The following is a 225,184-nucleotide window of genomic DNA, read 5'->3' as shown; positions in this document are numbered from 1 at the left end:
GCTGATCAAGGCGACTCTCGGGCCGCTGTTCAACCAGGCGGCCAATACCCTGGTGGATGCCTTTTGCGAACGGGCCAAGCAACTGTATGGATAAACGGAACATCGCCGTGGAGGTGGTGTATGCCCTGGCTGATCGACAGAAGCTCGTCAGTCTGAGCGTGCCATGCGGCACCACGGTACGCGAGGCGGCGTTGCGCTCGGGGCTCGACCGGGACTTTCCCGGTCTGGATCTGGCGAACAGTCCCCTGGGCGTTTTCGGCAAGGTAGTGCCCGGAGCGGAAGAGCGCGTGCTGGAGGAGGGCGAGCGGGTGGAGATCTATCGTCCGTTGATCGCCGATCCGAAGGAGATTCGCAAACTGCGAGCAGCCAGGGCCGCCGGGGCCAGGGCGGGCGGAAGGCCGGCGGATTAGCGGGCTTCGGCCTGGCGGCGGGCTTATTGCGGGCTGGGGTCCAGGGGTTCCGGTGTCGGTACGGGTTCGCTTTCCGCCTCGTCCACTTCGCGCTGGATCTCTTCGAGCAGGGAGCCGGGTTTGATCGGTTCTTCGGCTTCTTCGGTCGGTGCCTTCCTGATGACGGTGCCGCCGCTGCCGCCCATGATTTCCTCTTCGCGTGTGGTGCCGGGGAGGAAGTCGCCGGCCAGGCCGATCAATAGATCGTTGGTGTCGAATACCAGACTGACTCGCTCCTGCAGACGCTGGCCGCCCCCGGGTTTTATGCTGTACAGGTAATCCCAGCGGTCCGGATGGAAGGTGTCGGTGATCAGAGGGCTTCCCATGACAAACCGGACTTGCCGGCGGGTCATTCCGGGGCGCAACTGGTCTATCATGTCCTGCGTCACGACATTGCCCTGCTGAATGTCGATTTTGTACACCCCGGGAATCGTGCAGCCGGCAAGCGCGAGCAGGCCCACGAGGGGTAGACTGGTCAGCATGAGCTTGGTGTTTTGCATTACTGGGAGAGTTCCACTATCTGCTGGGGCGACGAATCCCTGATAATACCCGCATTGAAGGAGGCTGCGAAGCAGCAGCAAGAAAGCCGACCATGGTTGAAAATAACGAACTGCGTAAAGCCGGTCTGAAAGTTACCCTGCCGCGCGTCAAGATCCTGCAGATGCTCGACTCTGCCGGACATCGCCATATGAGCGCGGAGGATGTCTACAAGGCGTTGATGGAGGCCGGGGAAGACGTGGGGCTGGCGACGGTCTATCGGGTGCTGACCCAGTTCGAGGCGGCTGGGCTGGTGGTGCGCCACAACTTCGATGGCGGACATGCGGTATTCGAGTTGGCCGACAGCGGTCACCACGACCACATGGTGTGTGTGGATTCTGGCGAAGTGATCGAGTTCTACGATCCGGATATCGAGAAATTGCAGCGGGAAATCGTCAAGCGGCACGGCTTCGAACTGGTCGATCACAACCTGGTGCTTTACGTGCGCAAGAAGTCTTGAGGCCGGCCGGTCCGTCGCACGAGCGGAAAGGCGGCCGGTAGGCCGCCTTATGATCGGCCGCTCGTATCGTTCAGACTCGGGCGCTGCCGATCATGCGGCGCGCGTGGGCCAGTGATTCCTCGGTCAGTTCGAGCCCGCCCAGCATGCGGGCCAGTTCTTCGATACGCGGATCGCCCTCCAGCGGGGCGACCGCCGTGCGGGTTTCCCCGGCTCCGCGCATCTTGTGCACGAAAAGGTGGCGATGGCCCTGGGCGGCCACCTGGGGCAGGTGGGTGACGGTCAGCACCTGACCGAGTTCGCCGAGCTGGCGCAGGAGTTGGCCGACCACCTCGGCGGTCGGCCCGCCGATGCCGACGTCGACCTCGTCGAACACCAGGGTCGGCGTGCGTGACGTCTGGGCGGTAATCACCTGGATCGCCAGGCTGATGCGCGACAGTTCGCCACCCGAAGCGACCCTGGCCAGGGGTTTCAATGGCTGGCCGGGGTTGGCGCTGACCAGGAATTCGGCCTGTTCGAGCCCCTGGGGATGCGGCTCGCTCGAGCCGCATGGCTGCAGTTCGATGGCGAAGCGGCCGCCGGGCATGCCGAGCCGCTGCATTTGCTGCTCGACCGCCGTGCCCAGATGTGCGGCCGCCTGTCGCCGGAAGCCGCCGAGTTCCACGGCCTTTTCCTGGTAATGCCGCTCGTAGGCCGCCAGTTCCTGGCCGAGCCGCTCGAGGGTTTCGTCGTCCGCGTTCAATCCGGTGAGTTCGTCTCGCAGTCTCTGCTGCAGGGGGATCAGGTCGTGTGGCTGGGCACGGTGCTTGCGCGCCAGGCTGTAGATGGCGTCGAGCCGTTCTTCGATGCTCTGCTGGCGCTGCGGGTCGGTATCGAAGTGATCGAGAAAACGGTTCAGTTCGCCGACGGCTTCCTCGACCTGGATCTGCGCGCTGGCCAGCAGATCGATCGCCTCGCCGAGCGGGCCGGGCTGCGCCTGTAGGCTGGCCAGGCGTTGCAGGCTGGCGGTCAGGGCGGAGAGCACGTTGCCGGCGTCGTTCTCGCTGCACAGGTCGATGACCTGACGGCAACTGCCGAGCAGATGCTCTGCGTTGGCCAGCGCCTTGTGTTCCTGCTCCAGCTCCTCCAGTTCATGGTCGCCAAGGGCGAGATTCTCCAGTTCCTCCAGTTGGTAGCTGAGCAGTTGCTGGCGGGCACGCTGCTCGTCGCCGGCATTGCTCAGCCTTTCCAGCTCCTGGCGGGTCTGTCGCCAGCGCTGTGCGGCCAGTCGTACCTGGCGGGCGAGATCGCTGGCGCCCGCGTACTCGTCGAGCAGGCGGCGCTGGGTGTCGTTCTTCAGCAGGGACTGGTGTTCGTGCTGGCTGTGGACGTCGATCAGCAGTTCGCCGAGCGCCCTGAGATCGCCCTGCGGGCATGGGGAGCCGTTGATGTAGGCGCGCGAGCGGCCTTCGGCAGTGATCACCCGGCGCAGGATGCACGGACCTTCGCGTTCCAGGTCGCGCTCGGCGAGCCAGGCCCGAGCTTCGGGAATCTCCGTCAGATCGAAGCTGGCGAGGATGTCCGCCCTGTCCGCTCCCGGCCGCACGGCGCCGCTGTCGGTCCGGTCGCCGAGGGCCAGGCCGAGGGCATCGAGCATGATCGACTTGCCGGCGCCGGTTTCGCCGGTGATGACGGTCATGCCGGCGTCCAGCTCGAGGTCGAGATGTTCGACGATGGCATAGTTGTGGATCGACAGGTGCACCAGCATGGCGAGGCTCCCAGGATGGGTTTCTGTGTATATATACAGTAGTCCGTTTCAGGCGGACAACTCGTCCGTGCTCGAAATGCGGATGGGCTGCGCAAGTCCTCTTGAAGCATCGGATTGCATCCCCATATAGGGCGGCAGAAACGCGGGTCCGCGCCCGTGATCGCTATTCGTTTTGAGAGGAGAGATGCATGGCTGACGAACAGAACCTCGACAACCGGGCGCCGGAGGAGACTCCAGCCGCCGAGGGCACCTCCGCCGGCGAGGACCTGGCCGCTCGCGTGCAGGCACTGGAGGAGCAGCTGGCTGCTGCCCAGGATCAGGCCCTGCGTGCCGCGGCGGAACTGCAGAACGTGCGTCGACGCGCCGAGCAGGATGTGGAGAAGGCGCACAAGTTCGCTCTCGAGCGCTTTGCCCAGGACCTGCTGGGAGTGGTCGACAGCCTCGAACGCGGCATCGAACTGTCCGATCCGGCCGACGAGTCGATCCGGCCGATGCGCGAAGGCATGGAGCTGACCCTGAAGATGTTCCACGACGTCCTCCGGCGCTATCAGCTCGAGCAGCTCGATCCCCACGGCGAGCCCTTCAATCCCGAGCATCACCAGGCGATGGCCATGGAGGAAAGCGACAGCGCCGAGCCCGGCAGCGTGCTCAAGGTGTTCCAGAAAGGCTATCTGCTCAGCGGTCGCCTGCTGCGTCCGGCGATGGTGGTGGTCAGCAAGGCGCCGACGCCCTCGAACGACGAGCAGGCTTGAAATGGGACGGTCCGTCCCCATCTGTAAGGGCATGTATTTATCGGCTTTCGCGCCTGGCCTTCCCGGCACAGTGCGAGCCAGTGGAACGGTTGGCGCATGGGCCTCTCGGTGGCCTGCTGAATCAAGTTTCGGAGAATGAACATGGGAAAAATCATCGGTATCGATCTGGGCACCACCAACTCCTGCGTGTCCGTGCTGGAAAACGGTGTGGCCAAGGTCATCGAGAACGCGGAGGGCGCACGCACCACGCCGTCCATCATCGCCTATACCAACGACGGCGAAATCCTGGTCGGCCAGTCGGCCAAGCGCCAGGCGGTGACCAACCCGCAGAACACCCTGTATGCGGTCAAACGCCTGATCGGTCGCCGCTTCGAAGAAGATGTGGTGCAGAAGGACATCAAGCTGGTTCCCTACAAGATCGTCAAGGCCGACAACGGTGACGCCTGGGTCGAGGTGAAGGGCCAGAAGATGGCTCCGCCGCAGATCAGCGCCGAAGTGCTGAAGAAGATGAAAAAGACCGCCGAGGACTATCTCGGCGAGCCGGTCACCGAAGCGGTGATCACCGTGCCGGCCTACTTCAACGACAGCCAGCGCCAAGCCACCAAGGATGCCGGTCGCATCGCCGGCCTGGACGTCAAGCGGATCATCAACGAGCCGACCGCGGCTGCGCTGGCCTATGGCATGGACAAGGCCAAGGGCGACCACACCATCATCGTCTACGACCTGGGTGGCGGTACCTTCGACGTTTCCGTGATCGAGATCGCCGAAGTGGACGGCGAACACCAGTTCGAGGTGCTGGCCACCAACGGCGATACCTTCCTGGGTGGCGAGGACTTCGACATCCGTCTGATCGACTATCTCGTCGACGAGTTCAAGAAGGAAAGCGGCATCAACCTCAAGGGCGACCCGCTGGCCATGCAGCGCCTGAAGGAAGCCGCCGAGAAGGCCAAGATCGAGCTGTCCTCCAGCCAGCAGACCGACGTCAACCTGCCGTACATCACCGCCGACCAGACCGGTCCGAAGCACCTGAACGTGAAGATCTCCCGCGCCAAGCTGGAGTCGTTGGTGGAGGACCTGGTCGAGCGCACCATCGAGCCGTGCCGTATCGCGCTGAAGGACGCCGGCATCGACGTGGGCAAGATCGACGAGGTGATCCTGGTCGGCGGCCAGACCCGCATGCCGCTGGTGCAGAAGCGCGTGGCCGAATTCTTCGGCAAGGAGCCGCGCAAGGACGTCAACCCGGACGAAGCCGTGGCCATGGGGGCGGCCATCCAGGGCGCCGTGCTGGCCGGCGACGTCAAGGACGTGCTGCTGCTCGACGTCTCGCCGCTGACCCTGGGCATCGAGACCCTCGGCGGCGTGATGACCGCGCTGATCGAGAAGAACACCACCATCCCGACCAAGAAGTCGCAGGTGTTTTCCACTGCGGACGACAACCAGAGCGCTGTCACCATTCACGTGCTGCAGGGCGAGCGCAAGCAGGCCGGGCAGAACAAGTCGCTGGGTCGCTTCGACCTGGCCGACATTCCGCCGGCGCCGCGCGGCGTGCCGCAGATCGAGGTCACCTTCGATATCGACGCCAACGGCATCCTGCACGTGTCCGCCAAGGACAAGGCCACCGGCAAGCATCAGTCCATCGTGATCAAGGCCAACTCCGGTCTGTCCGAGGAGGAGATCCAGAAGATGGTTCGCGATGCCGAGGCCAACGCCGAGGAGGATCGCAAGTTCGAGGAGCTGGTTGCCACGCGTAACCAGGGCGACCAACTGGTGCATGCCACCCGCAAGATGGTCACCGAGGCGGGTGACAAGGTCAGCGCGGACGAGAAGGTCGGCATCGAGAAGGCGATCGCCGATCTGGAAGAAGCGCTCAAGGGCGACGACAAGTCCCGGATCGAGTCCCTGATAAACGCCTTGTCTCAGGCTACCGCGCCGCTGGCGCAGAAGATGTATGCCGAACAGGCCGAGCCCGGCGAGGCTGCCGCCCAGGGGGGCGAGAAGGCCAAGTCCGCGGCGGACGACGTGGTGGATGCCGAGTTCGAAGAGGTCAAGGACAGCAAGGGCAACAAGTAAGCAGCGCGCTTGCTTCCGTCCCGGTCCGCCGCTTGCGGCGGGCCTGATCCGCCACGCGGGAGCTTGCTCCCGCGTCGGCGTGTCTGGGGCAGACGAATCCGGAGTTCATGAGATTTATGGCGAAGCGTGATTATTACGAGGTGCTGGGGGTCGAGCGGGGAGCCGGCGAGGCGGAGCTGAAGAAGGCTTACCGCCGTCTGGCGATGAAGTACCACCCCGATCGAAATCCCGACGACAAGTCGGCCGAGGAGAAATTCAAGGAGGTCAACGAGGCCTATGAGGTGCTCTCCGATGCCGGCAAGCGAATGGCCTACGACCAGTACGGCCATGCCGGGGTCGACCAGAGCATGGGCGGGGGGGCTGGCTTCGGTGCCGGTGGAGCCAATTTCTCCGATATTTTCGGCGATGTGTTCAGCGACTTCTTCGGGGCTGGGCGCGCTGGCGCCCGTGGTGGTCCGCAGCGCGGCAGCGACCTGCGCTACACCCTGGAACTCAACCTGGAAGAGGCTGTTCGCGGCACGACGGTGACCATCCGGGTGCCGACCCTGGTGCACTGCAAGACCTGCGACGGCAGCGGCGCGAAGAAGGGCACCACGCCGGTCACCTGTACGACCTGCGGCGGCATCGGGCAGGTGCGCATGCAGCAGGGCTTTTTCTCGGTACAGCAGACCTGCCCGCGCTGCCACGGCAGCGGCAAGATGATTGCCGATCCCTGTCCGGACTGCCATGGCCAGGGGCGTGTGGAGGAGCACAAGACTCTGTCGGTGAAGGTGCCGGCCGGGGTCGACAGCGGCGATCGCATCCGCCTGGCCGGCGAAGGCGAGGCGGGTACCCTGGGCGGGCCGCCCGGCGATCTCTATGTGGTGGTCAGTGTCCGCGAGCACCCGATCTTCCAGCGCGACGGCAAGCATCTGTACTGCGAGGTGCCGATCAGCTTCGCCGATGCGGCGCTCGGTGGCGAACTGGAGGTGCCGACCCTGGATGGCCGGGTCAAGCTGAAGATTCCGGAGGGCACCCAGACCGGCAAGCTGTTCCGTCTGCGTGGCAAGGGCGTGGCGCCGGTGCGCGGCGGTGCGGCTGGCGACCTGATGTGCCGGGTGGTGGTGGAGACGCCGGTCAATCTGAGCAAGCGCCAGCGCGAGCTGCTCGAGGAGTTCCGTGGCAGTCTGCAGGGCAACAGCAGCCATTCGCCAAAGGCCAGCGGCTGGTTCGAGGGCATGAAGCGCTTTTTCGACGATTTGTGACTCCTGGCCACAGGCTGGAGGTGGCGGCCTCGATGAGGCCGCTTCCAGCTTGCAGGCTCATAGCTTGAGGCTGATGTTATGCGACGTATTGCAGTGATGGGTGCCGCCGGGCGCATGGGCAAGGCCCTGATCGAGGCTGCTCGGCAGGCGCCGGGAGCCGGCCTGACGGCGGCCATCGGACGGCCGGACAGCACCCTGGTGGGTGTTGATGCCGGCGAACTGGCTGGCCAGGGGCGGATCGGCGTGTCCTTGTCGGGCGAACTGGCCACGGTGCTGGACAGGTTCGACGTATTGATCGATTTCACCCATCCGACCGTGACCCTGAAGAATCTGGACATCTGCCGTCGAGCCGGCAAGGCCATGGTGATCGGCACCACCGGCTTCTCGGCCGACGAGAGGCGTATGCTGGACGAGGCGGCGCGGGAGATTCCGATCGTCTTCGCCGCCAATTTCAGCGTTGGCGTCAACCTGTGTCTGAAACTGCTGGATACCGCGGCGCGGGTACTGGGCGACGAGGTGGATATCGAGATCGTCGAGGCGCACCATCGGCACAAGGTCGATGCGCCGTCCGGCACCGCCCTGCGCATGGGCGAGGTGGTGGCCAGTGCCTTGGGGCGCGACCTGCAGAAGGTGGCGGTGTACGGACGCGAAGGCCAGACCGGGGCCCGGACGCGGGAAACCATCGGCTTCGCCACGGTGCGCGCCGGTGATATCGTCGGCGATCACACCGTCCTGTTCGCCGCCGAAGGCGAACGGGTCGAGATCACCCACAAGGCTTCCAGCCGCATGACCTTCGCCAAGGGGGCGGTACGTGCCGCGCTCTGGCTGGAGGGACGCGATCCGGCGCTGTACGACATGCAGGACGTGCTTGGGCTGCGTTGAGTAGAAAGACTGAGCAAAACAGTAGGTTGCTAGACCGGAAAAGCCTTTTCCTGTAACCTAGTGTTCCAATGTGTCTACTAAAAGCACGCAGACAATTCGAAAGAGAGCGGGATGATGTGTTTACACGTCATTCCGCTTTTTTACAACCTGCGCATGCCCTTCAGGCTTGATTTACGGGAGGTCTTCTTGACTAAGCCAGCCATTCTCGCCCTTGCTGATGGCAGCATCTTTCGTGGCGAATCCATCGGCGCCGATGGACAGACCATCGGCGAGGTGGTGTTCAACACTGCCATGACCGGCTATCAGGAAATCCTCACCGATCCTTCGTATGCGCAGCAAATCGTCACCCTGACCTATCCGCACATCGGCAATACCGGCATCACGCCGGAAGATGCCGAATCCGCTCGCGTGTGGGCTGCCGGCCTGATCATCCGCGACCTGCCGCTGCTGGCCAGCAACTGGCGCAGCAAGCAGTCGCTGCCGGACTACCTTCGGGAAAACGGCTGCGTGGCCATCGCCGACATCGATACGCGTCGCCTGACCCGTATCCTGCGCGAGAAGGGGTCGCAGAACGGTTGTATCCTGGTGGGGGACGACGCCTCCGAGGAAAAGGCCCTGGAACTGGCCCGCAGCTTCCCCGGCCTCAAGGGCATGGATCTGGCCAAGGTGGTCAGCTGCAGCGAGCCCTACGAATGGCGTTCCGGCGTCTGGAGCCTGGCGACCGACAGCCATCCGGAAATTCCGGCCGGTAAGCTGCCCTATCATGTGGTGGCCTACGATTTCGGTGTCAAACTGAACATCCTGCGCATGCTGGTGGCGCGTGGTTGCCGGCTGACCGTGGTTCCTGCGCAGACTTCGGCCAGCAAGGTGCTGGCGATGAATCCGGATGGCGTGTTCCTGTCCAACGGCCCGGGCGATCCCGAGCCCTGCGATTACGCGATCCAGGCGATCAGGGAGATCCTCGAGACCGACATCCCGGTGTTCGGCATCTGCCTCGGCCATCAGTTGCTGGCCCTGGCCTCGGGGGCCAGGACCGTGAAGATGGGCCATGGCCATCACGGTGCCAATCACCCGGTGCAGGATCTCGACACCGGGGCCGTGATGATCACCAGCCAGAACCACGGTTTCGCGGTGGACGAGAACACGCTGCCGGCCAATCTGCGGGCGATCCACAAATCGCTGTTCGACGGCACCCTGCAGGGTATCGAGCGTACCGACAGGGCGGCCTTCAGCTTTCAGGGCCACCCGGAGGCCAGCCCAGGCCCGCATGACGTGGCGCCGCTGTTCGACCGCTTCATCGCCGAGATGGCCAAGCGTCGCTGAGCCTGCCGACAGATCAACGGATTCGTGTGAGAGACCATGCCAAAACGTACAGACATCAAAAGCATCCTGATCCTCGGCGCCGGCCCCATCGTCATCGGTCAGGCCTGCGAGTTCGACTACTCGGGCGCCCAGGCTTGCAAGGCACTGAAAGAAGAAGGCTTTCGCGTCATTTTGGTGAACTCCAACCCGGCCACCATCATGACTGACCCGACCATGGCCGACGCCACCTACATCGAGCCGATCAAGTGGCAGACCGTGGCCAAGATCATCGAGAAGGAACGACCCGACGCCCTGCTGCCGACCATGGGCGGCCAGACCGCGCTGAACTGCGCCCTGGCGCTGGAGAAACACGGCGTGTTGACCAAGTTCGGCGTCGAGATGATCGGTGCCAATGCCGATACCATCGACAAGGCCGAGGACCGCTCGCGCTTCGACAAGGCCATGCGCGCCATCGGCCTGGAATGCCCGCGCTCCGGCATCGCCCACAGCATGGACGAAGCCTATGGCGTATTGGACAAGGTCGGCTTCCCCTGCATCATCCGTCCGTCCTTCACCATGGGTGGCACCGGTGGCGGTATCGCCTACAACCGCGAAGAGTTCGAGGAAATCTGTACCCGCGGCCTGGACCTGTCGCCGACCAGCGAGCTTTTGATCGACGAATCCCTGATCGGCTGGAAGGAGTACGAGATGGAGGTGGTCCGCGACAAGAAGGACAACTGCATCATCGTCTGCTCGATCGAGAACTTCGATCCGATGGGCGTGCATACCGGTGACTCGATCACCGTGGCTCCGGCGCAGACCCTGACCGACAAGGAATACCAGATCATGCGCAACGCATCGCTTGCGGTGCTGCGCGAGATCGGCGTGGAGACCGGCGGCTCCAATGTGCAGTTCGGCATCAATCCGGTCGACGGCCGCATGGTGGTGATCGAGATGAACCCGCGCGTGTCGCGCTCCTCGGCGCTGGCCTCGAAGGCTACCGGCTTCCCGATCGCCAAGATCGCCGCCAAGCTGGCGGTGGGCTATACCCTCGACGAGTTGTCCAACGACATCACCGGCGGCCGCACGCCGGCCTCCTTCGAGCCGGCCATCGACTACGTGGTTACCAAGGTGCCACGCTTCGCCTTCGAGAAGTTTCCCAAGGCCGACGCTCGCCTGACCACCCAGATGAAATCCGTGGGCGAGGTGATGGCCATCGGTCGGACCTTCCAGGAGTCCGTACAGAAGGCCCTGCGTGGCCTGGAGGTTGGGGTCAGTGGTTTCGATCCCAAACTGGATCCGGGCAACCCGGAAGCCGGGAGCATTCTCAAGCGCGAGCTGACCGTGCCGGGCGCCGAGCGCATTTGGTATGTGGCCGATGCCTTCCGTGCCGGCAAGAGCGTCGACGATGTGTTCGCGATGACCAGGATCGACCCCTGGTTCCTGGTGCAGATCGAGGATCTGGTCAAGGAAGAGGAGCGGGTCAAGACTCTCGGCCTTTCCAGCATCGATCGCAACCTGATGTGGCGGCTCAAGCGCAAGGGCTTTTCCGACGCACGCCTGGCCAAGCTGCTCGGCGTGACCGAGAAGAACCTGCGCAGCCACCGGCAGAAGCTCAAGGTGCAGCCGGTGTACAAGCGTGTCGATACCTGCGCCGCCGAGTTCGCCAGCGATACCGCCTACATGTACTCGACTTACGAGGAGGAGTGCGAGGCCAAGCCGTCCAGCCGCGACAAGATCATGGTCATCGGCGGCGGTCCGAACCGTATCGGCCAGGGCATCGAGTTCGACTATTGCTGCGTGCATGCTGCACTGGCCATGCGCGAAGACGGTTACGAGACCATCATGGTCAACTGCAACCCAGAAACCGTCTCCACCGACTACGACACGTCCGATCGCCTGTATTTCGAGCCGGTGACCCTGGAGGACGTGTTGGAAATCGTCCGTGTCGAACAGCCCAAGGGCGTCATCGTGCAGTACGGCGGTCAGACCCCGCTGAAGATCTGCCGCGCGCTGGAGGAAGCCGGTGTGCCGATCATCGGCACCAGCCCGGACGCCATCGACCGCGCCGAGGACCGCGAGCGCTTCCAGCACATGGTCGAGCGCCTCAACCTGCGCCAGCCGCCGAACGCCACTGCCCGCAGCGAGGACGAGGCCATCGCCGCCTCGAAGGCGATCGGCTATCCGCTGGTGGTGCGCCCGTCTTATGTGCTGGGTGGCCGGGCCATGGAGATCGTCTATGAGGAAGACGAACTCAAGCGCTACATGCGCGAGGCCGTGCAGGTCTCCAACGACAGCCCGGTACTGCTCGACCACTTCCTCAATTGCGCCATCGAGGTCGATATCGATGCCGTCTGTGACGGCGAGGACGTAGTGATCGGTGCGATCATGCAGCACATCGAGCAGGCCGGCGTGCATTCCGGCGATTCTGCCTGTTCGCTGCCGCCCTATTCGCTGCCGGCGCACATCCAGGACGATATCCGCGAACAGGTCAAGAAGATGGCCCTGGAGCTCGGCGTCGTCGGTCTGATGAACGTCCAGATGGCGGTGCAGGGCGAAGACATCTACGTCCTGGAGGTGAACCCGCGCGCCTCGCGCACCGTGCCTTTCGTCTCCAAGTGCATCGGTCAGTCCTTGGCCAAGATCGCCGCGCGCGTGATGGCCGGCAAGACGCTCAAGGAGATCGGTTTCACCCGCGAGATCATCCCGACGTACTTCAGCGTGAAGGAAGCGGTGTTCCCGTTTGCCAAATTCCCCGGCGTCGACCCCATTCTCGGCCCGGAGATGAAGTCCACCGGCGAGGTGATGGGGGTCGGCGACAGTTTCGCCGAGGCTTTTGCCAAGGCCCAACTGGGGGCCAGCGAGACCCTGCCAGCCGGTGGTTGCGCCTTCATCAGCGTGCGAGAAGACGACAAGCCGTTCGTCGCCGAGGTGGCGCGCAACCTGGTCGCCCTCGGCTTCGAGGTGGTGGCCACTGCCGGTACCGCTCGAATAATCGAAGCGGCCGGCCTGCCGGTTCGCCGGGTGAACAAGGTGACCGAGGGGCGTCCCCATGTGGTCGACATGATCAAGAACGATGAGGTCACCCTGATCATCAACACTACCGAGGGGCGCCAGTCGATCGCCGACTCCTTCTCGATCCGTCGCAACGCTCTGCAGCACAAGATCTGCATCACCACCACCATCGCCGGTGGCCAGGCGATCTGTGAGGCGCTCAGGTTCGGTCCCGAGAAGACCGTGCGCCGTCTGCAGGATCTCCATGCAGGAATCAACGCATGACCAAATTTCCAATGACTGTCCAGGGCGCGCGCGCGCTGGAGGAAGAACTCAAGCATCTGAAAACCGAGCTGCGCCCGCAGATCACCCAGGCGATCGCCGAGGCGCGCGAACTGGGCGACCTCAAGGAGAATGCCGAATACCATGCCGCCCGGGAACAGCAGGGTATGGTCGAGGCACGAATCCGTGATATCGAAGGCCGTCTGCAGAATGCGCAGGTCATCGATGTGACCGCCATTCCCCATACCGGGAAGGTGATTTTCGGTGTCACCGTGGAGATCGCCAACGTCGAAACCGACGAAACCGTGGTCTACCAGATCGTGGGTGACGATGAGGCCGACATCAAGCAGGGCAAGCTGTCGGTCAGTTCGCCCATCGCTCGCGCCCTGGTGGGCAAGGAGGAGGGCGATGTGGCGGCGGTCAAGACGCCGAGCGGTACCGTCGAGTACGAGATCATCGAGGTCCGCCACGTCTGAACCGGGATACTGTGCCAAGGGGGCTCTTCGGAGCGGTTCCCCCTTGGCGAGTGGTGTCAGGTGCGCTGCTGGAGCCCGGCCATTCCTTCGCTATGCCGATCGAGCCGGTAGGCGAGCTTTCGGCCGAGGGGCGGCGGCTCGCTGATCGTGTCAGGCCTGCAGGAAGCGGCTGATGTTCGAGAGGTTCCTGTTCGGCTTGGGGTTCCTGCGGTAGAGCAGGGCGACCTTGCCGATCGCCTGTGCCAGTTCGCTTCCAGAGGCCGCGCAGAGTTCGGCGATCACCGCCTGGCGGTCTTCCCGCTCGGCGAGATTGATCTTCACCTTGATCAGTTCGTGATCGTTGAGGGCCCGATCCAGCTCGTTCAGGACCCCTTCGGTCACGCCGTTTTCGGCCACGGTCAAGACAGGCTTCAGGTGATGGCCGATGGATTTGAAATGTTTCTTCTGCTCCTGAGTGAGCGCCATAATCTGACCCCTGCGTCCGATCCCGTTGAAAAGCGGCCTAGTCTACCCGAGCGACCCGGGGCCGCCCAGCCAAACACGAGGTGCCCGTGGCACGATCCAAGACTAGTCATCGCTGGTTGAAAGAGCATTTCGATGACCCCTACGTGAAGATGGCGCAAAAGGACGGCTACCGTTCGCGTGCCAGCTATAAATTGCTGGAGATCCAGGAAAAGGACCGAATTCTGCGGCCGGGCATGACCGTGGTCGACCTGGGGGCTGCGCCGGGCGGCTGGTCGCAGGTGACCAGCCGGCTCATCGGCGATCGGGGGCGTCTGATCGCTTCGGACATCCTGCCGATGGACAGCATTCCGGATGTGACCTTCATCCAGGGGGACTTCACCGACGATGCGGTGTTTGCCCTGCTTCTCGAGGCGATCGGCGAGCAGCCGGTCGACCTTGTGATTTCCGACATGGCCCCCAATATGAGCGGAGTGAAGGCGGCCGACCAGCCGCGGGCAATGTATCTCTGCGAGCTGGCGCTGGATTTGGCCGGGCGGGTTCTGCGTCCGGGCGGCGATTTCCTGATCAAGATCTTCCAGGGCGAAGGTTTCGACCAGTATCTCCGGCAGGTGCGCGAAGGTTTCGACAAGGTACAGATGCGCAAGCCGCTCTCGTCTCGCGACCGCTCTCGCGAGCAATATCTGCTCGCGCGCGGCTTTCGTGGAGCCTAGACTGCTTATGAACCACACGAGTGCCCGTAGGATTGGCACATAAAGGGTTACAGAGAGGCCTGCCGGGGTCGGGGGTTGTGTATTAAGTTAGGCGGGTAGTGGTCGTACCGGCCGTCATACAGGGACTGGCTCCGTCCCAGAGGGTAGTTAATTGAACGACATGGCAAAGAACCTGATTCTGTGGTTGATCATCGCGGCCGTTCTGGTGACCGTGATGAACAACTTTACCAATCCTAGCGAGCCGCAGACGCTGAATTATTCGGACTTCATCCAGCAGGTCAAGGATGGCAAGGTCGAGCGCGTGACCGTGGATGGCTACATCATCACCGGCCAGCGGATAGACGGCGACAATTTCAAGACGATCCGTCCGGCCATCCAGGATGGCGGTCTGATCGGCGATCTGATCGACAACAACGTCCAGATCGAGGGCAAGCAACCGGAGCAGCAGAGCATCTGGTCGCAGTTGCTGGTGGCCAGTTTTCCGATCCTGGTGATCATCGCCGTGTTCATGTTCTTCATGCGCCAGATGCAGGGTGGTGCGGGTGGCAAGGGCGGGCCGATGAGTTTTGGCAAGAGCAAGGCACGCCTGCTCTCGGAGGACCAGGTCAAGACCACCTTCGCCGATGTCGCCGGTTGTGACGAAGCCAAGGAGGAGGTCAGCGAACTGGTCGAGTTTCTGCGTGATCCGGGCAAGTTCCAGCGTCTCGGCGGGCGCATTCCCCGCGGCGTGCTGATGGTCGGCCCGCCCGGTACCGGCAAGACGCTGCTGGCCAAGGCGATCGCCGGCGAGGCCAAGGTTCCGTTCTTCACCATTTCCGGTTCGGACTTCGTCGAAATGTTCGTCGGGGTAGGCGCCTCGCGCGTACGGGACATGTTCGATCAGGCGAAGAAACATGCTCCCTGCATCATCTTCATCGACGAGATCGACGCCGTCGGTCGGCACCGTGGCGCCGGGCTCGGCGGCGGTCACGACGAGCGGGAGCAGACCCTCAACCAGTTGCTGGTGGAGATGGATGGCTTCGAGATGAACGATGGCATTATCGTCATCGCGGCGACCAACCGTCCCGATGTGCTCGATCCGGCGCTGCTGCGCCCCGGTCGCTTCGACCGCCAGGTGGTGGTCGGCCTGCCGGATATCCGTGGTCGCGAACAGATCCTCAAGGTGCACATGCGCAAGGTCCCGGTGAGCGAGGATGTCAATCCGGCGGTCATTGCCCGCGGTACGCCCGGTTTCTCCGGCGCCGACCTAGCCAACCTGGTGAACGAGGCCTCGCTGTTCGCCGCGCGGGCCAACAAGCGCATCGTGGAGATGCGCGAGTTCGAACTGGCCAAGGATAAGATCATGATGGGCGCCGAGCGCAAGACCATGGTCATGTCCGAAAAAGAAAAGCTCAACACGGCCTACCACGAGGCAGGACACGCGATCGTCGGTCGGTTGGTGCCCGAGCACGATCCCGTCTACAAGGTGTCGATCATCCCGCGTGGACGTGCCTTGGGTGTCACCATGTTCCTGCCGGAGGAGGATCGCTACAGCCTGTCCAAGCGGGCGCTGATCAGCCAGATCTGCTCGTTGTTCGGTGGGCGGATCGCCGAGGAAATGACGCTGGGCTTCGAAGGGGTCACGACCGGTGCGTCCAATGACATCATGCGCGCCACTCAAATCGCTCGGAACATGGTGACCAAGTGGGGCCTGTCGGAAAAGCTGGGGCCGCTGATGTATGCGGAAGAAGAGGGCGAAGTGTTCCTCGGTCGTACGGCTGGAACCCAGCACTCCAACGTCTCGGCGGAAACCGCCCGGCTGATCGATCAGGAAGTGCGCAGTATCATCGACCAGTGCTATGCCACGGCTACCAAGCTGTTGACGGATAGCCGGGACAAGCTGGACATGATGGCGGAGGCATTGTTGAAGTATGAAACCATCGATGCCGACCAGATCGACGACATCATGGCAGGGCGCGTGGTTCGCGAGCCGAAGGATTGGCAAGGAGGGGGCTCCGGCACCTCTGGAACGCCGGCTTCCCAAGGGACCAGTCGGCCCGAAGCTCCGATCGGAGGGCCTGCTGGCGAACATTAAGGCTCGATGATGACCTCGCTGTCTCCAACCCGGTTGTCTTGCGGCAACCGGGTTCTCGATTTGTCACGTCCCCAAGTGATGGGGATTCTCAATGTAACGCCAGACTCCTTTTCCGACGGAGGGTGTTTCGACAGGCTCGATGCGGCCTTGAACCATGCACGAGCCATGGTCGCCGCCGGTGCCGCGTTGATCGATGTCGGAGGGGAGTCGACTCGTCCTGGCGCCGGCACGGTATCGGCGAACGAAGAGCTGGACCGGGTCGCACCCGTCGTCGAAGCCATCGCTGCCGAGCTGGATGTCATCGTATCGGTGGATACCTCGACACCCGTCGTGATGCGCGAGACGGCCCGGCTGGGAGCCGGCCTGATCAATGACGTTCGTTCGCTGCAGCGGGAGGGAGCCTTGGCGGCTGCGGCGGAAACGGGATTGCCTGTCTGCCTGATGCACATGTCGGGGGAGCCGGGCACCATGCAGCAGGACCCCCGGTATGAGGATCTGCTGGGCGAGGTACGTGGCTTTTTGCTTGGACGTATGCAGGCCTGTGCGGCTGCGGGGATTCCGGTCGAGCGTCTGCTGCTGGACCCGGGTTTTGGTTTTGCCAAGACATTGCAGCATAACCTGCTGCTGTTCCGGCATATGGAAATACTGCATGAACTCGGCCGCCCGCTGTTGGTCGGTGTATCCCGCAAAAGCATGATCGGCCAGGTGCTGGGGCGCGATATCGGCCGGCGCCTGAACGGCAGCCTGGCTCTGGCGGCGCTGGCCATCGCCAAGGGAGTACGCATCGTGCGGGTGCACGATGTGGCGGAAACGGTCGAAGTGGTAAGAATGATCGATGCCGTGGAGACGGCGGAATAGGTGGAGGGTAAGCGTTGAGCAAAAAATATTTCGGCACCGACGGCATCCGTGGGCGAGTAGGCGAGTATCCCATCACGCCGGATTTCATGCTCAAGCTGGGATGGGCTGCCGGAAAGGCCTTTCGTCGCCAGGGCATATGCCGTGTGCTGGTTGGCAAGGATACCCGCATATCCGGCTACATGTTCGAGTCGGTGTTGGAGGCGGGGCTCTCCGCCGCTGGTGCCGATGTGTTGCTGCTCGGGCCCATGCCGACACCGGCCATCGCCTATCTGACGCGGACCTTTCATGCCGAGGCCGGCATTGTCATCAGTGCTTCGCACAATCCGCATTACGACAATGGCATCAAATTCTTTTCCGGGCAGGGAACCAAGCTGCCCGACGAACTGGAGCTGGTCATCGAGGAACTGCTCGACAATCCGATGACGGTGGTCGACTCGGCCCAACTGGGCAAGGTTTCCCGTATCAACGATGCGGCAGGCCGTTATATCGAGTTCTGCAAGAGCAGCGTGCCGACCGGTACCAGCTTCGCCGGTCTCAAGATGGTCGTGGACTGCGCTCATGGTGCCACCTACAAGGTTGCCCCCAATGTGTTCCGCGAGTTGGGGGCCGAGGTGGCGGTTCTGGCGGCCCAGCCCAACGGGCTGAACATCAATGACCGTTGCGGCTCCACCGATATCGTCGCGCTGCAGGCCGAGGTACTCATGCAGCGTGCCGATCTGGGTGTCGCCTTCGACGGCGATGGCGACCGTGTGCTGATGGTCGATCACACCGGAGCGGTGGTAGACGGTGATGAGTTGCTCTTTCTCATTGCGCGCGACATGCACGAACACGGCAAGTTGCAGGGAGGCGTCGTCGGTACCCTGATGAGCAATCTGGGATTGGAGCTGGCTCTGCAGGATATGGGGATTCCATTCGTGCGGGCCAAGGTCGGCGACCGCTATGTCATGGCTGAACTGCTGGCCCGCAACTGGCAACTGGGCGGCGAAGGTTCCGGACATATCGTCTGCTGCCATCACTCGACGACGGGCGACGGCATCATCGCTGCGCTGCAGGTGCTGAGGGCCCTGAAGCACCGTGGACAAAGGCTTGCGGAGGCGCGCCAGGGAATGCGCAAATTTCCCCAGGTGCTGGTCAACGTGCGCTATGCGGGCGACAAGGACCCCGTCGGGCATCCGGTCGTGCAGGAGGCTTGCGAGCGAGTGACCGAGCAGATGGCCGGGCGGGGGCGGGTGTTGCTGCGCAAATCGGGCACCGAGCCCTTGGTTCGGGTGATGGTCGAGGGTGACGACGAGAGCCAGGTACGGCTTCATGCTGATAACTTGGCAAAGATTGTTTCGGATGTATGTGCTTGATTCGCTTGCGAGTCGATCCTGATTCATATAACATCTGCGCCCACTTTGAGTGACGAGGCAGGCTCGTGTCGTTCGCTTGGTTTCTATCGAGTGGGATGCATGGTGTCTGTGCTGGTGATCGCGGAGTCGAGAGTCCGTGTCGGTCATAATGAGGTTTGGTGCAATCTGTCGCGCCGCGGGTAATAGAAGATGCTGGAAACAGAAACGATCGTTATCGTCTTTCACCTGTTGGCTGCGCTGGGTGTAATCGCGCTGGTGCTGATTCAGCAGGGTAAGGGCGCGGAGGCGGGTGCCTCTTTCGGTTCTGGTGCGTCGGCCACTGTTTTCGGTAGCCAGGGCTCCTCTACCTTCCTGAGTCGCGTTACTGCTATACTTGCTACCGCTTTTTTTCTGACCAGCCTTGGGTTGGGGTTTCTGGCCAAGGAGAAGGCTGACTCGCTGAGCAAGGTCGGTCTTCCGGATCCGGCGGCGCTGGAGGTTCAGCAGAAGAAGCCGGCGGCGGAGGATGTGCCGGTGCTTGAGGAGCGGAAACCTGCAGGCGATGCCGTAGACGTGCCACAGGCTCCCGAGCAGAAGTAAAGGTTTTTGCCGAGGTGGTGGAATTGGTAGACACGCTACCTTGAGGTGGTAGTGGCCATAGGCTGTAGGGGTTCGAGTCCCCTCCTCGGTACCAAATCAAGAGGCCCGCTAATCAGCGGGTTTTCTTGTCGGTGGAAGTTAGGTTGACCAGGCGTGAAGGTCGTGCGTATACTTCCGCTCCAGCTTTTGACGCGGGGTGGAGCAGTCTGGTAGCTCGTCGGGCTCATAACCCGAAGGTCGTTGGTTCAAATCCAGCCCCCGCAACCAGTTGTCGCAAAAGCCCCTTTTTAGGGGCTTTTTGCTAGGTGAAAGCAAGTGCCGGCAAGCGGCACACATGGCGAAGATGATGAAGGGAATGGGCGTTTCGCCCATTTTTTATTTGCACAGCATGCGCGAGGGGGTCAGGTGTCGAGCAAGCTAGAACAGTTGCAGGCCTTGTTGGCCCCGGTGGTCGAGGCTCTCGGCTATGAATGTTGGGGCATCGAATTCCTGTCGCAGGGGCGGCACTCGTTGCTGCGGGTCTATATCGATCACGCCGATGGCATCCTCATCGATGATTGCGAGAAGGTCAGTCGTCAGATCAGTGGTGTGCTCGATGTGGAGGATCCGATCAGTAGCGAATACACCCTTGAAGTTTCCTCTCCTGGTATGGATCGGCCGCTGTTCACGCTCGAACAGTTCGTTCGTTGTGCCGGTGAGCAGGTGAAGATCAGGCTGCGCTCCCCGTTCGAGGGACGACGCAACTTCCAAGGGCTCCTGCGTGGCGTCGAAGATCAGGACGTGGTCGTTCTGGTGGACGATCATGAATATCTGTTGCCGATCGATCTGATCGATAAAGCCAATATCATTCCCCGTTTTGACTGAGACGCGGATCCCGCGGATCCCTATGGATTGCGAAAGGCAAGCGTACGATGAGCAAAGAAGTACTGCTGGTAGTTGAGTCGGTGTCCAATGAAAAGGGCGTTCCGGCTGGTGTGATTTTCGAGGCCCTGGAACTGGCGCTGGCCACTGCCACCAAGAAGCGCTACGAGGACGATGTCGATCTGCGTGTGCAGATCAACCGTCAAAGCGGCGCGTACGACACTTTCCGTCGCTGGACCGTCGTCGAGGACGATTTGCTGGAGAATCCGGCTGCCGAACTGACGCTCGACGAGGCCCGTGAGCGCAAGCCTGACGTCAGGGTCGGGGATGTAATCGAGGAAAAGATCGAGTCCATTGAGTTCGGTCGAATTGCCGCGCAGACTGCCAAACAGGTGATCGTGCAGAAGGTGCGGGAGGCCGAGCGCGCCCAGGTGGTGGATGTCTACCGCGAACGTGTGGGGGAGATCATTTCCGGCACTGTTAAAAAGGTGACCCGGGACAATGTCATCGTCGATCTCGGCAACAATGCCGAGGCGCTGCTGGCGAGGGAGGATATCATCCCTCGCGAGACCTTCCGGGTCGGTGCGCGGGTACGGGCTCTGCTGAAGGAGATTCGCCCGGAGAACCGCGGTCCGCAGTTGATCCTGTCGCGTACCGCACCGGGCATGCTCATCGAGTTGTTCCGCATCGAGGTGCCGGAAATCGCCGAAGGGTTGATCGAGGTGAAGGCTGCTTCCCGTGATCCGGGGTCGCGCGCCAAGATCGCCGTGCGTTCCAAGGACAAACGTATCGATCCGCAGGGAGCCTGCATCGGCATGCGCGGTTCTCGTGTGCAGGCCGTCTCCGGCGAGTTGGGGGGTGAGCGTGTCGATATCGTGCTGTGGGACGATAATCCGGCCCAGTTCGTGATCAACGCAATGGCACCGGCCGAGGTGGCGGCGATCATTGTCGACGAGGACGCCCATGCGATGGATGTCGCCGTGGCCGACGACAACCTGGCCCAGGCCATCGGCCGCGGCGGGCAGAATGTGCGGCTGGCCAGCCAACTGACCGGCTGGACCCTGAATGTGATGACCGAGGGCGATATCCAGGCCAAGCAACGGGCCGAGACGGGCGACATCCTGCGCTCCTTCGTCGAAGAGCTTGAGGTCGACGAGGAGCTGGCGCAGGTGCTGGTGGAGGAAGGCTTCACCAGCCTGGAAGAGATTGCCTATGTACCGATGGAAGAAATGCTCGCCATCGATGGTTTCGATGAGGAAATCGTCAACGAGTTGCGCGCGCGCGCCAAGGACCGCCTGCTGACCAAGGCTATTGCTACTGAAGAAAAGCTGGTGGAAGCCCATCCGGCCGAAGACCTGCTCTCGCTCGAGGGTATGGACAAGGAGCTGGCGGTTGAGCTGGCGATGCGCGGGGTGATTACCCGCGAAGACCTAGCCGAGCAGTCGATCGACGACCTGCTCGACATCGACGGCATGGATGAAGAGCGTGCCGGCAAGCTGATCATGGCCGCCCGAGCCCATTGGTTCGAGTAAGCATTAGCGGCCTGAGGAGAGAGATGCATGACGCAAGTCACGGTGAAAGAACTGGCCCTGGTGGTCGATACACCGGTCGAGCGCCTGCTGCAGCAGATGCGTGAGGCAGGCCTGTCGCATACCAGCGCCGAGCAGGTAGTGACCGACAATGAGAAGCAGGCCCTGTTGGCTCACCTCAAGGGCAGCCATGGCGTGAAGCTGGAGGAGCCGCGCAAGATCACCTTGCAACGCAAGACCACGACTACTTTAAGGGTCGCCGGTAGCAAGACCATCAGTGTTGAGGTCCGCAAGAAAAAGACTTATGTCAAGCGCAGCCCTGACGAACTCGAGGCCGAGAAGCAGCGCGAGCTCGAGGAGCAGCGTGCCGCCGAGGAGGCCGCTGTGCGCCAGAAGGCCGGGGAGGAGGCCAGGCGTCGTGCTGCCGAGCAGGAGGCTCAGCGCCAGGCCGAGGCGGCTGCTGCCGCTGCGGTAGCGGCCAAGGAGCCGGAATCGGCGCTTGGCGTGGCGCCCGAGCCCGTCGCCGCTCCGCCCGCCAGTGAGGAGCGCAAACGGGAAGAGCCGCGTCGTGTCGACAAGGAAAAGGTACGCAATGTCGATGATGAGCGGCGCGAGCGCAAGAACGCCCAGCATCGTCCCTCCATCAAGGACAAGGCGCCGGCTGCCCGTGCGGTGGTACGCAGTGTCGACGAAGACGGTGAAGGTTTCGGTCGCCGCGGTGGTCGTGGAGGCAAGTCAAAGCTGAAGAAGCGCAATCAGCATGGCTTCCAGAACCCGACCGGCCCCGTCGTGCGCGAGGTGACCATCGGTGAGACCATCACCGTCGCCGAGCTGGCTCAGCAGATGTCGGTCAAGGCGGCCGAGGTCATCAAGTTCATGTTCAAGATGGGCACGCCGGTGACCATCAACCAGGTACTCGACCAGGAAACCGCCCAACTGTTGGCCGAGGAGTTGGGGCACAAGGTCAAGCTGGTCAGCGAGAATGCACTGGAGGAGCAGTTGGCCGAGTCCCTCAAGTTCGAGGGCGAAGCCGAGGCGCGCGCACCGGTGGTCACGGTCATGGGGCACGTCGACCATGGCAAGACCTCGCTGCTTGACTACATTCGCCGCACCAAGGTGGCGACCGGCGAGGCGGGCGGTATCACCCAGCACATCGGCGCCTATCATGTGGAAACCGATCGCGGCATGATCACCTTCCTCGATACTCCCGGCCATGCCGCGTTTACCGCGATGCGTGCCCGGGGCGCCAAGGCCACCGATATCGTCATCCTGGTGGTGGCGGCCGACGACGGCGTGATGCCGCAGACCGAGGAGGCCATCCAGCATGCCAAGGCGGCCGGTGTGCCGATCGTCGTGGCGGTGAACAAGATCGACAAGCCGGAAGCCGATCCGGACCGGGTCAAGAACGATCTGGCCGCTCGCGACGTGATTCCCGAGGAGTGGGGTGGCGATACCCAGTTCGTCCATGTCTCGGCGAAGGCCGGTACCGGCATCGACGAACTGCTCGAGGCCGTGTTGCTGCAGGCCGAGGTATTGGAGCTGAAGGCCACGCCGAGCGCTCCGGGTCGTGGAGTGGTGATCGAGTCGCGCCTGGACAAGGGGCGCGGTCCGGTGGCGACCGTGCTCGTGCAGAACGGCACCCTGCGCCAGGGCGATGTCGTTCTCGCCGGTGTCAACTTCGGCCGTGTGCGGGCGATGCTCGATGAGAATGGCCAACCGCTCAAGGAGGCCGGTCCATCGATTCCGGTGGAGATTCTCGGTCTGGATTCCACCCCGGATGCCGGCGACGAACTGACCGTGGTTACCGACGAGAAGAAGGCCCGTGAAGTGGCGCTGTTCCGGCAGGGCAAGTTTCGCGAGGTCAAGCTGGCTCGTCAGCATTCGGCGAAGCTGGAAAACATCTTCGAAACCATGGGGCAGGACGAGAAGAAGACGCTCAACATCGTCCTCAAGGCCGACGTGCGCGGCTCGCTGGAGGCCCTGCAGGGTGCCCTGTCCGAGCTTGGCAACGAGGAGGTCCAGGTACGCGTGGTAGGCGGTGGCGTCGGTGGTATCACCGAGAGCGATGCCAACCTGGCGCTGGCTTCCAATGCCGTGCTGTTCGGCTTCAACGTGCGCGCCGATGCCGGTGCACGCAAGATCGTCGAGCAGGAAGGTCTGGATCTGCGTTACTACAACGTCATCTACGACATCATCGAGGACGTCAAGAAGGCCCTGTCGGGCATGTTGGGCAGCGAGGTGCGGGAGAACATCCTGGGCGTCGCGGAGGTACGCGACGTGTTCCGTTCGCCGAAGTTCGGCGCCATCGCCGGCTGCATGGTGCTCGAGGGCAACGTTCATCGCAATCGCCCGATCCGTGTGCTGCGCGACGACGTGGTGATCTTCGAGGGCGAGCTGGAGTCCCTGCGCCGTTTCAAGGACGACGTGTCCGAAGTCCGGGCCGGCATGGAGTGCGGTATCGGCGTGAAGAGCTACAACGACGTCAAGGTCGGTGACAAGATCGAAGTGTACGAGAAGGTCCAGGTGGCGCGTTCGCTCTGACGCGCGCAAGCACGAAGCTGGAAGCGCGAATCCGGAGGCCGGCAGGTTTCCGGGGGCGGCTTCCAGCTTTTGGCTTATTTGAGAGGCGAAATATGGCCAAAGACTACAGTCGCACCCAGCGCATCGGCGATCAGATGCAGCGTGAGCTGTCCTTTCTGATTCAGCGCGAGATCAAGGATCCGCGCCTCGGAATGATCACCGTGACGGCAGTGGAGGTGGCGCGTGACCTGTCCCATGCCAAGGTGTTCATCACCGTCATGGGCAAGGAGGACAGCGCCGACGAGATCGAGCGGAACCTGGAGATTCTCCACGAGGCAGCTGGTTTTTTGCGCATGCAACTGGGCAAGTCGATGAAGCTGCGCAGCGTACCGCAACTGCACTTCAGCTATGACGCGAGCGTTCGCCGGGGCGTCGAGCTGTCGGCGCTGATCGAGCGCGCCGTGGCCGAAGACCGGCTGCATACAGGCAAGGGCGAGGAGTGAGGCGTGACCCAGGGTAAACGTATCCGCCGCAAGGTCGACGGCATCCTGGTCCTCGACAAGCCGCATGGACTGACCTCCAACGCCGCGTTGCAGAAGGTGCGCTGGCTTCTGAACGCCGAGAAGGCCGGGCATACCGGTAGCCTCGACCCGTTGGCCACCGGTGTGCTGCCGCTGTGTTTCGGCGAGGCGACCAAGTTTTCCCAGTACCTGCTGGATGCCGACAAGGGTTACGAGACCCTGATGCATCTCGGCGTGACCACGACTACCGGCGACGCCGAGGGTGAGGTGCTCGAGCGACGTGCCGTGCAGCTCGGGCGCGATGCGCTGGAGTCGGTACTGGCGGATTTCCGCGGCGAGATCAGCCAGGTCCCGCCCATGTATTCGGCACTCAAACGTGACGGGCAGCCGCTCTACAAGCTGGCCAGGGCCGGCGAGGTGGTGGAGCGCGAGGCGCGTTCTGTTACTATTGCGCGCCTGGAACTGCTGGCCTTCGAGCCGCCGTTCGCACGGCTGGCGGTGGCTTGCAGCAAGGGCACCTATGTGCGTTCCCTGGTCGAGGACATCGGCCGGGCGCTCGGATTCGGAGCGCACGTCGCGGAGTTGCGCAGGACCCAGGCCGGACCTTTCGGGCTGGCCCGGACGGTCAGCCTCGCGGCCCTTGAGCAGGCCCATGCCGAAGGTGGCAGCGAGGCGCTCGACCCTTTCCTGCTGCCGGCGGACAGCGGTCTGGAGCATTGGCCGTTGCTGCAGCTCTCCGAGCACAGCAGCTACTACTGGCTGCACGGGCAGCCGGTGCGTGCGCCGCAGTCGCCGAAGTTCGGCATGGTGCGGGTGCAGGATCATACGGGCCGCTTCATCGGTATCGGTGAAGTGGGCGACGACGGGCGCATCGCGCCGCGTCGACTGATTCGGTCGGAATGACCGATGCGAGGGTGGCTGTCAGCAGGCACGGTCATGCCTCTTTTCTCAAACACGGGAAGCCATTCCCGGCCTGCTGAAGCCGTCCGACGCCGCATTGGCCCGCACGGTTTCCCGACAGAGAGGATGCCCATCATGGCACTCACCGTTGAAGAAAAAGCCCAGATCGTCAACGAGTACAAGCAAGCTGAAGGCGATACCGGTTCTCCGGAAGTGCAGGTTGCCCTGCTGACCGCCAATATCAACAAGCTGCAGGACCACTTCAAGGCCAACGGCAAGGATCACCACTCCCGTCGCGGTCTGATCCGTATGGTCAACCAGCGCCGCAAGCTGCTGGACTACCTGAAGGGTAAGGACACCACTCGTTACAGTACCCTGATCGGTCGTCTGGGTCTGCGTCGCTAAGACGTGCATCGCGCTGGAAGCTGCAAGTGAGGGGCTGGAAGCGGGACATCGGGCTTGCTTCCAGCTTCTTGCTTTCGGCTTCCGGTTTTTCAGGAAGCGTCTTCGGGTCCGACTCCCGACTTCCTGAGGATTTCCCCAAGGCAACAATAGAGAAGGAAAATACCGTGAATCCGGTTATCAAGACATTCCAGTTCGGTCAGTCGACCGTTACCCTGGAGACCGGCCGCATCGCCCGCCAGGCCTCCGGGGCCGTGCTGGTCACCATCGACGATGAGGTGGCCGTGCTGGTCACCGTGGTCGCCGCCAAGCAGGCCGACCCGGGCAAGGGATTCTTCCCGCTGTCCGTGCACTATCAGGAAAAGACTTACGCTGCCGGCCGCATTCCCGGCGGTTTCTTCAAGCGCGAAGGCCGTCCTTCCGAGAAGGAAACCCTGACCTCGCGCCTGATCGACCGGCCGATCCGCCCGTTGTTCCCCGAGGGCTTCATGAACGAGGTGCAGGTGATCTGCACTGTGCTGTCCACCAGCAAGAAGACCGATCCGGATATCGCCTCGATGATCGGCACCTCGGCCGCCCTGGCCGTCTCCGGCATTCCCTTCAACGGTCCGATCGGCGCCGCTCGCGTGGGTTTCCACGAGGAAACCGGCTATCTGCTCAACCCCAGCTACGAGCAGCTCAAGGCTTCCCGCCTCGACATGGTGGTGGCCGGCACCGAGTCCGCCGTGCTGATGGTCGAGTCCGAGGCCGAAGAGCTGACCGAGGACCAGATGCTCGGCGCCGTGCTGTTCGCTCATGAAGAATTCCAGGCGGTGATCCAGGCCATCAAGGAGTTCGCCGCCGAGACCGGTCGGTCGGCCTGGGACTGGCAGCCGCCGGTCGAGAACACCGCGCTGCTCGAGGCCATCCGCGCCGAATTCGGCGAGGCCATCTCGCAGGCCTACACCATTACCGTCAAACAGGAGCGCTATGGCCGCCTGGATGAGCTGCGCGAGCAGACCATCGCCCGGCTGGCCGGCGATGCGGAGGGGCAGCCATCCGTCGCCGAGGTCAAGGAGGCCTTCGGTCTGATCGAGTACCGGACCGTGCGTCAGAACATCGTCGACGGCAAACCGCGGATCGACGGTCGTGACAACCGCACCGTACGTCCGCTGAAGATCGAGGTCGGCGTCCTGCCGAAGACCCACGGCTCGGCCTTGTTCACTCGTGGCGAAACCCAGGCGCTGGTGGTGGCCACCCTGGGCACCGCGCGCGACGCCCAGGTGCTCGACACCTTGGAAGGCGAGCGCAAGGACAGCTTCATGCTGCATTACAACTTCCCGCCGTTCTCGGTCGGCGAGTGCGGTCGCATGGGCAGCGCCGGTCGCCGCGAGATCGGTCATGGTCGTCTGGCCCGCCGCGGCGTGCAGGCCATGCTGCCGAAGGACGACAGCTTCCCCTACACCGTGCGCGTGGTATCGGAAATCACCGAATCCAACGGCTCCAGCTCGATGGCATCGGTCTGCGGTGCCTCGCTCGCACTGATGGATGCCGGCGTGCCGATGAAGGCACCGGTGGCCGGTATCGCCATGGGGCTGGTCAAGGAAGGCGAGAAGTTCGCCGTACTGACCGACATCCTCGGCGACGAGGATCATCTGGGCGACATGGACTTCAAGGTTGCCGGCACCGCCGCTGGCGTCACCGCGCTGCAGATGGACATCAAGATCCAGGGCATCACCGAGGAAATCATGGAGATCGCCCTGAACCAGGCACTGGAGGCCCGTCTGCACATCCTCGGCCAGATGGGCCAGGTGATCGGCCAGTCGCGCAGCGAGCTGTCCTCCAACGCGCCGACCATGCTGTCGATGAAGATCGACCAGGACAAGATCCGCGACGTGATCGGCAAGGGCGGTGCCACCATCCGCGCCATCTGCGAGGAAACCAAGGCCTCCATCGATATCGAGGACGACGGTTCGATCAAGATCTTCGGCGAAACCCGCGAGGCGGCGGAAGCGGCCAAGCAGCGCGTGCTGTCCATCACCGCCGAAGCCGAGATCGGCAAGATCTACGTCGGCAAGGTCGAGCGCATCGTCGACTTCGGCGCCTTCGTCAATATCCTGCCGGGCAAGGATGGCCTGGTGCATATCTCGCAGATCAGCGACCAGCGTATCGAGAAGGTCACCGACGTGCTCAAGGAGGGCCAGGAGGTGAAGGTGCTGGTACTCGATGTGGACAACCGTGGCCGCATCAAGCTGTCGATCAAGGACGTCGCCGCTGCCGAGGCATCCGGCGTCTGATCGCCGCACTCGTGAGAGGGAAAGACGAGGGCCCCTGCGGGGCCCTCGTTCGTTTCGGTGCACCATCGCCTCTCATTGGAGGCGCCGGCTGTCGATGTCGGCCAGGCGGTTGCCTTCGAAGCGCAGAAAGTAGTGCATGCCGTTGCGCGGACCATATACCCATTCCTCCCGCGCCGGTTCATGGTGAGCGCCCCAGTCGCCGCGCCACTCTCGATAGTCGAGTGGCTCGCGGCTGACCGGCTCGCCACATTTGGCGAGGACCTCGTAGGTGGAGTCGCCGGTACTGATCAGCCGGTTGTCGCAACGCAGGGTGGCGGCCGGGAGCAGGGATGGCAACGGGCCGAACAAGGCGGCGGACAGGTGGAATGGATTCATGCGCGCCATCATTCGCCAGCCAGTTGCAACGGGACGCTGATGCGCTCGCCAGCCGGCGCTTCGCTGATCCCGACATCCAACTGGTAGATGCGCTGGTCGTCCAGGCCGGCCTGATCGACCAGATAAGCCTTGATGCTGGCGGCGCGCGCCTGGGCCAACTGGCGGAGCAGCAGCGTGTTGTCGCTCCAGGAGGCCAGCACGGCTTCGCGCAGCCGGGTGGTGCGTTCTTGCTTGCCCAGTTCCTTCCATTCCACCGGCGGTTGCTGTTTCAGGCGGCTACGGTAGATGCCTTCGAGCAACGGCCCCTTTTCGTCCTCGGGAACCTTCAGTCCGTCGGCGCTGGCCGGCACGCGTTCGCCCTGTCGTTGCAGGATGCGGTAGTAGAGGCTCCGGTATTCGCGCTCCAGGCGCCGCTCTGCCATCAGTGGGCCGTCGCTGGCCTGGACGCTCGTGCCTTCGATCTCCAGACGCAGTTGCGGGCGCTCTTTCAGTGCCTTGCCAAGGGCGTCCAGGCTGCGCTGCGCCGCGGCGTCCAGCTCGCTGCTGCCCGGGCCGAACTCGACCTGACTGAGGTCGGCGTCGCCGCCGGCGAGCCCGGCGATGAACTTGAACGGCGCCTGTGCCGCGCGCACCACCAGATTGCGCAGCGTCTGCCAGACGATGGGCATGACGCTGAACTGGGGGTTGTTCAGGTCACCCTGGACCGGCAGGTCGATGGCGATCCGTCCCTGGCTGTCCTTCAGCAAGGCCACCGCTAGGCGGATCGGCAGGTCCACCGCATCCGGGCTGTCGACCTGCTCGCCCAGTTGCAGTTGCTCCAGGACTAAGCTGTTCTCGGCATTCAACGCACCTTTGACGATACGGTAGTGCAGGTCCAGATTGAGGCGTCCCTTGCGGATGCGATAGCCGGCGAACTTGCCTGAATAGGGAGTCAGAGTGGTCAGTTCGACTCGCTGGAAACGAGTCTCGATGTCCAGGCTGTCGAGCGGATCGAAGGGATTCAGCTCGCCCTTGATGCTGACTGGCGCGTAGCGGTCCACCTTGCCCTTGATATCCACGCTGGCCGGCTTCGGCCGGCGATTGTCCAGGCTGCCGATGCGCCCGTTGAGTTGCTGGATGGCCGTGGCGAAGTTGGGCCGCAGGCTGAAGTCGGCGAAGTTGGCCGAGCCGTTCTTGATCTCCACCGCGCCGATACGGATGCCCAGCGGCTGGGTGGCCGATTGTTTCGTGGATTTCGACGCGCCCTTGCCGGCCGGCTTCGGCTGTTCTTTTTCCTGGGCGATGAGCAGTTCGCTGACGTTGGTGCTCAGATCCTCGTTGACGATGAAACGGGCATAGGGCTGTTCGAGCAGAACCCGTTCGATGCTCAGTTGCTCGTCATGGCGGTAGCTGAGGTTTTCGAGGGTCAACTGGCGCCACTTGACGAAATCCCGGTTTTTCAGGGTATCGAGGATGTGCAGTTGTTTGACGCTGGCGCGACCGTCGACCCGCAGGGCCAGCTTTTCGCCGCCCTTCAGGTCGACCTTCAGGGCACTGTCGAGTTGCCCGCTACGCAGTTCCAGGCGAACGAAGGGCGCGATATAGGCCTGCGCCAGGCGCAGGTCCAGATCGCTGCTGCCGACTTGCAGTTGTGCGGCGAGCGGGCTCAGTTGTACCTGGCCGGCAGCCTTGAGTCGGCCCTGGCGGCCGATGCCGCTGTCCAGTTCGAGCCTGAAGGGGCTACGGCCGAGGCTGTCGAAGTCGCGCAGGCTGAGATCCAGCGGGCCGACCAGCAGTTCCACGTCCTGCTTCGGCACCCGGTCGGCCAGGTACAGGCGGCTGCCGCGCAGCCGGACATCCGCCAGGACGATCTGCCAGGGCTTGCCGGGTTCCTTTTCGGGCGCGCCGGGTTGCCCGGCCTCATCCTTGGCGTCGTCGGCGGCGCTTTTGCTCGGTGTTTTTCCGGGTGCGCCGGAAGCGAACAATTTCTGCCAGTCCAACTCGCCGTCGGCCTCGCGGGCCGCCCAGGTTTCCAGGCCCTGGCCCTGCACCTGGCCGATCGACACCCGGCGCTCGGCCAGGTCGAGCGAGGTCTTGCCGACCTCCAGGCTCTGCAGGCGGGCCAGGGGCCGGCCATCCGGCGCCTTGATGGCGAACGGTGCGAGCTTGAGGGCGGCGTTCTGCAACTGCAGGCGAAAACCTTCCGCCAGATCCAACTGGTAGTCGCTGCTCAGGCTGAGCGTGCCGTTCTCCAGCACCAGGGGCACGGAATTCCGCACGTAGGGCCACCAGGTGGCCAGGCCGAGCTGGTCGATGCCCAGCTTGCCGCTGGAGCGCATCGGCACCAGGCTGAACTGACCGCTCCAGTCGATCCGGCCGGCATTCGGCCCGCTGGCCTGCAGGGTCAGTTCGGCGGTGTCGTTCGGCAAGGTGCCGAGATTGCGTACTTCGAGCTGGAGGGCGTCATAGCGGACTTCGACCGGCTCGCTCGGCTGCTGGTCCTGGAAATGGATCTGGCCGGCGCTCAGCAGAAAACGGTCGAGGTGCACCGGGAAAGGGGCTCCGGCCGGTTCTTCTTCCTGTTCGGGGCTGGCCGGCGGGAGTTTGAATAGGTGGGCCAGATTCAGTTCGCCCTGCTTGTCGAGCAACACTTCCACATGGGGGCGCTCCAGTTGCAGTTCGGCCAGATGCAGATGGCCGCTCCACAGGCTATCCCATTGCAACTTGCCGTACAGGCGCTCGAAGGCCAGTTGCTCGTTACCCGCTTCACCGAGGCGCAGTCGGTGCAGGGTCAGTTCCAAGGTGAAGGGATTGAACTCCAGGCGCTCCAGGTTGGCCGGCTGGGTGACGAAGCGGGGGAGTTGCCGATTGATCACCTGCTGGGCGACGCCAGGGAGAACGAGGAAGCCGAACAGGCCATAGAGGGCGGGGGCTGCGGCCAGGGTAACGAGGGCGGGTTTCAGTCCTTTGGGCATGGGAATATCTTTTCTTTTCTGACCAGGCTTGGTCGGGAGTATGTCATGAGCTCGCCGATTCCCGAAGCCGAGCGCCTGTCCCCTGAAGGGGAATGAGGCGCTCTCCCACGCGCCTCGCCCGCTTTCGTGGCGCCTCGGCTCAGTGGCTCAGGCGGTTGTCGATCAGTTCCTGGAGCACCGATGGGTCGGACAGGGTCGAGGTATCGCCCAGGTTGTCCAGTTCGTTGCAGGCGATCTTGCGCAGGATACGGCGCATGATCTTGCCCGAACGGGTTTTCGGCAGGCGCGGTGCCCATTGCAGAAAGTCCGGTTTGGCGAAGCCGCCGATCTCGCGGCTGACCTGATCGATCAGCTCCCGCTTGAGCTGGTCGCTGGGCCGGCTGCCGGTGACCAGGGTGACGAAGGCGTAGACGCACTGGCCCTTGACGTCGTGGGGGCAGCCCACCACGGCGGCTTCCGCGATGCTGTCGTGCAGCACCAGGGCGCTTTCCACTTCGGCGGTGCCGATGCGGTGGCCCGACACGTTGATCACGTCATCGACCCGGCCGGTGATCCAGTAGTAGCCGTCTTCGTCCCGGCGTGCGCCATCGCCGGTGAAATAGTAGCCGGGGCAGGGCTTGAAGTAGGTGTCGATCAGGCGCTGATGGTCGCCGTAGATGCTGCGGATCTGACTCGGCCAACTGGCCTTGATGGCCAGGATGCCGGCGCCGGGTCCCTCGATTTCCTTGCCCTTGTCGTCGAGCAGTACCGGTTGCACACCGAAGAACGGCCGGGTCGCCGAGCCGGGCTTGAGCAGGGTGGCGCCGGGCAGCGGGGTGATCATGATGGCGCCGGTTTCGGTCTGCCACCAGGTATCGACGATCGGGCAGCGACTGTCGCCGACCACGTGGTAGTACCACTCCCAGGCTTCCGGGTTGATCGGCTCGCCCACCGAGCCGAGCAGGCGCAGGCTGGCGCGCGAGGTTTTCCTGACCGGGCCCTCGCCTTCACGCATCAGCGAACGCAGTGCGGTGGGCGCGGTATAGAAGATGTTCACCCGATGCTTGTCGACCACCTGCCAGAAGCGCGAGGCGTCCGGATAGTTGGGCACGCCCTCGAAGATCAGGGTGGTGGCGCCGTTGGCCAGCGGGCCGTAGACGATGTAGCTGTGTCCGGTGATCCAGCCGATGTCGGCGCTGCACCAGTAGATGTCGCCGTCGTGGTAGTCGAACACGTACTGGTGGGTCATCGCCGCCTGCAGCAGGTAGCCGCCGGTGGTGTGCAGCACGCCCTTCGGCTTGCCGGTGCTGCCCGAAGTGTAGAGGATGAACAGCGGCGCCTCGGCGTCCATGGGCTCGGCCGGACAGTCGGCGCTGCAGCCCGGTACGGCTTCGTGGTACCAGAGATCGCGTCCCACGTTCCAGTCGATGGCGCCACCGGTGCGCCGCACCACGATCACGCTGGAAACCCCGGAGCAACTCTGCAGGGCCTTATCGGCGTTACGCTTGAGGGGCACGACCTTGCCGCCGCGCACGCTTTCGTCGGCAGTGATCAGGAGACGGCAGTCGGCGTCGAGGATGCGGTCGCGCAGCGCCTCCGGGGAGAAGCCGCCGAATACCACCGAATGAACGGCGCCGATCCGGGCGCAGGCGAGCATGGCGTAGGCGGCCTCGGGAATCATCGGCATGTAGATGCAGACCCGGTCGCCCTTGCCGATGCCACGACTCTTCAGCAGATTGGCCAGACGGCAGACCTGTTCGTGCAACTGGCGGTAGGTGATTCGCGCGGAGTCGGCGGGATTGTCGCCTTCCCAGATGATCGCCACCTGATCGCCGCGCTGCTTCAGATGCCGGTCGATGCAGTTGTGGGCGACGTTCAACTGGCTACCTTCGAACCAGTGGATCTCGCCCTTGTTCATGTCCCCGCGATGAATGTTCCGCCAGGGCTTGAACCAGTCGAGGAAGAGGGTGGCCTGTTCGGCCCAGAAGCTGTCCGGTTGCTCGACCGATTGCCGATACAGGCGCAGATAGTCGTCATTGTTCAGCCAGCTGTGCTGGCGCAATGCTTCGCTGACGGGATGGTTGGCGATCTTGAACATGGCGGTTCCTTGTTTTTGTGTATCCGCGGGTGACCTAAGCGTGGACCCGAGGACCGCTGTGTTCAAGTCGCGCAAGGGGGGCAGGAGGGGGGGGGCGCAGGCCGGGCGGAACCTGCGCCCGGGGATGGGTCAGCCGCGGTGGCGGCCGCGGAAGTAGCCGATCAGGCCCTGGGTCGAGGCGTCCTCGGCCGGCGACTCGTCATGGCCGGTCAGGCGCTGGTAGACGTTCTTGCCCAGTTCCTTGCCCAACTCGACGCCCCACTGGTCGAAGGCATTGATACCCCAGATGATGCTCTGCGCGAATACCTTGTGCTCGTAGAGGGCGACCAGCGCGCCCAGGCGGTGCGGGCTGACGCGCTCCATCACCAGGGTGTTGCTCGGCCGGTTGCCAGGAATCACCTTGTGCGGTGCCAGGCGCTGCACCTGCTCCTCGCTCATGCCCCTGGCGCGCAGCTCGGCCTCGGCCTCCTCGCGGGTCTTGCCGAGCATCAGTGCCTGGCTCTGCGACAGGCAGTTGGCGTACAGCCACTGGTGGTGGTCGGCCACCGGGTTGTGGCTGACCACCGGCACGATGAAGTCCGCCGGAATCAGCAGGGTGCCCTGGTGCAGCAACTGGTGGTAAGCGTGCTGGCCATTGCAGCCGACGCCGCCCCAGATCACCGGGCCGGTCTCGCAGGAGACCGGGCTGCCGTTCTGGCGCACGCTCTTGCCGTTGGACTCCATGTCCAGCTGTTGCAGATGCTGGGTGATGTTCCGCAGATAGTGGTCGTAGGGCAGGATGGCATGACTCTGCGCGCCCCAGAAGTTGCCGTACCAGACGCCGAGCATGGCCAGCAATACCGGCATGTTGCTTTCGAAGGGCGCGCTCAGGAAGTGCTGGTCCATGGCATAGGCGCCGGAGAGCAGGTCCTTGAAGTTGGCCATGCCGATGGCCAGCGCGGTCGGCAGGCCGATCGCCGACCACAGCGAATAGCGTCCGCCGACCCAGTCCCACATCGGGAAGATGTTCTCCTGACGGATGCCGAAGGCCACCGCTGCCGCGATATTGCTGGAGACGGCGATGAAGTGGCGGTGCAGTTCGCTCTCCGTGCCGCCCTGGGCCAGATACCAGGTACGTGCCGCCTGGGCGTTCTTCAGGGTCTCCAGGGTGCCGAAGGACTTCGAGGAGACGATGAACAGGGTGGTCTCGGCACGCAGGCGGCAGGACAGTTCATGGAACTCGCTGCCGTCGATGTTCGCCAGGTAGTGGCAGCGCACGCCGTGCTGGGCGAAGGGCAGCAGGGCCTCGGATACCAGTTGGGGCCCCAGGAAGGAGCCGCCGATGCCGATGTTCACCACGTCGGTGATGGGTTTTTCCGAGTAGCCGCGCCACAGGCCGTCATGGATGCGGCCGACCAGTTCGGTCATCTGGTTGAGTACCCGGTGCACCTGGGGAATCAGGTTCTCGCCGTCGACCACCAGGCGGTCGCCGATCGGCCGGCGCAGCGCGGTGTGCAGCGCGGGGCGGCCTTCGGAGGCGTTCACCGCTTCGCCTTCGAACAGCGCATGGATAGCTCTTTCCAGCCCGGCCTCGCGCGCTAGGCGCATCAGCAGACTGCGGGTCTCCTGGGTCAGCAGGTTTTTCGAATAGTCGAGAAACAGGCCACTGCTGCTCAGGGAGAACTCGTCGAAGCGTTGCGGATCGTTCTGGAAGGCCTCGCGCATACGGAAGGACTGCATGACTTCGCGATGCTGGCGGAGCGCCTCCCAGGAACTCAGGGTCGTCACATCGAGAGGTTGCTGGTAGTGCGGCATGGAGTTCTGCTTCCTGTGGAGCTGTTCGGATAGCAAAAAGCCCGGAATGCTCCGGGCTTTGCGGGGAAGATGCCCGCAGCGGGCATCGTCGGGGCGGGGGGCTCGCAGGCGTGCGGCGGGCGACTCAGGCAACCTGGACCGGAATCGCGTTGCTGGTATGGCTGAGCACGTTGCCGGGAGCCATGTACAGCATGCGCGGCTTGTGCGTGGCCAGCTCCGCTTCGCTGTAATGCGCATAGGCGCAGATGATCACGCGGTCGCCCTTTTGCGCCTTGTGCGCGGCGGCGCCGTTCACCGAAATCATCTTCGAGCCGTCCTCGGCGCGGATCGCGTAGGTGGTGAAGCGCTCGCCGTTGTCGACGTTGTAGATCTGGATCTGCTCGTACTCATGGATACCTGCCAGATCCAGCCATTCCCCATCGATGGCGCAGGAGCCTTCGTAATCGAGCACCGAGTGGGTCACCTCGGCGCGGTGCAGTTTGGCCTTGAGCATGATGGCATGCATGGCGATTCCTCTTCAGGTTCCACTAGCGGCGGCTGAGTTTGCCTCAAGCGCCGGGGGTGATCAAGAAAACGACCCGCCCGGGCCGACCTACGGGCCGTTCCGGCGAGCCTTCGTCAATGTTCAGGCGATGTCGACGCTCAGGTTGTCGATCAGGCGGGTATTGCCCAGATAGGCCGCTGCGAGCACGACCAGCCGAAGGTCCCCGGGAGCCGCCGGGCGCAGGCTGGCGGCCTCGCGGATCTCCAGGTAGTCGGGACGGAAACCGGCTTGGCGCAACGCCTCCAGTCCCCGGGCGCAAAGCCCGGCGAAGTCCTGTTCGCCTGCCTGGATGGCCGTTCCGATGTCGCTCAGGATGCGGTACAGCGCCGGCGCCACGTTGCGCTGCTCGTCGTTCAGGTAACCGTTGCGCGAGGACAGGGCCAGACCGTCGGCGGCGCGTACGGTGGGTTCGCCGAAGATCTGGATCGGCATGTTGAGGTCGCGTACCAGGGTGCGGATCACCGCCAGTTGCTGGTAGTCCTTCTCGCCGAACAGGGCGATGTCCGGCTGGGCGATGTTGAACAGCTTGGTCACCACGGTGGCGACACCTTCGAAGTGGCCGGGGCGCGCGGCGCCGCAGAGCCCTTCGGAGACGACGGGGACGGAAATGCGCGTCTGTCCCTGCATGCCGCCCGGATACATCTCCTCGGCGTTGGGGGCGAACAACAGGTTGCAACCACCTTCGAGCAGTTTTTCCTGATCGGCGGCGAGGGTGCGCGGATACTTGTCCAGATCCTCGGCGGGGCCGAACTGCAAGGGATTGACGAAGATGCTGGCGACCACGAAGTCGGCACGCTGGCGGGCCTTCTCTACCAGCGCGATGTGTCCTGCGTGCAGGTTGCCCATGGTCGGAACCAGGGCGATGCGCTTGCCATCGCCACGGGCCCGGGCGATGGCGGCGCGTAGTTCGCGGACGGTCTTGAGGGTGATCATGCTGAAAATCCATGTTCGGCTGTGGGGAATTCGCCTTGCTTGACCGCATGCGTGTACGCGGCGAAGGCCGCCTGGATGTTTTCCTGGCCGGCCATGAAGTCTTTCACGAACTTCGGCGTGCGCCCGGTCAGGGACAGCCCGAGCATGTCGTGCATGACCAGGACCTGGCCATCGGTGGCGGCGCCGGCGCCGATGCCTATGACCGGCACGCCCGCCGCACGGGTGATCTGTTCCGCCAGCGGGCTGGGCACGCATTCCAGCAGCAGCATGGCCGCCCCGGCCCGCTCCAGGGCTTCGGCATCGGCACGCAACTGGCGCGCCCGCCCTTCGTCGCGGCCCTGCACCTTGTAGCCGCCGAACAGGTTCACCGATTGCGGAGTCAGGCCCAGATGCACGCAGGCCGGGATGCCGTTCTCGGCCAGGCGCGTCACGGTTTCGCACAGCCAGGCGCCGCCCTCCAGCTTGACCATGTGGGCACCGGCGCGCATGACCTGGGCGCTGCTCTCCAGAGCCTGGTCCAGCGAGGCATAGGACATGAACGGCAGATCGGTGACGATCAGCGCGCCGCGGTTGCCGCGCCTGACGCAGGTGGTGTGATAGGCCATCTCGGCCACGCTGGTGGGCAGGGTGCTGTCGTGGCCCTGCAGAACCATGCCGAGGGAGTCGCCGACCAGCAGCACCTCGATGCCTGCCTGGCTGGCGGTCTGGGCGAAGGTGGCGTCATAGCAGGTCAGCATGACGATCTTTTCGCCGCGCTGCTTGAGTCCTTGCAGAGTGGTCAGGGTTACGTCGGGCATGTCGGTGTCGTCCGGGACGGCATCGGTGGGCACCGATGCGAGGCAATGGGAGGCCTATAGTCCTGATGGGGGGGCTTCAAGTCAATTGCCGCTTTGGGCACCCGTTCATGATTCGCTACGACGGCGCAGTCCTTGCGCCGGACAGGCGGCGAGCAGTTCGTCGAGCGGGCGGCCGTCCGGCAGGCGCAGCCCGGGGGCGATCTCGGCCAGTGGATAGAGCACGAAGGGGCGCGCGTGGAGATGGTAGTGGGGGACGGTCAGGCGTTTTTCGTGCAATTGGCGGTTGCCGAACAGCAGGATATCCAGGTCCAGGGTGCGCGGGCCCCAGCGTTCGGCCTTGCGTACCCGGCCCTGTTTCCGCTCGATCGCCTGCAGGGCATCGAGCAGTTCCAGGGGGGCCAATGCGGAGTCCAGCGCGGCGACGGCATTCACATAGTACGGCTGGTCGGCGGGTCCCAGGGGATCGCTGTCGTAGAAGGCGGAAACCGCCACCAGGCGTGTGCCTGGCAGGGTCCGCAGGGCGTCGAGGGCGACGCACAACTGCATGGCGGGGTCGGCCAGGTTGCTGCCCAGGCCTATATAGACGCGCTCCATCAATCCCGCTCCGGCACATCGCCCGAGCCGCGCCGGCGCCGGTTGGGGCGGCGGCGCTTGCGCGGAGCGCTGCCGGCTTCGTCCTTGCCGCCGAGGGCGCGGATCATGCTGCGTCTTTCGCTGTCGCTGGCCTCCTGGTAGTCGGTCCACCAGTCGCCCAGACCGCCGGTCTGCTCGCCGGCCTCCTCGCGCAGCAGCAGGAAGTCGTAGCCGGCACGGAAGCGCGGATGCTCGAGCAGCAGGTCGGCGCGCTTGCCCTGGCGGCGCGGCAGGCGTTCCTGCAGGTCCCAGATTTCCCGGGCGGGCAGGGTGAAACGCTTGGGAATCGCGGTGCGCCGGCACTGTTCGGTGAGCACCAGATGGGCCGCCTCCTGCAATGCCGGGATCGGCGGCATGCCGCGCTTCTGCAGCTCCAGGGCTCGGGATGGCAGGGCCGGCCAGAGCAGGGCGGCGAACAGGAAGGCGGGAGTCACCGGCTTGCCCTGGGCGATGCGCTCGTCGGTATTGGCCAGGGCATGGCGGACCAGCCGTCCGACATAATCCGGGTTGCGCTCCAGGGCCGCGGCCGTGGCGGGGAACAGCGGGGCGAACAGGTCGTATTCGAGCAGCAGCTCGAAGGTGTCTTCGGCGTAACCCGAGAGGAACAGCTTGAGCACCTCGTCGAACAGGCGGGGGGCGGGAATGTCGCGCAACAACGGTGCGAGCCGGCGGATCGGTGCGGCGCTGTGATGCTCGATGTCGAAGTCGAGCTTGGCGGCGAAGCGCACGGCGCGCAGCATGCGCACCGGGTCCTCCAGGTAACGCTGCTCGGGATCGCCGATCAGGCGAACCAGATGGTTGCGGATGTCGTGCACGCCATGGGCGTAATCGAGGATGCGATCGTGGGCGATGTCGAAATACAGGGCGTTGATGGTGAAGTCGCGGCGCTGGGCGTCTTCTTCCAGGGTGCCGTAGACGTTGTCGCGCAGAATCCGGCCGCTTTCATGGCGCATCGCCAGATGGTTGTCCTCGTCGTCTTCCTCGTCGTCCGGATGGTGGGCGCGGAAGGTGGCGACTTCGATGATTTCCCGGCCGAAATGTACATGGGCCAGCTTGAAGCGGCGGCCGATCACCCGTGCATTGCGGAACTCGGCGCGGACCTGTTCGGGCGTGGCGCTGGTGGCGACATCGAAGTCCTTCGGCTCGATGTCGAGCAGCAGGTCTCGGACGCAACCGCCGACGACGTAGGCCTGGTAGCCGGCATTTTGCAGACGTTCCACCACGCTGACGGCATGGCGGCTGATGTCGGCGCGGCGCAGCGAATGCTGCTGGCTGCCAAGGACCTCCGGCGTGCTGCGCGGATGGGGGCGGTTCAGGGACAGGCGAAAGGACTTGAACAGCTTCTTCAGCATCGGAGGTGCACTGCTTGACGGAGTGGCCGGCCAGAAATGCGCCTGACCGCGGAATGGCTGCGGATTCTAGCACCGGTACCGGAGGATGGATGAAACCGGAATGACCCTCGAACGCAGAAAGGGAGCCGAAGCTCCCTTTCAAATCGAGGTGCGTGCGTTGTTCTTGTTCTGCTCCGGGCTTGTTGTTCTTGTTGTGCGCCCGTCCCGGTTGGCTCCTTGGCTCCGGGATGGCCCCCAATGGGGAGCCAATAGCAAACGGATTTCTTTGGTTGCAGATATTGCCTAGGGTCCTGCGGACCTACCAGTTCGGGTGCTGCTTCGTGGCAGTTTTGTTGTTCTCGGTCTGGCTGCGGGCTTCGCCCGGCGGGCATGCGCCTACTCCAAAAAAATCGGTTGGCTCCGTCTCCGCGTCGTTGTTCTTGTTAGGCTGGAGTCGTGTCGTCGTTCTTATTGTGGGTGGTACGTCTTGTTATTGTTGTTGTACGAATTAAAGAGCAGATGTCGTGCCAGAAATTGAAATTCCTTTTAAATCAGTTGCTTAGATTTTTTATGGTCGATTGTGTGACATGGATGGCCGAGCCTTGGTTACCTGCCGACCCGGTTTCTGTTACCACTTTTTTCGGGGGTAACAGCCTGTCGGCGGCCGGTTGTTACCCGATGTCCTTCAGGAACTGGGAGCGCTCGACTTGCGGCGCGGAATGCCGAGACGCTGGCGACGTTCCCACAGGCACTTGCGGCTGATGCCGAGCTTGCGGGCCAGTTCGGTCTCGGTCATGTGGTCCTGATGCTCCAGGACGAAGTGCTGGAAGTAGTCTTCCAGCGAGAGATCCTCGGTGGGCTCGTGGCTGCCGTCGACCTCGGGATCGGGTAATTCGGCGAAATCATCGTCCTCCAGGTCTTCCAGTTCGACATCGACGCCCAGCAGGTCGGCCGGTATGGTCTGGCTTTCGCAGAGGATCACCGCGCGCTCGATGGCATTCTCCAGTTCGCGCACGTTGCCCGGCCAGGCGTACTGGCAGATGGTCCGCTCGGCCTCGGGGGAGAAGCACAGCTCGCCGCGCTCCATGCGCTCGCTCTGGCGCCTGAGGAAGGCCTGGGCGATCTCCAGGACGTCACCGTCGCGCTCGCGCAGGGCCGGCAGCTTCAGCGAGATGACATTGAGCCGGTAGAACAGGTCCTCACGGAACTGGCCGGTCTTGGACAGTCCCTTGAGATCGCGGTGGGTGGCGGCGATCAGGCGGACATCGACCTTCTGCGACTGCACCGAGCCGACCCGGCGGATCTCGCCCTCCTGCAGCACGCGCAGCAGGCGCGCCTGGGCCTCCAGGGGCAGTTCGCCGATCTCGTCGAGGAACAGGGTGCCGCCGTCGGCGGCTTCGACCAGGCCGGTGCGTCCGGCGACGGCGCCGGTAAAGGCGCCTTTCTCGTGGCCGAAGAGTTCGGATTCGATCAGGGTTTCCGGGATCGCTGCGCAGTTCACCGAGATCAGCGGGGCCTTGGCGCGTTTCGACAGGTCGTGCAGGGCGCGGGCGACCAGTTCCTTGCCGGTGCCGGATTCGCCCTGGATCAGCACCGTGGAGTCGGTCGGGGCGACCTTGCGGATCTTGCCGAACAGATCGCGCATGGCGGGACAGGAGCCGATGATGCCGATCTCGCCGCTGGCCGGGGCGGGGGCCTGGGCGGCCGCCGGTTCGGCCAGGGCGGCCGGCGCCTGGCGGCGCTCGCTGAGGATGCGCGCCACCGTCTGCAACATCTCGTCGTGGTCGAAGGGCTTGGCGATGTAGTCCATCGCGCCCATCTTCATCGAGTCCACCGCCGAGCGCAGGCTGGCATAGCTGGTCATGATCAGTACCGGGGTACCCTCGGCCAGGCGTATCAGTTCGGTGCCGGGCGCGCCGGGCAGGCGCAGGTCGCTGATGATCAGGTCGAAGCCGGGCAGGCTGTGGCGCTCCCGGGCTTCCTGCACCGAGCCGGCCTCGCTGACCTGATAGTGGTTGCGTTCCAGCAGGCGGCGCAGGGCGGAGCGGATGATGGTTTCGTCTTCGACGATCAGAATATGTGGCATCGGACGGACTCTCTCGACGGTCTCACGGCACCGGCGCCATGTCGACATGCCGTGGCAGGGTGACCCGGATGCGGGTCCCGCGTTGCCGCTCGGGGTCGGCCGGGCTGTCGACGGCGATCCGGCCATAATGCTCTTCCACGATCGAATAGACCAGTGCGAGGCCGAGGCCGGTCCCCTTGCCTGGGTCCTTGGTGGTGAAGAAGGGGTCGAACAGACGGCCGGCGATGGCCTTGGGGATGCCGCTGCCCTCATCCTCGACGATCAGGTCGATGCTCTGTTCCACGGCCTCGCTGCGCACGCGGATGACTCCGCCGGGAGGGGAGGCGTCGCGGGCGTTGGAAAGCAGGTTGACCAGTACCTGCACCAGCCGCTGAGGGTCGCCGACCACGCAGTGGCCGGGATCGCAGAGATTGAGGAAGCTGACCTCGGTGCCTTCGCGGTTGAGCGACAGCAGGCCGATCGCCTCGCGGGCGATGTCGGCCAGGCACACCGCTTCGCTGGCCTGCGTGTGGCTGCCGGCATGGGCGAAGCTCATCAGCGAGCGGACGATGCGCGTCACCCGCTTGGTCTGGTCGATGATCTGGCTGCTGATCTCGCCCAGTTCGGCATCGTCCTCGTGTTCCTCGCGCAGGTTCTGCGCCAGGCAGGCGATGCCGGTGATCGGATTGCCGATCTCGTGAGCCACGCCGGCGGCCAGGCGGCCGATGCTGGCCAGGCGCTCGGAGTGCGCCAGTTTGTTTTCCAGCAATTGGGTTTCGGTGAGATCTTCGACCAGCAGGACCAGGCCGCTGCTGCCCGGGGCCAGGGGCTCGTCGATCGCCGCCTTGTGCAGGTTGAGCCAGCGCATCTGGCCGTCCAGCGACAGCCGCTGCTTGTACAGGTGTTCGTCGGAGCGCTGGACGAAGTCCTCCAGCAGGTTCCGCCAGGGGGGGTCGAGGGTGGTCAGACAGGAGCCGACCACGCGCTCGGCGGATATGCCGGTGAGTTCCTCCATGGCCCGGTTCCACATGAGGATCTCCTTGTCCTTGGACAGCGAGCAGACGCCCATCGGCAGTTCCTGCAGGGTCTGCCGGTGGTAGCGGCGCAACGCGTCGAGTTCGGCGGCCAGGCCGGTCAGGCGCGAGCGGTAGTCTTCCAGGCGGCTTTCGATGAAGTGGATGTCCTCGGTGATGTAGTCTTCGCTGGCGGTCTTGTAGGGCAGGAAGGTCTCGACGATATCCTGCGCCACGCTCGGCCCCATCAGGCCGGACAGGTTGGCCTCGATGCGGTCGCGCAGGCGTCGCAGGGCGAAGGGGCGGCTCTCGTCGAACGGCAGGTGCAGGTCGCGCAGGGCCTGCTTCACCTCGCGCTGAGCGGTCCTGGCGCCGAGCGGGCGGGTCAGCCGGGCGGCGAACTCCTGGGCGGAGGTGGCCAGCAGTTCGCGGCGCTGCGGCCGGCGCACGTTGTCCACGGCGCAGGCCTCGCCGGCGCTGCGCTCCTCGGGGCTCGGCTCGGTGAATATCGACACCAGGGAGAACACCAGCACGTTGGCGGCCAGCGAGGTGATCGCCGCCAGGTGCCAACTGGTGTCGTCCAGCGCATAGACGAAATTCAGCAACGGCAGGTGCACGTCCTGCAGGTTGCCGAGCATGGGCAGCATCATGCCGCCCAGCCATACCGTCATGCCGACCAGGAGGCCAGCGATGAAACCGCGACGGTTGGCGGTCTGCCAGTAGAGGGTCGAAAGCACGCCGGGAAGGAACTGCAAGGTGGCGACGAAGGCGGTGACGCCGAGGTTGGACAGGTTCTGGCTGGCGTCCAGCATTCGGTAGAAGGCGTAGCCGGCGGCGATGATGGCGATGATCAGCGTACGCCGCGTCCATTTCAGCCAGCGGTAGATGTTGCCTTCGGCCGGTGGCTGGTACAGCGGCAGCACCAGGTGATTGAGGGTCATCCCGGACAGGGCGAGGGTCAGGACGATGATCAGCCCGCTGGAGGCGGACAGTCCACCGACATAGGCCAGCAGAGTGAGGGGCGCGTTTTCCAGCGCCAGGCCCACGCCCAGGGTGAAATATTCCGGGCCGGTGGCGACTTCCAGGTGCATGCCGGCCCAGAGGATCAGCGGGACGGCCAGGCTCATCAGCAACAGGAACAGCGGCAGGCCCCAACTGGCGCTGGCCAGGCCGCGGGGGTTGAGGTTCTCGGTGAAGGCCATGTGGTACATGTGCGGCATGACGATGGCCGAGGCGAAGAACAGCAGCAGCAGGGTGCGCCAGGGGCCTTCCTGCAGCGGCGTGTGCAGCGTGCCCAGCACTTCCCGCTGGTGCAGCAGCCACTGCTCCAGGCCCTGGGGACCGTCGAACACCCGGTACAGGGTATAGAGCCCGATACCGCCGAGGGCCACCAGCTTGACCAGCGACTCGAAGGCGATGGCGCAGACCAGGCCCTGGTGTTTCTCGCGGGTGGCGATATGCCGCGAGCCGAAGAGGATGGTGAAGAGCATGATCAGGGCGCAGAAGCTCAGGGCCACGCGCGCTTTCACCGGCTCCTGGGTGAGGATGCCCACCGAGTCGGTGACGGCCTGGATCTGCAGGGCCAGCAGCGGCAGTACCGAGACCAGCATGAACAGGGTGGTCAGCGCGCCGGCCCAGGTGCTGCGGAAGCGGAAGGCGAACAGGTCGGCCAGGGACGACAGTTGGTAGGTGCGGGTCAGGCGCAGGATCGGGTAGAGCAGCACCGGCGCCAGCATGAAGGCGCCGGAAACCCCCAGGTAGCAGGCGAGAAAGCCGTAGCCGTACTGGTAGGCCATGCCGACCGCGCCGTAGAAGGCCCAGGCGCTGGCATACACGCCGAGGGATAGGGTGTAGACCAGCGGATGGCGGATCAGCCGCTGCGGGATCAGGCCCTGCTCGCTGAGCCAGGCGACGCCGAACAGGGTCAGCAGGTAGGCGGCGCTGATCAGCAGCAGTTCACTCAGGCTAAAGCTCATCGGCGTCGGGCTGGCTCTGCAGGATGAAGGTCACCACGATGAGGATCAGCCACAGCAGGTACGGGCGGTACCAGGCGCCGTTGGGGTCGATCCACCAGTCCATGATGGCGGGGGAGAACAGATAGATTCCCACCACCAGCAGCAGGACCAGTCGGTAGATGTACATGGCGTGCCTCCATGGTGGATGGGCAATGGCGTCGGCGATGGTAATGGAAGCGCGCGCCGGCGCAAGCGTGACGGTATCCCGTCGGACGACCGTTCAGCCGAGCGTGGCCTCGGCCAGGGTTCCACGGCGCGGAATGCGCTCCGCATCCCAGTGGGCGATGCCCCAGTCGAGCAGCTCTCGCGGGCGGGCATGCTCCAGCCCGGCCGGCGGGCACTGACCGAGCGCGCGCAGGGCGCGCTGCAGCAACGGACCGGCCCGTTCGGCGGGGAGCGGCGGGGAGCGATAGGATTTGCCGAGTTTGTGGCCGTCCGGCTGGACGATCAGCGGTACATGCAGATAGCGCGGCCGGGACAGGCCGAGCAGTTCCTGCAGGTAGAGCTGGCGCGGGCTCGAGTCGAGCAGGTCGGCGCCGCGCACCACGTCGGTCACACCCTGCCAGGCGTCGTCGAGGACCACCGCCAACTGGTAGGCGTACAGGCCGTCGCGGCGGCGGATTACGAAGTCGCCGACCTCGCGGGCGAGCTGCTGGGCGAAGGCGCCCTGCACCCGGTCGACGAAGGCGTATTCGCGCTCCGGCACGCGCAGGCGGATGGCGGCGTCGCGGCTGGCCTGTCCAGCCTCCCGGCAGAAGCCCGGATAGATTCCGGAAAATCCCTCCAGTCGTTTGCGCGAACAGGTGCAGGCATAGGCCAGCCCCCGCTCGAGCAGGTGCTCGACCGTCTCGCCGTACGCTGCCAGACGCTCGCTCTGGCGCACCACTTCGCCGTCCCACTCGAAACCATAGTCTTCCAGGGTCTTGAGGATGCCCGCCTGGGCACCCGGCACCTCGCGGGGCGGGTCGAGGTCCTCCATGCGCAGCAGCCAGCGACCACCGACGTGGCGCGCATCCAGATAGGACGCCAGGGCGGCGATCAGCGAACCGAAGTGCAGGTAGCCGCTGGGAGTGGGAGCGAAGCGACCGACGTAAGGAACGGGCGGGGAGACGATCATGCGCGGGTAGCGCTCGGCTGGCTGGCGATCGACGCCGGCAACCCGTCGGGCCGCGGACGCGAGGGGGCGCCGCCGGGGCGCCCCGCACGCAGGATCAACTGCCGATCTGCTTTTCCTTGATTTCCGCCAGCGTCTTGCAGTCGATGCACAGGGTGGCGGTGGGGCGCGCCTCGAGGCGGCGAATGCCGATTTCCACGCCGCAGGAGTCGCACCAGCCGTATTCGTTTTCCTCGATCAGTTGCAGGGTTTCGTCGATCTTCTTGATCAATTTGCGTTCACGGTCACGGGCACGCAGTTCCAGGCTGAACTCCTCTTCCTGACTGGCCCGGTCGGCGGGATCGGGGAAGTTGGCGGCCTCGTCCTGCATGTGGTGCACGGTGCGGTCGACCTCTTCCATCAACTCCTGCTTCCACTTGTTGAGGATGTTGGTGAAATGAGCGCGCATGTTCTCGCTCATGTATTCCTCGCCCGGGGTTTCCGGGTAAGGTACGAAACCGCGAACCAAGTTGTTCTGTTTTGCTTTGGTGGGCATGGATGACCGCCTCGCTTTCTCTAATCCATACACGCAGGCACATGTTCCCTGCCGACGGATGTCGGCCCTGCGACCGCAAGCGGCCGAACTTACCAGAAGCCATCGGGCCGCGCTACTCCCAGGCTCCGCCATGGCGGCTGCCAGAGCGGTCCCGGCGGAGTAGAATCCATTCCTTCGCCCCCATTTGTTTGTATGGAAGGCCCATGCCCTACAGTGCGCGCAGTCGCGCCATCGAACCCTTTCATGTCATGGCCCTGCTGGCCCGTGCCAACGAACTCCAGGCCCTGGGCCATGACGTGATCCACCTGGAGATCGGCGAGCCGGATTTTTCCACGGCAGCGCCCATCGTCGCCGCCGGGCAGGCGGCGCTGGCGGCCGGGCACACCCGCTACACCGCCGCGCGCGGCCTGCCGCAGCTGCGCGAGGCCATCGCCCGCTTCTACGCCCGGCGTCATCGCTTGACTATAGACCCCGGGCGCATCCTGATCACGCCCGGCGGCTCGGGTGCCCTGCTGCTGGCCACGAGCCTACTGGTCGATCCGGGCCGGCACTGGCTGCTGGCCGATCCCGGCTATCCCTGCAACCGTCACTTCCTGCGCCTGGTCGAGGGAGATGCGCAACTGGTGCCGGTCGGACCGGAGCAGCGTTACCAACTGACCCCGGAGCTGGTCGAGCGATACTGGCGCGAGCAGAGCGTCGGCGCTCTGGTCGCCTCGCCGGCCAACCCCACCGGAACGCTGTTGCGTCGCGACGAACTGGCGGCGCTGTCCGCCGCCCTGCGTGTGCGTGGCGGCCACCTCGTGGTGGACGAGATCTACCATGGCCTGACCTACGGTGTGGATGCGCCCAGCGTGCTGGAAGTGGACGACGACGCCTTCGTGCTCAACAGTTTTTCCAAGTATTTCGGCATGACCGGCTGGCGGCTCGGTTGGCTGGTGGCGCCCGCGGCGGCGGTGCCCGAACTAGAGAAGCTGGCGCAGAACCTCTACATCAGCGCCTCGACCCTGGCCCAGCACGCTGCCCTGGCCTGCTTCGAGGAGGAAACCCTGGCGATTCTCGAAGCGCGCCGCGCCGAGTTCGCCCGGCGCCGCGACTACCTGCTGCCGGCACTGCGCGAGCTGGGTTTCGGCATCGCCGTGGAGCCCGAAGGGGCCTTTTATCTGTATGCCGATATCGGCGCCTTCGGCGGGGATGCCTTCGCCTTCTGCCGACACTTCCTGGAGCGCGAGTTCGTCGCCATCACGCCGGGCGTCGATTTCGGCCGGCACCTGGCCGGCCGCCATGTGCGCTTCGCCTACACGCAGAGCCTGCCGCGCCTGGAGCAGGCGGTCGAGCGCATCGCCCGTGGCCTGAGGAGCTGGCGACCCGATGCGCTTTGATCCGCCGCTGGAAGAAGGGCACCTGCTGCGCCGCTACAAGCGCTTTTTCGCCGACATCGAGACGCCGGACGGCGAGGCGCTGTGCATCCACTGCCCGAACACCGGCTCCATGTTCAACTGCATGGCCGAGGGTGGGCGCGTCTGGTTCAGCCGCTCGAACGACCCCAGGCGCAAGCTGCCGGGCACCTGGGAGCTGAGCGAGACCCCGCAGGGACGGCTGGCCTGCGTGAATACCGCGCGGGCCAATCCGTTGGTGGAGGAGGCATTGCGCGCCGGCTCGATCGCCGAGCTGACGGGGTTTACCGGACTGCGGCGAGAGGTCCGCTACGGGCTGGAGAACAGCCGGGTGGACTTCTGCCTGGACTATCCGGACGGGACGGCCTTCGTCGAGGTGAAGAGCGTCACCCTGGGCTTCGCCGACAGCCCGGTCGCCGCCTTCCCGGATGCCCGCACCGAGCGCGGCGCCAAGCACCTGCGCGAGCTGGCGGTCCTGGCGCGGCAGGGCGTGCGCACGGTGCAATTGTATTGCGTGAATCTGTCCGGCATCGCGGCGGTGCGCCCGGCGGCGGAAATCGACCCGGGCTATGCGCAGGCGCTGCGCGAAGCCGTGGCGGCGGGCGTCGAAGTGCTCGCCTACGGCGCCGAGCTGTCGCCTGCGGCGATCCGGCTGGTACGCCGGCTCGAGGTGTGCCTGTAGGGCGGCGCTTACAGGCGCACCCAGATGCCGGTCCCGTCCTCACGACAGTCGATGCGCGGCAGGCGTTCTCCGGCGCAGGGGCCGGACACGCACTTGCCGCTGTCGATCAGGAACAGCGCGCCGTGGGTGGCGCATTGGATCAGGCTGCCGCTGGCGTCGAGAAAACGGTCGGGCTGCCATTCCAGCGGAATGCCCAGATGCGGGCAACTGTTCAGGTAGACGAAGGCCCGGTTGTTCCGGCGGACCGCGAGAAGTTTCCGGCCTTCGAGCGAAAAGCTGCGGCTTTGTCCCTCGCCGAGGGTGTTTCCGGCACAGAGAAGCTGCATGACACCTCCCGAAAAGCCGGGATTATCCCGGCCGGCAGAGGCGGGTGGAAGCCGTGCGCTGGTGATTGGCCGGATCGCCTCTTATGCTTGCCGCCACGTTCGTTGCCAGAGTTCTTCATGAGCGTCCGCGTTCGCCGTTCCCGCATCCTGCTGCCCGCCCTAGGCCTGTTGCTGCTGCTCGCCTTCTGGCTGTCGCTGGCGCTGGGACCGCTGCGGTTGCCCTTGGTCGACTCCCTGCTGGCTCTGTTGCGCCTGGCCGGGCTGCCCTTGTCCGGGGAGGGGCTCGAGCAGGCCGAACTGATCGTCGGGCAGATCCGTCTGCCGAGGACCCTGCTCGGCCTGGCGGTGGGCAGCGTGCTGGCGCTGAGCGGGGTGGCGATGCAGGCCCTGTTCCGCAATCCGTTGGCCGATCCCGGGCTGATCGGCGTGTCCGGCGGCGCCGCGCTGGGGGCTGCGCTGGCGATCGTCGGCGGCTCGCTGTCCGGCGCCGGCGAGTCGCCCGAGGCGTCGCCTTACCTGCTATCGGCGAGCGCTTTCGCCGGGGGGCTGGCGGTGACCGCGCTGGTCTATCGACTGGGACGGCACGACGGCCGGACCCGGGTCGCCACCATGCTGCTCGCCGGGCTCGCCCTCAGTGCCCTGGCCGGCGCGGCGGTCGGCCTGTGCGGCTATCTGGCCGACGATGCCGCGCTACGTCGGCTGACCTTCTGGAATCTGGGCAGCCTGAGCGGCGCCAGCTATGCCCGGCTCTGGCCACTGCTGCTGGCGACCCTGGGCGTGGCGCTCTGGCTGCCGCGTCGCGCCGGGGCGCTGAATGCCCTGCTGCTGGGCGAGTCCGAAGCACGCCATCTCGGTTTCGACGTGGAGCGGCTGAAGCGCGAACTGGTGTTCTGCACGGCCCTCGGTGTGGGGGCGGCGGTGGCGGCGGCCGGACTGATCGGTTTCGTCGGTCTTCTGGTCCCGCACCTGCTGCGTCTGCTCTGCGGGCCGGATCATCGCCTGCTGCTACCGGCGGCCATGCTCGGCGGCGCCAGCCTGCTGCTGTTCGCCGATCTGCTGGCGCGCCTGTTACTGGCGCCGGCCGAGCTGCCGCTCGGCATAGTCACGGCGCTGCTCGGCGCGCCTTTCTTCCTCTGGTTGCTGCGGCGGGAGCCGCTCTGATGTTGCGGGTCGAGGGGCTGGCCGTGCAACGCGGCGGCCGGCAGGTGCTGAGGGGGATCGACCTGGATCTGCGGCCCGGCGAACTGCTCGGTGTGCTGGGGCCGAACGGGGCGGGCAAGTCTTCGCTGCTGGCGGCGCTTTCCGGCGAACTGCGTCCGACGGCGGGCCAGGTCCGCCTGGATGGCCGGGCGCTGGCCGACTGGCCGGGACTGGAGCGGGCGCGACGGTTGGCGGTGTTGCCGCAGAGCCCGGCTCTGGAGTTCGCCTTTCGCGTCGAGGAGGTGGTCGGCTTCGGCCGACTGCCCCATGCCAGCGGTCGGCAGCGCGATACGCAGATCGTCGCCCGGGCCCTGGCGGTGGCCGACATTGCCCATCTGCTCGGGCGCAGTTACCTGAGTCTGTCCGGTGGCGAGCGCCAGCGGGTTCATCTGGCGAGGGTGCTGGCGCAACTCTGGCCGGGCGGCGCGCAGCGGGTGCTCCTGCTCGACGAGCCGACCTCGATGCTCGATCCCCTGCACCAGCACAGCATCTTGCAGGCGGTGCGGGAGTTCGCCGGACAGGGCACGGCTGTGCTGGCGATACTTCACGACCTGAATCTGGCGGCGCGCTATTGCGATCGCCTGCTGCTGCTGGCCGATGGCCGCGCGTGGGCGCTCGGCAGTCCCGAGGAGGTCCTGCGTGCCGGGCCGCTGAAGGCGGTCTTCGGTCTCGACGTACTGGTGCAGCGCCATCCGGAGCGGGGGCATCCGCTGATCGTGGCGCGCTGAGGAGAGTTCATGCGCTCATTGCTGTTCGTCTGCCTGATCCTGCTGGTCGCTTGCCGGAGTCTGCCGCCGTTGCCTGATTGGCAGGTGGAGCGGACGCGGCAGGAGAGCGGGCCCGGCGCTATTCTCGACTTGCGCAGCGGCGCCAGCCTGACGCCGGAACAACTGGTCGAGCGGCTGGCTTCGGTGCCTCGGCTGCTGGTCGGCGAGAAGCACGACAATCCCGATCATCATTTTCTCCAGTCGTGGCTGCTCGAGGCCTTGGCCGGGCGGCGGGCGCAGGGCAGTCTGCTGCTGGAGATGCTCGAACCCGACCAGCAGTCGCGGGTGGCGGCGACCCAGGCCGCGTTCGCCGCCGGCCGCGCGCCGGAGGATCTGCCCGCAGCACTGGCCTGGCGCCAGGGCTGGGACTGGACGCTGTACGGTCCGCTGCTGCGCCATGCGCTGGCGCAGCCCTATCCGTTGTTGGCCGCCAATCTGGATAGGCAGGAGATGCGCCGCATCTATGCCGAACGGCCGGAGCTGTCCGGTTCGGCCTCGAACGATGCACGGGTGCGCGAGGTCTTGCTCGCGCAGATCGGCGCCTCCCACTGTGGCCAGTTGCCGGCGTCCCAGTTGCCGGCGATGCTCGCCGTCCAGCAACAGCGCGACCGGCGCATGGCCGAGCGACTGCTGGCCGCACCGCAGCCGGCCCTGCTGCTGGCCGGTGCCTACCATGTACGGCGCGATCTGGGCGTGCCGCTGCACCTGGCCGATCTCGGCGGGGCGAGCGGCAATATCGTGCTGCTGCTGGCCGAGGCCGGCGATGTGGTGGAGGCGAAGGCCGCCGACTATGTCTGGTACACCCCGGCGACGCCGCCCCGTGACTACTGCGCCGAGATGCGGGTTACCGGCGGGCAGACAAAAAAAGACCCGGCGGAGCCGGGTCGAAAACCGTAATTAGCCTGATGAGGAGATAACCTGAAGAGTAGCCGCTCTGTCAGTTTACCGCTGATCTCGCGATCAGTTTTCAAATAATAACGCTTCTCATTTGTTGGTCAAGTAGTGGCACTGATTTTTTTCTGCCGGTCCGTCGCCTCAAGACGAAGAAGGCGCCCGATGGACGCCTTCGAGGGGAGGGGGCGGCTGGTCAAAGGTGGGGGAGGTGATTGCGCATGCGCGCCACCAGATCGTCGAGACTGGCGGTAAGGTGGGTATCGACCCGTCGGCTGCGTTGCTGCTCGGCCTCGGTCAGGGGTTCGCGGCCGGCCTGTTGCGCCCGGATGACCTCCAGCGTGGCATCGGACGGATCCTTCCCGGCAGCCCGACGCTCGGTGAGCCATTCGGCGATCAGGGCTTCGGGGGCCTGGCAGTCGACGATCAGGAAGGGGGCACCGTTGTTCTCGGCGACCTGCCTGGCGGCCGCGCGTTGTGCCTCCTTCAGGTAGGTGGCGTCGATCGCCACCGGAAAGCCTGCCTGCAGGGCGCCGGCAGCCAGCCGATGCAGGTGTTCGTAGGTCGCCGTGCTGGCCTGTGCGCTGTAGATACCGCTGGTCAGCCGCTCCCGATCGGCCGCCGGCTGTTCGCCGAACAGGCGCTTGCGTTCCACGTCCGAACGCAGGCGGATGGCACCGAACTCTTCCGTCAGGCGCTGGGCGACATAGCTCTTGCCGACGGCGGACACTCCGTGGGTGATGGCCAGAAAACACGAGGGAATGGCGCTGTAGCGTTCCGCCAGGCTGGCGTAGTTGCGGTACTGCCGGAGGATGGCGGCGCGTCGCTCGTCGCTCTCTTCCTGGGCCAGGCGGAACAGGTTGACCTTGCCGCGGACCATGGCGCGGTAGGCCTTGTAGAAGTTCAGCAGCGGCAGGGCCGCGTAGTCGCCGGTCAACTCCAGCCAGCGGCTGACGAAGCGCCGGGAGAACCCCTTGAGGCCGCGGTCCTCCAGGTCCATGGCGAGAAAGGCGGCGTCGCACACGACGTCGATCAGGCGGAACGGCTCGTTGAACTCGATGCAGTCGAACAGCACGACCTGCCCGTCGAGCAGGGTGGCGTTGCCGAGGTGCAGGTCGCCATGGCATTCGCGGATGAAGCCGTCGGCCTTGCGCTGCTCGAGCAGCGGCCGCAGGCGCTCGAAGCTGGTCTCGGCCCAGGCCTCAAGGGCATCGAGCTGCTGCAGGTCGGCCGGTTCGGCGAGCAGCGGGCGAACCTGCTCGAAGTTCTGCCGCACCGGGCTCATCACGGCTTCCGCTCCGCCCAGCGGATGTTCCGCCGGCACCTTCGGCGCCTGCAGGTGGAAGCTGGCGATCCGTTCCGCCAGGGCGTCGATGTGCTCGGGGGCGAGTTCGCCGCGGGTCTGCATTTCGCCGAGCAACTGGCTCTGCGGGAACTGGCGCATCTTGACCGTGTATTCGATGACCGGACCGTCGCCGGCCAGTTGCGGGGCGTTCTCGCTGCCGGTGATCGGCAGGACTTCGAGGTAAAGGTCGCGGGTCAGGCGCTGGTTCAGGCGCACCTCTTCCTCGCAGAAGTGCTTGCGTGCCGCCAGGCCGGTGAAGTCGAGGAAGCCGAAGTCGACGGCTTTCTTGAACTTGTAGGCATAGGGGCCGGTGAGCAGGACCCAGGAGATGTGGGTCTCGATGACCTTGAACTCAGTCACCGCGTGCGGATAGAGCGCGGGGTTCTGCAGGGCGTTGATCAGGGCTTGGCTCACGGTCAGTCCTTGTCGAGGCTGTCGGGCGGAAAGCCGCATTATGGCTGCTGCGGCCGGCCCTGCAAACCGCCGGGCTGTGCTATCGAGGGTAGGTAAAGTGCGTATAATGCGCCGCCATGACACGTACCCGCTCCCCCAAATCACCCCCTCCCCGTCGCTCCGCTGTCCTTCGTTCCTGGCTGGGCTGGAGCGCCAAGCTTGCCCTGGTCGGTCTGGTGGTGCTGGCCGGCTTTGCCGTCTACTTCGATGCCGTGATACAGGAGAAATTCTCCGGCAAGCGCTGGACGCTGCCGGCCAAGGTCTACGCGCGGCCGCTGGAGCTGTTCTCCGGTCTCAAGCTGTCGAAGCAGGATTTTCTCACCGAGCTGGATGCGCTCGGCTATCGCCGCGAGGCCGTCGCCGGGCCGGGGTCGGCCTTCGTATCCGGCAACACCGTCGAACTGCATAGCCGGGGCTTTCGCTTCTATGAGGGCGACGAGCCGGCACGGAGGATCCGTGTACGCTTCTCCGGCGACTCCGTGGCCAGCCTGAGCGATGCCGCCGGCAAGGACCTGGCCGTCGTGCGGATGGAGCCGCCGCTGATCGGCGGCCTGTACCCGTCGCACAACGAGGACCGCATCCTGGTCCAGCGCAACGAACTGCCGCCCTACCTGGTGGAAACCCTGGTGGCGGTGGAGGATCGCGAGTTCTTCAGCCACTTCGGGGTGTCGCCGAAATCCATCGCTCGCGCCCTGTGGGTCAACGCCACGGCAGGCGGGGTGGTTCAGGGCGGCAGCACGCTGACCCAGCAGTTGGTGAAGAACTTCTACCTGAACAACGAGCGCAGCCTGGTGCGCAAGGCCACTGAAGCCATGATGGCCGTGCTGCTGGAGCTGCACTACGACAAGGACGAGATTCTCGAGGCCTATCTCAACGAGGTGTTCCTGGGGCAGGACGGCAATCGCGCGGTGCACGGCTTCGGTCTGGCCAGCCAGTATTTCTTCGGCCAGCCGCTGGCCGAGTTGCAGCCGCATCAGATCGCCCTGCTGGTGGGCATGGTCAAGGGGCCCACCTACTACAATCCACGCCGCAACCCCGAGCGAGCCCTGGTGCGGCGCAACCTGGTCATCGACCTCATGGTCGGGCAGGGGGTGATCGATGCGGCGCAAGCCGAAGCCGCCAAGCAGAAGCCGCTCGGCGTCACCGCCCGCGGCAGCATGGCCGACAGTTCCTATCCGGCGTTTCTCGATCTTGTCAAGCGCCAGTTGCGCGAGGACTACCAGGAGGCCGACCTCACCGAGGAGGGGCTGCGCATCTTCACCAGCCTGGATCCGATCCTGCAGAGCAAGGCCGAGGCTGCGGTACGAAATACCTTCAAGCGCATCGGCAAGGGCGGTGATCCGGTCGAGGCGTCGATGGTGGTGAGCAATCCGGAAACCGGCGAAGTGCTGGCCCTGCTCGGCAGCCGGCAGCCGCGTTTCGCCGGTTTCAACCGGGCGCTGGACGCGGTGCGGCCGATCGGTTCGCTGATCAAGCCGGCCGTCTACCTCACCGCGCTGGAGCGGCCCAACCAGTACACCCTGACCAGTTGGCTGGCCGATGTGCCTTTCTCGGTGAAGGGCCAGGACGGCCAGCTCTGGCGCCCGCAGAACTACGACCATCGGGCCCATGGCGACATCTATCTTTATCAGGGGCTGGCCAATTCCTACAACCTGTCGACCGCCAAGCTCGGCCTCGAGTTGGGCGTGCCGAACGTGCTGAAAACATTGGCGCGTCTGGGCGTCAATCGCGAATGGCCGGCCTATCCGTCGATGTTGCTGGGCGCTGGGGCCTTGACCCCGATGGAGGTGTCCAGCATGTACCTGACCATCGCCAGTGGCGGATTCAATACGCCGTTGCGCGGTATCCGCAGTGTCCTGACCGCCGACGGCGAACCGCTCAAGCGTTATCCGTTCCAGATCCAGCAGCGTTTCGATCCAGGGGCCATCTATCTGTTGCAGAACGCCATGCAACGGGTGATGCGCGAGGGGACCGGCCGTTCGGTCTACAGCCAGTTGCCGCGCTCGCTGACGCTGGCCGGCAAGACCGGTACCACCAACGATTCGCGCGACAGTTGGTTCGCCGGCTTCAGCCAGGATCTGCTGGCGGTGGTCTGGCTGGGACGTGACGACAACGGCAAGACCCCGCTGACCGGTGCCACCGGGGCACTGAGGGTCTGGACGGACTTCATGGCCAAGGCCGATCCACTGCCGCTGGATATGCCGATGCCGGACAATGTCACCCTGGCTTGGGTGAATGCGCGCAACGGACTGGGTTCCGAGCAGGGCTGTCCGGATGCGGTGCAGATGCCCTATATCCGGGGCAGCGAGCCGCCACCGGGGCCCGCTTGCGGCCTGCCGCAGGCTCCGGAGGGCAATGTGCAGGATGTGATCGAGAATGTTCAGGATGTCATGGATTGGGTGCGTGGCTGGTCGAATTGAACGAAGAGGGTGCCAGGTGAACAGGTGGTTGATGGGGGCAGTGGCGACGAGCGTCCTGCTGGGCGGCTGTGCGACGGTCGAGCGTGGCTCCATTCCCGTGGTCGAGGCGAGCGGCTCGGTGTATGACCGACAGCAGGGACGAGGCAACAGTGGTGTGGCTTCCCGCCCGCCTGTGGCAGCGGCATCCCAGGCTCCGGTATCCCAAGCCCCGGCTTCCGCTCAGGATTCCGGGGTGGTGGTGATGGTGCCCGGAGGTGGCGCCAGCTCGGCGCCGATCCAGGCCTACCCGGCGCCTGGCATCTCCGGCAGCGCGGCGTCGAGCGTTTCGCAACCGATCACCGCTACCACCACGATTGGCGGCAATACCACGGGCTATTCCGTGCCCAGCGGATCATCGAGTGGCGTTCCGGGCGTGAACTCCGCCGCTTCGAGCAGTGCTTCGAGCGCTCTGGCAGCCGACGAGCAGCTCGATGGGCCGGTTCTGGCGCTGCTCACCACGGCGCAGCAGGAGCAGGGCAACGGCAATCTGGAGAGCGCCGCCTCCAGTCTGGAGCGGGCGCAACGCATCGCGCCGCGCGAACCGCAGGTGCTCTACCGGCTGGCCGAGGTGCGTCTGGCCCAGGGCGATGCCGCCCAGGCCGAGCAACTGGCGCGTCGCGCCTTGACCTATGCCAGCGGTCGTCCGGCCCTGCAGGCCAGTCTGTGGAACCTGATCGCCCAGGCGCGCGAGCGTCAGGGGGATGCGGCCGGTGCTGCCCAGGCGCGCGAGCGGGCGCGGGTCAACCTGTGATGGATGTGCGTATCCCGGCGCTGGCCGAGCAGATGCTGCTGATCGAGCAGGAGCTTCGGGCTCTCGGAATGTGGGCTTCATCGCTGCCGAGCGACGAGGCGCTATCCAGCGAGCAGCCGTTCTGCATCGACACCCTGGTTTTCGAAGAGTGGCTGCAATGGATCTTCCTGCCCCGGATGAAAGTGATCGTCGAGGAGAACAGGACTCTCCCCGCCTCCTCGGGAATTCTGCCGATGGCCGAACTGGCCTACCGCGAGCGGCTCGCCGAAGTGGCCCGCCTGCTGGGGGCGATCGGTGAGGTCGATCGGCTGATTTCGGGAGGGGAGCGTGCTGCCGGTTGATCAGCGGCAACTGTGTTCCATGGCCCGTTTCGCGTCGGTGATGCGGGCCTGACGTTCTTTCTCGCTCAGTCTGCGCATCTCTCCCTTCATCTGTACGCGTAGCCTGGGATTGTTCTCCAGGCGGGTCAGGTTGGTGCGCACGGTTTCACAGAATTCCCGGCGCTCGGCTTCCTGTATGGCGGTTTCGCGCCTCACTTTGCGCTCGAGCGCTTTCTGTTCGAGATCCTTCGCCTGGACTGGCGGCAGTTTTTTCGGAATGGGCAGCCGGGGGCCAGGAGTGGTCGTATCGATCACGCTGCTTGCCTGGTCGTTCGGGGGGCGCCCGCTGAAGTGGGACACGCCCTGTTTGTCCGTCCAGGTGTAAACCTGGCCAGCCATGGCGCTTGCGCTCAGGCTGATGAGCAGAAGGCCAGTGAGGATCATGCATCGCATGGAGATTCCCTGAAGTCTCGGCGAAGCCCGATGCCACTATAGCCGGGGCGATAGTGCGCCTTACGGCATCCCGTCACAGTAGGAGCGGGCCGAGGCATCACTTGACTTGGTTCGGATGAATCCGAACAATTCGGGGTTCGCTACAGCGGGGTTCGCCGCAGGCAGGCTCCCGCTCGGCAGACATGAGGCGTCACCCGCGCCGACCTGATACACCCGCAACGCGTTACCTCGCGCTGGGTGGGAGAATCCTGCAACACATTCCGGGCCTCCCGATGCTTGCTCGACAGCGCTGCGTAGGCGGCGACAACCGTCGCTCATGCCTGTTTGGCAGTAATCTATTCAGGCCGCCCGCTAGCCGGCGGCAATCTGGCGTTCTAGAGGTGAACAACGTGGAGCTTTTATCCGGCGCTGAAATGGTAGTCCGCTTCTTGCGCGACGAAGGCGTTAAATACATCTACGGATATCCGGGCGGTGCCCTTCTGCACATCTACGATGCCCTGTTCAAGGAAAAGGAAGTCACCCATATCCTGGTTCGTCACGAGCAGGCGGCCACCCACATGGCCGATGGCTATGCTCGCGCCACCGGCAAGGCCGGCGTCGTGCTGGTGACCTCCGGGCCCGGTGCGACCAACGCCATCACCGGCATCGCCACCGCCTACATGGACTCCATCCCGATGGTGGTGATTTCCGGGCAAGTGCCGAGCAACATGGTCGGCAGCGACGCTTTCCAGGAGACCGACATGATCGGTGTCTCCCGTCCGATCGTGAAGCACAGCTTCATCGTCAAGCATCCTTCGGAAATCCCCGAAGTGCTGAAAAAGGCTTTCTATATCGCCGAGTCCGGCCGTCCCGGTCCGGTGGTGGTGGATATTCCGAAGGACATGGGCGATCCGTCCCAGAAGTACGAATACGTCTATCCGAAGAAGGTCAAGCTGCGCTCCTACAGCCCTGCTCAGCGTGGCCATTCCGGGCAGATCCGCAAGGCTGTCGAGATGCTCCTGGCCGCCAAGCGTCCCGTACTCTATTCCGGCGGTGGAGTGATCATGGGCAGGGCCGCCGCCCAGTTGACCGAACTGGCGCAGATGCTCAACCTGCCGGTGACCAATACCCTGATGGGCTTGGGCGGCTATCCGGGCAACGACCGGCAGTTCCTCGGCATGCTCGGCATGCACGGCAGCTATACCGCCAACCTGGCCATGCATCATTCCGATGTGATCCTGGCCATCGGCGCGCGTTTCGATGATCGGGTTGTCAACGGGCCCGCCAAGTTCTGCCCGAATGCCAAGATCATTCATGTCGATATCGATCCGGCCTCGATTTCCAAAACCATCAAGGCCGATGTGCCGATCGTGGGCCCCGTCGACAGCGTGCTCGCTGAAATGATCTCCATCGTCAAGGAGATTGGCGCGATGCCGCAGAAGGAGGTCGTGGCCAGTTGGTGGAAGCAGATCGAGGAGTGGCGCGGTACGCGTGGTCTGTTTCCCTACGACAAGGGCGACGGCAGCATCATCAAGCCGCAGACGGTGATCGAGACCCTGTACGAGGTGACCAAGGGGGATGCCTATGTCGCTTCCGACGTGGGGCAGCACCAGATGTTCGCCGCCCAATACTACAGGTACGCCAAGCCGAATCGTTGGATCAACTCCGGTGGCCTGGGTACCATGGGCTTCGGCTTCCCCGCAGCCATGGGCGTCAAGCTGAATTTCCCCGAGGCCGATGTGGCCTGTATCACCGGGGAGGGCAGCATCCAGATGAACATTCAGGAAATGTCGACCTGCATGCAGTACGACCTACCGGTCAAGATCGTCAACCTCAACAACGGCGCGCTGGGCATGGTTCGCCAGTGGCAAGACATGCAGTACAGCAGCCGCTATTCGCATTCATACATGGAGTCGTTGCCCGATTTCGTCAAGCTGGCCGAGGCTTATGGCCATGTCGGTATGCGTATCACCGAGTTGAAGGACCTCAAGCCGAAGCTGGAGGAAGCCTTCGCTCTGAAAGACCGTTTGGTGTTCCTCGACATCGCGGTGGATACCAGCGAGCACGTCTATCCGATGCAAATCAGAGATGGTGCAATGCGCGACATGTGGCTGAGCAAGACGGAGCGGACCTGAGCATGCGACACATCATTTCCCTGCTGTTGGAAAACGAGCCGGGCGCCCTGTCCCGGGTGGTCGGTCTGTTTTCGCAGCGCAACTACAATATCGAAACGCTCACTGTGGCACCCACCGAGGATCCGACGCTGTCTCGTCTGACTCTGACCACCATTGGTCAAGACGAGGTGATCGAGCAGATCACCAAGAACCTCAACAAGCTGATCGAGGTGGTCAAGCTGGTAGACCTGTCGGAAAGTGCGCACATCGAGCGCGAGTTGCTGCTGGTCAAGGTCAAGGCCACCGGCGCACAGCGCGCCGAGATCAAGCGCACAACCGATATCTTCCGTGGCCAGATCGTCGATGTCACCAGCAGCGTCTATACCATTCAGCTCACTGGTACCAGTGACAAGCTGGACAGCTTTCTGCATGCCATCGGCACCTCCTCGATCCTCGAAACCGTGCGCAGTGGAGTCACCGGCATTGCCCGTGGCGACAAAGTACTCACCATTTAGCAAATGGCCGTACCGGGCCAGATAACAGGGGTAACCTCATGAAAGTGTATTACGATAAAGATTGCGACCTTTCCATCATTCAAAGCAAGAAGGTTGCCATCATCGGTTACGGTTCCCAAGGCCATGCGCACGCCTGCAACCTGAAGGATTCCGGCGTTGATGTTTACGTCGGCCTGCGCGCCGGTTCCGCTTCGGTAGCCAAGGCTGAGGCTCATGGACTGACCGTAAAGAGTGTCAAGGATGCCGTTGCCGCTGCCGATGTGGTGATGATTCTGACTCCTGACGAGTTCCAGGGCCGCTTGTACAAGGATGAGATCGAGCCGAACCTGAAGAAGGGGGCAACCCTGGCTTTTGCCCATGGTTTCTCCATTCACTATAACCAAGTAGTGCCGCGCGCCGACCTCGACGTCATCATGATCGCCCCCAAAGCGCCGGGACATACCGTGCGTTCCGAGTTTGTCCGCGGCGGCGGCATTCCCGATCTGATCGCTGTTTATCAGGATGCTTCCGGCAATGCCAAAAACCTTGCCCTGTCCTATGCCTGCGGTGTGGGCGGTGGGCGTACCGGCATCATCGAAACCACCTTCAAGGATGAAACCGAGACCGACCTGTTCGGCGAGCAGGCTGTCCTGTGTGGCGGCTGTGTGGAGCTGGTCAAGGCTGGTTTCGAAACCCTGGTCGAGGCTGGTTACGCGCCGGAAATGGCCTACTTCGAGTGTCTGCACGAATTGAAGCTGATCGTCGACCTCATGTTCGAGGGCGGCATTGCCAACATGAACTACTCGATCTCCAACAACGCCGAATACGGTGAGTACGTTACCGGTCCGGAGGTGATCAACGAGCAATCCCGTCAGGCCATGCGCAACGCCTTGAAGCGTATTCAGGATGGTGAGTACGCCAAGATGTTCATTACCGAAGGCGCTGCCAACTATCCGTCGATGACTGCCTATCGTCGCAACAATGCTGCGCATCAGATCGAGGTGGTCGGTGAGAAGCTGCGTACCATGATGCCCTGGATCGCGGCCAACAAGATCGTCGACAAGACCAAGAACTAAAGTTGAACATTAAAATGAAAAGACGCGGCTCAGGCCGCGTTTTTTCGTTGTGGGGTGGCTTCTGGTATAAAGCCGCCTGGAGCGCGCTGCCTGCGACGTGCATTCTGGGCGGCAGCTAAAATCTTCCTGAACTGCAAGGTACTGTTCATGAACGAACGTCCGGAGGAGTCCAACAAGGGACCCGCAGCCGACAGCCTGCTGCCCATCGACGAACACATTGAAGAGGGGCAGGACGCGGAGGGGCGCAAGGTTCGCCATCGTGGTATCTACTTGCTGCCTAACCTGTTCACCACGGCCAACCTTTTCGCTGGCTTCTACTCCATAGTCAGCGCAATCAATGGAAACTTGGACGTGGCTGCCGCTACTGTCTTCGTCGCAATGGTGCTGGACAGCCTGGATGGTCGCGTAGCGCGTCTGACCAACACGCAAAGTGCGTTCGGTGCTGAATATGATTCGCTTTCCGACATGGTGGCCTTCGGTCTGGCCCCTGCCATCCTCGCCTTCGAGTGGGCGCTTGGCAGTATGGGCAAGGTTGGCTGGATGGTTGCGTTCGTCTATGTGGCTGGTGCAGCCCTGCGTCTGGCGCGTTTCAACACACAGATCGGCAAGGCTGACAAACGCTTTTTCATCGGGCTGGCCAGCCCGGCGGCGGCGGGCGTGGTGGCTGGTACCGTTTGGGCTTTCAATGATTTCGGTATCCAGGGGTCGAATATTTCTTCCTTGGTTGCTCTACTGGTTGCGGCAGCGGGCATGCTGATGGTCAGTAATATCAAGTACTACAGCTTCAAGGATCTGGATCTCAAGGGGAGGGTGCCCTTTGTCGCCATTCTGGTGGTGGTGCTGCTCTTTGCTGTGGTGTTCAGCGATCCGCCTCGGATCTTGTTGTTGATTTTCTTGGCTTACGCGATTTCTGGTCCGGTGCAGTATCTGCTGCAGTGGCGTCGCAAAAGGGCTGGGTGAACGCTCTCCACTTCTGGCCATGGAGGCCATGTGTTCGATTCGGTCCTGTCAAAAAGGAATATTTAAAATTAAACATTGACGTTCCAATCCGATGCCCTATAATGCGCCCCACTTTCCGCCCAGCAGGGCAAGCCCTTGAAAATCAAAGGGTTGGCCGTGAGGCAGGGCAGGAAAGGGTCAGCGAAGCGGATGCGAAACACGTATCGAAACGCTTGACAGGTTCACGGGCTGCGGTAGAATGCGCGGCCTCGGACGGGGAAGCCCGGTCGAAACGCTCTTTAACAAAGTGGAATCAAGCAATTCGTGTGGGCGCTTGTGGCAAGCCTGGCATCGCAAGACAGTCAGCAAGTCCAAGCGACTCGTGAATTCATGAGTTATGGCGATTGCTGAGCCAAGTTTGGGATCTTAGGGTCCGAACGAATTGAAACTGAAGAGTTTGATCATGGCTCAGATTGAACGCTGGCGGCAGGCCTAACACATGCAAGTCGAGCGGCAGCGGGACCTTCGGGTTGCCGGCGAGCGGCGGACGGGTGAGTAATGCCTAGGAATCTGCCTGTTAGTGGGGGATAACGCGGGGAAACTCGCGCTAATACCGCATACGTCCTACGGGAGAAAGTGGGGGACCCTCGGGCCTCACGCTAACAGATGAGCCTAGGTCGGATTAGCTAGTTGGTGGGGTAAAGGCCCACCAAGGCGACGATCCGTAACTGGTCTGAGAGGATGATCAGTCACACTGGAACTGAGACACGGTCCAGACTCCTACGGGAGGCAGCAGTGGGGAATATTGGACAATGGGCGAAAGCCTGATCCAGCCATGCCGCGTGTGTGAAGAAGGTCTTCGGATTGTAAAGCACTTTAAGTTGGGAGGAAGGGCGCTCGGTGAATACCCAAGCGTCTTGACGTTACCGACAGAATAAGCACCGGCTAACTTCGTGCCAGCAGCCGCGGTAATACGAAGGGTGCAAGCGTTAATCGGAATTACTGGGCGTAAAGCGCGCGTAGGTGGTTCGGCAAGTTGGATGTGAAAGCCCCGGGCTCAACCTGGGAACCGCATCCAAAACTACTGGGCTAGAGTACGGTAGAGGGTGGTGGAATTTCCTGTGTAGCGGTGAAATGCGTAGATATAGGAAGGAACACCAGTGGCGAAGGCGACCACCTGGACCGATACTGACACTGAGGTGCGAAAGCGTGGGGAGCAAACAGGATTAGATACCCTGGTAGTCCACGCCGTAAACGATGTCGACTAGCCGTTGGGCTCCTTGAGAGCTTAGTGGCGCAGCTAACGCATTAAGTCGACCGCCTGGGGAGTACGGCCGCAAGGTTAAAACTCAAATGAATTGACGGGGGCCCGCACAAGCGGTGGAGCATGTGGTTTAATTCGAAGCAACGCGAAGAACCTTACCTGGCCTTGACATCCTGCGAACTTTCAAGAGATTGATGGGTGCCTTCGGGAGCGCAGAGACAGGTGCTGCATGGCTGTCGTCAGCTCGTGTCGTGAGATGTTGGGTTAAGTCCCGTAACGAGCGCAACCCTTGTCCTTAGTTACCAGCGATTCGGTCGGGCACTCTAAGGAGACTGCCGGTGACAAACCGGAGGAAGGTGGGGATGACGTCAAGTCATCATGGCCCTTACGGCCAGGGCTACACACGTGCTACAATGGTCGGTACAAAGGGTTGCCAAGTCGCGAGGCGGAGCTAATCCCAGAAAACCGATCGTAGTCCGGATCGCAGTCTGCAACTCGACTGCGTGAAGTCGGAATCGCTAGTAATCGCGAATCAGAATGTCGCGGTGAATACGTTCCCGGGCCTTGTACACACCGCCCGTCACACCATGGGAGTGGGTTGCTCCAGAAGTAGCTAGTCTAACCCTCGGGAGGACGGTTACCACGGAGTGATTCATGACTGGGGTGAAGTCGTAACAAGGTAGCCGTAGGGGAACCTGCGGCTGGATCACCTCCTTAATCGAAGATCCGGCTTATCATAAGCACCCACACGAATTGCTTGATTCCCTGGCAAACAGCGATTGGGTCTAGACCCGAGAGTGAGACGATTGGGTCTGTAGCTCAGTTGGTTAGAGCGCACCCCTGATAAGGGTGAGGTCGGCAGTTCGAATCTGCCCAGACCCACCAATTGTCAAGGGTCGTGGCCGGTGTCGACCTCGCGCAAGGCAAGAGGGGCCATAGCTCAGCTGGGAGAGCGCCTGCTTTGCACGCAGGAGGTCAGGAGTTCGATCCTCCTTGGCTCCACCACCCACCACCATCGCTGAAAGCTTAGAAATGAGCATTTCCCATAGGGCGAATGCTGATTTCTGGTCTTTGCGCCAGAACCGTTCTTTAACAATTCGGGTATGTGATAGAAGTACGACGCGTCGATTGTTTCACTGCGATCGGCGTGGTCAAGGCAAATGTGCGAGTTCAAGCGCAAATGTTCGGCAAATGTCGTCTTCACACCAGCCAGGCACGGCCGCGAGGCCACAGATTGCTTGGGGTTATATGGTCAAGTGAAGAAGCGCATACGGTGGATGCCTTGGCAGTCAGAGGCGATGAAAGACGTGGTAGCCTGCGATAAGCGTCGGGGAGGCGGCAAACGGCCCGTGATCCGGCGATCTCTGAATGGGGAAACCCACCCGGCACAAGCCGGGTATCTTGTCCTGAATCCATAGGGGCAAGAGGCGAACCAGGGGAACTGAAACATCTAAGTACCCTGAGGAACAGAAATCAACCGAGATTCCCTTAGTAGTGGCGAGCGAACGGGGAGCAGCCCTTAAGTTGGCTTGGGATTAGTGGAAGGCTCTGGAAAGTGCCGCCGTAGCGGGTGATAGCCCCGTACACGAAAGTCCCTGGTCAATGAAATCGAGTAGGACGGCGCACGTGAAACGTTGTCTGAACATGGGGGGACCATCCTCCAAGGCTAAATACTCCTGACTGACCGATAGTGAACCAGTACCGTGAGGGAAAGGCGAAAAGAACCCCGGAGAGGGGAGTGAAATAGAACCTGAAACCGTATGCGTACAAGCAGTGGGAGCCCACTTCGTTGGGTGACTGCGTACCTTTTGTATAATGGGTCAGCGACTTATATTCAGTGGCAAGCTTAACCGTATAGGGGAGGCGTAGCGAAAGCGAGTCTTAATAGGGCGCCAAGTCGCTGGGTATAGACCCGAAACCGGGCGATCTATCCATGAGCAGGTTGAAGGTTAGGTAACACTGACTGGAGGACCGAACCGACTCCCGTTGAAAAGGTAGCGGATGACTTGTGGATCGGAGTGAAAGGCTAATCAAGCTCGGAGATAGCTGGTTCTCCTCGAAAGCTATTTAGGTAGCGCCTCGTGTATCACTGCCGGGGGTAGAGCACTGTTTCGGCTAGGGGGTCATCCCGACTTACCAAACCGATGCAAACTCCGAATACCGGCAAGTGCCAGCACGGGAGACACACGGCGGGTGCTAACGTCCGTCGTGAAAAGGGAAACAACCCAGACCGTCAGCTAAGGTCCCAAAGTCCTGGTTAAGTGGGAAACGATGTGGGAAGGCTTAGACAGCTAGGAGGTTGGCTTAGAAGCAGCCACCCTTTAAAGAAAGCGTAATAGCTCACTAGTCGAGTCGGCCTGCGCGGAAGATGTAACGGGGCTCAAACCAGGCACCGAAGCTACGGGTGCATCGCAAGATGCGCGGTAGAGGAGCGTTCTGTACGCCTGTGAAGGTGAGTCGAGAGGCTTGCTGGAGGTATCAGAAGTGCGAATGCTGACATGAGTAACGACAATGGGTGTGAAAAACATCCACGCCGAAAGACCAAGGGTTCCTGCGCAACGTTAATCGACGCAGGGTGAGTCGGCCCCTAAGGCGAGGCTGAAAAGCGTAGTCGATGGGAAACGGGTTAATATTCCCGTACTTCTGGTTGCTGCGATGGGGGGACGGAGAAGGCTAGGCCAGCTTGGCGTTGGTTGTCCAAGTTTAAGGCGGTAGGCCGATCACTCAGGCAAATCCGGGTGGTCAAGGTCGAGAACCGATGACGAGCCTTCCTTTACGAAGGCGAAGTGGTTGATGCCCTGCTTCCAAGAAAAGCCTCTAAGCTTCAGGTAACCAGGAACCGTACCCCAAACCGACACAGGTGGTCGGGTAGAGAATACCAAGGCGCTTGAGAGAACTCGGGTGAAGGAACTAGGCAAAATGGCACCGTAACTTCGGGAGAAGGTGCGCCGGTGAGGGTCAAGGATTTACTCCGTAAGCCCATGCCGGTCGAAGATACCAGGCCGCTGCGACTGTTTATTAAAAACACAGCACTCTGCAAACACGAAAGTGGACGTATAGGGTGTGACGCCTGCCCGGTGCCGGAAGGTTAATTGATGGGGTTAGCGCAAGCGAAGCTCTTGATCGAAGCCCCGGTAAACGGCGGCCGTAACTATAACGGTCCTAAGGTAGCGAAATTCCTTGTCGGGTAAGTTCCGACCTGCACGAATGGCGTAACGATGGCGGCGCTGTCTCCACCCGAGACTCAGTGAAATTGAAATCGCTGTGAAGATGCAGTGTATCCGCGGCTAGACGGAAAGACCCCGTGAACCTTTACTGTAGCTTTGCACTGGACTTTGAGCCTGCTTGTGTAGGATAGGTGGGAGGCTTTGAAGTGGGGACGCCAGTTCCCATGGAGCCATCCTTGAAATACCACCCTGGCATGCTTGAGGTTCTAACTCCGGTCCGTCATCCGGATCGAGGACAGTGTATGGTGGGCAGTTTGACTGGGGCGGTCTCCTCCCAAAGCGTAACGGAGGAGTACGAAGGTGCGCTCAGCGTGGTCGGAAATCACGCGCAGAGTATAAAGGCAAAAGCGCGCTTGACTGCGAGACAGACACGTCGAGCAGGTACGAAAGTAGGTCTTAGTGATCCGGTGGTTCTGTATGGAAGGGCCATCGCTCAACGGATAAAAGGTACTCCGGGGATAACAGGCTGATACCGCCCAAGAGTTCATATCGACGGCGGTGTTTGGCACCTCGATGTCGGCTCATCACATCCTGGGGCTGAAGCCGGTCCCAAGGGTATGGCTGTTCGCCATTTAAAGTGGTACGCGAGCTGGGTTTAGAACGTCGTGAGACAGTTCGGTCCCTATCTGCCGTGGACGTTTGAGATTTGAGAGGGGCTGACCTTAGTACGAGAGGACCGGGTTGGACGAACCTCTGGTGTTCCGGTTGTCACGCCAGTGGCACTGCCGGGTAGCTACGTTCGGAAGAGATAACCGCTGAAAGCATCTAAGCGGGAAACTCGCCTCGAGATGAGATCTCACTGGAGCCTCGAGCTCCCTGAAGGGCCGTCGCAGACTACGACGTTGATAGGTGGGGTGTGTAAGCGTTGTGAGGCGTTGAGCTAACCCATACTAATGGCCCGTGAGGCTTGACCATATAACGCCCAAACAATCTGTTGCCAGCCCCAGCGGGGCGGCACGGAGAGGGCGCAGCCGACAGGCCGAAGATTTGGCTGGACCGCACGCTGCCGGAAACAGGCTACCGCTATCACCTACCCGATTGGCTGTCGTGTCATCGACACGGCGGCAACCGAATTGCTTGACGATCATAGAGCGTTGGAACCACCTGATCCCATCCCGAACTCAGCAGTGAAACGACGCATCGCCGATGGTAGTGTGGGGTTTCCCCATGTGAGAGTAGGTCATCGTCAAGCGCCTTTTGCGAACCCCCGGACCGAGTCATCGGTCCGGGGGTTTTTGCTTGGCCCTGGCTCTCTACGAACCCGTCCCGCTCGTTTAGAATGGACGGCCGTTTCACCCGAGCAGTTGCCATGCATGATTCGAGTCGATCCCATGACTTGGGGGAGCTTTCCCTGGACAAACTGGTCGCCTGCCATGAGTGCGACCTGCTGATGCTCAAGCCTGAACTCGCGCCGAGCGAGCGCGCCGAATGTCCCCGCTGTGGTTTCGAGTTGTTCAGCTACCAGCCCCATATGCTGGGGCGCAGCCTGGCCCTGGTCATCGCCGCCTTGTTGCTCTATGTGCCGGCCAACTTCCTGCCGATCCTACAGCTTCGCCTTCTGGGCCAGACGACCGAGGACACTGTATGGAGCGCCGTCGCCGCGCTCTATGAAAGCGATCTGCAGGGCATTGCGGTGGTCGTCTTCCTCTGCAGCATGGGAATACCGTTGCTCAAGCTGCTCTGCCAACTGGTCGTCTTGCTGAGCATACGTTGGGATGTGGGGCGTGGTTATGGTCTGCTGCTGTATCGCATCTACCACCATCTGCGCGAATGGGGAATGCTGGAGGTTTATTTCATGGGCATCCTGGTTTCGATCGTCAAGCTGCTTTCACTGGCCGATCTGGCGGTTGGAACGGGATTGGCCTGTTTCATCTGCCTTCTGCTGGTGCAGGTCTGGCTTGAGATCACCATGTCTCCGCACCAGGTATGGGAAGCCTTGTCCCGGGGGAGGGCGCATGCGAGCCATTGATGCAGGCATTCTGGTCTGTCCCGAGTGCCATCAGCTCAACCGCCGCGAGGAGAACCACGATGGGCTGCAATGCGTTCGCTGCGGCGCTCGGGTCCATGCGCGCCATCCGAACAGCCTGGGGCGTACCTGGGCACTCCTGTTGACTGCCGCAATCCTGTACATCCCGGCCAATCTGCTGCCCATCATGACCGTCAGCGCCCTTGGCAAGGGTGAGCCGGATACCATCATGTCCGGTGTGGTCGCTCTGGTGCAAATGGGCTCCCTGCCCGTGGCGCTGGTAGTGTTCGTGGCGAGCATTCTGGTGCCGACCTTCAAACTGGTCGGTATCGCCTTGCTGCTGATTTCCGTGCAGCGCCACCAGGCGCTTTCCGCCCGCCAGCGCATCCTCATGTTCCGCTTCATCGAGTGGATCGGCCGCTGGTCGATGCTGGATATTTTCGTCATCGCCACTCTGGTGGCCGTGGTCAACTTCGGCACCCTGGCCAGGGTCGAGCCGAACCTGGGAGCCGTGGCCTTTGCCACTGTGGTGATTCTGACCATGCTGGCGGCTACCACCTTCGATCCACGTTTGATTTGGGACAACACGGAGTCCGACGATGACCATGAATGACTTGCCCGAGGCGAGGACCCGTCCGGCCTCTACCTGGTCGGCGATCTGGGTGTTGCCGTTGATCGCCTTGCTGATCGGCTCCTGGCTTGCCTGGCGCGCCTACGACCAGGCCGGCATCGAAGTTCAGGTGCGCTTCACCAGCGGCGAAGGTATCCAGATCAACAAGACCGAGGTGATCTACAAGGGTATGCCGGTCGGCAAGGTCGTAGGTCTTACCCTGGACGACGAAGGCTCGAACACTGGGGTGATCGCCACGCTGGAGATGAACAAGGACGTCGAGTCCTACCTGCGCAGCAATACACGCTTCTGGCTGGTCAAGCCACGGGTTTCCCTGGCTGGCATCACCGGTCTGGAAACCTTGGTTTCCGGGAACTACATAGCGGTCAGCCCTGGAGATGGCGAGCCGAACAAGAAGTTCACCGCTCTGTCCGAAGAACCACCCCTGCCGGACAGCACGCCGGGATTGCATATCACCCTGAAAGCCGAGCGGCTGGGCTCGTTGAATCGAGACAGTCCCGTGTTTTACAAGCAGATCCAGGTCGGCCGGGTAAAGAGCTACCAACTGGCCGAGGATCTGAGTACCGTGGAGATCAGGATCTTCGTCGAGCCGGCCTATGCCCATCTGGTACGCAAGCACACGCGCTTCTGGAATGCCAGTGGAATCACGGTCGATGCCGGACTCGGCGGGGTCAAATTCCATACCGAGTCCCTGGCCAGCATCGTGGCGGGCGGCATTGCCTTCGCCACGCCGGAGAACCGCAAGGACAGCCCGCCCACCGATCCGCGCCTGCCGTTTCGTCTCTATGACAATTTCGACGCGGCCCAGACCGGTATCAAGGTCATGCTCGAGCTGAGCGACTTCGAGGGACTCCAGGCCGGGCGCACCCCGGTGGTGTACAAAGGCATCCAGGTCGGCATCCTGAAAACCTTGCAGATCGAGCCCGGTCTTTCCCGCGCCATGGCCGAGCTGACTCTGGATCCGCTGGCCGAAGATTTCCTGGTCGAGGGTGCCGATTTCTGGGTGGTCAAGCCCTCCATCTCCCTGGGCGGGGTCACCGGCCTCGAAGCGCTGGTGAAGGGCAATTACATCGGCATGCGTCCGGGCGAGAAGGGGGCGTCGGTCAGGCGTTCCTTCGTTGCCCGCAGCAAGGCGCCGCCCATGGATCTCGGCGCTCCCGGTCTGCACTTGGTGCTGACCAGCGATACCCTCGGTTCGCTGGATATCGGTAGTCCGGTGCTCTACCGGCAGATCAAGGTCGGTTCGGTGCAGAGTTTCCAGTTGTCCCGCAATCGCCGCCGTGTGCTGCTGGGCGTGCACATCGAGCCGGAATACGCCAGTCTGGTGAACAGCTCGACGCGCTTCTGGAATGCCAGTGGCGTCACCTTGAGCGGTGGTCTGTCCGGAATCGAGGTGAAGAGCGAGTCCCTGCAGACCTTGCTGGCCGGCGGCATCGCTTTCGAAACTCCCGATCCCGAGGCGTCCGCCAACACGCGGCGGATTCCGCGCTACGCCCTGCACGCCGATCGCGAGACCGCCCTGCAGGCCGGGCTGGAGCTGCAGATCCGCGTCGACAGCGGTGACGGGCTGAAAGCCGGCACGCCGATCCGCTACAAGGGGCTGGATGTCGGCAAGGTGGAAGGGGTCGAACTGAGCGACGACCTGCAATCGGTCCTGCTCCGCGCCCGGATCACCCAGGCAGCCGAGCGCATCGCCCGTGTCGGCAGCCAGTTCTGGGTGGTCAGGCCCGAACTCGGCCTGATGCGTACCGCCAACCTGGATACCCTGATCAGCGGCCCCTACATCGAGGTGCGGCCGGATGCCGGCAAGTCCTCCCGGCAGACGAGTTTCGTCGCCCTGTCGCGCGCGCCGGAAAGCGCCGCCAAGCCGGAGCCCGGCCTTCGGCTGGTGCTCAGTTCGCCGCGGCGCGGTTCGCTCAAGGCGGGCGTACCGGTCACCTACCGCGAGGTGACGGTCGGCAAGGTCACCGGATTCGAACTGGGGCCGAACGCCGACCGGGTGCTGATCGGCATTCTCATCGAACCGCGCTATGCGCCTTTGGTGCGCAGTGGCAGCCGCTTCTGGAACGCCAGTGGCTTCGGTTTCGATTTCAGCCTGCTCAAGGGGGCGCAACTGCGTACCGAGTCGCTGGAAACCCTGCTCGAAGGCGGCATCGCCTTCGCCACGCCCGACGGCGAACGGATGGGCAAGCCGGCGCTTCCGGGGCAGACCTTCCCGCTATTCTCCGAAGCGGACGGCGAATGGCTGCAATGGGCGCCGAAGATCGCTCTGGAAAAGGAGAGGAAGTGATCCGGCACCCCGATGCGTAACGACGAAGGAGAGGGGCCGCATCGCGGCCCCTCGTCGTTTTCGCCGACGATCGGCGTATCGCCGTGAAGTCCGATTCGGCCCGGCGCTTTCCGCCTGTTCCGTTTCCGGCCACAATTCCGCCATGGGCTTGCCCGACGGCAAGCATCGACAAGCCTGAGCCCCGTCGTCACCGGACGGGGTCGTGAGGAGCAGTGAATGAGCAGCAAAGACCGTGTCATCATCTTTGACACCACCCTGCGCGACGGCGAACAGAGCCCCGGCGCCTCCATGACCAAGGAGGAGAAGCTGCGCATCGCCAAGGCGCTGGAGCGGCTCCGGGTGGACGTGATCGAGGCCGGCTTCGCCATTGCCAGCCCGGGAGACTTCGAGGCGGTCAAGGCGATCGCCGAGAGCATCAAGGACAGCACCGTGTGCAGCCTGGCGCGCGCCGTGGACGCGGACATCGAGCGCGCCGCCGAGGCGCTGGCGAACGCCAATTCCGGGCGTATCCACACATTCATCGCCACCAGCCCGATCCACATGCAGTACAAGCTGCGCATGCAGCCCGACCAGGTGGTCGAGCAGGCCGTGCGGGCGGTGAAGAAGGCGCGCGGCCTGTGTGCCGACGTGGAGTTCTCCTGCGAGGATGCCGGCCGTTCGGAAATCGACTTCCTCTGCCGGATCATCGAGGCGGCCATCGATGCCGGCGCGCGCACCATCAACATCCCGGACACCGTCGGCTACGCCATTCCGCACCAGTACGGCGAGATGATCGGCCAACTGCTCGCGCGTATTCCCAACGCCGATAAGGCCGTGTTCTCGGTGCACTGCCACAACGATCTGGGACTGGCCGTGGCCAACTCGCTGGCCGCCGTGGTGGCCGGGGCACGCCAGGTCGAATGCACCATCAACGGCCTCGGCGAACGCGCCGGCAACGCCGCGCTGGAAGAGATCGTCATGGCCATCAAGACCCGTCACGACCTGCTCGGCGTGCACACCAACATCGACACGCCGCACATCCTCGCCGCGTCGCGACTGGTTTCCGGGATCACCGGCTTCCCGGTGCAGCCGAACAAGGCCATCGTCGGTGCCAACGCCTTCGCCCACGAGTCGGGCATCCATCAGGACGGCGTGCTCAAGCACCGCGAGACCTACGAGATCATGTCGGCGCAGTCGGTCGGCTGGCACACCAACAAGATGGTGCTGGGCAAGCACTCCGGGCGTAACGCCTTCCGTACCCGCCTGGAGGAACTGGGCATCCAGCTCGCCGACGAAGCCGCGTTGAACGCGGCCTTCGCCCGCTTCAAGGCGCTGGCCGACAAGAAGCACGAAATCTTCGACGAGGATCTGCAGGCGCTGGTTTCCGAGGCTCAGGACGAAGAGGCGCCGGAACACTTCCGGCTGCATTCCCTGGAGGTCGTTTCGAAGAGCGGTGCGTTGCCGCGGGCGCATCTGCTGCTCTCCGTCGCCGGCTGCGAACAGGAGGCGACGGCCGAGGGCTCGGGGCCCGTGGACGCGATCTTCAAGGCCATCGAATCGCTCGCCGCTTCCCGGGCCAACCTGCAGCTCTACTCGGTCAATGCCATCACCGAAGGCAGCGATTCCCAGGGCGAAGTCACGGTGCGCCTGGAGAAGAGCGGGCGCATCGTCAACGGCAACGGCGCCGACATCGACATCCTGGTGGCGTCGGCCAAGGCCTATATCAACGCGCTGAACCTGATGCAGGCCGGCGTGCCCAAGGCCCATCCGCAGGCGGCCGACGTTTGATCGACGAGGCTCGCCGCCGCGCCTACCTCGGCGCCATGCAGGTGGTCAGTTGGCTGCCGCGAGTGGCGCTGCCGTTCGCCGCGCCGTCGCGACCGGAACTGCTCGAAACGCCCGAGCCGGCGACGCCGCTGCGAACGGACCCGGAGCCCGGAGGCGTGCCCGAGATGCCGTCCCGCCCGCGGCCGGTCGAGCGGGCGAAGATCGAGGTTCCCCGTCCCGTTGCCCGCGTCGAAGCGCCCGCCGTCCGCGAGGCGATCGTCGAGCCGGCCGCGCCCAAGGCCGCTTCGTTGCCGCCACCGCGCTTCGCCCTGCAACTGCTGCGCGCCGGACGCTGCGCCCTGCTGGTCGAACTGCCCACCGGCGAACCCTTCCAGAGCCGCGACCCCGGCTATCTGTTGCTCCGGGACCTGCTGCGCGCCGCAGGGCTTGCGGACAGTCCGCGCACGCTCGGCGAGCCGGTACGCTGGCCCCTGTTCAGGGGCGGCAATCTGGATCAGGGGCCGCAGGCGGCGCTGGAATACGTGCAGACCTTCGTCGCCGCGCGGCTGGAGGAGGAGGGCGATTGTGCCTGCCTGTGGCTGGTCGGCCTGCCGGCGCTGCGTTTCGCCGCCGCGGTCGAGGCCGATGCCTGCCTTCGCGAACTGCAGGTTGAAGGCCTGCCGCCGCTCTGGGCGCTGCCCGGCCTGGAAACCCTGATGGAGGAGCCGGCCCGCAAGGCCGAGCTGTGGCGCGCCATGCGCCGGGTACGTATGCGTTGGATGTCCGCGAATGAGTGATGCGATTAGCTTCCGCCCGATGACCGAGGCGGACCTGGATGCCGTGCTGAAGATCGAATACGCCGCCTTCAGCCATCCCTGGACGCGCGGCATCTTCCAGGATGCCCTGAAGTCCTACGAATGCTGGCTGATGTTCGAGGGTGGCCAGCAGGTTGGCCATGGCGTGATCCAGGTGATCCTTGACGAGGCGCACCTGCTGAACATCACCGTCAAGCCGCAGAACCAGGGGCGCGGGCTCGGCCTGCGGCTGTTGGAGTACTTGATGACGCGGGCGCGGGAGCGCCGGGCCCTGGAGTGCTTTCTCGAGGTGCGGGCCAGCAACGGCGCCGCCTACCGGCTCTACGAGCGCTACGGTTTCAACGAGGTCGGCCGGCGGCGCGACTACTACCCGACCGCCGGCGGACGCGAGGATGCCCTGGTGATGGTCTGCACCCTGCTCGATTGAGCCTCAAGGCTCCCTGTCGCGCGACGACTGCAGCGGCTCGGGGCCTCTGAGCTCCTCGTCGGAAAGAACCTCCTCGTTCTCTTCCTCGTCTTCTTCCGATGAGGACGCTTCGTCCGTGCGGCCATCCCAGGGCTCGCCGTCCAGAGGGAAGAGCCGGGCCTCCTCGGCCTCGTCCAGGCCGGCGCCCGCGCCGATCCCCTCGGCGGTGACGATGCTCAGATCCCTGTCCGCCGGGATGCCGTGGCCGCGCTCTTTGGGCGAGCGTGCGCCATCTTCGGGGATGAGGATCTCCGGGTCCGCATCGTCCATGGTCGGGTGCCCGTCGGGTGTCTCGCCGCCGCTCGTGCCGGCTTCGCGAACCCGCTCCGGGGGGAATTCCTCCCGCAGTTCCTCGGCCGGCCGCCGATCGCCGGCATGGCCCTGCCGCTCGTCCTGGCGACTGCCGAAGTCCAGCGGTTGCAGCGGGCCCATGCGATCTTCGAGGTCGTCTATTTCCTGGACTCGGGGCTTGCGATGTTTCATGGAAAACCTCCTGCCGGGACTGCCTTCTTGCAGGGTGTGACCTGCGCGACAGCGGATGATTCAGGCCGGTCGCCGGCCGGCAATGATGGGGGCTCCTGTGCCGTCGATTCACATCCAGCGAAACTGAGCTGCCGGTTGGTGGTCCCAATCCATATGAACGGTCAATGCCCCACCTGTGCGCAGGACCTGCAAGGCTGCGCCTTCTTCTTCGATGTGGACGGAACGCTTGCCGAAATACAGCCCCGTCCCGAGCTGGTATTCATCCCCGCCGCCATACTCGCCGCCCTTGGCCGGCTCCAGACCGTCGGAGTACCGGTCGCCGTGATCTCCGGTCGTCGGCTGGCGGATCTCGATCAGTTGTTCGAGCCGCTGCGCCTGCCGGCCGCCGGCGTGCACGGCGCCGAGCGCCGCGGCGCCGACGGCCGGCTGCGGCAACTGAACCTGGATCGGGAGGCCCTGCGCCGGGTCGGGGACGAACTGTTCCAGGCCTGCGCCCGGTACCCCGGGTTGCATCTGGAAAACAAGGGACTGGCCTTCGCGCTGCATTTCCGTCTGGCGCCCGAACTGGAGGCGGTCGCGCGCGGCCTGGCCGAGGACTTCATCCGCCGCTACCCCGCGCTGCTGACCCTGCAGCCGGGCAAGTGCGTGTTCGAACTCAAGCCGCGCGGCGCCAGCAAGGGGGAGGTGATCCGCGAATTCATGCGCGAGCCGCCGTTCGGCGGCCGGGTGCCGGTATTCATCGGCGACGACCTCACCGACGAGGCCGGTTTCCAGGCGGTCAACGCCCTGGGTGGGCATTCGTTCAAGGTAGGGCCGGGCGAGACGGCCGCTCGACAGCGGCTGGACTCCGTCTCGGCGGTGGAAAAATGGCTGGACGCTCTGGTCCGGCCCCTCAAACCGGAGGTTTATCCATGAGCCGTCTAGTCGTGATTTCCAATCGGGTCGCTCCCATCCGCGAAGGCAAGATCGCTGCCGGGGGATTGGCCGTGGGCGTGTACGATGCGTTGCGGCAGAATGGCGGCATCTGGTTCGGCTGGAACGGCGAGGTCGGACAGAAGCCGGAAACTGCCTGCGAGAGCGCCGGCAATATCACCTACGTCACCCTGGGCCTCAGCAAGCCGGACTACAACGAATACTACCGCGGCTTCTCCAACGCCACGCTCTGGCCGATCTTCCACTACCGCATCGATCTGGCGCGCTACAGCCGCGAGGAGTACCTGGGCTACCGGCGGGTCAACGCCATGCTGGCGGAGAAGCTCAAGCCCCTGCTGCGTCCCGACGATATCCTCTGGGTCCACGATTACCACCTGATTCCCTTCGCCGCCGCCTGTCGCCAACTGGGAATCGGCAACCGCATCGGCTTCTTCCTGCACATTCCCTTCCCGACGACGGAGGTCCTCACCGCGGTGCCCCCGCACAGGGACCTGTTCCAGACCCTCTGCGACTACGACCTGGTCGGCTTCCAGACCGAGAGCGACCGCATGGCCTTTCAGGACTACGTCTGCCGCGAACTCGACGGGCTCATCGGCACCGACGGCAGCCTGACCGCCTGCGGGCGGAACTTCCGCGCCGGCGTCTATCCCATCGGCGTCATGCCCGACGATATCCGCCGTTTGGCCGACTCCTACCGGGGCCGTCGCCCCATGATCGGGCGGACCGCCGAAGGCAAGCTGCGCAAGACCCTCATCAGCGTCGACCGGCTGGACTACTCCAAGGGGCTGGTGGAACGCTTCCTGGCCTACGAGCAGTTCCTCGAACATTACCCCGAGCACCGGCGCAACGTGGAACTCATCCAGATCGCGCCGACCTCGCGCACCGACGTGAAGACCTACCGGGCCATCCGCAAGCAACTGGAAACCGTGGCCGGGCATGTCAACGGACGTCTGGCCGATCTCGACTGGATGCCGCTGCACTATCTCAACAAGAGCCTCGAGCGGCGCACCCTGATGGGCCTGTTCCGCACCGCCAACGTCGGCCTGGTCACTCCGCTGCGCGACGGCATGAACCTGGTGGCCAAGGAATACGTCGCCGCGCAGAATCCGGCCGATCCGGGCGTGCTGGTGCTGTCGCGCTTCGCCGGCGCGGCCCACGAGCTGGGCGCGGCGCTGATCGTCAACCCCTACGACTGCCTGGGCATGGCCGAGGCCATGGACCGCGCCCTGCGCATGCCGCTGGAGGAGCGCAAGGAACGTTACGAGGACATGATGCGGGCCTTGCGTGCCGCCGACCTGAACGCCTGGCGGGACAACTTTCTGCGCGACCTGCGAACCTTCGGCCGGCACCGGGTGGTGACGGCGAGCCGTGCCGCCGTCTGAATCCCCGTGCCGGCATCCGGCGCGCGGGTTTCAGCGCAGTTGCAGGTGCAGGTTCGCTGCTTCCGGCAGCAGCAGCTCCAGGCCGTACCAGGTGAGCATCAGCGCCAAGCCGCCGAGCCAGACGCCGAGGGCGATCTGCAGCACCAGGCTGCCGCTCCGGCGCCGCGCCGGTGCGGCGGCACGCGACGGGGCGATCTCCAGGTCGAAGTCTTCCTGGTCATCCTCGCGGGCGCTGAAGCCCTCCAGTCTGTTTCGCATGTTCATCAACTCATCCTGCCGCGCCGCGCTCCGCTGGAGCCGGCCCGCGGCGTACGTCGGTATGGGCGAGCGCCGTTCGCTCGCGGGTCGGGAAGGCATCGTGGGGATGCTGCATGCCGTCTACGGGGGGCGGCCGAATCTTACCGCATCTTTCCCGAGCCTTCGGTCGTTTTTCGAATTGTCGCGACGGGACGTCATGGCGGTCGGGCCCTTGCCCGCCGATACCACTTGACCCGGTGCGCGGCAAGCCTCGGCCTTCAGGCCGGAGAAGGATAGCGCGGGGCGCGGAGCGGCCCTATACTCGCGCCTGTACGGATAGACAGTCCTTTCCATGCTTCGACTTCAAGCCTTCAAATTCGAAGTGATGCCAACCGGCGAACAGCAGCGCCAGATGCGCCGCTTCGCTGGCTCGTGCCGGTTCGTGTTCAACAAGGCATTGGCGTGGCAAAAGGAACGCTACGAACAGGGCGAATCGAGGCTCGGCTATGCCGGACTGTGCAAGCGGCTCACGGAATGGCGGCATGATCCGGAGACGGCCTGGCTGGCGGATGCACCGGTTCATCCGCTGCAACAGGCACTCAAGGACCTGGAGCGGGCCTACGCCAATTTCTTCGCCCAGCGGGCCGACTTCCCGCGCTTCAAGAAGAAGGGCCGGCGCGACAGCTTCCGCTATCCCGACCCGAAGCAGATCAAGCTCAACCAGGAAAATAGCCGCCTGTTCCTGCCCAAGCTCGGCTGGCTGCGTTATCGCAACAGCCGGAACGTGTCCGGCATGGTGAAGAACGTCACCGTCAGCCAGTGTTGCGGCAAGTGGTTCGTGTCCATCCAGACCGAGCGCAAGATGGCGCAACCCATCCCGAAGGGTGGTGCGGTCGGCATCGACATGGGGGTGTCCCGCTTCGCCACGCTCTCGGACGGCACGTTCTACGCACCGCTCAACAGCTTCAAGCAGCATGAGAAACGACTGCGCAAGGCGCAGCGGGCGATGAGCCGCAAGCAGAAGTTCAGCAACAACTGGAAGAAGGCGAAAGCCCGCGTCCAGCGTATCCATTCCCGGATCGGCCATGCCCGCCGCGACTACCTGCACAAGATCTCGACCACGATCAGCCAAAACCACGCGATGGTGTGTATCGAGGACTTGCCGGTGCGGAACCTGTCCAGGTCGGCGGCAGGCACAACCGAAGTACCGGGCAGAAACGTTCGGGCCAAGTCCGACCTGAACAAATCCATCCTCGACCAGGGCTGGTTCGAGTTCCGCCGCCAACTGGACTACAAGCTGGCGTGGAACGGCGGCTGGCTCGTTGCCGTGCCGCCGCAGAACACCAGCCGCACCTGCCCGTGCTGCGGGCATGTGTCGGCGGACAACCGGCAGAGCCAGGCCCGGTTCGAGTGCGTGGAGTGTGGTTTCGAGGAAAACGCCGATGTGGTCGGCGCGATCAATGTGTCAAGGGCGGGACACGCCCGGTTCGCCTGTGAAGTGAGCGGTGTGGTAAGGCCGCCAGCAGCAGGAACCCGCCGAGGTGAGTCGGCCCGGGTGGGCTGAACACGGTAGGAATCCCCTTCCTTTTCGTCTTTTGGGCGGCAAGCGTCAGCGAGAGGGAGGGGAGGATGTCAAGAACGTTCACCGGGATCGGGCAGGATCGGCTAAGACTGAAAAGGAGCCCGGTTGGCCACAGAGGCGAAGCCGACCTCGATGTACGGTGGCCATTCGCTCTTCAACTGAGGGAACAGAGATGCGCAAGATCGGCGATTCCATCCCACACGGCCCATCGATGAGCCGTCCGGCCACCCCGGCGTTCGGCGGGCTCCAGGGCTCCATCCTGCGCAGCCGCGACACCGATCCGGACCCGGCCAGGATTCTGGAGGTCCCTTGCGCCGACGCTTTTTCGATCATCGTCCAGCTCCGGGATTTCGCCTCGCACAGACTGTGGCGAGGCAAGCGCCTGGCGTACAAGGGCGGTCATGTCCGGGAAAGCATGTCGATCGCCTACCTCGGAGACGAGGTGCGGTGCCAGCATCTGGCGCCCTATGACAACCTTCGCCTCAATCTTCCGCGGGCATCGCTGGAGGAGACTTTCCGCGAGGCGGGTGCCGGTGCGCCCGGCAGCCTCGACTGCGCGCAGGGAACGCTCGACCCCGTCGTCTATCACCTGTCGCTCGCGCTCGTTCCGGCATTGAGCATGCCCGGCGAGGCGAACCGGCTCTTCGTCGATCAGGTCATGCTGGCCATGTGTACCCACATCGGTTCGCGCTACGGGAAAACCGGCCCCTTGCGGGACATCCCGGGAGGCCTCGCTCCCTGGCAGGAGAGACGAGCCAAGGAGATGCTCGCCGAGCATCTCGCCGACGGCTTGTCGATCGCCGAACTGGCGGCGGAATGCTCCCTGTCGCGGGCCTACTTCTCTCGCGCATTCAAGCGGAGCACGGGGCTGGCTCCCCACGAGTGGCTGCTGAAGATGCGGGTGGAAAAGGCCAAGGAGTTGATGCTGCACACCTCCATGAGCCTTTCGCGGATCGGCCTGGATTGCGGCTTCACGGACCAGTCCCACTTCTCCAGGGTTTTCCAGAAGATGACCGGGGCCGCACCTTCCAATTGGAGGCGCTTCCATCGGACGGGCAGGCCGCACGCGGTGGCATCGACGGTCATGGTACCTCCCGGCACCGCAGGTAACCTCTGTCCATCGAAATGAACCGCACATCCTTTCCAGGGCGGCACATCGATACAAGACTCCGGCCGGTCGCCTGCCACATCGTCATGCTCCCCAACCTTGCTGGAGGCTGTTATGACTACCGCGAAAGCCGTTCCCGGTCGGACTTTGCTGGACCCGGCCAACCACACCCTGATCATGATCGACCACCAGTCGCAGATGTCCTTCGCCACCAAGTCGATCGATGCGGTGTCGCTGCGCAACAACGTCGCCCTGGTGGCCAAGGCCGCCAGGGAGTTCAAGGTTCCCGCCATCCTGACGACGGTGGCGGAAAAGAGCTTCTCGGGCCCCATCTTCGACGAGATCCGCTCCGTGTTCCCCGAGCACAGGGTGATCGACCGGACCACCATGAACACCTGGGAGGACGAGCGGATCGCGGTCGAGGTCAACCGGGCCGGCAAGGACAAGATCGTCTTCGCCGGCCTGTGGACCTCGGTGTGCATCGTCGGTCCGGTGCTGTCCGCCCTGGACCAGGGCTTCGAGGCCTACGTGATCGCCGATGCCTGCGGCGATGTCTCGGACGAGGCCCACGAACGCGCCATGCAGCGCATGATCCAGCAGGGGGCCCGGCCGATGACCGCCCTCCAGTACCTGCTCGAACTGCAGCGCGACTGGGCGCGCGGCGAGACCTACGACGAAACGGTGCGGACCTCCATCGCCCACGGCGGCGCCTATGGCTTGGGGCTGATCTACGCCAAGACCATGTTCAACGCCTCGGAAGGCCACTGAGCGCCCGCGCCGGCCCTCGCCGGGTCGGCGCGACACAGGGACACAGGAGTGAAGCGATGAGCACCGAGACGTCAGAGGGCATAGTGACCCTGCTCATCCGCCATCGGGTCAGGGAAGGGCGGGAGCGGGAATACGAAGGCTGGCTGCGCCGCACCGTGGACGTCGCCAAGGGCTATCCCGGCCACCTCGGTGTCGACGTGCTGCGTGAGCAGGACGGCGACCGGCGCCGTTTCACCTGCGTCCTGCGCTTCGCCAGCACCGGCCAGTTGCAGGCCTGGCTGGAGTCCGCCGACCGTCGCCGACTGATCGAGGAGGTCGCTCCTCTGCTCACCGACGGCGACCGCCTGGAACTCAGCCCCGGCCGCGAGTTCTGGTTCACGCCGGGCGACGTGAACCCGCCGCCGCGCTGGAAACAGGCCTGTGTCTCCTTCCTGGCGATCCTGCCGCTGTCCCTGCTGGTGCCGCTGCTCTGGCAACCGCTGTTCGAGGCGCTGCCCTGGCTCGGCGGCTACCTGCCGAGCAACGTCCTCATCACCCTCAGCATCGTGCTGCTGGTGGTCTATCTATTCATGCCGGCGGTGACCCGCTGGTTTTCCGCCTGGCTGAACGCCCACTGACTAGGGAGGAATCCATGCACGACGATCCACCCCGTCACAGCCGCCGCCAGTTCCTCGCCGCCGGTTCGCTCCTGGGCGCGGCAGGCGTGCTCTGGTCCGCGCTGCCCTTCGCCGGCTCCACCCAAGACACCACTTCAGGGGGTTCCATGACCGCCGATCTGATCCTCTTCAATGGCCGCATCCATACCGTCGACCGCGACAAGCCCAGCGCCACGGCCGTGGCCGTCAAGGACGGCCGGTTTCTCGCCGTCGGCAGCGACATCGAGGCCATGGCCCTGCGCGGCGCCGCCACGCGGGTGATCGACCTGCAACGACGCACCGTGATCCCCGGCCTCAACGACTCGCACCTGCACCTGATCCGTGGCGGGCTCAACTACAACCTGGAGCTGCGCTGGGAAGGCGTGCCCTCGCTGGCCGATGCCTTGCGCATGCTCAAGGAGCAGGCCGAGCGCACGCCAGCGCCGCAGTGGGTGCGGGTGGTCGGCGGCTGGACCGAATTCCAGTTCGCCGAGAAACGCATGCCGACCCTCGACGAACTGAACCGGGCGGCGCCGGATACCCCGGTGTTCGTCCTGCACCTCTACGACCGCGCGCTGCTCAACCGCGCCGCGCTCGAGGTGGTGGGCTACACCCGCGACACCCCCAACCCGCCCGGCGGCGAGATCCAGCGCGACGCCAGCGGCAACCCCACCGGCATGCTGATCGCCCGTCCCAACGCGATGATCCTCTACGCCACCCTGGCCAAGGGGCCGAAGCTGCCGCTGGAATACCAGGTCAACTCGACCCGCCAGTTCATGCGCGAACTCAACCGCCTGGGTCTGACCAGCGCCATCGACGCCGGCGGCGGCTTCCAGAACTACCCGGAGGATTACGAGGTGATCCGCAAGCTGGCCGAGGACGACCAGCTCAGCGTGCGCATCGCCTACAACCTGTTCACCCAGAAGCCCAAGGAAGAGCTGGCCGATTTCCAGAACTGGAGCAAGATGGTCAAGCCCGGCGCGGGCAACGATTTCTTCCGCCACAACGGCGCCGGCGAAATGCTGGTGTTCTCCGCCGCCGACTTCGAGGACTTCCTCGAACCGCGCCCGGACCTGCCGGCGAGCATGGAGCAGGAGCTGGAGCCGGTGGTCCGCCATCTGGTCGAGCAGCGCTGGCCGTTCCGCCTGCACGCCACCTACGACGAGTCCATCTCGCGCATGCTCGACGTGTTCGAGAAGGTCGACCGCGACATTCCCTTCGCCGGCCTGCCCTGGTTTTTCGACCATGCCGAGACCATCAGCCCGCGCAACATCGAGCGGGTCAGGGCCCTGGGCGGCGGCATCGCCATCCAGCATCGCATGGCCTTCCAGGGCGAATACTTCGTCGACCGCTACGGCAAGCGGGCCGCCGAGCAGACCCCGCCGATCCAGCGCATGCTTTCCGAGGGCGTGCCGGTGGGCGCCGGCACCGATGCCACCCGGGTGGCCAGCTACAACCCCTGGACCGCGCTGTACTGGCTGGCCAGCGGCAAGACCGTCGGCGGCGCGCAGCTCTACCCGCAGGGACTGTCCAGGGAAACCGCGCTGGAGTTGTTCACCCGCGGCAGCGCCTGGTTCTCCAGCGAGCAGGGCAGGAAAGGGCAGATCAAGGTGGGGCAGTTCGCCGACCTGGCGGCCTTGTCGGCGGACTATTTCAGCGTCGAGGAAGAACGGATCAAGTGGCTCGAGTCGGTGCTGACGGTGGTCGGCGGCAAGGTGGTCTACGCCGCCGCCGAATTCGACGAACTCGACCCGCCGACCCCGCCGGTGCTGCCGGACTGGTCGCCGGTGAGCCGCGTGCCCGGCCACTGGAAACCCGCCGCGCCGCTGGCCGCCCGGGTGCACCAGTGCGCCGGCGCCTGCACCGTGCACGCCCACAACCACGAACGGGCGCGCCTCTCCGACGTGCCGGTCAGCGACCACCAGGGCTTCTGGGGCGCGCTGGGCTGCTCCTGTTTCGCCTTCTGAGCGCCAGCGAGCCGGAAACCTCCGGCTCGCTTCCTCTGCTATGGCGCGTGCGCCTGCACGCGACCGTCTATACCTGACTCCAGGATTCCCCGCAAAGGACGGCCCGACCATGAGCGTACCCGCCACCTCGCCCTGGAGCCCGCTGCGCCAGACGACCTTCCGCTGGCTGTGGCTGGCCAGCATCGCCTCGAACATCGGCACCTGGATGCACGAGGTCGGTGCCGGCTGGCTGATGACCACGCTGTCGGCCAGCCCTTTGAACGTGGCGCTGGTGCAGGTGGCCGGCTCCCTGCCGATGTTCTTCCTGGCCCTGCCGGCCGGTGCCCTGGCGGACATCGTCGACAAGCGCCGCTACCTGCTCGGCGTGCAACTGTGGATGGCGACGGTGGCCACGCTGCTGGCGGCGCTCACCCTGCTCGGCCTGACCAGCGTCTGGCTGCTGCTGGCGCTGACCCTGTGCATGGGCATCGGCACGGCGCTGATGATGCCGGCCTGGAGTGCGACCACGCCGGAGCTGGTGGACAAGGATGAGCTGCCGGCGGCGGTGGCGCTGTCCAGCGTCGGCGTCAACCTGGCGCGGGCGGTCGGCCCGGCCATCGCCGGGGTGCTGGTCAGCCTGGTCGGTCCCTGGCTGACCTTCGCCCTCAACGCGCTCTCGTTCTTCGCGGTGATCGCCGTGCTGCTGGCCTGGAGACGCGAGACGGAGCCCGCGGTGCTGCCGGCCGAACGTCTGTTCGGCGCGCTGCGCGCCGGCTGGCGCTACAGCCGCAGCTCGCGGCCGCTGCAGGCGGTGCTGGTGCGCGCGCTGGCGTTCTTCCTCGGCGCCAGCGCCGGCATGTCGCTGCTGCCGCTGATCGTGCGCGGCGAGCTGCAGGGCAGCGCCACCGACTTCGGCCTGTTGCTCGGCTGCGTCGGCATCGGCGCGGTGCTCGGCGCCGCCTTCCTGCCGCGCCTGCACGAGCGGCTGGGTGGCGACCGCCTGGTGCTGCTGGCCAGCCTGCTCTACGCGCTGGTGCTGATCGCCCTGGCGCTGCTGCGCGACCTCTACCTGCTGGTCCCGGTGATGCTGCTCAGTGGCGCGGCCTGGATCGCCGTGCTGTCCAGCCTGCAGGTGGCGGCGCAGACCTCGGTGCCGGGCTGGGTGCGGGCGCGCGCGCTGGCCGTCTACATCCTGGTGTTCTTCGGCAGCATGGCTGCCGGCGGCACCCTGTGGGGGCTGGTCGCCAGCCGCGCGTCAATCCCCTTCGCCCTGCTGTGCGCCGCCGCGCTGCTGGCGCTGGGGCTGCTCGTCGCCCTGCGCTTCCACCTGCCGGTCACCGAGGCGGAGGATCTGGCGCCCTCGCTGCACTGGCCGGCGCCGATCCTCGCCGAGGGCCTGGACCGGGAGCGGGGGCCTGTGGTCGTCACCCTGGAATACGACATCGACCCGCGCAGGGCGGCGGCCTTCCAGCAGGCGATGGAGGAGGTGCGTGGCATGCGCCGGCGCAACGGGGCGATTTCCTGGTGCCTGGTGCAGGACAGCGAGAATCCGCGCCAGTGGCTGGAGTTCTTCATCGACGAATCCTGGCTGGAACACCTGCGCCATCATCAGCGGGTGACCCGTGGCGAATTGAAAATCGAGGCGGCTGCCCGGCGCTTCCAGACCCCGGGCATCGATATCCGTATCCGGCACTACCTGAAAGGCCGGCTGGCCCCGGAGCATCCCGGCAGGAAATGACCCTTCCGCGCGGCCGCCGCTGTCGGTGGAGCGGGGCGCTTCTTCGCTTGCGCCCGTCGCCGCCGGGAGCCTCCGACAAAACCCCGTAACGACGAAACCAATATCCTCCGGCGTTGCCTGACTCCGGCAGGCCGCGCGTGGGAGCGCCGTCATGGCCGAGCCAGCGATGCCCTGCTGGTGCATCCCCAGCCCTTCGGGAGGCGCCGGGTGCCCAGGGGCGCTCGCCAACGACAACATCAAAAAACCAGAAGGATGGTTGCATGAACGCATCGACATCGAGTACGGGCAGGCTGCTCATAGACATGGTCGGGGGGCACGATTACGGCTATGACCTGGCCCTGCAATCCGATGGCCGGATTCTGATCGGCGGTCAGGGCTCATCGAACTTCGGCGTGGTCCGGCTGAACGCCGACGGCACCCTCGACACCGGCTTCAGCGGCGACGGCAAGGCCACCTTCGACATCGCCGGCGACTACGATTACGGCCGCAGCCTGGCCGTGCAGTCCGACGGCAAGATCCTGCTGGGGGGATACAGCTTCAACCCCGGTACCGGTAATCACGACTTCAGCCTGATCCGCCTGAACGCCAACGGCTCCCGCGACACCAGCTTCAGCGGCGACGGCAGGTTCAGCTTCGACAGCGGCGACGATTACGGCTATGCGCTGGCTGTGCAGGCCGACGGCAAGATCCTGCTGGCCGGTTCCAGTTACAGCCCGGGCGACGGCGCTACTTACGACTTCGGGGTGATCCGCCTGAACGCCGACGGCACGCTCGACAGCGGTTTCGGCAGCGGCGGCGAGGTCGCCTTCGATATCGCCGGCTCCTCCGATTACATCCATGGCCTGAGCGTGCTGCCCGACGGTAAGATCCTGCTGGCTGGGTTCGGCTTCAACTCCGCCGGCGGCGATTACGATTTCAGCGTGGCGCGCCTGAACGCCGACGGCAGCCTCGATAGCGGCTTCGGCGATGCCGGTACGCTCGTCTTCGACGGCGGCGCCGGTGGCGACGATTACGGCTATGCCATGGTCGTGCAGTCCGACGGCAAGATCCTGCTGGGTGGCGGCATCGACGACGACTTCGGGGTGATCCGCCTGAACGCCGATGGCAGCCTCGACAGCGGTTTCGGCAGCGGCGGCAAGGCCGTGTTCGATGTCGCGGGCGGTTCCGACAGCGGCCGCAGCCTGGCTATTCAGGCGGATGGCAAGATCCTGCTGGCCGGCTTCGGTTACAACCCCGGCAGCGGTAATTACGACTTCGGGGTGATCCGCCTGAACGCCGACGGCACGCTCGACACCGGATTCGGCAGTGCCGGCAGGGCCGTGTTCGATATCGCGGGCAGCTACGACGAGGGCCAGGGCCTGGTTGTGCAGGCCGATGGCAAGATCCTGGTCACGGGCTCCAGCTACAACCCCGATAGTCGCAAATACGATATCAGCGCGATTCGCCTGAACGCCGACGGCACGCTCGACACGACCTTCGGGGCGCCGGTCGGGGAGACCGTGGTTCTCGAAGGCAGCGACGGCGACGACCTGCTGATCGGTGGCGACGCGAACGAGTCGATCCTCGGCAAGGGCGGCGACGACCTGCTCGACGGCGGCGCCGGGCGCGACATCCTGAGCGGCGGAGCGGGCGCCGACCTGTTCCGCTTTTCGAGCCGGGCGGACAGCTACCGCACCGACAGCGAAATCGCCAGCGACCGGATCGCCGACTTCGATCCCGGCCAGGATCGTATCGACCTCTCGGCGCTGGGCTTCATCGGCCTGGGCGACGGCCGTGACGGCACTTTGGCGGTGCGGGTGAACGATGCCGGCACCCTGACCTATCTCAAGAGCCTCGAGGCGGATGCCGAAGGACGGCGCTTCGAGGTATCGCTGAAGGGCGATCTCGCCGATCTGCTCGACAGCGGCAATCTGCTCTTCGCCGCCGAGACCCTCGAAGGCAGCGCGGCCGACGACACCCGGATCGGCAGCGCGGCGGCGGAAATCCTCGCCGGCGAGGGCGGAGACGACCGCCTGTACGGCGCCGGCGGCGACGACCTGCTCGACGGCGGCGCCGGGCGCGACCGGCTGAGCGGTGGCAGCGGCGCCGACGTATTCCGCTTCTCCGGCCGCGAGGACAGCTACCGCACCGCCAGCGAGAACTTCGCCGACCTGATCCTCGACTTCGACCCCGACCAGGACCGTATCGACCTTTCCGGCCTCGGCTTCAGCGGCCTGGGCGACGGCCGCGACGGCACCCTGGCGGTGCGGCTGAACGATGCCGGCACGCGCACCTACCTCAAGAGCTTCGAGACGGATGCCGAAGGCAGGCGCTTCGAGGTCGCCCTGGACGGCGACCTCGCCGGGCGGCTCGATAGCGGCAACCTGTTCTTCGCCGCCGTGGCTCTCGAAGGCAGCGCGGCCGACGACACCCTGATCGGCGGCGCGGTGGCGGAGGTTCTCACGGGCGGGGCCGGCGACGACTACCTGAATGGCGGCGCCGGCGGCGATATCCTCGACGGTGGTGCCGGGCGCGACACCCTGATCGGCGGAGCGGGCGCCGACCTGTTCCGCTTCTCGGCCCGCGAGGACAGCCACCGCACCGCCAGCGAAGGCTCCGTCGACCTGATCCTCGACTTCGATGCCGATGAGGATCGCATCGACCTGTCGACGCTGGGCTTCACCGGCCTGGGCGACGGCCGCGACGGTACCCTGGCCGTGCAGGCGAGCGGCGACCGCACCTACCTCAAGAGCTTCGAGGCGGATGCCGAAGGCAGGCGTTTCGAGATCGCCCTGGAGGGCGACCATGGCGACGGGCTTTCCGCCGACGCTTTCCTGTTCGCGGCGGTGGCCGATCCGCTTCAGGTCATCGGCATCCCGCAGGGCGAGCAGGCCGCTTGAGAAAGCGCAGGGGCGTCGTCGACGGTGGATGATGCCCCTGCGATACCCTCGTTTGAATGCGAAGCCGAATGCCTCGGCGATCGCCTGCGTTCCACCGGCTCGGGATGGGCGGCGGTGGAGCATCGCGAAACCGGCGACAGGGTGAGGGCATGTCAGCTTCGCGGCGAACCGGCGGTCACGGCCACAATGTCGAAAAGTTTCCATGTCGTAGAGCTGCCAGCAGCCGGGAAGGCGTGAACCTCTTGGCGGATGCGCCCGGTTCCGAGCGCATGTCCGCTTTTTCGACGCCCCTGCCGCCCTCGCCGTAGGAGCGTTCTACCCAATCGCAATACAACCGCAACATCGCCGCGAGCGGCATTTCCGCCAATTGCCGCTGAACCGGGCGGTCACTCGGCAACGTGGACGCCAGGTGCCGGATGAAAGGCCGGTTGCCGGCCAGCCGCTGCACGACGTTGAAATACTCGATGGCCTGTTGCTCGCGTGTTCCGGTCATCAATTCGGCTCCTCGGTAGCACCGCTTCGTATGGTCTGGCCGACCCTACCACGAAGGATGTCAAGGAATTGTCCACGACAGCCCCGGTTACGGAGTCGAGGGCGACGAGCACAGCGATAGCCACGAGGGCCGCCCGGTCGACGGCCCTTTTGGGGGCAGTCGCACGTGCCGCCTCCAAGAGGCTTGACGCGGATCTTTATGGGGGGCAAAAGCCGGAGTGTCGACCTTTCAGGAAATGAACGAACAAAAACGGCGAGGGATCAGCCTCGCCGCTTCTGTCGTCTCACCTCATCCCTAGTGTTATGACACAGCTAAATCTGCGTCATGCATAATGTCGGCATGGAACATTACAGAATCATCCTCAGTCCTCAAGAAAGAGCGCGGTTGCAAGAGCTGACAAGCAAAGGCAGGACCGCGGCAAGCCAAGTCATCAACGCCCTGATCCTGCTGGCCTGCGACCGCTCGCAAGACCAGGGGCCGCGCAAGACCAGTGCACAGATCGCCCAGATGCTGGGCGTGAGCCAACGCAAGATCGACAACCTCAAGCGGCGTTGCGTGCAGGAAGGTCTGGAGTCGGTGCTGGTGAGAAAGAAACCCCGGCGCGAATACGCCCGCAAGATCGACGGCGAACTCGAGGCACGCCTGATCGCCCTGAGCTGCGGACCTGCTCCCGAAGGTCATGCGCGCTGGACGCTCAAACTGCTGGCCGAGCGTGCGGTGGAGTTGGAATATGTAGACTCGCTGTCGTCGGAGACGGTGCGACGTGCCCTAAAAAAAACGAACTCAAGCCGTGGCGCAAGGTTGGCTGGGTGATCCCGCCGAAGGCCAGCGGGGAATTCGTGGCGGCCATGGAGCAGGTGCTGGATGTCTACAGTCGACCCTATGACGAAGGCCATCCGGTGGTCTGCATGGACGAAACGCCGCGGCAACTGATCCGCCAGGTGCGCGAGCCCCTCGAGGCGGTACCGGGGCATCCCGGGCGCGATACGAGTACGAGCGCGCTGGCACCTGCAACGTCTTCGTAGCCTGTGAGCCGCTGGCCGGGCGGCGCATCGCCAAGGTCACCGAGTACAAGAAAAGGCAGGACTGGGCGCTGTTCCTGCAGGACATCGCCCAAGCCTGGTCCGGGGCCGAGCGCATCACGCTGGTGATGGACAACCTCAACACCCACAGTGCCGCCTCGTTGTACGAGACCTTTATGCCCGAGCAGGCCAAGGCCCTGAGAGATCGCTTCGAGTTCGTCTACACCCCCAAGCATGGCAGTTGGCTGAACATGGCCGAAATCGAGATCAACGTACTCGCCGGCCAGTGCCTGGACAGGCGCATCGACTCCCTCGAGCGGATGCGCAAGGAGGTCGCCGCATGGCAGCAATGCCGCAACCAGCTCGATGCCAAGATCAACTGGCAGTTCACCACCCAGGATGCGAGGGTCAAGCTACGCAGCCTATATCCGCAGATTGAAGTGTGTTGAGATACTAGGGTCATCGTCCTGATGATGCCGCATTCCTTGCGACGGTTCCCTTGGCTTCGGTCCCTAGCAGCCTTCATCGATCCTTCGATGTCGGTATGGGAGCCAATCTACTCGGGTGCCCGCCTCGGGCAAATTGGCAAAGCTCTCGATCTTTTGTAGGTACTGGCTTACATGCGCCTCCATGGATGATCGATTCTGGCCGGAAGGGATACACGGCGAGCAACGCCATACGGGAACATGTGGAGGCATGCAGAAACAAGAAAGCCCGCACGAGGCGGGCTTCTTGGGGTGTTTCCGGTGCATGTGGGAACATGTGGAAACTAATAGATGGTGGCTACACCGGGACTTGAACCTGGGACATCAGCATTATGAATGCTGCGCTCTAACCGACTGAGCTATGTAGCCAAGTGGCGCGCATTATTGTCGTCATCGATTCGGGTGTCAACCGTCCTTCGATAAAAAAATCAGGAAAATCCGAACCTTGGCGACGACAGGGGAGGCGATCCGGACGGTGGGGACGGGTCAGGCGGTTCCGTCCTTTTCCTGTTCCGGCCGGGGAGGGGGTAGCAGGATGTCCAGGAGCCTGGCGCTGCGTTGCGCCTTTTCCTCGGGGTCGGCTCCGGCCTGCACCTGGGACAGGCTCTGCTGGTAGGCATAGATCAGCCAGGCACGGTCGCGGGCTTCGGTTTCGTTGCAGCCGAGCTGTATCAGCAGGCCTTCGATGTAGCTCAGGCGGTGACTGTCGACCTCGTCGATGGCTTGGCGCGCCTGCGGGTCGCGGCGCGCCCAGCCGCGGATGCCGATCTCGGTGGAGGCCGCTTCGCGCGCGGTGTTGCCGTGCAGGGGCAGTTCGAGCAGTCGCTGGAGCTGCTCCCGCGGGCTGTTGCGGGTGTTGCGCAACTGCTGGATGACGCTCTCGGTCGCCCGGGCACGCCAGTCGCTGAGGATGCTTTCGAGCAGTTCGCCGCGACTCTTGAAGTGGTAGTAGAAGCTGCCACGGGTGATGTCCAGCTCCTTCGCCAGGGTGTCGACCCGGACCGAGTCGATGCCGCCCTTGACCAGCATGCGCTGGGATGCACGGATCCAATCTTCGCGGGTGAGGGGGTGGCGTGCGGACATGGTCGTCTTTCTTCGTATGGGCGGAGTCGGGGCTTTGTAACGTGGCGTACAAGCCTAACTCATGGGCCGGATGGCTGGAATAGGGACGGTTTTTCGCCGCTTTTATCCGCCCGATCACGTTCGTTTTCCATCGCCGACCTCCGGAACCGTCCTGCCGGCCATGGTCTGGACTACGCTTCGCAGTGGTCTTGTTTTTTGAATACAGTAGTGTATGTTGATGCTGGCTTGACCAGCATGCGCCAGACACTCATGACTTGGTTATTGGCCTTGGTGACCTGTTCCGTGCGGTAGCTCAGGCTTTTCATGGATACATATATGTATTTCGTGCATGCCCGGAGGCGGGACGGGACAGGTCCTGTCAGGTCCATCCAGAAAGAGGAGGAACAATGAAAACAACCACCAACCTCTGCGCGATCGAATCCCCGTTGCCGCTGGCCGATCTCGACGTGAACGGCCGCGGGCTGGCCGAGCGGTACCGGATCGCCGCAGGGCGGCGCGAGGACGTGCTGTGCCGGGAGGGCGACGGGCTGAAGCTGCCGGGCAGGTGCATCCCGATCCCCAACGCACCTCGCCCTGCAAGAATATCAATGCATTACTGTATGTTATCGGAAGCGGTTCCGGCCTTTCGCATGTGCAGTCGCGTTCGTCAGAGAGCCGGATTGAATCCTGGTGAGACATATTGACGCAGGCCGGTTCTCTCGATATAAAAATACACATACGTATCTGTACTTTAATGACGCGGAGACGGTTATGGAAGGCATAGGCAAGACCCTGCTCGCAGCGGGGCACCAGACCAACTACCACGAGGCGGGGCAGGGCGATGCGCTGTTCCTGCTGCACGGCTCGGGTCCCGGCGTTTCCGGCTGGACCAACTGGGCGAAGAGCATGCCGGTGTTCGCCGACCGCTGGCGGGTGATCGTTCCGGACATCGCCGGCTTCGGATTCACCGAGTTCAAGGAGGACGCCAAGTACGACATCAAGCTGTGGGTCAGCCATCTGGTCGGCATCCTGGATGCGCTGGACATCCCGAAAGCTTCCTTTGTCGGCAATTCCTTCGGTGGCGCGCTGGCCATCGGCCTGGCGCTGTTCGCGCCGGAGCGGGTGAACCGGCTGGTACTGCTCGGCACCCCGGCCGGCGAGTTCGTGCAGACCGCCGGGCTGCGCGGCGCCTGGGAGTACGAGCCGTCGCTGGAGAACATGGAAAGGCTCATGCAGTTGTTCCCCTACGACAAGGCGCTGATCACCCCCGAACTGGTCAAGAGCCGCTTTGAAGCCAGCGCCCGGCCGGGCGCGCAGGATGCCCTGCGCAGGCTGATCCCGCAGCCGGCCGCCGAGGGCGACACCCTGGTCAAGGGTTTTCCCGCCGCCGCGCTGGCCAAGATCGCCGCGCCGACCTTGGTGGTGCACGGCCGCGAGGACCGCGTGGTGCCGCCCGAGTGCGGCCTGCTGATCGCCAATGCGGTGCCCGACGCCGACCTGCACCTGTTCGGCCGCTGCGGCCACTGGGTGCAGGCCGAACAACCCCGCCGTTTCGCCGCGCTGGTGCGCGATTTCCTTTCGGAGTGAACCGACCCATGAGCCGCAACGTACTGGAAAGGGTGCTTTGGCAGTTGTCTGTCGAGCGCGCCGCCAAAGAGCGCTTCCGCGAGGAGCCGCGCAAGTTTCTCGGCCGCTTCGCCCTCTCGCCCGAGGAGGTGGACATGGTCGTCGACTTCGATGTCGCCGCCCTGCAACGGCTGGGCGTGAGCCCGATGCTGACCATGGGCTTCTGGCAGGAGCTGTCGCCGAGCCGCGACATGCGCCTCTACAAGGAGCGCCTGGGCGCGACCGACAACGAATACGCGGGCTTTTCCGCCGCATTGAAGGGGTGAGACATGGGCAAGATCGTTGGCGGCTTCTGGATGCCGCATGACCCGGTGATGTTCGTCGCCCCCGAGGCGCCGCCGCAGGCGCAGCGCGACAAGGTGTGGGGCGCCTACCAGGACTGCGCCCGGCGCCTGGCCGAGCTGGAGCCCACCTCGGTGATCGTCGTCGGTTGCGACCACTACATTCTCTTCGGCACCCATTGCCTGCCGCGCTACCTGATCGGCACCGGCGACGTGGACGGGCCGATCGACCGCCTGCCGGGCCTGAACCGCGAGGTGGTGATCAATCACGAGGCTCTGGCCAATCACATCGTCGCCCACGGCGAGGCGCAAGGCATCGACTGGAGCGTGGCGCGCAGCTTCACCGTCGACCACGCCTTCTCGATTCCCCACCAACTGGTGGTGCGCCCGGCCGAGCAACTCATGGGCCGCCGCCTGCCGAGCATCCCGGTGTACCTGGCCTGCGGCGTCGATCCCTTCATCAGCTTCGAGCGCGCCGCCGACCTCGGCCGGCAGATCCGCGCGGCCGTCGAGGCCTTCGATGCCGACGAGCGCGTCGCGATCATCGGCAGCGGCGGCATCAGCCATTGGGTCGGCACCGCCGAGACGGGCCGGGTCAACGAGGACTTCGACCGCGAGGTGCTCGACATCGGCGAGCGCGGCGACCTGGCGGCGCTGTGCGCCTACCGCAACGAGGAGATCCTCGAGCGCGGCGGCAACGGCGCCATGGAAATCCGCAACTTCGCCTGCGCCATGGCCGCGGTGCCGAACGCTCGCGGCGAAACCATCGCCTACGAGGCCGTGCCGGCCTGGGTCACCGGGCTGGGCTTCCTGCAACTGCATCCCGAAGAGAGCGTGGCGTGATGAACAAGGTCCTCCTCTGCCAGCGCGACGAACTGGCGCCCGGTTCGCTGAAGAAGGTCCCCAACGCCGAGGTGGGCGACATCTGCGTGTACAACCTGGACGGGCGCTACTACGCCACCGCCGACCTGTGCACCCATGCCACCGCCTCGCTGGCCGAGGGCGACCTCGACGACGACCTGATCACCTGCCCGGTGCACTGGGGCCAGTTCCACGTGCCCACCGGCCGGGCGGTCACCTTCCCTTGCGAGCGCCACCTGCGTACCTACCGGGTCATCGTCACCGACCGGGAGGTGTATGCCGACGTTGCCGCCGAGGCCGAAGAGGCCCTGGCCGACGCCGACCCGGCCGGCGCCGGCAGTCCGGTCTGAGCGCCTTCGAATCCACCGAACCACCCTGCGAGAACCGTCATGATGGACAAACCGACAACAACACTCAAAGCCATCGAATCCACGCCGCCGCTGGCCGACCTCGATCGCATCTGCGACATGCAGGAAGGCCGCATGGCCGGCAAGATCTTCTGGGACAGCGAGATCTACGAACAGGAGCTGGAGAAGATCTTCGCCCGCTGCTGGCTGTTCGTCGCCCACGAGTCGCAGATCCCCGAGCCCGGCGACTACGTCGCCACCACCCTGGGTGAGGACGAGGTACTGGTCGTGCGCCAGAAGGACCGCTCGATCAAGGTCCTGATCAACGCCTGCCCGCACCGCGGCAACAAGGTCTGCTTCGCCGAGGCCGGCAACGCCCGCGGTTTCATCTGCAACTACCACGGCTGGGCCTTCGGCCCCGACGGCGCGCTGCGCGGCATGCACGAGTCGGGGGTCTACGAGCAGAGCGGCTTCGACAAGTCGCGGCAAGGCCTGCGCGAGGCGCGGGTGGACAGCTACAAGGGCCTGGTGTTCGCCACCTTCGCGGCGGACGCGCCGAGCCTCGCCGACTACCTGGGGCCGATGACCTGGTACCTGGACGTGATCCTCGACAACGATGAGGGCGGCACCGAATTCATCGGCGGCTGCATCCGCTCCACCTACGAATGCAACTGGAAGATCGCCGCGGAAAACTTCGTCGGCGACATCCTGCACGCCGGCTGGACCCACGACTCCGCCGCCCAGGCGATGCTCGGCGGCTCGGTGACCAAGGTCAGCGAACTGCCCGAGTCCTACCAGGTGAACTGGAACGGCCACGGCTACGAATTCGCCCGCGACCTGGTGGGCAACGCCGCGGTGCTCGGCGAGAGCGCGATCAACAAGTACCTGCACCTGCACAGCCCGAAGGCCGCCGAGCGCCTGGGCGAGTTCCGCGCGCGGATGCTGGGCGCGGTGTCGTCCTTCACGGTGTTCCCCAACTTCTCGTTCCTGCCGGGGCAGAACACCGTGCGCGTCTGGCAGCCGCGCGGCCCCAACAAGATCGAGCTGTACACCTGGGTGATCGTCAACAGGAACGCCCCCGCGGAGGTGAAGGAGAAGTGGCGGCGCGGGGCGATGATGACCTTCTCGCCGACCGGGGTGTTCGAGATGGACGACGGCGAGAACTGGGAATACTGCACCAAGACCAGCCGCGGCAAGGTCACCCGCTACCAGGACCTGTACGTCGGCCTGGGCATGAACAGCCGCCTGAGCGATACCGAACTGCCGGGCAACGTGTTCAGGGGCCAGTTGAACGAAGCCAACGCCCGCGCCTACTACCAACGCTGGAAAGACCTGCTGCAGGCACGCACCTGGGCGGAAGTACCCGACCGCAACGGCAAGCTGGACTGAGGAGGACGGCCGATGAACACGCTGGAACTGGTGACCCTGGAAGAAGAACGCGCCGTACAGGCCTTCCTGCTGCGCGAGGCGCGGCTGCTGGACGAAGACCGCTGGGACGACTGGCTGCTGATGGTCTCCGAGCGCATCCACTACTGGATGCCGGGGATCGAGAACCGCCGCCGCGAGGACGCGCGGGGGGGCTTCAACGCCGAACACATGGCCCTCTTCGACGACGGCTACCGCGAACTGCAGCGCCGGGTGGCGCGCTTCAAGCAGCCGTCGGCCTGGGCGGAGGACCCGCCGACGCGCAACGTGCACCTGATCAGCAATATCGAGGTGTACGCCGGGGAGAATCCGGGCGAGTACCGGGCCTTTTCCTGCTTCGTCAACGTGCGCAGCCGCGGGCTGGACGAGCAGTACCAGATCGCCGGGCGGCGCGAGGACGTGCTGTGCCGCGAGGGCGACGGGCTGAAGCTGCTGAGCAGGCGCATCCTGATCCCCAACGCCACCTTGCCCTGCAAGAACATCAACACCTTCCTCTGAGCAAGGAGAACGACATGGGCTGGCTCGATGGACAAGTGGCATTGGTGACCGGCGGTACCGGCGGCATCGGTTCGGCCATCGTCAGGCGCTATGTGGAGGAGGGCGCGCGGGTCGCGGTGATGGCCCGCGATCCCGAGCAACTGCAGCGGCTCCGGGACGAACTGGGCGCGGCGGTGGTCACCGTGCGGGGCGACGTGACCAGCCTCGACGACAACCGCCGGGCGGTCGACACCGCCCTGGCGGCCTTCGGCAGGCTCGACACCTTCGTCGGCAACGCGGCGGTGTTCGACTACTTCACCCGCCTCGAGCGGATCGCCCCGGAGGAGCTGGAGACGGCCTTCCAGCGCCTGTTCGCGGTCAACGTGCAGGGCTACCTGCTCGGCGCGCGCTGCTGCATCGACGCGCTGCGCGAGACCCGCGGCAGCATGATCTTCACCCTGTCGAACAGCGCCTTCTACGCCGGCGGCGGCGGGATTCTCTACGTCACCGCCAAGCATGCGCTGGTCGGCATGATCCGCCAACTGGCCTACGAACTGGCCCCGGACATCCGTGTCAACGGCGTGGCGCCGGGGGCGACCAACACGCCGATGAAAAGCCTGGAGGGGCTGAACGCGCGCAGCGTGCCGCTCAACCGGATTCCCGGCTTCGAACAGGGCGCGGCGCAGGCGGTGCCGCTCGGGCGCATCGCCGAGCCGGAGGACCATGCCGGCCATTACGTGCTGCTCGCTTCGCGCCGCGATTCCGGGCTGACCACCGCCACCATCATCCACAGCGACGGCGGCTGGGAAATCCGCAGCGCCGGGCCGCGCGCCCACGCCAGGAGCTGACGCCGCCCGAACCGCCCGACAGCACCGCCCGACAACGACAAGAAACGAGAGGCACCCCCCAGATGAACGCCAGCACCGACTGCCCGAGCGTGCAGCAACGACAAGTCCTGAAACTGTTCGAGGGACTGCGGGTTCCGGTACTCGCCGCCCCCATGTTCCTCGTCTCTGGCCCGCAACTGCTCACCGCCTGCTGCCGCGCCGGCATCCTCGGCAGCCTGCCGGCACCCAACGCCCGCACTCTGGAGCAACTCGACCAGTGGCTGGGCCAGATCGCCGGCGAGTTGGCCGAGGTGCGCCAGACCGGCGGACCGGTCGCCCCCTGGATGCTCAACATGATCGTCCACTCCAGCTACGACCGCTTCGCCGGCGAGCTGGAACTGGTGCGCCGCTACCGCCCGCCGGTGGTCTCCACCGCGCTGGGCAGCCCGAAACGGGTGCTCGACGAGGTACACGCCTACGGCGGCGCGGTGCTGGCCGACGTGATCAGCCCGGTGATGGCCCGCAAGGCCGCCGAGGCCGGCGTCGACGGCCTGATCCTGGTCTGCAACGGCGCCGGCGGGCATACCGGCAGCTACAACCCCTTCGCCTTCGTCGCCGAGGTGCGCCGGTTCTGGAAAGGCCCGTTGGGCCTGGCCGGCGCGGTGTCCAGCGGCCGCGACATCCATGCCGCGCGGGTTCTCGGCTGCGACTTCGTGGTGGTCGGCACCCGCCTGATCGCCGCCGAGGAAAGCCTGGTCGAGGACGCCTACCGGCAGATGCTGATCGACTGCTCGATGGACGACCTGGTCGCCACCAGGGCGGTCAGCGGCGTGCTGGCCAACTGGATGAAGCCGTCGCTGGAGCGCGCCGGCATCGATCCGGCCGCCGAGAGCCGGGCCGCCATCGACTTTTCCGGCGACATCGCCAGCGCCAACAAGGCCTGGAAGCATGTCTGGTCGGCCGGCCAGGGCGTCGGCCAGATCGAGCGCGTCTATAGCGTCGCCGAACTGGTCGAGGAGTTGGAGCAAGGCTACCGCGCGAGCCGCGAACGGGCGTTCTGAACGCTTCCCCATCCACCCAACCGAAGGAATTCCCGGTGACCCACGAATCCCGTCTCCAGGCCGCCGCCGCGGTCCTGGCCGAAGCGCGCAAGACCGGCCGGCCCTGCTGCCGGATTTCCGAGCGCTTCGGCATCCAGACCCTGGCCGACGCCTATGCCATCCAGGAGCTGAACACCCGGGCCGCCCTGGCCCAGGGGCGCCGCCCGGTCGGCCGCAAGATCGGCCTGACCTCGCTGGCCGTGCAGCAGCAACTGGGCGTCGACCGGCCCGACTTCGGCATGCTGTTCGCCGACATGGAGCGCCGCGACGGCGAGGCCATCGACACCGGCCGGCTGATCCAGCCCAAGGCCGAAGGGGAGATCGCCTTCGTCCTCGGCCGCGACCTGCCCGCCGTCGATACCACCCTGGGCGAACTGGTCAACGCCGTGGAGTTCGTCCTGCCGGCGCTGGAGATCGTCGACTCGGCGATTGAGGACTGGAAGATCACCCTGGTCGACACCGTGGCCGACAACGCCTCCTCGGCGCTCTACGTGCTGGGCAGGACGCCGACCAAGCTGAGCGGGCTCGACCTCGCCCTGGAGGGCATGCTCTTGGAGAAGAACGGCGCCCAGGCCGCCATCGGTGTCGGCGCCGCCTGCCTGGGCAACCCGCTGGAGGCCTGCCTGTGGCTGGCGCGGACCATGGCCGAGGTCGGTCGCCCGCTCCAGGCCGGCGACGTGCTGCTCTCCGGCGCCCTCGGGCCGATGGTGCCGGTGGCCGCCGGCGACGGCCTGCGCCTGCGCCTGACCCGGCTGGGCGAGGTGAGCTGCCGTTTCGCCTGACTTCTCCTTGCGTGTGAAGGCCGAAGGATCGGCCCCGACAGATAGTGCTGCGACAAAAACAACATACGAAGCGGCGGCCCTGGCCGCCGACTCTTGAGGCACACCCCATGAACGATCTCGTGCATGTCTCCGAGAAACTGGCTCCGGCCGATGTTCTTCTGGAATCCCGCGAAAAAGGTGAGTTCGTCCTGCGTTCGGCTCAGCCATTGCAAGCCTACGCGCGCTGCACCGGCGAGTGGCTGGAGCGCTGGGCACGGGAGGCTCCCGAGCGGACCTTTCTCGCCGAACGGCGCAACGGTGGCTGGTCTGGCCTGAGCTACCGCGAGGTGCGCAAGCGCGTCGGTTGCCTGGCCCAGGGCCTGCTGGAGCTGGATATCCCCGCCGGCCGGCCGGTGCTGATGCTGTCCGACGTGGATATCGACCAGGCCTTGCTCAGCCTCGCCGCCCTGCACGTGGGCATTCCGGTGGCCACCGTCTCGGTGGCCTATTCGCGCAACACCGCCGGCGGTTGCAGCAAGCTCAAGGCCATCATCGAAGTGCTGGAACCCGCGGTGATTTTCGTCAGCGACGGCGACGCCTATTACCGGGCCGTCGAACTGGTGAAGCCGAACTGCCTGGTGGTGGCCGCGCGCAACGCCCAGGAGATCGAAAGCGCCCTGCCGTTGCCAATGCTCTACAAGGACGAGAGTCCGGCCGTGATGGAAGCCTTCGGCCGGGTTACCGGCGACACCCCGGCGCGCTACCTGATGACCTCCGGCTCCACCGGCGAGCCCAAGGCGGTGGTCAACACCCATCGCATGCTGTGCGCCAACCAGCAGGCCATCGCCCAGTGCTGGCCGTTCCTCGAAACCTGCGAGGTGGTGGTGCTGGACTGGCTGCCGTGGAGCCACACCTTCGGCGCCAACCACAACTTCAATCTGGTGCTGCGTAACGGCGGCACCCTCTACATCGACGACGGCCGCCCGATACCCGGGCAGATCGAACGTACCGTGGAGAACATCAAGGCGGTCAAACCCACGCTGTTTTTCAACGTACCCCGCGGCTACGAAGCGCTGCTGCCTTATCTGGAGCGCGACGAGGCCCTGGCCAGGGCATTGTTCGGCCGGCTGGAGCTGCTTTTCTATGCCGCCGCCGCGCTGCCGTCGAGCACCTGGGAGCGGCTGATGGCCTGCGCGGGCCGGGTGCGCAAGGAGCCGCTGTTCTTCAGCAGCGAATGGGGCGCCACCGAAACCTCGCCGGTGCTGACCAATGTGCACTACCCGATCGACAGGCCCGGCAATATCGGCCTGCCGGTGCCAGGCATCGAGATCAAGTTCGTGCCCTCCGGCGACAAGCAGGAGATGCGTGTGCGTGGCCCCTCGGTGTTCAGCCACTACCTCAACAATCTGTCAAAGACGGCCGAAGCCTTCGATGACGAGGGCTTTTACAAGATCGGCGATGCCGGTCGCCTGGTGGACCCCGATCACCCGGAAAAAGGCATCCTTTTCGACGGTCGCGTGACCGAGGACTTCAAGCTGACCACCGGCACCTGGGTCTCGGTCGGCGTCCTGCGCCCGAAGCTGGTCAGTGCTCTGGCGCCTTATGCCTCGGATTGCGTCATCTGTGGACATGATCAGGACGTGATCGGCGCGCTGATATATCCGACTCCGGCCCTGCGCGAATTGGCGGGCGAGGCGGGTAAGCGCATGACGGTCGACGAACTCGCCCAGCAGCCGGAGGTTCGTCTGGCGCTGTGCGCCGGGCTGCAGGCGCTGGCCAAGGAGTGCCCGGCGTCGTCCCAGCACGCCGTTCGCCTGCTCGTGCTCGATTCGCCCCCCAGCCTGGAGGCCGGCGAGATCACCGACAAGGGCTACATCAACCAGCGCACGGCATTGAGCCTGCGCGCCGATGTGGTCAAGCGGCTGTATGCCGAGTCCCTCGACCCGGCCGTCATCCTGCTCGCCGAAGCCTATGGAGAAACCGTATGACCAAGAAACTCAAAGTCGCCATCGTCGGCTCCGGCAACATCGGCACCGACCTGATGATCAAGATCCTGCGCCACGGCCAGCACCTGGAAATGGGCGCCCTGGTCGGCATCGACCCGAATTCCGACGGCCTGGCCCGCGCCGCGCGCCTCGGCGTGGCCACCACCGCCGAGGGCGTCGAGGGCCTGGCCCGCCTGCCGGGGTTCGGCGAGATCGACTTCGTCTTCGACGCCACTTCGGCCGGCGCCCATGTGCGAAACGAGGCCTTCCTGCGCGCGCTCAAGCCCGGCCTGCGGCTGATCGACCTGACCCCGGCGGCCATCGGCCCCTACTGCGTGCCGGTGGTGAATCTGGAGCAGAACCTCCACGAAACCAACGTCAACATGGTCACCTGCGGCGGCCAGGCGACCATCCCCATGGTCGCCGCGGTGTCGCGGGTGGCCAGGGTCCACTACGCCGAGATCGTCGCCTCGATCGCCAGCCGGTCGGCCGGCCCCGGCACCCGCGCCAACATCGACGAGTTCACCGAAACCACCTCGAAGGCCATCGAGGCGATCGGCGGGGCGCGCAAGGGCAAGGCGATCATCGTCCTCAACCCGGCCGAGCCGCCGCTGATCATGCGCGACACCGTCTACGTGCTCTCCGCGCCGGCCGACCGGGCGCGGGTCGAGGCCTCCCTCGCGGAAATGGCCCAGGCGGTACAGGGCTACGTGCCGGGCTATCGCCTCAAGCAGCGGGTGCAGTTCGACGAGATCCCCGACGCCGCGCCGCTGAACATCCCCGGCCTCGGCCGCCTGTCCGGCCTGAAGACCTCGGTGTTCCTCGAGGTCGAGGGCGCCGCCCATTACCTGCCGGCCTACGCCGGCAACCTGGACATCATGACCTCCGCCGCGCTGGCCACCGCCGAGCGCATGGCGCAATCCATGCTGAACGCCTGAGGACGCCGCCATGACCTTCAACCCCGGCAAGAAGCTGTACATCTCCGACGTGACCCTGCGCGACGGCAGCCACGCGATCCGCCACCAGTACTCGATCAAGAACGTGCAGGCCATCGCCCGCGCGCTGGACCAGGCGAAAGTCGACTCCATCGAGGTCGCCCACGGCGACGGCCTGCAGGGTTCGAGCTTCAACTACGGCTTCGGCGCCCACACCGATCTGGAATGGATCGAGGCGGTGGCCGAGGTGGTGACTCATGCCAGGATCGCCACCCTGCTGCTGCCCGGCATCGGCACCGTGCACCACCTCAAGGAAGCCTACGAGGCCGGCGCGCGCATCGTCCGGGTGGCCACCCACTGCACCGAGGCGGACGTGTCCAGGCAGCACATCGCCTACGCGCGCGAGCTGGGCATGGACACCGTGGGCTTCCTGATGATGAGCCACATGACCACGCCGCAGAACCTCGCCGTCGAGGCGAAGAAGATGGAAAGCTACGGCGCCACCTGCATCTACGTGGTCGACTCCGGCGGGGCCTTGAGCATGCAGGACGTGCGCGAGCGCTTCCGCGCGGTCAAGGACCTGCTGGAGCCTTCGACCCAGACCGGCATCCACGCCCACCACAACCTCAGCCTCGGGGTGGCCAACTCCATCGTCGCGGTGGAAGAGGGCTGCGACCGCATCGACGCCAGCCTGGCCGGCATGGGCGCCGGCGCTGGCAACGCGCCGCTGGAGGTGTTCGTCGCCGCGGCCGAACGGCTGGGCTGGAACCACGGCACCGACCTGTACACCCTGATGGACGCCGCCGACGAGATCGTCCGGCCGTTGCAGGACCGCCCGGTACGGGTCGACCGCGAGACGCTGGCGCTGGGCTATGCCGGGGTCTATTCGAGCTTCCTGCGCCATGCCGAGGTGGCGGCCGAGAAGTATGGCCTGAGCACCGTGGACATCCTGGTCGAGCTGGGCCGGCGGCGGATGGTCGGCGGCCAGGAAGACATGATCGTCGACGTGGCGCTGGATCTGCTCGAGCGTTCCTGATCGCCCCGGCCGCCGGAGGGCGGCCGTTCAACGCAGTACCGACAACAACAATCATCAGAGGTACGTACACCCATGGAAACCTATGGCTCGCAACGCGTCGCGGCGCTGGTGGGGGAGACCCCGCGCACCTGGACGACCATCGGCCTGTGCTTCGTCGTCGCCCTGCTCGAAGGCATGGACCTGCAGGCCGCCGGCATCGCCGCCGCCGGCATGAAGGCCGAATTCGGCCTGGACGCCTCGACCCTCGGCGCGGTGTTCAGCGCCGGCATCCTCGGCCTGCTGCCCGGCGCCTTCGGCGGCGGCTGGCTGGCCGACCGCATCGGCCGCAAGTGGGTGCTGATCGGCGCGGTGGCGCTGTTCGGTCTGTTCTCCATCGCCACCGCCTACGCCTGGGATCTCTACAGTCTGCTGGTGGCGCGCTTCATGACCGGGGTCGGCCTCGGCGCCGCGCTGCCCAACCTGATCGCGCTGTCCTCGGAGGCGGCCGGTCCGCGCCTGCGCGGCACCGCGGTCAGCCTGATGTACTGCGGCGTGCCGCTGGGCGCGGCACTGGCGGCGCTGGTCGGCATGGCCGGTTTCGCCAGCGGCTGGAAGGCGGTGTTCTACGTCGGCGGCGTGGCGCCGCTGCTGGTCGCGCCGCTGCTCGCCCTGTGCCTGCCCGAGTCGGCGGCCTTCCGCGAGCAGCAGGGCGCGGCAGTGGCGCGGCCGACGATCTGGCAGGGCTTGTTCCGCGACAGCGCCGCAGTGCCGACCCTGCTGCTCTGGATCGCCTACTTCTTCACCCTGCTGGTCGTCTACATGCTGGTCAACTGGCTGCCCTCGCTGCTGGTCGGCCAGGGCTTCAGCGCCGCGCAGGCCGGCCAGGTGCTGTTCGCGCTGCAGATCGGCGGCACCCTCGGCTCGCTGGCGCTGGGCTCGCTGCTCGACCGCTGGCGCCCGTTGGCGCTGATCGCGCTGACCTACGCCGGCATCCTCGCCGCCCTCGCCGGGCTGGGCCTGTCCAGCCGCTTCCCGAGCATGCTGGTCGCCGGTTTCGTCGCGGGCTTCTTCGTGGTCGGCGGGCAACTGGTGCTTTACGCCCTGGCGCCGCAGTTCTATCCCACCGGCATCCGCGCCACCGGGGTCGGCAGCGCGGTGGCGGTCGGCCGCCTCGGCGCCATGAGCGGCCCGCTGGTGGCCGGGCAGATGCTGGCGATGGGCTACGGCGCCACCGGCGTGATCCTCGGCGCCGCCCCCGGCATCCTGGTCGCCGCGGCGGCGGTGTCCTTCCTGCTCGTCCGGCGCCGCGCCGCCTGAGCCCTGCGCGGCGGGCCGTTCCGGCCCGCCGGCTCTCCCGTTTTCTTCACGCATGCAGAGGTAGCCATGACTATTCGGGTCGATATCCAACCCTCGGGCCAGGCGTTCAACCTGGAAGCCGGGCAGAGCATTCTCGACGGCGCGCTGGCCGAGGGCCTGATGCTCAAGCACAGTTGCCGCGAAGGCACCTGCGGCAGTTGCAAGGGCAGGGTGGTCGAGGGCCGCGTCGAGCACGGCGAGACTTCGCTCGAAGTGCTGAGCGAGGCGGAGCGGGCCGCTGGCCTGGCGCTGTTCTGCCGCGCCACGGCGGCGTCCGATCTGGTCATCGAGGCGCCGGAAGTGACTGAGCTGCGCGGCATCTCGATCCAGCAACTGGCGGCGCGGGTGGCCGGCATCGACAAGATTTCCGACGACGTGGCCATCGTTCGCCTGATGCTGCCGCCGGGCACGACCTTCAACTACTACCCCGGCCAGTTCGTCCAGGTCCTGCTCAAGGACGGCAGCCGGCGCAGCTACTCGATGGCCACCCGCGCCGCCGAGGACAACCATCTGGAGTGGCATGTCCGCCGGGTGCCGGGCGGCGTGTTCAGCACGCATGTCTTCGAGGCGCTGAAGCCCAAGGCGATGCTGCGCCTGGAGGGGCCGTTCGGTTCCTTCTTCCTGCGCGAAGGCAGCGGGCCGCTGATCTTCCTCGCCACCGGCACCGGCTTCGCGCCGATCAAGGCGCTGCTGGAGCAATTGCGCGAGCAGGGCAGCCGGCGTCCGGTCTACCTCTACTGGGGCGGGCGCCGGCGCGAGGATCTCTACCGCCACGACGAACTGCTGGCCCTGGAGGCCGAACTGCCCTGGCTCCGCTACACGCCGGTGCTCTCCAGGCCCACCGGGGATTGCGACTGGCAGGGCGCGACCGGCCACGTGCAGCAGCAGGTGCTCAAGGACTTCGCCGACCTGCGCGACTTCGAAGTCTACGCCTGCGGCTCGCCGGCGATGATCGACTCGGCCCGCCGCGCGTTGATCGAGCGGCTCGGCCTGGCGGAAAGCCGCTTCCATGCGGACGCCTTCGTCTGAGGAGGGAAATGCCCCGCGACACCGGCGGGGCCGATGATTAAGGCATGCAGCCGCGCGGCTGCGGACCCTGGCCGGCGGGAATGCCGGCCCGACACGAAAAATAACAACAAGACAGGAGCCTTCCCCATGCGCCATCCGCATGTGTCCCCGTTCGCCCCGGCGAACCCCCTTGCCGTCCAGAGATCCGTCCCGTTCCCCGTCGTCCCGCGCTGAGGTCATCATGGGCTCTTCCATTCGAACCCTTGCCGGCAAGGGTGGGGCGGCGTGCGCCCTGTTCGTTCTGGGCGTTCCGGCCGACGCCGGCTTCATCGAGGACAGCCAGGGCAGCCTGACCCTGCGCAACTTCTACTTCGACCGCGACTACAAGGGCGAATCCAACGTCTCCGCGCGCCGCGAATGGGCGCAGGGTTTCATCCTCAACCTCAAGTCCGGCTTCACCGAGGGGCCGATCGGCTTCGGCCTCGACCTGCAGGGCATGCTCGGCGTCCAGCTCGACTCCTCGCGCGACCGCGCTGGCACCGGCCTGCTGCCGGTCGAACGCGGCAGCGGCGAAGCCCAGGATTCCTACGCCGAACTCGGCATCACCGGCAAGATCCGCTACTCGAAGACCGAGCTGCACCTCGGCACCGTGATGCCGCGCCTGCCGATCCTGATCAGCAGCCCGGCCCGGATGCTCTGGCAGACCTTCAAGGGCGGCCACCTGCGTTCCACCGACATCCCCGGCCTGAGCCTGCAGGCCGGCTACCTGAACCGCATGAACCAGCGCGACTCCACCGATTACCAGAAGATCGCCATCGCCGGCCCCAACGGCCGCTTCGACGGCACGGCGGAGTCCGACGAGTTCCTCTTCCTCGGCGGCGACTACGCGCTGGGCAAGAACCTGACCCTGAGCTACTGGCACGCCCGGCTGGACGAGATCTACCAGCAGAACTACCTGGGCGCGATCCACCAGCTCAAGTGGGGGCCGGGAGAATTCAAGACCGACTTCCGCTGGTTCCTCAGCGACGAGGAGGGCGAGGGCAAGGCCGGCTCGGTGGACAACCAGTACGTGGGCCTGAACTTCGGCTACAAGCTGGGCGGGCACCGGCTGACGGTGGGCGGTGCGCTGTCCAGCGGCGACTCGGCGATGCCGTACATCGCCGGTTCGGAGCCGCACCTGATTTCCGAATACGCGATCAGCTCGGAATTCCTCAACGCCGACGAACACTTCTGGCACGTGCGCTACGAATACGACTTCGCGGCGGCGGGGCTGCCGGGGCTGATCGGCGTGGCGCGCTTCATGAAGGGGACCAATGCCGAGCTGCCGGAACGCCTGGGCGGTGGCAACCGGGAAGAGACGGAGCGCTACCTGGAACTGTCCTACGTGGTGCAGTCGGGCCCGCTGAAGAACGTGGCGCTGCGCCTGCGCAACTCGCGCTACCAGAACAGCTTCGCGCCGAACGCGACGATGCGCGACGACAACGAGACGCGGATCAACGTCGATTACACCTGGAAGCTCTGGTAGGGCGTCACGCCCTCTCCACGGCGGGGAGGGCGCACCCTGCTCAGAGCCAAGGGTGGATGGCCGAAGCCTTCCATCGTGGTGCGGGCCACGAGTAGCGAATTCATTCGCGGCCGGAGTGGATGCGGTGTGTCGCTCAGTCCTTCCCCGCCGCCGGCAGTCCGGCCAGCAGGTTCTTCGGCAGCCAGCCCGACCTGTGCAGGATCAGGTAGGCGAGGGCGCCGATCGCCACGCCCCAGAAGGCCGAGCCCAGGCCGAAGAAGCTCATTCCCGAGGCGGTGGCGAGGAAGGTCAGCATGGATGCCTCGCGATGCTCCTCGTCGTTCACCACGCCCATCAGGTTGCCGGTGATGGCGCCGATCAGCGCCAGGCCGGCGAGCACCGCGACGAAGGTCTTCGGCATGGCGCCGAAGAGCAGGATGATGGTGCCGGCGAAGGTGCCGCCGAGCAGGTAGAAGACGCCGTTGGCGACGCCGGCGACGTAGCGCTTGTCCGGATCTTCGTGGGCGTCCCTGCCGGTGCACAGGGCGGCGGTGATCGCGGCGACGACGATGCTGACGCCGCCGAAGCAGGCCACCGCCAGCGACGCCAGGCCGGTGACGGCGAGCACCGGACGGGCCGGGGTGTCGTAGCCGGCGCCGCGCAGGATGGCCATGCCGGGCAGGAACTGCCCGGTCAGGCTGACCAGCACCAGCGGAATGGCCAGGCTCAGGGTCGCGTTCCAGCTCCAGGCCGGCGCGATGAACTGCGGTGTGGCGAGGCTCGCGCCGATGGCCGAGAGGTCGCTGCCTTCCAGGCCGACCGCCAGGAGCACGCCGACGCCCAGCAACAGCACCAGGCAGTAGCGCGGGAACAGGCGCTTGAAGACCAGGTAGGCGAGGATCATGCCGAACGCCAGCGTCGGCATCGAGGCCACCGACTGGAAGGCGCCGACGCCGAACTGGAACAGGATGCCGGACATCATGGCGCAGGCGATGCCCTTGGGAATGGCCCCCACCAGCCGGTCGAACCAGCCAGAAACCCCGATCAGGAAGAGGATCGCCCCGGCCGTGAGGTAGGCGCCGACCGCCTCGTCGAGGCCGAGCGCCGGAAACAGGCTGACCAGCAGGGCGGTGCCGGGCGCCGACCAGGCGGTCACCACCGGCACCCTGAGCCACAGGCTGAGCAGGATGCCGGACAGCGCCGCGCCGATGGAAATGGCCCAGACCCAGGAGGACATCATCCCGGCGGAAATCCCGGCGCTCTGCGCGGCCTGGAAGAAGATCGCCAGGGGGCCGGAGTAGGAGATCAGCACGGCCAGGAAACCGGCGGTGACGGCGGAAATCGACAGATCCCGGTGGAGGGTCAAAGGCTTCATGCGGTAGCGCTCCCGACAGGCATGCGGACGAGGCTCCACCTTATTGTCATTGCCTGGATGGATAAATCCGCGAAAACTGACAACACTGTTCGGCTTTCACGAATAAAGGCCTTCGTCATGGACCGCTTCCAGGCCATGCAACTCTTCGCCCGCATCGTCGAACTCGGCAGCTTCAGCAAGGCCGCCGAGCAGCAGGGCATGTCCCGTGCCTCGGCCACCGCGCTCATCAAGCAACTGGAGAGCCGCCTCGGCGTGCGCCTCCTGCAGCGCACCACCCGGCAGGTCAGCGTCACCCTCGACGGACGCTCCTACTACCAGCACTGCCGGTCGGTCCTCGGCGAGATCGAGGAAGTGGAAAGCGTGCTGTCGCAGAATGCCCGGCACCCGCGCGGCCGCCTGAAGGTCGACCTGCCGGCCTCCCTCGGCCGCCTGGTGGTGATCCCGGCCCTGCCGGACTTCCAGGCGCGCTACCCGGAAATCGTCCTGGAAATCGGCATCGGCGACCGGATGATCGACCTGGTGCGCGAAGGCGTGGACTGCGTGGTGCGGATCGGCGGACTGAGCGACTCGACGCTGATCGCCCGCAGCCTGCCGGCGCTGCCCCAGGTGACCTGCGCCAGCGCCGGCTACCTGGCCCGCCACGGCCTGCCGACCAGCCTCGACGAACTGCAAGGACACCGCTGCATCGACTACCTCTCGGCCACCACCGGACGGCTGGCGCCGCTGGAGTTCGCCGTCGACGGCCGCATCGAGACCCGCAGCCTGCCGGCCAGCCTCGCGGTCAACCACGGCGAAGCCTACGTGGCCGCCTGCGAAGCGGGACTGGGCATCGTCCAGGTGCCGCGCTACCACGTCGAACGCCAACTGGCCGCCGGCAGCCTGGTCGAACTGCTGCCACAACACCCGCCGCCGGCGCTGCCGATGACGGTGCTCTATCCCCATCACCGGCACCTGACGCCGCGTCTGCGGGTGTTCATCGATTGGTTGGTGACGCTGTTCGGTTGAGGGGGCCGGCCAGGAGCGGACGCTCCCCGAATGCCTTGGTATTCTGTCGCGCCGACCGACCCTGGACGCTTGATATGGAAATCGCGCCGAAATTCATCATCCATGAGTCCGCCCACTGGGTGCTCAACCATCATATGTCTTCTGCCCTTCCGGGATATCTGATGCTGGGTTCGAAGAGTCACGTCGATTCATTGGCCGAACTGCATGGGAATGCACTTGCAGAGTTGGGTGGTTTACTCGCCAGAACCCAGCGGGTCATCGAGGCACAATTGAAGCCGAAACATCTCTATATCGGTCGATTCGGCCATGAACCAAGCTATCCGATCCACTTTCATTTCATTCCCGTATACCACTGGGTAGAAGCGCTGTTCTGGGAGGATGCGAGATACCGGGTTCTGGAAACCTTTGCCTCGATCGAGAATGCCCATTCGCTCACCGACGGAGCCGAGTTGACGCTATTCACCTGGCGCGAGTTCGGCGAAAGCCCCGAGCCGCCAAGGGTTCAGGGCCCTTCGATCGGCCAGACCATCGATCGTTTGCGCAGGGCGTTTGGCTAGACCGTGAGCCGAATAATTCCCCACAATCGGCTCACCGAGTGAGCCGAATAACCTCCGTAATCGGCTCGCCACCCGCAGGCAGGTTCACGATGGAAGACTCACGCTGGATCTGGCAGCAACCGGATTGGCCGCATTTCCGCTGGCAGGCCGAGCGCCTGGCGCCGCTGCTGCGCGACTGCGCGCAGGCCCAGGGCCGACTGCTCGGTATGGCCGGCGCGGCAGGGGACGAACTCGGCGCGCAGAGCGAGCTGGACGCCCTGCTGCAGAACATCGTCACCTCCTCGGCCATCGAAGGCGAGCGGCTCGACGTCGGCTCGGTGCGCTCCTCGCTGGCCCGCCGCCTGGGCCTCGAAACGGACGGCGCCAGCCGCGTCAGCCCGCGCAGCGAAGGTCTCGCCGAGCTGATGCTGGACGCCACCCGGCACCTGGAGCAACCGCTGAGCCTCGAACACCTGCTGCACTGGCACCGCCTGCTGTTTCCCGCGCAGGACGACGACCTGCTGCCACGGCGCATCCGCGTCGGCGCCCTGCGCGGCGAAGAGCCTATGCAGGTGGTCTCCGGCCGGCTCGACCGGCTCACCGTGCATTTCGAGGCGCCGCCGCGCGACGGGCTGGAACGGCAACTGGCCGCCTTCCTCGACTGGTTCGAGGCGAGCCGCCGCGACGGCGGCCTCGACCCGCTGCTGCGCGCCGGCATCGCCCATTTCTGGTTCGTCACCCTGCATCCCTTCGACGACGGCAACGGCCGGCTGACCCGCGCCATCACCGACCTGGCGCTGGCCCAGGGCGAGCGCCAGGCGATCCGCCTGCATGCCATGTCGGCCAGTATCCTCGACGACCGCCAGGGCTACTACCGCATCCTCGAAGCCAACCAGAAGGGTGGCCCGGAGATCACCCCCTGGCTGGAATGGTTTCTCCATACCCTGCTGCGCAGCCTGCAACAGGCGCTGGCGCGCATCGACCGGGTGCTGGCCAAGTCGCGCTTCTGGCAGCGGCACCGCCATCAGGCGCTGTCCGCCGAACAGATCAAGGTGCTCGATCGCCTGCTCGACGGCGGCGAACGCGGCTTCGAAGGCGGCATCAGCGCCGCCCAGTACCAGGCCGTCGCCAGGGTTTCCAAGGCCACCGCCACCCGCCACCTCGGTGACCTGCTCGACAAGGGCTGGCTCGTCCGCCTGCCCGGCGGCGGGCGCAGCACCCGTTACCGGATCGACTGGCCCACCACCGGCGGGCCCGATACATCCCTGTAGCGGATTCGTCGGCGCTCATCGGCAAGACCGGAAGCATCGCGCCCGACACCCGGCGGCACCGGTGACGGTGATCTGTCCGCGCCGCCGGCACCTGGCGCCGCGTCTGCGGGTGTTCATCGATTGGTTGGTGGGGGTGTTCGGGGGAGGGGATGAAAGCGGGGCCTCATCCTGAGGCGAGCGGAGCTCGGGGGCACGGATGAGACCCAGGCTTGGTGCCTGGGTCTTGTGTCGTATCAGGCAATCGAGGCGAATCGTTCTATACGGGGCTGTTCGCGGTGCCGGGCTTGCCACAGGTCGTAATCGGCCTGTACGCCAAGCCAGGTGCGCGCCGTACCGATGCCGGCCATTTCCAGGCGAACGGCCAGATCCGGGCTGATGGGCGCGCGTCCGTGCAGGATGCGGGATAGGGTTTCTCGTGCGAAACCCAATCGACGAGCAAGCTCGGCGATGCTGATATCCAACTCGGGGAGCACGTCTTCGAGGAGCGTTTCCCCCGGATGCGGTGGGTTGAACATGGCCATGGGTTGCCCTCCTGTTCAGTGATAGTCGAGGTAGTCGACCAGTTCGATATCGTTGCCGGCAAAGCGGAAAATCATCCGCCAATTGCCGCTGACGGTCAGCGACCAGAACTCCGCGCGATCCCCTTTGAGGGCACCTCTAAAAACGTAGGCGAGGCAGTCAGCGCAAGGCAAAAACAGGTGAAAAAGCGGAGTTTACGAGCTGTAAATGAGCATTTTGAGCCTGTTTTTAACGCAGCGATGACCACGCAGGTAGTTTTTAGATGTGCCCTTGAGGGGGTGGAGTCTCCAGCCCGGAAGGTCGAGGTCTCCCGGTGCTGTGGCTCGATCCATGAAGGCCAGCATGCGGGCCAGGCGCTTGGCATGATCGGCGCGAATCCCCTTGGTCGAGCCCGTTTCGTAAAAGAGGCGAAGGCCCTTGTGCTGGAAACCGATGATCATGGGGTGCAGTGTGACTTATCACATCACGGCTCGCAATCGCAGGTGCCGACGATCAGGTTCTCTTGAAAACCCGGATCACAGACTTCCCGCGAATCGCACGACCTCATCCAGCCCGCACAGGGAAAGGCATTCTTCGGCCCGGTGGCGGAGCGGCGAGGAGCGGACGCCGAACTGCAGGATGATGACGTCCCGGTCGAGTTCGCTGCGGTTCGGCGTGCCGCCGTGCAGCACCTTGCTGTCGATGACCAGGGCCGAGCCTGGACTCACCACGGGACAGATGGCCGCCGACAGGTCCTGCGGCGTGCTTTCCATGTGCAGGTGCGAGCCGGACAGGACGGCGGTGCCGCCATTGCGGCTGGACATTTCCTGGAGTGGCAGCAGCATCCTGATCGTCCGCTCGTCGTCGGAGGCGAAGTAGGTGTTCGTGCAGTCGCGATGCCAGCCGATGGCCGGACCGATGCCGGCGGGCTTGCGCGTGATGTTGGACATGTGCAGCACCACCTCGCCCATGGGGTAGCCCAGCAGGTCGGCGGCGTTCGTCCAGATTTCCGGCTTGCGGAGCAGCAGGCTGAAGCATGGCTCCAGGGACAGGATGTCGCCAATGATGAAGGGCTCGTTACCGAAGGCTTCCGCCCGGATATCGGGGTTGCGGGCGGGATGTTGCCGCGTGACGTCCGCGATGCTCACCGAGCCCGATACGACGGACGTTTCCCGGCTCCGGTAGCGGGATATCGTTGCGTCGGCGAGCGTGCGGGCCAGGTCGAGTTCGTCGTGCGAAAGCAGATCCCGGAGCAGGGTGAAACCTTGTTCTGCGAAGTTCATCGGGGTGTCCATGGGGTGATTGGGGATTCCTTCATTCATGCCGGGTAAATGTTGGACTGAGGGCGGGTTCTTGGCAGTTCTATCTCGTTAGACGGAGTGTTCGCTCATCATGGCCACTATCTTGTCCACCGACTCCTTGAGCCGTTCGCTTTTGAATCCCTTCCGCCATTCGCCTCCCCACACGCTATCGCTCACGACCAACAGCGAGCATATTTCGATGTTTCGGAAGTTGCCGACGGCAACGCATGCGGAGGATTCCATGTCCACGCACAGTGCCTTGCGGGCATGTCTTTCTATATCGCTTTCCGTCTCGCGGAACAGCGCATCCGTGCTCCAGCAGCCACCTTCTCTCATGCTTAGCCCATGATCGTGCGAAGCCTTCGTCAGCGACCTCATCAGCCTGGCCGATGGCTCGATGTTCTCGGTTTCCGTGACATAGTGGCGGGATGTTCCTTCGGAGCTGACGAACCAGCCCGGCATTACGACGTCGCCTATCGATACGCTTTCGGACAGGGCGCCGGCATAACCTATCGTTATGACCTGCTCGGCTCCGCAGGCTATCAACAGCTCCAGATAGATCGCGGCTGCCGGGGCTCCCGGGCGTATATGGGCAACGCTCACGTTCTCGTTCGAATAAAGCGGGTTGCCCGGATACAGCCAGTTCGTGCACTTGTTCGTTTCAATGGCCGCACTGAGTCTGTTCACTATGTGCGGCAGCCAGGAAACTATGACCCGATTCCTTACGCCTATGCCATGGATATCGATGCCGATGGAGTCGGCATGGTCTCTTATGACCTGCTCGGCGCTTATTATTCCTCTCATTCCTTTCTTTTCCTGGAAGCCATGCGGGCTTTCGTATTCGCCTGATGCAAGGATCGGTCTTCGTCTCGCACGGTGGCGTAGACGCAGGTGTTGCGCAACTCGCCGGTCGGGCTGCGGCGTTCGTTGCGCAGCACGCCTTCCAGTCGCATGCCGGCGGACAGGCAGACGGCTCGACTCGCTAGGTTTTTCTCGTCGGTGAGTGCGCCCACGCGCTTGGCGTGGAGTTCGCCGGTCGCATGATCCAGCAGCTTCCTCACCGCTTCCGTCATGAGGCCCTGGCGCTGCCGGCTCGTTCGGCACCAGAAGCCGATTTCGAATTTCGGAATCGCCCAGTCGATGTTGTGCAGGCTGGTGCTGGCGACGAAAAGACCATCCGGATCGAAGGCCAGGTAGACCAGCATCGTTCGCTCGATGAAACGGGCCGCACTCTCCCGGCAGAAGGTTTCCGAGGCGTCGCGGGAGGGTTCGGCCAGCGCCCAGGGCAACGAGGCCGGCCAGGCCCGCAGCGCCGCCAGGCTCTCCACCACCGCTTCGTGGACCCGGATGCCGTCGCCTTCGCGCGGACATCGGAGCGTCAGGCGCTCGGTGCGGAGTTCTCGGGGGATGTCTCGAAGGATCGCTGGGCTGTTCACCTGTGGCCTGACCGGGGATGGAAGTGTCGGGTGGCTGTGCCGGATGGCGATGAGCGATGTAATCGTGCCTCCTCGCACCGCCGTTGCCGGGCGAGCATGCCACAGTCGGAGCCGCGTGGCTTATTCGGGGGACCGCTCCTCGAGCGAGCGCCAATCGGTTGTTCGCCGGTGAACCGGGAGCGTAGGAACGGATTCATCCGTGCTCATCGGCGAGACCGGCAGCATCGCGAATGAATGCATTCCTGCCGAGGCGCCATCGGCTTCACTTCTCGGGCTATTCCCCAGAGGGAAAGTGCAAGGCCTCGAAAGAGCCGGCAATGGACGTCCGAAACGCTCCGGATGCGGAAGGCTGTCGCGCGGGGAGGGCGGCCATCCGATGGCTGGCCCCGTTCTCCTCGAATCCGTAACATCCGAGGCCTTTTTCCAGCATCTCCCGCGACCGGCTCCGCCGGCCAACCGTTTTCAGGTAAGCCATGAAACCGAAATCCCTGCGTGCCGATGTCCTGGCCGGACTCACCACGTCCTTCGCCTTGGTGCCCGAGTGCATCGCCTTCGCTCTGGTCGCCCACCTCAATCCACTGATGGGGCTGTACGGCGCCTTCATCATCTGCACCCTGACCGCCCTGTTCGGCGGCCGTCCGGGCATGGTGTCCGGCGCCGCCGGCTCGATGGCCGTGGTGATCGTCGCGCTGGTGGTGCAGCACGGCGTGCAGTACCTGCTCGCCACCGTGCTGCTCGGCGGGCTGATCATGGTCGCCTTCGGCCTGCTGCGCCTGGGCAAGCTGGTGCGCATGGTGCCGCATCCGGTGATGCTCGGCTTCGTCAACGGCCTGGCGATCATCATCGCCCTGGCCCAGTTGGAGCACTTCAAGGCCGGCGGGGCCTGGCTGAGCGGCATGCCGCTCTACCTGATGCTCGGGCTGGTGGCGGCAACCATGGCCATCGTCTACCTGTTGCCGCGCCTGACCCGCGCCGTGCCGCCGGCGCTGGTGGCGATCCTCGGCGTCGGCCTGCTGGTCTGGCTGCTCGGCCTGCCGACCCGCACACTCGGCGACATGGCGCGCATCGCCGGTGGCCTGCCCGTCCTGGCCGTGCCGGACGTGCCCTGGAGCCTGGAAACCCTGGGCATAATCGCGCCCTACGCGGTGCTGATGGCGCTGGTCGGCCTGCTGGAAACCCTGTTGACCCTGAACCTCACCGACGAGATCACCGAGAGCCGCGGTTACCCGGACCGCGAGTGTGCGGCCTTGGGCGCGGCCAACCTGGTGTCCGGCCTGTTCGGCGGCATGGGCGGCTGCGCGATGATCGGCCAGACCATGATCAACCTGAGCTCCGGCGGCCGCGGCCGGCTTTCCGGGGTGGTCGCCGGGGTGATGATCCTGCTCTTCGTGCTGTTCCTTTCGCCGCTGATCGAGCGCATCCCGCTCGCCGCGCTGGTCGGGGTGATGTTCGTGGTGGCGCAGCGGACCTTTGCCTGGGCCTCGCTGCGGGTGCTCGACAAGGTGCCGCTGAACGACGCGCTGGTGATCCTCGTGGTGACGGTCGTCACGGTGTTCACCGACCTGGCCACCGCCGTGCTCTGCGGAATCGTCGTCGCCGCGCTTAACTTCGCCTGGCAGCAGGCCCGCGAGCTGTACGCCGATACCCATCAGGAGGCCGACGGCAGCAAGCTCTACCGCCTGCACGGCACGCTGTTCTTCGCCTCCACGACGCCCTTCCTCGACCAGTTCGACCCCGCCGGCGACCCGCCCCAGGTGACCCTGGATTGCCGCCACCTGAGCTTCGTCGACTACTCGGCCATCGCCGCGCTGAAGACCCTGCGCGAGCGCTACGCCAAGGCCGGCAAGCACCTGCGCGTGCTGCACCTGTCCGAACGCTGCAGGCAACTGCTCAAGCGGGCAGGGGTGCATCACGAGTGAGGCGAGGGTTTCCGTGGCTGCGATGGTGCAACGTCGGAAACCGGGGAGCGCTGTCGCCCGACCGTCCGGCGGCGATCCCGGCCCTACCGCGACGACGAACTGACCCTGTTGATGCCCGCCGAACACCCGCTGGCCGCCCGCAAGTCGATCCGCTTCGAGGAAGTGCTGGACCACGAGTTCGTCGGCCCGCACCTGGAAAGCTCGGTGCACGCCCTGCTGACCCGTGAGGCGGAGGCGCTGGGCAAGCCGCTGAAGCTGCGGGTGCGCATCAGCAGCTTCGACTGCATGTGCCGGCTGGTCTCGGCCGGCATGGGCCTGGCGGTACTGCCGCGCAGCGTGGCGCGCCAGTACCTGCGCAGCCACAGGCTGCGCATGGTGACTCCCGACGAACCCTGGGCGCGGCGTTCGTTGTTGATGGTGTTCCGCAAGTACGATGCGGCCTCGCCGACGTTGCGCACCCTGATCGACCATCTGTGCCGGTGACCGTTCGGCTCTCGCGGCCATGCAACGTGCCACGCAGGAGCGCTCGTCGTTATACATAAGTTCCGGCGAGCGCATCGCGTGCTTCCAGTGCAATGACAAACTCCCGCAATCGCTGCAATCCGATCCACATGGCCTTGGGGCCGGGTGGGCCATCGTGTTTGCGCCCCAGATAGCCGCCCAGACCGGCCACCCACTCAACCATCTCGCCCAGTCGAGGTGGCACCGGCAGCGGTGGGCAGCGCTTGATCACGAGGTAGGCGGCCCGCCACTCCCGGGCTTCGAAAATCAACTCGCAATTCAGCTCCGGGCAGGCACGTCCGAGCATCAGGCTGTACAGCACTCGCCAGGCAACCACCAGGTAAAGCCCGATGCAAGGCAGTAGCCGCTCCTCGGTTTCCAGTTGCAGGCAATTGATCTGACAGCCGTTTTTCAGGACATGAAAGTAAATCTCGATATACCAGCGCACGGCATACCAGGCGACAATCGTAGAGGCCTGTTCCAGGCTGCCCACCGGCAAGCTGGTCAGCAACAGCCACTCCAGCGGCTCGACGCCCTCCGGAGGATTCTCTTCGCGGGCCAGCACGGCATTGACGGAGACTTCCGGCAAGTGGCGACCGATTCGAGCGGGGGGACGCAGCACGACAGTGGCCGAACGCAACGTGACCCGGGCCTGCCGGGCCGGGCGCTTCGGGCGTGCCCGGACCTCGACGGCGAGTTGCCCCAGACCCGGCGCCATACTCGGTGAACCATTCATACAGATCCCCTTCCGCATCGGCGAGGTTCACCAATTGCGTTTTGGGGATCTGCCCCTGCAACGCGCAGCTAGCCTGGTAACTGTCGATCCAGCGCCGGCTCTCCTTCTCGTCCACACCCTTGCCACGACGCGCCTTGCGCGGACTCGGTTCGTCGCGGCTCCACCACAAGGCCTCCACGACCCCAAGGCAGATGCGTTCTGGGGTAAAGGCCACGGTCGGATGCAACCGACGCGGGTATTTCTGCTGCTCCTTGAGCGTGCCCACGCCCTTGGGGCCCAGGCTCACCCACTTGTCGAGCTCGGTGGTGTCCTGTACCAGCAACACCACCGGGCAACACTCCATGCGCTGCAGCGTGGCATCCCGATGCGGTGTCAGCACCGTCTCGAATGTTGCCTTCTCGTGGTCGAAGAACCGATAGGCCGCCATCGTTTCCGCCCAGCCCCGGCAGGCCGCGGGAATGCTGCTCCCCGGGTGCGCTCCCAACCGCTCCAGGACCTTGGCTACCCGTACATTCAGGCGCTCATCGCCCAGGTCGGCGGTCTGCATTTCTTCCTCTGCCCAGTTCATCGTCATTCTCCACGAATCCCTTTTGGGTATAGACCTGTGGGGACTGGAGCTGTGTATAACGACGAGCGCTCCTGCGTGGGAGCCCAGGGCGGGCGCTCCGGCGAAGCCTCGAAAAGCAAAAGACCTTGAAAGGGCCGCCTCCGAAGCGTTCTCCATCGGCGAACGCTCCCTTGGCGAGACTTCAATTTTCATGCCACCATTCCGCTCCTGGGTTCCGTTGACGTAAGCCCATCTCTACAGGGAGCATCGTGTGATCGAGTGCCTGTTCGGCAAGCTGAAGTACTACCGTCGGATTGCTACGCGTTATGAGAAGCAGGCCAGCCATTTCAAGGGAATGCTGGCCTTTGCGGCTGCTCTGCCGTGGTTTCGCTGATACGTCAACAGAGAACCTAATAGGGTGAATCATGAATTCGTAAGCCGTTCTCGGTGCGCGACCCGATGTTGTTCCTCAAGAGTCTTTCGGCAACTTTACAACTCTCGCCACCAGGGTTGATCGCTTCGTAAGTAGAAGGTTCGTGATAACGGAAGACTTGTCTTTCCACGATCATTGGAGCGCTCGCAATGGATGGTTCCGAGAAATAGCAGGGTTCCGGTCCCGTGCACTTGTACGGCACGTCTACGGAAACTATTGCTACGAGCCATCCATTGATTTTTCACCATGTTTTAGTGCGCTAACAGCTTGAAAGGCGGTATTGGTTATTTCTGATGTGCAAAAAAGTACAGGTTTTCGTGTTGTCATGGGTTTGTTCGATCGTGTCGATCTGGTTGTAATTTTCCTCGACCCTCGCTTCTTCAGGCAGCCTTTCCATAAGGCTCGAAGGCGAGAGGCAGAATAAAGATAAAAATAGGTCGGTCTGGGGCCGACAAACAGAGGAATTCTCGATGAGTCGTTATCCCTCCCATCCCCGCTCGACGGTATCAATTGTCGGCTTGTTCGATCCTTCCCGCACGGCTTTTCACAATCGCCTCCGCTGACGGCGGATATTCGGCTATCCGGCTGGGCAACTCATCCGGTATTTCCAAGACTGGACCGCGCGGGGCAATACCGATCGCGGCTTCGCACGCTTGCATGTCAACGACAAGAAACGGGACCAACCATGCAAACTTCAACCTACACGAGCGACCAAACCGCTCAGGTGGCGCCTGCGCGTAAAGATCTGGCGGCCTTGATCGCTATCGTAGCCGCGTTGGGCGGCCTGCTCTTCGGCTACGACACGGGGATTATCGGTGTCGCGCTGCTGGGGCTGAGCCAGGATTTCGTGCTGAACGACACACTCAAACAGTTCGTCACGGGGGCCATTATCTTCGGTGCGTTGTTCGGCTGCCTGTTGACCGGTCCGATTTCCGACCGTATCGGCCGACGGCGTACCATCATCGGCGTGGGCTTGGTCTTCGCTCTCGGTTCGCTTCTTTCGGCGCTGTCGCCCAGCGTGGGCTTTCTGGTGGTCTCGCGTTTTCTGCTCGGTCTTTCCGCCGGCAGTTCGACGCAGATCATTCCTGTCTATATCGCTGAGGTGGCACCGCCGCAACACCGTGGCAAGTTGGTCGTGCTATTTCAGCTAATGGTCATGACCGGTATCACCGTGGCTTATTTCACCGGTTTCGCGTTGGGAGAACACTGGCGCTGGATGTTCGGGCTCGGAGTCGTACCGGCGTTGATATTGTTGGCCGGCATGGCGATCCTGCCGGAAAGCCCGCGTTGGCTATTGGTACGCGGTCGGGAAGCGGCTGCCCTGAGCGTGCTGACCCATGTGCGCGGCGATGCCCACTGGGCAGCGCGCGAGTTGGAGGAGATCAAGACTGTCAGTCGCGAGCCGCAGGGAACCTGGCGCGATTTGCGTCTGCCCTGGATTCGGCCGGCCGTTATCGTCGGTGGCGCCATTGCCATGTTCTCGCAAATCACCGGGGTCAACGCGATGATTTATTACGCTCCGACGATTTTGACCCAGGCTGGCTTTTCCACTGATACCGCTGTGCTGGCCACGGGCAGTAGCACCATTCTGGTGGTATTGATGACGTGGTTCGGCAGTGTACTGGTGGACCGCATAGGTCGGCGCCGTTACCTGCTGTGGTTGATTCCCGGCTCCATCGCTGCGTTGATAGGCATGGGATTGCTGTTTCAAAGCGGCGGCCCGACCACCACGTTGGAACAGTGGTTGGTGGTGCTCTGCCTGGCCGGTTATCTGATGCTCAACTGTGGCGGTTTCGGCGTCTGTATCTGGTTGATCAACTCGGAAGTCTATCCGTTGTTCATACGCGGCAAGGGGGCCAGCGTGGGTGCTTTCAGCCACTGGTTCTTCGACCTGCTGGTCACGCTGACCACACTGAGCCTGGTCACGGCCTTGGGAGCGGCAAACACTTTCTGGATGTATGCCGCCATTTCCACCGGGGCTCTGCTGTTCATCTGGCGCTACGTACCGGAAACCCGCGGCAAGAGCCTGGAGCAGATAGAACATGAGTTGCGCGAGCATCGTTTCTATCCATTTCAGCAAAAGACCGAGCATTGATTTTTATAACTGCAGAAATGACAAGACGGTATGGAGCCATTGGCGATATCGGAGGCAACCGAATCCATGTCGCCACGGCGATCAGACCAGGATGGTCGATAATGGCGATATGTTCTGAATCATGTCGAAACCTTGTTCCGAGAGGTTCGTTGGTCTGTCCGTCGGTCATGGCTCCAGACGGTATCGAAACACCGATGCCAAGGCTCGTATTCGTATCCGAGACCGTCGTTCCCGGGATATGAAAGATGAAAGTCGAAGTGCCGGGCGTCGTTTTCGAGCCATCGGAACGCACTGGTGTTTTCGAAATCCGTTTCCAGCAGGGACGCTCCCGGCGTGGTGAGATCGACGGCGCGGCCGGTGTGATGTTCGTGGTCGCGTAGCGGACCTTCGCCAGGGCCTCCCTGCAGGTGCTCGACAAGGTGCAGCTAACGATGCACTGGTGATCACTGATCTTGCCCCGCCTCAGTGGACACCCCGTTAAGCGATACACTGCAACGAGGTGATCCATGGCAAGGCAAGCAAGCCCGATGAAACCAACCCGTATCCGCCACTCCCAAGCCTACAAGGACGAAGCGCTGGCCTTGGCCGAACGGATTGGCGTCAGCAAAGCGGCCGAACAGCTTGGGCTGCCCCCCTCCCAGCTCTATGGCTGGCGGAGCAGGAAACAGCAGGCCCAGACCAGCAGCGAGCGCGAGCAGTTGTTGGCCGACGAAAACGCCCGCCTCAAACGGCTGTTGGCCGAACAGTCCGAGGAGTTGGCCATCGTAAAAATCTATGGTCACCCCCGTTTTTGCAATAGTGATCAGCGATGAGTATTGGGCTTGCCTAAATCTATCCGGCGTCCGTTTGGAGCATGCTCCGCGCCACGATGAGAGTCGCGCCTGGCGATCCTGAAAAAGTCGGCGGCTTCGAAAGCCGATTTTTACGCCAGGTTTTTCGCCAGGCCGGTGGGCCGTTCACGTCATCGCTTGTCCAGCTATCGCAAAACCTGGAAGGTGTTCGGGGTACTGCGCAACGGCAAGGTCAGGCCGCCGAGGCGTCTGGCCCCGCTTCGAACTGCGTGTGGTTGGCCGCGATCGACCAGGCGATGCGAGCCAACTTGTTGGCCAAGGCGCAGGCGACCACGTTCGAGTGGCGGCGACTGCGCAGGGCGCGTACCCAGTCGGCCAGGGCGCCGCGCTGATGCTCCAGTCGTTGCAGGTAAACCCTGGCGCACTGGACCAGCAGTTGCCTGAGCCTCTTGTCGCCGCGCTTGCTGATGCCCAGTAGCCTGGCTTTGCCACCGGTGCTGTACTGCCTGGGCACCAGACCGACGGACGCGGCGAAGTCCCGGCTGCATCCGTATTGCCTGCCATCGCCTATTTCGGCAGCCAATAGGCTGGCGGTGATGGGGCCGATGCATGGGATGGTCAGCAAGCGGCTGCCCAGGTCATCGCTCGCGAGCTGGCCTGCAACCTCCTTGTCCAGTTCCCTGATCTGTTTGTCGAGGTAGTCGAAGTGCGCGTGCAGGCGCTGCAGCAGCAGGCTTAACCGAACAGGCAGTGGCCGCTCGGTCAGGACACCGGGCAGGCGCCTCATGACTGCCAACCCTTTGGGCAGACTGACTCCGAACTCCAGCAGAAAACCATGCATCTGATTGGCGGTTTTGGTCCGATCCCGCACCAGGGATTCCCGCATGCGATGCAGGACCGAGAGCGTCTGCTGGGCCTCGGTCCTGGGCGTCACGAAGCGCATTGAGGAACGTGAAAAGCCGGGAGGTTGCCGAAGAACCGCATCATCTGCTGACGCGACGACTTCCTGCGAAAGACCTCTCGGCCGATCTTGTCTTGTCCGTGAAGATGGAAGCTGTGCTTGCCGAGGTCGATTCCTATCAGTGCCACGTCGCTCATGGTGATGGTCTCCAAAATGAAACACCCTGCGAAAGCATGGCCCTCGCAGGGTGTGGGGGTGACCATCTCATTAAGCCGCCGCGTACTTTGCCAGGAGCCTCAAGTGAAGTACGCCTTCATGCAAGCCCATACTCGGCAGTTTCCACTGAAGGTCATGTGCCGTGTGCTGGGCATTGCCCGCAGCGGCTACTACGCCTGGTGTTCGCGCACGCTCTCGAAGCGCCGCCAGCAACAGACCCAACTGGACCGCCTGGTAGCTCAGGCCTACCACGAGCGGAAGGGGCGCAGCGGGGCTCCGCGGTTATGCCTCGACCTGAAGGCGTCGGGCCTGCCCTGCAATCGCAAGACCGTGGCTGCTTCGATGCGACGCCAGGGACTGCGGGCCAGGGCTGCCAGGAAGTTCAAGGCCACCACGAATTCCAGGCACTCACTACCGGTGGCGGACAACCTGCTCCGGCAGGACTTCACGGCAGCGGCGCCCAACCGGAAGTGGGTGGGCGACATGACTTACCTGCGTACGGAAGAAGGCTGGTTGTATCTGGCCGTGATCATCGACCTGTACTCGCGCAGGGTGATCGGCTGGGCCATGAACGAGCGCATGACGGCCGAGCTGGCCTGCGATGCCCTGCGCATGGCCCTGTGGCGGCGCAAGCAGCCTCAAGGCGTGATCGTGCATACGGATCGAGGCAGCCAGTACTGTTCGGCGGCCTATCGGGAACTGCTTCGTGCCCATCGGCTGCGCGGCAGCATGAGCGCGAAGGGCAATTGCTACGACAACGCCTGTGCCGAAAGCTTCTTTCACAGTCTGAAGGTCGAGTGCATCCATGGGGAACGCTTCGGTACGCATGCCCAGATGCGTCAAACCGTGTTCGAATACATCGAAACCGACTACAACCGCCAGCGTCGTCACAGCACACTGGGATACATCAGTCCGGAAGCCTTCGAGGCCCGGATGCGTGCTTAAACCTGTGTCCACGAGGGCTGGGCAAGATCACCCGCCGGTAGCCACGCGGCGCTCGCCAGAGCATCGACCGCTGTCGGTAAAGAAGCTGGCCTTGGCGCTGCCGCCGGAGGTCTTTACGGAACTCACCTGGCGCCAGGGAACCAACGAACCGCTGAGCGGGCGTTTCGCTGCAGTACGGGTACGCCTGGCCGGCAGCGTTTCGGCAAAACAGCGGCTGCACCCGCAGCAGTGGCTACTGATCGAATGGCCCTCCGCGCAGGACGAGCCGACCCGCTACTGGCTGTCCACGCTCGTGGAGGACACGCCGCTGCCGGAACTGGTACGCATCGCCCATCTGCGCTGGCGTATCGAGCGCGACTACCAGGATCTCAAGCAGGACTTGGGGCTGGGGCATTACGAGGGGCGTGGTTGGCGGGGGTTCCACCACCATGCCAGCCTGAGCATCGCCGCCTATGGTTTTCTGCTCGGGCAGCGCCTGCGCCGTGAGGCCCTGTCCGGACCGGATGGCCAAGGAAAAAAAACCTCATGGCCTGCACGGTACCTGCGCTTCCCGCGGATTACCGCTCCCGCGGTCGGCCAGCGCGCGCAGCGGCATGTGGCGGAGTCGATCACGACGCTGCGTCATCAACTGGGTGTCTACCTGATGCTTGAGTATTGCCGGGACCTGTACGGAGGTCTGGGGTACCCACGGTTATGACACAGTAAGACTAAAGATATTCAGTTCTGAGTCATGACTTTCCTGTTCTTCTTTTACGTCGCTCAAATAGCGCATAGTATTAAACGACTCTGTGAGCTCATGCATAATTTCTCTTACATATGAATCAAATTTGTTATTTTGCATGACAACATTGGCAGAAGGCAAAGCAGGCAAATTTAGCTTTTTGCTAACCTCCACTAGTTCATGATTGTCTGTACTTTTTATTATTCTATGAGGCATTGGTGAAATACCAAGGCCATATTGGATAGCATTCAAATTTTCTGTAATACTATTCCCGATGAAGCTATCATACCAGTTAATGGTATTTATTTTGAAGGAGTCAATAGCAGTTTTACGCAAGCGACATGACTCTCGCAAGGTAACTAAAGGAACTAGATCCCTGTTGTATTTGATATCTGCTTTACCATACCACCCATACGCCTCTTTCCACAAAAAACAGCTATATTTTTTGTCGCAATCCTGAGTTAGGATGGCTAAATCCAAGTTCTTCTTTTCATACTCATTAAAGATAATACTTGATGCATCCACTTGAAGCTTTAGTATAAGGTCGGGATGCTTTTTTCTTATTCTTGCTATTGCCTCTACAAAATGAACATCAACTATGAAGTCGCTAACCCCAAGAGAAACCTCTCTTTTAAGCATGAAATTATCCAAGGGCATTAGTGCAGAGTCATGAGCAGCAAGTAGTGCTTTTGCGCGAGGTAAAAATAATTCCCCCTCTGCTGATAGATAAATGCGACGTGGCGTTCTATGAAAAAGTAGAAACCCAAGCATTCTTTCAAGCTTTTGAATTTTTAATGTTACACCTGCTTGAGTTAAACAAAGTGCTTCGGCGGCAAGTGTAAAGCTATTTAACTCTTCAACCTTGATAAAAGCTTCAACAGAGTTTACGTCCAAATAATGTCCCATCTATAATTCCTTTTTATTTCTGAAATAACAAGCAAAAGGTTGAATCAATTGTTTTCACTTGCTATAAGAATAACATTCTTAATTCAATTCATACATAAAAGCTTGGAATAAAGATATATCCCAAAGGAATGAGTATTGTGACGACAATCGATAAATTTCAGCCGTATAGCTTACGTAATATTCACCATGCGCCTCAATGGCAAAAACTATCAAAAGAAGAAAAGCATTCGCTTGAGGTTTTGGGTGCGGTTTTCCCCTTTAAGGTAAATCAATATATTCTTGATGAGCTTATTGATTGGGGCAATATTCCTGATGATCCAATTTTCAGACTCACTTTTCCTCATAAGGATATGCTCAGAGAGTCAGAGTTTCAGGAGCTCAGTAACGCCATATTAAATCAATTCAATGAGGCCGAAATCCAGTCCATTAGTAATAAGATAAGATTTCGCATGAATCCAAATCCTGCAGGACAAATGACACATAATGTACCAAGGATGAACGGTGTACCTATAAATGGTCTTCAGCATAAGTACAAAGAAACGGTTTTGTTTTTTCCTTCTGCTGGCCAAACCTGCCATTCTTATTGCACATTCTGCTTCCGCTGGCCGCAATTTGTCGGCATGAGTAGTCTAAGGTTTGAGGCACGTAGCTCAGAGCCTCTGGTCCAGTATTTGAAAGAGCATAAAGAAGTAACAGATGTTTTAATTACAGGGGGAGATCCTCTGGTCATGAATACTCGAATTTTATATGAGTTTATTAGGCCATTGTTGATTCCCGAGCTAGAGCATATAAAGAATATTCGTATTGGTACTAAATCAATATCCTACTGGCCGCAGCGATTTGTAACTGATAAGGACGCTGACGATCTTTTACATTTGTTTGAGGATATAATTGCCACTGGCAAAAATCTTGCTCTAATGGCTCATTATAACCACCCTTGTGAAATTAAGACAAAAATAGCTCAAATTGCAGTTAAACGCATAGTCGGTACCGGAGTTACCGTGCGAATGCAATCTCCGATAATTAAGCATATCAATGATAATCCACAGGCATGGGTTGACTTGTGGACTACCGGAGTTCAGCTAGGCGCTATTCCTTATTATATGTTTGTAGAAAGGGATACAGGGCCAAGCAACTATTTTGAAATACCGCTTGTTTCAGCATGGGAAATATTCCAAAAAGCTTATCAATCAGTTTCTGGATTAGCCCGCACCGTTCGTGGACCATCCATGAGTACCTTTCCAGGAAAAATTATGGTTGATGGCATTGTTGAAATCTGTGGAGAAAAGGTCATAGCGCTTCAGTTCCTTCAGGCTCGTGAGCCTAATTGGGTAAGACGTCCTTTTTATGCAAGGTTTGATCAAAATGCAATGTGGATTGATCATTTGAAGCCTGCATTTGGAGACTCAAAGTTTTTCTTTGAGGACTGAACTCATCAGTCACCATGGTGATGAAGCATTAATTATCTAACAGTTTCGTGAGATTTAGGAATTATAAATACTATGGAAAAGCCCACTTATGAGGTTTATGCTTTGCGTTATGCTGAGCATAAACAACGCCGCAGGAATGAAAACTTCATCGCACATGATGAGCACGATAACTCATTAATGCCATCAGATTTTTATTGTTGGCTGATCAAGTCAGATGATCTCTGTGTTCTTGTCGATACCGGTTTTTCTGCGAAAATGGCCAAGACGAGAAATCGTCATTATCATTCTAGTCCTGAAGCTTTGTTAGCGGAGCTTGATATTGATGCCGTATCAATCAAGCATATTATTGTTACACATATGCACTATGATCATATTGGTAATCTCCCCGCTTTTCCAAATGCAGTTTTATATATGCAAGAAAAAGAGATGCACTATTGCACCGGAAGGGCAATGTATCATCCTTTTATTCGTGCACCATTTGATCCAGAAAATATATCAAATGCAGTGTTACGCTTACATATAGGAAAGGTGCGATTTCTGTCTGCTGAAGAAGAACTGTTTCCAGGAATAAGCATACAGCTTGTCGGCGGGCATACTGACGGCATGCAGATAGTGAAAGTTAATACGATTCGAGGCATATTAATTTTAGCCAGCGATGCCGCTCATTTTTGGGAGCACTTACAAAAGAATACTCCATTTCCAATTGTAAAAAGTATTCCTGAAATGCTTTTTGCCCATTCGGAGTTAACTAGAATGGCAGTAGATCTTAATCATATTATTCCAGGTCATGATCCTGCTGTGAGACAAAGATTTCCACATTGGAAAAACAATGAAAACATTGTTCAATTACACTTGAATCCATTGGAGTAGAAATGAATAATTTTAATGTTGCTATAATTGGTGGCGGCCCTCGAGGCTTAAACGTTTTGGAGAGATTTATTGAAATAACAAATAAAAATAAAATGTCGTCAAGATTGAAAGTGCATTTTATTGATCCTGGGATACCAGGCGAAGGTTGTCATCCTTCCAGTCAGCCAGATCACTTGTTGGTAAACACTGTTTCATCTCAGGTGACTATATATGCCCCAGATAGTATAGCGCACAGAGACAACGGATTATCTTTTATTGATTGGGCTGTCTCAAAAAATTATCGTAAAATTGATGGCAAATATAAAAAAGGTTGTGGCGGTAATCAATTGACCGATATGGATTATTTGCCTAGAAGCATACTTGGAGAATATCTGGGTATGTTTTTCAATCATCTGCTTTCACTATTGCCAGAAAATGTGGATGTTATTGTTCACAAAGCAAATGCGATAGATATTTCCAACGAAAATCCATATAAGATTGAGCTTGATAATAACAATATACTGGATGCTGACTTTATATTTCTGACCACAGGACATGTTTACAGAAAACCTTCAAAGGTCGATCAAGGCTTTGCTGATTTTGCGAAAAATCATTGCCACAGAAATCGAAATTTGGCTTACTATCAAACACCTTATCCCATCGGTAACCTGGATTGCATTTCTAGTAATGCAACTGTGCTGATACAAGGTTTTGGTCTTACTGCTCATGACACCATTTCTGCTCTGACTATTGGGCGTGGTGGCCATTTTGAGGAGGACGGGAATAAGCTTCGCTATTGTGCTTCTGGTTCAGAGCCAGATCTCCGACTCGTCTCAAGGCAGTGTTTGCCGTTTGCTGCACGAGGTACTAATCAGAAAGGTTTGACTGGACGACATCAAAGTCAGTTCTTCACCTTAGAAGCTATTACTAAACTTAGGCAACAAGCTATTCAGAAAACAGGGGATTATCGCCTAAACTTTCAGAAAGATGTTATGCCGTTAATTCTCAAAGAAGTAATTTACGCCTGGAGGTGTGCGAAGTTTGCTAAGCGAGTGGATCCAAGGGGCTTTCAGCCCACAAAAGACGAAATAAATTCGATCAACAAAATTTTGTGGCCATTGGAGGGAAATAGTTTTTCTGATTTCTCTAACTATAGAGCCTTCTTTAAAAAAATGGTCGATGAGGATCTACTGGAAGCAGTAAAGGGCAATATGAATAGTGCTGTGAAAGCTTCAACTGATGTGTTGCGTGATACAAGAGATGTGTTGCGCAGTGTCATTGAGTTTGGTGGATTGTTACCGGAGTCTCACAAATATTTTATTGAGCACTTCAACCCTATCATCAATCGTGTTTCCTTTGGGCCGCCACTTCGTCGTGTCAAGGAGGTTCAAGCGCTGTTTGAAGCAGGTGTTCTGGATCTGGCTGGTGGACCAGGAGCAATGGTCATTACCAATGAGTCTACATCTGAATATGAGGTTATCACAAAGTTTGCGAATAAAATCTACAAGCAGAAAGCAGACATTGTTATAAGTGCACGTCTTGATGGCTATTCACCTTTAACAGATTCAAGTCGATTAACAGAAAATTTATTGAAACGTAGTCTTATCAGACCTTGGATGAACGGTGATTATCATCCTGGCGGTGTAGATATAGATAAACATATGCACCCGATTGATAGTTCTGGAAAACCACAGCCTCGGCTATGGGCTATCGGATTTCCAGTAGAGGGAGCTCATTACTACACCCATGCCTTACCTCGGCCTCATGTTGACTCCCGTCAAATAACTGAAGCTGAAAATTGCGTCGTGGATTGCTTAAAGCAAATTACTGAAATTCATAAGAGATCTCAACAATTATTGGAAACCCTGTAAGGTAAATACTAATGTCCTGGGATGAAATTGGACCAAAGGTACAAGCTGGCAAGCTTGTACCTTTTGAAAGCTACTTGAGTCAGACACGTGCTATTCGTGAAGCCCCTTCGCTTTGGAAGGACGCAAGTATAACTAATGCTTGTCTAGCAGATAGTGGGACAGCTCGTGGTGCTTTGAGTATTAAAAACTCAGAGAGAGAACAGGCTGGTGAGATAGCTTCAGGAGTATCAATGGTTTTGCAATTAATAAAACCATTGGACAGCACTACACCGCATTCTCATTCTTTCTGGCATATTTATATTGTCATTGGGGGGGAGGGTGAAGCTTATCTTTCGAACCAAGCCCCTATCAAGCTTCATCAATACGATGTTCTGCATGTTCCAGCGTTTTGCAAGCACCACTTTACCAATAACAATGAAGAAACCCCTCTAAGATTTTATGTTTTACAAAACCTGCCACAGATGGTTGCTCTAGGAGCACTGGTACGTGAAGACGAGGTAGGTACTTCATCTATTTATTCTGAAAATTCGGTTAAAACTGAGGAGGGGTAAGTGAATAAAAGCTATTCGCGCAAAATGGTTGCGAGGGTTTTTATACCTTTCGCTTTCAGCCATTTAACATCTTTTATTTTCAGAAACATCAATGCTGTTCTCGCTCCATTCCTTATTTCGGCGTTAAGCCTTTCTGCTGGTCAGTTAGGATTGCTAACCAGTGCTTATTTTCTTTCTTTCTCTTTAGCTCAACTACCAGTTGGGCTTGCGCTTGATAAATATGGCCCGAAACGAGTACAGCTATTTTTACTTAGCATTGCAGCTACAGGGTCACTTCTTTTTTATGTTGGTAAGGATTTTTCTACTCTGTTATTAGCACGTATTTTAATTGGCTTAGGGCTTTCAGCTTGCTTTATGGGGTCGATAAAAATACTCTCCTTTTATGTGCCTAGCACTAAACTTCCTTCTATCCACAGCTATCTTTTAGCCGCAGGAGGTCTTGGGGCAATGCTCTCAACCTTGCCTGTGGCTTGGATAGTTGAGTTTACCACATGGAGATCCTTGTTTTTAATAATGGCTGGGCTTATTGTCGTTGTCATGTTCACTATTACCATTTGGACTCCAGCTGACCCTGTTGAGCATCGCATGGTTAAATGGCCTACTTTATCCTCTCTTCTTGAAGTATATAAAGATAAGGATTTCCTGCGTGTAATTGCCTTATTCCTACTGCCACACACTGTTTCTTTTGGTCTTGCAGGATTGTGGCTTGGGAAATGGCTTGAAGATGTTGGTCACTTCTCAACTGAAACAGTTTCTTTGTACTTATTCATAAGTATGGGGGCTGTTATTGTTGGGGCGCTATCAGTTGGGAGTATTACTGAGTGGGCTGGAAAATATGGCCTAAAACCAATGGAGGTTGGAGGGGTCGGAATTGGGTTGTTTATATTGATTCAGACGCTATGTGCGCTTAATTGTTTGCCACTAATGCCCGTTTTATCTGTTGCATTTACTTTAATTGGCGCGATAACAGGACTCGATTATACCATTGTAGCACAACGCGTATCGCCAGCAATGACAGGCAGGACTGCAACGTGTCTGAACCTGTTAATATTGTTTGGCGCCTTTCTGATACAAACAGTATTTGGTTTTATTGTTGATTTCTGGCCGCAGAATAGCCAGGGTCAATATCCATCTATTGCATATCAAATGGCATTTTTACTGATGGTTCTTCTGCAGATACCAGGCTTCTTGTACTGGTTGATGCGAGTTATTTCTCAACGTTCTCTAAGAAATCCTTCTGTAGGTTAGCATTAAATGACAATAAATATCACGTTATTTGCCGGCAAAACATCATCAGCTTCTGCAAGAGTTAATATAGCACTAGCCATAAAAGAGCTTAAATATGAAATAAAATATTTAAACTTGGCTGCGGGAGAGCACTGTGGCGCGCTTTATAAAAAATTGAACCCGCAGTGTTTGGTTCCCACGCTAGAATTGAATGGTCTTGTTTTAAATGAGTCGCTTGCGATTATCGAATATTTAGATGAACGCTTTCCTGACCCGCCATTATTACCTAAAAACTTGGAGGATAAAGCTAAAATAAGAGCGCTGTCTCAATTATTTGCTTATGATACCCATCCGTTGCTAACACGTCGCGTTAATAAATTCTTCTATACGGAAATCCAACTTACCGAGAAAAAAATAAGGCTTTGGCAACATTATTGGCTTAAGAAAGGCTTTGATGCTGCAGAAGAAATTCTTTTACAAAATATCATTGGAGACTATTGCTTTGGCAACTCGCCATCACTAGCGGACGTTTGTCTAGTTCCGCAATGTGACTCGGCACTTCGCTTAGGCTTTGATCTTAAGCCATATTCGCGAATAATCGATATTTATGATCATTGCAAGAGCAAGCCTGCGTTCACCAAGTCACTTATACTCGATAAAGCAAATGCAGTCTGAACGAGGTGTTTATGGTTGGGCCAAATATCAATGAAATTGCTTTGCCTCTATTTTTGTTATCCGCTATCAGTATTGATGCCATGTCGTCTGACAGCCTTCAGGAGTGGCCTCATCAATGTGATAACGTGAGTGTCACCAAAGAAGACACCGAGCTAAATAGAATGCCAAGCATTAGCTTGGAAAAAGCAGATATAAATCAGCAGCTGGCTATCAAGAAAATATCTAATGGTCCACGAGGTTGTATTTTTGGCCCTTTCTCTGTGATGCTCTATAGCCCAGAGATATTAAATAGAGTTCAATCTGTTGGTGAATATATTCGTTTTTACTCAATAATACCAAAGCCACTTCGAGAGTTAGCCATTCTAGTCACTGGTCGAGAGGCTCAGTCTCCTTATGAGTGGTATATACATGAGCCAATTGCTTTACAATCTGGTGTCACAAAAGAAACAGTAGAGTTTCTAGCAAAAAAAGAGCGCCCGCCACAACTAAGCGTTGATGAAACCATCGTTTATGATTTTGTCACTGAGATTAATGCTAATAAAATAGTTTCTGATAAAACCTATAATTCATTAAAGAGCAGGTTTGGGGAGAAGGGAGTCGTTGAGTTAACAGCTTTAATCGGTTATTTTACACTCCTTGGGCAGCAGCTTAATGTTGCACGCACACCTATTCCTGAAGGTGTAAACGTACCGTTCAAGGCTCCATGGAAGTAAATTATTCTAGTGGGTCTCTTTATGGTTTTGACAATTACAGAGGAATGTATTTATTGTGCTGCCTGTTTTTCAGAGTGTCCAAGCGGTGCCATATTTGCAGGAGATTTTACATATATAATCAATTTTCAGTCATGTACTGAATGTGTAGATAAATACAGTGAGCCTCAGTGCATTTCTGTATGCCCTGCAGATGCCATAGTTTCATCTGGTATACCCTGACTGAACTTTTATAAGCTGGGCTGCATACAGGAAACTTCCTATTCTGGAATGGCTAGATGTCACCTAATTTTCAATTTTACCTGAGACACAATAATATATATTCTATGTCCTCCTCAATTTAATCAAGGGTTGTTGGCATTGAAGTACTTACTGAACATTGCTAGGAGCTATTAACATTTTGAGCCAGAGGGGCGGTGAGGATGGGCAAACCTGCAAAATCGAGGTGCCCACACCGCTCCCTCCGCAGGCTGGCCATGCCTCGCTTGATGTTCAGTGACAAACTCTGTTCGAAGCTGGAAAAAGTTCTACTTCAGCAATCTATCTATCAAAAGCCGGATCTGTGCATGACGGACGAGAGCTATGCTCTATCGGATGTGTGCTGGCTGTCCCTGGAGAGACCTGCTCAGCGCCTTCGGGGGTTGGAGCTCGTTCTACAAAAGCTTCAACGCGTGATTGTCGGCCGGCAAGTGGCTCAAGGTTTTTCCAGTCGTTGTTGAGCCAGCGAGTTCCTGTTCAACCCAGAAGGCATCAGCCAAAACAGAGCGATCCATGGGACACCTCGGCTATACGTTTCGGTGTCCCCCAATGAATCATGGGGCGACCTCTCGTTACAGCTTATATGGACCGCTCGCAGATATGGGTAATTGAAGGTTTGTGGAGCATTTACGTTGGGAAGGCGAAACCCCATCAGTGTGCACGTCCTCCTCCACCCCACGCGAAGCGGCCCCCACCGCCCCGCACCATCCCCGCCTTATCAATGCGGCGAAACAATAATCTTGACGTTGTGTTCCTTGTTGTTGACCAGTTCCTCGAAGCCGCGGCCGACGATTTCTTCCAGGCCGATGCGGCCGGTGATCAGCGGTTCGACGTCCAGGCGGCCGTCGGCGATGAAGGCGATCACGTCGGCGAATTCGCCGTTGTAGGCGAGGGCGCCGATGACCTGCTTCTCGGTGGAGACCAGTTCGAAGAAGTTGAACGAGCTGGGTTCCTCGAAGATGCCGACCAGCACGCTCTTGCCGGCGTTGCGGATGACGTCGATGGCCAGCTTGGCGGTGTGTTTGTTGCCGATGCACTCGAAGCTGACGTCGGCGCCGAGGCCGTTGGTGCGGGCGCGGATTTCCGCCAGCGCGTCGCATTCCTTGGGGTCGAGCACCAGGCTCGCGCCCACTTCCAGCGCCTTGGCCTTGCGCGCCGAGGACATTTCCAGGGCGATCACCTGGGCCGCGCCGGCCGCCTTGGCGCACATGATGGTGCACAGGCCGATGGTGCCGGCGCCGACCACCACCACGTTCCGGCCGAGCAGGTTGCCGGCCTTCTTCACCGCGTGCATGCCCACCGCCAGCGGTTCGATCAGCGCGCCGGCCTCGACGGGGAAATCGGCCGGCAGTTTGTAGAGCAGTTCGGCCGGCACGTTCACCAGTTCGGCGAAGGCGCCGTTGTTCATCAGCCCGGTGAAGGCCAGCTTTTCGCAGAGGTTGTACAGGCCGCTGCGGCAGTAGTAGCAGGTGCCGCAGTGCTGGCAGGCGTCGGCGGCGATCCGCTCGCCGGGGGCGAAGCCGCTCACGCCGGTGCCGAGCTTGACGATCTCGCCGCTGAATTCGTGGCCGAGGATGCACTGGCCCTGGATACCGGTGAGCGGGTGGGGCTTCTCGACCGGGATGAACACCGGGCCGGCGACGTATTCGTGCAGGTCCGAGCCGCAGATGCCGCACCAGTCGACGCGGATCTGCACCCAGCCGGGCGGCGGGTTGGCGGGCAGCGGCACGTTTTCCACGCGGATGTCGTGGCGGCCGTGCCAGACGGCGGCGCGCATGGTCGAGCCAGGGGATGTTGTCATTGTTGTTCTCCTTCGGGCTTGCGGGGCTGCGGCGACCGGCGCGGGCCGGCCGCCGCCGGTTTCAGTGCTTGGCGAGGAAGGCCAGGATCAGCTTGTTGACCTCGTCGGCCGCTTCCATCTGCACCATGTGCGCCTGGCCGGGCAGGATTTCCACTTGGACCGGCAGGCCCTGGGCATGGGCGGCGGGGATGATGGCGTCGTCGCTGCCCCAGATCAGCAGCGCCGGATGGCGGCCCTGTTCCAGCACGCTGCGCAGGTCGATCTGTTGGCGGCCGCCCGCGGACAGCCGTTCGACCAGTTGGCGCAGTGCCGCGTCGACGCCTTCCAGGCGCTTGTACTTGAGCATGTCCTCCAACAGTTGCCGGGTGACCAGCGCGGGGTCGGAGAACAGTTGCACCAGTTGCGGCTTGAGGGCGTTGCGGCTGCTCGCCTCGACGAAGCCGTTGAGGTAGTCGCCGTTGATCTCCGCGCCGAGGCCGGCGCTGCAGATCAGGCTCAGCGAAACCACCCGCTCGGGCGCCAGGCGCGCCAGGTTCAGCGACACCGCGCCGCCCATCGAGTGGCCGGCGAGGTGCGCGCGCGGGATGTCCAGATGGTCGAGCAGGGCCAGCACGGCCCGGCTCAACTCGTCGAGGTCGCCGCTCTTCAGCGTCTTGCCCGACTCGCCGTGGCCCGGCAGGTCGAGGGCGATCACCCGGCGGTCGGCGGCCAGCGCCTCGTGGTTGAACAGCCAGTTGTTCAGGTCGCCGCCGAAACCGTGGACCAGCAGCAGCGGGATGCCGCCCTCGCCGCGGTCGAGGAAGCGGATGACGCGGCCGTCCAGCTCGACCTTCTGCGGCGCCGGGCCGCTGGCTTCCTCGTCTTCGCCGCCGGGGACGAACTCGTCCTGGAAGCGCTGCACCACGGCGTCGATCTCCGCCTCGGAGGCCTCGCCTTCCACCACCACGGCGAGCAGGGCGCCGACCGGCAAGGTTTCGTCTTCCTTGGCGACGATGCGCCGCAACACGCCGGAGAAGGGCGCCTCGACGCTGCTTGAAATCTTGTCGGTTTCCACGTCGAGCACGTCGTCGCCCTTGGCGATGCTGGCGCCTTCTTCCTTGAGCCAGGCGTTGACCTTGCCCTCGGTCATCGAGAGACCCCACTTCGGCATGGTCAGGGTATGGATCTGGCTCATGCAACCTTCCTCTTGTCGACGATCTTCAGGACAGCGGCTTCGATCTTCGCCGCGTTGGGGATGTACAGGTCTTCCAGGGAGTCGGTGAAGGGCACCGGGGTGTGCGGCGCGGTGACCATCTCGATGGGGGCCTTGAGGGCGGCGAAGGCCTTCTGCGCGACCAGCGCGGAGATGTCGGTGGCCATCGAGCAGCGCGGGTTGGCTTCGTCGATCACCACCAGGCGGCCGGTCTTCTCCACGCTTTCGAGGATGCTGTCCTCGTCCAGCGGGCTGGTGGTGCGCAGGTCGAGCACCTCGCAGCCGATGCCCTGGCGCGCCAGGCTGGCGGCGGCGTCCATGGCCAGGTGGACCATGCGGCCGTAGGTGACCAGAGTCACGTCGTCGCCCTCGCGCAGGAAGTTGGCCTCGCCGAAGGGCACGGTGTACAGCTCTTCGGGCACCTCTCCCTGCATGCCGTAGAGCATCTTGTGCTCGAGGAAGATCACCGGGTCGTTGTCGCGGATCGCCTGGATCAGCAGACCCTTGGCGTCGTAGGGCGAGGAGGGGCAGACCACCTTGAGGCCGGGGATGTGGGTCCACAGCGAGGTGAGCATCTGCGAGTGCTGGGCGGCGGCGCGCAGGCCGGCGCCGTACATGGCGCGCAGCACCAGCGGGGTGACCGCCTTGCCGCCGAACATGTAGCGGAATTTCGCCGCCTGGTTGAGGATCTGGTCCAGGCAGCAGCCGGCGAAGTCGACGAACATCAGTTCGCACACCGGGCGCAGGCCGCGGGTGGCGGCGCCGACCGCCGCGCCGACGTAGCCGATCTCCGACAGCGGGGCGTCGAGCACCCGGCCGGGGAACTGATGGTAGAGCCCCTTGGTGACGCCGAGCACGCCGCCCCAGGCGTCCTGCTCGCCCGGCGCGCCGGCGCCGCCGGCGATGTCCTGGCCGATCAGGAAGACGCTTTCGTCGCGGCGCATTTCCTGGGCCATGGCTTCGTTGATGGCCTGCTGGTAGCTGATTTTTCTCGCCATGATTGTTCTCCTTATGGAATGGGGGCTCAGGGGTAGGACACGTAGACGTCGGCCAGCAGATCGGCCGCCGGCGGCTTGGGATCGCTCTTGGCCTTGATCACGCTGTCCTCGATCTGCCGTTCCACTTCGCCGTCGATGTCGTCGAGTTGCGAGGCGTCGAGCAGGCCGGCGGCGATGGTGCGTTCGCGGAACTGCTTCAGGCAGTCGCGCACCTCGCGCATTTCCTTGAGCTCGCCCATGTCGCGGTAGGTCTGCGCGTCGCCCTCGAAGTGGCCGTAGTAGCGGGTCAGCTTCACCTCGATCAGCGACGGGCCTTCGCCGGCGCGGGCGCGGGCCACGGCGGCGCCGGCGGCCTCGTGGACGGCGAAGAAGTCGAAGCCGTCCACCGTCACGCCGGGCATGCCGAAGCCGGCGGCGCGGTCGGCGATGTGGTCGCAGGCCACCGACCAGTTGGAGGCGGTGGCCTCGGCGTAGCCGTTGTTCTCGGCGACGAAGATGCACGGCAGGTTCATGATCGCGGCGAGGTTCATCGCCTCGAACACCGCGCCCTCGTTGGAGGCGCCATCGCCGAAGAAGGCCACGGCCACCGCGTCGCTGCCTTTGAGCTTGGCGGCCAGCGCGGCGCCGGCGACCAGCGGCGCGCCGGCGCCGACGATGCCGTTGGCGCCGAGCATGCCCTTGGACAGGTCGGCGATGTGCATGGAGCCGCCCTTGCCCTGGCAGACGCCGGTCTTCTTGCCGTAGATCTCGGCCATCATCCCATGCACGTCCACGCCCTTGGCGATGCAGTGGCCGTGGCCGCGGTGGTTGGAGGAGATGCAGTCGTCGTCGCGCAGGTGGGCCATGACCCCGGCGGCGGAGGCTTCCTCGCCGGCGTAGAGGTGGACGAAGCCGGGGATCTCGCCGGTGGCGAATTCGATGTGCAGGCGCTCCTCGAAGACGCGGATGGTGCGCATCACCCGGTAGGCGTGCAGCAACTGCTCGGCTGACAAGTGGGTGGTCATTGTTGTTCTCCTGGGTTGTTTCGACACGAAAGGTTCACGGGGTGTTGCGGGTGTTCGCGGCCGATGGACAGCAGACGGTGGCGCGCCGCATAGGCAAGTGTGGCTTCCACGTCGATGCTCAGCGGGCCGTGGGAATCGAGGGTGACGGTCGGTTGGTCGCCGGCGGCGAACTCGATCTCGCGCTCGCCGTCCAGCGCCAGGGTGCCGCCGCTCAGGCCGGGCGAATGGGCCACGCCCGGCTCCAGGGTGCCGGCGGCGACTACCCCGCAGCCCTGCAGCAGGCCGGGGGCGAGCGGCGCCAGCAGGGCTTCGCGGGCCTCCGGGTGCAGGCGCATCCAGGCGCCCTCGGGAGCCTGCCGGGAAACCGGGCACCAGAGCCCGCAGAGCGCCGACAGGCCGATGGCGTGGGGTTCGGCGAAGGTCACGAAGACTTCGGCCAGGTCCTCGGCGCGGCTGATCGCCCGGCCGCCGACGAAGCGCAGCGGCGACACCGCCACGTCCACCAGCGCCCATTCGCAGAGGCCGCGGCGCGCCTCGCGGACCAGCAGGCGCTTGTTGCGGCGCAGGGCGATCTCCGGCGGAATCCGCCCGCTGGCGAAGAGTCCGCCGGCGAGCCCGGCGCCGGTCGCCTCGCGCAGCTCGGGAAAGGCGTTGTTGGTACCGGTGGACAGGGTCAGCAGGGGAATGTCGCCGACCTCGGCGGCCACCGCCTTGTGGGTGCCGTCGCCGCCGAGCACGGCGACCAGCGCGACGCCGCGCTCGGCCATCAGGCGCGCTGCCTGGCGGGTGTCCTCGACGGTCTGGCGCAGGCGGATATCGAGGATCTCCAGTTCCGGCCAGCGGTTGTCCTGGGCGTGGCGGCCGCGGCTGGCCTTGAGCACCGCGGCGGCGATGCCGGTCATGTCGGTCGGCAGCAGCACGCGACGGACGCCGGTGGCGCCGAAGGCGCCGAGCAGGCGCTGCACCACCGAGGCCTTGTCGGTGCTGGAGAACAGCCCGGCGTTGGCGGTCAGGCGGCGCAGGTCGCGGCCGGAGGCCGGGTTGGGGATGATCCCCACGGTCAGCGGAGGACGGCTCATGGCTAGACTCCGCGGGCTCAGAGCGAGAAGCCGCCGTCGACGGCGATGGCCTGGCCGGTGACGTGCGGGGCGCAGGCCAGGTAGACGGCGAGCTGGCCCATGTCTTCGGCGGTCTGTGCTTCGCCCTGCGGCAGCAGGCCGGCCTGGTGGCGTTCCCAGGACTGCGCCTCGCTCTCGCCGGGCTGCCGCCAGCGGTTGGCCAGGCCCTGCTCGCCGCGCCACATGCCGGTGCCGACGATGCCGGGGCAGAGCGCGTTGACGGTGATGCCCTCGCGGGCGACCTCCTTGGCCAGGGCGTTGCTGAAGCCGACCACCGCGAACTTCGAGGCGCAGTAGTGGGCGAGGTCGGGGAGGCCGACCTTGCCGGCGATCGAGGCGACGTTGACGATCCGTCCCCAGCGCTGTGCGCGCATCGGTTCCAGTTCGGCCTGGCAGCAGAGGAACACGCCGCGGGCATTGACGTTCAGCACCCGGTCCCATTCCTCGACGGTCATTTCGCTGACCTTGTGGATGCCGATCACCCCGGCGTTGTTGATCGCCACGTCGAGGCGGCCGAAGCCTTCGACGATCCGGGCGACCATGGCCCGCACGCTGTCCTGGCGGGCGACGTCGACCTCCAGCGCCAGACTGCGCCGGCCGAGGGCGCGGACCTGGGCGGCGGTTTCCTCGGCGCCGGCGAGATCGGCCACCGCCACGTCGGCGCCGGCGCGGGCCAGGCTCAGGGCGATGCCCTGGCCGAGGCCGCGGCCGGCCCCGGTGACCAGGGCGACTTTGCCGGACAGGGAGAATTCGGGAAGGAACGATTCGGACATGGGGCACCTGTGCTTGTTGTTATGGGCCGGGGCTGGGGCCGCCGGCCGCTTCTGCCAGGGGACAGAGCAAGGGCGGTGCCAAAGTGCCAAAGATTGGCTGCAAGCCGCGTTTCAGAGCGGTTTTGCCAGGCGACCGAGGGGCCTGGCGAAGGTCCGGGCGAGACGCCCGGTGTCAGCGCGACGGCGAGACGCTGAGACGTTCCGTCTCAGCGGCGCACTTCTCCGTCCCGCCGCTTGTCGCGGGAAGGGGAAGGGTGCTTAATGGGGAAACAACAACAAGACCCGAGAGACGGAGACGGTATGCTTTCCGCACACTCGAAAGCCCACGTGGACTGTGTCAGCCGCGTGTTGAAACATGCCAACGGCCTGCCCCAGGCGCCGGTTCCCGCACCCATACTCGATTCCTGGCGCCGCTCGCTGGAGCAGCACCGGCTCGATCCCGGCTCCCTGCAGGGGCCGCGCATCCTCGACCAGACCCTGCTCAAGGAATGCCGCGAACGTTCTGAACTGTTCCTGCGCATCGCCAGCGAAGAGGTCGATCGCCTGCACGGCCAGGTGCGCGACGCCGACTACTGCGTGCTGCTCGCCGACGCCCAGGGGCGGACCATCGACTACCGGGTCGATTCGTCGATCCGCAGCGACTGCCGCAAGGCCGGCCTCGACCTCGGCACCTGGTGGTCGGAGGGCGAGGAGGGCACCTGCGGGGTGGCCACCGTACTGGCCAGCCGGATGCCGCTGACGGTGCATAAGCGCGACCATTTCCGCGCCGCCTTCATCGGCCTGACCTGCTCGGCGGCGCCGGTCTTCGATCCGCAGGGCGGACTGCTCGGCGTGCTCGACGCCTCGGCGGTGCAGTCGCCCGACGACCGCCGCAGCCAGACCCTGGTCCGCCAACTGGTGGCGCAGAGCGCCCGGCAGATCGAGAACGCCTTCTTCATGCACAGCGCTCGCGGCCACTGGATACTGCGTGCCCACGCGGTGCCGGGCTACGTCGACAGCCAGCCCGACTACCTGTTCGCCTGGGACGCCGACGGCCGCCTGCTGGCGCTCAACCCGGCGGCGCGGCGCTGCCTGCTGCAGCGTTTCGGCGAGCTGCCGGCGCACATCGGCGAGGTGTTCGACCCGGACGCCCTGCGCGCCGCCGAGGACGGCGCCGCCTGCCGGCTGCACGGACGCGGCGGCGACCTCGCCCTGCACGTGCGCCTGAGCGTGCCGCAGCGTCCGAGCCGGGTGGCGTTGCGCGGCGCGCCGCGCGCCGCCGAACTCGATCCGCGCATCGCCGAGAATCTGCGCCTGGCGGTGCGGGTCAAGGACCGCAACCTGCCGGTGCTGATCCAGGGCGAGACCGGCGCCGGCAAGGAGGTCTTCGCCCGCCAGGTGCACGAGGCCAGCGCGCGCCGCGACAAGCCCTTCGTCACCCTGAACTGCGCGGCGATCCCCGAGAGCCTGATCGAGAGCGAGCTGTTCGGCTACGCCGCCGGCGCCTTTACCGGCGCCTCCAGCAAGGGCATGCGCGGCCTCTTGCAGCAGGCCGACGGCGGCACCCTGTTCCTCGACGAGATCGGCGACATGCCGCTGACCCTGCAGACCCGCCTGCTGCGGGTGCTCGCCGAGGGCGAGGTGGCGCCTTTGGGCGCGGCGCGGCGGCAGGCGGTGGACATCCAGGTGATCTGCGCCACCCACCGCGACCTGGCGACGATGGTGGCGGACGGCAGCTTCCGCGAGGACCTGTACTTCCGCATCGGCGGCGCGCGTTTCGAGCTGCCGCCGCTGCGCAGCCGCAGCGACCGCCTGGCGCTGATCAACCGCGTGCTGGAAGAGGAAGCGGCGTCCTGCGGCGAGCCCATCGGCCTGAGCGCCGCGGCGCTGGAGTGCCTGCTCGGCTACCGCTGGCCGGGCAACGTGCGCCAGCTCCGCCATGCCCTGCGCTACGCCTGCGCGGTGTGCGCCGGCGGGGTGGTCCGGCCCGACGACCTGCCGGCCGAGCTGCGTGGCGGGCGCCTGGCCACCGGCGAGGACGCCGGCGCGCTGGCCTCCGACCCGGAACGCCAGGCGCTGCTCGATGCGCTGGTCCGCCACCGCTGGAAACCGGGACCGGCGGCCGAATCCCTCGGCATCTCCCGCGCCACCCTGTACCGCCGGGTGAACCAGCACGGCATCGAGATGCCGGGGAAAAGGCGCGGCTGAGGGCGGCTCCGGCCGCCCGGGGCCTTTTCTTCTTTAATGGAAAGAAGAGCCGTGGCTGCCAAGGCCGCTCGTTCGCCTGTCGGACGCCAGGCGTTCCTTGCCGGCCATTCCGAACGGATCGCTGCATGTCCCGTCGAAATAGTCGGAACGGGATGAACCTGACCCCCACCACGCACTTGCAAGGAGTCTGTCATGTGGACCAAACCCGCCTTCACTGACCTGCGCATCGGTTTCGAAGTGACCCTGTATTTCGCCAACCGTTGAACGAGTGGCCCCGGCGTGCCGGGGCCTTTCCCAGACGGAACTGCCATGCACATCCGAATTCTCGGCTCGGCCGCCGGCGGCGGCTTTCCCCAGTGGAACTGCAACTGCCGCAACTGCCACGGCCTGCGCCAGGGCACCCTGCGCGCCACGCCGCGCAGCCAGTCGTCCATCGCCCTGTCCGACGACGGGGCGAACTGGATTCTCTGCAACGCCTCGCCGGACATCCGCGCGCAGATCGAGGCCTTCCCGGCCCTGCAGCCGGCCCGCGCGGTGCGCGACACGGCGATCCGCGCGCTGATCCTGCTGGACAGCCAGATCGACCACTGCACCGGCCTGCTCGGCCTGCGCGAGGGCTGCCCGCACGAGGTCTGGTGCACGGAGATGGTCCACCAGGACCTGACCACGGGTTTCCCGCTGTTCGCCATGCTCGAACACTGGAACGGCGGCCTGCACTGGAAGCCCATCGTGCTGGAGCGGTCGTTCGCGGTCGACGCCTGCCCGGCCCTGCGCTTCACCCCGATTCCGCTGCGCAGCGCCGCGCCGCCCTATTCGCCGCACCGCCACGATCCGCATCCGGGCGACAACCTCGGCCTGCTGGTCGAGGACAGCCGCACCGGCGGCACGCTGTTCTACGCCCCCGGCCTCGGCCGGGTGGATGCGCCGCTGCGCGAGCGGATGCGCCGCGCCGACTGCCTGCTGGTCGACGGCACCCTGTGGCGCGACGACGAGATGATCCACGCCGGCTGCGGCAGCAAGCTCGGCAGCGAGATGGGCCACCTGCCGCAGAGCGGCGCGGGCGGCATGCTCGAAGTGCTCGACGGCCTGGACGGGCGCAAGGTGCTCATCCATATCAACAACACCAACCCGATCCTCGACGAGGACTCGCCCGAGCGCGCCCAACTGGTCGCGCGCGGGATCGAGGTCGCCAGGGACGGGATGGACATCGACCTGTAGAGCGCCGTTACCCGCTTCTGCGAGGAGCCGTATGACCCAGACAGCCATGAGTCCCGCCGAATTCGAGCGGGCGTTGCGCGCCAAGGGCGCCTACTACCACATCCACCATCCATTCCAGGTCGCCATGTACGAGGGTCGCTCGACCCGCGAGCAGATCCGGGGCTGGGTGGCCAATCGCTTCTACTACCAGGTGAACATTCCCCTGAAGGACGCGGCGATCCTCGCCAACTGCCCGGACCGCGAAGTCCGCCGCGAGTGGGTCCAGCGCATCCTCGACCACGATGGCGGCCCCGGCGAGGAGGGCGGCATCGAGGCCTGGCTGCGCCTCGGCGAGGCGGTCGGCCTCGATCGCGAGCAATTGCTGTCCCAGGAACTGGTGCTGCCGGGGGTGCGTTTCGCGGTGGACGCCTACGTCAACTTCGCCCGCCGCGCCAGTTGGCAGGAGGCGGCCGGCAGCTCGCTGACCGAACTGTTCGCCCCGACCATCCACCAGTCGCGCCTGGACACCTGGCCGCGGCACTACCCCTGGATCGAGGCCGGCGGCTACGACTACTTCCGCAGGCGCCTGAAGGAAGCGCGCCGCGACGTCGAGCACGGCCTGCGCATCACCCTCGCGCACTTCGCCACCCGCGAGGCCCAGGCCCGCATGCTGGAGATCCTGCAGTTCAAGCTGGACATCCTCTGGAGCATGCTCGACGCCATGAGCATGGCCTACGAACTGGACCGTCCGCCGTATCACACGGTGACCCATGAGCGGGTCTGGCACCGGGGAACGATACTGTGATGACGGGACAGGCGATTTCGGCAGGGTGGATGGCCACCCCGTGGAAAACGCGCGCAGCGATTTTCCAGCGCAGTCCACAATGCTGGAAAAGACCTTCGGTCGTTTTCCATCCTGCAGAGGGGAAATGCCCATGAGCGAAACCACCCTGAACGATATCCCCCAATTGCGCCGCGGCTTCCGCTTCCAGTGGGAGCCGGCGCAGAACTGCCACGTGCTGCTCTATCCCGAGGGCATGGTCAAGCTCAACGACAGTGCCGCGGCGATCCTCGGTCAGGTCGACGGGGACCGCAGCATCGCCGCCATCGTCGCCGCGCTGCGCGAGCGCTTTCCCGAGAGCGATGGCATCGAGGAGGACGTCCTGGAATTTCTGGAGGTGGCGCGTGAGCGCTCCTGGATCGAGCTGCACTGAGCCGGGCCCGCCGCTGTGGCTGCTGGCCGAGCTGACCTATCGCTGCCCGCTGCAGTGTCCGTACTGCTCCAATCCCCTGGACTTCGCCCGCCACGGCGCGGAGCTGTCCACCGCCGAGTGGATCGAGGTGTTCCGCCAGGCCCGCGAGCTGGGCGCCGCCCAGCTCGGCTTCTCCGGCGGCGAGCCGCTGGTGCGCCAGGACTTGAGCGAACTGATCGGCGCCGCTCGTGGCCTCGGCTACTACACCAACCTGATCACCTCCGGCATCGGCCTGAGCGAGGCGCGCATCGCCGAGTTCGCCACGGCCGGCCTCGATCATATCCAGGTCAGCTTCCAGGCCGCCGACGCGGAGCTGAACGACCTGCTGGCCGGCTCGGGCAAGGCCTTCGCCCGGAAGCTGGCCATGGCCCGTGCGGTCAAGGCCCAGGGCTACCCGATGGTGCTCAACTTCGTCACCCACCGGCACAACATCGACGCTATCGAGCGGATCATCGAGCTGTGCCTCGAATTGGAGGCGGATTACATCGAGCTGGCCACCTGCCAGTTCTACGGCTGGGCCGAGCTGAACCGCGCCGGACTCCTGCCGACCCGCGCCCAACTGGAGCGCGCCGAGCGCATCACCAACCAGTGGCGGGAGAAGCTCGCCGCGCAGGGCCATCCGTGCAAGCTGATCTTCGTCACCCCGGACTACTACGAGGAGCGTCCCAAGGCCTGCATGGGCGGCTGGGCCAGCCTGTTCCTCGACATCGCCCCGGACGGCACGGCGCTGCCCTGCCACAACGCGCGGATGCTGCCGGTGCAGTTTCCCAACGTGCGCGAGCACAGCCTGCGGCACATCTGGTACGACTCCTTCGGCTTCAACCGCTTTCGCGGCGACGACTGGCTGCCCGAGCCGTGCCGTTCCTGCGACGAGAAGGGGCGCGATTTCGGCGGCTGCCGCTGCCAGGCCTTCCTGCTCACCGGCGATGCCGAGGCGACCGATCCGGTGTGCGCCAAGTCGGCGCATCACGGTCTGATCCTCGACGCCCGCCGCCAGGCGGAAGAGGCGCCGCTCGGCCTGGAGCGGCTGGTCCATCGCAACGCCCGGACCTCGGAGATCATCTGCAGGAGTCGCTCGGAGTGAGCCGGAAAGTCCTGCCGGCGGCTTTCCGCCCGATGTCCGCTGCGTTTCGCCATCGACCCTGACTGGCCGTTTCCCGGGAGGTTCGTTCGTGCCCACGCATTCCATGCCCTACGGTTCCTGGCCCAGCCGCTGGTCGGCGGCGAATGCCGCCGCGGCCAGCCGCGATTTCGCTGGGCTGCAGGCCGGCCTCGGCGGCCTGGTCTGGCTGGAATACCGCCCGGAAGACGGGCGTTGCCGCCTGTGGCTGTGGCGGGACGGCACGACGCGCTGCCTGACCCCGGCGAGACATTCGGTGCGCAGCCGGATCTACGAATACGGCGGCGGGGCCTTCTGCATCGTCGACGATGGCGTGGCCTGGGTCGACGAGTCCGACCAGCAGGTGTACCGCACGCGCCTCGCCGAGGCTCCCGTCGCCGAGGCGCTGACCGCACAGGCCCGGCGCCGCTACGGTGACCTGCACCACGCGCCGGCCTGGAACGCCGTGCTGGCGGTCGAGGAAAGCCACGCGGCGAAGGGAGTGGCGCACCGGCTGGTCGCCCTGTCGCTGCACGACGGCGCGCGCCGGGTGCTGGCCGAGGGCGCCGATTTCTACGCCGCGCCGAAGCTGAGCGCCGACGGCCGGCGCCTGTCCTGGATCGAGTGGGAGCGTCCCGAACTGCCCTGGACGGCCACCCGCCTGTGCCTGGCCGAGGTGGCGGCGGACGGCCGGCTCGGCGAGCCCGTGACCCTGGCCGGCGGCGAGGGCGGCGAGGCGTTGCAGCAGCCCTGTTTCGCCGCCGACGGAAGCCTGTGGTGCCTCACCGACCGCGCCGGCTGGTGGCAGCCCTGGCGGGAGCAGGGCGGCCGGCTGCGGGCTGTCGAGCGGACGGACGAGCGCGCGGAGCGCAGGGGAGACGACGGCGCGGCCCTGTCCGCCGCTGTCATGGAGTGGAGCGAGCCGCGCCCGCTGGCCGCCGCCGACCATGCCCCGGCGCCCTGGCAGCAGGGCGCGGTCAGCTACCTGCCGCTGGCGGACGGCGGCCTGCTGCTCGCCCGCCAGGAGGAGGGCTGGGGATTCCTGATCGAGCGCGATGCCGCGGGCCGCGAGCGCTATCTGGCGGCGGAGTTCAGCCGCTTTCGCCAACTGGCGGCGGACGCGGACTGTTTCTACTGCATCGCCGCCTCTCCGGCGCGGCTGCCGGCGGTGCTGGCGATCGAACGGGCCGGCGGGACGCCGCGGGTGCTCGCCGGGGGCGAGGCGCCGCTGGCCGAGGCCGAGCTGTCGCGGCCGCAGTCGCTGCGCTTCGCCACGGGCGAGGGCGAGTCCGCCCAGGCGTTCTTCTATCCGCCGCGCAACGCCGCCTGCCCGGAGCCCGGGCACGGACGGCCGCCGCTGGTGGTGTTCGTCCACGGCGGACCGACTTCGGCCTGCTATCCGGTGTTCGATCCGCGCATCCAGTTCTGGACCCAGCGCGGCTTCGCCGTGGCCGATCTCAACTACCGGGGGTCCAGCGGCTTCGGGCGCGCCTGTCGGCTGCGTCTCGCCGGCGAGTGGGGACGCATCGACGTGGAGGACGCCTGCGCCCTGGTGCACGACCTGGGCGAGGCGGGGCTGGTCGACCCGGCGCGGGCCTTCGTTCGCGGCGCCAGCGCCGGCGGCTACACCGCGCTGTGCGCGCTGGCCTTCCGCGAATTGTTCCGGGGCGGCGCCAGCCTGTACGGGGTCAGCGATCCCGCGAGCCTGCGCCGGGTCACCCACAAGTTCGAGGCCGACTACCTCGACTGGCTGATCGGCGATCCGCAGCGCGACGCCGAGCGTTACCGGCAACGCACGCCGCTGCTGCACGCCGGGGAGATCGGGGCGCCGGTGATCTTCTTCCAGGGCGGCCTGGACGCGGTGGTGGTGCCGCGGCAGACCGAGGCGATGGTCGCCGCCCTGCGCGCGCACGGAGTGCCGGTCGAGTACCGGCTCTATCCCGACGAGCGCCACGGCTTCTGCCGGGCCGCCCACCTGGCCGACGCGCTGGAGCGCGAGTGGCGTTTCTACCGGCGCCTGCTGGATTGAGGCCCGGGTCCATGGGCGAGCTGCCGCCGCTCGAACAGCGCAGTCTGCGCCTGGACAATGGCGTGCGGGCGACCCTGCTGCGTGACCCGCAAGCCCGCCGCGTGGCCCTGGCCGCCGGGGTGGATGCCGGCAGCCTGCACGAGCCCGAAGCCTGGCCGGGGCTGGCGCATTTTCTCGAACACGCCCTGTTCCTCGGCAGCGCCGGCCTGGCCGGGACGGGCGCCTTCGCCGGATACGTGCACGGCGCCGGCGGGCGCTACAACGCTCGTACTCTCGGCCTCTGCACCCAGTTCTACCTGGAGATGCCGGCGCGCGAGCTGGCGCCGGCCCTCGAGCGGCTCTGCGACCTGCTGGCGCGGCCGCTGCTGTTGCCCGAGCGCTTGCTCGCCGAACGCGAGGTGCTGCACGCCGAGTACCTGGCCCGCTGCCAGGACGGCGACAGCCAGTTGCTCGGCGCGCTGGCCGGTCTGCTCGATCCGGCCCACCCGCTGGCGCGTTTCCATGCCGGTGCGCGCGACACCCTGGAGCCACGGGCGCCGGCCTTTCTCGCCGATCTGCGCGCCTGGCACGCCCGGCATTACCGGGGCGAGAACCTGTGTCTGTTGCTCTGCGGGCCGCAGTCCCTGGACGAGCTGGAGGCGCGGATTCGCGCTGGCGCCGCTTCGCTGCCGGCCGGCGCGCGCCTGCCGGCTCCCGCCTGGCCATCGCCCTGGCCGGCGGGACAGGACCCGCTGCGCCTGGAGCTGGAGCAGCCGGCGCGGCGGAGCATGAGCCTGTGGTGGATGCTGGAACATGTCGCCGGACGCGACGATCCGGCCCTGGAGCTGTTGCGCCAGGCCTTGCGGCGCGGCGATGCCGGCGGCCTGCCCGGCGCGCTGCGCGTCCGGGGCCTGGCGTGCTCGGCCCGTCTGGAGCTGCATCCGGTGGGTGCCGGGCAGGTGCTGCTGGCCCTGCATCTGGAGTTGCTGGAGGAGGGGCGTGGCCGCGAGGAGCGGATCGCCGCCCTCTGCCACGACTGGCTGGCCTGGCTACGGGCGGCGCCGGAACGGATCGGCGATCCGCTCCTGGCCGAAAACCTGTGCATCGCCCAGGCCTGGGACGAGTACGAGCAGGCGCCGCTGGAACGCGCCGCGCTCTGGCTGGAGCGCTGGCAGCGCCAGGGCGGTGTCGCTCCGCGGCTCTGGCCGCAACCGCCGGCCGCCAGTGCGCTGGCCGACTGGCTGAAGCCGTTGGCGCAGCCGCCGCTGCTCCTGCAATGTTGCCGCGATGCTCTGGCGCAGGGCGGGTTCAGCCCGCGTTTTCCTGTGCGCCATCGGGTGCTGCCGCAGGCCGGGCTATCGCCGCCGCGGCAGGCCTGGCGGCCGGCGCCGGTCAAGCCTTCGCCGCCGTTCCCGGCGCCGCTGGCCGTACGGGACTGGCCCGCGCAGTGGCGCAGCGGCGGTGCGGATTTGCTGCGTCCCGGTCAGGCGGCCTTGCTGCTGGCCTGGCAGGCCGCGCCGGGGCCGGAGGCGCAACTGGCCGGCGAACTGGCGGAACTGGCGCTAGCCGAGCGCTGGGCCGCGCTGGCCGGCGAAGCGCGGCCGTTCGGCGCCGACTGCCGGCTGTCGAGCGATGGCGGACGCCTGAGCCTGTGCCTGAGCGGGCCGCCGGCCGCGCTGCCTTCGCTGCTGACGCGCCTCCTGGCGAGTCTGCGCGAGGACGATGCGACGGGCTGGCGCGAGGCCTGGCAGCGGCGGCGCGAGACGCGGGAGCGGCAGATCCTGCTGCGTCGTCTGCTGGCGCATCCGGCCGCCCGGACGCGCATGCCGACGGTGGATGAGGATTCGCTCGCCCGGCGACTGGCGACCCTGGATGGCGCCGCTCTGGCGTCTCTGCTCGGCGGCTGGCTGGCGGGCGCCAGCCTGTGCGGCTGGCGCATGGGCGAGCTGCCCATGGCCGTACTGCCGCCGCTGCAGGGCCTCGGGCGGCCCGCCGTCGTGCCGCCGCCTCGGCAGGCGCTGGGCGGCGAGCACGCTCTGCATCTGGGCATCGCGGGTAGCGAGCGGGCGGTCCTGCTGCGTCTGCTGGCGCCAGTCGGCGACCCCTGGCTGGAGGCGGCCTGGCGCCTGCTGGCGATTCTTCTGCAAGGGCCTTTCCATCAGGCTCTGCGTATCGAGCAGGGACTCGGCTATGCGCTGTTCAGCCGCTTCGTCGACGACGGGGATGGCGCCGAACTGCAGTTCGGCGTGCAGTCGCCGCACGCTTCCGTGGAGCGTCTGCGGCAGGCGATTCGCGACTTCATCCTTGTCCGCCGGGACGGCCTCACCGATCTGGATGCGGCACATCTGGCCTCCGCTCGCCTCGCGGCGCTGGACGCCCTCGACGCAGGCAGCCGTCCGCAGCGCGTGCAGCGTGCGGTCGACGCCTGGCTCGGCGGCCGGCCGGACGACTGGCCGCAACGGCTGCACGCCGCGCTGCGGCGGCTGCGACGCGACGACCTGCTCGCCGCGTCGCGGGCGATGACGGAACCGGGTACGGGGTGGCGCTGGCTGATCTCCCGTTGAGCGGTCGGCGAGGGCGGGCGGGAGCTTGTCCGCAAGCCTTTCCCCGAGGCGAACAGCAGGTCGATGAAGAATTCATCACCGCCCACATTCAGCAGCACCTGGCGGCCGACAAAGGCAAAACCCGCCCCCAGCTCCAGCAGGAATTCGGTGACATGTTTGACCAGCGCATGTTTGATTTCCCGCTCCTGCGCTTCATCGGTGAGGCCGAGAAAGTCAAAACGATACGGGTCTTTCAGCGATTCGCGGGCAAGGTCTGACTGTGGCGCGGGCAGGCGTGTGTCAAAGTTGGTGACGGCCTGGCCATTGCGCTCCAGCAGCTTGGTTTCAATCTGCATCACCAGCACATTGCGCGACCAGTTGTGCTCGATGGCCTTGGCGGCATACCACTGGCGGGCCTCCGGGCTGGGCAGCTTGTCCAGCAACGCGAGTTGGTGGTACCAGGGCAATTGTGCAAGCACCTCTTGCACAAATGACACATCCGGCCAGGCTTGGGCAAAGGCTCGCATGTACTTGAGGTTGCGCGGGGAAAAGCCTTTCATGTCCGGGAAGGCGGTGCGCAGGTCGTGCGCCAGCCGTTCGATGACCTTGGCCCCCCAACCTTGCTCGGTTTGCCGTTGCAGGATGTCCTGACCGATCTGCCAGTAGAGCAGCACCAACTCGCGATTGATCGCACGCGCAGCCCGCTGTTGAGCTGCGTGGACGCGAGCTTTCAACTCGCCCAGCCAGTGGTCGTAGCCCTCTGGCGCAGGGTTCAGAGATACGGGCCTGTCGCTCATGCCGCCTCCCCGCTGGTAGCCTTCAGTGCGGCCAGCAGTTCGGTTTTCAGCGCCTGCTGGGCGGCCTGCAACTGGCGGGTGATCTCCTGATATTCGGCCATCAGTTCGTCCGGGTCACCGAGCTCGACGGCCACCTCATGCGGGTTCTTGCAGTCCAGGTTGTAGTTGCGGGCGACAAGGTCCTTGGCCGAGACCTTCCAGGCATGCTCGGTGGTCTTGCGCCCCTTGCGTTGCGGGCCGCCCCACCAGGCTTTCTCGCGGTTGAATTCCTCGATGGTCAGCGGCTTGGAACGGGAATAGCTCTTGTAGCCTTCCGGGTAGGGATGCTCGAAGAACCACAGGTCCTGGGTGGGGCCGCCCTTCTCGAAGAACAGGATATTGGTGGCGATGCTGGTGTAGGGGGCGAACACGCCTTTGGGCAGGCGCACGATGGTGTGCAGGTTGAACTCTTCCAGCAGTTCGCGCTTGAGCGTGGTCTTCACCCCTTCGCCGAACAGGAAACCGTCAGGCAGCACCACGGCGGCACGGCCCGTATCGTGCCTGAGCAGGTGCATGATCAACGCCATGAACAGGTCGGCGGTCTCGCGGGTCTGATGCTTGGCGAGGAAGTTCTTCTCGATGCCATCCTCTTCCATGCCACCGAACGGTGGGTTGTGGCCCTCGCAGCGATGTCATTCCCTGTGTCCATGACACTCAATCCAGCACGACCAGAAACTCGGTCGCCAGCGCGGTCGGCTGAACATCCCGGACATTGCGTTGCAGCGACACCAATCCGTAATCCGCCATCATCCGCAGGGTACGCGACAGGTTCGGCACCTTGCGGCCGCTGAGTTCAGCCAGTTCCGTCAGAGACTTGGGTTGCTTGTCATGGATCAGGCGCAGTAGGCGGCGGTTGTCGTCGGAGAGCACGGCGGCCAGCGAGGCCAGGGAGGTAAACCAGATACTTGGGGTCTCGCTTCCTTGCGGGGGTTGTCTATCTGGCTGTCGGACACCGACAATGCAGCGCTTCATGATCGTGAGTCCAAGGGAATGTTGATCTGTCGACTGTATCAGTGTGTGATAATCATCGTCGATCAAAAATGCCCCTAGTGTTATGACACAGCTAAATCTGCGTCATGCATAATGTCGGCATGGAACATTACAGAATCATCCTCAGTCCTCAAGAAAGAGCGCGGTTGCAAGAGCTGACAAGCAAAGGCAGGACCGCGGCAAGCCAAGTCATCAACGCCCTGATCCTGCTGGCCTGCGACCGCTCGCAAGACCAGGGGCCGCGCAAGACCAGTGCACAGATCGCCCAGATGCTGGGCGTGAGCCAACGCAAGATCGACAACCTCAAGCGGCGTTGCGTGCAGGAAGGTCTGGAGTCGGTGCTGGTGAGAAAGAAACCCCGGCGCGAATACGCCCGCAAGATCGACGGCGAACTCGAGGCACGCCTGATCGCCCTGAGCTGCGGACCTGCTCCCGAAGGTCATGCGCGCTGGACGCTCAAACTGCTGGCCGAGCGTGCGGTGGAGTTGGAATATGTAGACTCGCTGTCGTCGGAGACGGTGCGACGTGCCCTAAAAAAAACGAACTCAAGCCGTGGCGCAAGGTTGGCTGGGTGATCCCGCCGAAGGCCAGCGGGGAATTCGTGGCGGCCATGGAGCAGGTGCTGGATGTCTACAGTCGACCCTATGACGAAGGCCATCCGGTGGTCTGCATGGACGAAACGCCGCGGCAACTGATCCGCCAGGTGCGCGAGCCCCTCGAGGCGGTACCGGGGCATCCCGGGCGCGATACGAGTACGAGCGCGCTGGCACCTGCAACGTCTTCGTAGCCTGTGAGCCGCTGGCCGGGCGGCGCATCGCCAAGGTCACCGAGTACAAGAAAAGGCAGGACTGGGCGCTGTTCCTGCAGGACATCGCCCAAGCCTGGTCCGGGGCCGAGCGCATCACGCTGGTGATGGACAACCTCAACACCCACAGTGCCGCCTCGTTGTACGAGACCTTTATGCCCGAGCAGGCCAAGGCCCTGAGAGATCGCTTCGAGTTCGTCTACACCCCCAAGCATGGCAGTTGGCTGAACATGGCCGAAATCGAGATCAACGTACTCGCCGGCCAGTGCCTGGACAGGCGCATCGACTCCCTCGAGCGGATGCGCAAGGAGGTCGCCGCATGGCAGCAATGCCGCAACCAGCTCGATGCCAAGATCAACTGGCAGTTCACCACCCAGGATGCGAGGGTCAAGCTACGCAGCCTATATCCGCAGATTGAAGTGTGTTGAGATACTAGGGTATGAGCGACATCGATTCTTTGTCGAAAACGGGGTAATGCACGGCGTTATTACCCTCTTTGGGCTGACCGTTACCTGCATTAGCACCGTCAGCATCAACCTTAAGATGCCGCTCGGCCTATTTGCTCAATGACCATCAGAAAGTCGCCTTTCAGTCGATGCCGCTCCTGGTTGCATCGTGATGCCCTACTTCATTGCAAGGAAACGCGCTTACTACTTGCTCGGATTTTTACCCGCTGCGTCTAGATAACGCACCCAAGCCTGTTGCAGCGACCTTCTCTGATATCGCATCGGGCCTGAATCCATTCTCATTGGCCCCGGTAGAGAAGGTTGTACGCCAACAATGCGGCGTCGTTCCCCGTCCCAGGTTCATGTCGCGTATGAACGGGTGAGCCGGTTGCGGGGGGAGAAATACCCTCTGCGGTTGAACACGACTACCCCAACGCTACTCCCCGAATTTTTTAGACCTCGATGAACAATAGGAACGCTCAGCAAACTATATTGTTTGGCAAGCCCTTGATTTCAAAAGGCCCGCCCAATCCACCAAGCGCTACTGAACGCTCCTGAGTTCCGAAAAAACCGTCAGACGTTGAAGCGGAAATGCATCACGTCGCCGTCCTTGACGATGTAGTCCTTGCCTTCCAGGCGCCATTTGCCTGCTTCCTTGGCGCCGGCTTCGCCCTTGTACTGGATGAAGTCGTCGTAGGCGATGACCTCGGCGCGGATGAAGCCCTTCTCGAAGTCGGTGTGGATCACCGCGGCGGCCTGCGGCGCGGTGGCGCCGATCTTGACGGTCCAGGCGCGCACTTCCTTGACCCCGGCGGTGAAGTAGGTCTGCAGGTTGAGGAGCTGGTAGCCGGCGCGGATCACGCGGTTCAGGCCGGGTTCTTCCATGCCCATGGACTCGAGGAACATCTGCTTTTCCTCGTCGTCGTCGAGTTCGGCGATCTCCGCCTCGATCTTGTTGCAGACCGGCACCACGATGGCGCCTTCTTCCTCGGCGATGGCCCTGACCACGTCGAGGTGGGGGTTGTTCTCGAAGCCGTCCTCGGCGACGTTGGCGATGTACATCACCGGCTTGCTGGTGAGCAGGTGGAAGCCGCGAACGATGCGCTTCTGCTCGTCGTCCATGCCCCTCATCAGCGAGCGGGCCGGCTTGCCTTCGCTGAAGTGCGGAATCAGCTTTTCCAGCAGGGACTTTTGCGCCAAGGCTTCCTTGTCGCCGCCCTTGGCGCTGCGCACGACCTTCTGCAACTGCTTCTCGCAGCTGTCGAGGTCGGCGAAGATCAGTTCGAGGTCGATGATCTCGATGTCGCGCTTGGGATCGACCGAGTTGGAGACGTGGATGACGTTGTCGTCCTCGAAGCAGCGCACCACGTGGGCGATGGCGTCGGTCTCGCGGATGTTGGCCAGGAACTTGTTGCCCAGGCCCTCGCCCTTGGAGGCGCCCGCCACCAGGCCGGCGATGTCGACGAACTCCATGGTGGTCGGCAGCACGCGCTCGGGCTTGACGATGGCGGCGAGGGCGTCCAGGCGCGGATCGGGCATCGGCACTATGCCGCTGTTCGGCTCGATGGTGCAGAAGGGGAAGTTCTCGGCGGCGATGCCGGACTTGGTGAGGGCGTTGAACAGGGTGGACTTGCCGACGTTGGGCAGGCCGACGATGCCGCAGTTGAATCCCATGGTGTGTCCCTCGCAGAGCTGGAGTCGGTGGAAAAGGGTGGCTCAGGCTTTCCTGCTGTGCAGCTGCTGCATGGCGCGGGTCCAGTTGCCGTCGAGCATGTCCGGCAGCACGTCGAGGGCGAAGTCGATGCAGGCCTCGAGCTTTTCCTGTTCGCTGCGCGGAGCCCGGCCGAGCACGAAGCCGGAGACGAGATTCTTGTCGCCGGGATGGCCGATGCCGAGTCGCAGGCGATAGAAGGAGTTCTGGTTGCCGAACTGGGCGATGATGTCGCGTAGCCCGTTGTGCCCGCCATGGCCGCCGCCCTGCTTGAGCCTGGCGGTGCCGGGGGGCATGTCGAGTTCGTCGTGGGCCACCAGGATGGCCGCCGGCGGGATGCGGAAGAAGTTCGCCAGCGCCGCCACGGACTGGCCGCTGCGGTTCATGTAGGTGGTGGGGATGAGCAGACGAACGTCGCGGCCCTGATGGCTGAACTTGCCGACCAGGCCGAAATACTTCTTGTCGGCGCTGAGGCGGACACCCTTGGCGGATGCCACGCGCTCGACGAAAAGGGCCCCTGCATTGTGCCGGGTCTGTTCGTATTCCGGGCCGGGATTTCCCAGGCCGACGATCAGTTGCACGGCGGTCATGCAGGGGCCCTCCAGTGGCTCCGAGGGATTACTCGGCGCCTTCTTCCTTCACGCGGGAGGCGTGGATGTTGGCCACGGCCAGGTCGTTGCCATGGGCCAGGGCCACCAGCTCGACGCCTGCCGGCACGCTCAGGTTGGACAGGTGGACGATCTGGCCGACTTCGACCTGGGCCAGGTCGACTTCGATGAACTCCGGCAGGTCTTTCGGCAGGCAGGACACTTCCACTTCGCTGATCACGTGGGAGACTTCGCCACCCTGCTGCTTCACGCCGACCGAGGTCTCGGCGTTGACGAAGTGCAGCGGCACCACGGCGCTCAGCTTGTGGTCGGCGACCACGCGCAGGAAGTCGGCGTGCATCACCGCGGCCTTGGACGGGTGGCGCTGCAGGGCCTTGATCAGCACGGTCTCGGTGGCGCCGGCGATGTTCAGGGTGATCACGTGGCTGAAGGCGGCCTCGTCCTCGATCAGCTTGGTGATGTCCTTGGCCAGGATGCTGATGGACTGGGGCTCCTTGTCGCCGCCGTAGATCACGGCGGGAACCTGGGCGGCGTTACGACGCAGGCGGCGGCTCGCACCTTTCCCCAAGTCGGAACGCACTTCGGCATTCAGGGCAAAATCGGTCATTGCGTTTCTCCAGAATGACAGCGTCGCCCGCACGCTTGCGACCAGCGTCCGGGCGATGGCTGAAGGCCCCGCGCGGGGCGGGGCGGTGGTATCGGCGCCGGTTCCTAGCGGAACATGGCGCTGATGGATTCTTCGTTGCTGATACGCCGCACCGCCTCGGCCACCACCGGGGCGATGTCCAACTGGCGGATGCGCGGACAGGCCTGGGCCGCGGCGGACAGCGGAATGGTATTGGTCACCACCAGTTCGTCCATCACCGAGTTCTCGAGGTTCTCGATGGCGCGGCCGGACAGCACCGGATGGGTGCAGTAGGCGTAGACTTTGGCGGCGCCGTGCTCCTTGAGCGCCTTGGCCGCGTGGCACAGGGTGCCGGCGGTGTCGACCATGTCGTCGACCAGGATGCAGGTGCGGCCTTCCACGTCGCCGATGATGTGCATGACTTCCGACTGGTTGGCCTTTGGCCGGCGCTTGTCGATGATGGCCAGATCCACACCCAGGGACTTGGCGACGGCGCGGGCGCGTACCACGCCGCCGATGTCCGGGGAGACGATCATCAGGTTGTCGAAGCGCTGGGCGTGGATGTCGTCGACCAGTACCGGCGAGCCGTAGATGTTGTCCACGGGGATGTCGAAGAAGCCCTGGATCTGGTCGGCGTGCAGGTCGACGGTGAGTACGCGGTTGATGCCGACCACGTCGAGCATGTCGGCCACCACCTTGGCGCTGATCGCCACGCGGGCGGAGCGTGGGCGGCGATCCTGGCGGGCATAGCCGAAGTAGGGGACGACCGCGGTGATCCGCGAGGCGGAGGAGCGACGGAAGGCGTCGGCCATCACCACCAGTTCCATGAGGTTGTCGTTGGTCGGTGCGCAAGTCGGTTGGATCAGGAAGACATCCTTGCCGCGGACGTTCTCGTTGATCTCGACGCTGATTTCTCCATCGGAGAACTTGCCCACGTAGGCGTCGCCGAGGGGAATATGCAGCTGACGTACGACGCGACGCGCCAGATCGGGGTTGGCGTTCCCCGTGAAGACCATCATCTTGGACACGCGCAGTACCTGCCGGCTGAGGGTGGACCCGATGAAATTAAAAAGCTGCTCAAAAAGGCGGCTCGAGGGCGGCGTTTTTGAACAGCTTCCTGGAATATGGCAGGGGCGGCTGGATTCGAACCAACGCATGGCAGGATCAAAACCTGCTGCCTTACCGCTTGGCGACGCCCCTGTGGCGTTACATCCCGGAATGCCCGGTCGATGCGTGCGAACCCTCTGGAATATGGCAGGGGCGGCTGGATTCGAACCAACGCATGGCAGGATCAAAACCTGCTGCCTTACCGCTTGGCGACGCCCCTGCGACACACGATCATCGAATGCTAGGCATTCACTCCCTGCACCAGCGTCTCTAGCCTGCGGTGCAACATCGATATGTTGCGCCCCTGGGCGACGAAACCCGGCATGGTCACTGGAAGTTGGCGGGCGACTTTATCAGCATCGCCCCGATTTGGGAAGCTCCCAAATACGCAAGCCCCAGTTCCGGTCATTCTGGCCGGAACGAATTTGTTCAGCCAGTTCAAGGCGTTACGTACTTCCGGATAACGCCTTTCGACGACTGCCTGGCAGTCGTTACGACCTTCCCCTGCAAGGAGGCTGCGAACTGTAATGGCCGGTGTATTACGTGTCAACTCCGGGTCGGCAAAAATTTCTGCTGTGCTGACAGTGACTTGCGGTGCCACGACGAGGAACCAGGGTTCCTCCAGCTCGACCGGTCGCAGGCGTTCGCCGACCCCTTCGGCGAACGCGGCGCGGCCGCGCACGAAGACCGGCACATCGGCGCCCAGGGCGAGACCCAGCGCGGCCAGGCGTTCCTCGTCCCAACCCAGTCCCCAGAGGCGGTCGAGGCCGAGCAGGGTGGTCGCCGCGTCCGAACTGCCGCCACCGATGCCGCCGCCCATCGGCAGGCGCTTGTCCAGCCAGATGTCGGCGCCCAGCCGGCAGCCGCTTTGCCGCTGCAACTGGCGGGCGGCGCGGACGATCAGGTTGCCGTCGTGGGGCACGCCGGGGATCTCCGTATGCAGGCGGATCGCGCCGTCCTCGCGCACGGCGAAGCCCAGTTCGTCGCCGTGGTCGAGGAATTGGAACAGGGTCTGCAACTCGTGGTAGCCGTCGGCGCGGCGACCGAGGATGTGCAGCATCAGGTTGAGCTTGGCCGGTGCCGGCAGGATCAGTTGTGCATGTCGCATGGCGTTCAGAGTCCCAGCCGGCGCGGTTGCCAGTCCTTGATCACCAGGGTGACGACCAGGTCCTGGCCGTACAGCTTCAGGCGTTCGGGCAGCCAGAAACCGTTCTGTTCGACGTAGCGCTGGTATTCGACCTGCCAGCCGTCCTGGCTCAGCCGGGCCAGGTGGCTGTCGCCGTCGAGGGTGAGCTGGCTGCGGCTGCCGGGCGCCGGCAGGCCGCGTACCCACCAGAGCAGGTGGGAAACCGGCAGGCGCCAGCCGAGTTGCTGTTCGAGCAGGGCTTCCGGCGACTCGGCCCGATAGCGTCCCTGGCCGGCGACCTCCAGTTCGATACCGCCGGGACGCCCGGTCAGGCGCGTCGCGCCGCGGCCGAGCGGACCGGACAGGCGGATGTCGTAGTAGTCCTGGCGTTGCAGCCAGAACAGGGTGCCGCTGGCGGATTCGCGAGGGGCCTTGATGCCGACCTTGCCGCTGATCTGCCAGGCGTCGAGGGTGCCGATCTCGCGCTTGTGCGCCCGCCAGCGGTCGGGATCGCCCTGGCCCTCGAGGGCTTCCCGGGAGGTCAGGCCGGCGCAGCCGGCGAGCAGGGCGAGCAGGGCGAGCGGCAGGATGTGGCGAAGAGACGGGATGGACATGGCTCAGAAGGTCTCGGATCCGGTCAGGCGCAGCAGGGTGCTGCGCAGAATGGCGCTGTCGGGCTGTTCCTCGAGCGCCTTGGCCCAGACCTTGCGGGCCTCGCGCTGCTTGCCACGGGTCCAGAGCACTTCGCCCAGGTGGGCGGCGATCTCGTGGTCGGAAATGCGCTCGGCGGCCTGACGCAGCAGGCGTTCGGCTTCGCCCAACTGGCCCAGGCGGTAGTTCACCCAGCCGAGGCTGTCGAGAATCGACGGATCGTCCGGGTTGAGCTGGTGGGCCTGTTCGATCAGTGCCTTGGCCTCGGCGTAGCGGGTGGTGCGGTCGGCCAGGGTGTAGCCGAGGGCGTTCAGGGCCATGGCGTTGTCCGGTTCGCGCGCGATGATGAAGCGCAGGTCGCGCTCCAGCTGGGTCAGGTCGTTGCGCTTCTCGGCCAGCATGGCGCGGGTGTAGAGCAGGTTGAGGTCGTCCGGGAAGTGGCGCAGGGCGCGCTCGATGACCTGCCAGGCCTCGTCGAGCCGTTCGCGGTTGGTCAGTGCCTCGGCCTCGACCAGATAGAGCTGCAGGGCGTAGTCCGGCTGGTTTTCGCGGGCCTGCGCCAGACGCGCCGAGGCTTCTTCCGGGCGGCCGCGCTCGAAGAGGATCTCGGTCTGGCGCAGTTGCGCCGGCAGGTAATGGTTGCCGGGGCCGACCAAGGCGTATTCGATCAGTGCGCTTTCCGGGTCCTCGCGTTCCTCGTAGACGCGCCCCATCTGGTAGTGCGCGGCATCCACGTAGCTGCCGCGTTCGATCAGTTCCTCCAGGTAGAGCACGGCCTCGTCCCAGTCCTTGGCTTCCAGGCAGACCAGCGCCAGGGACAGGCGCAGGTCGTCGTCCTCGGGAAACTGCCGGACCAGGGTGACGAACTCGTCCTTGGCATCGTCGAGGCGGCCCTGCTCGACCAGCAGGCGGGCGTAGGTCAGGCGCAGGCGCTTGTCGTCGGGGTACTCGCGCATGCCCTTCTTCAGCAGGGCGTTCGCCTCGTCGCTGCGTCCCAGTCCCTGCAGCAGGCGCACGCGCAGCAGCAGCGGGGCGATTTCGTGCTCGCTCGCCGGGTGTTTCTCGAGCAGTTCGAGGGCGGCCTCGGGCTGGTTGTCCTGCTGCAGCAGCAGTGCCTTGCCGAACAGCAACTGGCCGTTTTCCGGCGACTTGGCGAGCAGCCGGTCGAAACTCTGCAGCAGTCCGGCGCGGGTTTCCGGGTCGCTTTCCGCCGCGGCCAGGGCGAGGAAGTCGAAATGGGTGTCGCCCTGTGCCTGCAGGACCCGCTCCATGTAGCGCATGGAGTCGTCGTAGCGGCCGTTGCGCGCCAGCTGGACGGCGGCGGCGCGCTGCGCGTCGAGGTCGGCCGGGGCGTTGTCCGCCCAGATCAGCGCGCTGTCCAGCGCGTTCTGGTCGGCACCGAGGTATTCGGCGATGCGAAAGGCCCGTTCGGCGATGCCGGGGTCCTGGGTGGCCTGGGCCTGGACGGCATAGTTTTCCAGGGCGATGTCGAAGCGGTTGCGCTGTCCCGCCAGTTCGCCGACCAGCAGGCTGTAGAGGGTGTCTTCGCGGAACGAGCCGACCGGTTGCGGCGGCGGCGGCGGGCTGGCCGGAGCGGGCGACGGTGCGGCCTCTTCTTTCGCCGGCGGTCTGCCGCCCGGCTGGGAGAGGCTCTGACAGCCGCCGAGAAGCATCATGACGGCCAGCGAGGCGAAGATTTTATTCATAGGGAGGGAAAGCGATGGTTGCACCGGAAAGAGTCGGACGCATCATGACACAAGCCGTCGGTCAAGCCCATGGCCACGGGGGCCGGAGGGGCGCAGGGCAGGTGGACGGAGGTTGTCCTCCATTTGCCGAAGTAGGACAATCGCGTGCTTTCTCTGTTCGGACCCGCGCACCTGAATGGCATTCATCGCCCTCGGTATCAACCACAAGACCGCTTCGGTGGATGTCCGCGAGCGCGTGGCGTTCACGCCCGCGCAGCTCGTCGAGGCGTTGCGGCAGCTCTGCCTGCATACCGACAGCCGCGAGGCGGCGATCCTCTCCACCTGCAACCGCAGCGAACTCTACCTGGAGCAGGATAGTCCGGGAGTCGAGGTGGTACTGCAGTGGCTGGCCGACTATCACCGGCTGAGCCTGGACGAACTGCGCGCCTGCGCCTACGTGCATCAGGACGAATCCGCCGTGCGCCACATGATGCGCGTCGCCTCGGGGCTCGACTCCCTGGTCCTCGGCGAACCGCAGATCCTCGGCCAGATGAAGACCGCCTACGCCGTGGCGCGCGAGGCCGGCACCGTCGGCCCGCTGCTCGGCCGGTTGTTCCAGGCCACCTTCAGCACTGCCAAGGCGGTGCGCACCGACACCGCCATCGGCGAGAGCCCGGTGTCGGTGGCCTTTGCCGCGGTCAGCCTGGCCAAGCAGATTTTCAGCGACCTGCAGCGCAGCCAGGCCCTGCTGATCGGCGCCGGGGAAACCATCACCCTGGTCGCCCGCCACCTGCACGAGCAGGGCGTCAAGCGCATCGTGGTCGCCAACCGCACCCTGGAGCGCGGCCGCTCGCTGGCCGAGCAGGTCGGCGGCCAGGCGATCCTGCTCGCCGACATCGGCCAGGAACTGGTCAACAGCGACATCGTCATCAGTTCCACCGCCAGCCAGTTGCCGATCCTCGGCAAGGGCGCGGTCGAGCGGGCGCTGAAGCAGCGCAAGCACAAGCCGATATTCATGGTCGATATCGCCGTGCCGCGCGACATCGAGCCGGAGGTGGGCGATCTGGACGACGTCTACCTGTACAGCGTCGACGACCTGCACGAGGTCATCGAGGAAAACCGCAGGAGCCGTCAGGACGCGGCGAGGGCCGCCGAGGAACTGGTCGCCGCCGGCGCCGACGATTTCATGCTGCGCCTGCGCGAACTGGCCGCGGTGGACGTGCTCAGGGCCTACCGCCAGCAGGCCGAGCGGCTGCGCGACGAGGAACTGATCAAGGCCCAGCGCCTGCTGGCCAACGGCGGCGACCCGCTGGAGGTGGTCGCCTCCCTGGCGCGCGCACTGACCAACAAGCTGCTGCACGCCCCCAGCGTGCAACTGAAGAAGCTCTCCGCCGACGGCCGCTTCGATGCGCTGGCCGTGGCCCAGGAACTCTTTGCCCTCGACGAGGGTGAGTCGAAACGATGAAAGCCTCCCTGCTGAACAAACTGGACCTCCTGCACGATCGCTACGAGGAACTCACCGCGCTGCTCGGCGACGCCGAGGTGATCGCCGAACAGGGCCGCTTCCGCGCCTATTCCAAGGAGTACGCCGAAGTCGAGCCGGTGGTCGCCGCCTACCGCGAATTCCGCAAGGTGCGGGACGATCTGGCGGGCGCCCAGGCGTTGCTCAAGGACAGCGACCCGGATCTGCGCGAGATGGCCGCCGAGGAGGTGGCCGAGGCCCGCGAGCGGCTGGCCGGCCTGGAGGATCGCCTGCAGCGCATGCTGTTGCCCAGGGACCCCAACGACGCGCGCAACGTGTTCCTGGAGATCCGCGCCGGCACCGGCGGCGACGAGGCGGCGATCTTTGCCGGCGACCTGTTCCGCATGTATTCGCGCTACGCCGAGAAGCAGGGCTGGCGGATCGAGATCCTCTCGGAGAACCCCGGCGAGCACGGCGGCTACAAGGAGATCATCACCCGTGTCGAAGGCGACAACGTCTACGGCAAGCTGAAGTTCGAGTCCGGCGCGCACCGCGTGCAGCGTGTCCCGGAAACCGAGTCGCAGGGCCGCATCCACACCTCGGCCTGCACCGTCGCGGTCCTGCCGGAGCCGGACGAGCAGGCGGCGATCGAGATCAACCCGGCCGAGTTGCGCGTCGATACCTACCGCTCCTCGGGCGCCGGCGGCCAGCACGTCAACAAGACCGACTCGGCGATCCGCATCACCCACCTGCCCACCGGCATCGTCGTCGAATGCCAGGAGGAGCGCTCGCAGCACAAGAACCGCGCCAAGGCCATGGCCTGGCTGGCGGCCAAGCTGCAGGACCGCCAGGACGCCGCCGCGCACCGGGAAATCTCCGAGACGCGCAGGCTGCTGGTCGGCTCGGGCGACCGCTCCGAGCGCATCCGCACCTACAACTTCCCGCAGGGGCGGGTCACCGAGCACCGCATCAACCTGACCCTCTATGCCCTCGACGAGGTCATGGCCGGCGGCGTGGAGGCGGTGATCGAGCCCTTGCTCAGCGAATACCAGGCCGACCAGTTGGCCGCGCTGGGGGATTGATCCCGTGATGCCGCGGGGTGGAAGCCCGCATGGCGGTCGGGCCCGCGGTGGGCTGGGCCGTCCACCCTCTGACCGGAGATAGCCGTCGTCATGGCAAGCATCGAAACCCTCCTCGAATCCGCCGACCTGCCCGACTCGCCGAGTCCGCGCCTGGATGCCGAGTGGTTGCTCGCCGCGGCCCTCGGCAAGCCGGCCAGCTACCTGCGCGCCTGGCCCGAGCGCGAGGTGCCGGAGGCGCCGGCCGTGCGTTTCGCCGCCGACCTGGCGCGCCGCCGGGCCGGCGAGCCGGTGGCCTACATCCTCGGCCGCCAGGGCTTCTGGAGCCTCGATCTGGAGGTGGCGCCGGCGACCCTGATTCCCCGCCCGGACACCGAACTGCTGGTGGAAACCGCCCTGGCGCTGTTGCCGGCGACTCCGGCCGAAGTGCTCGACCTCGGTACCGGCAGCGGCGCCATCGCCCTGGCGCTGGCGGCGGAGCGGCCGGCCTGGCGGCTGACCGGCGTCGACCGGGTTATGGAGGCGGTCGCGCTGGCCGAGCGCAACCGCCGGCGCCTGGGGCTGGGCAATGCGACCTTCCTGCCGAGCGACTGGTTTTCCGCGCTGGACGGCCGGCGTTTCGCGCTGATCGCCGGCAATCCCCCCTACATCGCCGCCGACGATCCGCACCTGGCCCTGGGCGATGTGCGCTTCGAGCCGGCCAGCGCGCTGGTGGCCGGTGCCGACGGACTGGACGATATCCGTCGGATCGTCGTCGAGGCCCCCGGACATCTGCAGGCCGGCGGCTGGCTGCTGCTGGAGCACGGCTTCGAGCAGGCCGGCGCGGTGCGCGGGTTGCTGACGACCCGCGGCTTCGTCGAGGTGCACAGCCGTCGCGACCTCGGCGGCCACGAGCGCATCAGCCTGGGGCGGCTGGCGGCGTGAACCCGCGCGAGGAGGCTGCCGGGCTCCCGGGTGCGCCCCTTCATCGAATCCATCTTTTGCCAGGACAAGTCCATGCTCAGTGACCAAGAACTGCTGCGCTACAGTCGTCAGATCCTCCTGCCGCAGGTCGACGTGGACGGCCAACTGCGGCTGAAACGGAGCCGCGCGCTGATCGTCGGCCTCGGCGGGCTGGGCTCGCCGGTGGCGCTCTACCTGGCGGCGGCGGGCGTCGGCGAGCTGCATCTGGCGGACTTCGACAGCGTGGACCTGACCAACCTGCAGCGCCAGGTCCTGCACGACACCCCGAGCGTCGGCCAGGGCAAGGTGGATTCGGCGCTGGCCCGGCTGGCGGCGCTCAATCCCGAGGTCGTCCTGCGCCCGCTGCGCGGCGCCCTGGATGCCGATTCGCTGGCCGCGGCGGTGGCGGCGGTGGATCTGGTGCTCGACTGCAGCGACAACTTCGCCACCCGAGAGGCGGTCAACTCCGCCTGCGTGGCCGCCGGCAAGCCGCTGGTCAGCGGCGCGGCGATCCGCCTCGAAGGCCAACTCTCGGTATTCGACCCGCGAAGCGAGGGTAGCCCCTGTTACCACTGCCTCTATGGTCACGGCAGCGAAGCCGAGCTGACCTGCAGCGAGGCCGGGGTGGTCGGGCCGCTGGTCGGTCTGGTCGGTAGCCTGCAGGCGCTGGAGGCGCTCAAGCTGCTGGCCGGCTTCGGCGAGCCTTTGGTCGGCCGCCTGCTGCTGGTCGATGCGCTGACCAGCCGCTTCCGCGAGCTGCGCGTGCGGCGCGATCCGCAGTGTCCGGTGTGCGGAGCGCGGCATGGCCAGTGAGGCGCCGGTCGGCGTCTTCGATTCCGGGGTCGGTGGACTGTCGGTACTGAGCGAGATCCGCGCCCGGCTGCCCGGCGAGTCCCTGTTCTACGTCGCCGACAGCGGCCACGTGCCCTATGGCGAGAAGAGTTCCGAGTACATCCGCGAGCGCTGCCGGCATATCGCCGCCTTTCTTCTGGAGCGGGGCGCCAAGGCGCTGGTGCTGGCCTGTAACACCGCCACCGCGGCGGCCGTGGCCGAACTGCGCGAGCTGTATCCGGAACTGCCGGTGATCGGCATGGAGCCGGCGGTGAAGCCGGCGGCGGCGGCTACCCGCAGCGGCCGGGTCGGTGTGCTGGCGACCAGCGGAACCCTGAAGAGCGCCAGGTTCGCCGCGCTGCTGGACCGCTTCGCCGGCGACGTGCGGGTGATCACCCAGCCCTGTCCCGGCCTGGTGGAGCGGATCGAGGCCGGCGATCTGGACGGACCCGCAACCCGCGAGCTGCTGCGGGGCTTCGTCGCGCCGCTGCTGGCCGAGGGCTGCGACACCCTGATTCTCGGCTGCACCCATTACCCCTTCGTCAGGCCGTTGCTCGGGACACTGGTGCCGGACTCGATCAGCCTGATCGATACCGGCGCCGCGGTGGCCCGTCAGCTCGAGCGTCTGCTGCAAGAGCGCGACCTGCTGGCCGCCGGGCCGGCTGCGGCGCGTTTCTGGTCGAGCGGCGATCCGCTCGGGCTGGAGCGGGTGCTGCCGCTATTGTGGGGTGCGCCCGCGACGGTCGAAGCGTTGCCCTGCTGAAGTTGTTCAGCCGCGGCGGCGCAGGGCCTTGAAGGCGGCCAGGGCGCGTTCCCGGCTGGACGGCAGGTCGACGATCGGCGGCGGGTAGCCGGCGGGGCGGAGCGCTCCGGCCGGTGCGTGGATGTCGCGGTTGTCCAGACTCGCCAGTTCCGGCAGCCACTGGCGGATGAAGCGCCCCTCCGGGTCGAACCGGCGCGACTGGGCGAGCGGGTTGAACAGACGGAAGTAGGGCACCGCGTCGGTGCCGGTGGAGGCGCACCACTGCCAGCCGCCGTTGTTGGCGGCGAGGTCGCCGTCGATCAGGTGGTGCATGAACCAGCGCTCGCCGTGCCGCCAGTCGATCAGCAGGTTCTTGCTCAGGAACATGGCGACCACCATGCGCAGGCGGTTGTGCATCCAGCCGGTGGCGAGCAACTGGCGCATCGCCGCATCGATCAGCGGAAAGCCGGTACGCCCCTGCTGCCAGGCCGCCAGCTCTTGCGGAGCGTCGCGCCAGGGCAGAGCCTCGGTTTCCGTGCGCAAGGCACGGCCCATCGAAACCCGCGGATGGCCTGCCAGTATGTGTTTGTAGAACTCGCGCCAGAGCAGTTCGTCGAACCAGGCGGAGGCCTCCGGACGGTCGAATCCGCCGGTGCGCAGCACCGCATGCAGGCACTGGCGCGGCGACAGCACGCCGGCGGCGAGGTAGGGCGACAGCCGGCTGGTGCCGGGCTCGGCGGGAAAGTCGCGGGCTTCGGCGTAGGCGGCGAGGCGGTTCTCGACGAATTCGTGCAGGCGCCGCTGCGCGGCTATCTCGCCGGCCGGCCAGAGCCGGCGCAGGGATTCCGGTGGCGTGGCGAAACCTTCCAGCGCAGCGGGAACGGCATTGCCGACGACGTTCAGCGGCGGCTGTGCCATGGGCAGGCCGCCGACTGCCGGCAGGCTGACGGCCAGGCGCCAGTGGCAGGCCCGGCGGAACTGAGCGAACAGCCGGAAGCTGCCGCCGGAGCGGGTCCGCAGGCTGTCCGGGGCGAGCAGTAGCTGGTCCAGGTGTCGCTGCAGGCCGACGCCCTGCGCCTGCAGTGCGCGCTCCACCGCCGCGTCGCGGCGGCTTTCGTGGACCCCGTATTCGTCGTTGACGTGCACCCGGACGATATTCTGCTCATGGCACAGGCGGGTGAGGAGGGCGGGCGCCTCGTCCCAGGTATCGACCCGGCGGATCAGCAGCGGCACACCCAGGCTTGCCAGGCCGTGCGACAGCTCGGCGAGGTTGCGCAGCCGGAAGTCGACCTTGCATGGGGCGTCGTCGTGCGTGCGCCACTGAGCGGGGCTGAGCAGGTAGAGGGCGAGGGTCGGCCCGGCGCCCATGGCCGCGCCCAGGGCGCGGTTGTCGCGGACGCGCAGGTCGCTGCGCAGCCAGATCAACTGGCGCATGGCGCTTTCCCGTGCAGCTCCTGCAGGAGCCGCAGTGCGGCGGGCGGGTTCTCGGCCAGCGACAGGCCGGGCAGCCGCGCCAGCGTTTCCCGCTGTGCGGCCGTCCCCGGACCGGCGAGCAACAGCGGAAAAGCATTGCCGCGGGCCAGGCTTTCGAGCTGGCGCAACTGCGCCGCGGTCAGCGGCTGGGCGGCATGCAGCAGCAGGCCGCACGGTGCCAGACGCGGCAGCGCCAGCTCCAGTTCGGCGAGGGACACGGGCCCGTCGAGCACCTCCAGAGGGCGGCCGGTCGCCGTGGCGAGCCAAGCGCAGAGCCACAGGCCGGGCTCGATCGGCTGCCCGGCGAGACCGACGAGCAGCAACGGCACGCCGCCGCTCTGGCGGTTGTGCCGTTGCACGCGGGCAGCGAGCCGGCTGCGCAGCCAGGACAGGAAGAACGAGCGCTCCAGCCCGGCGCCGGCCCGTTCGTGCCGTTCCAGCTTGTCGAGCAGCGGCTGGAGCAGGCGCTCGCAGAGCAGGGGGGCGGGATAGAGCGAACTGGCCTGGTCGAAGAGGGCGTCGAGACGGCGGCCGGCCAGTGCTTCGGTGGCGGCGAGCAGTTCGGCCTGCAAGACCTGCCAGGGGCTGTCGGGAGCCGTCTCGGCGTCGCTCGGCGGCTCGCGGTCGAGCAGGTCGCGGACCTGGCCGACCGCCACGCCGCGCTTCAGCCAGGCGAGCACCGCATGGATGCGCGCCACATGACCATCGTTGTACAGGCGGTGCCCCTTGGGCGTGCGGCGGGGCAGGATCAGGCCATAGCGGCGTTCCCAGGCACGCAGGGTGACCGGGTTGACCCCGGTCCGCCGAGCGACCTCGCGGATCGGCAGCCAGCCGGGCTCGGGGGAGGTTTCGGATTCATCGCGCGGCGAGACGGGCAGTTGTTCTTCGGACATCGTTCAAATCGCGTTGCGCAAGCCGAGTTCTTCGGGATGCGGCTGCAGGTAGACCTGCCGGGCCACGTAGGGATGGGGATGGCGGCGGAAATGGTGCTTGAGCAGCGTCAAGGGCACCACCAGGGGCAGCATACCGAGGCGGTACTGCTCGATCAGCCGCTGGAGTTCCGCGCGCTCGCCCGGTTCCAGGGCCGGACGCAGGTAGCCGCAAAGGTGCTGCAGCACGTTGCCGTGGCCGCCACGGCTGGCGCATCGGCGCAGCGCGGCCATCAAACGGGCGAAATAGCACGGGCCGAACTCCTCCGGCGCATGCCGGCCGAGGTCGCCGAGCAGCCGGCCGAGGGCCCGGTACTGCTGCGGATGGCTGGCCATCAGCAGGTACTTGTGGCGGGCATGGAAGTCGAGGAGCGTCCGGCGGCTCAGGTTCTGGCCGAGCGACTGGCGCCATTCGGCATGCACGAACACCCGGGTCACGAAGTTCTCGCACAGCACCGGGTCGTGCAGGCGGCCCTCTTCTTCCACCGGCAGCTCCGGGCGGCGCGCGCAGAAGGCGGCAGCGAACAGGCCGCGACCAGTGCCTTCGGCGGAATGGCTGTCGGCCTGGTGGACCTTGACCCGCTCCAGGCCGCAGGACGGGGATTTCTGCATGAAGATGAAGCCGTCGATGTCGTCCAGCTCGCCGGCCATGCGTTCGCCATAGGCGGCGAGCGGTGTGCCGACATCGAGCGTGGCGTCACGCGTGCCGACCGCCCGCGGGCTGGTCGGATCGCCCACCAGGCGGATCGGCTGGCGCGGTGTGCCGAGGCCGATGGCCATTTCCGGGCAGAGCGGAACGAAGTCGAAATATCTGGCGAACTCGCGGCTGCACAGCCGCGACTCCTTGTGGCCGGCATTGAAGCGCACCCGTTCGCCGAGCAGGCAGGCGCTGATGGCGATCTTCGGTCTGGCGGTGGACATGGACGACCTCGCGAATACCTGTACAGCTTTCATGATTTGTATAAGTATGCATCGAGCTTAGGTACATTCCTGTACATGATCAACAGTTTGTACAGCTTTCGGTACAGGGCCGAGCAAGGAGGAAGGAAAACATGGCATGGCCGCGCGACGGGAGGGTGGAGGGGCGGGCATCGATGACGGCCGCCATGCGGTGGCCGTCGGGCGAATATGTCGCGGGAGGGGTGCGGAACTCAGCTCGCGCGGTGTTGCAGCAGCTTGCGGGCAACTGCCTGGCCGCTCAGCCAGGCGCCTTCTACGCGCCCGGACAGGCACCAGTCGCCGCAGGCGTAGAGGCCCAGGCTGGAGTCGGCCAGGGCGCCCCAGCCATGGCTGCCGACCGGCCGGCCGTAGAGCCAGCGGTGGGCGAGACTGAACACCGGCTCCGGCACGGTGCAGCCGATCATTTCGGCGAAGGCGCCGTACAACTGTTCGATCACCTGGTCCTTGGCGAGATCGAGATACTGGCGGGTCCAGCGGCTGTTGGCCTGCAGCACCCAGGTGTCCGGCTGGCTGGCGCGACCGGGCTTGCCGTGGTTGCGCGACGCCCATTCGAGCGGGCTGTCCTGGATGAAGCAGCCGTCCACCGGCGTGTCCAGCGGCTGCTCGAAGGACAGGGCGACCGCCCAGTTAGGTTCCATCGCCACGCTGGCCACGCTGCTGGCCAGCTTCGGCGCGGCCGCCAGCAACTGCGCCGCCTGGGGCGAGGGCGTGGCCACCACCACCTGGTTGAACGGACCGTAGGCCTTGCCGTCGGCGTCCTGCAGCATCCAGTGCTGCTTGCCGTGGAAGACCTCGGTGATGCGGCAGGAGAAGCGCACAGGCATGTCGCCGAGCAGGCCGCGGGTCAGGGCGCTCATGCGCGGCGTGCCGATCCAGCGGATCTGCTCGTCCTGGGACGGACGCAGCGTGCCGTTGGCGGAGTCGTAGAGACTGGGCTGCCATTCGGCGATCCAGCCGCGGTCGCGCCATTGCTGGACCGCCTCGGCGAAGCGGCGGTCGCGGCAGGTGAAATACTGGGCTCCCAGGTCGAGGGCGCCGACTTCGGTGCGCTTGCTGGCCATGCGACCGCCGCTGCCCCGGCCCTTGTCGAACAACTGGACTTCGAGTCCTGCCGCGCGCAGAGCCCCCGCCGCGGAGAGCCCCGCGATACCTGTGCCAATGATGGCAATAGGAAAAGTCATGGTTTACCTCGTACCCCTTCAGCAGGTGCGCCGCTGACGAATTCCCCATCCCCGTACGTCCGGCGCAGATCACAACGGTTGGTGTTCCTTCATCTGTACTCCTAAATCGATAAGTGCGAAAGCGAAAAAGCGTCATAAATTCAAAGTAGGGCCATGCGTGCCTTTGGGCAACGCGAGGAGGCGGCAATGCACATTTTGCTGACTGGCGGTACTGGATTGATGGGGCGTTCCCTGTGCCGGCGCTGGGCCGTCGAAGGGCACCGGCTGACGGTATGGAGCCGCTCGCCGGAGCGGGTTCCCGCTCTCTGCGGGGCATCCGTGCGCGGTGTCGGACGGCTCGAGGAGCTGGACGGCGAGACGCTGGATGCGGTGATCAACCTGGCCGGCGCACCGATCGCCGGGCGGCTGTGGACGCGCCGGCGCAAGGCTGTGCTCTGGTCCAGCCGGATCACCCTGACCGAGCATCTGGTGAACTGGCTGCAGACGCGCCTGCAACGGCCGCGGGTGCTGGTCTCGGGCTCGGCGGTGGGCTGGTACGGCGATGGCGGCGAGCGCGAACTGCGCGAGGACATGGGGCCGGTCGGCGAGGATTTCGCCAGCCAGCTGTGCGGCGCCTGGGAGGACGCGGCGCGCCGCGCCGAGGAACTGGGCATGCGTGTCGCATTGCTGCGCAGCGGGATGGTGCTGGCGCCCGACGGCGGCTTTCTCCAGCGGCTGCTGCCGGTGTTCCGCTTGGGCCTGGGCGGGCCGCTCGGCGATGGCCGGCAGTGGCTGTCCTGGGTGCATATCGCCGATCAGGTGGCGCTGATCGACTTTCTCCTGCATCAAGAGGATGCGCGGGGTCCCTATAATGCCTGCGCGCCGCAGCCGGTGCGCAACGGCGAGTTCGCCCGCGCCCTGGGCCAGGCGCTGCACCGTCCGGCGCGGCTGCCGGCACCGGCCTTCGCCTTGCGCCTGGGGCTGGGCGAACTCGCCGGATTGCTGCTCGGCGGCCAGCGCGCCGTGCCGGCGCGCCTGTGCGAGGCGGGCTTCGCGTTTCGCTTCGCCGATCTCAATACCGCCCTGGCCGATCTGCTGGGCGACCACCGACTCAAGGATGCTGCATGACCGATCACGCGCTGTTGCTGGTCAACCTGGGTTCGCCCGACTCCCCCGAGGTGGCCGATGTGCGCCGCTACCTCGACCAGTTCCTCATGGACCCCTACGTGATCGATCTGCCCTGGCCGCTGCGCCGCCTGCTGGTCTCGCTGATCCTGCGCAAGCGGCCGGAGCAGTCGGCGCATGCCTATGCCTCGATCTGGTGGCCGGAAGGCTCGCCGCTGATCGCCCTCAGTCGCCGCCTGCAGGAGGCGGTGCAGGCCCACTGGCACGAGGGGCCGGTGGAGCTGGCGATGCGCTATGGCAACCTGTCCATCGAGGCGGCGCTGAACCGGCTGGCGGAGGAGGGCGTGCGCCGGGTGACCCTGGCGCCGCTCTATCCGCAGTTCGCCGACAGCACCGTGACCACCGTGGTGGAGGAGACCCGTCGGGTGCTGCGCGCCAGCGGCCTGACGCTGGAGCTGAGGGTGCTGGAGCCCTTCTTCGCGCGGCCGGAGTATCTCGACGCCCTGGCGCGGAGCGCCGGACCCCATCTGCAGCAGGGGTTCGACCATCTGCTGCTGAGTTTCCACGGCCTGCCGGAACGCCATCTGCGCAAGGCCGATCCGAGCGGCCGGCACTGTCTGGGCAGCGCCGACTGCTGCCGCGAGGCGCCGGTCGAGGTGCTGGCGCGCTGCTATCGGGCGCAGTGCCTGCGGAGCGCCGAAGGTTTCGCCCGGCGGATGGGGCTGGATGAGGGGCGTTGGTCGGTGTCCTTCCAGTCGCGCCTGGGGCGTGCCCGCTGGATTTCGCCCTATACCGAGGAGCAGCTCGACGCGCTGGCCGCGCGCGGGGTGAAGCGGCTCCTGGTGATGTGCCCGGCCTTCGTCACCGACTGCATCGAGACCCTGGAAGAGATCGGCCAGCGCGGCCGCGAGCAGTTCCAGGCGGCCGGCGGCGAGGAACTGATCCTGGTGCCTTGCCTCAACGACCATCCGGCGTGGGCGTCCGCACTGGCGCAACTGTGTCGTACGCCGGGTTAGGGTCTGTCGAGGTTCGGGCGTGAGCCGCGACAGGCCCTGAGCCTCAGCTCGGCTTCTGCTTGGTACCGAACACCTTGTCGCCGGCATCGCCCAGGCCGGGGATGATGTAGCCGTTCTCGTTGAGCCGCTGGTCGATGGCCGCGGTGTAGATGGTCACGTCGGGGTGGGTCCGTTCGAGCAAGCGGATGCCCTCCGGCGCGGCGACCAGCACCAAGGCGCGGATTTCCTTGCAGCCGGCCTTCTTCAGCATGTCGACGGTGGCGGCCATGGAGCCGCCGGTGGCGAGCATGGGATCGACGATCAGCGCCAGGCGCTGGTCGATCTCGCCCACCAGCTTTTCCACGTAGGTGTGCGCGACCAGGGTTTCCTCGTCCCGCGACAGGCCGACCACGCTGACCTTGGCGTTCGGGATCAGTCGCAGCACGCCGTCGAGCATGCCGATCCCGGCGCGCAGGATGGGCACCACGGTGATTTTCTTGCCGGCGATCTTCTCCACCTCCACCGGGCCGCACCAGCCCTCGATCCGGTAGTTCTCCAGGGGCAGGTCCTTGGTCGCCTCGTAAGTGAGCAGGGCGCCGACCTCCTGGGCCAGTTCGCGGAAACTCTTGGTGCTGATGTCGGCACGGCGCATCAGGCCTAGCTTGTGGCGGATCAGCGGATGGCGGATTTCGTGGATGGGCATGGAGGGCTCCGGCACTCGGGGATGGGATGCCTGAATTAAAACACGGCCGGCCGGAGAGTGACGTGGGCTACCGGCGGTGGCCGTGGGACTTGCCCGCGGCGGGAGCGCTGGGTAACGTTCCCGCTTCGATTGCCGGGGCCGGTCCGCCGCAGCGGACCCTTTCATGCTCCACCCACCCGAGGTAAATGCCATGTCCGTCGATCTCGCCCATATCCGCCAAGTCATGGCGGAGGCCGATTGCCTGTTCAACCATGCCGAAGTCGAGGCGGCGATCGATCGTGTCGCCGTGGCGATCAACGCCGAACTGGCCGAGCACAATCCGGTGGTGTTCTGCGTGATGAACGGTGGCCTGGTCTTCGCCGGCAAGCTGCTGCCCCTGCTGGGCTTCCCGCTGGAACTGTCCTATCTGCACGCCACCCGCTACCGCAACGAGACCCGTGGCGGCGACCTGTTCTGGAAGGCCAAGCCGGAAATCGCCTTCATCGACCGCGACGTGCTGATCGTCGACGACATTCTCGACGAGGGGCATACCCTGGCGGCGATCATCGACTTCTGCCGCCACGAGGGCGCCAGGGCCGTGCACACCGCGGTGCTGGTGGACAAGCGACACCAGCGCAAGGCTTCGCCCGGCCTGAAGGCCGACTACGTGGGCTTGAGCTGCGAGGATCGCTACATATTCGGCTACGGCATGGACTACAAGGGCTACTGGCGCAACGCCGCCGGCATCTATGCGGTCAAGGGGCTGTGAGACGACGCCTGTCGGGGACGGCTAGAATGGGCCCTTTCCCGACTGGTCAATGGAGCGAAGCATGGGCAAGAAAGACAAGAAGCAGGTGATTGGCGAGGAAATCGGCGACGACAAGATCCGCTTGTTCCTCGATGTCGAGCCGGCGGACGCCACGCCGCCCTCCCTGCACAAGCTGATCAAGGCCTACCGGGGGTTGCGGGTGGACGATTTCGAACGCTTCGTCAGGTTCTTCGTCGAGGTCGGCTACGACCTTTCGGCGCAGGACGCCCGGGGCCACGACTTCATCGCGCTGATCCAGGACCAGCGTCTCGCCGAGCCTTACATCGAGATCGTGCGGAGCGCCCGGCACTGAGCCGGACGACTTTCCCCGCAAACGAAAAAACCGCCTGTTCAGGCGGTTTTTTCATGGCCGGAGCTTCGATCAGCTGTCGGCGCTGGCAGCCGTGGGCGCGGCCTTGGCCTGAGCGGGAGCGACCAGGCCCAGACGCTGGTTCGAGGCCGCCTGGACGCTGCGGTACAGCTCGGGGCTTTCCTGCAGGTCCTTGGCCGAAGCCTTGAAGATTTCCTTCAGGCGGGCGATCCAGGCTTCGGACTCCATCTGCTCGGCGAAGCAGCGCTGCAGCAGGTCGAGCATGGCCGACACGGAAACCGAGGCGCCCGGCGAGGCGCCCAGCAGGGCGGCGATGGTACCGTCCGCGGCCGCGACGATTTCGGTGCCGAATTCCAGCTTGCCGCCACGCTCGGCATCCTTCTTGATGATCTGCACGCGCTGGCCGGCGATTTCCAGGCGCCAGTCCTGCGGATTGAGTTCGGGGTAGAAGCCGCGCAGGGTTTCCAGGCGATCGGCCATGGACTGCTTCACTTCCTTGATCAGGTAGCGGGTCAGGTCCATGTTGTCGCGGGCCACCGCCAGCATCGGGCCGATGTTGCCCAGGCGGATCGACAGGGGCAGGTCGAGGAAGGAGCCGTGCTTGAGGAACTTGGTGGTGAAGCCGGCGTATGGCCCGAACAGCAGGGACTTCTTGCCGTCGACCACGCGAGTATCGAGGTGCGGCACCGACATCGGCGGTGCGCCGACCGCAGCCAGGCTGTAGACCTTGGCCTGGTGCTGCTTGACGATTTCCGGGTTGTCGCAGCGCAGCCACTGGCCGCTGACCGGGAAGCCGCCGTAGCCGTGGCCTTCCGGAATGCCGGACATCTGCAGGAGGGGCAGGGCACCGCCGCCGGCGCCGAGGAATACGAAGCGGGCCTTGATGACGCGGCTCTCGCCGGACTTGCGATCCTTGACGGTGACTTGCCAGCCGCCATCGCTGCGTTCGAGGCCGGTGACCTTGTGATCGTAGCTCTGGGCGGCATCGGGTTTGCTGGCCAGGTGCTGCAGCAACTGGCCGGTCAGGGCGCCGAAGTTGACGTCGGTGCCGCCCTGCGAGCGGGTCGCGGCCAGGCGCTCGTTCGGGTCGCGGCCGGCCATCATCAGCGGCATCCACTCGTCGAGGGTCGCCTGGTCCTCGGTGTATTCCATGTCGGCGAAGCAGTGATGCTTCTTCAGTACCTCGAAGCGTGTCTTGAGGTAGCCGATGTCCTTGTCGCCGCGCACGAAGCTCAGGTGCGGGACGGGATTGATGAAGGAGTGCGCCGAACCGAAGGTGCCCTGTTCCAGCAGGTAGGCCCAGAACTGCTTGGAGACCTCGAACTTGGTGTTGATCTCGACGGCCTTCTGCGCCTTGACCGTGCCGTCGGCCGCCTGCGGGGTGTAGTTCAGCTCGCAGAGGCCGGCATGCCCGGTACCGGCGTTGTTCCAGGGGTTGGAGCTTTCCAGGGCGTCGGAGTCCTGCATCTCGATGATTTCCAGCCTGATGCCGGGATCGAGTTCCTTCAGCAGCACGCCCAGTGTCGCGCTCATGATGCCGGCGCCGACCAGCACCGCATCGACTTCGTAGTTTTTCTGCGCCATTAACGCCTCCAAATCTGCAACATCAATTGGCAGTACGGCCTTGTGCCGACTCCTCGGGCATCGGGTTGCGCCCTTGCCTGCGAGGATGACGCTTCGGCTGTCCGGCCGGCCTGTTATCCGTTGTTCCTCGACGGGCACCTGCCGACTGAATCGGCCGTGCTTCCTGCGGGATACCCGGGCGGCTGCCGGGGAAGCGGGCGGAACCCCGATCCGGCAGTCGGCGACTCGCGTCGCGGCATCCATTCGGGCGGCCCTAGCGGGTAGACCCCAATTTCTCGGTCAGTGGATCATCGATGGGCGAAGGAGCATGAATATTCGCTCGGAACGCATCGTCGTTCATTCGCCACACTCTTTTGTAGTGAAAAACCGCATTGTCATGCCCTTTTCAAGAGGCATGAACCTTGCTCGTCGTGGTCTGCGGCACGCCGATACTCCGGGGCGTAACGAGACACGCCGCGTCCTTGCAAGCGAAAGTGTTCTGCGCGATGGGCGGAAAGCAAAAACGGTGCTGACCATGGGGCAGCGGATGGGCGACTCTCTGGGGAGGTCCTGCCAAGCTGCACGGCTGTGCATGACGATGCCCGATCAGGAGGCGACCTTATAATCGGGGGTCGAGTATACCGCCAAATCGACAAGTTTGACCCTTTGGCTTTAGTTTTATTCGGAGGCTATCGATTCCGGCACGGCCCGTGCCCCGTGGCCTTCGCGTCGGCTGCGGGCGGGAGTCGCTGTCGCTATACTGCGCTTCCTTCGCGTACTCTGGAGAATCGCGCATGCTGCATCGTCTGTTGCCAGTGCTCGGCCTGATCGCCGTCGCCAGCCTGGGGCTGGCCGGCTGTGCCCTCAGCCCGCAACAAATCACCCCCGAGCCGAAGATCAACACGCCGCTCACCGCGGTCGGATCCGGTCAGCCCGTCGTCGTGCGGGTGGTCGACGGACGCGCTTCGCCGAACCTGGGCACCCGCGGCGGTCTGTATCCGGAGACCAGCATGATCGTCGTGCGCGGACAGGACGTGCTGCCCCGGCTGCAGACCCAGACCGAAACGGCGTTGCGCCTGCTCGGTTTCACCCCCTCGGCCAATGCCTACAACGCGCCGCAGCTGACGCTGACCCTGGCCGAACTGAAGTACCAGTCGCCGAAGGGGGGAACCTATGTCACCGAGGCCGATATCGGCGCGACCTTCCGGGTCGATGTGCAGAATGCCGGCCGTCGCTACAGCGGCCGTTATGGCGCCTCGCTGAACCAGCGCTTCGGCATGGCGCCGAATCAGCAGACCAATACCAAGCTGGTCAGCGACGTGCTCAGCGATGCCCTGACCCGCGCCTTCAAGGACCCGGCCATCGGCCAACTGCTGCTGGGGCGCTGAGGCGCGCGCCCCGGCCCGCTCGCCGGGGCCGGGGCGCCTTTCCCGCCGGAGCTGGCGGCCGCCGCTCCGGCCGGCGCCTGCCGGCATGCGATCAGGCGGCCCTGGCGTAGTCTTTTTCCGGTCGCTCGGCGACAGGCGGTTCGTAATGCTCGTGGCCGCCCAGCCGGCAGTAGTCCAGCCAGTCCTGATCATGGGCGCAGAAGTCCAGTCCGATGCGCTCTTCCAGCTCATCCTGCGGATCGGTCGAACATTCGAGGGGTTCAGCGTATTGCATGTCGATTCCTCCATGGCTGATCGGATGCCTTGCCTCGTGGCCAGGACTTCAGGATGGTCGGCTATGACCGTTTCACGGCGGAACCAGAACTTCGGAGCCCCTGGGCATTGGTCGAAAACGACGCTTGCAAGGCACTTGGCTTGCATAGAATGTGTCCTGGTCTTCTCTGTCCGCGCCGGAATGCCATGCAAGTCGTCGGCCAGCCTCCCCGCGCGGCGCGCGAAGGTGTCGGGCCGCGCTGCGATGGGCATTTTACGCACCTGACAGTGGGCGGCGAGGTTTCCGGCCCGCTACGGAGAGTGGTCCGTCTTTCCCTTTTATGGTGCGCGCGGTTCCTCCGCGCACCGCACCGATGCGGAGGTTTCGATGCTATTGCTGGTTCCTGGGGCCCCCCTGCCGTTTTCCCCGGCGTTGCTGCTCAATGGCGTGGCCCTGTTATTCGCCATTGCCGGAAGCTGGCTGCTGCTCGCCACGCGCCTGCGCGAGCAGCGCGCCCTGGCACGCCTGGCCGGCGAGAGGGAACTGGATGAAGAGGGGAACTGGGCGCTGGAGGCGGCGACCGTGCGGATCAACCGCTTCTTCTATCGCTTCGGCGCCGGCACCCTGCTGCTGGCGCTGCTCCTCTCCTGGAGCAGCACCCGGCTCTGAGGGGCGCCGGTATCCTTACAGCGGCAGGCCGGCCTTGACTCGGTAGCGGTTGCGTACCGGATTGGCGTATTGCAGGACCAGATAGGGACGTTGCTCCTCGGGACAGGCGGCCAGGCGTTTCTGCCATTCCGCCTCCGCGCGGGCGATCTCCTCGGCGGAGAACAACTGCGCCGCCGTCGGCACCTGCAGCTCGGGATCGCGCCCGGCGTATTGCTCGTAAGCCAGGTGATGGGCCGGGAACAGCCGATAGTTGCCGAGGATCTGCCGGTCGATCTCCGCGGCGAGCTGCTTGGCGTCCTCCGGCGACGCTTCCAGCGGCGCACCGAAGTGGATGTGCACCCGCCCCTTGTAGCCGGTGATGCCGAGGGCGATGCTCTGGTCGTCCTCGCCCGGCGCCTTGGTGTAGCTGCCGGTGGTGGCGCGGGTGTACAGCTCGCGGGCCTTGGCCTGGTCGCAAGGGTCGTATTCGTAACTGATCGACACCGGAATCAGGTTGAGGGACTTCACCGCCTCGGCGAAGGGCTCGTCCCTGCGGCTCATGTGGAACATCTTGAGGATCGCCGAGTCGGTGCGGTCGTCGCCGTCCTTGGCGCGGCCTTCTGCCTGGGCGATCCAGATCGACTCGCCTTCCTCGCGGATCGAATGGTTGATGTAGGCGGAGAGCAACTGATAGGCGGCGAGCTTCTCCCGTCGTCCGCTCAGCGAGCGGTGCACGATGAAACTCTTGTTCAGGCGCATCAGGTCGCTGACGAAGGGCCGTTGCAGCAGGTTGTCGCCGATGGCGATGCGCGGGGTGCGCAGTCCGGCGTGGTAGATCGCGTAGTTGACGAAGGCCGGGTCCATCACGATGTCACGGTGGTTGGCGAGGAAGAGGTAGGCCTTGCCGGGCCTGAGCTGCTCCAGGCCGCTGTAGGTCACGCCATCCGTGGCGCGCTCGATGGTGCGGTCGACATAGGTTTCGATCTTCGTCTGCAGGGCCGCGACGCTGTCGATCCGGGCGAACTCGGTACGCAGCCGCATGGCGATGAGCGGCTTGAGCAGCCAGCCGAGCGGCCCGGCCAGGCGCGGAAAGCGGAAGCGGGTAAGAATGTCGAGAAAGCCGGCGTCGGCGATCAGCCGCTGCAGGACGGCAGGGACCTCGGCGTCGGCATAGGGTCGGATGGCATCGAATTCGCCCATCATGTGCTCTTGATCAGGACTGGATAGATAACGAAGGAGGCGGAGGCGCGGGCCTGCGCCTCCTGTCGCGGGGAAAAATCGGTCGGGCATTATAGCGGCAACTCGGGAGAGTCCACGATGCCGGAAACACCGACCCGTCGAACTCCACGCGGAGGGCGTCGCCGCTACAATGGACGGTAGCTCGATTCCATGTCGCTTCCCCGCCCCCGAGTGCCCGTCGTCATGAGTGGACGTTATGCCCTGTTTCGCTGGCCGCCGGCCTTGACCGCCCTGCGCGGCTTTCCCTCGGATCTGGCGCCGCACTGGAGCATCGCCCCGGCCGCCCGGGTACTGATGCTGCGCGATGCCGACGGTGCGCGCGAGGCGGCGCTGGCGCGCTGGGGCTTGACCCCGGCCTGGCTGACCGACCTGTCGCGTACGCCGGCCCATGCCCGGGCGGAAACCCTGGCCGGGCAGCCGATGTTCCGCGAAGCTTTCCGGGTGCGTCGCTGCCTGTTGCCGGCCAACGGTTTCTACGAGTGGCGCGGCGCCGTGCGCAAGCGCCCCTACTGGATGAGCGGCGAGGCACCGTTGCTGTATTTCGCGGCGGTCTGGGAAGCCTATCCGGTCGGCGGGCAGGTCTATCTGAGCGTCGCCATGGTCACCCAGGCGGCTGCCAGTCAGCGCCGGCCCCTGATTCTCGACGAGGCCGGCCAGGCGCTCTGGCTGGATGCCGCCAGCCCCATGGGCGCGCTGCAGGAACTGTTGTCGCGGCCCGCTCCGGCGCTGCGCGAGCGGGCCCTGGCGGATCTGGTCAACGATCCGCGCCTGGACGCCCCGGCGTGCCTGACACCGGCCTGAGCCGAGGCCGCCACGGGAACTTTCCGATATGGCGCGGTTCTCTTGCCGGCTCCGCCTGCGGGTCGCTGGCTCATTGCCATTCGTTTCCCGGTCCCGGTTGTCGCCCCCGTGTCGGCGACCTAGCATACGGGCCGTGTCTTTCAGGAGTACCCACATGGGCAAGTCGTTTTATCTCTCCGGTGTGGCCGCCGCCTTGCTGCTGGTCGCCTGCCAGCCCGTCCAGACCACCAGTGGCGGCGCCGTGGGGGTCGAGCGCAAGCAGTACATGTTCAGCATGCTCTCCACCGAGCAGGTCAACCAGATGTACGCCCAGTCCTACCAGCAGACGCTGAGCGAGGCTTCCGAGAAGGGGGTGCTGGATACCAGCAGCCAGAATGCCCGGCGCCTGGACGAAGTCGCTCGCCGGCTGATCGCCAAGGCACCGCTGTTCCGCGCCGATGCCGCGCAGTGGCAATGGGAGGTCGCGCTGATCGACAGCGACGAGCTGAACGCCAGTTGCGGACCGGGCGGCAAGATCATTTTCTACAACGGGCTGATCGAAAAGCTGCGGCTGACCGACGATGAGATCGCCGCGGTCATGGGCCACGAGATCGCCCATGCCTTGCGCGAGCACGGCCGCGAGGCGTTGTCCAAGGCCTATGCCGTGGAAATGGCCAAGCAAGGCGCCAGTGCGCTGCTCGGGGTGGGGGAAGCCAGCATGGCCATGGCGGACGTGGCGGTGCAGTACGGCATGACCCTGCCCAACAGCCGCAGCAACGAGAGCGAGGCGGATCTGATCGGCCTGGAGCTGGCCGCCCGTGCCGGCTACGACCCGAACGCGGCGCTTACCTTGTGGCAGAAGATGAGCCAGGCGGAGAGCAACGGCACGCCGCAGTTCATGAGTACCCACCCCTCGCCGGGCAACCGCACGGCGGCGCTGGAGGCGGCGATTCCCAAGGTCATGCCGCTGTACCGCCAGGCCAAGGGCGGCAGCTGAAGCGCAGGGCCCGGCCCCGCGAGCGGGGCCGGGCCGGCTATAGCCAGCCGGCCAGTTTCGCCGTCTGATAACCCGAATACACCGCCAGGCAGAGGAAGGCCAGGGCGGCGATCCGGTGGATCAGCTTCAGCGGCAGGTTCTGGGCGACGAAGTTGCCGGCCAGCAGCACCACCGGTGCGTTGGATATCACGATGCCCAGCGTCGTGCCGATCGCCACGAAGAAGGGATAGGTGTACTGCGCGGCCAGCACCAGGGTGGCGACCTGGGTCTTGTCGCCCATCTCGGCGAAGAAGAAGGCGATGGTGCTGGTCAGGAAAGGACCGTAGCGCTTGAGCCTGGAGTCGTCGTCGTCGCCCCGCTGGTCGGGCAGCATGGTCCAGATGGCGATCGCGGCGAAGGCCACGGCGAGCATGCCGTTCAGTGCGACTTCCGAGAGGTGGCCGGCGACCAGGTGGCCGATTTCGGCGGCGAGGATATGGTTGCCGAGGATGCCGATGAACATGCCCCAGACGATCGGCCATGGCTTGCGGAAGCGCAGGGTCAGCAGCATGGCCAGCAACTGGGTCTTGTCGCCGATCTCGGCGAGGATGGAGATCTGGGTGGGGATGAAGAGGGATTCCATCGGATTTCCTGGGGGCGGGGTGACATTCTTCCGGGACACGCACGCCTCCCCGCCCCGGGTGTGAGGGACGCGTGCCATACCTTCGGCATATGTACGACGGGCCTGGAACGCACACGCTTCGGGATCGGGCGAGGGCTCCGGACAGGCGGGAGAGAACTCCCCTAGGACGGCGGGCATTGTGCCCAAGGGGGCCGCGCCGGGCAAGCGCGACCCCGTCTGGAGGGCTTACAGCCAGCCGGCCAGTCGCATCGCCTGGTAGCCGGTGTAGACGGCCAGGGCGGCGAAACCGGCGGCGGCGATGCGGCGGATCAGGCCCAGCGGCAGGCGGTCGGCGGCGAAGTTGCCGGCCAGCACCACTGGTACGTTGGCGATCAGCATGCCCAGCGTGGTGCCGATCACCACCAAGACGAAGTGCGGGTACTGCGCGGCCAGCATCACCGTGGCGACCTGGGTCTTGTCGCCCATCTCGGCGAGGAAGAAGGCGATCAGGGTGGTGAGGAAGGGGCCGTAGCGTTTGAGACCGGACTCCTCGTCCGCGTCCAGTTTGTCGGGGATCAGCGTCCAGATCGCCACAGCGGCGAAGGCGGCGGCGAGGATGGCGCTCAGCGCGGCGGGCGAGAAGAACCCGGCGACCCAGTTGCCCACCGCGCCGGCGGCGAAGTGGTTGGCCAGGGTGGCGACGACTATGCCCCAGACGATCGGCCAGGGCTGGCGGAAGCGGGCGGCGAGGAGCAGGGCGAGCAGTTGCGTCTTGTCGCCGATTTCGGCCAGGGCAACGATCAGGGTAGGGACGAAAAGGGATTCCATCGAATTTCCTGCAGGGGCGGGTCGACGACTCTTCCATGACACGCACGCCTCCCCGCCCCGGGTGAGGTGTACGTGTCATGGGTCTTGTCGAACCCTGCGGCCTGCATGAGGCCGGGGTCGCACCCGCCATGGCCTGCGGGCCAAGCATGTTGACGGGTGCCGGGCGAGCGGTCGCTCGCGGGAGACTACTCCCCCAGGACGGCGCGCATTGTGCCGAAGCGGCGGGCGGCGGGCAAGTTCAGCGTTCCCGTCCGGCGCGGTAGACGCGAAAGCCGTTTCCTTCGGCGAGCACCTGGCAGGGGCCGAGGTGACGCTCGATCAGCGGCGGATACTTGAGGAAGCTGTTGGCGACCAGGCGCAGCTCGCCGCCGGGACGCAGGTGCCGGGCGGCCTCGCGCAGCAGGTCCTCGGTGGCCCGGTAGTCGGTGTGCACGCCCTGGTGGAACGGTGGGTTGCTGACGATCGCCGCCAGTCCGTCGGGCGCGTCCCGGATGCCGTCGCCGGCGATCGTCTGCGCTTCCAGGCCGTTGGCCGCCAAGGTCAGGCGACTGCTGGCCAGGGCGAAGGCGTCGACGTCCAGTAGGATCACCCGGCTCTGCGGATAGCGCCGCTTGAGCAGCGCGCCGAGCACCCCGGCACCGCAGCCGAAGTCGAGCAGATCCCCCGGCGGCAGACCGTCGAGCCGTTCGAGGAGCAGGGCCGTGCCGCGGTCGAGGCGGCCATGGCTGAACACCCCGGGCAGACTGACCACTTCGAGCGGGCCGTCGGTCGCTTGCAGCCGATAGCGCTGGGCGCGCTCCTCCAGTACGGGAAGTGCTGGCGCCTGTTCCACCGTCACTTGCCACAACTGGCAGTGGCGGGCGCTGTCCAGCTTGCGCGGCCGGCCGAAGGCTTGCAACTGGCGGGCGGCGCTCTCGATGCCGCCGCGCTTTTCCCCCACCAGGTACAACTCGCCGCCGGGCAGGCGGGCGGCCAGGCTGTCGAGCAGGTAGCGGGCCAGTTCGGCGGACTTGGGCAGGAACAGCACGGCGGCGGCGAAGGGCCGCTCGTCGGGGGCGACGCCGAACCGGCAGCGGCCGGCGAAGCGCGCGGTCAGCGCCGCATGCTCTCCGGCGTGCCAGCTCCAGCCATGGGCGGCGGGCAGCCGGCCGAGCAGGTCGTCGGCCGGGAGGCCGGCCAGCAGCAGGTCGCCGCCGAACAGCTCGACCTGGCGCAACAGCACTTCGCTACGCGGGTCCATGGAATATCCTCGGAAAAAGCCCGCAGCTTAGCAGACCCTCGTTCAGGCGATCCGGCGCTTCGGCGTGCCGGCGAAATAGGCCAGGGCGTTTTCCGCCAGTTGGCCGACGATGCGCTGGCGCGCCTCGCGGCTGCCCCAGGCGCTGTGCGGAGTGAGGATCAGCCGCGGGATATCCGGCGCCAGCAGCGGATTGCCGTTGCGCGGCGGTTCCTCGCTGAGCACGTCGCAGGCCGCGCCGCCCAGGTGGCCGCGGCGCAGGGTGTCGGCCAGCGCCTGCTCGTCGACCAGTCCGCCGCGGCCGGTGTTGACCAGGAAGGCGCCGGGCTTCATCGCTTGCAATTGTTCGGCGCCGATCAGGTTGCGGGTCTGCTCGGTCAGCGGGCAGTGCAGGGTCAGCGCATCGACCTGCGGCAGCAGCTCGGCCAGCGGCAGGCGGTCGGCGCGTTCGGGACGGCCCGGCAACTGGCCGAGCAGCACGCGCATGCCGAAGGCTTCGGCGAGCCGGGCGACGGCGCTGCCCAGTTCGCCGTGGCCGAGCAGGCCGAGGGTCTTGCCCTCCAGTTCGACGATGGGGAAGTCCAGCAGGCAGAACTGCGCCGCCTGCTGCCAGCGGCCGGCGCGGATCGCCGTCTGGTAGTCGGGCAGGCGGGTGGCCAGGGCGAGCAGCAGCATCAGGGTGTGCTGGGCCACCGAGGGCGTGCCGTAGCCCTGGCAGTTGCACACCGTCACGCCATGGCTCCGGGCGGCGGCGAGATCGACGTTGTTGGTGCCGGTGGCGGCGACCAGCACCAGCCGCAGGTCGGGACAGGCGGCGAAGGTGTCCGCGTCCAGCGGTACCTTGTTGGCGATCGCCACCCGCACGCCGCGCAGCCGTCCGGCCACCTCGCCGGCGCTGCTGGCGTCGTGCAGCAGCAGTTCGTCGAAAGCCTGGCGCAACGGGGAGAGATCGAGGTCGCCGAGATCGAGGGAGGCATGATCGAGAAAGACGGCGCGGCGTGCGTTCATCGAAAGTTCCTTGGCTGGAGGAGTGGGGCAAGCGGGGAGCCTAACAGAGATGTTCCATTCGGCGCGAAAGGCGTTTCGGGGTGGCGGCGGTCCGGAGGAGACGGGGACAATAGAGGCTTTGCCCGTCGGGGCGAAGCACCATGGCTCATCTTGGAGTGCCGCGATGTCATCCCTTTCCGTCCTTCGCTGCCTGGCCGCCGCCTGCGTCGTCTCGCTGGCGATGCCGGCCGGCGCCGTGAGCTTCAATATCGGCTCGATCGAGGGACAGCTCGATTCCAGCCTGTCGCTGGAGGCGGCCTGGTCGACGGCTAGGACGGACAAGGATCTGATCGGCGCCAGCGGTGGGCGCGCCCTGTCGCCGATCAGCGACGACGGCCGGCGCAACTTCAAGCGCGGCGAAACCTTCGCCAAGCGCCTGCGCGGCGTGCACGGCCTGGAGTTCAAGCGCGGCGACGACGGCCTGTTCCTGCGCGGCGACTACTGGTACGACTTCGAGCTGAAGGACGAGCGGCGTCCGTTCCGGGACATCGACGACAGCAACCGCAAGGAGGGGGTGCGCGCCTCCGGCGCCCGGCTGCTGGATGCCTTCGTCTATCGCAACTACCTCGTCGGCGAGCTGCCGGGCTCCCTGCGTCTCGGCCGGCAGGTGGTGAACTGGGGCGAGGGCTTGTTCCTGCAGGGCGGCATCGATGCGATCAATCCCCTGGATGCGCGGACTTTCCGGCGCCCCGTCGCCGAGGTCCGCGACGGACGGCTGCCGGTCGCCCTGCTGCATCTCGCCCAGAGCCTCAACGCCGCCTTCACGCTGGAGGCCTTCTACCAACTGGCTTGGGACCAGAGCCTGAGCGACAACTGCGGCACCTTCTTTTCCCAGGCGGACATGCTGGCCGACGGCTGCGACCGCAATCTGGCGGTGCTCGGCCGGGCCAGCACCCTGAGCGCCGCCGAGATCGCCGCGCTCGAGGCCGAGGGCGTCGCCTGGACCTCGCCCGACGAAGGCGTGCTGGTGCGCCGTGGCGGCGACCGCGATGCCCGCGACGCTGGCCAGTGGGGGATCGCCCTGCGCTATTTCGCCGAATCGCTGGACACCGAGTTCTCCGCCTACTTCATGAACTATCATAGCCGCGCGGCGATCTTCAGCACCGTTGCCGCCGGCCCGGCGGCGTTCGCCGCGAACCTGCCGGCGGGCCTGCGGCCGCTGGCGGCGGCCGGCAACGCACGCTACTTCGCCGAGTATCCCGAGGATATCCGCCTGTTCGGCCTGGGCTTCGCCACCACGCTGGCGATGGGGACCCGCTGGCGCGGCGAATTGAGCTACCGGCCGAACGCCCCGGTACAGCTCAATATCAACGATCTCCTCGGCGCCACCCTGACGCCGCTGGACTCGGACGCGGCGCTCCTGCAGGCGACCGCGGGACAGGACATCCACGGCTACCGGCGCAAGGAGATCATCCAGGTGCAGACCGGTTTCAGCCAGGAACTGGATGCCGCCATGGGCGCCAGCCGCCTGACTTTGGAAGGGGAGGTCGGCTGGACCCACGTCGGCGGTCTGGAGGGGACGAGCGAGCTGCGCTACGGCCGCGATCCGCTGTTCGGCGCCGGGCCCTTGCCGGACGGCGCCTGCCAGGCGCAGAACGCTGCCCTGCTGGCCGGCCGCTCGCAGAAGAACCTCGCTCGGCATTGCGAGAGCGACGGCTTCACCACCCGCGACTCCTGGGGCTACCGGCTGCGCGCGACCTGGGCGTACCGCGATGTCCTGCCGGGCCTGGACCTCGAGCCGGGCATCGCCTGGTCCCACGACGTGGATGGCTATTCCCCCGGTCCCGACGGCAACTTCGTCGAAGGCCGCAAGGCGCTCGGCCTCAGCCTGGACGCCGTCTACCTGGACACCTACAGCGCCGGGCTGTCCTACACCGACTTCTTCGGCGGCGAGTACAGTACCCTGGCGGACCGCGACTTCCTGCTGCTGAGCCTCGGCGTGCGTTTCTAACCGGCGACGGGCATGCGCCGCTCAGCGCGAGGCGTTCAGCGCTGCGACGAGCTTGCCGTCATGGGCATAGATGTCCGGGCGGAAGACCAACTGGCCGCCGTCGTCGACCTGGACGGTCCAGTAGGCCAGCAGGATCGGCACCGGCCTGGGCAGGTTCAGGTTGCGGGTCTTGCCGCTGGCGAGGATTTCTTCGAAGCGCTGGCGTTCGGCCGGGCTGGCGCCTTCCAGCAGCAGGTCGGTGAGTTGCATCGCCCGCTCCACGCGGACGCAGCCGGAACTCAGGGTCCGCGTCTCCTTGGCGAACAGGTGCTGGCTCGGCGTGTCGTGCAGGTACACGGCGAAGGGGTTGGGGAAGCGGATGGCGATCCGCCCCAGCGGGTTGTGCGGACCGGGGTCCTGGCGAAGCATGATGCCGCTGGGGTTGTGCCAGTCGACGTTGCGCGGGTTGAGCTCCTTGCCCTGACGGTCGATCACCCGGAGGTTCTGGCTGGCCAGAAAGCCGATGTTGCGGCGGATCCGCGGCAGCTTGTCCTCGCGCAGGATGGTCGGCGGTACGGTCCAGGTCGGATTCAGGGTCAGGTGGGTGACCTGCGACTTGAGCAGCGGCGTGGGGCGGGTCGGCCGCCCCACCTGGGTGCGCGTCTGCCAGCGCGGCTGATGGTCGTGGAAGAAGGTCAACTGGGCGCCGGCGACATCCACCAGCAGCAGGGTCGGCTCCATCTCCCGGGCGAGCCAGCGGAAGCGCTCGAGGTTGACGCGGACCTGCGCCAGGCGCTCGGCGGGCGTGACGTTCAGCTCCGTCAGGGTGGCCGGGCCGACGACGCCGTCGTCGTCGAGGAAGTGCTTGGCCTGGAAGCGCTTCATGGCCTCGACCAGTTGCGGCGTGTAGCGCTGGCGGTCGCGGCCGGAGGCCCGCTCGCTCAGATAGCCTTCGGCGGCCAGGCGCTGTTCGAGCAGGGGGACGCGCTCGTCCGTCATGCCCGGGCGCAGCAGGCTGCCGTCCGGCACGAGCCGCCAGGCGCGTGGCGCATTGCGGCGCAGTTCCGCGTAGGCGTGGCGCAGCGCCCGGTAGGGTTCGAAGTCCGGACGGGCTTCGGCGAAGGCGGCGGGCAAGTCGTCCAGACGGGTCACGGCGAAGGCGGGAAACAGCGCGGGCGATGCCGGCGCGGGGCTGTCCGGGGCACGCCAGAGCGGCTCCACCCGAGCCTGGTCGAGCCGGCCATAGGCAAGGTGGCGCAGGGCTTGCAGGTAAACGTGGGTGGCCAGGGCGTCGGCGCAGGCGCTGCGCTGCGGATGGCCGGCCGGGTCGTCGGCCAGCCGGCGCAGGGTGGCGAACTGGTAGTTGGCCGGGTCCAGGCCGTCGTCGGCCAGTTGCTCGAGCTGTTCGAGCAGTCTTTCCAGGCGGCCATCGTGTGTCCAGACGCGCTGGTCGCCGAGCTGGCGATAGAAGGCCGACAGCGCCTCCTGGTCGAAGGCGTCGAGTTCGACGGCCGGGGAGGCGCAACTCAGCGATGGCTGCGCCAGTTGCTGCTGGAGCGCCTCGTCGCCGGGTGGCAGGGTATCCGGGGCCGCCAGGGCGAGCCTGGTGGTCAGAAGAAAGAGGCCGGTTAACACGGCTGTGCACGTTTTATACAATGGCTGGCTCCCAAGCCTGCAGAACATTCGGATCGCAGGTTGCCGGCTAGACTGCAATCATGTGGCGCGCATCATCAACCCAATCGCCCGGAGAGGCAAAGGGGCGTTGCGATCGTTCGCCATGTAACCCAAGAAACTTTAAAGAAAAAGAGGCGCGTTTTTCATGTTCACTCTTTTCCGGTTGCTCGTTCTGGCGCTGGCGGGGTTTTCCGTATCCGTCCACGCGGCACCGGCTTCCCGTTTCCTGCTCGATGGGCTGTCCAGGGCTGCCCCGAAACTGAACCGCGAGGTGCTGGACAGCGCCCTGGCGGCCATGCAGTGCGCCGTCAACAACGGCTCGGCGCCGGCCAAGCGTCTGGCGGTGATCGACTTTTCCCTGCCCTCGTCCGAGCGCCGGCTGTGGATCTTCGATCTGGAACGCAGGCGGCTGCTGCTGGAGGATTTCGTCGCCCACGGCCAGAACTCCGGCGAGAATTACGCCACGCGCTTCTCCAACGCCGAAGGCAGCCATCAGTCGAGCATCGGCCTGTTCCGCACCCAGGAAAGCTACGAAGGGCAGCACGGCTACTCGCTGCGCATGGACGGCCTCGAACCGGGCATCAACGACCGCGCGCGCGAGCGGGCCATCGTCATCCATGCCGCCCACTACGTGAGTCCGGCCTGGATCGCCCGCGAAGGACGCCTCGGGCGCAGCCACGGCTGCCCGGCGGTACGCCCGGAAGTGGCGCGTATGGTGGTCGACAGCCTCAAGGGTGGACAGTTCGTGTTTTCCTACTATCCCGACCAGAAGTGGCTGGCCTCGTCCCTCTACCTGAACTGCCGGCCGTCGCGGGTCGCCGCCATCCTGGCGTCGACGGCGGGAGTGGGCGGCTGAATGGACGGGACGACTGCCTCCCGGAGAGACGCTTGATCGAGTGGGGGAGGCGGGCCCTGGCGCCGTTCGGGGCACTCCTTCGCGCAGAGGGAAATTCCGCACCGGCAAAACGGTCGTAGGCGAAACGGGCCGATACTGCCGCGCAAGACATGCGCCGCTGCTTGATGGGCGCGATGTTTTGCAAGGATAGTCGTGAAGTCTTGCCGAATATGCCGGCCGGATACGGCCGCTACCACGCATCGATGATCCTGTATGGGTGCAGAGTCCTCTATTTCGCCTGTCGGCACCGACTTTCGCTGAGCGATGGCCGGGGACGGGGAATGGCGCCCGCGCTCGCCTGAGGCCGGCCGTCCCTGGTGGAAGCCGAGTACTTTTCACAAGCCTCTCCGGACGGGAATAGCGGTCCGCTCCCGAGCTGCCTTGCGCGGGCGGGATGGTCGAGGCGGACCGAGAGGTTCGTTTCGAGAAAACAGAGTCATGCACAAGGAACGTTATGAAGGCTGGCCACAGGGGTAGGAGGAGAGGTCGCGGCTGGCTGTTGCTGTCATTGCTGCTGTACCTGCCGATGGCCTGGAGCGGATCGCTGTCCCTCGCGTCGTGCGACCTGGAGCGCCTGGTGCTGCAACCCTGGCTGCGGGTGTTCGAGGATGCGCGGGCGGACATGAGCCTGGAGCAGATCCTGGCCTTGCCCGAGGAGCGCTTGTCGGCCGCGACGGCGCATCTGCTGGCCCCGGGTTACAGCCGGTCGGCGTTCTGGTTGCGCCTGGAACTGGAAAACCGCACCGGCCAGGCGTGCCAATGGTGGCTGTTCCCCGGCTCGGCGCGGGCCCGCGACATGATTCTCCATCAGCAGGAGGCGGGCGGCTGGAGTCGCCAGGTCGCCGGAGCCTGGCATCCTCTGGCCGAGTGGACCATGCCGACACGCCTGCCGGCGTTCGAGGTGGGGTTGCCGGCGGGGACGAGCAAGGTCCTGTGGCTGCGCCTGGCCAGCGATTACGCATTCGTCATGCAGCCGATGCTGCTGTCGCACACCGGCCTGCTCAAGGAACGTATGGCGGAAAGCCTGGCCGATGGACTGGTGTTCGGCATAGTGCTGTTGCTGGTGATCTTCAGCCTGGCGCTGGGCCGTATCTTCCGCCTGCCGCTGCTGGTGGCCCATGCCATGTCGATGCTCGCCTATTGTCTGAACGTGGCGCTGGCTACCGGCTATGGTTTCGTCTATCTGTGGCCGACGGCGATGGAGTGGGATGGCAGGGCGATCCTGCTCTCCAGCGCCTTGACGCGGATTCTGGTCATCGCCTACCTGCGCATTCTCCTGCTGGTGCGCCAGCAGCCGCCTTTCTGCGGGTATTTCCTGACCTGCTGCCAGCTCGCCATCGGCGGCCTGGCCGTGGGCCATGCGCTCTGGCCGGAGGTCGAGCTGCTGGCTCCAGGGGCCTGGCCGGGCATGCTGGCCGTCGTGGCGGCTTTGCTGGGGATCGCCGGCGCGACCCTGGTCGGACACCGGCAGAAACTGCCCTACGACTGGTTCTGCTACCTGGTGCCGGGACTGATCCTGCTGCAGGCGCTGCTGATCTATGCCTTCCTGTTCGGCCTGGCCAGCCGTCCGCCGGCGGAGTATTCCTGGCTGTCGCTGTCGACCCTGTATGGCGGTGCCTTGCTCTGCTACACCCTGGTCAGCCAGACGGCGCGCAGCCGGGGCCGCGAGCAGCGTGTCCTGGACGATATCGAGCAGCTCAAGCGGGCCGAGCAGGAGCGTCTGGAGCACGCCGTGGAGGTGCGCACCGCCCAGTTGCGCGACTCCCTGCGCGGACAGAACCTGCTGCTGGCCCGGATCAGCCACGACCTGCGCTCGCCGCTGCAGGGCATGCTCGAGCATGCGCGCCGGTTGCAGGCGAGGCCGGCCGGGCTCGCCGACTATTCGCGGCGGATCGAGCACAGTGTGCGCCATCAGCTCGAACTGATCGACGAGTTGCTGGAGTATTCGCGTGGCGAGCTGAAACAGTTGGAATTGTTGGTGGCGCCGGGCTACCTGTTCGGTTTTCTGCGCGAGATCGAAGAGCAGGGACGTTTTCTGGCCGAGCGCAATCACAACCGGCTGGAGTGTCATTTCGCCAACGATCTGCCGCCGCTGGTGAACGCCGATTTCCGCCGCCTGCGCCAGATCCTGGTGAATCTTCTGGCCAATGCCGGAAAATTCACCTGCGATGGCTGCATCGTGTTGTACGTCGCTTCGCTGATGTCGGTGACGGCGGGACGGGTGAAGCTGTATTTCAGCGTGGCCGACAGCGGTATCGGCATCGCCGCGGCCGAGCGCGAGCGGTTGCTCGAACCCTTCAGTCGCGGCAGCAATGCCGGCGACCGGGAGGGCTGCGGACTCGGGTTGTACATCGTCCGCCAGTTGCTGGGTTCGATGGGCAGCCGCCTGCTGATCGACGAGTCGGATCTGGGCGGCAGCCAGTTCAGCTTCGTCCTGGAACTGGATCTGGCGGCCGAGCAGCAACTGGAGCAGGTCTACATCGAGAGCCACGTGGCCACCGGCGAAGGGTACGATCGCCGGATACTGATCGTCGACGACGTTCTCGTCAGTCGGGAAATGCTCCGTGAACTGCTGGCCGGCTACGGCTACGATCCACTGGCCTGCGGCAGCGGCGAAGAGGCTCTGGCCCTGCTGGCGGCGGAGCCGGTGGATCTGCTGATCCTCGACCAGCTCATGCCCGGCATGAACGGTTGGATGGTGCTCGCCGAGGTGCGCAGGTGCTGGCCGGATCTGCCGGTATTGCTGTATTCGGCCTCGCCTCCGCTGCGGCCGTCATCCTTGCCCGGGCATCTGGAGTTCGATGCCTGCCTGCTCAAGCCGGCCAATAGCGGCGACCTGCTGTCCATGCTGGCGCTCCTTTTGCCAACGGTACCGGACAGAGCGTCGCAGGAGGTCTAACGATCGGCACGGACCGGCGCGGCGATGGCCGCGCTCCAAGCGGTCGTATCGGCGGTTCTTGCCGCTGTGGGAAAAAGCTTTTGCCCGCCTGCCTGCGAGGATGCGGACCCCGTCACTCGCCGGATGGCATGGCGCGCCAACGCCATGGCGGAATGATTTCGGGGAGCGGCAGTCCCCAGAGGCCACGCTGGAGCGATCTGGCTTCCGTTTCCAGCGATAGCAACTGCGGACTGTCGCTGGCTTCGTTGGAAACCCAGGCCGCGCCCTGCTGGACCATTTCCGCGTTGATATGGCGCTCGCCGATATAGATGTTGGCCAGCTTTATGCCGTAACGTGTCTGCCTGAGTACATCCAGCCTGATGTTCCGGTTGTAGACGAGATGGAAAAGCTGCAGTTGTGCCAGTTGGCCATAAGGCTGCACCAGCTCCGGGGCATCGATATTGGCCAGTTGAACCTCTATGCGTTGTTTGCTTTTGCTCAGGCAGGTCAGGCTGTCGCCATCCTGTACGCGGATGACCTTGCAGGTCATTTCGGCGGCTGAAACAGTCCCTGCGAACGACAGTACGGCAATGAGTCCGAGTTTAATGGGAATTTTTATCAAATAGACGAGCTGCCCTGTCGGGCGAGATCCTGTCCGGGCGGGGTAGGTACGATTCGCATGTTCCGCATGACTTGTTTCCTGCATCTTTCCCATTCAAGACCGCCAAATAATCAAGTGGAAAGCACAACCATTCCCAGGTTTCCGACAGCCAATGGCTGACAACTTCCGTTGGCGATATTGGCAAAACCATGACTGTCCGGAGGTCGCTCCCGGTTGCGCTCGAGCCTGAAGGATTTTCTTTGCCGAAGTCCGTTCGAGATAATCAGATTACCGCTTCGTCGTCGAGTCGCCAACGAGTAGGGAGGGGCTGGTCATGCCGATCCTGTCGACGCGGAATCCGTCGGCAGCCTTGGTGGCGATGGGCAGCCAGATCCGCCAGGCCTGGCCGGGGTCGACGGCATGCGCTTCGACGGTCTGGTTGGCCGCCACCTTGCCGTCCTTGAGGATGGCGAAGTCGATGAATACCGTCGGCAGGGGGCGTCCCGAGACATTCAGCGCAGTGCCTTGAAGATAGACTTGGTGATTTATCGTGATCAACTCCATGTTGCGCAGTCTCACTTCCTCGGCCCGTGTTTCCATGGAGCAAATGGCCATTATCGCCAGAATCAATATTCGTGGCATTTCTATTACCTTATTCTGGCAAGTCATCAACTTTCATCCTTCGCCCGAGTCGTTGTCGCCCTCATGGCCAACGAACATTTTTGTCACTGTCTCGAAATGCCGGGAGCGGGCATACCCTCGTATTGCTGCCCCACGCCGTAATTACCGTGGCACGGTTTTCCATTTTTCCTGTATTTATATCGGGAGACGGATTGCTTCATGGCTTCGGCACTCGATTGTTGCCGGGCATGAGTCGATAAAACAATCACCATGATTCAGGAATGGAGGGATCATGGATGTTTTCGTCAAGTTCACGGCTAGCCTAATGTTCGGTGGCCGCAGCGACTTTTGTTTTCACGGAAAAAACCTTTGCCGGCCGGTCTTGCCGCAAGGCACGGGACCGTACCTTTTGGCGGTTGGATGACATGCACGAAGACTCATTTCGGCTGGGCAACGGAGCGCATATCCTGCTGATCGACGATCAGCCCGAGGAGCTGCGCTCCCTGCGGGCCCTGTTGCAGGCGGAAGGATTCCGGGTCTCCCTGGCCAGCGATCCGCGGCAAGGGTTGCAGCGGGCCCTGGCGCTCTATCCGGACCTGATCCTGCTCGATGTGCGCATGCCGCAGGTGGACGGCTTCGCGCTGTGCCGCCTGCTGCGCGAGGCGCCGGGCGGCAGGCAGGCGCCGATCATTTTCCTGACCTCGGCGGCGAGCATCGACGAGCGGCTGACGGGCTTGCAACTGGGCAGTGTCGACTACGTGCTCAAATCCTGCGTGCCCGAGGAAATCCTCGCACGCATCCGCATCCATTTGCAGTTGGTGTGGCGCGAGCAGCTCCAGGCTCCCCTGCCGCCTCCGCAGCCGGTGGACCCCGATGAAATGATCCTGCATGCGGCGATGCGCCTGATCGCCCGTCACCTGGACCGCCCGCCGCCCTTGACCGAACTCGCCCGCCAGGTGGGGACCTACGACAAGCGGCTTTCGGGCGTTTTCCGCCGCCGCCTGGGAATGACGGTGTTCGCCTGGATTCGTGAGGAGCGACTGCGCAAGAGTCAGGAATTGTTGAGAGACAGCAGCATGTCCATCCAGGACATCGCGGAACTGGTCGGCTTCAGTAGCGCCGGCAACTTCGCCACGGCCTTTCGCGAGCGCCTGGGCATGACGCCCAGCGAGTTCCGCGAGCGGGTATGGGAGAGCCGGACGGACTGCTGAGGGGATGGGCCCTCGCGGTTTCCCGGACGGGCCTCGCGGGCAACCATCCTTTCTTCCTTTGCTCCGCAGTATGCCAAGATGGCGCACCGAAGCTTCCGGAGCCCCGCCCATGACCGCGCCCACCGCCCTGATCCGCGAAACCTTCCCTGTCGGCCCCCTGCGCTGCAACTGCACCATCGTCGGCGATCCCGTCAGCAAGAAGGCCATGGTCGTCGATCCGGGCGGCAATCCGGAGCTGATCCTGGCGCGTCTGCAGCGCCATGGGCTGAAGGTGGTGAGCATCGTTCACACCCATGCGCATTTCGATCACTTCCTCGCCGCCGGCCAGTTGAAGGAGCTGACTGGCGCGACCCTGCACCTGCATCAGGACGACCGTTTCCTCTGGGACAACCTGGAGATGCAGTGCCGCATGTTCGGCGTGCCCTACGCCCCGGTGCCGGCGCCCGACCATTGGCTGACCGACGACGAGGAGCTGGCCTGCGGCTGCGGTGTCGCGCTGCACACGCCGGGACATACGCCCGGCTCGATGAGCTTCTGGTTCGCCGATGCCAGGCTGCTGATCGCCGGCGATACTCTGTTCCATCGCAGCGTCGGGCGTACCGATCTCTGGGGCGGCGATGCCGCCGCGCTCAAGCGCTCGATCAGGGAGCGGCTCTATACGCTGGACGAGGAGGCCACGGTGGTCACCGGCCACGGTTCCGACACCCGCCTGGGCGACGAGATGCGGGAAAACCCCTTCGTCCGGGCCTGAGGCGGCGGGCGATCCGTTCACCCGCGTTGCAAGGACTCACGAAATCCCCCGACAATGGCAGGGAGATTCCCCTATCCGAGGCCCTGCGGATCGCGTAGGAATTTCCCGCCGTTTTCGTGTTCCAATCACCCTCCTTTTTCGGGGCTGATGAATCTCTTAGGAGCAGTACTGCATGTTTACTCCGTCTCGCCTGTTGATCGCCGCGACTGCCATGGCGTTGCTGGCCGGTTGTGCTTCGAACGATAACCCTTACCAGACCCAGGACCAGAACCAGGCCGGGCAGAGCGGCATGAGCCGCACCGCCAAGTACGGCGGTCTCGGTGCGCTGGCCGGCGCCGCCGCGGGCGCGCTGATCGATCACGACAACCGTGGCAAGGGCGCCCTGATCGGCGCCGCGGTGGGCGGTGCCGCCGGCGCCGGCTACGGCTACTACGCGGACAAGCAGGAAGCCCAGTTGCGCCAGCAGATGGCCGGCACCGGCGTCGAAGTGCAGCGCCAGGGCAACGACATCAAGCTGATCATGCCCGGCAACATCACCTTCGCCACCGGCTCGGCGGAAATCGCCAGCAACTTCTACACCCCGCTGAACGATCTGGCGAACTCCTTCAAGCAGTACGACCAGAACAGCATCGAGGTCATCGGCCACACCGACAGCACCGGTTCCTACCAGACCAACATGAGCCTGTCGCAGCGCCGTGCGCAGAGCGTGGCCAATTACCTGGTCGCCCAGGGCGTCAACGGCGCGCGGGTCACCACCCGCGGCGCCGGTCCGGACTCGCCGGTGGCGAGCAACGCCACCGAGTCCGGCCGTTCGCAGAACCGCCGCGTGGAGATCAACCTGCGCCCGCTGCCGGGCGCCGAAACCCAGCAGCAGCCGTAAGCCGAAAGGTTTCGCGCAGTGGAAGAGCCCGGCCGATGCCGGGCTCTTCCGTTTCAGCCGGCGGCGGTTTCGGCCTGGATCGCGGTGAGGGCGATGGTGAAGACGATGTCGTCGACCAGCGCGCCGCGGGAGAGGTCGTTCACCGGCTTGCGCAGGCCCTGCAGCATGGGGCCGACGCTGACGCAGTTGGCGCTGCGCTGCACCGCCTTGTAGGTGGTGTTGCCGGTGTTCAGGTCGGGGAACACGAACACCGTGGCGCGGCCGGCCACCGTGCTGTCCGGAGCCTTCTGCCGGGCGACTTCGGCGATCGCCGCGGCGTCGTACTGCAACGGACCGTCGATCGGCAGGTCGGGACGGGCCTGGCGGGCCAGTCGGGTGGCCTCGCGGACCTTCTCGACGTCCGCCCCTTCGCCGGAGGCGCCGGTGGAATAGCTGATCATCGCCACCCGCGGCGGAATGCCGAAGGCCTGCGCCGAGGCGGCGCTCTGCAAGGCGATGTCGGCCAGTTCCTCGGCGCTCGGGTCGGGATTCACCGCGCAGTCGCCGTAGACCAGCACCTGCTCCGGCAGCAGCATGAAGAACACCGAGGAAACCAGCTTGCAGCCCGGCGCGGTCTTGATCAGTTGCAGCGCCGGGCGGATGGTGTTGGCGGTGGTGTGCACGGCGCCGGAGACCAGGCCGTCGACCTCGTCCAGGGCCAGCATCAGGGTGCCGAGCACCACGTTGTCCTCCAGTTGGGCGCGTGCCGCCGGGGCGCTCAGGCCCTTGTGCCGGCGCAGCTCGACCATGGGCTCGACATAGCGCTCGCGGATCTGCTCGGGATCGACGATCTCCAGGCCGGCGGGCAGCTCGATACCCTGCGCGCGGGCCACCGCCTGCACCTCCTCGGGCCTGGCCAGCAGCACGCAGCGGGCGATGCCGCGCCGCTGGCAGATCGCCGCGGCCTGCACGGTGCGCGGTTCGCTGCCTTCCGGCAGGACGATGCGCCGGTTCGCCGCCTGGGCCCGCTTTACCAGGTTGTAGCGGAACGCCGGCGGCGACAGGCGTGGCTCGCGGGGCGTGCCGCAGCGCTGGATGAACCAGGCGCGGTCCAGGTGACTGGCCACGTAGTCGCTGATCCGCTCGGCGCGTTCCAGATCGTCGAGGGGGATTTCCCGGTTCAGCCGCTCCAGTTCGCGCAGGGTGTCCTCGGGATCGCGCTCCACGGCGAGCACCGGCAGGCCGTCGGCCATGGCCGGCCGGCACAGTTCGAGCACCCGTTCGTCGGCGGGCAGGGCGCCGCACAGCAGCAGGCCGGCCAGCGACATGCCGTTGCGGCTGGCCAGGCCGGCGGCGAGGATCACGTCATGGCGGTCGCCGGGCGCCAGCAGCAGGGTGCCCGGCTTGAAGCGCGGCAGCAGGCTCGGCGCGGCGGCGGCGCACAGCAGGCTGTGCTGCACCCGGCGCTGGCGGTAGTCGCCGGGGTTGAGCAGGCGCGCGCCGAGCAGGTCGGCGATGTCGCTGGTGCGCGGGGTGTTCAGCGTGTCGCGCCAGGGCACGCAGCCGAGCAGGCGCAGGTTCCGGCCCAGCGGTTCCGGCTGGCACAGGCGCTCGGCCAGCGGTCCCGGAGGCACCTTGTTGAGGATCGCCCCAGCGACCGGCGTGTCCTGGCCGGCGCCGAGCAGACGGGCCTGGATCTCCAGGTGGTCGCGCAGTTCCTCGAGGCTTTCCTCGGCCGGCGTGGAGACCAGGATGACGTCGGCGTTCAGGCTGCGCGCCAGATGTCCGTTGAGGCGCGCGGCATAGCCGACCTGCGGGCTCGGCACCAGACCCTCGACGATCAGCACGTCGTGGCCGTTTTCCAACTGTTGCAGGCGGCCGACGATGTCCTCCAGCAGCTCGTTCAACTGGCCGTCGCCGAGGCGCCGCTCCACTCGGGCCAGGGGCAGGGGTTCCGGCGGATCGAGGTGGTGGGTGCGGGCGATCAGTGCGCTGGTGCGCTCCGGGCCGCAATCGCCGGGGTGCGGCTGGGCGACCGGCTTGAAGAAGCCGACTTTCAGTCCGTAGCGCTCCAGGGCGCGGACCAGACCGAGGCTGATCGAGGTGAGGCCGACGCCGTAGCTGCTGGGGGCGATCAGGAAGGTCTGCATGGGGCTGTCCTTGTCAGGAGGCGGAGGAATCGAGCAGCGCCAGGGTGTCCAGGGCGATCTGCTGCTCTTCGTTGGTGGGGATCACCAGCAGGCGCGGATGGCCGGGGGCGTTGATCGCACCGCTGACGCCGCCGACGCAACGGGCGTTGGCGGTCTCGTCGACGACCAGGCCGAGCAGTCCCATGTGGGCGACGGTCCTGGCGCGCACCAGCGGCGAGTTCTCGCCGATGCCGCCGGTGAAGATCGCCCCGTCCAGGCGCGGCAGGGCGCAGAACAGCGCGGCCAGCGACTTGGCCAGGCGGTAGCAGAACACCTCGATGGCCAGGGTCGCCTGGCGGTGGCCCCGGGCACGCTCCTGCTCCAGGTTGCGCATGTCGTTGGACAGCCCGGACAGGCCGAGCAGGCCGCTCTCGCTGTTCAGCAGGTGGTCGATTTCCGTGAGGCTCCAGCCCAGGGTGCGGGCCAGGTGGCTGTGCAGGTTGGGGTCGACGTCACCGCTGCGGGTGCCCATCACCAGGCCTTCCAGCGGGGTCAGGCCCATGCTGGTGTCGCGGCTCTGGCCGTCGACGATGGCGCAGGTCGAGCAGCCGTTGCCCAGGTGGGCGCTGAGCCAGCAACTGTCGCCGGGGGACAGGCCGGTGATCTCGGCGGCGCGCCGGCCGACGTAGCGGTGGCTGGTACCGTGGAAGCCGTAGCGGCGCACACCGTGCTCGCGATAGAAGCGCTCCGGAATGGCGTAGCGGTAGGCGTGTTCCGGCATGCTCTGATGGAAGGCGGTATCGAACACCGCGACCTGCGGCAAGTCGGGGAACAGCGCCAGGGCGGTCTCGATGCCGAGCAGGTTGGCCGGGTTGTGCAGCGGCGCCAGCGGTACCGTCTCGCGGATCGCCGCGAGCGTCCGCGCGTCGATCAGGCAGGACTGGGTGAACTGCTCGCCGCCGTGCACCACCCGGTGGCCGATGCCGTGCAGGCCTCCGCCGCAGGCCGCCTCGACCAGCGGCAGCAGCGCCTGGAGCGCGGCGCGGTGATCGGCGCCGGGCAGTTCGCGGCGCTGGCGGATGTTCGCCGCCTGCCACCAGTGCAGCGTGGCTTGCGGGCCGGCCAGGCGCTCGGCCTGGCCGGCGAGCAGGGGCGTGGAGTGGGCCTGGCTGAGCAGGGCGAACTTGAGCGACGAGCTGCCGCAGTTGAGCACCAGTATGTTGCGCGTGGCCATCGATCCTCCTTGAGGCATTCCTTCCGGCGCCAGCCGCGGTAAAGAAGGTTGACCGGGCAGGGGCCGACGATGTTCCGGAGCAGGCGTTCGAGCCGGTTCTGCCGGGGCATGCGCCGGTCGGGCAACGCCTGGCGGGAGCCGCTCGGGCGCGCGCTCCCGGTCCGCTGATCCTCGCCCGGTTCGCTTTCCCGCAAGGTGACGGTTACACTGAGAACTTCATTCTTCTTTCGTAAAAGGTTGTTCGCCCATGCTGATTGCCACCAACAAGGCCGTCTCCATCGACTATACCCTGACCAACGATGCCGGTGAGGTGATCGACAGCTCCGCCGGCGGCGCGCCGCTGGTCTATCTGCATGGGGCCGGAAACATCATCGTCGGCCTGGAAAAGGCGTTGGAAGGCAAGCAGGCCGGGGACGAGCTGAAGGTATCCATCGAGCCGGAAGAAGCCTATGGCGAGTACAGCCCCGAACTGGTCGCCACCCTCAACCGCGCCATGTTCGAGGGCGTCGACGAACTGGCGGTGGGCATGCAGTTCCACGCCTCCGGCCCGGACGGCAGCATGCAGATCGTCACCATCCGCGACCTGGACGGCGACGACGTGACCGTCGACGGCAACCATCCGCTGGCCGGCCAGCGCCTGAACTTCCAGGTCAAGGTGGTCAGCGTGCGCGATGCCCATCCGGAAGAGATCGCCCACGGCCATATCCACGGCGCGGGCGGCCACCATCACTGAAGCCGGTCCGCCGGCCGGTCGCGACACATCGGAAAGGCGCCGTTCGGCGCCTTTTCTCTTGGCAAGCAGGAGAGTCGAGAGATGAGTGCGTTCCATGATCTGACCTTGCGCGGCCTGGACGGGCAGGACCTGCCGCTGGCACAGTTCCGAGACAAGGTGGTGCTGGTAGTCAACGTCGCCTCCAAATGCGGCCTGACGCCCCAGTATGCCGGCTTGGAGAAGCTTCACCTGCAGTATCGCGAGCGCGGCTTCAGCGTGCTCGGCCTGCCGTGCAACCAGTTCGCCGGGCAGGAGCCGGACAACGAGGCGCAGATCCGCGAGTTCTGCTCCCTCAATTACGGCGTGACCTTCCCTTTGGCGGCCAAACTCGAGGTCAACGGCTCCGGCCGTCATTCCCTGTACCGCCTGCTGGCGGGAGAGGGCGCCGAGTTTCCCGGCGATATCACCTGGAATTTCGAGAAGTTCCTGGTGGGACGCGACGGCCGCGTACTGGCGCGCTTCTCGCCGCGCACCGCCCCGGACGACCCGGCGTTGCTGCAGGCGATCGAAAAGGCGCTGGGTTGATCAGGATTTGCCCCGCGTCTTGAGCAGGTCGCGGATCTCTTCGAGCAGTTGCTGGTCGCGGGTCGGCGCCGGCGGCAGGCTCGGCGCCTCGGCCTCCTTGCGCTTGAGCTGGTTGAGCGCCTTGACGCCGATGAAGATGGCGAAGGCGATGATCAGGAAATCGATCACCGTCTGGATGAACCGGCCATAGGCCAGCACCACCGCGGGCATGTCGCCCTGGGCCTGCTTGAGGGTGATGGCCAGATCGGAGAAGTCCACTCCGCCGATCAACAGGCCGAGCGGCGGCATGATCACGTCCCCGACGAAGGACGAGACGATCTTGCCGAAGGCCGCGCCGATGATGATCCCCACCGCCATGTCCACCACGTTGCCCTTGACGGCGAAAGCCTTGAATTCGCTGAGCATGCCCATGGGGGCGCTCCTCGCTGAGGTGACCGGGTTGCAGTTTAGGACACGCCTGTCTGGCCATCGCCCCGGCCGCGGGAGGTTCGCCGCTGCTTCCCGCTCCCCGGGTGCCGGCGATGCTGCGGAGCGTCTGGCGCGCGGACCGATCCGTTCGCTGTGCGGCCCGGCGGCCGTGCTGGCCGGCTGCTAAGGTGAAAAGGTCCGGTCACCATCGTCAGAGGAGGAGTGCTGCATGTACTACGTCGATCCCCACCCCCTGAGCAAGGATTTCCCGGACATGGCCGAAGCGTTGCGACGCCTGCGGCAGACGAGTCCCAGCTTCTCCCGCCTGGTCGAGGACTACGAGGCGCTGGACAAGCGTATCTGCCTCATCGAGGGCGGCACGGAGAACATGGACGACCTGCAACTGAACGCGCTGAAGCAGGAACGGGTGGTGATGAAGGACGATATCGCTCGCCAGCTCAGAAAGGCGCTCGACAACGGTAGCTGAGTCCGCGCACGGCCCCGGCCCCGGCCGTTATCATGCGGGTTTTTCCCGAAGCGGAGTTCCCATGGCCAAGGCCAAGCGCATGTACGGCTGTACCGAGTGTGGCGCCACCTTCCCGAAATGGGCCGGCCAGTGCGGCGAATGCGGCGCCTGGAACACCCTGGCGGAAACCCTGCTGGAGGGCACGGCGACGCCGAGCGGGCGCGGCGGCTGGGCCGGCCAGCAGGCCAGCGTCAGGACCCTGGCAGAGGTCAGCGTCGAGGAGCTGCCGCGCTTTTCCACCGCCTCGAAGGAGCTCGACCGGGTGCTCGGCGGCGGTCTGGTAGACGGTTCGGTGGTGCTGATCGGCGGCGACCCGGGAATCGGCAAGTCGACCATCCTTCTGCAGACCCTGTGCAATGTCGCCGAGCGCTTCCCGGCGCTCTACGTCACCGGCGAGGAATCCCAGCAGCAGGTCGCCATGCGCGCCCGGCGGCTGGACCTGCCGCTGGACAGGCTCAAGGTGATGACCGAGACCTGCATCGAGGCGATCGTCGCCACCGCCCGCCTGGAAAAGCCCAAGGTGATGGTGATCGACTCGATCCAGACCATCTTCACCGAGCAGTTGCAGTCGGCGCCCGGCGGCGTCGCCCAGGTGCGCGAGAGCGCGGCGCTGCTGGTGCGTTTCGCCAAGCAGAGCGGTATCGCGGTGTTCCTGGTCGGCCACGTGACCAAGGAGGGCTCGCTGGCCGGCCCCCGGGTGCTCGAGCACATGGTCGATACCGTGCTGTATTTCGAGGGCGAGTCCGACGGCCGCCTGCGCCTGTTGCGGGCGGTGAAGAACCGCTTCGGCGCGGTCAACGAGCTGGGCGTGTTCGGCATGACCGACAAAGGCCTGAAGGAGGTTTCCAATCCCTCGGCGATCTTCCTCACCCGCGCCCAGGAGGCGGTGCCCGGCAGCGTGGTGATGGCCACCTGGGAGGGCTCGCGGCCGATGCTGGTCGAGGTGCAGGCGCTGGTCGACGACAGCCACCTGGCCAACCCGCGGCGCGTCACCCTCGGCCTCGACCAGAACCGTCTGGCCATGCTGCTGGCCGTGCTGCACCGCCACGGCGGCATCCCCACCTACGATCAGGATGTTTTCCTCAATGTGGTCGGCGGGGTCAAGGTGCTGGAAACCGCCTCGGATCTGGCGCTGCTCGCCGCGGTGATCTCCAGCCTGCGCAATCGACCCTTGCCCCACGACCTCCTGGTGTTCGGCGAAATCGGCCTGTCCGGTGAGATCCGTCCGGTGCCGAGCGGCCAGGAGCGCCTCAAGGAGGCCGCCAAGCACGGTTTCAGGCGCGCCATCGTGCCCAGGGGTAACGCACCCAAGGAAGCGCCGGCCGGGCTGGCGGTGATCCCGGTGACGCGCCTGGAACAGGCCCTGGATGCGCTCTTCGAATAATGAGCGGATGCCAGGGGGAGGGCTCGCCGGCGCTATGATCGGGCTTTCCCGCCAAGGAGTGCCGTCATGTCCGATCGTCCCATCCCCCGCATCCTGCCGCCGCCCGTCATCTACCTGCTCTTCGTCGGCCTGGCCTGGGGGCTGGACGCCCTGTTGTCGCTGCCGCTGCCGGACAACGACTGGACCCGCTGGATCGGCTGGGGACTGATCGACGCCGGCCTGCTGCTGATGCTCTGGAGCGCGCTGCAGATGATCCGCCAGCGCACTACCGTCAACCCCTACGGCACGCCGGCGAAACTGCTCGAAGAGGGACCTTTCCGTTTCTCGCGCAACCCCATCTACCTGGCCGATACCCTGGTCTACGCCGGCATCGCCCTGCTCCTGGCCAGCCTCTGGTCCTGGTTGTTGCTGCCGGCGCTGATCGTCTTCATGGACCGCACGGTGATCCGCCATGAGGAGGCACTGCTGAGCGAACTGTTCGGCGACGCCTACCGGTCCTACCGGGCGCGGGTGCGGCGCTGGATCTGATCGAGTCCGCCCGGCGGGGCGCATGGCGCATGGCGCGAGGCCGTGGCCGAATGGGCGGATTTCATCCGCCGGGCTGCCGTTCCATCGGCGGAGCGTCCCGTCAGAGCCGGGAAGCGCTCAGGGCGTACTTGATCAGCGCCGCGGAGCCGTCGATGTTCAGCTTGCGGCGGATGCTCAGGCGATGGGTCTCCACCGTGCGCACGCTGATATCGAGTTCGCGGGCCATGGCCTTGCTGTCCAGCCCCTGGGCGAGCATTCGCAGGATCTGGTGCTCGCGGGGCGTGAGGTTCTGCGGGTCCGAGCTGCGGTCGGCCAGCTTGCGGGCGACTTCCGAGCTATAGAAGCTGCCGCCGGCGGCGATGGCCTCGATGGCGGCGACGATTTCCCGCGACGAGGCGTCCTTCAGTACATAGCCGCGGGCACCGGCGCGGATCGCGGTGCGGACGTATTCGATGTTGTCGTACATGCTGAGGATCAGCACCTTGAGGTCCGGGTACTGCCGGTCCAGGGTACGGGTCAGCTCCAGGCCGTTGGTGTCCTTCAGGCCGATGTCGAGCAGCAGCAGGTCCGCCGGCCGCCGGTCGAGCAGTTCGAGCGCTTCGGCGGCGCTTTCCGCCTCGCCCACCACCTCGATCCGCGGCATGACCGCCAGCAGTGCACGGATGCCCTCGCGTACCAGTGCGTGATCGTCGACCAGGACGATCCGGATCGGGTTGCCGGAATTCATGCTGCGACTCTTCTTATAGGGTGAAGGACGTGCCGGCCGCCTGGGCGGCCGGCACGGGCAATATTACACAGATCCCGGTATGACCAGTGCTGGACGATAGGCTGAAGCGACCGCCGAGGTGCTCGATCCGTTCGCGGATGTTGCGCAGGCCGATGCCTTCCTGCGCCCGCTCTATGGTCCGCGGATCGAAGCCGATGCCGTCGTCCCGCACCCGCAACTGCACGCCGCTCACGCAGGGTTCGAGATCAATGAGGACGCTGCCGGCCCGGGCGTGGCGCTCGATGTTGGTCAGCGCTTCCTGGACGATGCGGAACAGCGCCACCGCCACTTCGTCGGGCAGCCGGGCGTCGTGCAGGCTGTTGCGGTAGACGACGCTCAGGGCGCAGCGCTGCTCGAACTCGGTCGCCAATTGGCCGATGGCGGCCGGCAGCCCCAGGGTATCGAGCAGCGAGGGGCGCAGATCGTGGGAGATGCGGCGGATCTCGCCGATGGCGCCGCCCAGGCGCTCGGTGGCCTGGCCGAGGATCGCCAGGCCACCGCTGTGGCCGGCTTCCAGTTGATGGCCGGCCAGTTCGAACTGGAACTTGATCGACACCAGCAATTGGCTGATGCCGTCGTGCAATTCCCGGGAAACCCGCGAGCGTTCCTCTTCCTGCAGGTGGACGATGCGCCGGTTGAGCGATTGCAGCTTGCCGTCGGCCAGCCGGTGTTCCCGGACGCTCAGGGTCAGGCCGCCGGCGAAGACCAGCAGCACCGCCGCCAGGGCGATGGTGGCGATGGCGACCATGGTCGAGCGTATGCCGCCGGCCACCTCGTCGCGGACCTGACGGGTCGCCCGCTCCACGTCCTCGAGGTAAATCCCGGTGCCGAGCATCCAGCCCCAGGGTTCGAGCATCACCACGTAGGCCAGCTTGTCGGTCACCTGGCCGGTCGAGGGTTTCCACCAGGCGTAGCGCTGGAAGCCGTCCCCATGGGTGGCGCTCTCGATCAGCGCCCGGACGGCGGGCAGACCGTGGGGGTCGGTCAGGTTCCACAAGTCGCGGCCGACCAGTTCGGCCTGGCGGGGATGCATCAGGTTGCGGCCCCGGATGTCGTAGACGAAGAAGTAGCCGTCCCGTCCGAAATCGAGCTTGGCCAGGGCCTCCAGCGCCTGCCGGCGGGTCCGGGCATCGTCCGGGGCGCCGGCCTGCAGCGGGGTGATGACGCTCAGTGCCATGGCCACGTAGTTCTTCAGTTCGGCCCGCTTGCTGGAGAGGATGGCGTTCTCGATCAGCCGGGCCTGGTCTTCTCCCAGCCGCTGGTTCTGCACGATGACCAGGGCGCAGATGAGCGCCACGGCCAGCAGCAGCGGCAGGATGCTGAGAGCGACGATCTTGTGTTTGAGCTGCATGGACCTTCTCGTGGGGAGCGGAGCGGGGACGTGGGGGCGCACCGGGATCGTTTGCCGAAAGCGCATCTGCCGGACGACCGGTATGGGAGGCCGCCGGGCCCGGAGATTCTGTCCTAGGATTTCCGGTAGGGGCGTTTTGCCGGCTGTCTGCCTGCGACCGCTGGCCAGGCCCCATGCCAGAGGGCTGCCGGGCCCGTCCGGGGCCGGACAGGGACATGCCCGGCCCGCCGTGTCTACGTGGTTCTACGTAGTGGCTCTGAGTAGCACTGCGAATATCGGCACCGGCGGGATCTGGGGATAGTAGCAAGGCTCCATCTCCGGGGCGCGACAATTCCAACAATGACGCCGCAGGCCCCCGGCCGACGGCAGGAGAATGCAATGAACCGACTGGTCTCTCATCTCGCCTGGCTCGCCCTGGCGGTGCTGGGCGCCGCCGCCCTGGGTGTCGTGGCCCTACGGCGTGGCGAAGCCATCAATGCCTTGTGGATCGTGGTCGCCGCGACGGCGATCTATCTGGTCGCCTACCGCTACTACAGCCTGTTCATCGCCAACCGGGTGATGCAGCTCGATCCACGCCGCGCCACCCCGGCGGTGCTCAACAACGATGGTCTGGATTTCGTGCCGACCAACAAGCACGTGCTCTTCGGCCATCACTTCGCCGCCATCGCCGGCGCCGGCCCGCTGGTCGGCCCGGTGCTCGCCGCGCAGATGGGCTACCTGCCCGGCACCCTGTGGCTGATCGCCGGGGTGGTGCTGGCCGGCGCGGTGCAGGATTTCCTGGTGCTGTGCATCTCCACCCGCCGCAACGCCCGCTCGCTGGGCGACATGGTGCGCGAGGAAATGGGCCGTGTTCCCGGCACCATCGCGCTGTTCGGCTGTTTCCTGATCATGATCATCATCCTCGCGGTGCTGGCGCTGATCGTGGTCAAGGCTCTGGCCCACAGTCCCTGGGGCATGTTCACGGTGATCGCGACCATTCCGATCGCCATGTTCATGGGCCTGTACATGCGCTACATCCGTCCCGGACGCATCGGCGAGATCTCGCTGATCGGCATCGTCCTGCTGCTGGCCTCGATCTGGCTGGGCGGCGTGATTTCCACCGACCCCTACTGGAGCGGAGTGTTCACCTTCAGCGGCGTGCAGATCACCTGGATGCTGATCGGCTACGGCTTCGTCGCCGCGGTGTTGCCGGTATGGCTGATCCTCGCCCCGCGCGACTATCTGTCGACCTTCCTGAAGATCGGCACCATCGCCGCCCTGGCGGTCGGCATCGTGATCCTCAACCCCGACCTGAAGATGCCGGCGGTGACCCAGTTCATCGATGGTAGCGGTCCGGTGTGGAAGGGGGCGCTGTTTCCCTTCCTGTTCATCACCATCGCCTGCGGCGCGGTGTCCGGCTTCCATGCGCTGATCGCCTCGGGTACCACGCCCAAGCTGCTGGCCAGCGAGGGCCACGCCCGCTACATCGGCTACGGCGGCATGCTGATGGAGTCGATGGTGGCGATCATGGCCATGGTCGCCGCCGCGGTGATCGAGCCCGGCGTGTACTTCGCCATGAACAGCCCGCCGGCCATCGTCGGCGCCGATGCCGCCAGCGTGGCGGCGGCGGTCAGCGGCTGGGGTTTCGCCATCACGCCCGAAGCGCTGGAAAGCGTCGCCCGCGACATCGGCGAAACCACCATCCTGGCGCGTGCCGGCGGTGCGCCGACCCTGGCCGTGGGCATCGCGCAGATCCTCCACCAGGTGCTGCCGGGGGCGACCTCCATGGCGTTCTGGTATCACTTCGCCATTCTGTTCGAGGCGCTGTTCATCCTGACCGCCGTGGACGCCGGCACCCGCGCCGGGCGCTTCATGCTCCAGGACCTGCTCGGCAACTTCGTGCCGGTCCTGCGCCGCACCGACTCCTGGGGCGCCAACGTACTGGCCACCGCCGGTTGCGTGGCGCTCTGGGGCTATCTGCTGTACCAGGGCGTGGTCGATCCGCTGGGCGGCATCAACACCCTGTGGCCGCTGTTCGGCATCTCCAACCAGATGCTCGCCGGCATCGCCCTGATGCTCTGCAGCGTGGTGCTGATCAAGATGAAGCGCCAGAACTACGTCTGGGTCACCCTGCTGCCGGCCGTCTGGCTGCTGATCTGCACCACGGTGGCGAGCCTGATCAAGCTGTTCGATCCGAACCCGGCGGTCGGCTTCCTCGCCCTGGCCAGCAAATACGCCGCGGCGATGGACACCGGCCAGGTCCTGGCTCCGGCCAGGGACATCGGCCAGATGCAGAACGTGATCATGAACGCCTATACCAACGCCGGTCTCAGCGTGCTGTTCCTGGTGGTGGTGTTCAGCATCCTGTTCTACTCGCTGAAGGTCGGCCGTGCCGCCTGGATCGTCGAGCAGCGCACCGACAAGGAAACGCCCTTCCAGGCGATTCCCGGCGCCTGAGTGCTGCCGGGCCCCACGGGGCCCGGCCCTTGAGGAAGGAGAGAGGCCGTGTTCAACGATCTCAGCCGCATGGGCAAGTATCTCGGTCAGGCCGCGCGCATGCTGGTCGGCATGCCCGACTACGACACCTATGTCGAGCACATGCGCAGCAAGCACCCCGACCAGCCGGTGATGAGCTACGAGGATTTCTTCCGCGAGCGTCAGGACGCCCGCTACGGCGGCGGCAAGGGACGGCCGGTGCGCTGCTGCTGACGAGCGGCGCCTTGCAACGCCGGATATTTGGCAGTCTCCCTGTAGGAGCGGATTCATCCGCGACCCGTGCCGAAGGCACGGCGAACCGGCTGACAGGCGACCCGCGGTGCGGGTCGGTCGGGGATGAATCCCCTCTGACACAGGAGCATCACCTTGCAACGCCGGATGTTCGGTAGTCTCCATGGCCGGCGGGTTGCACCCGCCCAGAATTCCTTTCGTTTCAAGGATCGTTCCATGTCCCAACCCCCTATCCCGGTCACCGTGCTCAGCGGTTTTCTCGGCGCCGGCAAGACCACCCTGCTGCAGTACCTGCTCAAGGCCGAGCACGGCCTGAAGATCGCGGTGATCGAGAACGAGTACAGCGAGACGCCGATCGACGGCCAACTGCTCGGCGCCGAGCCGGTCGAGGTGATGACCCTGGCCAACGGCTGCGTGTGCTGCTCCATTCATGTCGAGCTGGAAAAGGCGCTGTTCCTCCTGCTGGAGCGCCTGGACGCCGGCGAACTCGATTTCGACCGCCTGGTCATCGAATGCACCGGCCTGGCCGACCCGGCGCCGGTGGCGCAGACCTTCTTCGCCGACGACGAGCTGTGCGACCGCTATGTGCTCGACGGCATCATCACCCTGCTGGACGCCGCCAATGCCGGGCGTCACCTGCAGGAGGCCATCGCCCAGGCCCAGGTCGGCTTCGCCGACCGCATCCTGCTGAGCAAGACCGATCTGGTGGCGGCCGAGGCGGTCGAGGCGCTGAGCCAGCGGCTGCAGCGCATCAACCGCCACGCGCCGATCCGCATCGTCGAGCACGGGCGCATCGAGCTGGGCGAACTGCTCGATGTGCGCGGCTTCAACCTCAACGCCGAGTTCGGCCAGGCCCTGGGCCTGCGCCCGCTCGTTCCGGCCGCCGATAAGGACCGTATCGCCACCCTGGTGCTGCGCAGCGAGCAGGCGCTGGACCTGGAGAAGCTCGGCCTGTTCATGGAGGGCCTGCTGGCGCGCTACGGCGATTCGCTGCTGCGCTACAAGGGCGTGCTGAACCTGGCCGGCGAATCACGGCGCATGGTGTTCCAGGGTGTGCTGCGCCTCTACGGCTTCGACTGGGCGGAGGAGTGGGGCGCCGACGAGACGCGCGAAAGCGTGCTGGTGTTCATCGGCGATGATCTGCCGGAAGAGGATATCCGTGCCGGATTCGCCGAGGTGCAGGGCTGAGCGCGACGGACTGGCCCGCTCCCTCCTCTCCGGCAGCGGCGGATCGCCGGGCCGGAACGAAAAAGCCCGGCGCGAAGGCCGGGCTCTTTCCCATGGGCGAGGCTTACTTGCCGTACACCGGGAACCTGGCGCAGATCGCCTGGACCTTCTCGCGCACGCCGTCGACCACCGCTTCGTTGTTCAGGTCGACGAGGATGTCGCAGATCCAGCCGGCCAGTTCGCGACACTCGGTTTCCTTGAAGCCGCGGGTGGTCACCGCCGGGGTGCCGATGCGCAGGCCAGAGGTGACGAAGGGCGAGCGCGGGTCGTTCGGCACGCTGTTCTTGTTCACGGTGATGAAGGCGCGGCCGAGGGCGGCGTCCGCGTCCTTGCCGGTGATCTCCTGCTTGATCAGCGAGACCAGGAACAGGTGGTTCTCGGTGCCGCCGGACACCACGTCGAAGCCGCGCTCGATGAACACCTGGGCCATGGCCTTGGCGTTCTTCACCACCTGTTGCTGGTATTCCTTGAAGTCCGGCTGCAGGGCTTCCTTGAAGCACACCGCCTTGGCGGCGATCACGTGTTCCAGCGGGCCGCCCTGGCCGCCGGGGAACACGGCGGAGTTGAGTTTCTTCTCGATCTCTTCGTTGGCCTTGGCGAGGATCAGGCCGCCGCGCGGGCCGCGCAGGGTCTTGTGGGTGGTGGTGGTGACCACGTCGGCGAAGGGCACCGGGTTCGGGTAGACGCCGGCGGCGACCAGCCCGGCGAAGTGGGCCATGTCGACGAACAGGTAGGCGCCGACCTTGTCGGCGATCTCGCGGAAACGGGCGAAATCCAGCACCTGGGAGTAGGCCGAGTAGCCGGCGACGATCATCTTCGGCTTGTGCTCCAACGCCAGACGCTCCACTTCGTCGTAGTCGATGAAGCCGTTGGCGTCGATGCCGTACTGCACTGCGTTGTACATCTTGCCGGAGAAGTTGACGCTGGCGCCGTGGGTCAGGTGGCCACCGTGGGCCAGACTCATGCCCAGCACGGTGTCGCCCGGCTTGACCAGGGCCTGATAGACCGCCGCGTTGGCCTGCGAGCCGGCGTGCGGCTGGACGTTGGCATAGTCGGCGCCGAACAGTTGCTTGGCGCGGTCGATGGCCAGTTGCTCGACGATGTCGACGTATTCGCAGCCGCCGTAGTAGCGCTTGCCCGGATAGCCTTCGGCGTACTTGTTGGTGAGCACCGAACCCTGAGCCTCCATCACGGCGGGGCTGGTGTAGTTCTCGGAGGCGATCAGCTCGATGTGATCTTCCTGGCGCTGGGCTTCTTGCTTCATGGCGGCGAACAGTTCGGCATCGTAGCGGGCGAGGGTCAAATCACGGCTGAACATGGCAATCCCCTGGGGTTCGGCTGGGCGATAATTAAAGAGGGCGCGGATTCTACCCCATCCGCAACGGGCCGGCACATGAAAGACGATCAAGCGTGGGCGAGCCGGGCTCATTCGGCTGGGGAGGCCATCTTTTCACAGTAAAGCCGCCTCCCGCCCGGAGCGCCCTTCGTCTGGTCTGCCCGGCGCATTTCGGGTAGCTTTGCCGGCACGCGCGGGGGCCCGGGCAGCCGGTGTCTCCGGGACGTCGCGGATCGCCGTCCGGCCGCGCCCGGCCAGGCGCCCCTGGCCGGGCGCCCCCGTCTTCCCGTTTCCATTTCCGGTCGAAACCAAGGTCATCCATGGCTCAATACGTCTACACCATGCATCGGGTCAGCAAGGTCGTGCCCCCGAAGCGTGAAATCCTCAAGGACATCTCCCTGTCGTTCTTTCCCGGCGCCAAGATCGGCGTGCTCGGTCTGAACGGCGCCGGCAAGTCGACCCTGCTGCGGATCATGGCCGGGGTCGACACCGAGTTCGACGGCGAGGCCCGGCCGATGCCCGGCATCAAGGTCGGCTACCTGCCGCAGGAGCCACAGCTCGATCCGCAGAAGAGCGTGCGCGACATCGTCGAGGAGGCGGTGGGCGAGATCAAGCAGGCCCAGGCCCGCCTGGACGAGGTCTATGCCGCCTACGCCGAACCGGACGCCGACTTCGACGCGCTGGCCGCCGAGCAGGCCAGGCTGGAGGCCATTCTCCAGGCCGCCGACGGCCACAATCTGGAGCGCCAGTTGGAAGTCGCCGCCGACGCCCTGCGCCTGCCGCCGTGGGACGCCAGGATCGAGCACCTCTCCGGCGGCGAGAAGCGCCGCGTGGCGCTGTGCCGCCTGCTGCTGTCGGCGCCCGACATGCTGCTGCTGGACGAGCCGACCAACCACCTGGACGCCGACTCGGTGGCCTGGCTGGAGCATTTCCTCCACGACTTCCCCGGCACCGTGGTGGCGATCACCCACGACCGCTACTTCCTCGACAACGTCGCCGGCTGGATTCTCGAACTGGACCGCGGCCACGGCATTCCCTTCGAGGGCAACTACTCGCAGTGGCTGGAATCCAAGGCCGCCCGCCTGGCCCAGGAGGCCAAGGCCGAAGCCGCCCACGCCAAGGCCATGAAGGCCGAGCTGGAATGGGTGCGCCAGGGCGCCAAGGCTCGCCAGGCCAAGTCCAAGGCGCGTCTTGCGCGTTTTGAGGAGATGCAGTCCCAGGAATTCCAGAAGCGCAGCGAGACCAACGAGATCTACATTCCGGCCGGTCCGCGGCTGGGCGACAAGGTCATCGAGTTCCACAACGTGCGCAAGGGCTACGGCGACCGCGTGCTGATCGACGACCTGTCCTTCGCGGTGCCCAAGGGCGCCATCGTCGGCGTGATCGGCGGCAACGGCGCGGGCAAGTCGACCCTGTTCCGCATGATCCTCGGCAAGGAGACGCCGGATGCCGGCGGCATCGACATCGGCGAAACCGTGCAGGTCGCCAGCGTTGACCAGAGCCGCGACAACCTGGACGGCGGCAAGACCGTCTGGGAGCAGGTGTCCGACGGCCTCGACCAGATCCGCATCGGCAACTACGAGGTGCCCTCGCGCAGCTACGTCGGCCGCTTCAACTTCAAGGGCGCCGACCAGCAGAAGTTCGTCAAGGATCTCTCCGGCGGCGAGCGCGGCCGCCTGCATCTGGCGCTGACCCTGAAGCAGGGCGGCAACCTGCTGCTGCTCGACGAGCCGTCCAACGACCTCGACGTGGAAACCCTGCGCGCGCTGGAGGAGGCGTTGCTGGACTTCCCCGGCTCGGCCATCGTGATCTCCCACGACCGCTGGTTCCTCGACCGCATCGCCACCCACATCCTCTCCTACGAGGACGACGGCAGCGTGGTGTTCTTCGAGGGTAACTACACCGAGTACGAGGCCGACCGCAAGAAGCGCCTCGGCGAAGCCGCCGCCCAGCCGCACCGGGTGCGTTACAAGAAGCTGGCGTAATGTCGACGCCCCGGCCGTTCGTGGCCGGGGCCTTCTTCCTTTCGCCCTGCAGTGACGGGGCGTTACCCGATTGGCCGGCTGCGGCTTGAACGGCTCGTCTCCTTTGGTGGAAAATGCGATAAATTATCATTTGCGCAGATTTCGCCGTCATGCCCGTTCAGCCTCCCGGCCCCTTCCACACCCTCTACAGCCAGCATCACGACTGGCTGAAAGGCTGGCTGCGCAGCCGCATCGGCAACACCAGCGACGCCGCCGACCTGGCCCAGGACACCTTCATGCGCGTGCTGGCGAACCGTAACGCCGACGGCATCCGCGAGCCGCGCACCTACCTGAGCACCATCGCCCGCGCCCTGCTGATCGACCACTTCCGCCGCCAGAGCATCGAGCGCGCCTACCTGGAAGCACTGGCCGCGCGCCCCGAGCCGCTGGCCATCTCCCCCGAGACGCGGCTGGCCATCCTGGAAACCCTCACCGCCATCGACGCCATGCTCGATGGACTGGGCGAACGCACCCGCGCGATCTTTCTCGCCGTCCAGCTCGAAGGGCTCGGCTACGCAGCCGTGGGCGAACGCCTCGGCGTCTCGGTCACCACCGTGAAAAAACACCTGATCCGCGCCATGACCCACTGTCTGCTGCTGATGGACGACTGATCCCATGGCCCTCGATCCCCGCACCCTCGAAGCCGCCGCTACCTGGTACGTACAGCTCCAGGCCGAACACAGCGAGGCCGATCGCCAGGCCTGGCGCGACTGGCTCGACGCGAACCCGGCCCATGCCCAGGCCTGGGCGCGGCTGGAACGCCTGCAGCGACAACTGGGCGGACTGCCCCCGGAAGCCCTGCCGGCCCTGGCCAACGCACGGGCCCGGCGCCGCGCCGTCCTCAAGATCCTCGGCCTGCTGGGCATCGGCATCGGCGTCACGGGCCTGGCGCTCGAACGCAACCCGCCCGGCCATTGGCTGGCCGAGCACCGCACCGCCACAGGACAACGGCGCAGCTTGCGGCTGGCCGACCGCAGCCACCTCGAACTGAACACCGACAGCGCCCTGGACCTGCTCTTCGACGACCGGCAGCGCCTGATCCGCCTGTACCGCGGCGAACTGCTGGCGGAGACCGCCGCCGATCCCGTCGGCCGTCCCTTCATCGTGGAAACCGCCGAAGGCCGCGTGCGGGCCCTGGGCACCCGCTTCAGCGTCCGCAGCGAGGATGGCCGCAGCCGAGTCACGGTACTGGAACAGGCCGTCGAAATCCGCCCGGCACGGTGGACGGGACAGCCCGTGCGGCTGGGCGCCGGCCAGCGGATCGACTTCACCGCCGACCACCTTGGAGAGCCTGGAACCGCACCGGAAGGCGCGGACGCCTGGACGCGCGGCATGCTCAGCGTGGTCGAATGGCGGCTGGGCGACTTCATCGCCGAACTGGCCCGCTACCGGCCGGGCTTCCTGCACTGCGACGAAGCCGTCGCCGGTTTGCGGCTGTCCGGCGCCTTCCGTCTCGACGACACCGACGTGGTGCTGGAAAACCTCGCCCGCTCGCTCCCGATCCGGCTGCGCCACTTCACCCGCTACTGGGTGCGCATCGAGCCCGCCTGAGCCTTGGGGTGGCTCACTGCCTGGGGGCAGGAGCCGGCCAGGAAAAATCATTCACAGGGGTTGCCGATTTTCATTCTCGTTCGGCCTGGCATTGAAACGGCCCGATGCCGCTTCCGGTTCCGCCCAACGAAAGGAATACCCCATGACCCGACGCACCCCGCTGGCCTGCGCCATCCACCTGGCGCTTTCCGGCCTGATCCTGGCGCCCCTGCCGCTGTCTGTCCTGCTCCCCGCCCTGGCCACCGCCCAGGACCGTTCCGGCATCCGCGACTACCGCATTCCCGCCGGCCCCCTGGGCGCAGCGCTCAGCCAGTTCGCCACCCAGGCAGGCGTGACCCTGTCGTTCGCCGCCGAACAGACCCGCGACCTGACCAGCCAGGGCCTGCACGGCGCCTACGGTCTGGAAGAGGGGCTGGCGCAACTGCTGGCCGGCAGCGGATGGCAGGCGCAGCGGCAGGAGAACGGCAGCTATGTGCTGGTGAAAATGGAAACCGGGGACGATCCCGACCTGGTCAGCCTGGATATCATGCGGGTGGAGGACAACCAGCTCGGTACCATCACCGAACACACCAAGTCCTATACGCCGGGCACCATCGCTTCGGCTACCCGATTGGTACTGACGCCACGCGAAACGCCACAGACTGTTACTGTGGTCACTCGCCAGCATATGGACGACTTCAATCTAACCAGTCTTGATAAAGTGATAGACCACACGCCTGGCGTTACTCGAACGAGCTGGGATAGCTTTCGTTCTCAGTATTATGCCCGGGGCTTCCAGATCACTAACTTTCAATACGATGGTATTCCTACACTGGCGGACTCGATCAACTACACTGGCCAGACCTCGAGCGACATGATCCAATATGATCGAATCGAGGTCATTAAAGGCGCCAGCGGCCTGACTACCGGTGCAGGTGGCCCTGGAGCCACCCTCAACCTGGTACGCAAAAAACCTACCCATGAATTTTCCGGTCACGTGACCGCCGAAGCCGGCCGCTGGGATAACTACCGGTCTGAACTGGATATTAGTGGACCTTTGAACGAAAGTGGTACTTTCCGCGGACGTATCGCCGGGGCTTTCCAAGACAGACAATCGTATCTTGACCGTTTCAAGGAGCAGACCAGAGCTTACTATGGTATTTTGGAGTACGATCTGACTCCACAGACGATGCTTACTTTCGGTGGAAATTCCGATGAAAGAATCCCAACGGCTAACGCTTATGGTGGGATTCCCATGTTCGACTCCAACAACAACGAGGTTCATGTATCACACTCTTATAATACAGGTGCGGACTGGAGCCGATCGGAGCAGTTCAGTCATGCCTTCTTTACCCAACTAGATCATGAATTTGACAACGGATGGAGCGGCAGGGCCTATTATACTTATCAGAGAAATGCATACGATTCAAAAATGGGCGTAATTAGAGGTATGCCAAACGTCGACAATGACAATAGCAGTTATGTACTCATGGGATATAATAGATACAGAGTGAGAACCCAGGCACTGGAAGTTTATGCTCGCGGTCCTTTCGAGTTATTCGGTCGTACGCATGAGTTGGCCGTAGGGGCTAGTGGATATAAAAACGACACGGAAGGAAAAGGGTCTGGGGCATCCGTTAGAGTCCCTATAGATGACTTCTATGAATGGGATGGAGATATACAACAGATATCAAACCTTACAGGTATCAGGACCAAGTGGGGCGAGCGTGTCAACCAACGAGCTTTTTATTCCAGCGCTCGCTTTAGTCTGAGCGATGATCTCGCCCTGATTCTTGGTGGGCGAGTCACCAACTACAAGGCTGGCGGTGACAATCACATGCGAGAGACCGGGGAGGTGGTTCCCTTCGCTGGCATCACATATGATTTGAGTGAAAACTATTCCGTCTATGCCAGCTACACGAAAATATTCCAGCCACAAAGCGCCCGTGACAAAGACAACGCAGTACTTGACCCTGATGAGGGGGACAGCTACGAGGCTGGGCTCAAGGGTGAGTGGTTTAATGGTCGCCTAAATGCCAGCTTGGCCTATTATGAGATTCGCCAGGACAACCGTGCTGAGTCCGTAGGCTGGGATGATGTACGAAGCCAAACAATTTACGAAGGTAAAAAAGCCAAAACCAAGGGGGTTGAACTGGAAGTCACAGGTGAATTGGCTCCGGGGTGGAATATTCAAGCTGGATTCACCCATCAGGTCATTCGTGAAGACAGAACGAATGACAAGCTGACGACCCAAGCCCCCGAGAATCAATTCAAGATCTATACGAACTACCGACTACCCGGCACATTGAACAAGCTAACTGTAGGTGGTGGCGCGAGCTATCAGGGCACTACCTGGCAAAATGCTGACTACCTTGATCCGCCTCGCCAACTTAGACAAGAAGCATTCTGGCTGGTTAATCTGATGAGTAAATACCAGTTTACCGATGATATTTCGGCAACGCTTAATATCAACAACCTGTTTGACAAGCATTACTACACCGGCTACGGTGACAAATTCTATCCAAATGTTGCTGTAAAAACCTATGGCGACCCTCGAAATATGATGTTGACGACGCGATGGGATTTTTAGCATCTCCCCGCTTGGCCTTGAGTCAAACCCCCTGCTTACGGGCACGGGAAAACCGCTGCCCCGTGCCCGGAAAACTCCGGGCAGACCGCCCCGGCCGCGTAGCGCAACGCCGGGCCGGAGCGGGCAGACCCGCATTTCCATGACCTGGTGTCGGTACGGGGCGGGTTTCAACCAGCCGTCGGTTGGCCGTTCTCGTCGAAGTCGAGCACCGTGACTTCCTCGTCGGCGTCGGTGATCTCGGCCCGGCGCAGCGCGCCGTTGGCGTGGTAGCTGTAGATGTGCTGCAGCTCCAGTTCGCCGTAGACGATCTTCTCCAGCCTGATCAGGCGTTCCTGATCGTCGAAGTGGCCGCGGAAGAAGGTGTTGCGGTTGTGGAGACCGGCCTCGTCGAGTTCGTTCATCAGCTTCAGCGGCAGTTTGACGCCGCTGTAGGTGACGAAATGGCGACAGGTGCCGGAGGCTTCGCTGCTCATGTTTCCTCTCATCGGGTGTGGTTTCGCGAGGACGCGATGATCGCATAAAGCGCGAGCCGTGCGGCATGGCCGGCGTTTCGCGACGCTCGAAGGGGCCGCCGTGGGGCAGCGCGGCGCGGCGATTGCGCGCCGGGCCGCGCTTCCGGCAAGCTGCGTCGCCGGATAGCTGCGGAGCGAGACGACAATGTTTTCCAAACTCCTGATCGGCCTGCTCGGACCGCTGCTCAAGGCGCTCGTCGGGAAGGTCCTGGACGAGTTCTCCGACTGGCTGTTCGAGCGACTCCGGGAAATGCTGCGTCGTCGCCGGACGACCAATCTTGGCGAACTCGAGGCTCGGGCCGCGCAGGCGGACGAGCGGGCGCGCCGGGCCGGCAGCGCGGACGAGGCGCGCGAGCAGGAGGCGGTCGCCAGGGTCTGGCGCGAGGTGGCGGAAATGTTCCGCCGGGAGAACGAGGCCCTGAAAGCGGAGCTGGAGGGCGTGCGGCGCGGTGCCGGGCGCCGGGCGCGCCAGGCGGTGGCCACCCTGCCGATCGGGCAGGTCGTCGAGTCGGTCGGGAAGGCGTCCGAACGCGAGGGGGCCGGGAGCCCGCTCCAGCTCGATGGGCCGGCGGCCGAGCGGGAGTGAGGTGGGGAGTCCGCGGTTTCGTTGGCGATCCGCTTCGCGCGCACGGGCGTCGCTGGTGGGAGCGGCGGGCCGTTCCTTGCCTGTTTTTCGGAGTGGCGGACTCCGCTTCCTCTCAATAGTGATACCAGCGCAACTGCAGGCTCAGTTCGCTGGCCGGCGCGCCCTGCTGGCTGAATTCGCGCCGGGCGGCCAGGCGCAGGCCGAGGTTGCCGGCGATTTCCCATTGCTGGACCAGGCTCAGCTCGCGGCGTACCTCGCCGTTGTGGAAGTAGTCGGCGCGGGCCTCGAGGCCGAGGTTGCCCAGGCGGTTGCGCCACAGCAGGCCGGCATCGAAGCCGGCCGCCGGGCTGAGGAAGGCGGCGAAGTCCCCGTTGCGCTCCAGCCGGGCGGTGGCCAGGGCGAAGCCGAGCAGGTCGTCGGCGAGGTGCCAGGTGGCGCCGACGCCGCCGTTCAGATGGCCGACCAGTTGCTCGTCGTCGTGACGTCCCTTGCCGACGACCCGCTCCAGACCGCCGCCGACCTGCCAGGACAGGGGCGAGAGCAGAGTGCTGCGCGGGGTCAGCGAGCGGATGTTGGCCACATCCAGCCGCTGCAGTTGCCAGTGGTCGCCCTCGTACTGGCGCAGCTTGAGCTGGGCGATCTCGATCTGCGCGCCGAGCGGGAAGCCATCCAGGTTGTCCGCCAGGTCATGGTAGGCCATGCGCAGGCCGTATTCGGCGAAGCTCCGGTCTTCGCGGCTGCCGAGGGCGAGCTGCCAGGTGCGCGACTGGTGGCCGTTTTCCGGCGGCACCGGGCGCTCCACGGCGAGGCGCGGCGGCGGCGCGCGGTTGATCGCCTGCAGCAGGCGGTAGCTGTCGCGGGCGCTGGTGTCGTCGCGTTCCTCGCCGTTCTTGCGGTAGCGGATCAGCCGGTAGGCGGCGTCCTGTACCAGTGCCCGGCGTTCGGCCGGCAACGCCTGGAAGGCCGCAGCGTCGAGCGCGGTGCTGTCCCCGGCCAGGCGCCGCGTCCAGTCGCGCTCGGGGCGGCTCAGCGGGTCGGCGCGCGCGAGCAGTTCCTTCTCCCGCGAGGGACGGTAGGCGCTGCGCTCGATCAGCCCGGCCTGCTCCACTGCGCGCACGGTGTCGGCGGGGATGGCGGTGAGCGGGAAACGGTCGGTCAGCTCCAGGCCCGGACGGGCGATTTCCAGCAACTCGAGCAGGCGGTAGGAGCAGTTTTCGTCGAAGAAGTAGTAGTCGAACTGGATCTGCCGCAGTTCCCAGACGTGCTCGACCATCCGCCCGGTTTCCTCGGCGCTGAGGTTCAGGCGGTATTCCCAGAGATCGCGATTTTCCAGGCGGCTGTATTCGGCGAGCTTTTCCCGGTAGGGCAGCAGGGCGAAGAGACCGGGATAACCGCCCATCAGGCCCTTCCAGGCATAGAGGATGCTGTTGTCGCTGCCCTCGATGTAGGCGCCGAAGTTCAGCGCATAGCTGAGCAGCGGGCTGCCCTGGCTGTCGATGCCGGGCGGATCGATGCGTAGCAGGGTGTGGCCGAACATCGACGAGGGGCTGTTCAGGTAGGCGGCGGGGAACACCAGTACCGTGCTGTGCGGGGCGATGTCGGCGTACCAGTCGGTGTATTCGCGGCACTGCGGCTGCGGCAGGTCGTCCAGCGCCAGGCGCTCGCGCAGCCAGCGGGTGCGGGCCGGGAAGCGGCACTGCGGATGGCGGTCGGCGAGGGCCGGGTCCCGGTAGAGGGCGACCAGGGTGGCGGCGAGTTCCGCCGCCGGATCGCGTTCGCCCCGCTCGGCCAGGAAGAATCCGCCGTCGTCGACGTGGCTGCGCCAGCCGCCCAATCGGTCGCGCTGGTAGTGGCCGAGAGCGAGCCAGAAGGGTTCCGCGGCCAACTCGTGCAGACGCGCCGCCGATGGTTGCGGATCGGCCTGGAGCGTGGCGCAGGCGCCGCCCAGCAGAAGGGGAAGCAGGCGTTTGAACATGAGGGGATGAGGCGGTCGGACAGGAAAGTGCCCGCCGGAGCGGGCACGGGATAGCGGCGGGGCGGCCGGCTCAGGCCTGTTCGGCGTACTTGGCCAGGCGCTCGTCCTTCTTCAGCACGGCGAGGGTGGCGTTGTGCACGTCCTCGGCGGTGACGTCGGCGGAGCTGAAGATTTCCGTGAAATGCTCGCGGGTCACGGCGGCGAAGCGGGCGCGGTCTTCCGGTTGCACGCCGAGCACCACGGCATAGGTGGTCAGGGCTTCGCCCTCGCCCTTGGCCATGTCCTCGGAAAGCTCGTCCATGATGCTGCCCAGCACCAGCATCGGCTTGCCCTGGTAGGACAGGGCGCCGTCGGTGCGGCAACCGTTGGTGCCGGAGGTCATGCCGAAGGTGGCATTGCCCGAAGAGCCGTTGGTGGTCGAGGCGACCAGGTGCGAGGCCAGGCCGCGTTGTCCCTTGAACAGCATGTTGCCCCAGCCGCAGCCCGGGCCGCCCGGCGCCTCGGCGAAGGCGTTGGCGGAGGCGATGGCGAACAGGGAACCCAGCAGAATCCTTTTCATCGATGATCTCTTCTTCATGTGAGAAACGGGCCGGTCCTCGCCGGCCGGTGCGCAGCATTTTGCAATGCGGTGGGGCTGTCAAGCCGGCTGTCCCGCTGGTGGCCGGGCGTTTGATGCAGGTCACTGCATATCGCCCAGTCTGGGCCACACTGAAAACGAGTATGGCCGATTCTCGGGAGCGAGCATGTCCGACGTATTCGATCCAAAGAGCATCCTGGAGCGTCTGCACCGGGACTATCGGCAGCGTGCCGAGGCCATTCGCGGCGATCTGGCCCGGCCGCACGACACGGATGCCGTCGAGCGTGCCGGTGAACGGCAGAACGACGAAGTCCTGCAGGCCCTGCTGGCCGAAGCCGAGGCGGGCATGCGCCAGGTCGAGCGGGCGTGCCAGCGGTTGGTGGAGGGGCGCTATGGCATCTGCCGGCGCTGTGGCCGGCCCATCGAGCCGGCGCGCCTGGCGGCGCTGCCGGTCGCCGAACTCTGCCTCCACTGCGCCGGACTGGAACCCTGAGGCCTGGCGTGGCCGGTCGTCCGGATGTCGTGCGGTACCGAGGGGCGCCTTGCGGCTGACCGGTGCGAAGGCCAGAATGACGTCTGTTTTTCCCCTCTCCGCGGCACCTGCCGCACGATGTAAGGACTCTCGATGCCCGACTCCGTTGCTGCCGGCCTGCGCCTGGCACCCGATGAGCTGACCCGTCCCTTCGATCCCGCCCAGTTCGCTTTCGCCAGTACCGACGAACTGGAGCCCTTTCGCGGCGTGCTCGGTCAGGAGCGCGCGGTGGAAGCGCTGCAGTTCGGCGTGGCGATGCCACGCCCGGGTTACAACGTCTATGTCATGGGCGAGCCGGGTACCGGCCGCTTTTCCTACGTCAAGCGCTATCTACAGGCCGAGGCCAAGCGCCTGGAAACTCCGTCGGACTGGGTCTATGTCAACCACTTCGACGAGCCTCGCGAGCCGCGCTCGCTGCAACTCGCGGCGGGCAGCGCCAGCGAGTTCATCGCCGACATCAATCTGTTGATCGACAACCTGCTGGCGACCTTCCCGGCGGTGTTCGAGACGCCGACCTATCAGCAGAAGAAGAGCGTCATCGACCGTGGTTTCAACCAGCGCTACGACCGCGCCCTCGATTGCATCGAACGGCAGGCGCTGGACAAGGGGATCGCCCTCTATCGCGACAGCGCCAACATCGCCTTCACCCCGATGAAGGATGGCAAGACGCTGGACGAGGGCGAGTTCGCCCTGTTGCCGGAGGCCGAGCGCGAGCGTTTCCACGGGGACATCGGCTACCTCGAGGAGCGCCTCAACGAGGAGTTGTCCAGCCTGCCGCAGTGGAAACGCGAGTCGAGCAACCAGTTGCGCCAGCTCAACGAGGAGACCATCACCCTGGCCCTGCAGCCGCTGCTCGCGCCGCTCTCGGAGAAATACGCGGAAAACGCCGGGGTCTGTGCCTATCTGCAGGCGATGCAGGTCAACCTGCTGCGTACCGTGGTCGAGCTGCTTAGCGACGAGAACGCGACGGACGCCCAGCGCCGCGCGCTGCTGGTCGAGCAGTACTGCCCGAGCCTGGTGGTCGGCCACCACAGCCAGGGTGGCGCGCCGGTGGTGTTCGAGCCGCATCCCATCTACGACAACCTGTTCGGTCGCATCGAATACGGCACCGATCAGGGGGCGCTCTACACCAGTTATCGCCAGTTGCGTCCGGGCGCGCTGCACCGTGCCAACGGCGGCTTTCTGATCCTCGAGGCGGAACGGCTGCTCGGCGAGCCCTTCGTCTGGGACGCCCTCAAGCGCGCCCTGCATTCGCGCCAATTGAAGATGGAGTCGCCGCTGGCCGAGATGGGCCGTCTGGCCACCGTGACCCTCACCCCGCAGGTCATTCCGCTGCAGCTCAAGGTGGTGATCGTCGGCTCGCGGCAACTCTATTACGCGCTGCAGGAGCTGGATCCCGACTTCCAGGAGATGTTCCGCGTATTGGTGGATTTCGACGAGGAGATCCCTCTTGGCGACGACAGCCTCGAGCAGTTCGCCCAGTTGCTCAAGACCCGCACCTCGGAGGAGGGCATGGCGCCCCTGACCGGTCCGGCGGTGGCGCGCCTGGCGACCTACAGCGCGCGTCTGGCCGAGCACCAGGGGCGGCTGTCGGCGCGCATCGGCGACCTGTTCCAACTGGTCAGCGAGGCCGATTTCGTTCGCCAGCTGGCCGGTGAAGCGCTGACCGACGTCGGTCACATCGAGCGCGCCCTGAAGGCCAAGGAAACCCGTACCGGACGGGTTTCGGCACGCGTTCTCGACGACATGCTCGCCGGCATCATCCTGATCGACACAGAAGGCGCGGCGATCGGCAAGTGCAACGGGCTGACCGTGCTGGAGATCGGCGACTCCGCCTTCGGTGTGCCGGCGCGGATCTCCGCTACCGTCTATCCGGGCGGTTCGGGGATCGTCGACATCGAGCGCGAGGTCAACCTCGGCCAGCCGATCCATTCCAAGGGGGTGATGATCCTCACCGGCTATCTCGGCAGCCGCTATGCCCAGGAGTTTCCGCTGGAGATATCGGCGAGCATCGCCCTGGAGCAGTCCTACGGGTACGTCGATGGCGACAGCGCCTCCCTCGGCGAGGTCTGCACGCTGATCTCGGCGCTGTCGCGTACGCCGCTCAGGCAATGCTTCGCCATTACCGGTTCGATCAACCAGTTCGGCGAGGTGCAGGCGGTCGGCGGGGTCAACGAGAAGATCGAGGGCTTCTTCCGCCTCTGCGAGGCGCGCGGACTGACCGGCGAGCAGGGGGTGATCATCCCGCGCGCCAACGTCACCAACCTGATGCTCGACGAACGTGTGCTGCAGGCGGTGCGCGCCGGGAACTTCCATGTCTACGCGGTGCGCCAGGTGGACGAGGCGCTCAGCCTGCTGCTCGGCGAGCCGGCCGGTACCCCGGACGGGCAGGGCCGCTTCCCGGCCGGCAGCGTCAATGCGCGGGTGGTCGAGCGACTGCGGGAAATCGCCGAAATGGGCATGGAAGAGGATTCGGGCAAGCCGAAGGAGCCGCAGGTCGGCCTGTCGGAGTGAGGCACCGTCCGTCCGAAACCGGGACGGCGGGAAATCGCCGGGCGATGCCGGTTTTCCCTGACTCGTTCACAGACTTATCCACAGGCTGGGCGGAAGCAAAAGTTTTCCCAGGCGCTTCGCGGGGTGTACGCTGAAAGCAAGACCCTGAAGGGGGATTGCCCTATGTCACGCACGCTTTGTCTGATCCGCAACTGCCTGGGGCTGACCGTTCGCATCGAACTGGCGACCCGTCCGCTGGCGGGGGAGCAGGGACTGTGGATCCTGCTCTTCGCCGCCGGCCTGTCCGGCGCGCAGCCGTCCTCGGTCAAGGCCCAGGGGCCGTTTCGCGGGCCCGTGGCGGCGGGGCGGGTGCTCGACGAGGTGGCCGCCAGCCTGGCTGGAGTAGGTTACCAGGAGTGCTCCGACCCGCTCATCTGGTGCTTGCACCTGCAGGCCGAACTGCGCCGGCTGAACGGACCGCGGCGCTGTCGTCCGGGCGGTTGCGAGTCGCAGCCGGAGCTTTGAGCGCAGGCTGGTCGAGATTTGTTCGATGGCGGCGAGGATGCGTCCGGCGGGCTACGGGGAAATCCTTCCGCCTTCCGTTCACAGGGTTATCCACAGTGGATGGGGATATGTTGCCAGGCATTTCCGGCTCCGGCGGGCGGCTTCAGTCCCGCTCCGGGCCATGGGTATACTCGCCGCCGTTTTTGGCTGAGTGGATGCCCTATGGAACGTTTTCTCGAAAATGCGATGTATGCCTCCCGCTGGCTGCTGGCGCCGATCTATATCGGCCTGTCCGTGGCCCTGCTGGCGCTGACCCTGAAGTTCTTCCAGGAGGTCTATCATCTGCTGCCGCACGTGCTCGAGATGGCCGAGGCGGAATTGATCCTGGTCCTGCTTTCGATGATCGACATGGCGCTGGTCGGCGGCCTGCTGGTGATGGTGATGATTTCCGGCTACGAGAACTTCGTCTCCCAACTGGACATCGACGAGGGCAAGGAGAAGCTCGACTGGCTGGGCAAGATGGATTCCGGCTCGCTGAAGCTGAAGGTGGCCGCCTCCATCGTCGCCATCTCCTCGATCCACCTGCTGCGTGTGTTCATGGATGCGCAGAAGATCCCCAACGACAAGCTGCTGTGGTACGTGCTCATCCACATGACCTTCGTCGTTTCCGCCTTCGTCATGAGCTATCTGGAGAAGATGGCCAAGCACGCCCATTGAAGGGAAGAGGTTTCCCTTCGGAGGCTTTCGCATGGATGGTGGCCCGTGGAGGGCCCGGCCATCGTCTTCCCGGTCCCGGTCCCGGTCCCGGTCCCGCGCTTGTGCTAGTCTGTCGGGCCTTTTCACCGACTGGAAATCCGTCATGAGCGAACTCAACCTTTCCACCGACGAAGCCCGCGTCAGTTACGGCATCGGGCGCCAGTTGGGCGACCAGATCCGTGACAATCCGCCGCCCGGGGTCGAGCTCGAGGCGATCCTCGCCGGCCTGGCCGATGCCTTCGGCGGCCAGGCCAGCCGCGTCGAGCCGGCGGCGCTGTCGGCGAGCTTCAAGGTCATCCGCGAGCGCATGCAGGCCGAAACCCAGGCCAAGGCCGAAGCGGCGGCCGCCTCCGGCGTTTCCTTCCTCGCCGAGAACGCCAGGCGCGAAGGTGTCACGGTGCTGGCTTCCGGTCTGCAATACGAAGTGCTGAAGGCCGGCGAGGGGCGCAAGCCGGGCCGCGAGGATCGGGTGCGCACCCACTACCACGGCACCCTGAT

At 64.7% G+C, this 225,184-nt stretch carries 194 protein-coding genes, 7 tRNA genes, 3 rRNA genes and 13 pseudogenes (2 of these 217 only partly in view); 139 read left to right on the top strand and 78 right to left on the bottom strand.

What is annotated here, in order from left to right; all coding sequences use genetic code 11:
- Nucleotides 1-94 carry the end of a type II toxin-antitoxin system RatA family toxin gene (locus AVCA_RS19600; protein WP_012702793.1) on the top strand. Its footprint begins 341 nt before the window's first position, so the window shows 94 of its 435 coding nt (coding positions 342-435); its start codon lies beyond the left edge, outside the window; it ends in the stop codon at nucleotides 92-94.
- Nucleotides 87-410: an RnfH family protein gene (locus tag AVCA_RS19595; RefSeq protein WP_012702792.1), complete on the top strand. Its 324-nt coding sequence runs from the start codon at nucleotides 87-89 to the stop codon at nucleotides 408-410. Before AVCA_RS19600 ends, AVCA_RS19595 begins: the two co-directional genes overlap by 8 nt.
- Nucleotides 411-433: 23 nt before the next feature.
- Here the strand turns inward: AVCA_RS19595 and AVCA_RS19590 are convergent, their stop codons facing one another.
- On the bottom strand, nucleotides 434-949 hold the full coding sequence (locus tag AVCA_RS19590; protein ID WP_012702791.1) for an outer membrane protein assembly factor BamE: 516 nt from the start codon (nucleotides 947-949) through the stop codon (nucleotides 434-436).
- Nucleotides 950-1,041: 92 nt separating this feature from the next.
- Between AVCA_RS19590 and fur the strand changes: the two genes are divergently transcribed.
- Nucleotides 1,042-1,446 carry a ferric iron uptake transcriptional regulator gene (gene fur, locus AVCA_RS19585; protein ID WP_012702790.1) on the top strand — a complete coding sequence of 135 codons (405 nt, stop codon included), beginning with the start codon at nucleotides 1,042-1,044 and terminating at the stop codon, nucleotides 1,444-1,446.
- Between the two features lie 70 nt (nucleotides 1,447-1,516).
- On the opposite strand, the gene recN is transcribed toward fur, so the two are convergent.
- Entirely contained in the window at nucleotides 1,517-3,190 is a 1,674-nt protein-coding gene (gene recN, locus AVCA_RS19580) for a DNA repair protein RecN (RefSeq protein ID WP_012702789.1), read from the bottom strand.
- Between the two features lie 188 nt (nucleotides 3,191-3,378).
- Between recN and grpE the strand changes: the two genes are divergently transcribed.
- The 7 genes from grpE (at nucleotide 3,379) to greA (ending at nucleotide 13,192) form a co-directional block, all read left to right on the top strand.
- Nucleotides 3,379-3,942 carry a nucleotide exchange factor GrpE gene (gene grpE / locus AVCA_RS19575; RefSeq protein ID WP_012702788.1) on the top strand — a complete coding sequence of 188 codons (564 nt, stop codon included), beginning with the start codon at nucleotides 3,379-3,381 and terminating at the stop codon, nucleotides 3,940-3,942.
- A gap of 141 nt (nucleotides 3,943-4,083) precedes the next feature.
- Nucleotides 4,084-6,012 carry a molecular chaperone DnaK gene (gene dnaK / locus AVCA_RS19570; protein ID WP_012702787.1) on the top strand — a complete coding sequence of 643 codons (1,929 nt, stop codon included), beginning with the start codon at nucleotides 4,084-4,086 and terminating at the stop codon, nucleotides 6,010-6,012.
- A 116-nt stretch (nucleotides 6,013-6,128) separates the two neighbouring features.
- Complete coding sequence (gene dnaJ, locus AVCA_RS19565) at nucleotides 6,129-7,256, top strand: molecular chaperone DnaJ (RefSeq protein WP_012702786.1); 1,128 nt, start codon at nucleotides 6,129-6,131, stop codon at nucleotides 7,254-7,256.
- Between the two features lie 78 nt (nucleotides 7,257-7,334).
- Nucleotides 7,335-8,138, top strand: coding sequence for a 4-hydroxy-tetrahydrodipicolinate reductase (dapB, locus tag AVCA_RS19560; protein WP_012702785.1), 804 nt, complete (start codon nucleotides 7,335-7,337; stop codon nucleotides 8,136-8,138).
- Between the two features lie 186 nt (nucleotides 8,139-8,324).
- Nucleotides 8,325-9,461: a glutamine-hydrolyzing carbamoyl-phosphate synthase small subunit gene (gene carA, locus AVCA_RS19555; RefSeq protein WP_012702784.1), complete on the top strand. Its 1,137-nt coding sequence runs from the start codon at nucleotides 8,325-8,327 to the stop codon at nucleotides 9,459-9,461.
- Nucleotides 9,462-9,497: 36 nt separating this feature from the next.
- Complete coding sequence (gene carB / locus AVCA_RS19550; protein ID WP_012702783.1) at nucleotides 9,498-12,719, top strand: carbamoyl-phosphate synthase large subunit; 3,222 nt, start codon at nucleotides 9,498-9,500, stop codon at nucleotides 12,717-12,719.
- Nucleotides 12,716-13,192 carry a transcription elongation factor GreA gene (greA, locus tag AVCA_RS19545; RefSeq protein ID WP_012702782.1) on the top strand — a complete coding sequence of 159 codons (477 nt, stop codon included), beginning with the start codon at nucleotides 12,716-12,718 and terminating at the stop codon, nucleotides 13,190-13,192. The genes carB and greA overlap by 4 nt, the downstream gene beginning before the upstream one ends.
- A gap of 150 nt (nucleotides 13,193-13,342) precedes the next feature.
- On the opposite strand, the gene yhbY is transcribed toward greA, so the two are convergent.
- Nucleotides 13,343-13,657: a ribosome assembly RNA-binding protein YhbY gene (yhbY, locus tag AVCA_RS19540; protein ID WP_012702781.1), complete on the bottom strand. Its 315-nt coding sequence runs from the start codon at nucleotides 13,655-13,657 to the stop codon at nucleotides 13,343-13,345.
- An 86-nt stretch (nucleotides 13,658-13,743) separates the two neighbouring features.
- Between yhbY and rlmE the strand changes: the two genes are divergently transcribed.
- The 14 genes from rlmE (at nucleotide 13,744) to pnp (ending at nucleotide 28,239) form a co-directional block, all read left to right on the top strand.
- A complete protein-coding gene (gene rlmE, locus AVCA_RS19535; protein ID WP_012702780.1) occupies nucleotides 13,744-14,367 on the top strand; it encodes a 23S rRNA (uridine(2552)-2'-O)-methyltransferase RlmE in 624 nt (207 codons plus the stop codon).
- A 160-nt stretch (nucleotides 14,368-14,527) separates the two neighbouring features.
- Complete coding sequence (gene ftsH, locus AVCA_RS19530) at nucleotides 14,528-16,441, top strand: ATP-dependent zinc metalloprotease FtsH (protein ID WP_012702779.1); 1,914 nt, start codon at nucleotides 14,528-14,530, stop codon at nucleotides 16,439-16,441.
- A 6-nt stretch (nucleotides 16,442-16,447) separates the two neighbouring features.
- Nucleotides 16,448-17,299: a dihydropteroate synthase gene (gene folP, locus AVCA_RS19525; RefSeq protein ID WP_175555939.1), complete on the top strand. Its 852-nt coding sequence runs from the start codon at nucleotides 16,448-16,450 to the stop codon at nucleotides 17,297-17,299.
- A gap of 14 nt (nucleotides 17,300-17,313) precedes the next feature.
- Nucleotides 17,314-18,651, top strand: coding sequence for a phosphoglucosamine mutase (glmM, locus tag AVCA_RS19520; protein ID WP_012702777.1), 1,338 nt, complete (start codon nucleotides 17,314-17,316; stop codon nucleotides 18,649-18,651).
- Between the two features lie 189 nt (nucleotides 18,652-18,840).
- Entirely contained in the window at nucleotides 18,841-19,230 is a 390-nt protein-coding gene (secG, locus tag AVCA_RS19515) for a preprotein translocase subunit SecG (protein WP_012702776.1), read from the top strand.
- An 8-nt stretch (nucleotides 19,231-19,238) separates the two neighbouring features.
- Nucleotides 19,239-19,324 (top strand) — tRNA-Leu (locus tag AVCA_RS19510).
- Between the two features lie 96 nt (nucleotides 19,325-19,420).
- Nucleotides 19,421-19,497, top strand: a tRNA-Met gene (locus tag AVCA_RS19505).
- Between the two features lie 138 nt (nucleotides 19,498-19,635).
- On the top strand, nucleotides 19,636-20,094 hold the full coding sequence (gene rimP, locus AVCA_RS19500; protein ID WP_041807404.1) for a ribosome maturation factor RimP: 459 nt from the start codon (nucleotides 19,636-19,638) through the stop codon (nucleotides 20,092-20,094).
- Between the two features lie 47 nt (nucleotides 20,095-20,141).
- Entirely contained in the window at nucleotides 20,142-21,623 is a 1,482-nt protein-coding gene (gene nusA / locus AVCA_RS19495; protein ID WP_012702774.1) for a transcription termination factor NusA, read from the top strand.
- Between the two features lie 27 nt (nucleotides 21,624-21,650).
- Nucleotides 21,651-24,161 (top strand): translation initiation factor IF-2, encoded by a 2,511-nt coding sequence (gene infB / locus AVCA_RS19490; RefSeq protein ID WP_012702773.1) that lies wholly within the window; start codon nucleotides 21,651-21,653, stop codon nucleotides 24,159-24,161.
- 92 nt (nucleotides 24,162-24,253) lie between these two features.
- Nucleotides 24,254-24,643 carry a 30S ribosome-binding factor RbfA gene (gene rbfA / locus AVCA_RS19485; RefSeq protein WP_012702772.1) on the top strand — a complete coding sequence of 130 codons (390 nt, stop codon included), beginning with the start codon at nucleotides 24,254-24,256 and terminating at the stop codon, nucleotides 24,641-24,643.
- A gap of 3 nt (nucleotides 24,644-24,646) precedes the next feature.
- Nucleotides 24,647-25,564, top strand: coding sequence for a tRNA pseudouridine(55) synthase TruB (gene truB, locus AVCA_RS19480; protein ID WP_012702771.1), 918 nt, complete (start codon nucleotides 24,647-24,649; stop codon nucleotides 25,562-25,564).
- Between the two features lie 132 nt (nucleotides 25,565-25,696).
- Nucleotides 25,697-25,966 carry a 30S ribosomal protein S15 gene (gene rpsO / locus AVCA_RS19475; protein WP_012702770.1) on the top strand — a complete coding sequence of 90 codons (270 nt, stop codon included), beginning with the start codon at nucleotides 25,697-25,699 and terminating at the stop codon, nucleotides 25,964-25,966.
- A 164-nt stretch (nucleotides 25,967-26,130) separates the two neighbouring features.
- A complete protein-coding gene (gene pnp / locus AVCA_RS19470) occupies nucleotides 26,131-28,239 on the top strand; it encodes a polyribonucleotide nucleotidyltransferase (protein WP_012702769.1) in 2,109 nt (702 codons plus the stop codon).
- A 72-nt stretch (nucleotides 28,240-28,311) separates the two neighbouring features.
- On the opposite strand, the gene AVCA_RS19465 is transcribed toward pnp, so the two are convergent.
- The 14 genes from AVCA_RS19465 to dksA form a co-directional block, all read right to left on the bottom strand.
- Nucleotides 28,312-28,626 (bottom strand): DUF2845 domain-containing protein, encoded by a 315-nt coding sequence (locus tag AVCA_RS19465; RefSeq protein WP_012702768.1) that lies wholly within the window; start codon nucleotides 28,624-28,626, stop codon nucleotides 28,312-28,314.
- Entirely contained in the window at nucleotides 28,623-31,568 is a 2,946-nt protein-coding gene (locus AVCA_RS19460; RefSeq protein ID WP_012702767.1) for a DUF748 domain-containing protein, read from the bottom strand. The genes AVCA_RS19465 and AVCA_RS19460 overlap by 4 nt, the downstream gene beginning before the upstream one ends.
- 139 nt (nucleotides 31,569-31,707) lie before the next feature.
- A complete protein-coding gene (gene acs / locus AVCA_RS19455; protein ID WP_012702766.1) occupies nucleotides 31,708-33,645 on the bottom strand; it encodes an acetate--CoA ligase in 1,938 nt (645 codons plus the stop codon).
- Between the two features lie 129 nt (nucleotides 33,646-33,774).
- Nucleotides 33,775-35,439: a glucose-6-phosphate isomerase gene (pgi, locus tag AVCA_RS19450; protein ID WP_012702765.1), complete on the bottom strand. Its 1,665-nt coding sequence runs from the start codon at nucleotides 35,437-35,439 to the stop codon at nucleotides 33,775-33,777.
- Nucleotides 35,440-35,563: 124 nt separating this feature from the next.
- Complete coding sequence (panD, locus tag AVCA_RS19445; RefSeq protein ID WP_012702764.1) at nucleotides 35,564-35,944, bottom strand: aspartate 1-decarboxylase; 381 nt, start codon at nucleotides 35,942-35,944, stop codon at nucleotides 35,564-35,566.
- Between the two features lie 120 nt (nucleotides 35,945-36,064).
- Entirely contained in the window at nucleotides 36,065-36,916 is an 852-nt protein-coding gene (gene panC, locus AVCA_RS19440; protein WP_012702763.1) for a pantoate--beta-alanine ligase, read from the bottom strand.
- Nucleotides 36,913-37,713 carry a 3-methyl-2-oxobutanoate hydroxymethyltransferase gene (gene panB, locus AVCA_RS19435; RefSeq protein ID WP_041807617.1) on the bottom strand — a complete coding sequence of 267 codons (801 nt, stop codon included), beginning with the start codon at nucleotides 37,711-37,713 and terminating at the stop codon, nucleotides 36,913-36,915. Before panB ends, panC begins: the two co-directional genes overlap by 4 nt.
- A 105-nt stretch (nucleotides 37,714-37,818) precedes the next feature.
- Nucleotides 37,819-38,307 carry a 2-amino-4-hydroxy-6-hydroxymethyldihydropteridine diphosphokinase gene (gene folK / locus AVCA_RS19430; protein ID WP_012702761.1) on the bottom strand — a complete coding sequence of 163 codons (489 nt, stop codon included), beginning with the start codon at nucleotides 38,305-38,307 and terminating at the stop codon, nucleotides 37,819-37,821.
- Entirely contained in the window at nucleotides 38,307-39,698 is a 1,392-nt protein-coding gene (locus AVCA_RS19425) for a polynucleotide adenylyltransferase PcnB (RefSeq protein WP_012702760.1), read from the bottom strand. The genes folK and AVCA_RS19425 overlap by 1 nt, the downstream gene beginning before the upstream one ends.
- Before the next feature lie 664 nt (nucleotides 39,699-40,362).
- Nucleotides 40,363-41,763, bottom strand: a complete 1,401-nt coding sequence (locus tag AVCA_RS19420) for a sigma-54-dependent transcriptional regulator (RefSeq protein WP_012702759.1) — start codon at nucleotides 41,761-41,763, stop codon at nucleotides 40,363-40,365.
- Between the two features lie 22 nt (nucleotides 41,764-41,785).
- Nucleotides 41,786-44,731: a sensor histidine kinase gene (locus tag AVCA_RS19415; RefSeq protein WP_012702758.1), complete on the bottom strand. Its 2,946-nt coding sequence runs from the start codon at nucleotides 44,729-44,731 to the stop codon at nucleotides 41,786-41,788.
- The gene (locus AVCA_RS25790) at nucleotides 44,721-44,897 is read right to left on the bottom strand and encodes a hypothetical protein (protein WP_012702757.1); all 177 of its coding nucleotides are present in this window, start codon (nucleotides 44,895-44,897) and stop codon (nucleotides 44,721-44,723) included. The genes AVCA_RS19415 and AVCA_RS25790 overlap by 11 nt, the downstream gene beginning before the upstream one ends.
- A gap of 93 nt (nucleotides 44,898-44,990) precedes the next feature.
- Nucleotides 44,991-45,887 carry a tRNA glutamyl-Q(34) synthetase GluQRS gene (gene gluQRS, locus AVCA_RS19405; RefSeq protein WP_012702756.1) on the bottom strand — a complete coding sequence of 299 codons (897 nt, stop codon included), beginning with the start codon at nucleotides 45,885-45,887 and terminating at the stop codon, nucleotides 44,991-44,993.
- A gap of 94 nt (nucleotides 45,888-45,981) precedes the next feature.
- Nucleotides 45,982-46,419, bottom strand: a complete 438-nt coding sequence (gene dksA, locus AVCA_RS19400) for an RNA polymerase-binding protein DksA (RefSeq protein WP_012702755.1) — start codon at nucleotides 46,417-46,419, stop codon at nucleotides 45,982-45,984.
- Nucleotides 46,420-46,622: 203 nt separating this feature from the next.
- Here dksA and AVCA_RS19395 point away from each other — a divergent pair, with 203 nt between their 5' ends.
- Nucleotides 46,623-47,798, top strand: a complete 1,176-nt coding sequence (locus tag AVCA_RS19395; RefSeq protein WP_012702754.1) for a pyridoxal phosphate-dependent aminotransferase — start codon at nucleotides 46,623-46,625, stop codon at nucleotides 47,796-47,798.
- Nucleotides 47,788-48,495: a DNA/RNA nuclease SfsA gene (gene sfsA, locus AVCA_RS19390; RefSeq protein ID WP_012702753.1), complete on the top strand. Its 708-nt coding sequence runs from the start codon at nucleotides 47,788-47,790 to the stop codon at nucleotides 48,493-48,495. Before AVCA_RS19395 ends, sfsA begins: the two co-directional genes overlap by 11 nt.
- A gap of 8 nt (nucleotides 48,496-48,503) precedes the next feature.
- On the opposite strand, the gene AVCA_RS19385 is transcribed toward sfsA, so the two are convergent.
- Nucleotides 48,504-48,821: a Rieske (2Fe-2S) protein gene (locus AVCA_RS19385; RefSeq protein WP_012702752.1), complete on the bottom strand. Its 318-nt coding sequence runs from the start codon at nucleotides 48,819-48,821 to the stop codon at nucleotides 48,504-48,506.
- A 117-nt stretch (nucleotides 48,822-48,938) separates the two neighbouring features.
- Here AVCA_RS19385 and AVCA_RS19380 point away from each other — a divergent pair, with 117 nt between their 5' ends.
- The 3 genes from AVCA_RS19380 to AVCA_RS19370 are packed head-to-tail and all read left to right on the top strand — an operon-like array spanning nucleotide 48,939 to nucleotide 51,685.
- Nucleotides 48,939-49,982 (top strand): FecCD family ABC transporter permease, encoded by a 1,044-nt coding sequence (locus tag AVCA_RS19380; protein WP_012702751.1) that lies wholly within the window; start codon nucleotides 48,939-48,941, stop codon nucleotides 49,980-49,982.
- A complete protein-coding gene (locus tag AVCA_RS19375; RefSeq protein ID WP_012702750.1) occupies nucleotides 49,982-50,749 on the top strand; it encodes a heme ABC transporter ATP-binding protein in 768 nt (255 codons plus the stop codon). Before AVCA_RS19380 ends, AVCA_RS19375 begins: the two co-directional genes overlap by 1 nt.
- Nucleotides 50,750-50,758: 9 nt before the next feature.
- The gene (locus AVCA_RS19370; RefSeq protein WP_012702749.1) at nucleotides 50,759-51,685 is read left to right on the top strand and encodes a ChaN family lipoprotein; all 927 of its coding nucleotides are present in this window, start codon (nucleotides 50,759-50,761) and stop codon (nucleotides 51,683-51,685) included.
- A 190-nt stretch (nucleotides 51,686-51,875) separates the two neighbouring features.
- Here AVCA_RS19370 and AVCA_RS19365 read toward each other — a convergent pair whose 3' ends face one another.
- Nucleotides 51,876-53,438, bottom strand: coding sequence for a bifunctional aminoglycoside phosphotransferase/ATP-binding protein (locus tag AVCA_RS19365; protein WP_175555938.1), 1,563 nt, complete (start codon nucleotides 53,436-53,438; stop codon nucleotides 51,876-51,878).
- Nucleotides 53,439-53,554: 116 nt separating this feature from the next.
- Here AVCA_RS19365 and mrcB point away from each other — a divergent pair, with 116 nt between their 5' ends.
- Genes mrcB through AVCA_RS19350 form a run of 3 tightly spaced genes read left to right on the top strand, consistent with a single transcriptional unit; the run spans nucleotide 53,555 to nucleotide 57,028 of the window.
- Nucleotides 53,555-55,897 carry a penicillin-binding protein 1B gene (gene mrcB, locus AVCA_RS19360; protein WP_012702747.1) on the top strand — a complete coding sequence of 781 codons (2,343 nt, stop codon included), beginning with the start codon at nucleotides 53,555-53,557 and terminating at the stop codon, nucleotides 55,895-55,897.
- Between the two features lie 16 nt (nucleotides 55,898-55,913).
- Complete coding sequence (locus AVCA_RS19355; RefSeq protein WP_175555937.1) at nucleotides 55,914-56,687, top strand: tetratricopeptide repeat protein; 774 nt, start codon at nucleotides 55,914-55,916, stop codon at nucleotides 56,685-56,687.
- Nucleotides 56,687-57,028 (top strand): YqcC family protein, encoded by a 342-nt coding sequence (locus AVCA_RS19350; protein WP_012702745.1) that lies wholly within the window; start codon nucleotides 56,687-56,689, stop codon nucleotides 57,026-57,028. Before AVCA_RS19355 ends, AVCA_RS19350 begins: the two co-directional genes overlap by 1 nt.
- Here the strand turns inward: AVCA_RS19350 and AVCA_RS19345 are convergent, their stop codons facing one another.
- The gene (locus AVCA_RS19345) at nucleotides 57,029-57,451 is read right to left on the bottom strand and encodes a DUF4124 domain-containing protein (protein ID WP_012702744.1); all 423 of its coding nucleotides are present in this window, start codon (nucleotides 57,449-57,451) and stop codon (nucleotides 57,029-57,031) included.
- 398 nt (nucleotides 57,452-57,849) lie between these two features.
- Between AVCA_RS19345 and AVCA_RS19340 the strand changes: the two genes are divergently transcribed.
- The 15 genes from AVCA_RS19340 (at nucleotide 57,850) to rimI (ending at nucleotide 74,428) form a co-directional block, all read left to right on the top strand.
- Entirely contained in the window at nucleotides 57,850-59,574 is a 1,725-nt protein-coding gene (locus AVCA_RS19340) for an acetolactate synthase 3 large subunit (protein WP_012702743.1), read from the top strand.
- A 2-nt stretch (nucleotides 59,575-59,576) separates the two neighbouring features.
- Nucleotides 59,577-60,068: an acetolactate synthase small subunit gene (ilvN, locus tag AVCA_RS19335; protein ID WP_012702742.1), complete on the top strand. Its 492-nt coding sequence runs from the start codon at nucleotides 59,577-59,579 to the stop codon at nucleotides 60,066-60,068.
- 38 nt (nucleotides 60,069-60,106) lie between these two features.
- The gene (gene ilvC / locus AVCA_RS19330) at nucleotides 60,107-61,123 is read left to right on the top strand and encodes a ketol-acid reductoisomerase (protein ID WP_012702741.1); all 1,017 of its coding nucleotides are present in this window, start codon (nucleotides 60,107-60,109) and stop codon (nucleotides 61,121-61,123) included.
- Between the two features lie 147 nt (nucleotides 61,124-61,270).
- Entirely contained in the window at nucleotides 61,271-62,083 is an 813-nt protein-coding gene (gene pssA / locus AVCA_RS19325) for a CDP-diacylglycerol--serine O-phosphatidyltransferase (RefSeq protein ID WP_012702740.1), read from the top strand.
- 424 nt (nucleotides 62,084-62,507) lie between these two features.
- Nucleotides 62,508-64,043 (top strand): 16S ribosomal RNA (locus AVCA_RS19320).
- A gap of 91 nt (nucleotides 64,044-64,134) precedes the next feature.
- Nucleotides 64,135-64,211: transfer RNA gene (locus AVCA_RS19315), tRNA-Ile, on the top strand.
- Between the two features lie 44 nt (nucleotides 64,212-64,255).
- Nucleotides 64,256-64,331: transfer RNA gene (locus AVCA_RS19310), tRNA-Ala, on the top strand.
- Nucleotides 64,332-64,576: 245 nt separating this feature from the next.
- Nucleotides 64,577-67,468: ribosomal RNA gene (locus tag AVCA_RS19305) — 23S ribosomal RNA — on the top strand.
- Between the two features lie 161 nt (nucleotides 67,469-67,629).
- Nucleotides 67,630-67,745: ribosomal RNA gene (rrf, locus tag AVCA_RS19300) — 5S ribosomal RNA — on the top strand.
- The 16S, 23S and 5S rRNA genes sit together here with 2 tRNA genes alongside, the layout of an rRNA operon.
- A gap of 117 nt (nucleotides 67,746-67,862) precedes the next feature.
- Nucleotides 67,863-68,522, top strand: a complete 660-nt coding sequence (locus tag AVCA_RS19295; protein WP_012702739.1) for a paraquat-inducible protein A — start codon at nucleotides 67,863-67,865, stop codon at nucleotides 68,520-68,522.
- Nucleotides 68,509-69,132: a paraquat-inducible protein A gene (locus AVCA_RS19290; RefSeq protein WP_012702738.1), complete on the top strand. Its 624-nt coding sequence runs from the start codon at nucleotides 68,509-68,511 to the stop codon at nucleotides 69,130-69,132. Before AVCA_RS19295 ends, AVCA_RS19290 begins: the two co-directional genes overlap by 14 nt.
- Complete coding sequence (locus tag AVCA_RS19285; RefSeq protein WP_012702737.1) at nucleotides 69,125-71,440, top strand: PqiB family protein; 2,316 nt, start codon at nucleotides 69,125-69,127, stop codon at nucleotides 71,438-71,440. The genes AVCA_RS19290 and AVCA_RS19285 overlap by 8 nt, the downstream gene beginning before the upstream one ends.
- Nucleotides 71,441-71,656: 216 nt before the next feature.
- A complete protein-coding gene (locus AVCA_RS19280; RefSeq protein ID WP_012702736.1) occupies nucleotides 71,657-73,207 on the top strand; it encodes a 2-isopropylmalate synthase in 1,551 nt (516 codons plus the stop codon).
- The gene (locus AVCA_RS19275) at nucleotides 73,204-73,983 is read left to right on the top strand and encodes a hypothetical protein (protein WP_012702735.1); all 780 of its coding nucleotides are present in this window, start codon (nucleotides 73,204-73,206) and stop codon (nucleotides 73,981-73,983) included. The genes AVCA_RS19280 and AVCA_RS19275 overlap by 4 nt, the downstream gene beginning before the upstream one ends.
- Entirely contained in the window at nucleotides 73,976-74,428 is a 453-nt protein-coding gene (gene rimI / locus AVCA_RS19270) for a ribosomal protein S18-alanine N-acetyltransferase (RefSeq protein ID WP_041807402.1), read from the top strand. Before AVCA_RS19275 ends, rimI begins: the two co-directional genes overlap by 8 nt.
- Nucleotides 74,429-74,431: 3 nt before the next feature.
- On the opposite strand, the gene AVCA_RS19265 is transcribed toward rimI, so the two are convergent.
- Nucleotides 74,432-74,950 (bottom strand): hypothetical protein, encoded by a 519-nt coding sequence (locus AVCA_RS19265; protein ID WP_012702733.1) that lies wholly within the window; start codon nucleotides 74,948-74,950, stop codon nucleotides 74,432-74,434.
- A 153-nt stretch (nucleotides 74,951-75,103) separates the two neighbouring features.
- Here AVCA_RS19265 and otsB point away from each other — a divergent pair, with 153 nt between their 5' ends.
- Nucleotides 75,104-75,865 carry a trehalose-phosphatase gene (gene otsB, locus AVCA_RS19260; protein WP_012702732.1) on the top strand — a complete coding sequence of 254 codons (762 nt, stop codon included), beginning with the start codon at nucleotides 75,104-75,106 and terminating at the stop codon, nucleotides 75,863-75,865.
- Entirely contained in the window at nucleotides 75,862-77,265 is a 1,404-nt protein-coding gene (otsA, locus tag AVCA_RS19255; RefSeq protein WP_012702731.1) for an alpha,alpha-trehalose-phosphate synthase (UDP-forming), read from the top strand. The genes otsB and otsA overlap by 4 nt, the downstream gene beginning before the upstream one ends.
- Before the next feature lie 30 nt (nucleotides 77,266-77,295).
- Here the strand turns inward: otsA and AVCA_RS19250 are convergent, their stop codons facing one another.
- The gene (locus AVCA_RS19250) at nucleotides 77,296-77,529 is read right to left on the bottom strand and encodes a hypothetical protein (protein ID WP_012702730.1); all 234 of its coding nucleotides are present in this window, start codon (nucleotides 77,527-77,529) and stop codon (nucleotides 77,296-77,298) included.
- Between the two features lie 325 nt (nucleotides 77,530-77,854).
- Between AVCA_RS19250 and AVCA_RS19245 the strand changes: the two genes are divergently transcribed.
- From AVCA_RS19245 to AVCA_RS19215, 7 genes are all read left to right on the top strand, one after another.
- A complete protein-coding gene (locus tag AVCA_RS19245; protein WP_012702729.1) occupies nucleotides 77,855-79,066 on the top strand; it encodes an RNA-guided endonuclease InsQ/TnpB family protein in 1,212 nt (403 codons plus the stop codon).
- Nucleotides 79,067-79,256: 190 nt separating this feature from the next.
- The gene (locus AVCA_RS19240) at nucleotides 79,257-80,213 is read left to right on the top strand and encodes a helix-turn-helix domain-containing protein (RefSeq protein ID WP_012702728.1); all 957 of its coding nucleotides are present in this window, start codon (nucleotides 79,257-79,259) and stop codon (nucleotides 80,211-80,213) included.
- A gap of 93 nt (nucleotides 80,214-80,306) precedes the next feature.
- Nucleotides 80,307-80,960 (top strand): hydrolase, encoded by a 654-nt coding sequence (locus AVCA_RS19235; RefSeq protein WP_012702727.1) that lies wholly within the window; start codon nucleotides 80,307-80,309, stop codon nucleotides 80,958-80,960.
- A gap of 56 nt (nucleotides 80,961-81,016) precedes the next feature.
- Nucleotides 81,017-81,577, top strand: coding sequence for an antibiotic biosynthesis monooxygenase (locus AVCA_RS19230; protein WP_175556041.1), 561 nt, complete (start codon nucleotides 81,017-81,019; stop codon nucleotides 81,575-81,577).
- Between the two features lie 14 nt (nucleotides 81,578-81,591).
- Nucleotides 81,592-83,562: an amidohydrolase gene (locus AVCA_RS19225; protein WP_012702725.1), complete on the top strand. Its 1,971-nt coding sequence runs from the start codon at nucleotides 81,592-81,594 to the stop codon at nucleotides 83,560-83,562.
- A 109-nt stretch (nucleotides 83,563-83,671) separates the two neighbouring features.
- Nucleotides 83,672-85,279, top strand: coding sequence for an MFS transporter (locus AVCA_RS19220; RefSeq protein WP_012702724.1), 1,608 nt, complete (start codon nucleotides 83,672-83,674; stop codon nucleotides 85,277-85,279).
- Between the two features lie 302 nt (nucleotides 85,280-85,581).
- A complete protein-coding gene (locus tag AVCA_RS19215) occupies nucleotides 85,582-88,158 on the top strand; it encodes a M10 family metallopeptidase C-terminal domain-containing protein (protein ID WP_012702723.1) in 2,577 nt (858 codons plus the stop codon).
- A gap of 175 nt (nucleotides 88,159-88,333) precedes the next feature.
- Here AVCA_RS19215 and AVCA_RS19210 read toward each other — a convergent pair whose 3' ends face one another.
- Nucleotides 88,334-88,651, bottom strand: a complete 318-nt coding sequence (locus tag AVCA_RS19210; protein ID WP_012702722.1) for a hypothetical protein — start codon at nucleotides 88,649-88,651, stop codon at nucleotides 88,334-88,336.
- Nucleotides 88,652-88,990: 339 nt separating this feature from the next.
- Between AVCA_RS19210 and AVCA_RS26195 the strand changes: the two are divergent.
- Nucleotides 88,991-90,122: pseudogene (locus tag AVCA_RS26195) on the top strand (IS630 family transposase).
- A gap of 328 nt (nucleotides 90,123-90,450) precedes the next feature.
- On the opposite strand, the gene AVCA_RS19195 reads toward AVCA_RS26195, so the two are convergent.
- Nucleotides 90,451-90,527: transfer RNA gene (locus AVCA_RS19195), tRNA-Met, on the bottom strand.
- A gap of 117 nt (nucleotides 90,528-90,644) precedes the next feature.
- Entirely contained in the window at nucleotides 90,645-91,241 is a 597-nt protein-coding gene (locus AVCA_RS19190; protein WP_012702721.1) for a TetR/AcrR family transcriptional regulator, read from the bottom strand.
- A gap of 386 nt (nucleotides 91,242-91,627) precedes the next feature.
- Here AVCA_RS19190 and AVCA_RS26530 point away from each other — a divergent pair, with 386 nt between their 5' ends.
- The 16 genes from AVCA_RS26530 to AVCA_RS19115 all read left to right on the top strand — a co-directional run bounded on the left by AVCA_RS26530 (nucleotide 91,628) and on the right by AVCA_RS19115 (nucleotide 106,749).
- Nucleotides 91,628-91,924, top strand: a complete 297-nt coding sequence (locus AVCA_RS26530; protein ID WP_175556035.1) for a hypothetical protein — start codon at nucleotides 91,628-91,630, stop codon at nucleotides 91,922-91,924.
- A 67-nt stretch (nucleotides 91,925-91,991) separates the two neighbouring features.
- On the top strand, nucleotides 91,992-92,807 hold the full coding sequence (locus AVCA_RS19185) for an alpha/beta fold hydrolase (RefSeq protein WP_012702718.1): 816 nt from the start codon (nucleotides 91,992-91,994) through the stop codon (nucleotides 92,805-92,807).
- Nucleotides 92,808-92,815: 8 nt separating this feature from the next.
- On the top strand, nucleotides 92,816-93,112 hold the full coding sequence (locus AVCA_RS19180) for an extradiol ring-cleavage dioxygenase (protein ID WP_012702717.1): 297 nt from the start codon (nucleotides 92,816-92,818) through the stop codon (nucleotides 93,110-93,112).
- 3 nt (nucleotides 93,113-93,115) lie between these two features.
- Nucleotides 93,116-93,970 carry a DODA-type extradiol aromatic ring-opening family dioxygenase gene (locus AVCA_RS19175; protein ID WP_012702716.1) on the top strand — a complete coding sequence of 285 codons (855 nt, stop codon included), beginning with the start codon at nucleotides 93,116-93,118 and terminating at the stop codon, nucleotides 93,968-93,970.
- A complete protein-coding gene (locus AVCA_RS19170) occupies nucleotides 93,970-94,338 on the top strand; it encodes a non-heme iron oxygenase ferredoxin subunit (protein WP_012702715.1) in 369 nt (122 codons plus the stop codon). The genes AVCA_RS19175 and AVCA_RS19170 overlap by 1 nt, the downstream gene beginning before the upstream one ends.
- 39 nt (nucleotides 94,339-94,377) lie before the next feature.
- On the top strand, nucleotides 94,378-95,724 hold the full coding sequence (locus tag AVCA_RS19165; RefSeq protein ID WP_012702714.1) for an SRPBCC family protein: 1,347 nt from the start codon (nucleotides 94,378-94,380) through the stop codon (nucleotides 95,722-95,724).
- Between the two features lie 12 nt (nucleotides 95,725-95,736).
- Nucleotides 95,737-96,258, top strand: a complete 522-nt coding sequence (locus AVCA_RS19160) for a 3-phenylpropionate/cinnamic acid dioxygenase subunit beta (protein WP_012702713.1) — start codon at nucleotides 95,737-95,739, stop codon at nucleotides 96,256-96,258.
- Nucleotides 96,259-96,272: 14 nt separating this feature from the next.
- Nucleotides 96,273-97,085, top strand: a complete 813-nt coding sequence (gene hcaB, locus AVCA_RS19155) for a 3-(cis-5,6-dihydroxycyclohexa-1,3-dien-1-yl)propanoate dehydrogenase (protein ID WP_012702712.1) — start codon at nucleotides 96,273-96,275, stop codon at nucleotides 97,083-97,085.
- A 62-nt stretch (nucleotides 97,086-97,147) separates the two neighbouring features.
- Nucleotides 97,148-98,125 carry an NAD(P)H-dependent flavin oxidoreductase gene (locus tag AVCA_RS19150; RefSeq protein WP_012702711.1) on the top strand — a complete coding sequence of 326 codons (978 nt, stop codon included), beginning with the start codon at nucleotides 97,148-97,150 and terminating at the stop codon, nucleotides 98,123-98,125.
- Nucleotides 98,126-98,160: 35 nt separating this feature from the next.
- Nucleotides 98,161-98,946: a 2-keto-4-pentenoate hydratase gene (locus AVCA_RS19145; protein WP_012702710.1), complete on the top strand. Its 786-nt coding sequence runs from the start codon at nucleotides 98,161-98,163 to the stop codon at nucleotides 98,944-98,946.
- Between the two features lie 107 nt (nucleotides 98,947-99,053).
- On the top strand, nucleotides 99,054-100,913 hold the full coding sequence (locus AVCA_RS19140) for a feruloyl-CoA synthase (RefSeq protein ID WP_012702709.1): 1,860 nt from the start codon (nucleotides 99,054-99,056) through the stop codon (nucleotides 100,911-100,913).
- Nucleotides 100,910-101,848 (top strand): acetaldehyde dehydrogenase (acetylating), encoded by a 939-nt coding sequence (locus AVCA_RS19135; protein ID WP_012702708.1) that lies wholly within the window; start codon nucleotides 100,910-100,912, stop codon nucleotides 101,846-101,848. The genes AVCA_RS19140 and AVCA_RS19135 overlap by 4 nt, the downstream gene beginning before the upstream one ends.
- 10 nt (nucleotides 101,849-101,858) lie before the next feature.
- Nucleotides 101,859-102,881, top strand: a complete 1,023-nt coding sequence (gene dmpG, locus AVCA_RS19130) for a 4-hydroxy-2-oxovalerate aldolase (protein ID WP_012702707.1) — start codon at nucleotides 101,859-101,861, stop codon at nucleotides 102,879-102,881.
- Nucleotides 102,882-102,953: 72 nt separating this feature from the next.
- Nucleotides 102,954-104,177, top strand: a complete 1,224-nt coding sequence (gene mhpT / locus AVCA_RS19125; RefSeq protein WP_012702706.1) for a 3-(3-hydroxy-phenyl)propionate transporter MhpT — start codon at nucleotides 102,954-102,956, stop codon at nucleotides 104,175-104,177.
- Nucleotides 104,178-104,243: 66 nt separating this feature from the next.
- Nucleotides 104,244-105,245 carry a CDP-6-deoxy-delta-3,4-glucoseen reductase gene (locus AVCA_RS19120; RefSeq protein ID WP_012702705.1) on the top strand — a complete coding sequence of 334 codons (1,002 nt, stop codon included), beginning with the start codon at nucleotides 104,244-104,246 and terminating at the stop codon, nucleotides 105,243-105,245.
- Between the two features lie 220 nt (nucleotides 105,246-105,465).
- Entirely contained in the window at nucleotides 105,466-106,749 is a 1,284-nt protein-coding gene (locus tag AVCA_RS19115) for an OprD family porin (protein ID WP_012702704.1), read from the top strand.
- A gap of 133 nt (nucleotides 106,750-106,882) precedes the next feature.
- Here AVCA_RS19115 and AVCA_RS19110 read toward each other — a convergent pair whose 3' ends face one another.
- Nucleotides 106,883-108,103, bottom strand: coding sequence for a benzoate/H(+) symporter BenE family transporter (locus AVCA_RS19110; protein WP_012702702.1), 1,221 nt, complete (start codon nucleotides 108,101-108,103; stop codon nucleotides 106,883-106,885).
- 117 nt (nucleotides 108,104-108,220) lie between these two features.
- Here AVCA_RS19110 and AVCA_RS19105 point away from each other — a divergent pair, with 117 nt between their 5' ends.
- The 3 genes from AVCA_RS19105 (at nucleotide 108,221) to AVCA_RS19095 (ending at nucleotide 110,915) form a co-directional block, all read left to right on the top strand.
- Nucleotides 108,221-109,108 carry a LysR family transcriptional regulator gene (locus tag AVCA_RS19105; protein WP_012702701.1) on the top strand — a complete coding sequence of 296 codons (888 nt, stop codon included), beginning with the start codon at nucleotides 108,221-108,223 and terminating at the stop codon, nucleotides 109,106-109,108.
- 74 nt (nucleotides 109,109-109,182) lie between these two features.
- Complete coding sequence (locus tag AVCA_RS19100) at nucleotides 109,183-109,665, top strand: hydrolase (RefSeq protein ID WP_012702700.1); 483 nt, start codon at nucleotides 109,183-109,185, stop codon at nucleotides 109,663-109,665.
- Between the two features lie 89 nt (nucleotides 109,666-109,754).
- The gene (locus tag AVCA_RS19095) at nucleotides 109,755-110,915 is read left to right on the top strand and encodes a Fic family protein (protein WP_012702699.1); all 1,161 of its coding nucleotides are present in this window, start codon (nucleotides 109,755-109,757) and stop codon (nucleotides 110,913-110,915) included.
- Between the two features lie 233 nt (nucleotides 110,916-111,148).
- Here the strand turns inward: AVCA_RS19095 and AVCA_RS19090 are convergent, their stop codons facing one another.
- From AVCA_RS19090 to AVCA_RS19070, 6 genes and pseudogenes are all read right to left on the bottom strand, one after another.
- The gene (locus tag AVCA_RS19090) at nucleotides 111,149-111,436 is read right to left on the bottom strand and encodes a HigA family addiction module antitoxin (RefSeq protein ID WP_012702698.1); all 288 of its coding nucleotides are present in this window, start codon (nucleotides 111,434-111,436) and stop codon (nucleotides 111,149-111,151) included.
- A 15-nt stretch (nucleotides 111,437-111,451) separates the two neighbouring features.
- Nucleotides 111,452-111,565: pseudogene (locus AVCA_RS25475) on the bottom strand (type II toxin-antitoxin system RelE/ParE family toxin); the annotation flags it as partial.
- Between the two features lie 63 nt (nucleotides 111,566-111,628).
- Complete coding sequence (locus tag AVCA_RS19085) at nucleotides 111,629-111,874, bottom strand: type II toxin-antitoxin system RelE/ParE family toxin (protein ID WP_012702696.1); 246 nt, start codon at nucleotides 111,872-111,874, stop codon at nucleotides 111,629-111,631.
- Between the two features lie 75 nt (nucleotides 111,875-111,949).
- Entirely contained in the window at nucleotides 111,950-112,696 is a 747-nt protein-coding gene (locus AVCA_RS19080) for a phytanoyl-CoA dioxygenase family protein (RefSeq protein ID WP_012702695.1), read from the bottom strand.
- An 87-nt stretch (nucleotides 112,697-112,783) separates the two neighbouring features.
- Nucleotides 112,784-113,518, bottom strand: a complete 735-nt coding sequence (locus AVCA_RS19075; RefSeq protein WP_012702694.1) for a nucleoside phosphorylase — start codon at nucleotides 113,516-113,518, stop codon at nucleotides 112,784-112,786.
- A complete protein-coding gene (locus AVCA_RS19070; RefSeq protein WP_012702693.1) occupies nucleotides 113,515-114,150 on the bottom strand; it encodes a GNAT family N-acetyltransferase in 636 nt (211 codons plus the stop codon). Before AVCA_RS19070 ends, AVCA_RS19075 begins: the two co-directional genes overlap by 4 nt.
- 473 nt (nucleotides 114,151-114,623) lie before the next feature.
- Between AVCA_RS19070 and AVCA_RS19065 the strand changes: the two genes are divergently transcribed.
- Nucleotides 114,624-116,069, top strand: coding sequence for a SulP family inorganic anion transporter (locus tag AVCA_RS19065; RefSeq protein ID WP_012702691.1), 1,446 nt, complete (start codon nucleotides 114,624-114,626; stop codon nucleotides 116,067-116,069).
- 84 nt (nucleotides 116,070-116,153) lie between these two features.
- A pseudogene (locus tag AVCA_RS19060) lies at nucleotides 116,154-116,552 on the top strand (LysR substrate-binding domain-containing protein); the annotation flags it as partial.
- A gap of 49 nt (nucleotides 116,553-116,601) precedes the next feature.
- Here the strand turns inward: AVCA_RS19060 and AVCA_RS19055 are convergent.
- A pseudogene (locus AVCA_RS19055) lies at nucleotides 116,602-117,880 on the bottom strand (IS4 family transposase).
- Nucleotides 117,881-118,115: 235 nt separating this feature from the next.
- On the opposite strand from AVCA_RS19055, the pseudogene AVCA_RS27080 reads away from it, so the two are divergent.
- A pseudogene (locus AVCA_RS27080) lies at nucleotides 118,116-118,247 on the top strand (IS5/IS1182 family transposase); the annotation flags it as partial.
- 724 nt (nucleotides 118,248-118,971) lie between these two features.
- Nucleotides 118,972-120,381 (top strand): sugar porter family MFS transporter, encoded by a 1,410-nt coding sequence (locus AVCA_RS19045; protein WP_004543207.1) that lies wholly within the window; start codon nucleotides 118,972-118,974, stop codon nucleotides 120,379-120,381.
- A 119-nt stretch (nucleotides 120,382-120,500) separates the two neighbouring features.
- Here the strand turns inward: AVCA_RS19045 and AVCA_RS27305 are convergent, their stop codons facing one another.
- Nucleotides 120,501-120,698: a D-alanyl-D-alanine carboxypeptidase family protein gene (locus AVCA_RS27305; protein WP_232294632.1), complete on the bottom strand. Its 198-nt coding sequence runs from the start codon at nucleotides 120,696-120,698 to the stop codon at nucleotides 120,501-120,503.
- 189 nt (nucleotides 120,699-120,887) lie between these two features.
- On the opposite strand from AVCA_RS27305, the pseudogene AVCA_RS19040 reads away from it, so the two are divergent.
- Nucleotides 120,888-121,151, top strand: a pseudogene (locus tag AVCA_RS19040) (transposase); the annotation flags it as partial.
- A 253-nt stretch (nucleotides 121,152-121,404) separates the two neighbouring features.
- Here the strand turns inward: AVCA_RS19040 and AVCA_RS19035 are convergent.
- Nucleotides 121,405-122,270 (bottom strand): annotated as a pseudogene (locus AVCA_RS19035) (IS110 family RNA-guided transposase).
- A 76-nt stretch (nucleotides 122,271-122,346) separates the two neighbouring features.
- Here AVCA_RS19035 and AVCA_RS19025 point away from each other — a divergent pair.
- A pseudogene (locus AVCA_RS19025) lies at nucleotides 122,347-123,234 on the top strand (IS3-like element ISAzvi9 family transposase); the annotation flags it as partial.
- 25 nt (nucleotides 123,235-123,259) lie between these two features.
- Nucleotides 123,260-123,885 (top strand): annotated as a pseudogene (locus AVCA_RS19020) (IS701-like element ISAzvi8 family transposase); the annotation flags it as partial.
- A 40-nt stretch (nucleotides 123,886-123,925) separates the two neighbouring features.
- On the opposite strand, the gene AVCA_RS24050 reads toward AVCA_RS19020, so the two are convergent.
- Nucleotides 123,926-124,861 (bottom strand): LysR family transcriptional regulator, encoded by a 936-nt coding sequence (locus AVCA_RS24050; RefSeq protein ID WP_012702684.1) that lies wholly within the window; start codon nucleotides 124,859-124,861, stop codon nucleotides 123,926-123,928.
- A gap of 128 nt (nucleotides 124,862-124,989) precedes the next feature.
- Between AVCA_RS24050 and AVCA_RS19015 the strand changes: the two genes are divergently transcribed.
- From AVCA_RS19015 to AVCA_RS26185, 9 genes and pseudogenes are all read left to right on the top strand, one after another.
- Nucleotides 124,990-126,291, top strand: coding sequence for a KamA family radical SAM protein (locus AVCA_RS19015; RefSeq protein ID WP_012702683.1), 1,302 nt, complete (start codon nucleotides 124,990-124,992; stop codon nucleotides 126,289-126,291).
- 72 nt (nucleotides 126,292-126,363) lie between these two features.
- The gene (locus AVCA_RS24045; RefSeq protein ID WP_012702682.1) at nucleotides 126,364-127,161 is read left to right on the top strand and encodes an N-acyl homoserine lactonase family protein; all 798 of its coding nucleotides are present in this window, start codon (nucleotides 126,364-126,366) and stop codon (nucleotides 127,159-127,161) included.
- A 2-nt stretch (nucleotides 127,162-127,163) separates the two neighbouring features.
- Nucleotides 127,164-129,011 (top strand): FAD/NAD(P)-binding protein, encoded by a 1,848-nt coding sequence (locus AVCA_RS19010; RefSeq protein ID WP_012702681.1) that lies wholly within the window; start codon nucleotides 127,164-127,166, stop codon nucleotides 129,009-129,011.
- Nucleotides 129,012-129,022: 11 nt separating this feature from the next.
- Nucleotides 129,023-129,562: a cupin domain-containing protein gene (locus tag AVCA_RS25460; protein WP_081434908.1), complete on the top strand. Its 540-nt coding sequence runs from the start codon at nucleotides 129,023-129,025 to the stop codon at nucleotides 129,560-129,562.
- Nucleotides 129,563-130,810 carry an MFS transporter gene (locus AVCA_RS19005; protein WP_012702680.1) on the top strand — a complete coding sequence of 416 codons (1,248 nt, stop codon included), beginning with the start codon at nucleotides 129,563-129,565 and terminating at the stop codon, nucleotides 130,808-130,810. It begins immediately after the preceding gene.
- Between the two features lie 6 nt (nucleotides 130,811-130,816).
- Complete coding sequence (maiA, locus tag AVCA_RS25455) at nucleotides 130,817-131,464, top strand: maleylacetoacetate isomerase (protein ID WP_081434907.1); 648 nt, start codon at nucleotides 130,817-130,819, stop codon at nucleotides 131,462-131,464.
- Between the two features lie 11 nt (nucleotides 131,465-131,475).
- Nucleotides 131,476-132,177, top strand: coding sequence for a carboxymuconolactone decarboxylase family protein (locus AVCA_RS26910; RefSeq protein ID WP_236616271.1), 702 nt, complete (start codon nucleotides 131,476-131,478; stop codon nucleotides 132,175-132,177).
- Between the two features lie 21 nt (nucleotides 132,178-132,198).
- On the top strand, nucleotides 132,199-132,396 hold the full coding sequence (locus AVCA_RS24035; protein WP_050764398.1) for a 4Fe-4S binding protein: 198 nt from the start codon (nucleotides 132,199-132,201) through the stop codon (nucleotides 132,394-132,396).
- 254 nt (nucleotides 132,397-132,650) lie between these two features.
- Nucleotides 132,651-132,846 (top strand): annotated as a pseudogene (locus tag AVCA_RS26185) (transposase); the annotation flags it as partial.
- Nucleotides 132,847-133,150: 304 nt separating this feature from the next.
- On the opposite strand, the gene AVCA_RS19000 reads toward AVCA_RS26185, so the two are convergent.
- The 6 genes from AVCA_RS19000 to AVCA_RS18975 form a co-directional block, all read right to left on the bottom strand.
- Nucleotides 133,151-134,209 (bottom strand): 2,3-butanediol dehydrogenase, encoded by a 1,059-nt coding sequence (locus AVCA_RS19000; protein ID WP_236616402.1) that lies wholly within the window; start codon nucleotides 134,207-134,209, stop codon nucleotides 133,151-133,153.
- Between the two features lie 85 nt (nucleotides 134,210-134,294).
- On the bottom strand, nucleotides 134,295-135,407 hold the full coding sequence (locus tag AVCA_RS18995; protein ID WP_012702677.1) for an acetoin dehydrogenase dihydrolipoyllysine-residue acetyltransferase subunit: 1,113 nt from the start codon (nucleotides 135,405-135,407) through the stop codon (nucleotides 134,295-134,297).
- Nucleotides 135,404-136,423, bottom strand: coding sequence for an alpha-ketoacid dehydrogenase subunit beta (locus tag AVCA_RS18990; RefSeq protein WP_012702676.1), 1,020 nt, complete (start codon nucleotides 136,421-136,423; stop codon nucleotides 135,404-135,406). Before AVCA_RS18990 ends, AVCA_RS18995 begins: the two co-directional genes overlap by 4 nt.
- A 26-nt stretch (nucleotides 136,424-136,449) precedes the next feature.
- Complete coding sequence (locus AVCA_RS18985; RefSeq protein WP_012702675.1) at nucleotides 136,450-137,427, bottom strand: thiamine pyrophosphate-dependent dehydrogenase E1 component subunit alpha; 978 nt, start codon at nucleotides 137,425-137,427, stop codon at nucleotides 136,450-136,452.
- Nucleotides 137,424-138,506, bottom strand: coding sequence for an ATP-NAD kinase family protein (locus AVCA_RS18980; RefSeq protein ID WP_012702674.1), 1,083 nt, complete (start codon nucleotides 138,504-138,506; stop codon nucleotides 137,424-137,426). The genes AVCA_RS18985 and AVCA_RS18980 overlap by 4 nt, the downstream gene beginning before the upstream one ends.
- Nucleotides 138,507-138,523: 17 nt before the next feature.
- Nucleotides 138,524-139,318, bottom strand: coding sequence for an SDR family NAD(P)-dependent oxidoreductase (locus AVCA_RS18975; RefSeq protein ID WP_012702673.1), 795 nt, complete (start codon nucleotides 139,316-139,318; stop codon nucleotides 138,524-138,526).
- Between the two features lie 300 nt (nucleotides 139,319-139,618).
- On the opposite strand from AVCA_RS18975, the gene AVCA_RS18970 reads away from it, so the two are divergent.
- The 8 genes from AVCA_RS18970 to pqqF all read left to right on the top strand — a co-directional run bounded on the left by AVCA_RS18970 (nucleotide 139,619) and on the right by pqqF (nucleotide 149,626).
- Complete coding sequence (locus tag AVCA_RS18970) at nucleotides 139,619-141,505, top strand: sigma-54-dependent Fis family transcriptional regulator (protein WP_050764397.1); 1,887 nt, start codon at nucleotides 139,619-139,621, stop codon at nucleotides 141,503-141,505.
- A 192-nt stretch (nucleotides 141,506-141,697) separates the two neighbouring features.
- Nucleotides 141,698-141,769 carry a pyrroloquinoline quinone precursor peptide PqqA gene (gene pqqA / locus AVCA_RS25445; RefSeq protein ID WP_072432761.1) on the top strand — a complete coding sequence of 24 codons (72 nt, stop codon included), beginning with the start codon at nucleotides 141,698-141,700 and terminating at the stop codon, nucleotides 141,767-141,769.
- Nucleotides 141,770-141,814: 45 nt separating this feature from the next.
- On the top strand, nucleotides 141,815-142,723 hold the full coding sequence (pqqB, locus tag AVCA_RS18965) for a pyrroloquinoline quinone biosynthesis protein PqqB (RefSeq protein WP_012702669.1): 909 nt from the start codon (nucleotides 141,815-141,817) through the stop codon (nucleotides 142,721-142,723).
- A gap of 31 nt (nucleotides 142,724-142,754) precedes the next feature.
- Complete coding sequence (pqqC, locus tag AVCA_RS18960) at nucleotides 142,755-143,507, top strand: pyrroloquinoline-quinone synthase PqqC (protein WP_012702668.1); 753 nt, start codon at nucleotides 142,755-142,757, stop codon at nucleotides 143,505-143,507.
- Nucleotides 143,508-143,637: 130 nt separating this feature from the next.
- Nucleotides 143,638-143,916 (top strand): pyrroloquinoline quinone biosynthesis peptide chaperone PqqD, encoded by a 279-nt coding sequence (gene pqqD / locus AVCA_RS18955; protein WP_012702667.1) that lies wholly within the window; start codon nucleotides 143,638-143,640, stop codon nucleotides 143,914-143,916.
- Nucleotides 143,888-145,039, top strand: a complete 1,152-nt coding sequence (gene pqqE / locus AVCA_RS18950; RefSeq protein ID WP_012702666.1) for a pyrroloquinoline quinone biosynthesis protein PqqE — start codon at nucleotides 143,888-143,890, stop codon at nucleotides 145,037-145,039. The genes pqqD and pqqE overlap by 29 nt, the downstream gene beginning before the upstream one ends.
- Before the next feature lie 103 nt (nucleotides 145,040-145,142).
- Nucleotides 145,143-147,083 carry an alpha/beta hydrolase family protein gene (locus AVCA_RS18945; protein WP_175556010.1) on the top strand — a complete coding sequence of 647 codons (1,941 nt, stop codon included), beginning with the start codon at nucleotides 145,143-145,145 and terminating at the stop codon, nucleotides 147,081-147,083.
- An 11-nt stretch (nucleotides 147,084-147,094) separates the two neighbouring features.
- Complete coding sequence (gene pqqF, locus AVCA_RS18940; protein WP_012702663.1) at nucleotides 147,095-149,626, top strand: pyrroloquinoline quinone biosynthesis protein PqqF; 2,532 nt, start codon at nucleotides 147,095-147,097, stop codon at nucleotides 149,624-149,626.
- A gap of 50 nt (nucleotides 149,627-149,676) precedes the next feature.
- Here pqqF and AVCA_RS25440 read toward each other — a convergent pair.
- The 3 genes and pseudogenes from AVCA_RS25440 to AVCA_RS18925 all read right to left on the bottom strand — a co-directional run.
- A pseudogene (locus tag AVCA_RS25440) lies at nucleotides 149,677-150,402 on the bottom strand (PDDEXK nuclease domain-containing protein); the annotation flags it as partial.
- Nucleotides 150,399-151,043, bottom strand: a pseudogene (locus tag AVCA_RS18930) (N-6 DNA methylase); the annotation flags it as partial. The pseudogenes AVCA_RS18930 and AVCA_RS25440, both read right to left, overlap by 4 nt.
- A gap of 52 nt (nucleotides 151,044-151,095) precedes the next feature.
- On the bottom strand, nucleotides 151,096-151,413 hold the full coding sequence (locus tag AVCA_RS18925) for an HVO_A0114 family putative DNA-binding protein (RefSeq protein ID WP_012702661.1): 318 nt from the start codon (nucleotides 151,411-151,413) through the stop codon (nucleotides 151,096-151,098).
- Nucleotides 151,414-151,532: 119 nt separating this feature from the next.
- On the opposite strand from AVCA_RS18925, the pseudogene AVCA_RS26180 reads away from it, so the two are divergent.
- Nucleotides 151,533-152,664, top strand: a pseudogene (locus AVCA_RS26180) (IS630 family transposase).
- A gap of 591 nt (nucleotides 152,665-153,255) precedes the next feature.
- On the opposite strand, the gene ychF reads toward AVCA_RS26180, so the two are convergent.
- From ychF to AVCA_RS18870, 9 genes are all read right to left on the bottom strand, one after another.
- Nucleotides 153,256-154,356 carry a redox-regulated ATPase YchF gene (ychF, locus tag AVCA_RS18910; RefSeq protein WP_012702660.1) on the bottom strand — a complete coding sequence of 367 codons (1,101 nt, stop codon included), beginning with the start codon at nucleotides 154,354-154,356 and terminating at the stop codon, nucleotides 153,256-153,258.
- A gap of 42 nt (nucleotides 154,357-154,398) precedes the next feature.
- Nucleotides 154,399-154,983 (bottom strand): aminoacyl-tRNA hydrolase, encoded by a 585-nt coding sequence (gene pth, locus AVCA_RS18905; RefSeq protein ID WP_012702659.1) that lies wholly within the window; start codon nucleotides 154,981-154,983, stop codon nucleotides 154,399-154,401.
- Between the two features lie 28 nt (nucleotides 154,984-155,011).
- Nucleotides 155,012-155,608 (bottom strand): 50S ribosomal protein L25/general stress protein Ctc, encoded by a 597-nt coding sequence (locus AVCA_RS18900; RefSeq protein ID WP_012702658.1) that lies wholly within the window; start codon nucleotides 155,606-155,608, stop codon nucleotides 155,012-155,014.
- A 104-nt stretch (nucleotides 155,609-155,712) separates the two neighbouring features.
- The gene (locus AVCA_RS18895; RefSeq protein WP_012702657.1) at nucleotides 155,713-156,654 is read right to left on the bottom strand and encodes a ribose-phosphate pyrophosphokinase; all 942 of its coding nucleotides are present in this window, start codon (nucleotides 156,652-156,654) and stop codon (nucleotides 155,713-155,715) included.
- A 97-nt stretch (nucleotides 156,655-156,751) separates the two neighbouring features.
- Nucleotides 156,752-156,826 (bottom strand) — tRNA-Gln (locus AVCA_RS18890).
- Between the two features lie 52 nt (nucleotides 156,827-156,878).
- Nucleotides 156,879-156,953 (bottom strand) — tRNA-Gln (locus AVCA_RS18885).
- Nucleotides 156,954-156,974: 21 nt separating this feature from the next.
- Nucleotides 156,975-157,841, bottom strand: coding sequence for a 4-(cytidine 5'-diphospho)-2-C-methyl-D-erythritol kinase (gene ispE / locus AVCA_RS18880; protein ID WP_012702656.1), 867 nt, complete (start codon nucleotides 157,839-157,841; stop codon nucleotides 156,975-156,977).
- A gap of 5 nt (nucleotides 157,842-157,846) precedes the next feature.
- On the bottom strand, nucleotides 157,847-158,473 hold the full coding sequence (gene lolB / locus AVCA_RS18875; protein WP_012702655.1) for a lipoprotein insertase outer membrane protein LolB: 627 nt from the start codon (nucleotides 158,471-158,473) through the stop codon (nucleotides 157,847-157,849).
- A gap of 3 nt (nucleotides 158,474-158,476) precedes the next feature.
- The gene (locus tag AVCA_RS18870) at nucleotides 158,477-160,216 is read right to left on the bottom strand and encodes a tetratricopeptide repeat protein (RefSeq protein ID WP_175555942.1); all 1,740 of its coding nucleotides are present in this window, start codon (nucleotides 160,214-160,216) and stop codon (nucleotides 158,477-158,479) included.
- A 175-nt stretch (nucleotides 160,217-160,391) separates the two neighbouring features.
- On the opposite strand from AVCA_RS18870, the gene hemA reads away from it, so the two are divergent.
- From hemA to murI, 5 genes are all read left to right on the top strand, one after another.
- The gene (gene hemA, locus AVCA_RS18865; protein ID WP_041807400.1) at nucleotides 160,392-161,660 is read left to right on the top strand and encodes a glutamyl-tRNA reductase; all 1,269 of its coding nucleotides are present in this window, start codon (nucleotides 160,392-160,394) and stop codon (nucleotides 161,658-161,660) included.
- Nucleotides 161,657-162,739 carry a peptide chain release factor 1 gene (gene prfA, locus AVCA_RS18860; protein WP_012702652.1) on the top strand — a complete coding sequence of 361 codons (1,083 nt, stop codon included), beginning with the start codon at nucleotides 161,657-161,659 and terminating at the stop codon, nucleotides 162,737-162,739. Before hemA ends, prfA begins: the two co-directional genes overlap by 4 nt.
- A gap of 90 nt (nucleotides 162,740-162,829) precedes the next feature.
- Nucleotides 162,830-163,660 (top strand): peptide chain release factor N(5)-glutamine methyltransferase, encoded by an 831-nt coding sequence (prmC, locus tag AVCA_RS18855; protein ID WP_012702651.1) that lies wholly within the window; start codon nucleotides 162,830-162,832, stop codon nucleotides 163,658-163,660.
- A 72-nt stretch (nucleotides 163,661-163,732) separates the two neighbouring features.
- Nucleotides 163,733-164,491 (top strand): molybdopterin-synthase adenylyltransferase MoeB, encoded by a 759-nt coding sequence (locus tag AVCA_RS18850; RefSeq protein ID WP_012702650.1) that lies wholly within the window; start codon nucleotides 163,733-163,735, stop codon nucleotides 164,489-164,491.
- Nucleotides 164,481-165,272 (top strand): glutamate racemase, encoded by a 792-nt coding sequence (gene murI / locus AVCA_RS18845; protein ID WP_012702649.1) that lies wholly within the window; start codon nucleotides 164,481-164,483, stop codon nucleotides 165,270-165,272. The genes AVCA_RS18850 and murI overlap by 11 nt, the downstream gene beginning before the upstream one ends.
- A gap of 6 nt (nucleotides 165,273-165,278) precedes the next feature.
- Here the strand turns inward: murI and AVCA_RS18840 are convergent, their stop codons facing one another.
- The 4 genes from AVCA_RS18840 to AVCA_RS18825 form a co-directional block, all read right to left on the bottom strand.
- A complete protein-coding gene (locus tag AVCA_RS18840) occupies nucleotides 165,279-166,685 on the bottom strand; it encodes a cryptochrome/photolyase family protein (protein WP_012702648.1) in 1,407 nt (468 codons plus the stop codon).
- Nucleotides 166,673-167,617, bottom strand: coding sequence for a MerR family transcriptional regulator (locus AVCA_RS18835; protein WP_012702647.1), 945 nt, complete (start codon nucleotides 167,615-167,617; stop codon nucleotides 166,673-166,675). Before AVCA_RS18835 ends, AVCA_RS18840 begins: the two co-directional genes overlap by 13 nt.
- A gap of 3 nt (nucleotides 167,618-167,620) precedes the next feature.
- On the bottom strand, nucleotides 167,621-168,574 hold the full coding sequence (locus tag AVCA_RS18830) for a YbgA family protein (RefSeq protein WP_012702646.1): 954 nt from the start codon (nucleotides 168,572-168,574) through the stop codon (nucleotides 167,621-167,623).
- A gap of 230 nt (nucleotides 168,575-168,804) precedes the next feature.
- On the bottom strand, nucleotides 168,805-169,794 hold the full coding sequence (locus AVCA_RS18825) for an NAD(P)/FAD-dependent oxidoreductase (protein WP_012702645.1): 990 nt from the start codon (nucleotides 169,792-169,794) through the stop codon (nucleotides 168,805-168,807).
- A gap of 186 nt (nucleotides 169,795-169,980) precedes the next feature.
- On the opposite strand from AVCA_RS18825, the gene AVCA_RS18820 reads away from it, so the two are divergent.
- On the top strand, nucleotides 169,981-170,901 hold the full coding sequence (locus tag AVCA_RS18820; RefSeq protein WP_041807398.1) for a TIGR01777 family oxidoreductase: 921 nt from the start codon (nucleotides 169,981-169,983) through the stop codon (nucleotides 170,899-170,901).
- Nucleotides 170,898-171,914, top strand: coding sequence for a ferrochelatase (gene hemH, locus AVCA_RS18815; RefSeq protein WP_012702643.1), 1,017 nt, complete (start codon nucleotides 170,898-170,900; stop codon nucleotides 171,912-171,914). Before AVCA_RS18820 ends, hemH begins: the two co-directional genes overlap by 4 nt.
- A 43-nt stretch (nucleotides 171,915-171,957) precedes the next feature.
- Here hemH and upp read toward each other — a convergent pair whose 3' ends face one another.
- A complete protein-coding gene (gene upp / locus AVCA_RS18810) occupies nucleotides 171,958-172,596 on the bottom strand; it encodes a uracil phosphoribosyltransferase (protein ID WP_012702642.1) in 639 nt (212 codons plus the stop codon).
- A 190-nt stretch (nucleotides 172,597-172,786) separates the two neighbouring features.
- Between upp and AVCA_RS18805 the strand changes: the two genes are divergently transcribed.
- Nucleotides 172,787-173,344 (top strand): hypoxanthine-guanine phosphoribosyltransferase, encoded by a 558-nt coding sequence (locus AVCA_RS18805; RefSeq protein ID WP_012702641.1) that lies wholly within the window; start codon nucleotides 172,787-172,789, stop codon nucleotides 173,342-173,344.
- 61 nt (nucleotides 173,345-173,405) lie between these two features.
- Nucleotides 173,406-173,696, top strand: a complete 291-nt coding sequence (locus AVCA_RS18800; RefSeq protein ID WP_012702640.1) for a PA4642 family protein — start codon at nucleotides 173,406-173,408, stop codon at nucleotides 173,694-173,696.
- Between the two features lie 69 nt (nucleotides 173,697-173,765).
- Here AVCA_RS18800 and mqo read toward each other — a convergent pair whose 3' ends face one another.
- Nucleotides 173,766-175,541 (bottom strand): malate dehydrogenase (quinone), encoded by a 1,776-nt coding sequence (mqo, locus tag AVCA_RS18795; RefSeq protein ID WP_373860938.1) that lies wholly within the window; start codon nucleotides 175,539-175,541, stop codon nucleotides 173,766-173,768.
- Nucleotides 175,542-175,605: 64 nt separating this feature from the next.
- Between mqo and AVCA_RS26175 the strand changes: the two genes are divergently transcribed.
- Both AVCA_RS26175 and AVCA_RS18790 read left to right on the top strand, forming a co-directional pair.
- On the top strand, nucleotides 175,606-175,902 hold the full coding sequence (locus tag AVCA_RS26175; protein WP_139239922.1) for a hypothetical protein: 297 nt from the start codon (nucleotides 175,606-175,608) through the stop codon (nucleotides 175,900-175,902).
- 169 nt (nucleotides 175,903-176,071) lie between these two features.
- Nucleotides 176,072-176,665, top strand: a complete 594-nt coding sequence (locus AVCA_RS18790; protein WP_012702638.1) for a YajG family lipoprotein — start codon at nucleotides 176,072-176,074, stop codon at nucleotides 176,663-176,665.
- Between the two features lie 91 nt (nucleotides 176,666-176,756).
- Here AVCA_RS18790 and AVCA_RS18785 read toward each other — a convergent pair whose 3' ends face one another.
- Nucleotides 176,757-176,939, bottom strand: a complete 183-nt coding sequence (locus AVCA_RS18785) for a hypothetical protein (protein WP_012702637.1) — start codon at nucleotides 176,937-176,939, stop codon at nucleotides 176,757-176,759.
- A gap of 366 nt (nucleotides 176,940-177,305) precedes the next feature.
- Between AVCA_RS18785 and AVCA_RS18780 the strand changes: the two genes are divergently transcribed.
- Entirely contained in the window at nucleotides 177,306-177,587 is a 282-nt protein-coding gene (locus AVCA_RS18780; protein WP_012702636.1) for a hypothetical protein, read from the top strand.
- A gap of 15 nt (nucleotides 177,588-177,602) precedes the next feature.
- Here AVCA_RS18780 and AVCA_RS18775 read toward each other — a convergent pair whose 3' ends face one another.
- Nucleotides 177,603-178,769 (bottom strand): 1-acyl-sn-glycerol-3-phosphate acyltransferase, encoded by a 1,167-nt coding sequence (locus AVCA_RS18775; RefSeq protein ID WP_012702635.1) that lies wholly within the window; start codon nucleotides 178,767-178,769, stop codon nucleotides 177,603-177,605.
- Between the two features lie 219 nt (nucleotides 178,770-178,988).
- Between AVCA_RS18775 and AVCA_RS18770 the strand changes: the two genes are divergently transcribed.
- Together AVCA_RS18770 and AVCA_RS18765 are read left to right on the top strand one after the other, a co-directional pair.
- Nucleotides 178,989-179,606 carry an SOS response-associated peptidase gene (locus AVCA_RS18770; RefSeq protein WP_012702634.1) on the top strand — a complete coding sequence of 206 codons (618 nt, stop codon included), beginning with the start codon at nucleotides 178,989-178,991 and terminating at the stop codon, nucleotides 179,604-179,606.
- A gap of 154 nt (nucleotides 179,607-179,760) precedes the next feature.
- Entirely contained in the window at nucleotides 179,761-180,582 is an 822-nt protein-coding gene (locus AVCA_RS18765; RefSeq protein ID WP_012702633.1) for a M48 family metallopeptidase, read from the top strand.
- Nucleotides 180,583-180,619: 37 nt separating this feature from the next.
- Here AVCA_RS18765 and AVCA_RS18760 read toward each other — a convergent pair whose 3' ends face one another.
- The 4 genes from AVCA_RS18760 to AVCA_RS18745 form a co-directional block, all read right to left on the bottom strand.
- Nucleotides 180,620-181,204 carry a TMEM165/GDT1 family protein gene (locus tag AVCA_RS18760; RefSeq protein WP_012702632.1) on the bottom strand — a complete coding sequence of 195 codons (585 nt, stop codon included), beginning with the start codon at nucleotides 181,202-181,204 and terminating at the stop codon, nucleotides 180,620-180,622.
- Nucleotides 181,205-181,429: 225 nt separating this feature from the next.
- Entirely contained in the window at nucleotides 181,430-182,011 is a 582-nt protein-coding gene (locus AVCA_RS18755; RefSeq protein ID WP_012702631.1) for a TMEM165/GDT1 family protein, read from the bottom strand.
- Nucleotides 182,012-182,249: 238 nt separating this feature from the next.
- Nucleotides 182,250-183,251 carry a methyltransferase gene (locus AVCA_RS18750; RefSeq protein ID WP_012702630.1) on the bottom strand — a complete coding sequence of 334 codons (1,002 nt, stop codon included), beginning with the start codon at nucleotides 183,249-183,251 and terminating at the stop codon, nucleotides 182,250-182,252.
- Between the two features lie 42 nt (nucleotides 183,252-183,293).
- Complete coding sequence (locus AVCA_RS18745; RefSeq protein WP_012702629.1) at nucleotides 183,294-184,256, bottom strand: 2-hydroxyacid dehydrogenase; 963 nt, start codon at nucleotides 184,254-184,256, stop codon at nucleotides 183,294-183,296.
- A gap of 163 nt (nucleotides 184,257-184,419) precedes the next feature.
- Here AVCA_RS18745 and AVCA_RS18740 point away from each other — a divergent pair, with 163 nt between their 5' ends.
- Nucleotides 184,420-186,246: a DUF1302 domain-containing protein gene (locus AVCA_RS18740; RefSeq protein ID WP_012702628.1), complete on the top strand. Its 1,827-nt coding sequence runs from the start codon at nucleotides 184,420-184,422 to the stop codon at nucleotides 186,244-186,246.
- Nucleotides 186,247-186,267: 21 nt separating this feature from the next.
- On the opposite strand, the gene AVCA_RS18735 is transcribed toward AVCA_RS18740, so the two are convergent.
- The gene (locus AVCA_RS18735; protein WP_461781717.1) at nucleotides 186,268-187,881 is read right to left on the bottom strand and encodes a L,D-transpeptidase family protein; all 1,614 of its coding nucleotides are present in this window, start codon (nucleotides 187,879-187,881) and stop codon (nucleotides 186,268-186,270) included.
- Between the two features lie 163 nt (nucleotides 187,882-188,044).
- Between AVCA_RS18735 and AVCA_RS18730 the strand changes: the two genes are divergently transcribed.
- Nucleotides 188,045-188,755, top strand: coding sequence for a murein L,D-transpeptidase catalytic domain family protein (locus AVCA_RS18730; protein WP_012702626.1), 711 nt, complete (start codon nucleotides 188,045-188,047; stop codon nucleotides 188,753-188,755).
- A 538-nt stretch (nucleotides 188,756-189,293) separates the two neighbouring features.
- Nucleotides 189,294-191,693 carry a hybrid sensor histidine kinase/response regulator gene (locus tag AVCA_RS18725; protein WP_236616269.1) on the top strand — a complete coding sequence of 800 codons (2,400 nt, stop codon included), beginning with the start codon at nucleotides 189,294-189,296 and terminating at the stop codon, nucleotides 191,691-191,693.
- 112 nt (nucleotides 191,694-191,805) lie between these two features.
- Here the strand turns inward: AVCA_RS18725 and AVCA_RS18720 are convergent, their stop codons facing one another.
- On the bottom strand, nucleotides 191,806-192,387 hold the full coding sequence (locus AVCA_RS18720) for a thermonuclease family protein (RefSeq protein WP_231876179.1): 582 nt from the start codon (nucleotides 192,385-192,387) through the stop codon (nucleotides 191,806-191,808).
- Nucleotides 192,388-192,561: 174 nt separating this feature from the next.
- Nucleotides 192,562-192,942, bottom strand: coding sequence for an FxLYD domain-containing protein (locus AVCA_RS18715; RefSeq protein WP_236616267.1), 381 nt, complete (start codon nucleotides 192,940-192,942; stop codon nucleotides 192,562-192,564).
- 377 nt (nucleotides 192,943-193,319) lie between these two features.
- Here AVCA_RS18715 and AVCA_RS18710 point away from each other — a divergent pair, with 377 nt between their 5' ends.
- From AVCA_RS18710 to AVCA_RS18700, 3 genes are all read left to right on the top strand, one after another.
- Complete coding sequence (locus tag AVCA_RS18710; protein WP_012702622.1) at nucleotides 193,320-194,105, top strand: response regulator transcription factor; 786 nt, start codon at nucleotides 193,320-193,322, stop codon at nucleotides 194,103-194,105.
- 109 nt (nucleotides 194,106-194,214) lie between these two features.
- A complete protein-coding gene (locus AVCA_RS18705; RefSeq protein WP_012702621.1) occupies nucleotides 194,215-194,856 on the top strand; it encodes an MBL fold metallo-hydrolase in 642 nt (213 codons plus the stop codon).
- Nucleotides 194,857-195,028: 172 nt separating this feature from the next.
- Nucleotides 195,029-195,736, top strand: coding sequence for an OmpA family protein (locus AVCA_RS18700; protein WP_041807394.1), 708 nt, complete (start codon nucleotides 195,029-195,031; stop codon nucleotides 195,734-195,736).
- 53 nt (nucleotides 195,737-195,789) lie between these two features.
- Here the strand turns inward: AVCA_RS18700 and pta are convergent, their stop codons facing one another.
- Both pta and AVCA_RS18690 read right to left on the bottom strand, forming a co-directional pair.
- Nucleotides 195,790-197,865 carry a phosphate acetyltransferase gene (gene pta, locus AVCA_RS18695; RefSeq protein ID WP_012702619.1) on the bottom strand — a complete coding sequence of 692 codons (2,076 nt, stop codon included), beginning with the start codon at nucleotides 197,863-197,865 and terminating at the stop codon, nucleotides 195,790-195,792.
- Nucleotides 197,866-197,878: 13 nt separating this feature from the next.
- Nucleotides 197,879-199,078 (bottom strand): acetate kinase, encoded by a 1,200-nt coding sequence (locus AVCA_RS18690; protein ID WP_012702618.1) that lies wholly within the window; start codon nucleotides 199,076-199,078, stop codon nucleotides 197,879-197,881.
- 247 nt (nucleotides 199,079-199,325) lie between these two features.
- Between AVCA_RS18690 and AVCA_RS18685 the strand changes: the two genes are divergently transcribed.
- Nucleotides 199,326-199,811, top strand: a complete 486-nt coding sequence (locus AVCA_RS18685) for an FKBP-type peptidyl-prolyl cis-trans isomerase (protein ID WP_012702617.1) — start codon at nucleotides 199,326-199,328, stop codon at nucleotides 199,809-199,811.
- 81 nt (nucleotides 199,812-199,892) lie between these two features.
- The gene (locus tag AVCA_RS18680) at nucleotides 199,893-200,375 is read left to right on the top strand and encodes a glutathione peroxidase (RefSeq protein ID WP_012702616.1); all 483 of its coding nucleotides are present in this window, start codon (nucleotides 199,893-199,895) and stop codon (nucleotides 200,373-200,375) included.
- On the opposite strand, the gene mscL is transcribed toward AVCA_RS18680, so the two are convergent.
- Nucleotides 200,376-200,786, bottom strand: a complete 411-nt coding sequence (gene mscL, locus AVCA_RS18675) for a large-conductance mechanosensitive channel protein MscL (protein ID WP_012702615.1) — start codon at nucleotides 200,784-200,786, stop codon at nucleotides 200,376-200,378.
- A 226-nt stretch (nucleotides 200,787-201,012) separates the two neighbouring features.
- Between mscL and AVCA_RS18670 the strand changes: the two genes are divergently transcribed.
- The 3 genes from AVCA_RS18670 (at nucleotide 201,013) to AVCA_RS18660 (ending at nucleotide 203,221) form a co-directional block, all read left to right on the top strand.
- Nucleotides 201,013-201,270 carry a YdcH family protein gene (locus tag AVCA_RS18670; RefSeq protein WP_012702614.1) on the top strand — a complete coding sequence of 86 codons (258 nt, stop codon included), beginning with the start codon at nucleotides 201,013-201,015 and terminating at the stop codon, nucleotides 201,268-201,270.
- A gap of 61 nt (nucleotides 201,271-201,331) precedes the next feature.
- On the top strand, nucleotides 201,332-202,693 hold the full coding sequence (radA, locus tag AVCA_RS18665) for a DNA repair protein RadA (RefSeq protein ID WP_012702613.1): 1,362 nt from the start codon (nucleotides 201,332-201,334) through the stop codon (nucleotides 202,691-202,693).
- A gap of 66 nt (nucleotides 202,694-202,759) precedes the next feature.
- A complete protein-coding gene (locus AVCA_RS18660; protein WP_012702612.1) occupies nucleotides 202,760-203,221 on the top strand; it encodes a methyltransferase family protein in 462 nt (153 codons plus the stop codon).
- 100 nt (nucleotides 203,222-203,321) lie between these two features.
- Here AVCA_RS18660 and AVCA_RS18655 read toward each other — a convergent pair whose 3' ends face one another.
- Complete coding sequence (locus AVCA_RS18655) at nucleotides 203,322-203,948, bottom strand: response regulator (RefSeq protein WP_012702611.1); 627 nt, start codon at nucleotides 203,946-203,948, stop codon at nucleotides 203,322-203,324.
- Between the two features lie 13 nt (nucleotides 203,949-203,961).
- Nucleotides 203,962-205,338 (bottom strand): cache domain-containing protein, encoded by a 1,377-nt coding sequence (locus tag AVCA_RS18650; RefSeq protein WP_012702610.1) that lies wholly within the window; start codon nucleotides 205,336-205,338, stop codon nucleotides 203,962-203,964.
- Between the two features lie 378 nt (nucleotides 205,339-205,716).
- Here AVCA_RS18650 and AVCA_RS18645 point away from each other — a divergent pair, with 378 nt between their 5' ends.
- The 3 genes from AVCA_RS18645 (at nucleotide 205,717) to yjiA (ending at nucleotide 209,232) form a co-directional block, all read left to right on the top strand.
- Nucleotides 205,717-207,774 (top strand): carbon starvation CstA family protein, encoded by a 2,058-nt coding sequence (locus AVCA_RS18645; RefSeq protein WP_012702609.1) that lies wholly within the window; start codon nucleotides 205,717-205,719, stop codon nucleotides 207,772-207,774.
- Between the two features lie 48 nt (nucleotides 207,775-207,822).
- Entirely contained in the window at nucleotides 207,823-208,026 is a 204-nt protein-coding gene (locus AVCA_RS18640; RefSeq protein WP_012702608.1) for a YbdD/YjiX family protein, read from the top strand.
- 234 nt (nucleotides 208,027-208,260) lie between these two features.
- Nucleotides 208,261-209,232, top strand: a complete 972-nt coding sequence (yjiA, locus tag AVCA_RS18635) for a GTPase (protein ID WP_012702606.1) — start codon at nucleotides 208,261-208,263, stop codon at nucleotides 209,230-209,232.
- A 103-nt stretch (nucleotides 209,233-209,335) separates the two neighbouring features.
- On the opposite strand, the gene glyA is transcribed toward yjiA, so the two are convergent.
- Nucleotides 209,336-210,589: a serine hydroxymethyltransferase gene (gene glyA / locus AVCA_RS18630; protein WP_012702605.1), complete on the bottom strand. Its 1,254-nt coding sequence runs from the start codon at nucleotides 210,587-210,589 to the stop codon at nucleotides 209,336-209,338.
- Nucleotides 210,590-210,927: 338 nt separating this feature from the next.
- Here glyA and ettA point away from each other — a divergent pair, with 338 nt between their 5' ends.
- The 4 genes from ettA to AVCA_RS18610 all read left to right on the top strand — a co-directional run bounded on the left by ettA (nucleotide 210,928) and on the right by AVCA_RS18610 (nucleotide 216,751).
- Nucleotides 210,928-212,592, top strand: coding sequence for an energy-dependent translational throttle protein EttA (gene ettA, locus AVCA_RS18625; protein WP_012702604.1), 1,665 nt, complete (start codon nucleotides 210,928-210,930; stop codon nucleotides 212,590-212,592).
- Between the two features lie 149 nt (nucleotides 212,593-212,741).
- The gene (locus AVCA_RS18620) at nucleotides 212,742-213,242 is read left to right on the top strand and encodes a sigma-70 family RNA polymerase sigma factor (protein ID WP_012702602.1); all 501 of its coding nucleotides are present in this window, start codon (nucleotides 212,742-212,744) and stop codon (nucleotides 213,240-213,242) included.
- Between the two features lie 4 nt (nucleotides 213,243-213,246).
- Entirely contained in the window at nucleotides 213,247-214,182 is a 936-nt protein-coding gene (locus AVCA_RS18615) for a FecR domain-containing protein (protein WP_012702601.1), read from the top strand.
- Nucleotides 214,183-214,324: 142 nt separating this feature from the next.
- Complete coding sequence (locus tag AVCA_RS18610) at nucleotides 214,325-216,751, top strand: TonB-dependent siderophore receptor (protein ID WP_012702599.1); 2,427 nt, start codon at nucleotides 214,325-214,327, stop codon at nucleotides 216,749-216,751.
- A gap of 167 nt (nucleotides 216,752-216,918) precedes the next feature.
- On the opposite strand, the gene AVCA_RS18605 is transcribed toward AVCA_RS18610, so the two are convergent.
- Nucleotides 216,919-217,224, bottom strand: coding sequence for a DUF6156 family protein (locus AVCA_RS18605; protein ID WP_012702598.1), 306 nt, complete (start codon nucleotides 217,222-217,224; stop codon nucleotides 216,919-216,921).
- Nucleotides 217,225-217,408: 184 nt separating this feature from the next.
- On the opposite strand from AVCA_RS18605, the gene AVCA_RS18600 reads away from it, so the two are divergent.
- Nucleotides 217,409-217,849 carry a hypothetical protein gene (locus AVCA_RS18600; RefSeq protein WP_012702597.1) on the top strand — a complete coding sequence of 147 codons (441 nt, stop codon included), beginning with the start codon at nucleotides 217,409-217,411 and terminating at the stop codon, nucleotides 217,847-217,849.
- Nucleotides 217,850-217,961: 112 nt separating this feature from the next.
- Here AVCA_RS18600 and AVCA_RS18595 read toward each other — a convergent pair whose 3' ends face one another.
- Nucleotides 217,962-219,824 carry an Lnb N-terminal periplasmic domain-containing protein gene (locus AVCA_RS18595; RefSeq protein WP_012702596.1) on the bottom strand — a complete coding sequence of 621 codons (1,863 nt, stop codon included), beginning with the start codon at nucleotides 219,822-219,824 and terminating at the stop codon, nucleotides 217,962-217,964.
- A gap of 70 nt (nucleotides 219,825-219,894) precedes the next feature.
- The gene (locus AVCA_RS18590) at nucleotides 219,895-220,383 is read right to left on the bottom strand and encodes a DUF3015 domain-containing protein (RefSeq protein WP_041807391.1); all 489 of its coding nucleotides are present in this window, start codon (nucleotides 220,381-220,383) and stop codon (nucleotides 219,895-219,897) included.
- Between the two features lie 184 nt (nucleotides 220,384-220,567).
- Here AVCA_RS18590 and AVCA_RS18585 point away from each other — a divergent pair, with 184 nt between their 5' ends.
- The 5 genes from AVCA_RS18585 to AVCA_RS18565 form a co-directional block, all read left to right on the top strand.
- A complete protein-coding gene (locus tag AVCA_RS18585; RefSeq protein ID WP_012702594.1) occupies nucleotides 220,568-220,894 on the top strand; it encodes a TraR/DksA family transcriptional regulator in 327 nt (108 codons plus the stop codon).
- Between the two features lie 132 nt (nucleotides 220,895-221,026).
- Nucleotides 221,027-223,447, top strand: coding sequence for a Lon protease family protein (locus tag AVCA_RS18580; RefSeq protein ID WP_012702593.1), 2,421 nt, complete (start codon nucleotides 221,027-221,029; stop codon nucleotides 223,445-223,447).
- Nucleotides 223,448-223,609: 162 nt separating this feature from the next.
- Entirely contained in the window at nucleotides 223,610-223,951 is a 342-nt protein-coding gene (locus AVCA_RS18575; RefSeq protein ID WP_012702592.1) for a PA4575 family protein, read from the top strand.
- Between the two features lie 201 nt (nucleotides 223,952-224,152).
- A complete protein-coding gene (locus tag AVCA_RS18570; RefSeq protein ID WP_012702591.1) occupies nucleotides 224,153-224,647 on the top strand; it encodes a TIGR00645 family protein in 495 nt (164 codons plus the stop codon).
- Nucleotides 224,648-224,789: 142 nt separating this feature from the next.
- Nucleotides 224,790-225,184, top strand: partial view of an FKBP-type peptidyl-prolyl cis-trans isomerase gene (locus AVCA_RS18565; protein WP_012702590.1) — the 5' portion only. 223 nt of this gene lie beyond the right edge of the window; only the first 395 of its 618 coding nucleotides appear in the window; it begins with the start codon at nucleotides 224,790-224,792; its stop codon lies off the right edge, out of view.

The sequence above is a fragment of the Azotobacter vinelandii CA genome (genome assembly GCF_000380335.1).
In the GTDB taxonomy this organism is placed as follows: Bacteria; Pseudomonadota; Gammaproteobacteria; order Pseudomonadales; family Pseudomonadaceae; genus Azotobacter; species Azotobacter vinelandii.
This window is presented reverse-complemented; position numbering and strand designations above follow the sequence as displayed.

Excerpts from the sequence above, each read along its gene's own strand:
- AVCA_RS18670 (WP_012702614.1), top strand. The coding sequence starts at position 201,013 with ATGTACTACGTCGATCCCCACCCCCTGAGCAAGGATTTCCCGGACATG.
- ilvN (WP_012702742.1), top strand. The coding sequence starts at position 59,577 with ATGCGACACATCATTTCCCTGCTGTTGGAAAACGAGCCGGGCGCCCTG.
- otsB (WP_012702732.1), top strand. The coding sequence starts at position 75,104 with ATGAACGGTCAATGCCCCACCTGTGCGCAGGACCTGCAAGGCTGCGCC.
- AVCA_RS18585 (WP_012702594.1), top strand. The coding sequence starts at position 220,568 with ATGTCCGACGTATTCGATCCAAAGAGCATCCTGGAGCGTCTGCACCGG.
- prmC (WP_012702651.1), top strand. The coding sequence starts at position 162,830 with ATGGCAAGCATCGAAACCCTCCTCGAATCCGCCGACCTGCCCGACTCG.
- AVCA_RS19015 (WP_012702683.1), top strand. The coding sequence starts at position 124,990 with ATGAGTATTGTGACGACAATCGATAAATTTCAGCCGTATAGCTTACGT.
- ettA (WP_012702604.1), top strand. The coding sequence starts at position 210,928 with ATGGCTCAATACGTCTACACCATGCATCGGGTCAGCAAGGTCGTGCCC.
- carB (WP_012702783.1), top strand. The coding sequence starts at position 9,498 with ATGCCAAAACGTACAGACATCAAAAGCATCCTGATCCTCGGCGCCGGC.
- AVCA_RS19395 (WP_012702754.1), top strand. The coding sequence starts at position 46,623 with ATGCCCTACAGTGCGCGCAGTCGCGCCATCGAACCCTTTCATGTCATG.
- folK (WP_012702761.1), bottom strand. The coding sequence starts at position 38,307 with ATGGAGCGCGTCTATATAGGCCTGGGCAGCAACCTGGCCGACCCCGCC.
- rbfA (WP_012702772.1), top strand. The coding sequence starts at position 24,254 with ATGGCCAAAGACTACAGTCGCACCCAGCGCATCGGCGATCAGATGCAG.
- ftsH (WP_012702779.1), top strand. The coding sequence starts at position 14,528 with ATGGCAAAGAACCTGATTCTGTGGTTGATCATCGCGGCCGTTCTGGTG.
- AVCA_RS18790 (WP_012702638.1), top strand. The coding sequence starts at position 176,072 with ATGCTGCATCGTCTGTTGCCAGTGCTCGGCCTGATCGCCGTCGCCAGC.
- mrcB (WP_012702747.1), top strand. The coding sequence starts at position 53,555 with ATGACACGTACCCGCTCCCCCAAATCACCCCCTCCCCGTCGCTCCGCT.
- panC (WP_012702763.1), bottom strand. The coding sequence starts at position 36,916 with ATGATCACCCTCAAGACCGTCCGCGAACTACGCGCCGCCATCGCCCGG.
- AVCA_RS18615 (WP_012702601.1), top strand. The coding sequence starts at position 213,247 with ATGGCCCTCGATCCCCGCACCCTCGAAGCCGCCGCTACCTGGTACGTA.
- AVCA_RS18570 (WP_012702591.1), top strand. The coding sequence starts at position 224,153 with ATGGAACGTTTTCTCGAAAATGCGATGTATGCCTCCCGCTGGCTGCTG.
- AVCA_RS18660 (WP_012702612.1), top strand. The coding sequence starts at position 202,760 with ATGTCCGATCGTCCCATCCCCCGCATCCTGCCGCCGCCCGTCATCTAC.
- AVCA_RS26175 (WP_139239922.1), top strand. The coding sequence starts at position 175,606 with ATGAATATTCGCTCGGAACGCATCGTCGTTCATTCGCCACACTCTTTT.
- AVCA_RS18650 (WP_012702610.1), bottom strand. The coding sequence starts at position 205,338 with ATGCAGCTCAAACACAAGATCGTCGCTCTCAGCATCCTGCCGCTGCTG.
- AVCA_RS19175 (WP_012702716.1), top strand. The coding sequence starts at position 93,116 with ATGGGCAAGATCGTTGGCGGCTTCTGGATGCCGCATGACCCGGTGATG.
- AVCA_RS19150 (WP_012702711.1), top strand. The coding sequence starts at position 97,148 with ATGAACGCCAGCACCGACTGCCCGAGCGTGCAGCAACGACAAGTCCTG.
- AVCA_RS18680 (WP_012702616.1), top strand. The coding sequence starts at position 199,893 with ATGAGTGCGTTCCATGATCTGACCTTGCGCGGCCTGGACGGGCAGGAC.
- AVCA_RS19185 (WP_012702718.1), top strand. The coding sequence starts at position 91,992 with ATGGAAGGCATAGGCAAGACCCTGCTCGCAGCGGGGCACCAGACCAAC.
- AVCA_RS19190 (WP_012702721.1), bottom strand. The coding sequence starts at position 91,241 with ATGTCCGCACGCCACCCCCTCACCCGCGAAGATTGGATCCGTGCATCC.
- AVCA_RS18800 (WP_012702640.1), top strand. The coding sequence starts at position 173,406 with ATGGGCAAGAAAGACAAGAAGCAGGTGATTGGCGAGGAAATCGGCGAC.
- AVCA_RS18730 (WP_012702626.1), top strand. The coding sequence starts at position 188,045 with ATGTTCACTCTTTTCCGGTTGCTCGTTCTGGCGCTGGCGGGGTTTTCC.
- murI (WP_012702649.1), top strand. The coding sequence starts at position 164,481 with ATGGCCAGTGAGGCGCCGGTCGGCGTCTTCGATTCCGGGGTCGGTGGA.
- AVCA_RS18575 (WP_012702592.1), top strand. The coding sequence starts at position 223,610 with ATGTCACGCACGCTTTGTCTGATCCGCAACTGCCTGGGGCTGACCGTT.
- dksA (WP_012702755.1), bottom strand. The coding sequence starts at position 46,419 with ATGCCCACCAAAGCAAAACAGAACAACTTGGTTCGCGGTTTCGTACCT.
- prfA (WP_012702652.1), top strand. The coding sequence starts at position 161,657 with ATGAAAGCCTCCCTGCTGAACAAACTGGACCTCCTGCACGATCGCTAC.
- AVCA_RS18975 (WP_012702673.1), bottom strand. The coding sequence starts at position 139,318 with ATGTCCGAATCGTTCCTTCCCGAATTCTCCCTGTCCGGCAAAGTCGCC.
- AVCA_RS18830 (WP_012702646.1), bottom strand. The coding sequence starts at position 168,574 with ATGTCCACCGCCAGACCGAAGATCGCCATCAGCGCCTGCCTGCTCGGC.
- maiA (WP_081434907.1), top strand. The coding sequence starts at position 130,817 with ATGACAATAAATATCACGTTATTTGCCGGCAAAACATCATCAGCTTCT.
- AVCA_RS19265 (WP_012702733.1), bottom strand. The coding sequence starts at position 74,950 with ATGAAACATCGCAAGCCCCGAGTCCAGGAAATAGACGACCTCGAAGAT.
- AVCA_RS18605 (WP_012702598.1), bottom strand. The coding sequence starts at position 217,224 with ATGAGCAGCGAAGCCTCCGGCACCTGTCGCCATTTCGTCACCTACAGC.
- recN (WP_012702789.1), bottom strand. The coding sequence starts at position 3,190 with ATGCTGGTGCACCTGTCGATCCACAACTATGCCATCGTCGAACATCTC.
- AVCA_RS19590 (WP_012702791.1), bottom strand. The coding sequence starts at position 949 with ATGCAAAACACCAAGCTCATGCTGACCAGTCTACCCCTCGTGGGCCTG.
- AVCA_RS18850 (WP_012702650.1), top strand. The coding sequence starts at position 163,733 with ATGCTCAGTGACCAAGAACTGCTGCGCTACAGTCGTCAGATCCTCCTG.
- AVCA_RS19180 (WP_012702717.1), top strand. The coding sequence starts at position 92,816 with ATGAGCCGCAACGTACTGGAAAGGGTGCTTTGGCAGTTGTCTGTCGAG.
- AVCA_RS19215 (WP_012702723.1), top strand. The coding sequence starts at position 85,582 with ATGGTCGGGGGGCACGATTACGGCTATGACCTGGCCCTGCAATCCGAT.
- AVCA_RS26530 (WP_175556035.1), top strand. The coding sequence starts at position 91,628 with ATGAAAACAACCACCAACCTCTGCGCGATCGAATCCCCGTTGCCGCTG.
- AVCA_RS19465 (WP_012702768.1), bottom strand. The coding sequence starts at position 28,626 with ATGATGGCGCGCATGAATCCATTCCACCTGTCCGCCGCCTTGTTCGGC.
- AVCA_RS19220 (WP_012702724.1), top strand. The coding sequence starts at position 83,672 with ATGAGCGTACCCGCCACCTCGCCCTGGAGCCCGCTGCGCCAGACGACC.
- AVCA_RS18980 (WP_012702674.1), bottom strand. The coding sequence starts at position 138,506 with ATGAGCCGTCCTCCGCTGACCGTGGGGATCATCCCCAACCCGGCCTCC.
- AVCA_RS18590 (WP_041807391.1), bottom strand. The coding sequence starts at position 220,383 with ATGAAAAGGATTCTGCTGGGTTCCCTGTTCGCCATCGCCTCCGCCAAC.
- AVCA_RS19080 (WP_012702695.1), bottom strand. The coding sequence starts at position 112,696 with ATGAACTTCGCAGAACAAGGTTTCACCCTGCTCCGGGATCTGCTTTCG.
- yjiA (WP_012702606.1), top strand. The coding sequence starts at position 208,261 with ATGTCCCAACCCCCTATCCCGGTCACCGTGCTCAGCGGTTTTCTCGGC.
- ispE (WP_012702656.1), bottom strand. The coding sequence starts at position 157,841 with ATGCGACATGCACAACTGATCCTGCCGGCACCGGCCAAGCTCAACCTG.
- AVCA_RS19385 (WP_012702752.1), bottom strand. The coding sequence starts at position 48,821 with ATGCAGCTTCTCTGTGCCGGAAACACCCTCGGCGAGGGACAAAGCCGC.
- AVCA_RS18720 (WP_231876179.1), bottom strand. The coding sequence starts at position 192,387 with ATGGGAAAGATGCAGGAAACAAGTCATGCGGAACATGCGAATCGTACC.
- dapB (WP_012702785.1), top strand. The coding sequence starts at position 7,335 with ATGCGACGTATTGCAGTGATGGGTGCCGCCGGGCGCATGGGCAAGGCC.
- AVCA_RS18710 (WP_012702622.1), top strand. The coding sequence starts at position 193,320 with ATGCACGAAGACTCATTTCGGCTGGGCAACGGAGCGCATATCCTGCTG.
- AVCA_RS19110 (WP_012702702.1), bottom strand. The coding sequence starts at position 108,103 with ATGAAGCCTTTGACCCTCCACCGGGATCTGTCGATTTCCGCCGTCACC.
- AVCA_RS19170 (WP_012702715.1), top strand. The coding sequence starts at position 93,970 with ATGAACAAGGTCCTCCTCTGCCAGCGCGACGAACTGGCGCCCGGTTCG.
- AVCA_RS19045 (WP_004543207.1), top strand. The coding sequence starts at position 118,972 with ATGCAAACTTCAACCTACACGAGCGACCAAACCGCTCAGGTGGCGCCT.
- AVCA_RS19460 (WP_012702767.1), bottom strand. The coding sequence starts at position 31,568 with ATGCCCAAAGGACTGAAACCCGCCCTCGTTACCCTGGCCGCAGCCCCC.
- glyA (WP_012702605.1), bottom strand. The coding sequence starts at position 210,589 with ATGTTCAGCCGTGATTTGACCCTCGCCCGCTACGATGCCGAACTGTTC.
- AVCA_RS19240 (WP_012702728.1), top strand. The coding sequence starts at position 79,257 with ATGCGCAAGATCGGCGATTCCATCCCACACGGCCCATCGATGAGCCGT.
- dnaJ (WP_012702786.1), top strand. The coding sequence starts at position 6,129 with ATGGCGAAGCGTGATTATTACGAGGTGCTGGGGGTCGAGCGGGGAGCC.
- AVCA_RS19085 (WP_012702696.1), bottom strand. The coding sequence starts at position 111,874 with ATGATCATCGGTTTCCAGCACAAGGGCCTTCGCCTCTTTTACGAAACG.
- AVCA_RS18740 (WP_012702628.1), top strand. The coding sequence starts at position 184,420 with ATGTCATCCCTTTCCGTCCTTCGCTGCCTGGCCGCCGCCTGCGTCGTC.
- nusA (WP_012702774.1), top strand. The coding sequence starts at position 20,142 with ATGAGCAAAGAAGTACTGCTGGTAGTTGAGTCGGTGTCCAATGAAAAG.
- AVCA_RS19280 (WP_012702736.1), top strand. The coding sequence starts at position 71,657 with ATGAGCAGCAAAGACCGTGTCATCATCTTTGACACCACCCTGCGCGAC.
- infB (WP_012702773.1), top strand. The coding sequence starts at position 21,651 with ATGACGCAAGTCACGGTGAAAGAACTGGCCCTGGTGGTCGATACACCG.
- AVCA_RS18925 (WP_012702661.1), bottom strand. The coding sequence starts at position 151,413 with ATGAAGCGCTGCATTGTCGGTGTCCGACAGCCAGATAGACAACCCCCG.
- AVCA_RS18995 (WP_012702677.1), bottom strand. The coding sequence starts at position 135,407 with ATGAGCCAGATCCATACCCTGACCATGCCGAAGTGGGGTCTCTCGATG.
- pqqC (WP_012702668.1), top strand. The coding sequence starts at position 142,755 with ATGACCCAGACAGCCATGAGTCCCGCCGAATTCGAGCGGGCGTTGCGC.
- AVCA_RS18595 (WP_012702596.1), bottom strand. The coding sequence starts at position 219,824 with ATGTTCAAACGCCTGCTTCCCCTTCTGCTGGGCGGCGCCTGCGCCACG.
- AVCA_RS19370 (WP_012702749.1), top strand. The coding sequence starts at position 50,759 with ATGCGCTCATTGCTGTTCGTCTGCCTGATCCTGCTGGTCGCTTGCCGG.
- AVCA_RS19100 (WP_012702700.1), top strand. The coding sequence starts at position 109,183 with ATGGAAATCGCGCCGAAATTCATCATCCATGAGTCCGCCCACTGGGTG.
- AVCA_RS19140 (WP_012702709.1), top strand. The coding sequence starts at position 99,054 with ATGAACGATCTCGTGCATGTCTCCGAGAAACTGGCTCCGGCCGATGTT.
- hcaB (WP_012702712.1), top strand. The coding sequence starts at position 96,273 with ATGGGCTGGCTCGATGGACAAGTGGCATTGGTGACCGGCGGTACCGGC.
- AVCA_RS19285 (WP_012702737.1), top strand. The coding sequence starts at position 69,125 with ATGAATGACTTGCCCGAGGCGAGGACCCGTCCGGCCTCTACCTGGTCG.
- yhbY (WP_012702781.1), bottom strand. The coding sequence starts at position 13,657 with ATGGCGCTCACTCAGGAGCAGAAGAAACATTTCAAATCCATCGGCCAT.
- AVCA_RS18700 (WP_041807394.1), top strand. The coding sequence starts at position 195,029 with ATGTTTACTCCGTCTCGCCTGTTGATCGCCGCGACTGCCATGGCGTTG.
- AVCA_RS18990 (WP_012702676.1), bottom strand. The coding sequence starts at position 136,423 with ATGGCGAGAAAAATCAGCTACCAGCAGGCCATCAACGAAGCCATGGCC.
- AVCA_RS18780 (WP_012702636.1), top strand. The coding sequence starts at position 177,306 with ATGCTATTGCTGGTTCCTGGGGCCCCCCTGCCGTTTTCCCCGGCGTTG.
- AVCA_RS18785 (WP_012702637.1), bottom strand. The coding sequence starts at position 176,939 with ATGCAATACGCTGAACCCCTCGAATGTTCGACCGATCCGCAGGATGAG.
- AVCA_RS19595 (WP_012702792.1), top strand. The coding sequence starts at position 87 with ATGGATAAACGGAACATCGCCGTGGAGGTGGTGTATGCCCTGGCTGAT.
- mqo (WP_373860938.1), bottom strand. The coding sequence starts at position 175,541 with ATGGATGCCGCGACGCGAGTCGCCGACTGCCGGATCGGGGTTCCGCCC.
- AVCA_RS18685 (WP_012702617.1), top strand. The coding sequence starts at position 199,326 with ATGCTGATTGCCACCAACAAGGCCGTCTCCATCGACTATACCCTGACC.
- AVCA_RS19245 (WP_012702729.1), top strand. The coding sequence starts at position 77,855 with ATGCTTCGACTTCAAGCCTTCAAATTCGAAGTGATGCCAACCGGCGAA.
- AVCA_RS18580 (WP_012702593.1), top strand. The coding sequence starts at position 221,027 with ATGCCCGACTCCGTTGCTGCCGGCCTGCGCCTGGCACCCGATGAGCTG.
- AVCA_RS19010 (WP_012702681.1), top strand. The coding sequence starts at position 127,164 with ATGAATAATTTTAATGTTGCTATAATTGGTGGCGGCCCTCGAGGCTTA.
- AVCA_RS18945 (WP_175556010.1), top strand. The coding sequence starts at position 145,143 with ATGCCCTACGGTTCCTGGCCCAGCCGCTGGTCGGCGGCGAATGCCGCC.
- pqqB (WP_012702669.1), top strand. The coding sequence starts at position 141,815 with ATGCACATCCGAATTCTCGGCTCGGCCGCCGGCGGCGGCTTTCCCCAG.
- otsA (WP_012702731.1), top strand. The coding sequence starts at position 75,862 with ATGAGCCGTCTAGTCGTGATTTCCAATCGGGTCGCTCCCATCCGCGAA.
- pssA (WP_012702740.1), top strand. The coding sequence starts at position 61,271 with ATGAACGAACGTCCGGAGGAGTCCAACAAGGGACCCGCAGCCGACAGC.
- AVCA_RS18825 (WP_012702645.1), bottom strand. The coding sequence starts at position 169,794 with ATGACTTTTCCTATTGCCATCATTGGCACAGGTATCGCGGGGCTCTCC.
- AVCA_RS18655 (WP_012702611.1), bottom strand. The coding sequence starts at position 203,948 with ATGAATTCCGGCAACCCGATCCGGATCGTCCTGGTCGACGATCACGCA.
- AVCA_RS18870 (WP_175555942.1), bottom strand. The coding sequence starts at position 160,216 with ATGAATAAAATCTTCGCCTCGCTGGCCGTCATGATGCTTCTCGGCGGC.
- pta (WP_012702619.1), bottom strand. The coding sequence starts at position 197,865 with ATGCAGACCTTCCTGATCGCCCCCAGCAGCTACGGCGTCGGCCTCACC.
- AVCA_RS19165 (WP_012702714.1), top strand. The coding sequence starts at position 94,378 with ATGATGGACAAACCGACAACAACACTCAAAGCCATCGAATCCACGCCG.
- AVCA_RS18805 (WP_012702641.1), top strand. The coding sequence starts at position 172,787 with ATGTCCGTCGATCTCGCCCATATCCGCCAAGTCATGGCGGAGGCCGAT.
- AVCA_RS18820 (WP_041807398.1), top strand. The coding sequence starts at position 169,981 with ATGCACATTTTGCTGACTGGCGGTACTGGATTGATGGGGCGTTCCCTG.
- pth (WP_012702659.1), bottom strand. The coding sequence starts at position 154,983 with ATGACCGCCGTGCAACTGATCGTCGGCCTGGGAAATCCCGGCCCGGAA.
- acs (WP_012702766.1), bottom strand. The coding sequence starts at position 33,645 with ATGTTCAAGATCGCCAACCATCCCGTCAGCGAAGCATTGCGCCAGCAC.
- AVCA_RS19090 (WP_012702698.1), bottom strand. The coding sequence starts at position 111,436 with ATGGCCATGTTCAACCCACCGCATCCGGGGGAAACGCTCCTCGAAGAC.
- AVCA_RS19105 (WP_012702701.1), top strand. The coding sequence starts at position 108,221 with ATGGACCGCTTCCAGGCCATGCAACTCTTCGCCCGCATCGTCGAACTC.
- fur (WP_012702790.1), top strand. The coding sequence starts at position 1,042 with ATGGTTGAAAATAACGAACTGCGTAAAGCCGGTCTGAAAGTTACCCTG.
- AVCA_RS19225 (WP_012702725.1), top strand. The coding sequence starts at position 81,592 with ATGCACGACGATCCACCCCGTCACAGCCGCCGCCAGTTCCTCGCCGCC.
- AVCA_RS18765 (WP_012702633.1), top strand. The coding sequence starts at position 179,761 with ATGGGCAAGTCGTTTTATCTCTCCGGTGTGGCCGCCGCCTTGCTGCTG.
- secG (WP_012702776.1), top strand. The coding sequence starts at position 18,841 with ATGCTGGAAACAGAAACGATCGTTATCGTCTTTCACCTGTTGGCTGCG.
- mhpT (WP_012702706.1), top strand. The coding sequence starts at position 102,954 with ATGGAAACCTATGGCTCGCAACGCGTCGCGGCGCTGGTGGGGGAGACC.
- AVCA_RS18715 (WP_236616267.1), bottom strand. The coding sequence starts at position 192,942 with ATGACTTGCCAGAATAAGGTAATAGAAATGCCACGAATATTGATTCTG.
- AVCA_RS18835 (WP_012702647.1), bottom strand. The coding sequence starts at position 167,617 with ATGTCCGAAGAACAACTGCCCGTCTCGCCGCGCGATGAATCCGAAACC.
- AVCA_RS18900 (WP_012702658.1), bottom strand. The coding sequence starts at position 155,608 with ATGACCGATTTTGCCCTGAATGCCGAAGTGCGTTCCGACTTGGGGAAA.
- AVCA_RS19095 (WP_012702699.1), top strand. The coding sequence starts at position 109,755 with ATGGAAGACTCACGCTGGATCTGGCAGCAACCGGATTGGCCGCATTTC.
- hemH (WP_012702643.1), top strand. The coding sequence starts at position 170,898 with ATGACCGATCACGCGCTGTTGCTGGTCAACCTGGGTTCGCCCGACTCC.
- AVCA_RS18745 (WP_012702629.1), bottom strand. The coding sequence starts at position 184,256 with ATGAACGCACGCCGCGCCGTCTTTCTCGATCATGCCTCCCTCGATCTC.
- AVCA_RS19350 (WP_012702745.1), top strand. The coding sequence starts at position 56,687 with ATGGATGTGCGTATCCCGGCGCTGGCCGAGCAGATGCTGCTGATCGAG.
- AVCA_RS19345 (WP_012702744.1), bottom strand. The coding sequence starts at position 57,451 with ATGATCCTCACTGGCCTTCTGCTCATCAGCCTGAGCGCAAGCGCCATG.
- pqqD (WP_012702667.1), top strand. The coding sequence starts at position 143,638 with ATGAGCGAAACCACCCTGAACGATATCCCCCAATTGCGCCGCGGCTTC.
- AVCA_RS18600 (WP_012702597.1), top strand. The coding sequence starts at position 217,409 with ATGTTTTCCAAACTCCTGATCGGCCTGCTCGGACCGCTGCTCAAGGCG.
- AVCA_RS24035 (WP_050764398.1), top strand. The coding sequence starts at position 132,199 with ATGGTTTTGACAATTACAGAGGAATGTATTTATTGTGCTGCCTGTTTT.
- AVCA_RS19135 (WP_012702708.1), top strand. The coding sequence starts at position 100,910 with ATGACCAAGAAACTCAAAGTCGCCATCGTCGGCTCCGGCAACATCGGC.
- AVCA_RS18755 (WP_012702631.1), bottom strand. The coding sequence starts at position 182,011 with ATGGAATCCCTTTTCGTCCCTACCCTGATCGTTGCCCTGGCCGAAATC.
- sfsA (WP_012702753.1), top strand. The coding sequence starts at position 47,788 with ATGCGCTTTGATCCGCCGCTGGAAGAAGGGCACCTGCTGCGCCGCTAC.
- AVCA_RS18970 (WP_050764397.1), top strand. The coding sequence starts at position 139,619 with ATGCTTTCCGCACACTCGAAAGCCCACGTGGACTGTGTCAGCCGCGTG.
- pgi (WP_012702765.1), bottom strand. The coding sequence starts at position 35,439 with ATGCCGCACTACCAGCAACCTCTCGATGTGACGACCCTGAGTTCCTGG.
- grpE (WP_012702788.1), top strand. The coding sequence starts at position 3,379 with ATGGCTGACGAACAGAACCTCGACAACCGGGCGCCGGAGGAGACTCCA.
- dmpG (WP_012702707.1), top strand. The coding sequence starts at position 101,859 with ATGACCTTCAACCCCGGCAAGAAGCTGTACATCTCCGACGTGACCCTG.
- AVCA_RS24050 (WP_012702684.1), bottom strand. The coding sequence starts at position 124,861 with ATGGGACATTATTTGGACGTAAACTCTGTTGAAGCTTTTATCAAGGTT.
- AVCA_RS19295 (WP_012702739.1), top strand. The coding sequence starts at position 67,863 with ATGCATGATTCGAGTCGATCCCATGACTTGGGGGAGCTTTCCCTGGAC.
- ychF (WP_012702660.1), bottom strand. The coding sequence starts at position 154,356 with ATGGGATTCAACTGCGGCATCGTCGGCCTGCCCAACGTCGGCAAGTCC.
- radA (WP_012702613.1), top strand. The coding sequence starts at position 201,332 with ATGGCCAAGGCCAAGCGCATGTACGGCTGTACCGAGTGTGGCGCCACC.
- AVCA_RS19230 (WP_175556041.1), top strand. The coding sequence starts at position 81,017 with ATGAGCACCGAGACGTCAGAGGGCATAGTGACCCTGCTCATCCGCCAT.
- dnaK (WP_012702787.1), top strand. The coding sequence starts at position 4,084 with ATGGGAAAAATCATCGGTATCGATCTGGGCACCACCAACTCCTGCGTG.
- AVCA_RS18985 (WP_012702675.1), bottom strand. The coding sequence starts at position 137,427 with ATGACCACCCACTTGTCAGCCGAGCAGTTGCTGCACGCCTACCGGGTG.
- upp (WP_012702642.1), bottom strand. The coding sequence starts at position 172,596 with ATGCCCATCCACGAAATCCGCCATCCGCTGATCCGCCACAAGCTAGGC.
- lolB (WP_012702655.1), bottom strand. The coding sequence starts at position 158,473 with ATGTCCATCCCGTCTCTTCGCCACATCCTGCCGCTCGCCCTGCTCGCC.
- AVCA_RS25460 (WP_081434908.1), top strand. The coding sequence starts at position 129,023 with ATGTCCTGGGATGAAATTGGACCAAAGGTACAAGCTGGCAAGCTTGTA.
- AVCA_RS19210 (WP_012702722.1), bottom strand. The coding sequence starts at position 88,651 with ATGACCGGAACACGCGAGCAACAGGCCATCGAGTATTTCAACGTCGTG.
- AVCA_RS26910 (WP_236616271.1), top strand. The coding sequence starts at position 131,476 with ATGGTTGGGCCAAATATCAATGAAATTGCTTTGCCTCTATTTTTGTTA.
- panB (WP_041807617.1), bottom strand. The coding sequence starts at position 37,713 with ATGCCCGACGTAACCCTGACCACTCTGCAAGGACTCAAGCAGCGCGGC.
- AVCA_RS19120 (WP_012702705.1), top strand. The coding sequence starts at position 104,244 with ATGACTATTCGGGTCGATATCCAACCCTCGGGCCAGGCGTTCAACCTG.
- mscL (WP_012702615.1), bottom strand. The coding sequence starts at position 200,786 with ATGGGCATGCTCAGCGAATTCAAGGCTTTCGCCGTCAAGGGCAACGTG.
- panD (WP_012702764.1), bottom strand. The coding sequence starts at position 35,944 with ATGCATGCCATCATGCTCAAGGCCAAACTGCACCGCGCCGAGGTGACC.
- AVCA_RS24045 (WP_012702682.1), top strand. The coding sequence starts at position 126,364 with ATGGAAAAGCCCACTTATGAGGTTTATGCTTTGCGTTATGCTGAGCAT.
- AVCA_RS19290 (WP_012702738.1), top strand. The coding sequence starts at position 68,509 with ATGCGAGCCATTGATGCAGGCATTCTGGTCTGTCCCGAGTGCCATCAG.
- ilvC (WP_012702741.1), top strand. The coding sequence starts at position 60,107 with ATGAAAGTGTATTACGATAAAGATTGCGACCTTTCCATCATTCAAAGC.
- AVCA_RS19425 (WP_012702760.1), bottom strand. The coding sequence starts at position 39,698 with ATGCTGAAGAAGCTGTTCAAGTCCTTTCGCCTGTCCCTGAACCGCCCC.
- pqqF (WP_012702663.1), top strand. The coding sequence starts at position 147,095 with ATGGGCGAGCTGCCGCCGCTCGAACAGCGCAGTCTGCGCCTGGACAAT.
- folP (WP_175555939.1), top strand. The coding sequence starts at position 16,448 with ATGATGACCTCGCTGTCTCCAACCCGGTTGTCTTGCGGCAACCGGGTT.
- AVCA_RS19065 (WP_012702691.1), top strand. The coding sequence starts at position 114,624 with ATGAAACCGAAATCCCTGCGTGCCGATGTCCTGGCCGGACTCACCACG.
- AVCA_RS18690 (WP_012702618.1), bottom strand. The coding sequence starts at position 199,078 with ATGGCCACGCGCAACATACTGGTGCTCAACTGCGGCAGCTCGTCGCTC.
- AVCA_RS18760 (WP_012702632.1), bottom strand. The coding sequence starts at position 181,204 with ATGGAATCCCTCTTCATCCCCACCCAGATCTCCATCCTCGCCGAGATC.
- gluQRS (WP_012702756.1), bottom strand. The coding sequence starts at position 45,887 with ATGATCGTCTCCCCGCCCGTTCCTTACGTCGGTCGCTTCGCTCCCACT.
- AVCA_RS19415 (WP_012702758.1), bottom strand. The coding sequence starts at position 44,731 with ATGAGCTTTAGCCTGAGTGAACTGCTGCTGATCAGCGCCGCCTACCTG.
- AVCA_RS18620 (WP_012702602.1), top strand. The coding sequence starts at position 212,742 with ATGCCCGTTCAGCCTCCCGGCCCCTTCCACACCCTCTACAGCCAGCAT.
- rimI (WP_041807402.1), top strand. The coding sequence starts at position 73,976 with ATGAGTGATGCGATTAGCTTCCGCCCGATGACCGAGGCGGACCTGGAT.
- AVCA_RS19375 (WP_012702750.1), top strand. The coding sequence starts at position 49,982 with ATGTTGCGGGTCGAGGGGCTGGCCGTGCAACGCGGCGGCCGGCAGGTG.
- AVCA_RS18645 (WP_012702609.1), top strand. The coding sequence starts at position 205,717 with ATGAACCGACTGGTCTCTCATCTCGCCTGGCTCGCCCTGGCGGTGCTG.
- AVCA_RS19380 (WP_012702751.1), top strand. The coding sequence starts at position 48,939 with ATGAGCGTCCGCGTTCGCCGTTCCCGCATCCTGCTGCCCGCCCTAGGC.
- rpsO (WP_012702770.1), top strand. The coding sequence starts at position 25,697 with ATGGCACTCACCGTTGAAGAAAAAGCCCAGATCGTCAACGAGTACAAG.
- AVCA_RS18775 (WP_012702635.1), bottom strand. The coding sequence starts at position 178,769 with ATGATGGGCGAATTCGATGCCATCCGACCCTATGCCGACGCCGAGGTC.
- AVCA_RS18770 (WP_012702634.1), top strand. The coding sequence starts at position 178,989 with ATGAGTGGACGTTATGCCCTGTTTCGCTGGCCGCCGGCCTTGACCGCC.
- AVCA_RS18750 (WP_012702630.1), bottom strand. The coding sequence starts at position 183,251 with ATGGACCCGCGTAGCGAAGTGCTGTTGCGCCAGGTCGAGCTGTTCGGC.
- AVCA_RS19160 (WP_012702713.1), top strand. The coding sequence starts at position 95,737 with ATGAACACGCTGGAACTGGTGACCCTGGAAGAAGAACGCGCCGTACAG.
- AVCA_RS18705 (WP_012702621.1), top strand. The coding sequence starts at position 194,215 with ATGACCGCGCCCACCGCCCTGATCCGCGAAACCTTCCCTGTCGGCCCC.
- AVCA_RS18610 (WP_012702599.1), top strand. The coding sequence starts at position 214,325 with ATGACCCGACGCACCCCGCTGGCCTGCGCCATCCACCTGGCGCTTTCC.
- AVCA_RS19075 (WP_012702694.1), bottom strand. The coding sequence starts at position 113,518 with ATGAGAGGAATAATAAGCGCCGAGCAGGTCATAAGAGACCATGCCGAC.
- hemA (WP_041807400.1), top strand. The coding sequence starts at position 160,392 with ATGGCATTCATCGCCCTCGGTATCAACCACAAGACCGCTTCGGTGGAT.
- AVCA_RS19235 (WP_012702727.1), top strand. The coding sequence starts at position 80,307 with ATGACTACCGCGAAAGCCGTTCCCGGTCGGACTTTGCTGGACCCGGCC.
- AVCA_RS19250 (WP_012702730.1), bottom strand. The coding sequence starts at position 77,529 with ATGAACATGCGAAACAGACTGGAGGGCTTCAGCGCCCGCGAGGATGAC.
- greA (WP_012702782.1), top strand. The coding sequence starts at position 12,716 with ATGACCAAATTTCCAATGACTGTCCAGGGCGCGCGCGCGCTGGAGGAA.
- AVCA_RS19115 (WP_012702704.1), top strand. The coding sequence starts at position 105,466 with ATGGGCTCTTCCATTCGAACCCTTGCCGGCAAGGGTGGGGCGGCGTGC.
- AVCA_RS18840 (WP_012702648.1), bottom strand. The coding sequence starts at position 166,685 with ATGCGCCAGTTGATCTGGCTGCGCAGCGACCTGCGCGTCCGCGACAAC.
- AVCA_RS19000 (WP_236616402.1), bottom strand. The coding sequence starts at position 134,209 with ATGCGCGCCGCCGTCTGGCACGGCCGCCACGACATCCGCGTGGAAAAC.
- AVCA_RS25790 (WP_012702757.1), bottom strand. The coding sequence starts at position 44,897 with ATGTACATCTACCGACTGGTCCTGCTGCTGGTGGTGGGAATCTATCTG.
- AVCA_RS19420 (WP_012702759.1), bottom strand. The coding sequence starts at position 41,763 with ATGCCACATATTCTGATCGTCGAAGACGAAACCATCATCCGCTCCGCC.